Here is a 225,963-nt window from a genome sequence, read left to right on the forward strand (position 1 = left end):
CCTCGCATCCATGACCGACGACACCAGACCCCCCAAGGACCGAGAGTGGCCGCAAGATGGCCGCGAACGCCTGATCTACCCATCCCCCGTTGGCTGGAAGGGCAGCGATTTCGTTGACAACGAGGGCGAGCTGCTCAAGCGCCTGAACCCCAAGACGGTGTTCATGATGGGCGACAATCCCGCCCTGCCCCGGATGCCCGAGCGCCCGCGCCTGCTCGATTTCTTCCGCTGCCGCTTCGGCGATATCACCGTGCGCCACCTCCTCGTCAGCGCCAAGCGCGCGCTGGATGATGGGCTGCCGGAAAAGGTCGTGATGGCCTGCCTGCTGCACGACATTTCCAACGGCTGCCTGATCCGCTGCGACCACGGCTACTGGAGCGCGCAGTTGGTCGAGCCCTATGTCGATCCCGAAGTCGCCTTCGCGGTGAAATACCACCAGGCGCTGCGCTATGTGCCCGATGAAAGCGTCGGCTATGCCTATCCCGAAAGCTATCACGCCTTCTTCGGTCCGGACTATCAGGTGCCCGACTACCTCCTGCGCGACGCCGAATATGCCAGGAACCACAAGTGGTACATGACCGCGCGGCAGATGACGCTCTACGACACCTACTTCTTCGACGATTTCCCGGTGGTGGTGCCCGAGGAACTGGAAGACGTGATCGGCCGGAACTTCAGGGAGCCGGAGGAAGGGCTGGGCTTCGATGGTTCGCCCACCGCGCATATGTGGCGCACGATGATCTGGCCGAACAACTTTTTGTGAGGGGGAGGCGGCTTTGGCCAGATTGGGGCTGAAAGCCGCCCTTCGGGATGCATCCCGATTGCGGATATTCAGAGGAACAGCCAAATTACAGGGCATGACCTTAAAAGAAATCGACCAATCGCTGCGTTCAGGCGAGGGCGGAATCAGAAACATCATCGATTGGTTGCACGTCGCGGATGCCACCGTGCTCCTCCCGCTCCTGCTTGACGCAGAGACCTGCGCTTCCGTTCTTTACATCTTCTCGGAACTCCCCACCCACCGGATACCAGCGCCTGTTCGATCAGCGATCAGCGAGATGCTGCCACAGCTTGATGGAAACGAACGTTTGTGGGCTGAAGATGTTCTGCGCGAATGTCGCGAGTAAGATGGGCGCCTTCTTCTCACCCAATCCACGCCAGAGCTGCTAACCACATCGCCACCCAAAACCCATCGTCGCCCCGTGCTTGACACGGGGCTTGGCTAGCTTTCGGCGTCGCCAAGCGGCGCTGCTCTTGCCTTGATCTGGTTCGCCCAAGTTTAGACTGAGCCACCGTTATCCATCGGGCTTACATGCCAAACGTGAGGTCGCGCGATAAGCCAAGCCCCGTGTCAAGCACGGGGCGACGAGGGTGGGTTGGTGCTGGCCTCAGGCCACCCCTGCCTCAACCTTGCCCGCATGCCCGGCAAAGCCCTGCATCCCCAGCCACCATTGCAGCGCGATCACGCCGCCCTTGGCTGGGCGCAGTATGGCGGCGATCAGCGCGGCGGCCATGGCCAGCGCGATCAGCATCATCGCCCACGCTGGCAAGGATTCCATCTTGCCGAGGCCGATGATCACCGGCGCCATCAGGTGCCCGGTGAGGAGGATCGCGATATAGGGCGGGAAATCGTCCGCCGCGTGCAACGTCCAGTTTTGCCCGCACATCCGGCAGCGTTCGACAGGCTTCAGCCCGCCAGCGAACAGATGCGTGCCGCCGCAGCGCGGGCACTTGCCCGCCGCACCGCGCATGATGGCAGCACCCGCGCTATGCGGCAGCATCGCGGGGTCAAGCGGCAGGGCGGTATCGGGCATGGCGTGTCCTACTTCTTCGCGAACGGGTTGGTCGGGCTGCGCAAGGTCAGCCGGATCGGTACCGCGTCGAAGCCCAGTTCGCGGCGGATACCGTTGACCAGATAGCGGCGATAGCTTTCGGGAAGCTGATCGAGCCGCGTGCCGAACATCACGAAGCTCGGCGGCCGGATGCGCGCCTGCGTGATGTAGCGCAGCTTGATGCGCTTTCCGCCCGGTGCGGGCGGCGGATTGGCAGCAAGCGCATCGTCGAACCAGCGATTGAGCGCCGAAGTCGGCACGCGCTTCGACCATGCCGCGCGGATATCGAAGGCGGCGGTCAGCATCTGGTCGAGCCCCTTGCCCGTGCGCGCCGAAACCGCCAGCAGCGGCACCCCGCGCACTTGCGCCAGGCCTTCCTCAAGCGCGGCGCGGATTCCGTTGAACAGGCCGGAGGGATCCTCCGCCACGTCCCACTTGTTGATCGCGATCATCAGCGCGCGGCCTTCCTCGAGCACCATCGAGGCGATCTTGAGGTCCTGATGTTCCAGCCCGCGCGTTGCATCGAGCAGCAGCACGACAACTTCGGCAAAGTCGATCGCGCGGCGCGCATCGGCGACGGACATCTTCTCCAGCTTTTCGACGACTTGCGCCTTCTTGCGCATCCCCGCCGTGTCGATCAGCCGCACCGGGCGGTAGGCGTCGCTCGTCGGATCGAACCACTGCCAGTCGATCGCGATCGAATCGCGTGTGATCCCCGCCTCCGGCCCCGTCAGCAGCCGGTTTTCGCCGAGCAGCTTGTTGATCAGGGTAGACTTGCCCGCATTGGGGCGCCCGACGATGGCGAGCTTGAGGACCGATTCGGGATCGAACTCCTCTTCGTCTTCGATCTCGGCGTCAGGCCCGGCATCGCCTTCGCCGTCCGTGCCTTCGATATGCGGGCGCAGCGCCTCGAACAGATCGGCGAGGCCCTGCCCATGCTCTGCGGAAAACGCGACCGGCTCGCCAAAGCCCAGCGCGAAGGCATCATAGAGCCCCGGATCACCCGCGCGCCCTTCAGCCTTGTTGGCCATGAGCACGATGGGAATGCGGCTTGAGCGCAGATAACGCGCGATTTCCTCGTCGAGCGGGGTCACCCCGGCACGCGCATCGATCACGAACAGCGCCACGTCCGCGCCCACCAGCGAGGCCTCGGTCTGCTGGCGCATGCGGCCCGGCAGCGTCTCCGCATCGAGGTCTTCCCAGCCTGCCGTATCGACAATGGTAAACCTCAGGCCGAGCAGATCCGCATCGCCAAAGCGGCGGTCGCGCGTCACGCCGGGCTGGTCGTCGACGAGCGCGAGCTTCTTGCCGACCAGCCGATTGAACAGAGTCGACTTGCCGACATTGGGGCGGCCGATGATGATAACCTGGGGCAACATGGCCCTCCCGTGGCCCCAACGCGCCCGGAACGCAAGCGCAGCGTGGACTCGCCGCGCGTGCCTCGAGGCCGAAATGGTTCGTTAACCAGCTTCGCTTGAGCAGCTTTAACCACAGCGCGGGCAAAGCTGCCTGCATGATCCCGGTACCCCTGCGACTCGCACTCCTCTTTCTGCTCGCAGCAGTGCCGCTCCAGGCACATGCACGGCCGATCGCGCCGGATCCTGCCGGTGCGAGCGACGATAACGCCGAAGATATCGGGCGAGATTTCGCCCTGCCCTACATCCAGTGCGTGCCTTATGCGCGCAAGGTCACCGGCATCCAGCTCTATGGTGACGCCCACACCTGGTGGGATCAGGCGGCCGGCCACTATGCGCGCGGCACCCTGCCCAAGGTCGGCGCGGTCATGGCATTCCGCCCTTACGGCGCGATGCAACTCGGCCATGTCGCCGCCGTCAGCCGCATCCTCGATTCGCGTACCATCCTGCTGCGCCACGCCAATTGGTCTCCCATCGAGGGGCGCCGTGGCCAGATGGAAGACAATGTCCGCGCGGTGGATGTCTCGCCCGCGAACGACTGGAGCGAAGTGCGCGTGTGGTATGCGCCGCTTGGCGGGCTCGGCACCACGCACTGGCCGGTTGAGGGCTTTATCTACAACCGCAAGCCGCCAAAGACCCTCGGACCCAGTGAACGACTGACCGTGCTTGCTTCGGCTGACGCGCCCAAGGCAGCCTACACCTCCCGCATCGGGCCCGACTTCCTCAAGGGCATCGTTCCAGAAACGAACCGAACGCCCGCACGGCGCCCGCTGGCTGCGCGGGAAACGGTGAAAGTCCCGGTCAAGGAAGACCGCACCCTTGCGGTCTCCCCCAACCTGGCCCGCGATCCCATCGGCCGCATCATCGCCAGCCGCGTGCGCTGAGCAGGCCTTCACAGACCCGCCATCTCCGGGGGAGACACCCGCTCGGACCGGGTTGAGCCCGAGCGGGTGGAGGCTATCAAAGCGTCTTGATTATCGCCGAGAAATCGAGCCCGCCGTTGCCCGCATCGGCAAACGCCGCATAGAGCTCCGCCGCGCGCGCACCCATCGGCACGTCAGCCCCGGCACCCTTGGCCGCTTCCATCGCGAGCTTCAGATCCTTGAGCATCAGTGCGGTGGCAAAGCCGCCCTGATAGCCATTGTCCGCCGGAGTCGTCGGGCCAACACCGGGCACCGGGCAATAGCTCGTCATCGACCAGCACTGGCCCGACGCCTTGGACGAAATGTCGAAGAAGGTCTGGAGATCGAGCCCCAGCTTCTCGGCCATGGCAAAGGTCTCGCAAGTCGCGATCATCGAGGCGCCGAGCAGCATGTTGTTGCAGATCTTCGCCGCCTGACCTGCGCCGCTTTCCCCGGCATGGATCACCGCCTTGCCCATCGCGGCCAGGATCGGCTCACCGCGCGCGAACGCGTCCGCGCTGCCGCCGACCATGAAGGTGAGCGTGCCGCCATTGGCCGCCGCGATCCCGCCCGAAACCGGCGCATCGACCATCGCATAGCCAGCATCCGCGGCCAGCGCGGCAACTTCGCGCGCGGTGGCGACGTCGATGGTCGAACAATCGAGCAGAAGGGCAGAGGTCGGCGCATGGCCGATCACATCGGCGGTGTAGACCGACTTCACGATGGCGCCGTTGGGCAGCATCGAGACGACGGCATCGGCGCCCTGCACCGCCTCCTTCACCGAGGTGTAGGTGGTGCAGCCGCTCTCCTTCGCGCGCGCAAGCGCCGCTTCCGCCAGATCGAACGCGTGGACGTCATGCCCCGCCTTGACCAGATTTGCGGCCATGCCGCCGCCCATGTTGCCGAGGCCGATAAATGCGATTTTCATGGGTCTACCTTCCCTTCCACACGCCGGGGCGCTTTTCGATAAAGGCGGCCATGCCTTCGGCCTTGTCCTCGGTCGCCGTCAGGATCTGGAACACGCGGCGTTCGAACAGCAGGCCCTGATCGAGCGTCAGCTCGAACGCGGCATTGACCATTTCCTTGTTGGCGATCACGGCCACCGGCGGCATCGCGGCGATGGCTTCGGCGGCGGCGACCGCTTCGTCGACCAGCGAGGCCAGCGGCACGACGCGGCTGACGAGGCCCGAACGCTCAGCTTCCACCGCGTCCATCATCCGGCTGGTGAGGCACATGTCCATCGCCTTGGCCTTGCCCACCGCGCGGGTCAGGCGCTGCGAACCGCCCATGCCGGGCGCCACGCCAAGCTTGATCTCGGGCTGGCCGAACTTGGCGTTTTCCGAAGCGATGATGAAGTCCGCCATCATGGCAAGCTCGCAGCCGCCGCCGAGCGCGAAGCCGTTCACGGCCGCGATCCACGGCTTGCGCGTGGTCTTCACCAGATGGCTGGTCCAGCGCGAGAAGAAGTCGCCGGTGTAGAAATCGGTCGCGGCCTTGTCGGCCATTTCCTTGATGTCCGCGCCGGCGGCAAATGCCTTCTCGCCCGAGCCGGTGAGCACGGCGCAGCGCTGCGCCGGGTCGGCCTCGTAGGCAGCGAAGGCTTCGATGAGTTCCTCAAGCACCTGTGAATTGAGCGCATTCAAGGACTTGGGGCGGTTGAGCGTGATCAGCGTGACGGCGCCGCGCTGTTCGACCAGAATCGTTTCATACGTCATAGGGGGCTCCATTCCTCGCTGGCAGTCAGGGGCGCGAAGATCGCGTCCAGCATGTCTTCGGTCACGCCTTCGGGCGTGGCCGGGTTCCACTTGGGGGCATTGTCCTTGTCCACGATCACCGCGCGCACGCCCTCGGCAAAATCAGGGCGCACCAGCACGCGGCTGCAGATGCGGTATTCCATCACCATGTTTGCGGCGAAATCGGGCAGGGTCAGGCTGGTCGCCAGCTGGCGCAACGCGACCTTGCAAGTTTGCGGGCTCTTGGTGTGCAATGTCGCCAGCGTGGTGGCGGCAAATTCGCTGCCATCGGCTTCGAGCGCGGCGAGAATGTCCTCGTAGCGGTCCGAAGCGAACAGCCGCGCGATATCGTCCGCCTGCGCCGCGATCTTGGGTTCGGGCGGCACGGCGGCGAAGCTGTGCAGGATCGCTGGAATATCGTCCGGGTTCGCCGCGATCCTTGCCTTCACCTCGGCCAGCGCGGCGGCAGGCAGGTAGTGCGTTGCCGAACCCGCCCAGAGGCATTCGGCCCCGTCCATCCGCGCGCCGGTGAGCGCGAGGTACTGGCCCAGCCGCCCCTTCATGCGTGAAAGGAACCAGCCGCCGCCCACATCGGGAAACAGGCCAATGCCGGTTTCGGGCATGGCAAGCCGAGTGTTCTCGGTCGCGACGCGGTAGCGCGCCGGATCGGCAATGCCGACGCCGCCGCCCATGGTGATCCCGTCCATGAACGCCACGATGGGCTTTTCATAAGTCATGATCAGGTGGTTGAGGCGGTACTCGTCGAAGAAGAACTTGCGGCCCGAAACGCCCTCATCGGTCAGCGCCGAATTGCGCAGGAAAGCGATATCGCCACCCGCGCAGAAGCCGCGTCCTTCGGAATGATCGATGATCACTGCGCCGATCGCGGGATCATCGCGCCACGCCAGCAGCGCGGCTGTCATGCCGTCCACCATCGCCCGGTTGAGCGCGTGGATCGCCTTGGGGCGATTGAGCGAAAGCACGCCCATGCCCCCTTCAGTACGGACCAGAATATCGTCGGTCATTGCCTTGCTCTCTCCCAAATCCCTTTGCGTTCCGGCTTACTGGCGCAGCAGATCCCGACCCACGATCATCTTCATCACCTCGTTGGTTCCCTCCAGGATGCGGTGCACGCGCAGGTCGCGCCAGAAGCGCTCGATCGGATAGTCCTTGAGATAGCCGTAGCCGCCAAACACCTGCAGCGCGCGGTCGACCACCGAAGAGCCGGTATCGGTGGCAAAGCGCTTGGCCATCGCCGAAAAGCGCGTCTTGTCCGGCGCATTGCTCGTCACCTTGGCGGCCGCGAGATAGAGCAGCGCGCGCGCCGCCTCGAGCTCGGTCGCCATATCGGCCAGCTGGAACTGGGTGTTCTGGAAATCGGCGATCGGCTGGCCGAACTGGCTGCGTTCCTTGGCATACCTGATCGCCTCATCGAGGCAGCGCTGCGCCCCGCCAAGCGAGCATGCCCCGATATTGAGCCGCCCGCCATCAAGCCCGGCCATGGCAAAGCGGAAGCCATCGCCCTCCGCGCCGACGCGGTTGGCCACGGGCACTTTCACGTTCTCGAAGATCACCTGCGCAGTGGGCGAGGCGTTCCAGCCCAGCTTGCGCTCGGGCGCGCCGAAGCTGAGCCCCGGCGTGCCTTTCTCGATCACCAGGCACGAGATACCCTTCGGTCCCGCCTCTCCTGTGCGAACCATCGTCACGTAAATGTCGCTTACCCCGCCGCCCGAGATGAACTGCTTGGTGCCGTTGACGACATAATGGTCGCCCTCCAGCCGAGCCGTGGTGCGCAGCGCTGCCGCGTCCGATCCCGAGCCAGGCTCCGTCAGGCAATAGCTCGCGATCTTGTCCATCGTGATCAGCGAGGGCAAATAGCGGCCCTTGATTTCCTCCCCGCCGAAGCGGTCGATCATCCACGAGGCCATGTTGTGGATCGAGATGAACGCGCTGGTCGTGGGACAGCCATAAGCCATGGCTTCCATGATCAGCGCCGATTCCAGCCGCCCTAGCCCGATTCCGCCGCTTTCCTCGCTCACGTAGATCGAGGCGAAGCCGAGCTCTGCCGCCGCCTTGATCGTATCCAGCGGAAAGCTGTGCTCCTCGTCCCACTGCGCCGCGAACGGGGTGATCGCATCGGCGGTAAAGCGGCGCGCCATCTCCTGAATGGCGATCTGGTCGTCGGTGAGCTGGAATTGGTCGGTCATGCTCTGGCCTTGCATTGCAGGAAGGGTAAAACGGGGAGCCGACGAGCGGCCTCTGTCGGTCCTAGCCGAAGCGCCGGGGCAGGCAAGGTTTGGCGCAGGCCGCCGCCGCGAACGGTGCGCTCAGCCCGCGAAGGGCGCCCCCGCTTCCGGCTTCGGATGCGGCCAGCATCACGCCTCCATCACCTCGGCTTCGATCTCGACCTTCCATTCCGGACGGACGAAACCCGATACGATGAGCGTTGTCGTCGCGGGCCGCGCCGCGCCAAACCACTTGCCATGAACGCGGGCCACCGCATCGAAATCGGCCCGATCGGTCAGGTAGATGCAGGTCCGCACCGTATCGGCGATATCGCCGCCAAGGTCAGCAATCGCGCGCGCCACGATCGCGCAGCAGCGCTCCATCTGCGCCGCCGCGTCGCCGGGTGTGGTCGATCCATCCGGCTCGATCGGTGCCGTTCCTGCCACCATGATCTGCTTGCCCGTGCGGATTGCCCGGGAAAAGCCGATCACCGGTTCGAGCGGCGAACCGCTGGAAACGCGCGACTTGGACAAGGATTACGCCATCGTCGGGATAACAAAGGCGTTGCCGCTGTCAGGCAGCCCATCCGGCCAACGCTGCGTGACGGTCTTGACCTTCGTCCAGAACTTGACGCCTTCCATGCCGTGCTGGTTGGTGTCACCGAAGGCCGACCGCTTCCAGCCGCCGAAGGTGTGATAGGCAACCGGCACGGGGATCGGCACGTTTATGCCGACCATGCCGACATTGACCCGCGCTGCAAACTCGCGCGCCGCGTTGCCGCTGCGGGTGAACAGCGCCACGCCGTTGCCATACTGGTGCTTCGAAGGCAGCGCGAGCGCTTCCTCGAAGTCCTTCGCGCGCACGATCTGCAGCACGGGGCCGAAGATCTCGTTCTGGTAGCTTTCCATGTCGGCCGTGACGTGGTCGATCAGCGTCGGGCCGACGAAGAAGCCGTTCTCATGGCCCTGCAAGGTGAAGCCGCGCCCGTCGATCACGATCTCGCCGCCCTCCGCCTCGCAGCGGTCGATCCAGCGCTCGATGTTCGCCTTGTGCGCGGCAGTGACGACCGGACCGTAGTGGCAATCGGCATCGGTCGAGATGCCGACGCGCAGCTTTTCGATCGCCGGGATCAGCTTGGCCTTGAGCCGCTCGGCGGTTTCCTCACCAACCGGCACGACCACCGGCAGCGCCATGCAGCGCTCGCCCGCCGAACCGAAAGCGGCGCCCGCCAGATCATTCACCACCTGATCGAGATCGGCATCCGGCATCACGATGCCGTGGTTCTTGGCCCCGCCCATCGCCTGCACGCGCTTTCCGGCGGCGACGCCGCGGTTGTAGACATAATGCGCGATATCAGACGAGCCGACGAAGCTCACCGCGGCGATCGCCGGATGATCCAGGATGGCGTCGACCATTTCCTTGTCGCCATGGACGACCTGGCAGATGCCTTCGGGCAGACCTGCCTCAAGGAACAGCTCGGCAAAGCGCACGGGCACGGAAGGATCGCGCTCTGAAGGCTTGATGATGAAGGCATTGCCGGTGGCGATGGCAACACCCGACATCCACAGCGGGATCATGCCCGGGAAGTTGAACGGCGTGATGCCTGCACCAATGCCGATCGGCTGGCGCATCGAATAGATGTCGATGCCGGGACCTGCGCCTTGCGTATATTCACCCTTCAGCACATGCGGGATGCCGCAGCAGAACTCGATCACTTCGAGCCCGCGCTGGATGTCACCCTTCGAATCGGCGATGACCTTGCCATGTTCGGACGAAAGCAGATGCGCCAGCTCGTCGATGTTCGCCTCGACCAGCCGCTTGAATTCGAACATCACGCGGGCACGACGCTGCGGGTTGACCGCAGCCCAGGCAGGCTGCGCCGCCAGCGCGGCCTGCACCGCGCGTTCCAGCGTATCGGACGTGCCCAGCGCGACTTCAGCTTGCACTGCGCCGGTGTTGGGATCGAACACCGGGCCCTTGCGTGCCGGAGCCCCGCCCGAACCGCCGACAATGAAATGATCGATCTGGCGCATGCTGCATCCTTTCCTGACGAAATGGTCCGTGGACCTTGGGCATTTCCCTGCACCCCCGACGATTTGCAAGCAAGGTGAGAAAATGCGAGGGATGCCTGCAATGATGCAGGCCCCAGACTGGAGTGATTTCCAGACCTTTCTCGCCATCGCCCGTGCCGGGCAGCTCGCCCGCGCGGCGCAGGCCATAGGCGTCGATGCCACGACCATGGGCCGCCGCCTGCGCCGCCTCGAAACCCGCATCGGCGCCACCCTGTTCGAACAGACGCGCGAGGGCCAGGTGCTCACCGAAGCGGGCGAGGCTATGCTGGTCGAAGTCGAAGCCATGGAGCGCGCCGCGAGCCGCATTGCCGAACATGGCGGCGGCGGCCCGGCGGGCCTGCTGCGCGTCAGCCTTTCCGAAGGTTTCGCCAGCTGGATCGTCGCCCCCGCGCTCGGCAGCTTTACTGCTGCACATCCAAGGCTGGTGATCGACCTGGTGGCGAACTCCGGCTTCCTCAGCCCTTCGAAGCGCGAGGCGGACCTTGCCGTCACCCTCTCGCGCCCGCGTGCTGGCCCCGTCATCGCGGGCAAGCTGTCAGACTACCACCTCAGGCTCTACGCCTGCCCGGAGTACCTTTCCGGCCACGCCCCGCTGCGCCGCCCGTCAGACCTCGCCAAGGGCCACGCCCTCGTCGGCTATGTGCCCGATCTGCTCTACGCTCCCGAACTGCGCTACCTCGCGGAGATCGAGCCCGGCCTTGCCGCCACGGTCCGCTCGTCCTCGATCAACGCGCAGCACCGCCTGATCGCCGCAGGCGCAGGCATCGGGGTGCTGCCCTGCTTCATCGGTGATGCGGACCTCAGCCTCGTGCCCGTGCTGCCGGAGCGGCGCATCACCAGATCGTTCTGGCTCGTCATGCACAAGGATACGCATGCGCTCGCACGCGTTCAGGCGTTCAAGACGTGGCTCACAGGACTGGTTGAGCGCGAACGCGGGCGGCTATTGCCGCCGTGATCTTCCCCATTTACCCCTTCGACAAGCTCAGGGGAAAATGGAGAGGATCAGAAAATCAGAGCTTCGCCACCGGCGCATCGTCGCCAAGATCTTCGTACCACGCCTCGACCGGCCCGGAGAGCTTCAGCGTCAGCGGGTTGCCCTTGCGGTCCATGGTCTTGCCCGCCTGCACGCGCACCCAGCCTTCGGAGATGCAATACTCCTCGACATTGCGGCGCACCGTGCCCTTGAAGCGGATGCCGATGCCCCTGCGCAGCTTCTCCGCATCGAAGAACGGGCTGCGCGGATTGATCGCGAGGTGATCGGGGGGCACGTCCGGTCCGGCGTTGGTGGCGGGAACGGCAGATTCGGGAGCTGAAGCTTCTTCGGTCATGGGGGCCGCAAATATCTTGATCCCCCCACTTGTCAATCAAGCCCCGTCATGGCAGAGGCCCGCCCCTGTCCGGCCGCCATGCCATGCGCGTGGCCCCGCCGCGCGGGCGCGTAGCTCAGTGGTAGAGCACACCCTTCACACGGGTGGGGTCGCAGGTTCAATCCCTGCCGCGCCCACCACCGGCCTCGCCGGTGGTGCCAGCCCTAGCTTGTCACTGGCATTTCCCCCGGCCCCGGCGGCGCATCTGGCACTTCCACCGCGATCCGGCCGCCTTCCACGCGCACCGCAAAGGTGCGCAAATCGGGATAGGCCGCGCCGAGGCACTTGCCTGTCAGCACATCGAACCGCGCGCCGTGGAGCGGGCACATCACCGCGCCGCGCCGCACGCGGCCTCCGGAAAGCTGCGCTGCCTGATGCGTGCAGCGGTCGTTGACAGCGCGAAAGCTGCCGTCGTCCGCGCGCAGCACCAGCACGTGCCAGCCCGCCACCCGCGCCGCGAGCTTGCCCTCGGCCGGGAAGTCGGCCTCGGGCAGCAGATCATGCCAGGTCGTGCTCATTGCCCCACTCACTCCCCTACTCACTCCGTCGCCGCCCACCATTCTTCCATCATCGGCGTGATCGCGCGCGCCACCAGTTCGATCACCGGGCTGCCGGGACGCGAGAGATAGGCGATCGCGCCGTGGCCCTGATCGGCCGGCGCGCCGCCGAGCACCAGTTCCCAGCCATCCGCCAGCATCGCCGCCACGCTGTCCGCCACCGAATCGACCCACACACCAAGGTGCGAGGGGCCCAGCGCGCGCATTGCGTCATAGGCCGAGCCCGGGACGCTTTCGATGAGTTCCATCCGCAGCGGCCCCTGATGCGAATAGACCACGCGCAGCTTCGCCTCGAGCTGCTCGCCCGCCGCGTTCCACACCGGCATCGGATCGAACGTGCGCACCGGGGTCCAGGTACAGCCCATCGTCGCACTGAACCGGGCCATGGCCGCTTCCAGATCGTCGACGATCACGCCATGGTGAAAGATACCCGCCAAAATCTCCATTCGCTTCACTCCCGCCTTGCCCGCCATACCTAGGCAAGCCTATGTTTTATAGATTAAAAAATGACCAAAGAAGACCTCTAAACCATCGCTTTACAAGCATACATGAATGTTTTTAAACTGCAAACGGAGCGCCGGCGTACTCGGGCGTTCCGGGAGAGCAACCGATGTCCGAAGCCCTGACCGCCAAGCCCCCCATCGTATCGCCGCCTGCCGACGATCTCGCACGCATGACCTGGGAACGCGAGCGCAATGGTCCGCCGGTCGATTTCCCTGCGCTCCCCTCGATCCCCGGCGGACGCTATGTCGATCCCGCCTTCCTTGAACTCGAGGAAAAGGGGATGTGGCAGCGCTCGTGGCTCTATGCGGGGCACGTGGACCAGCTTCCCGAACCCGGTTCATGGTTCCTCTGCCGCAACACCGGCTCCCCTGTCATCGTCACCCGCACGCTCGCGGGGGACATCCGCGCCTACTACAACACGTGCCAGCACCGCGGCGCACCTCTCGTAAAGGAGGAGAGCGGCACTTCGCGTGGGTTCGTCTGCGGCTATCATGGCTGGTCCTATACGCTGGAAGGCAAGCTCACCGCCGTGCGCGACCGGCGCGATTTTGCAGAGGGCTTCGATTTTTCCTGCCACTCGCTCAGCCAGGTGCGCTGCGAGCTGCTCGGCAGCCTGATCTTCCTCAACGCCGATCCGGATGCCGAACCGCTGATCCAGCATATCGGCCCGATGGCGGCAGAACTCGAACAGCTTCAGCTTGAAACGCTGCGCCTCGTCGATAGCCGGACTTACGAGACCGAGTGCAACGTCAAGGTGCTGCTCGACGCGTTCCTTGAAGTCTATCATCTCAAGTCGATCCACGAGAACACGGTCGACCGCTTCCTCGATCACCGCGCAATGATCGTCACGCTCTGGCCCAATGGCCATAGCCGCATGGCAACGCCCAACCGCCGTGAAGGCTGGATCGATCCCGGCACCGTCGGCATGCCCGAGATCCCGACGATCTCGGAGTTCGTGGCGAAGAACAACGTCAGCTATTCGATCTACCCCAACTTCATCATGCCGCCCGCGCCGACCGGCATTCCGCTGCTGCAATTCTGGCCGATGGGACCCAAGCGCACCCGCGTCGTTTCGACCTGGCTCGCGCCCGAGCATGATGCCGCCAACCCCCACCCGCTATGGGAGATGCGCATCAAGAACTGGGAGCGCATTCTTTACGAAGACCTGCAGTTCGCCCCGCAGATTCAGGAATCGGTCGAAGGTCCGGGCTTCAAGGGCATGTCGCTCAATTATCAGGAGCGCCGCATCTACAACTGGCACGAAGAGCTCGACCGCCGGATCGGCGTTGAGAACGTGCCGGAGAACTTGCGCGTGAAGCCGGTGCTCGCGCCCTTCATCGTCCGCGAATGACGGATACGCTATCCCCGCTCGGCACGCCCTGGCGGACCTTCGAGGACTTGCGCGTGGGTGAGGCGAAACTCTCGCCCACGCGCACCGTCACCGAGGCGGAAATCGTCGAATTTGCCCGCGCGCACGATCCGCAATGGTTTCACACCGATCCCGAAGCCGCGCGCGCTTCGGTCTTCGGCGAGGTTGTCGCAAGCGGCATCCATGTACTGGCGATCTGGCGGCAGATGGACCACGCGATCAATGGCGATATCGATTTCGTCTGCGGCGTGGGCTGGGACCGGCTGCGCCTCAAACGTGCTGTGCGCGCGGGGGACAGCTTGCGCGTTTCCAGCGAGATCCTCAGTCTGGAGCCCTCGCGCAGCGGCAAGCCACGCGGCACCGCTGTCACGCGCTATGTCGTCAGCCTTGAAGACGGCACCGAGTGTGTGACCTTCGAGAGCACCAACCTCGTCTATACGCGCGATGCGCGCGACAGATCGGCCACCAGCGCTTCGGCGGAGGCATAGGCCTCGTCCATCGCGGCCTCGACCGCTTCGGGCGGGCCGTAAGTTGGCCGCAAGTGGACCACATGCAGGTCGGTGATGCCGATAAAGCCCAGCCACGCCTGCATGAAGCGCACCTGATGATCCAGCTCCGCGCCGGGTGCGCCTGGCCGGATGTCGAGCGCGCCCGAGGCCACCAGAATGGCCCGCTTGCCCGCACCCAACCCTTCCACGCCCGTTTCCGAGACGCGAAACGCCATGCCCGGCTGGGTGATCGTGTCGATGTACTGCTTGAGCTGCCAGGGAATGCCGAAGTTCCACATCGGCACGCTGAACACGACGCAATCGAACGAGAGGAAATGCGCCACCGCCGCGCCGATCTGCGCCCAAGCAGCGCGCACTTCGTCCGCCACTTCGCGGCCCTCGATCAGCGCATAGCGCCCCTCGATTACCGGGCCGGTCAGTGCGGGAAGCTCCGCCTCGCATACGTTCAGTGTCTCGACCACGGCGTCGGGGTTCGCGGCCACCAGCCCCGCAATCAGCCGCTGCGCCACCTTCACCGAACGCGAGCGATCCCCCCGCGGGGAACCGATCACATGGAGGATGCGCTCGCTCACAAGTCCCCCGGCTGCTTGCAGCCCGGCCCGTAGATGTAATCGTCGAGCACCTTGTGGAAATGGCGGATGCGCAGTTCCTGCTCGCCGATCCACAGGCCCGGAAAACCGCTGCTCTTCATCCCCGCCTGCACCGTGGGCAGGTTGTAGGCATCCTGATCGAGCACTTGCCCGATGCTGCGGTCGCCATGCTTGAAGCGGCGATGCTTCGCGCGCTCGGGCCAAGGCTCGCCTTCGGGCACCAGCTCGAACACCCACACGTCATAGAGCATCTTGTTCGGATCGGTCGCGTGCGGACGCTGGCGGAACATCATGATGTCGTCCGCATGGACGTTGAGCGCCACGTTCGGAAAGATCATGTAGTGGTAATCATCGGTCAGCTGATCGTCGTTCAGCGCCGAATAGTCCTTGCCCTGCGCTTTGCCGTTGGCCCGCTTGAACAGCTGCACATCGCGGCGAATGTCGCTCACGCGGCCTTCGTACTCCGCCGGGTCCATCCCCGCATGGCGCATGATCTCGTCGATCGCGGGCGGGATCGTGCTCGGCATCGCAACGCGCGGGGAGATCGCGGCGAACGGGATCAGGTAGCGGTTGTGCCGTTCGTAGCAGTCGATCTGCACGTTGACGTCATCGAGATACCACAGCAGTTGCGGGTGGATGCCCTGCACGTGATAGGTCTCGTTGAAGGCATCGACCGAGGCCTTCCAGTTGCAGTCCCACTCCACCGTCACATCGCGTTTCCACGCCATGCGCTCGGGGTGATAGGGCTCGAGGTGGTCCTTCAGCGGGGCGATGTAGTCGTCGAACGGTTCCACATCCGGGTTCAGCGAGAACCACACGAAGCTGTTCCACTCCGTCACCGGCAGGCTCGGCAAGGTCATGCCCGGAGGCCCCCCTTGCGGGAAGGTGCAGAGGTCCGGCAGGCGCTCGATCTTGCCATCAAGCCCGTAGGTCCAGTGGTGATACATGCAGCGAAACGCTTGCGCGTTGCCGATCCCCTCGGGCCGCAGGCGGTTGCCGCGGTGGAGGCACACATTGGGGAAGCAGCGCAATGAGCCATCATGCTGGCGCACGATCAGCACGCTTTCCTTGCCGATCTCGGTGCAGATGTAATCGCCCGGCTCCGGGATATCGTCGGCGCGCCCGCCGAGCAGCCAAACCTTTGTCCACACCCGCTCCCATTCGAGCTTCATGAATTCTTCGGAGTAGTACCGCTCTGCCGGGATCAGATCATGCCCCAACTGCGGATCGGGCGCCTTGTCCACCGGCGTGCGGCTGGGATTGTCGTCGGGCGAAACGCGGATCACATCGACGACGCGCTTCACGTCCATCTTCGACGTATCCCACGTGACGGGCCGGTGGGTCACGGGCTCACTCATCTCAGAAGTGCGTCCGGTTGGTGAAGGCGCCATCGACCACGAGGTGCGAACCGCTGCACCAGCTGGCCGCCTCGCTGGCAAGGAACACGATCGCGCGCGCCACTTCTTCGGGCTTCCCGAGCCGCCCCATCGGCTGCTGGCGCAGCTGCGACTGGTAGAACTTCTCCATCGTGCCCTTGATCATGTCCCAGTTGCCGCCCTCGAACTCGATGGGGCCGGGCGAGACGACATTGACGCGGATACCATCCTTGCCATGCGCCAGCGCCAGCTGCTTGCCATACGTGATCAGCGAGGCTTTCATCGCGTTGTAGGCCTGCGGGCCGCCCATGGCCTCCAATGCGCTGGTAGTCGCAACGAGCACGATGGAGCCGCCCTTGCGCTGGGTCATCACCGGGATCACCGCCTCGATCGCGCGCACCGGGCCCATCACATCGGTCTCGAACGCGTTGTGCCAGTACTTTTCGCTGCCCATGCCGCCGCCCGCCGAGCTGAGCGGCACGAGCACGTCGACGCCTTCCAGCGCTTCGATGGCCCACTCCAGCCATGCCTTGTAGTCGTCCGCCTTCTTCACGTTGCAGGGCTTGCCCACCACGTGCGTGCCATAGCGCGAGAGCGCCGCCACCGCGTCCTTCACGCTATCTTCGCCGCGCGCGCTGATCGCCACATCGGCACCCTCGCGTGCCAGGATCTCGGCCACCGCATAGCCGATGCCGCGGGCGCCGCCGACGACGATCGCCTTCTTGCCCTGAAGTCCCAGATCCATGCCTTGTCCTTTCCTGCGGCGGGGCTACCATCGGCGCTTGCGCGCATGGCTCGAAATGCCCGCTCCTCTTGTCGCCGCGCACTCTATGGGGGCGGGGCTCACCCGCCAAGAAAAAAACATGCTTGAATGCTTTTTTATGGTCCGCCATAGCGAGGTCAACGACCGGCGGAGAGGCTGGAGAAACGGGAGAATCATGGGGCATTCAAGGCTCATCTTCAGCGCCGGAAGCAGCACTGGATTGAGGGCATGAGCGGGCGCGGCAAAGGGCCCCTCGCGGGCGTTCGCGTGCTCGATCTCACAGCCGTGCTGATGGGCCCCTACGCCACGCAGATCTTCGCCGACTTGGGCGCCGACGTGATCAAGATCGAAGGCCCCTCCGGCGATACCACGCGCTTCATCCCGCCCGGCCCCGATCCCACGCGCGGCGCGATGTTCCTCAACGTCAACCGCGGCAAGCGCAGCCTCGCGCTCGATCTCAAGCAGCAGGCCGCACGCGATGCCGTGCTGCGCCTTGCCAAAGACGCGGACGTCTTCATCCATTCGATGCGCGCGCAGGCCATCGCACGGCTGGGGCTGGACTATGCCGCGCTGAAGGCGGCCAATCCGAAGATCATCTACGCCAATCTCTATGGCTATGGCCGCAGCGGCCCCTACCGCGACTATCCGGCCTATGACGACATCGTGCAGGCCGCCTCGGGCATCGTCGATCTGCAGGCCAAGCTTTCCGGCGGCGAGCCGACCTACAGCGCCACCGTCATTGCAGACAAGGTTGCCGGCCTCACCGGTGCCTATGCCGTGATCGCCGCGCTCTATGCGCGCGAAAAGACGGGCGAGGGCCAGGAAATCGAAGTCCCGATGTTCGAGACGCTGGTCTCCTTCGCCGCGACCGAACACATCTGCGGCTCGCTGTTCGATCCGCCGCTGGGCCCGCCGGTCTACCCCCGCGCCACCTCGCCCTCTCGCCGTCCCTACAAGACGGCGGACGGCCATGTCGGCGTGATGATCTACAACGACAAGCAGTGGCTGGCCTTCTTCCGCGAACTCGGCAATCCCGCGTGGTCGAACGATCCGATGTTCGCCTCGATGCGCAGCCGCAGCGAGAATATCTCGGCAGTGCTGGCCGAGGTCGAGAAGGTGATGATTACCCGCAGCACCGAAGCGTGGATGGAGCTGTTCCGCCGCGCCGAAATCCCCGCAACCCCCATCGCCTCGCTGCAGGACCTGCTCCACGATCCGCATCTGGTCGAGACGGGCTTCTGGCACAGCGCTGAAACGGAGCTTGGCACCTTGCGCTATCCCGGCATCCCCACGAACTTTTCCGGCACCCCCGGCGCCATTGGCGATCCCGGGCCGACGTTGGGCGCAGACAACAGCGCGGTGCTCGCCGAGGCAGGCTTCGCTGAGGACGAGATCGCGGCCATGGTCGCCAGCGGCGCGGTGCTGCCATGAGCGGCCCATCTGCCGAATGGGATGCCGCCCTTGCCGAGGGCCGCTTCCTCCTCCAGCGCCCGGTTGCGGGCGGCGCCACTGTGTTCCCCCCGCGCGCCTTCGCGCCTGGCACCGGCGCGCAGCTCGAATGGTTCGAGGCTACGGGCCTTGGCACCGTCTATTCCGCCACGTGGATTCAGCGCAAACCCCCCGAGCCGCCTTATAACGTCGTGCTGATCGACCTCGCGGAAGGTGCGCGCATGATGGGCTGTGTTGAAGGCGTTAGCCCCGAAACGCTCCACATCGGCATGGCGGTCAAGGCGCGCATTGTCGGCGGAGAGACCCCCAAGATTGTCTTCGATCCAGTGGAGCAGGCCCATGGGTGACATTTTCCCGCGCGGCCGTGTTTCGGTGGCAGGCGCTTCCACTTTCGGCGTGGGCGAAATGCCAGGCCACTCGACGATCGAAATGGCGGGCAAGGCCGTCCAGCTCGCGCTCGCCGATGCCGCGATCGGCCTCTCGGAAGTCGATGGCCTGTTCATCGCGCTGCCCGATGATCTCTTCGCCGGCCTCAGCCTCGCGCAGTATCTCGGCCTGCACCCGCGCTTTACCGACAACAACCGCGCGGGCGGTGCCTCATTCATGAGCCACCTCGTCACCGCGTGCATGATGCTCGATGCCGGGTACCTCGATTGCGCGGTGATCGCCTATGGCGCCAACCAGCGTTCGAGTGGCGGCAAGCTCTCTACCCCCGCACGGCCCGACCGGTGGGACGCGCCCTACAATCCGATGTACCCGCTTTCGTTCTACGCGCTCGCCGCCGCGCGCCATATGCACCAGTACGGCACGACGCGTGAGGAATTGGCGAGCGTGGCGGTTGCCGCGCGGCTCTGGGCCAACACCAATCCCGAGGCCTTTGCCAAGGGACCGCTTTCGGTCGAGGACGTCATCGCCTCGCGCCTCATCAGCAGCCCGATCCGCGCGCGCGATTGCTGCCTGGTGACGGATGGCGCCGCCGCGCTCGTCCTCACCCGCACCGACCGCGCCAAGGATGGTCCCCAGCCGCTCGTCCCCGTGCTCGGCGCAGCCGCCGCGACCTGGTACAACTCGGTCACGCAGGCCGAGGACATCACGGTGACTTCCGCCGCTGAATCCGGCCCCCGCGCGATGGCGATGGCGGGCCTGACGCCCGGCCAGATCGACACCGTCCAACTCTACGATGCCTTCACCATCAACACGATCCTGTTCCTTGAAGACCTCGGCTTCTGCGCCAAGGGCGAAGGCGGCAAGTTCGTGGCGAGCGGCGCGATTTCCCCCGGCGGTTCGCTGCCGGTCAACACCAACGGCGGCGGCCTCTCATGCTGCCACCCCGGCATGTACGGCATGTTCGCGATGGTCGAAGCGGTGCGCCAGATGCGCGGGACGGCGGCCAACCAGATCGCTGGCGCGAAAACCGCCCTCGCCCACGGCAACGGCGGCACGCTTTCGGCGCAGGCGACGGTGATCTTCGGGAACGCCGAGACGGTTTGAACGCCGAGGCACTACGGACCGTTCACCTCGTCATTGCGCACGTAGCGAAGCAATCCTGAGCTGTTGTGCGCACCGATTTTCCTACACTGACCCGGTCTGATATGCCCGGCACGCAGCTTGCGTCCCGCTCTTTGAAATCGTCAGATTCGCTCACAAAACACAGCACGCAAACCGTGTCGCCGTATCCGTTTCACGGCATTTTTTCAGCCATATCATGCATTTGGCATACCGATTTGTAGGTGACACGGTGTAACCCTGTGTCACCCTCAATTCGCGCTCACCCCAACCCCAGTTCCTCGATCAGCTGGCCGCGCAGCTTGAACTTCTGGATCTTCGAGGTCGACATCGGCCACTCGCTCACCATGCGCACATGGCGCGGGATCTTGAAGCCCGCGAGCTTGCCCTTGCAGTGCGCGATCAGCTCCGCCTCGCTCGCGTCCGATCCTTCGGCCAGCTCTACGAAGGCTGCCGCCACTTCAACATAGCGGTCATCGGGAATGCCCACGACTTGCGCCAGCTTTACCGCCGGATGGGTCTGCAGCATGGATTCGATTTCCGCCGCCGCGACATTCTCGCCGCCGACCTTGAGCATGTCCTTGGTGCGCCCATGGAACATCACGTTCCCGCCCGCATCGACCGAGCCGACGTCGCCGGTATAGAACCAGCCATCCCGAAGCGCCTCGGCGGACTTTTCCGGCGCGTTGTAATAGCCCTTCAGCATATGCGGCCCGCGCAGCACGATCTCGCCGCGCTCGCCCGCACCGCAGTCACGCCCGGTTTCGGGATCGACGATGCGCATCTCCCAGTCCTCGAGCGGATACCCGCAACGCCCCGTGCGCACCTCGAAGCTGTCGTCCAGCCGGCTCGTCGAAACCGTGCCCGCCGCCTCGGTCAGGCCATAAGTGCCCACCTGGATCGTGTGCGGCATCGCGGAGACCACCGCGTCCTTGATCCACGCCGGCTGCACCGCGAAGTTGGAGTTCATCACGCGCAGCTTCGAAAGATCGGTGGTCTTGAACGTGGGATGATTGATCAGATCCTGCATGATCGTGACGAAGCTGGGATAGGCAATCGTCGCGCCTTCCGCGCCCAGCATCGCCAGCGCCTGCCCCGCTTCGAAATGCGGCACAGTCATGTAGACCCCGCCCAGATCGAGGATCATCGTCATCGGCAGGATGCCGGCGATGTGGAAGATCGGCAGCGGCGACCACACCTTGTCCTCCGCCGTGCAGAGGTAGCGCTTGCCGAGGTTCCGGCTGTTGCCCACTTGCGCGCGGTGCGAAATGAGCGCGCCCTTGGGGTTCGCCGTCGTCCCGCTGGTATAGAGGATCATCGCGATGTCCTCTGCATCGACATCGTCGATCCGCCGGTCGATCAGCGGCGCTTCGGTGCCCTCGCCCAGCGCCAGCGCCTTGTCCACCGGCAGCATCCCGTCCGCGCCTGCGGCATCGAGCGAGATGATCGTGTGGAGCATCGGCGCTTCATCCAGGCTCAGCCCCCGCGCCGTGTCCGCGCCTGCCAGCGAAGGCAGCGCCGCGCGCACCCGGTCGCGGTAGTCCAGCCCCTCGGCCACATGCCCTGCCGTCACCAGCACAACCAGATCGGCGTCGCGCACCAGATAGGCGAGCTCGTGCGATTGATACCGGGCATTGATTGGCACGGCGACGGCACCGGCCATCGCAATGCCATAGAAAGCCTCGATAAATTGCGGGCATGTCGGCATGAACAGGCCGACATGCTGGCCCGGCTGCACGCCCAGCGCGATCAGGGCCGCGGCCCAGCGTCGCGCTGCGGCATCAAGCCCCGCGTAGGTGATGCGCCGATCGGGGAAGACCACTGCCTCGCGTTCGGCAAAGGCCTGCGCCGAAGCGCGGATCATGCCGCCCATGGTAAGCACAGGTGCAGTGGCGATTGGCTGCGCGTCGGTCATGCATCCCCCGGCCTGACAGGCCCCTTATTGGTCTTGATGCGGAGATACACAGGATGCCGAAAAAGACAATCATATCTGTCTTTTTCTGCGCGATGCGTTACGCCTTGAACCAGCGCGGCACGGAAGTGCAGTGCGGCTGATTCGATGTCTATCATGCCATCGGCAACCAGCCGCCGCGATGCAGGCCGGGGTACTTGTCCCCGAACCGGTCGAGGCAGCGGTTTTACGAGGCATGAAAACGCATTAAGGGTGTTTTCAAGGCGTACCGGACCCGGTGCGCAGCGGTTCAGGCAAGTAAAACGCATGGCTCTATCACGCACGCGGGCGGCACGGCCCGCCCCTCGGCCCGTACGCCCGGCGGCTGATCGCACGCGCACTCTGCAGGCAGCCAAGGCGGCCCAGACGCGTGCCCGCCTGATCGACGCAACGGTGCGCTGCCTCGTCAAATACGGTTATGCCAACACGACCACGCCCAAAGTGGCGGAAGAAGCCGGCCTTTCGCGCGGGGCGATGGTCCACCACTTCGAAAACGGCTCGGCCCTGATCAAGGCGGCGATCACGGAACTCCACGAAAAGCGCCTGCGCGCCTTCCGCCGCGCGGCTGACCGGCCGGAGCACGAGGTAACCGATCTCGTCGAAACCTACTGGCGCCAGCTCCAGAAGCCCGCGTTCATCGCGTTCCACGAGCTTGCGGTCGCGGCGCGGACCGATGCCGATCTCGCCTCGATCCTCTCGCCCTTGCAGGACGAATTCCGTGAGAAGTTCAATGCGCAGGCGGAAGCGCTTTTCCCCGAATGGCTCGGCTCGCCCAACTTTGCCCTCGCGATGACGCTCTCGCAGACGATCCTCGAAGGCATGGCGATCTCGCTCCAGACCGGCGGAATGGAACCCTCGCAGGTCGAGCCGATGCTGCGCCATCTCGAGGCCCAGATCCGCGCGCTCGCTCCTGCCGCCAAGGACTGATTGGCGGCGCTTTTGCGGGAGCGGCAGAGCCCCCGCCAAGTCCCGCGCACCTTGTGCAAATCGGGGCTGCGAAGCACAAATCAAAATCAAACCTGTTTGTTTTTTCTGTGCGGGTGTTCTAGCTATGCGGGAACGAACGAATGGGGGATGAACCGTTGAACGCGCCCGATATACATACCCCGCGCATCTTCCGTCCCGAACCCGGCGATCCCGGCCGCCCCAAGCGCGGGCTTGATGAAGAGGCGCTGCGCACGCAGCAGACGATCTTCCGCGATGACCTGCTCGATGGGCACACCATCCTGATCTCCGGCGCGGGTAGCGGCATGGGCAAGGCCGCCGCGTTTCTCGCCGCAAAGCTGGGCGCCAATGTCGCGATCTGCGGCCGCACGCGTGAAAAGCTCGATACCACGGCTGCGCTGATCCGCGAGGAAACCGGGCGCGAAATCCTCTGCCTCGAGGCCAATATCCGCGATCCCGAAGCGGTTGAGGCGATGATCGGCGCGGTCCATGATCACTTCGGCGGCCTCGATACGCTGGTCAACAATGCAGGCGGGCAGTTCCCGCAGGACGCGATCGATTTCAGCCGCAAGGGCTGGCTCGCGGTGATCGATACCAACCTCAACGGCACCTGGTGGATGATGCAGGAAGCCGCCAAGCGCTGGCGTGCCGACGGCAAGCCGGGCCATGTCATCAACATCGTCGCCAATGTCGAACGCGGCATGCCGCAGGCCGCGCACACCTGCGCCGCGCGCGCAGGGGTGATCTACCTCTCGAAGACGGTCGCCACCGAGTGGGCGCCCCACGATATCCGCGTCAACTGCATCGGCCCCGGCGTGATCGAGACCGAGGGTTTCCGCATGTATCCGGAAGAAGCGCTTGCCCGCTTCCACAAGGCCAACCCCTTGAAGATGCGCGGCAATGCCTGGGACGTAGCCGAGGCCATCGCCTATCTCGCCAGCCCCGCCGGACGCTTCATCAACGGTGATCTCATGATCATCGATGGCGGGCAGGCGCAATGGGGCGTGATCTGGCCGGCGGGGATGCCGGACTATTTCTCAGAAGACGGCGCGGCCTGAACCGCGCGCGCAAGACAGGAGAGCGAGTATGGGCCGGCTTGAAGGCAAGGTGGCACTCGTCACCGGCGGCGGATCGGGATTGGGCGCGGCAGACTGCGAAGCGCTCGCGGCCGAAGGCGCCAAGGTCGTCGTCACTGACGTGAACCTCGCCGCCGCGCAGGCTGTGGCCGACAGGATCGGCGGCGATGCGATGGCACTGGCGCTCGATGTCGCAGACGAGGCGCAGTGGATCGCCACTTACGCCGCGATCGAGGCAAAGTTCGGCGGCCTGCATGTGCTGGTCAACAACGCCGGCGTCGTGCTCAACGCCGATGTCGAAGACACCAGCCTCGACAAGTTCCGCTGGGTCAATTCGATCATGATCGACGGCGTGTTCCTCGGCATGAAGCACGCGATCCCGCTGATGAACAAGAGCGGCGGCGGCTCGATCATCAACATGTCATCGGTCGGCGCGCTGCTCGGCTATCCGATCTTCTTCGCCTATTCCGCCGCCAAGGGCGCGGTCCGCTCGATGTCAAAGTCGGTCGCGGTGATGGCGCAGGTCAAGGGCTACAAGATCCGCTGCAACTCGATCCACCCCGGCGCGATCGAGACGCCGATGGTGCAGCAGGCCGAAGGCCGCCCGGGTGAGGCCAAGGACATTCCTGATGGCGTGCTGCCGCATGGCTCGCCCGGCCACCCCAAGGATGTCGCAGCGCTCGTGGTATTCCTGGCGAGCGACGAAAGCCGCTACATTACCGGCGCGGAACTGGTGATCGACAACGGGCTGACGATCCGGCCATTCTGAGGCGAACGGCGCGGGGCCAGACCCCGCGCCGCGCCGTTCAACCCTGCATCATCCGGTCAAGCTCGGCATGAAAGTGCCGCAAGCGCCCTTCCTGCTCGCTCCACAGCGGCCCTTTGAACCCGCGCGAACGCGCGCCCTTCTGGACCACCGGCAAGAGGTCGCTGTCCTGATCGAGCACTTCGCCAAGGCACGGCGGCTCGCCCAGCCTGGTGTGGATCACATCCGGGCGCGTGCGGCCTGAAAGATCGACATCCTCGCCCATCCCCATCCACGCCGGGGCCGAGTAACCCGGCGCATCGACATGGCGGTAGAGGATGCAGGTATCATAGGTGAACTGGTTCGGATCGGTGGGGTGCGGCAGGAAGCGGTGGAGGAACACCGCTTCGGGATGGCAGCCGATCTGCACGTTCGGAAACACCGAGTAGACCACGGAGTCCGAAAGCTGGCTGTCGCTGAAGCGCTCATAGCGCAGCCCCAACTCGTCCGACCGCTTGCGCTTGGCTTGCTGCACGGCGGTGCGGGTCTCGCGCGCGGAGCCTTCGTAGGTTGCGGGGTCGATGCCTGCATCGCGCAGCATCATCTGGATGCCGGGATTGACGCTTTCCTGATCGGGAAAGCGCGGGCTCGGCTGCGCAAACGGCACGAACTGGCGGCTGAGCCCGCCCGGCCACAAATCGATCTGGGTGCGATCATCCATCAAGCACTGCGTCTGCGGATGGACGGCGTGGAGGTGATAGATCTCGGCGAAAGCATCGACCCCGCCCTTCCAGTTCGATCCCCAGTCCGACCGGCGATGCTGCACCACGTACATCTGGTCGATCTCGTAGAGCTCGAGCTGCGGCAGGATCGGCCCGAGAAACTCGGCGAGCGGCTTGATCTCCGGGTCCATCGACACGAACACGAAGCCTGCCGCTACTTCGCAGCGCACCGACGAAAGATCGGTGCCATGGCACAGCACTTCCGGCCGGAACGTCTCTTTATCGGTGATCGCGGTGCACTTGCCATCAAGTGCGAACTGCCACGAGTGGAACGGGCAGGTAAACTGGCCGACGGAACCGAGATCCGCGCTGACGAGTTGGCTGCCCCGGTGCGGGCACACGTTGTAGTGCGCGCGGACCGTACCATCATCATCGCGCACCACGATGAAGCTCTCCGGCCCCACATCGAACTTCATGAAATCGCCCGGCTCGGGAATGTCAGAGAGCGGACCGGCCAGCAGCCAGCTTTTCGCGAAGACCTTGTCCCATTCCTCTGCGGCGTAGGCGGGGCTCACATAGCGGTCCGGCGCCGGGCGGGCGGTGCCGTTATCGATCCGCGGCGCCCGTGCATCGAAGGGAAAGCGCTTGCCGGTGTGAATATCCCAGAGGTCCAAGGCGTTCATTGTCGTTCCCGATCATGATTGCGGGCCGCCGCCGGGTTTCCCCACACGACGGCCCGCAGGCTTTTCAGTCTTGCCGCATGTTCCCTGCTCAGGGACCGCGGAACTTCACGCCGACTTCGACACCGAAGTAGCGCGGCGCGCCGAAGTTCGAGTTGAGCCACAGGCCCGCCACGTTCTGCGAGGCGATCCGGTAGCGCTCGTCCGTCAGGTTCCGGCCGATGGCCTTGACGTAATACTTGTCGTCGATCTGCGAGAGCGTGAGCGAGGCGTTCACCAGCGTACGCGCGTTTAGGAAGGTGTTGCCGTCGATATCGGTGATCGACTGTGTGTTGAGGTTCTTCGCCGTATAGGCCGCCGAAGCGTTGGCGATGATCTTGTAGTTCGAACCGAGCGGCACTTCATAGGCACCGTCGATCGTCCACTGCCATTCGGGCGCGCGGTCCAGCGGCGCGTCGGCGAGGTTGTAGCCGGCGCCGGCAGCGGTGTACTGGTTGTACTTGCCGTTCTGGTAGCCAAGCACGCCGCGCAGGGTGAAGCCCTTGAACAGGCGCGCGGTGGCTTCCGCCTCGATGCCCTTCACCGTGGCGCTCGCCGCGTTGACGAACAGCGTGACCTGGTTCGGGTTGCCATTGACCACGATCGGCACGTTGAGCTGCTTCTGCAGATCCTTGTACTTCACGTAGAAGCCGGTGAGGTTGAAACGCAGGCGGTGATCCCACAGCTCGGTCTTGATGCCGGCCTCGAACGAATCCGCCGTTTCCGGGCGCGTGGCGCGCGCCGCTTCACGGAAGGCGTCGAGGTCGGTCGCGAAGGCCGCGAAGCCGCCAATCTGGTCGTTAAACCCGCCGCTCTTGAAGCCGCGCGAATAGTTCGCGTAGGCATAAATGTCCGGCGTCGCCTGATAGCCGAGCGTGATGCGCCAGGTCGGCTTGTTCGACTTGTTGTTCACCGTCACCACGTTGGCGGGGAACTTGAACACGCTGGCATCCAGCGCTTCGTTGATCTTGATCGTGGGATCGAAACCACCGCCAAGCTGCGGGATGAACGCCTGGTTGCGGCCATACCAGGTCTTGTTTTCCCAGGTATAGCGCACGCCGCCGGTCAGCGAGAGTTCGGGGGTGATCTTGTAAGTGCCCTCAGCGAAGACCGCCTTCGAATTGGACCGCTGCGCGTTGCACAGGATGTAGGGCGTGTCGTTCCAGTTACCGAACGGCAGCGGACCGGACGTCAGGTCGAGGAAGCCAAGGAGCTGCGCCACGCAGAAATCGACCGTTTCGCGCTGGTAGAACCCGCCAATCACGGCATCGAACGCCGTGCCGGTATTGGTGGCAAAGCGCAGTTCCTGCTGGAAGGTCTTGCGGTTGTCGTCACGCGTCGCATCGAAGAACGACAGCGGCGTGCCGTCGAGCCCGATCGGCGCAGCGCCGGCATAGGAGTTCGGAATGCGTGAAAGCTGGCGGCGCCAGCCGGTGACCGAGGTCAGCTTACCGAAATCGAGATCGTAGTCGGCGTTGAGGTAGAAGCCATCGACCGAGATCCGCTGGCCGTCCTTCATCTTGATCAGGCCGTCCTGACGGTAGGTCACCGCGGCGTTGTCGAGCGGATCACTGCTGTTCGGGTTCTGGCGGATCGTGTTGAGGATGTCCGTCAGGAACGGCGTCGAGCCCTTGTAGCCATAGTTCTCGTTGACCGACGGCACGGTTTGCGACCGGTCGCGCAGCCATTCATACTGCGCGAGGATGCGCAGACGGCTGGTCGGTTCCCACAGCAACTTGCCGCGCAGGTTGACGACATCCTTGCCGCCAGCAGCCTTGCCATCGAGGCAGCCCGAAACGCCCGAGAAATTGCCCGGAACAAAGCTGACCACCGGGCCGTAGCAGGCACCATTCTTGTAATAGCCGTCCGACTTTTCGGCACCTGCCACAACGCGCAGCGCCATGTTGCTGAAGATCGGCACGTTGGCGGCTAGCTGCAGGCGGCGGCTGCCGAACGAGCCGATCTCGACGCGGCCGTCAACACCGACAACGCCCAGCTCAGGGCGCTTGGTGCGCACAGTCACCGCACCGCCCGTGGTGTTCTTGCCAAAAAGTGTGCCCTGCGGGCCGCGCAGCACTTCGACCTGCGAGATATCGAAGGTGTCGAGCAGCTGGGTCTGCACCGAAGGCACCACGAAGTCGTCCACGAGCACCGCGACCGGCGGCTCGAAGTAAACGATGATCGAGGTCTGGCCCACGCCGCGCATCGCAAACGAGGCAGCGTTGAAGTTGGTGATCGTGTTGGCCGAGAAGTTCGGCACGAAGGCGGCGAGATCGCCGATATCGCGCGGGCTCGACTGGCGGATCAGATTGGCATCAACCGCAGACACCGCGACCGGCGTACGCTGCAGGTTGGAATCGCGCCGCGTGGCCGTCACAACGATTTCGCCCAGTCGGCCGCTCGCCATGTCATCGGCGCTTGACTGCGCCTGGCCTGTTTGCGGCTGCGCCGCCTGAGCCTCGTCATTTGCCAGAGCCGGCGTTGCCAGCATCGCTGCAGCCATTGCGCCAAATGCCGCCGACCAGCGAAGGTCCCTCAGTGCCATCCCCATCTCCTCATGCCCCGCATTCGTGTGCGGTGTGGGCTCAAGGATAGACTCCGGGGCGCATTTTGCAAGCAGACATGTATGTTTTTTTAGAGAGGCGCGATGCCCTTCGGAAACACCTGCGCCATTTGCCTCACACCTCGCGCATGCCCCTGCGTCCAGCGCAGCAAACGGCGTATCTCCGCGGCCCCGCCGCGCTCAGACTGCAATCCTCGGATCAGAAATGTACGCGGCGGCAGCCTTCAAACATTCATGATTGTTTTCAGGCCAAGGCCCGGTATCATGATCGCAAAGCAGGGCCGCGCGAAGCGGCCTGCGGGAGAGAAAGCACAGCTGCATGCCTGATCTTGAGGCGAGCCCAGGCGCCGATCTGGAAAAGCGCATCGCGCGGCTGGAAGCCGAATCGCAAATCCGTCAACTCGTCGCGCGCTACAGCTTCGATATCGATGATCGCTGGATCGATGCAGTGCGCGCGCTGTTTGCCGAGGATGCCGTGCTGCGCTCGCACGACGGGGTGATGCACGCGGCCGGGCCCGATGCGATCATGGCGCAGTTCGATGGCCGCTTTGCGGTGCTCGGCCCCGGCCATCACGTGATGCACGATATCCAGATCGATTTCGTGGATGACGAGACCGCCACCGGCCGCGTTGCCGGCCATGCCGAATTGATGCGCCATGGCCGGATGATGGTCGCCGCGATCCGCTATGATGATCGCTACCGCAAGACGCCCGCAGGCTGGAAGTTTGCCGAGCGCGTGATCGGCTTTCTCTACTACGTGCCGGTGGAAGCCTACCCCGGCATCCTCGCCCGGCCTGATCGCAACCACGCCTATGCCGAGCCGAAGCTGGCAGATTACCCCGAGCGGCTGCCCAGCTGGATTTCCTATGAACAGGCCCGCAAAGCCTGAACCCCGAAGGACCCCGAATGGCCTTTTCCTTCCTTTCCCGCTTCCGCATCCGCGCCGACAAGGAAGCCGAATTCATCGCACTCGCCAAAGAGATGGAAGCGCTCGCGCCCGGTGAGCCAGGCACGCTTTCCTATCAGTTCTACCGGCTTGCGGAGCCGGGCATGTTCGCGGTCTACGAACGTTTCACGGACGAGGAAGCGGACAAGGCCCATGGGGCGTACCCTCACAATCAGCCTCTCATCGAGCGGATGATCGCCTGCATGGACGGCTCCTACGCGCGCGAACTGCTCTACGATCTCGAACCCGCTGCCCAAGGCTGACTGACACCATGACTGCAAAGAGCTTCATCGCGCAACTGCGCACCAAGCCGGAAAAACGGGATGAGCTGATCGCGCTCCAGACCGAGCTCAAGAAGCTGGTGTTCGAACACGAACCGGGCGCGCTGGTCTACGAACTGTTTCAATCAGAAGAAGACCCGGACCTGTTCCAGTGTGTCGCGACGTTCCGCGACGATGCGGCGTTCGAGACGCACATGCACATCGACTTTCATGACCGGCTGGTGCCGCCCGTTCTCGCCTGCCTCGCCGAAGACATGAAGCTTTCGTTCTACCGTTCGCTCGATTGAGATTGGGGTCTCATACCATGCTGTTCAAATCCAGCCGCATTGCGGTCCTGTCTGGCCTCGCTGCGCTGGCACTCGCCGCCGGATTGAATGCAGCGACGCCCCAGCGGATCAAGTCGACCGAAGACATGAATTCCCGTGCCGGCCCCTCCATCAATCCCGAAACCGCACCGGGCCGCCCGATCTTCGAACGGGCCTGCGCAATGTGCCACCTCGGCGGCGTGCCCAAGGCGCCCTCGCCCGGCTTCCTCGCGATGCTTGCGCCCGATGCGATCGTCACCGCAATGACCAGCGGCGTGATGCGCCAGCAGGCCGCCAGCCTCACCCCTGCGGAAAAGATCCAGGTCGCCGAGTATCTCACCCGCACACCCTATGCATCCTACCAGCGCCCGGCCCCGCCGCCGCGCTGCAAGGGCGCCGCCGCCAGGTTCGACATGACTGACGTGCCGGCCGATATCGGCTGGGGGCATGACAACCGCCGCTTCATCCCCGCCGGGATCGCCGGCCTTGCCAAGGCCGATGTGCCCAAGCTGAAACTCAAGTGGGCGTTTGCCTATCCGGCCGCGACTCACATCCGCTCGCAGCCCACGATAGGTTGGGGAACGCTCTTCGTCGGCAGCCAGGACGGCACCGTCTATGCCTTCGATCCGGACACCGGCTGCACCAAATGGACCACGCGCCTCAGCGCCGAAGTGCGCACCGCGATCGTCACCGATGCCGCCACCAAACGGCTCTATTTCGGCGACCTCCTCGGCAAGGTCCACGCGCTCGATGCCATGACCGGCAAGGAGCTTTGGGCCAGCAAGATGAGCGATCATGCCGATGCCACGATCACCGGCACGCCCACCTTGGGCGGCGGGCTGCTCTATGTGCCGGTATCTTCGCTCGAGGTCGTGCAGGCCGGCAACCCGGCCTATCCGTGCTGCACGTTCCGCGGCTCGGTCGTTGCGGTCGATCCGGAAACAGGCGCTGAAAAATGGTGTGCCTACACCGCCGGGCAGCCGGTGCCGCAGGGCAAGACTGTCGACGGCACCCAGATCCTCGGCCCCTCCGGCGCGCCCGTGTGGAACAGCCCGACCTATGACGCCGCCACGAACCGCGTCTACTTCGGCTCGGGCGAGAACTATTCCACCCCCGCCGATGATGGCTCCGATGCGATCTTCGCGGTCGATGCCCGCACCGGCGCGCGCGTCTGGCACACGCAGCTCACCCTCGGCGACGCCTGGAACGTCGGCTGCATGATGGGCCTTGGTTCGTGCCCCAAGGAAGGCGGGCCTGACTATGATGTCGCCGCCTCGCCGCTGCTGATCGATACCGGTACCGGCGCCAAGATGCTCGTTATCGGGCAGAAGTCGGGCCAAGCCTGGGGTCTCGATCCCGATAGCGGCAAGGTCAGGTGGATGACCCGGCTTGGCCACGGCGGCACGCAGGGCGGCGTCCACTTCGGCATGTCGGCAGAGGGCAACCGCGTTTTCGTCCCCATCAACGACATGGCCGATACCGGCGACGCACGCCTCTATGATCCCGCGATCCGCGGCGCAGGGCTCCACGCGCTTGACGCTGCTACTGGCAACGTGATCTGGCAGGCCAAAGCCAAGGACAATTGCGAAGGCCGCAAGTTCTGCGATCCGGGCATCTCCGCCGCCGTCACCAGCATTCCGGGCGTCGTCTTCGGCGGCCACCTAGATGGCATGCTGCGCGCATATGATGCCGATAGCGGCGCGATCCTGTGGCAATACGACACCACCCAGCCCATGCCAGCGATCGGCGGCCAGACGGCCAAGGGCGGCTCGATGAGCGGCCCCGGCGCTGCCGTGTGGAAGGGCAAGGTCTTCGTGAACTCGGGCTACGGCATGTACAGCCACGCCCCCGGCAACGCGCTGATGGTGTTCGAGGTGGCGAAGTAGGGGGCAGGCACAAAAGAGGGGCCGACGGAACAATCCGTCAGCCCCTCATTTGCGGTCACATGCCTCGCAAGCGCACATTGCGCGAACGTCGGACTTCGCTATGAAGACGCGGGGGCTATTCTCTGCCACAGGGCAGTTGAGGAGAAATGCCGCGCCCGCTTAGGCCAGCGCGGAAGCCCCCAACCTTCTGCATTGTCTAAATCTTCTTCGCCTCAAACTCGATATGCAGCGCCTTCAGGCTTCGCAGCAGGAAGTGCGGGTGGACTGAAAAATCATTCGCCCCATCCGCGAAGTGCATATCCTCGAACCGGTCGACCACAGCCTGGAAGCCCCACGCCAGCTCCCGCCGCGCCAGCGGCGCGCCGAGGCAGTGGTGCGTGCCTGAACCGAAGCCCATGTGTGCGCCCGCCTTGGGCCGGTCGAGATCGAGTTTCTCGGGGCACTCGAACACCCGCTCATCCCGGTTGGCGGCGGCAAAGCGCACGTTCACCAGCGCGCCCTTGGGGATCACCGTGCCTTCCAGCTCGGTGTCCTTCGCGCAGAACCGCATCAGGCTCTGCACCGGCGATTCCAGCCGGACCACTTCTTCCACGAAGGTCTTCATGTAGCGCTCGGGATCGGACTTCAGCTTGTGCCAGACGTCCTTGTTTTCGATCAGCAGCTTCATCCCCGCCGCCAGCGCATTGGTTGTCGTTTCGCTGCCACCGACAAAAGTATCTGCCATCATCTCGGCATGCAGCTCGTTGTCGCTCAGCGGCCGCCCCCAGCCTTCGATCACGGTGTTGACCAGCACGCTGATCAGCGAGTCATCAGGCTTGGTCCGCAGCCGCTCGAAGATCGGCTGGAAATAATGCTGCGCCTCGATCTCGCGGTCGACCATCTCGATCTCGTCTTCTTCGGGCAGCATCATCGAGATGCGCTTGAAGAAGGCGTCGGTCCAGCGCTTGATCTTCCACATGTCCTCGCGGCGTGCGCCCATCTGCTCGCCGATGATGTAGAGCGGCAGCGGAACGCAGAACTGGCTGACCCATTCGCAGCGCCCATCCGCCACGAAGCCATCGATCAGTTCATAGGCGAGCGTTTCCACCATCGGATCGATCTCCTTGATCCGGCTCGGCTTGAACGCCTCATTGAACATCGCGCGCATCTGCTTGTGGTTGGGATCATCGCGCCCGCTCAAGGTCGGCTCGGGCAGCCAGCCGCGCTCCTTGAAGCGCTCGACCACCTTCTTCTGCCGTTCGACATTGGCAGAGAGCGTCTGCAACCCGATACTCTTGGGGCTGCTCGGAAACGTCTCGGAATCGAGCAGCACCCGCCGCACGTCCTCATAGCGCGTCACCACATACATGTTGGTGCCCGGCTGACGATAGGCGGGGGCCTGATCCCTCAGCGTGCGATAAGCGTCATAGGGGCACTGCTGCACCGCCGGGTCGAACAGGTTGATCCCCAGCTCGTCCGCACCATCACTCATCGCACAACCACCCGTTCCTCGCCCCAGGGCGCAACCGGTCCTTCGCGGCGGAACGCATCGGGCAGTTCTTCCACCATGTGCAGCGTTGCCGCGAGCCGCCCGAAACCGACGAAAAACGCGCAGGTCATGCCGAGTTCGACAATCTCCGACTCGCTGAAATGCTTGCGCAGATCGGCATACATCGCCTCATCGATGCGCAGATGGTCGGTCGCCATCGCCTCGCCAAAACGGATCGCCGCCTTCTCCGCCGGGGTCAGGTTCTCCGCTTCCTGCGGCCGCTCCAGCGAGCAGACGAGGTCCTCCGTCACCCCATCTTCCAGCGCATCGGTATAGCGGATCGCCATGCAGCTGCGGCACTGATTGAAGAAGGCGACGCGCAGCCGCACGAGCTCCACCAGCTTCTCGGGCAGCTGGCGATGGACCTTCAACGCTCCGGCAAATTGCATCATGCCCAGCACCTGATCCGGGCAATGGGCAAGGAAGCGGATCATCCCCTGCTCGATCTCGGTCCGGTCTTCCGGCTTCAGCGCAGCGCGCAGGCGCGGATCCCAATCCTCGGGGGCAATCTTGGCGACGCGGGTCATGGTGCAGTCCCTTCCGTCCAGCGCTGCCATCTGGTGATCTTGGCAAAAGTGAGCATGGCAGCCTGCGCATTGGTCATGCACCATCCCCCCAACAACAACTGGCGATTTGAATAGAGCCAGGGGGAGAGAGGCAATGCGCCGCGTCAATCACGAGCTGAGCCCGATGCCGTGTCCGCACGCGCTGGCGGATGTCGATCTGTTCGCCCCCGGTGCAGCGGAGCACTGGTACGAGGCCTATGCCATCCTCCATGCCGAAGCCCCGGTGCTGCGCCTCCCCGGCGAAGGGATGACGCCCGACCACGACGCCTTCATCCTCTCCAAGTACGAGGATATCGCCCGCGTGGTGCGCGATTGGGATCGCTATCCGCCCACGCTTTCGCTGCTGCTGGAAGCGCGTAAGGCCGATCCAGCCTCGGTCCGCGCGATGCCCGATATCGATGCCATGGTGAAATCCATCGCCTCGCTGCGCCCCAATCCGGAACTGTGGCGCGCGCACCGCCAGCAGCTTACCGACCCGTGGGTCGGACCCGGCGCCAAGCGGCACGAGGCGATGATCACCGGCCTTGTCGATGCCCTGATCGACGCCTGGATAAGCGGCGAGCAATTTGATTTCGTTGCCGATTTCGCACGTCCCCTGCCCCAGCGCACAATGGCCAGCGTGCTCGGCTTCCCGCTGGAGGATGTGAAGGACCTCGAAATCTGGGGCAATGCGCAAGTCATGTCCTATGTCCACGGCTGCGGGCACAACAACGTGCTCACGCCCGAGCAGAGCGCCGATAAGTTCCGCCTGCTCGCCGGTTTCTCCGACTACGTTCGCGATCACGTCCGCCGCCGCCGCGCCGATCCGGGCGAGGACATGATCAGCTACCTCACGCAGGTCCACTACGAGGCCTTGGACCGCAAGCTGACCGACGACGAGATCGACGGCATCGTCTACGCCATGGTCATCGGCGGACTGGAGACCACGCAGTACGCCCTTGCCGAGCAGGCCCAGCTCCTGATCGAGCGCCCCGGCCTCTTCGCAAAGCTCAAGGCTGACCGCGCACTGATCCGCCCCTTCACCGAGGAAGGCATGCGCCTGCGTTCCCCAACCCAGGGCCTTTCCACCCGCATCACTTCGCAGGACGAGGTCTTCCAGGGTGTCGAGGTTCCGGCAGGCTCAACGCTCCACCTGCGCTGGGGCGCCGCCAATATCGATCCCGACGAATTCGACGACCCGCTCGACCTCAAGCTCGACCGCGCCGCCGTCACCCGCCATCTCGCTTTCTCCGCCGGCCCGCGCGTCTGCCCCGGCACCGGCCTCTCGCGGCTCGAGCAGACCATCGCCTGGAACCGCCTGTGCGACCGGCTGGCCGCGCTGGACTACGCCCCCGGCAACACTTTCCTGCACCAGCCGGGCATCATGCTCGGCACGCTTGCGCTTCACTGCACTTTCCAAAGGGAGCCTGTCCAATGACCACCCTTCTCGCGCACATCAAGATCAAGCCCGGTTCGGAAGCCCAATGGGAAGAGATCATGGCCGACATGATCCACCAGACGTGGAGCACCGAAACAGGCGTGAAGCGCTACGAATACTGGAAGGGCGAGGCGCCAAACCTCTACTATTGCCTGCTCTCGTTCGACGACAAGGTGGCCTTCTACCGCCACCAGATGTCGCCGCACCATGAAGGCCACGATTTTGCCGCCGTGCTGGAAGACATCCGCCTCGAATATGTCGATCCGGTCAAGGGCTCCGGCGGCGGCCTCCCCCCCACGGTCGATGCGCCGCTGCCCGCCGATGCCGACGCCGACCTCAAGACCGCCCAGGAACGCTTCCCGATCACCATTCCCGCATGGTGGAGCGGCCGCGCATGAGCGCTGCGACGTCGCTCGACGAGCTCCTCGCCAAGGATGCCATCGCCGACGTCCTCGCACGCTATTCGCGCACGCTAGACTGGCTCGATGATGAAGGGCAGGCGAGCTGCTTCTGGCCCGACGCTGCCATCGACTACGGCTTCTTCAAGGGCAGCGCCGCCGATTTCCTCCCCGTCGTCATGGCCATCGAACGCCGCAGCGCGCGGCGCTGGCACTTCCTCAACACGCCCGCGATCCGCTTCACCAGCGCGACTCACGCCGAAGTCGAAACCTACGGCCTTACCGCAGGAGCCCGCCGCAGCGACGCGGGCAGCTATGGCGGGACCCTCTATGGCGGCCGCTATCTCGACGCCTTTGAAAAGCGTGGCGACGAATGGCGCATTTCCCGCCGCGACTATGTGCTCGATTGGTCGCACCCGATCCCCGATCAACCGGTGTTCGATCCAGACGCAGCCTTCCCGCTGCCGATCCTGGAAGTGCTGCAAGGCGGCCATCCGCAATACCGGGCGATCTGAGGGTACCCACCCCCGTCCCTCGCGGTAAACCAAAGTCCCCACTTGATCCGCATCAATGTCCGCCCCCTCTCGGGCAGGCACAACTGCTCCACACCAAGCCAAGTGGAGGACCTGACCCATGTTCCAGAGCAATGTCGGCGATGCCGATCAAGTGATCCGCCTGCTGCTCGCCGCCGTGATCATCGTGTTCAGCCTGATCCTCGGCCACCCCATGATCGCGCTTGTGGCCATCGTGCCGATCGTGACCGCCTTTGCCGGCGTTTGCCCGCTCTACAGCGCGCTCGGCCTGCACACCTGATCGCCACACACTTGCTCCGGGCGCTGGCAGACGGCATAGCGCCCGGACCATGCATGACATCCGCCTGATCCGCGAGAACCCCGCCGGGTTCGACACCGCCCTCGCCCGCCGCGGCGTTGCCCCGCAATCGGCAGCGATCCTCGCGCTCGATACCGCCCGGCGCGATGTCGCCACGCGGATGCAGGAAGCGCAGGCCCGCCGCAACGAGGCCTCGAAGGCCATCGGCGCCGCCATGGGCAAGGGCGACAAGGACACCGCTGAGGCGCTGAAATCCGAAGTCGCCGAACTAAAAACCGCACTCCCCGCGCTGGAAGAGGACGAGCGCCGCCTCACTGCCGAGCTCAATGCCGCGCTCGCGGCCCTCCCCAACCTCCCCGCCGCCGATGTACCGGAAGGCGAGGACGAGGCCGGCAACGTCGAAGTCAGCCGCTGGGGCACGCCGCGCACCTTCGATTTCCAGCCCATCGAACACGCCGATCTCGGCCCGCCGCTCGGCCTCGATTTCGAAACCGGCGCGCTGATCGCAGGCGCACGCTTCACCTTCCTGCGCGGCCAGATGGCCCGCCTCCACCGCGCGCTTGCCCAGTTCATGCTGGATCGCCAGACCGGCGAGAACGGCTACACCGAGTGCAACCCGCCGCTCATGGTGAAGGACGAAGCCGCCTTCGGCACCGGCCAGCTTCCAAAGTTTTCCGAGGACTTGTTCAAGACGACCGATGGCCGCTGGCTGATCCCCACTGCCGAAGTCAGCCTCACCAACTCTGTCCTCGGCCAGATCCTTGCCGATAGCGCCCTCCCCTTGCGCCTCACCGCGCTCACCCCCTGCTTCCGCTCCGAAGCTGGCGCGGCGGGGCGTGATACGCGTGGGTTCATCCGCCAGCACCAGTTCGAAAAGGTCGAACTCGTGTCGATCACGCGGCCCGAGGATTCGGACGCCGAGCACGAGCGCATGACCGAGGCCGCGGAATCGATCCTGCAGGCGCTCGATCTCCCCTACCGCAAGATGCTGCTCTGCGCGGGCGACATGGGCTTCACCGCGCGCAAGACTTATGATCTCGAAGTCTGGCTGCCCGGGCAGGGCGCGTTCCGGGAAATCAGCTCCTGCTCCAACTGCGGCGATTTCCAGGCCCGGCGCATGAACGCGCGCTACCGGCCCGAGGGCGCGAAGGGCACCGAATTCGTCCACACGCTCAACGGTTCCGGCCTCGCCGTGGGCCGCACGCTCGTCGCGGTGCTGGAAAACTACCAGCAGGGCGATGGCACGGTCGAGGTGCCCGAGGTGCTCAAGCCCTACATGGGCGGCGTGACCCGCCTCGTCCCGCTCGGCTGATGGCGCGGCTCCGGCTTGCTGCGGCGGCGCTGCTGCTTCTGGCAGCAAGCCCTTCCGCACAAGCCCAGCCCGAAAACCTGCTCGATAGCGCGGGGCCCTACACCGTCCGGGCGGGTGACAGCTTCAGCGTGATCGCGCAGCGCATGGGCGTCAGCGTAGAAGCGCTCGCCGCCGCCAACCATCTGCGCGCGCCCTATATCCTGCGCGTCGGGCAAGTGCTCAAGCGGCCCGCCCCAGATAGCTCGCCCCGGCGCGCCAGCCCGCCCACCGTCGCGGCCCGCAAACCCGCACCGCCGCCCGCCAGCCGCGAGGCCGGCGCTCCGCGCCTCGCCTGGCCCACCTCCGGCGCGGTCACCGCGAGGTTCGGCGCCCCGGTCAAGGGCCTGCCCAACAACGGCATCGATCTTGCCGCCTTCGCCGGGATGACCGTCCACGCCGCCGCCGCCGGCAGGGTTGTCTTCGCCGGGACCGAGCCCGAGCGCTTCGGCCAGCTGATCCTGATCGACCACGGCGGCAGTTGGGTCACTGCCTATGCCTATCTCGGGCAGGTCCGCGTCAAGGAAGGCCAGATGGTGAAGGCGCGCCAGATCATCGCCCGCATCGGCAAGAGCGGCGAGGCCAAGCGCCCCGGCCTTCACTTCGAACTGCGCAAGGGCACGTCCCCGCGCAACCCGGCGCTGTATCTTCCGATCAGGCTTTGAACAGAAAGAACACGAGGCCCATCAGCAGGTAGCTGGCGATCCAGAACGCCGCACCCTGGACCACTTTTACCGCCGAAGCCCCGGCCCGCGCCTCGCCAATCGCCAGTGCGGGCGCCACGAAAGCGAGCGCCAACCCGCCCGACATCATGAAATAGAGCCACGGCTTCACCGCCAAAGTCGCCGCGCCGACGCGGGCAAACATGTGCCCCATCATGGTGGCCGTGAGCAGCAGCAGCGCGCCCGCCAGCAGCACTTGCGCAGGCCGCCGCGCCGCCGGGCCATGCCATGCTGCGCCAAGCGCCAGCGCCGCCAAGGCCGCAACGATGACCGCCAGCCAGTTTACCGGACCCATTTCAAAAGCCTTTCCTTCATGGCCACGCCCATTCGCGGACAGTCCCGCGCGGTGCTACCCGCCATGCGTCCGCCAGCTCCGCGATCGCCGAGACAATCGCGGCGTGCTGATCCTCGCTGATCTGCGGGCAGGCGACATGGCTGCCCTCGCACGAAGGCCCCGCCATCGCCAGCACATCCTCGCGCGATCCGCCGCCGCCCCACAGCAGCGCCTCGTAGCATTCGACCAGCCGCTCCGCCTGCAGGAGCTCGATGATCCCCTCATCGGGCACCCCCGCCCGGCTGGCGCTGGCATGTCCGCCGGCCTTGGCGAGCGCCTGAATCTCTTCTGGATGCCGACCCGCCGCAACCAGCCCCCAGAACGCACCCTTAAGGTCCAGCGCGCGTTCGACGATCACGTGGACTGCATCATGCGGCACCGGCCCCTTCCACGCAAAGCGCGTTTCGACACGGGAACCTTCCGCGCGTGCGATGGCGATAATGTCCTCCCCCGCGCCCTTGGTGATGCGAATGATCATGGCTGGCCCATAGCGTGTGGTGACGGCCCGGTCAATTGCGTGTAAGCGCCCCCGCCATGGCCACCACACCCATCATCCTTCCGGACGCCCCCAAAGTCGGCATGGTCAGCCTCGGCTGCCCCAAGGCGCTCGTCGACAGCGAACGCATCCTCACCCGCCTGCGCGCCGATGGCTATGCCATGAGCGCGGACTACGCGGGGGCGGACGTCGTGCTGGTCAACACCTGCGGGTTCCTCGATTCGGCGAAGGAGGAAAGCCTTGCCGCGATCGGCGAAGCCATCGCCGAAAACGGCCGCGTGATCGTGACGGGGTGCATGGGCAACGAAGCCGAAGCGATCCGCGCGCGCTTCCCCAGCGTTCTCGCCGTGACGGGCGCGCACCAGTATGAAGCCGTCGTCGAAGCCGTCCACGAAGCCGCGCCGCCCTCGATGGGGCCGTATGTCGACCTGATCCCGCAGGCCGATCCGGGCGACGTGAAGCTCACCCCGCGCCACTACAGCTACCTCAAGATTTCCGAAGGCTGCAACCACGCCTGCGCCTTCTGCATCATCCCGAGCCTGCGCGGCAAACTCGCCAGCCGCCGCATCGATGCGGTGCTGCGCGAAGCCGAAAAGCTCGTCGCGGCGGGCACGCGCGAACTGCTCGTCATCAGCCAGGACACTTCGGCCTATGGCGTGGACGTCCGCCATGAGACCCGCCAGTGGAAGGGGCGCGAGGTCCGCACCCACATGACCGACCTCGCCCGCGAACTCGGCCAGCTGCGCACGCCGGACGGCCAGACGCCGTGGGTGCGCCTGCACTACGTCTACCCCTACCCCCACGTCGATGCGGTCATCCCGCTGATGGCCGAAGGGCTCCTCACGCCCTACCTCGACATCCCGTTCCAGCACGCCAGCCCCAATGTGCTGCGCGCCATGAAGCGCCCCGCCAACGAGGCCAAGGTGCTCGAACGCCTGAAGGCCTGGCGCGCGATCTGCCCGGACATCACCATCCGCTCCAGCTTCGTCGTCGGCTTCCCCGGTGAGACCGAGGCGGACTTCCAGTACTTGCTCGACTGGCTGGATGAAGCCCAGCTCGACCGCGTCGGCGCCTTCCGCTTCGAACCCGTGGCTGGCGCCGCCGCCAACGACCTGCCCGATCCGGTGCCGGAAGAGGTCAAGGAAGAACGCTACGCCCGGATCATGGCGAAAACCGAAGCGATCAGCGCCGCCAAGCTCGCCGCCAAAGTGGGCCGCACCGTCCGCGTGATCATCGACGAAGTGGGCGAACCCGACGAAGACGGCGACGTGGGCGCCACCGCCCGGTCTCAGGCCGACGCGCCCGAAATCGACGGCGCCGTCTACCTGCGCAACGTGCCCGAGGGCCTGAAGGCCGGAGACTTCGCCGAAGTGCTGGTGGAGGACGCCGACGCGCACGACCTCTACGGGGTGATTTTGCCCGCAAGTTGACACGGTTGACACAGTCCTGAGCGAAAACTCGGGAGCCCCCGGCAGGCCCGCCCCGCTGCGCCGGAAGGTGCGGGAATCGTTGGACAAGCGAGGCATGGGCATGACCATCACAGGAGCATGCCGCAGGTGCCTACCTGTAGGACAGCGGTTTATATCTGACGCGCGCGTCTGTTATTTATGGCCAGTGATCCTCCCCATTTTTGCGCAGCACAAATGGGGAGGATCTGGTGGGGTGATTTGCGGGTTGCGTCAGTCTTGGGGGCAGCCCCCCTCTCTCCCAACCCTCTCCCCTGAAGTGGAGAGGGCTTTTGGGAAGCTTGGGCGTTGCGGTGCGTGTTCCTCAATCACTTTGCTTCGAACCGGCTGCCGCTACCACCAACCCTTCGTCATTCCCGCGACGGCGGGAAACCAGGGCGGCTTGCGCGGTGTGTGGGGCTCTGGATTCCCGCCTGCGCGGGAATGACGAGGATGTGGGGGGAATGACGGGGGTGGCGGGAGTGACGTGAGTGACGAAGCGTGGGGGTGCATCCTGACACGATGACGGGATGCAAGGGCGATGGCCCTTGCCCGCCGGAGGCTCCACTTTCTTGACCCGTAAACCGATCGCGACGCGTGCCGGGAGCGGAGCGGGTTTCATCAACCGTGTGACGTGAAGACCTTGTTGGGCGTCGTGCCGGCTACGCGTCCACCGCTCGACAGTTCCGACCAGTTCTGCACGTAAGCGCGCAGATCGCGAAAGCTGAAGGTCGCGCCGGCGCCTTTGCACACCTCGACGATGCGATCATAGACAATCGTGAAGCGGATCGCTTCCGACACGCAGAAGACCATCGTTGCGAGGTGTTCCTTGAGGTGCAGATCGTTGCCGCCCGCGAAGGCGGCGAGGGTCGTCACCGATTGGACGATGTCCTTTTTCGCGCGCGGTTTCTTGGCGATGTCGGTGCCCCCATCGGTAAAAATGCCCAAGCTGTTGCTGCCGACATAGCTGCACCCGAAGCGAAGCTCGTTGGCGCCGTTGTTCTCGTCCTTGAAGTAGAAGGTGCCGTTGCCGTTGCGGAACCCCTTGCAATAGAGGCCTGATTCCTTGACCAGCATCGTGATCTGCGCCGCGCCCGTGGCGACGACATTGATATCGACCATTGCGGTGGAGGCCACACGTTGCACCCGGTGGCCGCCGGGCACCGTGCTGGCATCGGTCACGAGCAGCGCAAGCGCCTTCATGTCTTGCGGGTAGGTGTCGAGACGAAGGTCTGGCATGGCGAACGGGCTCCCGCTTGGCGCAAACAGCGAGCACTCCGTGGAGCCGGAGCCGCTGGATGACCGACGATGTTGCGCGAACCCGTTAGTAATGTGGGGCTTGATTATCAGGCCCGGCGCGGGCTGTCATTGTGAAAACAGGCTGCGGAATGGCGGACAAGCTGCGGCGCGCGGGCGGGAATGCGGGGCGGTTGGCGTGGGGATGGCGCTGACGCGGTGATGGGATGCAAGGGCGATGGTCCTTGCCCGCCGGAGGTTGAATTACCCCTCTGTCAGCCCTGCGGGCTGCCACCTCCCCATTTGTGCTTCGCAAAAATGGGGAGGATCAATGGCTCAGCGCGGGAGTTCGCTTGCGCCCATCAGGGCTTCGTCCACGGCGCGGGCGCATTGGCGGCCTTCGCGGATGGCCCAGACGACGAGGCTCTGGCCGCGGCGCATATCACCGCAGGTGAAGATGCGTTCGTGGCTGGTGTGGTAGTCGACGGTGCCCGCCTTCACGTTGCCGCGCGCATCAAGTTCGACGCCGGACTGTTCGAGCAGGCCTGCCCTTCGCGGGCCGACGAAGCCCATGGCGAGGAAGATGAGATCGGCGGGGATGACGAAGGTGCTATCGGGCACTTCCTCCATCTTGCCGTTCTTCCACTCGACGCGGACGCATTCGAGGCCGGACACGTCGTTTTCACCCAGCACACGCTTGGTGAGGACGGCGAACTCGCGCTCGACGCCTTCTTCGTGGCTGGAGGAGGTGCGCAGCTTGAGCGGCCAGTTGGGCCAGGTGAGCGCCTTGTCTTCCTTTTCGGGCGGGCGCGGCATGATTTCGAGCTGGGTGACCGAGAGCGCGCCCTGGCGATTTGAGGTGCCGACGCAGTCTGACCCCGTGTCACCGCCGCCGATGACGACGACGTGCTTGCCGGTGGCGAGGAGCGAGCCGCGCGGGGCGGCGCGGATTTCGTCGTCTCCGGCGACGCGCTTGTTCTGCTGGGTGAGGAATTCCATGGCGTAGCGCACGCCGGGGAGTTCGAAGCCGGGGATGCCGATGGGGCGCGGATCTTCGGCGCCGCCGGCGAGGACGACCTTGTCGAAGTTTTCAAGCAGGCTGGCGACCGAGACCGTGACGCCGACTTCGACCGAGGTGCGGAACTCGACCCCTTCGGCCATCATCTGGACGAGGCGGCGGTTGATGAGGTGCTTCTCGAGCTTGAAATCGGGGATGCCGTAGCGGAGCAGGCCGCCGACGCGGTCCGACTTTTCGAAGACCGTCACCGAATGGCCGGCGCGGGCGAGTTGCTGCGCGCAGGCGAGGCCTGCGGGGCCGGAGCCGACGACGGCGACGGTCTTGCCCGTCTTGTGCGCGGGCACCTGCGGTTCGATCCAGCCTTCCTTCCAGCCCTTGTCGACGATCGAGCATTCGATCGACTTGATGGTGACGGGCTGGTCGACGAGGTTGAGCGTGCAGGCGGCCTCGCACGGGGCGGGGCAGATGCGGCCGGTGAATTCGGGGAAGTTGTTGGTCGAGTGGAGATTGTCGAGCGCGGTGCGCCAGTCGTTCTCGTAGACGAGGTGGTTCCAGTCCGGGATCTGGTTGTTCACCGGGCAGCCGTTGTGACAATACGGAATGCCGCAATTCATGCAGCGCGCCGCCTGGCCCTTGAGCGTGCTGTCGTCATGCGGGATGACGAATTCGCGGTAGTGCTTCAGACGCTCCTGCGGGGCGTCGTAGGAACGATCCTTGCGATCGATTTCGAGGAAGCCGGTTGCCTTGCCCATGTTCTTGATACCCTAGGATTATTCTGCGGCTACGCTGGCGGCTGCGGCGCGCTCGGCTTCGAGCTGGCGCAGCGCGCGGGCGTAATCGCGCGGCATGACCTTGACGAAGTGCGGCAGCGCCTCCGCCCAGTTATCAAGCAGCGCGCGGGCGTGCTTGCTGCCGGTGTGGAGGTGGTGGCGCTCGACGAGAATGCGCAGGCGTTCTGCATCGTGGCGGAGCATATCGCCCATGCCGAAATCGGTGACGTCCACTCCGCGCTGCTGGGGCCTGCCGGTGCCTTCATCCTCGTCGCGCTCGGTGCTGACGGGGAGAATGTCCACCATCGCAGCGTTGCACAGCGCCGGGAAACGGCCTTCCGGATCATAGACATAGGCGACGCCGCCCGACATGCCCGCGGCGAAGTTGCGCCCCGTCTTGCCGAGTACGACGACCACGCCGCCGGTCATGTATTCGCAGCCATGATCGCCGGTGCCTTCGACCACCGCGACGGCGCCCGAATTGCGCACCGCGAAGCGTTCGCCCGCGACGCCGTTGAAGTAGGCCTCACCCGCGATGGCGCCGTAGAGCACGGTGTTGCCGACGATGATGTTCTCGTTCGCGGCGCGGTCCACATGCGAAGGCGGACGGACGATGACGCGGCCGCCGGAGAGGCCTTTGCCGACATAGTCGTTGGCATCGCCGGTGAGATCGAGCGTGACGCCGTGCGCAAGGAATGCGCCGAACGACTGACCCGCAACCCCGGAGAGCGTGACGTGGATCGTGCCGGAGGGCAGGCCGCGATGGCCATAGCGCTTGGCCACTTCGCCCGAGAGCATGGCGCCGACGGTGCGGTTGACGTTGCGCACCTTGCTTTCGATGCGCACCGCCTCGCCGCGTTCGAGCGCGGGTTCGGCAGCGGCGATCAGCACGTTGTCGAGCGCGGCATCGAGACCGTGGTCCTGCGTGCCGCTCCAGCCGAGCGTGGTGCCGGCTGCGGGTTCGACGCGGTGGAGGAGGCGAGAGAGATCGATGCCGCGCGCCTTCCAGTGCGTGATCGCGGCGCGGGTATCGAGGCAATCGACACGGCCAACCATTTCACCGACGGTGCGGAAGCCGAGTTCGGCCATGATGGCGCGCAGCTCTTCCGCGACGAAGAAGAAGTAGTTGATCACGTGTTCGGGCTGGCCGGTGAAGCGTGCGCGCAGCACCGGATCCTGCGTGGCGACGCCGACCGGGCAGGTGTTGAGATGGCACTTGCGCATCATGATGCAGCCTGCCGCGATGAGCGGGGCGGTGGCAAAGCCGAACTCGTCCGCGCCGAGGAGCGCGGCGACCGCAACGTCACGCCCGGTGCGCAGGCCGCCATCGGCCTGCACCGCGATGCGGCTGCGCAGGTTGTTGAGCAGCAGCGTCTGCTGGGTTTCGGCGAGGCCGATTTCCCACGGGCTGCCCGCGTGCGTCAGCGAAGTGAGCGGCGAAGCGCCGGTGCCGCCTTCGTAACCCGAGATGGTGACGTGGTCCGCCTTGCACTTCGAGACACCCGCCGCGACCGTGCCGACGCCGACTTCGGAGACGAGCTTGACCGAGACGCGCGCCTTGCCGTTCACGTTCTTGAGGTCGTGGATCAGCTGGGCGAGATCCTCGATCGAGTAGATATCGTGGTGCGGCGGCGGCGAGATCAGGCCGACGCCGGGCGTTGAATGCCGGGTCTTGCCGATCACCTTGTCGACCTTGTCACCCGGCAGCTGGCCGCCTTCGCCGGGCTTGGCGCCCTGGGCCATCTTGATCTGGATGTCGTCGGCATTGACGAGGTATTCGGTGGTGACGCCGAAGCGGCCCGAGGCGACCTGCTTGATCGCCGAGCGCATCGAATCGCCGTTGGGCAAGGGCACGAAGCGATCGGGCTCCTCGCCGCCTTCACCGGTGTTGGACTTGCCGCCGATGCGGTTCATCGCGACGGCGAGCGTGGTGTGCGCCTCGCGGCTGATCGAGCCGAACGACATCGCGCCGGTGGCGAAGCGCTTGACGATATCGCTCGCGGATTCGACCTCTTCCAGCGGAACGGGATCGTTCGCGGGCTTGAATTCGAGCAGGCCGCGGATCGTAAGCATGCGTGCCGACTGGTCGTTGATGGTCTGCGCGAACTCGCGGTACTTGTCCGGGATATTGCCGCGCACCGCGTGCTGGAGTGCCGCGACATTCTCCGCCGTCCACGCGTGTTCCTCACCGCGCAGGCGCAGCTGGTACATGCCGCCGACATCGAGCATCTTGCGGTAGAGCGGGCTGTCGCCATAGGCCGCAGCGTGGCGGCGCACGGTTTCCTCGGCGATTTCGGTGAGGCCGACGCCTTCGATCATCGTGGCGGTGCCGGTGAAGTACTTGTCGATGAAGGCCGACGAGAGGCCGACCGCATCGAAGATCTGCGCGCCGCAATAGGACTGGTAGGTCGAGATGCCCATCTTGGACATGACCTTGAGGATGCCCTTGTCGATGGCCTTGATGTAGTTCTTTTCGACCTCGTAAGCCGAGAGCGGCAGTTCGCGGGAAACGCGGATCGATTCCAGCGTCTCGAACGCGAGATAGGGGTTGATCGCTTCCGCGCCATAGCCCGCGAGGACGCAGAAGTGGTGCACTTCGCGCGCTTCGCCGGTTTCCACGACGAGGCCGGTCTGCATGCGCAGGCCCTGGCGGACGAGGTGGTGGTGGACGGCGGCGGTGGCGAGCAGCGCGGGCATCGCGATGCGGCCCGCATCCTGCGCGCGGTCGGACAGGATGAGGATGTTCTTGTCCGCGAGCACCGCTTCGGTGGCGGCCCAGCACATTTCCTTGATCGCCATTTCGAGGCCGGCAGCGCCGGTCTTGGCGTCCCAGGTCGTGTCGATCGTCTCGGTGCGGAAGGCGCCGTCGAGCGCGGCTTCGACCGAGCGGATCTTGGCGATATCGGCGTTGGTGAGGATCGGCTGATCGACTTCGAGCCGCTTGTGCGTGCCGGCATCGTGGCCGAGCAGGTTCGGGCGCGGGCCGATCATCGAGACGAGGCTCATGACCAGTTCCTCGCGGATCGGATCGATCGGCGGGTTGGTGACCTGCGCGAAGTTCTGCTTGAAATAATCGAACAGCAGGCGCGAACGGTCCGAGAGGACGGCGATGGGCGTATCGGTGCCCATCGAGCCCAGCGGATCATCGCCGGTCGTCGCCATCGGTTCGAGGAAACGGGAAATGTCTTCCTGCGTGTAGCCGAACGCCTGCTGGCGATCGAGGAGCGAAGCGGTCGGCTCGGGCAGTTCGCCTTCCTCGGGCTCGACCACGGCGAGCTCCTTGAGCTTGTACTGCGCGGCGGCAAGCCACTCCTCGTAGGGTTCGTCGCTGGCGAGGCGGGCCTTGATTTCCTCGTCCTCGATGATGCGGCCTTCCTCAAGGTCGATCAGCAGCATGCGGCCGGGCTGGAGCCGCCACTTGCGCACGATGTCTTCCTCACGGAACGGCAGCACGCCGCTTTCGGACGCCATGCAGACGAGATCATCGCGCGTGATCGAGAAACGCGCGGGGCGCAGACCGTTGCGATCAAGCGTGGCGCCGATCTGGCGACCATCGGTGAAGGCGACCGCGGCAGGGCCGTCCCACGGCTCCATCAGCGCGGCATGGTATTCATAGAAGGCGCGGCGCTTGGCATCCATCAGCGGATTGCCGGCCCAGGCCTCAGGGATCAGCATCATCACCGCGTGGGCGAGGCTGTAGCCGCCCGCGAGCAGCAGTTCGAGCGCGTTGTCGAGGCTGGCGGTGTCTGACTGGCCATGCGGGATGAGCGGCCACATCTTGTCGAGATCGGGGCCGAGCAGCTCCGACTCCATGGTGCGGCGGCGCGCGTTCATCCAGTTGACGTTGCCGCGCACGGTGTTGATCTCACCGTTGTGGGCGATGAACCGGTAGGGGTGCGCCAGCTTCCAGCTGGGGAAGGTGTTGGTCGAGAAGCGCTGGTGGACGAGGCCGAGCGCCGAGACGCACAGCGGATCGCGCAGATCATCGTAGAACGAGCCGACCTGATCGGCGAGCAGCAGGCCCTTGTAGACCACGGTGCGCGACGAGAAGCTGGGCATGTAGAGCTGCGTAACGCCCGGCAGCCCATGCTTTTCGGCCATGGCGGCGAGCGGGTTCTGCGTCTGCTTGCGGATGGCGAGCAGCTTGCGCTCGAACGCGTCCTGATCGGGGCAGTTCTCACCGCGCCGGATGATGCACTGGCGCATCACCGGCATCTGTTCGATCACGGTCTTGCCGAGGCCATCGAGCGTGGTGGGCACATCGCGCCAGCCGACGAGGTGCTGGCCTTCCTTGGCGATGAAGCGCTCGAACACCTCGATCACGAAGTCGCGCGCGGGCTCGTCCTGGGGCAGGAAGCACATCGCGACGGCATAGTCGCCGGGCGCGGGAAGGTCCTTGCCTTCGCCTTGTGCCCAGCGGCGCAGCAGCGCATCGGGGATCTGGATCAGGATACCCGCGCCATCGCCCAGCAGCGGATCGGCGCCAACCGCGCCGCGGTGATCGAGATTACGCAGGATTTCAAGCGCTTGCTCGATAATTCCGTGGCTTTTGATGCCTTTGATATGCGCGACGAAGCCGACGCCGCATGCGTCATGTTCGTTGCGCGGATCGTAAAGGCCCTGAACCTGCGGAAAACCCATCACTTAAATCGCCCTGCACTCGGTCAAATGACGTCGGTTGATACGCCCAGCGCGAATCACGCTGTCCTGAGGACAACGAAAGTTGCGCGGAATCCCCCCATGACTGCAGGAATGTTATTTTGCAACTGCGCTGCGCGAATTGCCCGAAGGGTCCGGCGACGATCCGGCCGGAAATACGGATGCGTGGCAGAACCCGGCTTTCACCGGGCGCTACCATCGGCCTTGCCGTAGCGTCAGCCGCGGGCAGTCATGCGCTGGAGCGTGGCCAGCGCAGAGCGCAGAGCCGCATCGGCATCGGGTTGCGATGCAAGGGCTGCGGCCGCCGGTGCAGGTGCCGGTGCGGCGGGATCAGCCGGCCGGAGCGGGACGACAGCTTCAACCGGCGCGGCGACTGACACGGGACGCGCGAACTGCCGCGGTGCGGGGGCATCATCAGCCTCGTCGCCGGTCGAATCGCCGGCAGCAAGCGCACCGAGGCGGCGCAGGATGCCTTCGCGGGCGGAGCCGAAAGCGGGCGCTTCTTCAGCGCCAGCGACGCTGGCGATATGCGGGCGCGAGAAGGGACCGGGCACGGATACGGGCTGGACGGGTACTTCCTTGGCGGCGAGCGGTGCAGGTTCGACCGCTGAAACGGCGACGGCCTCGGCAGCATCGTCGGCCTTGATGACCGCTTCATTGGCAGCCTTCTGCGCGGCGATGGCGAGGGCCAGGCGTTCGATCAACTGGACAAGGCCAAGGCTTTCGAGCGGCGCTCCGGCGACGGGCGACCACTTGCCGTCCGGCACATCGGGCAGCGCGGCAGCGAAGCCAGCGGGGAGCTGCGGGGTCGCGGCAATCAGCGCGGGCGCGGCGGGGATTGCGGCCGCTTCGGGGGCAGGTGCAGGTTCGGCCGGACGCTCTGCCACTTCGGTCTCGGCGATTTCTGTTTCGGCGATGTCCGGATCGCCGAGATCGAGCGCGGAGAGATCGAGCGGACGGATGGCACCGGTGCCGCCGGGGGTGAATTCGGGAAGCCACGGGCCCGTCTCGTGCACCGTCTCGCGCACCGCCTCGCTGTCCGGAAGGCTGCGCTTGCGGCGCAGCAGCGGCTCGGCCAGTTCCGGCTCCGGTTCGGCGGCAGCTTCGACGAGCGGATCGGCAAATGCTTCGGCCAGCACCAGCGGACGGCGCGGCGGCGCATCGGGGTGGGCATCGCGGGCGCGGACCTTGTAGACGTCGTCCGGCTCGGGCTGGGCGACCGGTACAACCGTTTCGGCGCTGCGGGCCTCGGCGGATCCCGCCGGACGCAGGCGAATCCCAAGGGCAAGGCCCAGCGCAGCGCCGAACATGGCAAGCGCGAAGGCGACCAGCAGATGCGCGGTAAATCCAAGCGGCGGGGCGGCGGCGGGCACGAGCGCCGGCAGCCCGGTCTTGACCACGATCGCTCCCAGCAAACTGCCGGGAATGGCGAGACTGCCGAGGCCCAGCAGCGCCGCGAACCACACGGCCGCAAGGGCGGGGAACAGGCGATGAGCGGTGACCGGCGCGCTGGGACGCTTGCGCTTGCCCGCGCGGCGGGCGCGGCGCGGTGCCGGGTCCATATCCTGCGGATCGGGCTTCACCCAGTTCGTCGTGGCCTGAACTTTCTGGCGGAACGTACTCATGGCGCGTTTCAGATCCCGGTCCAATGGTGCCCCCGGAATAGCGCGTCCCTGGATCAGGCCGCAGCGCCGGAGATTGCTTGCTTCCGGGTTAACAGGGTTTGGTAAACGGAATCATAACGCGCCGCATTGACGGACCAGTCATGCGCGCGTTCGACGAAGGCGCGGGCGACCGTGCGGCGGGCATCCCACATCCCGCGATCACCCAGCAGCGCGGCCATCGCGGCAGCAAGACCGGCGGGATCATCGGGCGGGAACAAGGTGCCGGTCATTCCGTCCTCGATCAGTTCGCGGTGGCCGCCGACAGCGCTCGCGGCCACAAGCTTGCCCTGGGCCATGGCCTCCAGCGGTTTCAGCGGCGTGACGAGATCGGTGAGTCGCATCGCCTTGCGCGGATAGCAGACGACATCGACGAGCGCGTAGTACCGGTCCACTTCGTGGTGCGGCACGCGGCCGATGAAGTGGATCGCGTGCGCAGCGGGCGATGCGGCGGCCTGGGCGCGCAAGGCCGCTTCTGCCGGGCCGCCGCCGACGAGCAGCAGGCGGGCATCGCTCTGGCGCGCGAGGATCATCGGCATCGCGGCGATGAGGTCGTCGAGGCCTTCATAGGGATAGAAACTGCCGAGGAAGCCGATCACCGGCCCCTCGCCCAGCCCGAGGCTGCGGGCAAACGCGGCATCGCGTTCCAGAGGCTGGCCGAACAGCGCAAGGTCCACGCCATTGGGCATGATCGTGATCTTGGAAGCGGGTACGCCGCGCGTGACGAGATCGCTGCGCAGGCCCTCGCAGATCGTGACGACGGCATTCGCGCCGCGCACCACGCGGTCTTCGAGCGCGCGGGTCAGCCGGTAGCGCAGCGAGCCCTCGCTGCCGGTGCCGTTGCCGACCGCCGCGTCTTCCCAGAAGGCGCGGATCTCGTAGACGACGGGGAGGCCGAGCCGGCGGCCGGCGCGCACGGCGGCGAGCCCGCCGAGCGCGGGCGAATGGGCATGGAGAATCTCTGGACGCCATTCGTGGGCGACGCCCTCGATGCGCCGGGCGAGCGCGCCGATCTCCTGCCATTCGCTGAGGCCCGGAAGACGGGACCGCGGACCGGCCGGCGTGCCGGGGGTGCGATAGAATTGCAGCGCGTCATGCGTCTCCGGCTCCTCGCCCGTCAGCGCAGCGGTGTGGCGCTGGCCGGTCAGTCCGCGCACTTCGTGCCCCAACCCTTCCTGCGCTTTCAGGATCGCGCGGGTGCGGAAGGTGTAGCCGCTCTGCAGCGGAAGCGAATGATCGAGGATATGCAGGACCCGGGTCATGCGGATTGCCATGGCACGGCAGGACTTAACGCCGCGTCAACCGAGTTTGCCTAAACAGCAGGATCAGACGGTTCGATCAGGGGCCGGATGTTAAGCCTGGGCATGGCCGCATGATCGATATCTTCACCGTGGTCTTGCCGCATGTACTGATGGCGATTGCCGTCTGGCGCCTGCTGCACCGCGACGATCTCGATCAGGAGCCGACCTTGCCCGGTTTCCGGCGCGGGCCGCTGCGGCGCAAGGCGAAGGCGCCACTGCGCGGGGACGGCACCCCCGGTGCTTAATCTCTTCCTCACCGCCTTCGTGACCGCGTTTTTCGCTGCCGGGATCCGGCGGCCGTTCCTGTTCGTGCTGGCCTACGCCTATATCGATATTCTCGCGCCGCAGAAGGTCAGCTGGGGCTTCCTCCAATCGATCCCCATCAGCCTGATCGCCTTCATCGGCGCGGTGACCGCCTGGGCGGTGGCGGACGACAAGACCGGGATACGCTTCTCGCCGCGCCAGTTCCTGCTGCTAATGCTGCTGATCTATTGCGGGCTGACCACCCGCAGCGCCGATTTCCCCGAAGAAGCGCTCGAAAAGTGGAGCTGGGTGTGGAAGGCGCTCGTCTTTGCCCTGTTCCTTCCGCTCACCGTGCGCACGCGGCTGCGGATCGAAGCGCTGGTGCTGGTCATGGTGTTCTCGCTGGGCTGCATCGTGATCGGCGGCGGGATCAAGACGATCGCGTCCGGTGGAGGCGGCTATGGCGAGCTCAGGCTGCTGGTGAACGACAACACCGGCATCTACGAAGGTAGCACGCTGTCGATGGTGGCGGTCGCCACGATCCCGCTGATCGTCTGGCTGGCGCGGTTCGGCACGATCTTTCCGCCCGGCAAACTCGTCACGCTGTTCGCGCTGGCGCTGGGCTTCGCATGCTGCCTGATCCCGATCGGCACGCAGACCCGCACCGGCCTGATCTGCCTGGTCATTCTCATCGGGCTCTCGCTCCGTTCGGTGAAGCGGCCGCTGCTCTACATCGGGGTCATCGCGGGGCTCGCCTGCGCGGCCGTGCCGTTCCTGCCACAAAGCTATCTCGACCGGATGAACACGATCGAGAACCACAAGTCGGACCAGTCCGCCTCGACGCGCATGGCGGTGTGGATGTGGACGCTGGACTTCGTGAAGACGCGCCCGTTCGGCGGCGGCTTCGATGCGTTCCGCCAGAACCGGGTCAGCTATGACACGATCAAAGCGGAGAACGCGGGCGACAACAACACCGCGATCGAGACGCAGCGGATCGAGGAAAAGGCGCGCGCCTATCATTCGGGCTATTTCGAGATGCTGGGCGAGCAGGGTTGGCCGGGCCTTGGCATGTGGCTGCTGCTGCATGTCTCCGGCCTGTTCCAGCTTGAGCTGATCCAACGCCGGCTGCGCCGCAAGACCGATGTGGTCAGCCAGGCGGACCGCTCGCTGGCGCTGGCGCTGCAATCGGGCCACTGTGTCTACCTGTTCGGCGCCCTGTTCGTGGGCATCGCGTTCCAGCCCTTCATCTTCATGCTGATCGGCCTCCAGATCGCGCTTGCCATGCAGGTGGCGCGCCGTCTGGCACCCCCGTCGCAGTGGCAGCAGCGCAAGAAGAGCGTGGCGGCAGATGGCAGCGAACCAGCGAATGAGCCGCCCCTGCCCGGGAGCCTCGCACGATGACAGCGCAGCCGCTGCGGCTCGAAGCGCTGACCGGCCTGCGCGGGCTCGCGGCGTGGCTGGTCGTGTTCTACCATATTCGCCTGTCGCTTGCCGCCATCCTGCCCGCTCCGGTGATCGCGGTCCTCGCCAAGGGGTACCTCGCGGTCGATCTGTTCTTCATGCTCTCCGGCTTCGTGCTCTGGCTGACGTACGGCCCGCGGCTCGCCCGGTTCGCGCCGGCAGACATCGGCGCCTTCTGGTGGCGCCGCATCGCGCGGATCTGGCCGCTGCATGCGGTGGTGCTCTCAGGCTTTGTCATGCTGGCCATCCTGCTGACGATCATCGGGCGCGATCATGCGGGCTATCCTTTCGGCGAACTGCCGCTTCACGTGGTGCTGATCCAGAACTGGGGCTTCACCGGCGCGCTGGCGTGGAATCACCCGGCCTGGTCGATCAGCACGGAAATGGCGGCCTACCTGCTGTTCCCGCTGCTGGCCGTGGCGGGCCGCCCCGCATGGGGGCCAGCGGGACTGGTGGCCGGGCTCTGCCTGCTGCTGATGGGGCTTTTCGCGCTGTTTGCCGCGCTGGGCCATTCCAGCCTTGGCGATGCGATCACCTCGCTCGGCCTCGCGCGATGCCTGATCGAATTCACCGCCGGGACGCTGGCCGCGCGGCTCTGGCTCCACTGGCGCGGCCTGCCTTCAGCGCAGCGCATCGGCCATGCCTGCGGCGGCGCTGCTGCGGCCACTTGCGGTGCCGGGCTGTGGTTTGCCCTGCCCGAGACGGCATGGGTGCCGCTGACGCTGCTGCTGGTGCTGCTGGCGATGGCGCTGGCGGATGGCCGGATCGCGCGCCGGCTCGCCAGCGGCCCGGTACACTGGCTGGGCGAGGTGAGCTATTCGACGTACTTGTGCCATTTCGGCCTGTTCATCGTGTTCAAGCTGGCCTTTGTCGGCGCGGACCTGCAGCTCAATGTCTGGAAGCTCGCTGCGTTCATTGGCCTGCTCGTCGTGGTCTCGGGCCTCTCGCACGCATGGGTCGAGCTTCCCGCGCAGCGTGCGCTCAATGCGCTGCAACCCCGCCTGAACCGCAGCACCGCCCTTTCCCGCTGAACGCCCCCCGCAAGTACCCCCACGCAACGAGATTGTTGAACGGTCCGCCACTTGCCGCCATGGGAAGGCAACAGACAATTCTCGCAGCGGGAGACGATGCAATGAAGACGATGGCACCGGGCGCAATCAAGGAGCTGGTCGGCGAGGTGGTGGGCACCTCGGCATGGGTCGAAGTGACGCAGGAGCGGATCAACCAGTTCGCCGAGGCGACTGGCGACTTCCAGTTCATCCACATCGATGAGGAGAAGGCCAAGCTGACGCCGTTTGGCGGGACGATCGCGCACGGGTTCCTCACCCTCTCGCTGATCCCGCTGCTGACGATGGAAAGCGATTGCCCGCGCCCCGAAGGCGTGAAAATGGGCGTCAACTATGGCGGCAACAAGACCCGGTTCCTTGCGCCTGTGCGCTCTGGCAAGCGCGTGCGCGGCGTGTTCAAGCTGCTGGAGCTCGACGAAAAGCGCCCCGGCCAGTGGCAGCAGACCATGGAAATCACCGTCGAGATCGAGGGTGAGCCCAAGCCCGCGCTGATCTGCGAATGGATTACCCAGTTCTTCGTGTAAGCGCCCGGACGAGGTGATGGACACAGTGGCGCAGGATCGCCGTGATCCTGCCCCTTGCCAGCCCCGGTGACAGGATCAACCCGCGCACCAGCATGTCGAGCCGCGGATCGAGGCGGCTTGCAAGGCCATGTTCGACGAGCGCCCGCGCGCGCAATGTCCGACTGGGCACCCGCGCCAATTCGCGGCGGATGACCTGCGAGCCCAGCCGGTGGATGCGCAGCGCGCGGCGACCCGTCAGGCTCGCCTCGTGGCGGCGGTAGAGATAGAGATCCTCGTCGAGCTTGACGAAGTAGAAGCGGCGCGAGGCGCGCAGCCAGAAGTCGTAGTCCTCGACGCCGAACAGCGCCTCGTCATAGCCGGAGAGCGCCTTGGTGACTTCGGCGCGGTAGAGGAAGGCAGCGCCGATGCGATTGCCGAGCAGAAGATCGCAGGCGGGCCCCATCTTGTGGCAGCCGATCACCGCGCCGTTCGCGTCGATCACGCTGAAATCGGCATAGGCGATCGCGACGCCGGGATCGGCATCAAGCGCCGCCACCAGCCGCGCCAGCATGTGCGGCCGGGCAATGTTGTCGTCCGACGTCCACGTATGGAGCATCCCGCGCGCCGCCGCGAAGCCGGTGTTGAGCGCGCCGGGCAGGCCCTTGTTGGGGCGGTTGGTGATGATCCGCACCCGGCCATCCGCCTGCGCATGGCGCCTGAGGATGCTCGGCGTTTCGTCGGTGGAGCCATCGTCGACGCAGATCAGTTCGAAATCGCGGAAGGTCTGGCCGAGGATCGAACCGATCGCGGCATCGAGATAGGCGGCGCCGTTGTGGACCGGCAGCACGACGCTGACGCGCGGCAAAGGTGCAACGCCCTGCGACCAGGCGCTGCCATCGCCGCCGGAGGCAGGACCCGGCGGAGCGCCGCCATGGATGTGATGAGATACCATTTCCATGGACGAGCAGGTGCCAGACAAATGCAGCACCCGCTTTTCCGGACCGTTGCACTTTGTTTCGGACGCGCGAATCCGCCCCGGACAGGGGTCTGCTCAGCCCATGCGTGCCGTTTCAGTACAGAGCCGGCGCGGTTTCCTGCCACCAGCTGCCGGTGATCCGCCCCGCCGCCCGGGCAGCGGGGCGGTGGATCAGGCCACCACGCTCAGCTTGCGCGCGGTGCTGTTGCTGCGGATCCAGCCTTCGACCACCGGAGCGATCGAGGTGCGCCAGCGCGAGCCGTTGAAGATGCCGTAGTGGCCGACTTCTGGCGCGAGATGATACTTCTTCAGCTTTTCCGGAAGGTTCGGCGTGACCTTGAGCGCGGCCTTGGTCTGGCCGATGCCCGAGATATCGTCGCGCTCACCCTCGATGCACAGGATCGCGGTATCCTTGATCGCGGCGAGATCGACGCGGATGCCGCGGTGGACGAGTTCGCCCTTGGGCAGCGCGTGGGTCTGGAACACGACGTCGACGGTCTGGAGGTAGAACTCGGCGGTCATGTCGCACACCGCGCGGTACTCGTCATAGAACGCCTTGGCCGCGTCCGCGCTCTCGCCGTCACCCTGGATGAGGTGCTTGAACAGGCCATAGTGGCTCATCATGTGGCTGCCGAGGTTCATCGACATGAAGCTCGCGAGCTGGACGAAGCCCGGATAGACCTGCCGTCCGGCGCCGGGATAGTTGGCCGGGACGGTGGTGATCACGTTGTGCTTGAACCACACGTAAGGCTTGGTGATCGCGTGGTCGTTGACCGCGGTCGGGCTCTCGCGCGTGTCGATCGGGCCGCCCATCATGGTAAGCGTGACCGGGCGGCACGGGTTCTCGCGCACCGCCATCACGCCCGTTGCGGCAAGCGCGGGGACCGAGGGCTGGCACACCGCCATCATGTGCGTGCCAGGGCCGATGTGCTCGAGATAGCCGATCAGGTAGTCGATGTATTCGTCGAGATCGAAGCGTCCTTCGGCCATCGGCACGTACTTCGCGTCCGCCCAATCGGTGATGTAGACGACGGAGCGTTCGAGCATGCGCTCTACCGTGCCGCGCAGCAGCGTGGCGTAGTGGCCGCTCATCGGCGCGACGATCAGCAGGCGCGGCGCATCTGCGGGCAGGCCTTCGTGCGTGAACTTGCGCAAGTTGCCGAAGGGCTGCTGGATCTCCACCGTCTCGTTCACCGCGTGGGGCATGCCATCGACGGTGATGACCTTGAGACCGAAGGTGGGCTTGCCGCGCGGCGCGGCGGCGTGGGCGAACACCTCCAGCGCGGAGGCGAGCATCTGCGTGCCGCCGAACGGCGCCCAGGGATTGCGCGGATCGGCCAGCATGTCGGCACTCATCGATGCCATGGCGCTGCCTGCGTTGAGCATGGAGCGCTGGATCTCGTAAGCCTTGTAGAGCACTGCGAACACCTTTTTGTTGTTGCGGAGCCGTACGCTGCTCCGATTGCGCCCAGTGTGCCGCACATCTCGGCCTTGTGCAACGCACCATCGACCCAAGCTGGGCGCGAATGCCCCGCTGCCCCCTTTCGGCCCCTCGCCGCATGGGCTAGGGCGGGTGCGATGGACGCCAAAACCGAGAACACCGGCCCCGAAGTTCCGGCTGCCGAAGCCGCACCTGCCGCCCGGCCTGCGCGCACCTTGAGCCCGCTGCGCATGCTGCTGCGCGAAGGCGCGTCCTATCCCAGCGAACTGGCCATTGCGCTCACCGCGCTGCTGATCACATCGGGTGCGACCATCGCCGTTCCGGCCAGCTTCAAGTCGATCATCGACAAGGCTTTCGGCAAGGGCGCCAATGCCGAGACGATCAACGGCTCGTTCCGCTGGCTGCTGGTGGTGGTGGTGATTCTGGGCCTCGGCACCGCGGTGCGCTTCTACTATGTCTCGTGGCTGGGCGAGCGCGTGGTGGCAGACATCCGGCTCAAGGTGCAGGGCAATCTTCTCCGCATGCCGCCGAGTTTCTTCGAGACGAACAGTCCGAAGGAAATCTCCTCGCGCATGACCTCGGACACCGCGATCATCGAGCAGGTGGTGGGCACCACTGTTTCCATCGCGCTCAGGAATTCGATCACGGCACTCGGCGGGCTCGCCTATCTCTTCACGCTGGCCCCCGCGCTCACCGCCGGGCTGCTGGTGGGCATTCCGGTCGTCGTCGGGCCGATCGTGTTCTTTGGCTCAAGGCTGCGCAAGGCTTCGCGCTCCAGCCAGGACCGCGTGGCGGATATCGGCGTGCAGATCAGCGAAGTGCTCGGCGCGATGAAGGTGGTGCAGGCCTTCGGGCAGGAAGAGCGCGAGGCGGGCCGGTTTGGCGAGGCGGTGGAGCGCACCTTCAGCGCAGCCAAGCGGCGCATCATGATCCGCTCGATCATGACCGCGATCGTGATCGTCCTGGTGTTCGGCGGGATCGCCACGCTGATGTGGCAGGGCGCGACGGCGGTGGCGAGCGGATCGATCAGCGGCGGCACCATCGCCGCGTTCGTGCTGACGGGCGGGATCGTGGCGGGCGCGGTCGGGTCGCTCACGGAAGTCTATGGCGACCTGCTGCGCGGTGCGGGCGCTGCGGGGCGGCTCAATGAACTGCTGCTCGAACAGCCCGAGATCACCGCCCCGGCGCGGCCGCTGCATCTGCCGCAGCCGCCGCGCGGGCAGATCGCGTTCCAGAACGTCTCGTTCCGCTATCCCAGCCGCCCGGAAGTGGCCGCGCTGGAGGACTTCTCGCTGGCGGTGGAGCCGGGCGAGACGGTCGCGATCGTCGGGCCTTCGGGCGCGGGCAAGTCCACGCTCTTCCTGCTGGCCGAGCGGTTCTACGATCCGCATGCGGGCACCGTGCGGATCGACGGCGTGCCGCTGCCGCAGGCGGACCCCGCCGAAGTGCGCGCGCGCATGGCGCTGGTGCCGCAGGAAGGCGTGCTGTTTGCCGCCTCCGCGCGGGACAACCTGCGCTATGGCAACTGGGCCGCAAGCGACGCGCAGATCTGGGAAGCGGCTGAGGCCGCCAATGCGGCTGCGTTCCTCAAGGAACTGCCGCAGGGGCTCGATACGTTCCTGGGCGAGGACGGCGCGCGGCTTTCGGGCGGGCAGCGCCAGCGCATCGCGATTGCGCGCGCACTGCTGCGCGATGCGCCGATCCTGCTGCTCGATGAAGCGACCAGCGCGCTCGACGCCGAGAGCGAGCGGCTGGTGCAGGACGCGCTCGACCGGCTGATGAAGGCGCGCACCACATTGGTTATTGCGCACCGGCTCGCCACCGTGCGCGCGGCAGACCGCATTATAGTGATGGAAAAGGGCCGCATCGTCGAACAGGGCACGCACAACGCGCTTTCGGCGCAGGATGGGCTCTATGCCCGCCTCGCCCGGTTGCAGTTCGACAGCGCCGAGGCCTGATCAGCCGCAAATCGGTAATACTGGTGGGTGCTGGACAAGCGCAGCGCGATGGCTAGTGTCCCGTTACGGTACATTCGCAATCGATTGGAAATCTCCGAGCCATGTTGAAGCACATCAAGGGCGCGCTCTCCGCTGCCTCGCTGTTTGCGCTGGCCATACCCCTCGCCGCCCACGCCGATACGGCAGCAGCCTCCGCCGAAATCGACGGTTACCGCATCCCGACCTTCGGCGGCTGGGGCGTCAATCCGGCCGATATCGACCCCGCCGTGAAGCCGGGTGACGACTTCTTCGCCTATGTGAACGGCAAGTGGGAGCGCAGCGAGGTGATACCGCCGCAATATCCCTATAGCGGCGTGGCATTGGCACTCGTGCTGGGCGCGGAAAAGTCGGTCAGGCAGATCGTCGAAGACCTTGTCGCAACGCCGCAGGCCCCCGGCAGCGACGGCCAGCGCATTGCCGATAGCTACCGCGCGTTCGTTGATCAGAACGCCATCAATGCTGCGGGCATGGCGCCCGCGCAGCCCTATTTCGACCGGATCAAGGCCGCCAGGACGCGCGCCGACCTCGCCGCGCTGTTTGCCGCGCCGGGCTTTCCTTCGCCGGTCGGTTTTTCGGTGCAGATCGATGCCGAAAAGCCGGGCGCCAATGCGGTCTATACCGGGGTCGGCGGGCTCGGCATGCCGGACCGCGATTATTACCTTGTCGACAACGAGCGTAACCGCGAGCTGCAGGGCAAGTACCGCGATCTGCTGACATTCATGCTGGGCAAGGCAGGCTATGCCGATCCGGCCGTGACGGCAGCGAAAGTCTACGACTTCGAACGCAAGATCGCGGTGGTGGACTGGGACAAGGCGGTGCAGCGAAACCCGCTGCTGACGACCAACCGCGTCTCGCGCGATGACCTGGTGGCCATGGGCGATGCGTTCCCGGTCCTGTCGCTGCTCGAAGGTTCGGGACTGGGCAAGGTCAATTCGGTGTTCGTGGCCGAAATCCTGCCGAGCGCGGACAAGGCGGCAAAGCTGGGCCTGACCAAGGAGGACCTCGGCAAGCTGGGCGGCGGCTTCCCCGCGCTGATCAAGCTGCTGGGCGAGGAAGATATCGGCACGCTGCAGGCCTGGGCTGCGGCGCATTTCCTGATCACCAATGCCGCCGTGCTGCCGAGCGACATCGATGATGCCCGCTTTGCCTTCTACGGCAAGACGCTGCAGGGCCGCGAGCGCGACCGCCAGCGCTGGCAGCGCGCGCTTTCGGCGGTGCAGGGCCAGATGGGCGAGGCGATCGGCAAGGCCTATGTCGAGAAGCACTTCCCCCCTTCAAGCAAGGCGGCGATGGTCACGCTCGTCGGCAACCTGCGGGCGGCGCTGGCCTCCAAGCTCAAGACCCTGGCGTGGATGAGCCCGGCGACGCGCAAGGCCGCGCTGGCCAAGCTGGACGCCTTCACGGTGAAGATCGGCTATCCCGACAAGTTCAAGACTTATGCCGGCATGGACATCAAGCCGGGCCAGCCGCTGGCCAACGCGATCGAGGCGGGGCGCTGGGCGTGGCAGGACATGCTGGACGAGCTGGCGAAGCCCGTCGACAAGACCAAGTGGCTGATGACGCCGCAGACGGTGAACGCCTATTACCAGCCGACCGCGAACGAAATCGTGTTCCCGGCCGCCTTTCTGCAGCCGCCCTACTTCAATCCGAACGCCGATCCGGCGGTGAACTATGGCGCGGTGGGTGCGACCATCGGCCACGAGATCGGCCACGGGTTCGACGACGAGGGTTCGCGCTATGATGGCACCGGCGCACTCAAGGACTGGTGGACCAAGGCGGACCGCAAGACATTCGACGCGCTGGGGGCCAAGCTTGCCGCGCAGTACGACAAGGTCTGCCCCTATGATGACGGCAAGACCTGCCACAACGGTCGGCTGACGCTGGGAGAGAACATCGGTGACCTTGCCGGCCTTTCGATGGCCTATACCGCCTACAAGCTTTCGCTGGGCGGCAAGCCTGCCCCGGTGATCGACGGGCTGACCGGCGACCAGCGGTTCTTCCTCTCCTACGCGCAATCGTGGCGCGAGAAGATACGCGAGCAATTGGCGCGCCAGCAGCTCAAGACCGATCCGCACTCGCTGGCAGAGGCGCGGGTCAACGCGGTCGTGCGCAATTTCGATCCCTGGTATGCGGCCTTCAAGGTGAAGCCGGGCGAGAAGCTCTGCCTCGCGCCCAAGGACCGCGTGCGGATCTGGTGAGATGACAAAAGTTTAAGCCCCACTTGCGCTTGACAGAATGCTGCGCTGCGGCGACCCCTGCGCGCCATGGATACGACCATCACCGCCATTCTGCTCGGCATTGTCGAGGGGCTTACCGAGTTCATCCCCGTCTCCTCGACCGGGCACCTGATCCTTGCGTCGGAGCTGTTCGGCTATGACGCGAAGACCTGGGAAGTGTTCAACGTGGTGATCCAGCTGCCGGCGGTGATGGCAGTGGTGGTGCTCTATTGGCGCACCTTCATGGACGTTGCGGTGGGCGCGCTGCGTGGATCGCGCGAATCGATCGCTTTCGTGCGCAACGTGCTGGCGGCCTTCATTCCGGCGGCCATCGTCGGCGTGCTGTTCAAATCACGGATCGACCTGCTGCTGGAAAACCCGGTGGTGGTCTGCATCGCGCTGATCGTGGGCGGCTTTGCCATCGTGGCGGTGGAGCGGCTGGTATCGCACCAGACGTACCGGCCGGTGGGGCAGATGCCGCTCGCGCAGGCGATTCGCATCGGCATGATGCAGTGCCTCGCGGTGATCCCCGGCGTCTCGCGTTCAGGCGCGACGATCATGGGCGCGCTGGTGATGGGCGAGAACCGCAAGGCGGCGGCCGAGTTCAGTTTCTTCCTCGCGGTGCCGACGATGCTGGGCGCGACGGTGAAGCAGCTCTGGGATCACCGGCACGAACTTGCGGCGGGCGCAGGCCCTGTCGGCATGAAGGAAATCGCGATCGGCTCGGTGGTTTCGTTCCTTGTCTCGCTGATCGTGATCAAGCTCTTCATCGGCTATGTCAGCAAGCGCGGCTTCACGCCATTTGCCGTTTACCGGATTGTGCTGGGCGCCCTCGGCCTCGCCTGGCTGCTGTGGGTCTAGATGGGAGCAGCGCCTGAGCCGCGCCCGCCGCGCAAGTGGTATTCCAGCGTGCCCCGGTGGAGCACATCGTCTACATCGATCACCGCGCTGCCGGCATAGGTGAACCCCGCGCCCAGCCCGCGATAGAGCCGGTCGAAATCGCGCTCCACGGTCTGGCGGTAGAGATCGGCGAAGCTTTCGATCACGAAGTAGGTCGGCTGGAGATCATCGATCGCGTAGTCCGTGCGCATAACTCGGTCGACGTGGAGCATGATCCGGTTGGGTGACTGCGCCTCGAGCGCGAAGACCGCTTCGGCGGGGCCGGAAAGGATGCCCGCGCCATAGGCCCTCAGGCCATCGGCTTCCATGATCAGCCCGAATTCGACCGTATACCAGTAGAGCGCGCCGAGCGCCTTCAGGCGGTTGTAGCGCATCGCCTTCCACCCGGCGCGGCCATATTCCTGCATGTAGTCCGCAAAGACCGGGTCGGTGAGCATCGGCACGTGGCCGAACACATCGTGGAAGACGTCCGGCTCCTCGATATAGTCGAAGCGTTCGCGCGGGCGGATGAAGTTGCCGGCGGGAAAGCGGCGGTTGGCGAGGTGCCAGAAGAACACATGATCGGGGATCAGCATCGGCACCGGCACGACACTCCAGCCGGTGAGCGCGCCAAGCTCTGCCGAGAGCCGCGCGAAATCGGGCACGCCGCCGCGGCCGAGATCGAGGCGTTCCAGCCCCTTGAGGAAGGCAGTCGCGGCACGGCCGGGCAGGATCTGCATCTGGCGGGCGAAGAGATCGTCCCACACGCGGTGCTCGTCCGCCGAGTAATCCGTCTGATGCGGTTCGAGCCAATCCTCACCGACATGCGGCGGACGCTGCAGCGGCGCGGTGAAGAGGCCGGCAGGCAGTTCGGGGAGCCGCGTGAAATCGGCGGCGAGTTCGATGAGGTCGGACATGGTTTCAATTGCAACTTTTAGCAGGTCCGCCCACCCCGCGCAATCGGCAGCGATTGCCAAAGCAGCAGGGGTGCGACAGTCTGCCCTTCCAGAGCGAGAGGAACTGCCGTGAGCAAGGACGCATTGGGCCGCAAGGACTACGAAGACGCGCTCGAGGCGATGCAGGCCGAACTCACCGCGATGGCGGGCTGGGTGCGGCAATGCGGCGCGCGGATCCTCGTGATCCTGGAAGGGCGCGATACGGCGGGCAAGACCGGCGCGATCAACGCGATCTCGCAGAAGCTCAACCCGCGGCAAGTGCGCACTGTCGCCCTGCCATCACCGACCGACCGGGAAAAGACGCAGTGGTACTTCCAGCGCTATGTGCCGCATCTGCCAGCGGGCGGCGAAATCGTGCTGTTCGACCGCAGCTGGTACAACCGGGCGGGGGTCGAAAAGGTCATGGGCTTTGCCACCGAGCCGCAGGTTGCGGCCTTTCTGGACGCAGCGCCAACGTTCGAGCGGATGCTGGTCGATGATGGGCTGCTGCTGTTCAAGTACTGGCTCACCTGCGATCAGGAGGAGCAGGAAGAGCGGCTGGCCGAGCGGCACGATGACCCCACCAAGCGCTGGAAGATATCGCCCATCGACGTCGCCGCGCGCGGCAAGTACCGGGCCTATACCGAAGCGCGCGAAGCGATGCTGCAGGCGACGCACACCAAGCACGCGCCGTGGACCCTCGTCGATTTCAACGATCAGCGCCGGGGGCGGCTGACATTGGTGCGCGATCTGCTGGACCGGCTGCCGATCAAGCAGGTGGAGGAGACGGTTCCGGGGCTGCCGCCGCTGGCGGAACCGTGCGCGAAGGAGCACTTCGGGGTGCTCAAACCGCTGAAGCCCTATCCCGACACTTGACTTTTGCGCGATTCGCTCACAACGACCGGCCCCTATCTGGCGGCGTGGCAACGCGCCGCCGTATTCGTTTTTATGCGCGCTTTCGTGTTTCTGGCGCAAGTTCAGGATAAAGCCATGGCCAAGCCCACTACCGTCAAGATCCGCCTGGTCTCGACCGCCGACACCGGCTTCTTCTATGTCACGAAGAAGAACCCGCGCAACACCACCGAGAAGATGGTGTTCCGCAAGTATGACCCGGTTGTGCGCAAGCATGTCGAGTTCAAGGAAGCCAAGATCAAGTAAGCGGCTTATGGCCCGGCGCATGGCCCGAAATCGGGTTCACGCCGGGTTCAATGGCCCTTCGGCAGTGGTATAGGGATGACCATGAACTTCTCCCTTGCCCGCCGGCTTTCCGCCCCCCGTTCCTTTGTCGCCGCCGCGCTGTTTGCGTTGGCGGCGCCTGTCGTGACCGTGGCTGCCGCACCGCCCGCTGCGGCGCCCGTGGTGAATCCGCAGATCGAGCAAGCGGTCGCCGCCCTGCGCGCGATCACCACCTTGCAGGCCGATTTCGTCCAGACCGACCGCAATGGCCAGCGCCTGACCGGCGTGCTTTCCATGCAGCGCCCCGGCAGGATCCGCTTTCAGTATCAGGCGGGTGTGCCGCTGCTGATCGTTTCTGACGGCGCGGCGCTGACGCTGATCGACTACGAGGTGCGGCAGGTGCAGCGCTGGCCGATCCGCAACAGCCCGCTGGGCGCACTGCTCGATCCGAACAAGGACGTGGCGCGCTTTGCCACGCTGAACCCGACCGGCCATTCTGATGTGCTCAGCATGGATGTGCGCGATCCTCGCCACCCCGAATATGGCTCGATCACCATGATCATGCTGCGCAAGGCCGGCGCGCCCGGCGGGTGGGAGCTCAACAGCTGGATCGCGCTCGATTCGCAGAACCGGCGGACGACCGTGCGGCTTTCGAATCAGCGCTATGGCATCGCACTTCCGTCCAACATCTTCCGCTGGAACGACCCGCGGACCGCTGGCCGCAAATAGTCGGCACTTCATCGTAGCGCCGCAGGGCCATCACGATCCTGCGACAATTTGCGACCAGTTTCGGACTTCCCTGACAACACCGTTCATCCGCCAGCAAGCGGCGGGGTCCTAGAAAGAAGGGGTCAAGACGGATCCGACCGGGTTCGCCCCCCCCTGTTACCCGGTCCACAATCCCCCTTCCGTCATGACAGCGTGACGAACGCACAAGGAACCCTCGGACCACGCCCCCGGTCCGAGGGTTTTTTGTTCAGGTCCCCAGGTTCCCCCGGAAGCGGACTCATGCCCCCCCGCTAGCGCGACGATTGCACGACCATCCGCTTGCCGCTGTCGCCTCAGGACCGTAAAGCGCGGCCATGGCTTCTCCCACGCTCACCGTCGCTACCTGGAACATCAATTCGGTGCGGCTGCGCATCGATCAGGTCGAACGGTTTCTGACCGAGCAGGCACCCGACGTGCTGTGCCTGCAAGAGATCAAGACCGCCGAGGCGCTGTTCCCGCACGAGATGTTCGAGCGGCTGGGCTACACCCACCGCGCGGTGCATGGGCAGAAGGGCTACCACGGTGTCGCGACCGTGAGCCGGGTGCCGATCCGCGAGGTGAACCGGCACGACTGGCAGGCCAATGGCGAGGCGCGGCATGTGGGGGTCGAGGTGCTCGGCGCGGGCCAGGGCCTGATTCTCGATAATGTCTATATCCCGGCGGGCGGGGACATTCCCGATCCGGAAGCAAACCCCAAGTTCGGCCAGAAGCTGGCGTTCCTTGAGCGGATGACGCGCTGGGCCGATGCGCTTGACCGGCCGACGCTGATCGTGGGGGACTTCAACATCGCCCCGCTGGACTGCGACGTCTACAATCACAAGGCGCTGCTCAAGGTCGTCAGCCACACGCCGCAGGAAGTGGCGGCGCTGGGCGCATTCGGCGATGCGCATGGCTGGGTGGACTTGGGGCGCAAGCACATCCCCGCGCCCGAGCGGAACTATTCGTGGTGGTCCTACCGTTCCTACTGGCGCGAGAAGGATCAGGGGCGGCGGCTCGACCATATGTGGGCCTCGCCGGAGCTTGCCGCACAATCGCTCTCGCACCGCTTCGTCGAGGAGACGCGGCGCTGGGATCAGCCTTCCGACCATATTCCGCTGGTGACGGAGTTCGCGCTTTGAGCGGAGAGCCGCGTGCGGTGGCGCTGGCGCTCGATGCGCTGCGCCATGGCTGGGCGATCCGGGTGGAAGGTCCGGACGGGGCGCTCGATCTGCTGCCGGCAGAGACCGCGTTCGTGCAGCCCGGGCTCTATGCCGCGCGGCTGCTGATTTCCCACGCGCGCGCCGCCACCCTGAAGCTTGCCAACCAGCGCGATGCGGCGGAACCGCATATGCCGGTGATGATCCACGGCGCAGAGCCCTTTTCGCTCCACGCCGCACGCCGGCTCGCCGATCCCGCGCTCGATCTGGCCGAGCCGATGCGCGGACCGTTCCGCGCCGACCCCTGCCCCGCGCAGACGGCGGCAGTTGCGGCGATGGAGCTGGCGCGGCTGGCGGGGATCCTGCCGGCATTCATGGTCGCGACCGGGGTTGAGCCTTCAGCCCATGTAACGCCGGCCGATCTTGCCGCGTTCAAGGATCCGATGGAGCTTACCATCCAGGCGCGCGCGCGGCTGCCGGTCGATGCCTGCGAGCACGCCGAGATTATCGCCTTCCGCGCGCGCGACGATCTGCGCGAGCATGTCGCGCTGGTGATCGGCACGCAAAGCGGGGACCATGTGCCGCTGGTGCGGCTCCACAGCGAATGCCTGACGGGCGATGTGCTCGGCAGCCTCAAGTGCGATTGCGGGCCGCAGCTTGATGCGGCGCTGGCGCGCATGGCGGAGGAGGCCAACGCGGGTGGCTGGGGGCTGCTGCTCTACCTCAGGCAGGAAGGGCGCGGCATCGGCCTCATCAACAAGCTGCGCGCCTATGAACTGCAGGATCAGGGCTTTGACACCGTGGACGCCAACGAGCGGCTGGGCCTGCCAAGCGAAGCGCGCGATTTTCCGGTGGCGGCGCGGATGCTCGATCTGCTGGGCGTGAGGGCGGTGCGGCTGTTGACCAACAACCCGGCCAAGGTGGCAGCGCTGGAAGCCGTGGGCGTGACAGTGAGCGAGCGCGTGGCGCACCAGCTGCCCGCCAATCCGCACAACGCGCGCTATCTTGATACCAAGCGCGACCGGACGGGGCATCTGCTGCGTTAAATAGGGACAGTCCCTATTTTTCAGATGGCGTTTTTGGGCATACTCGCGCTCAAAAACTATTATTTTGCAAAGGAATGCTTGCGGAAAATGGGGACAGTCCCCATTTTGTGAGCTGGGATTTAAAGATCGCCGCGTTCGAGTTCGAGCAGTTCAGGCGGCAGGCGCAGCGCGCGGGCGGCGAGGCGGGTTTCAAGCAGGAGCAGGACCAGCGCGCACATGAGCAGCGCGATGGCAGCGACGAACGTGAGCGCCGTCACCACGCGCAGATCGGCATTGACGAGTTCGCTGAGGAACAACGCCGCGACCGTGGTGCCGATGGCGAGGCCGCTGATCACCAGACACAGCAGCGCATGACCGATGTGCGCGATCCGCTGGTCGATGATGCGCATTTCGACCACGATCACATCGTGCTCGCTGCCCTGGGTGCCGGGGTGAAGCGTCTGCAGGTGGCGCGAACGATCGACCATGCGCGCAAGGCGCGTGGTGAGGATGTTCATGATATTGCCGATGGCCACGAGCACGAAGACCGGCGCCAGCGCGAGCTGGATGGTCTGTGCGATCATGCCAGTGTATTCAGGCAGCACGGACGAGAATGCTCTGGCTTTCCGGCGTGAAGGTGATGGCGCTGGCCGCAGGCGCGGCGGCGCACTCGCCCGGACGGAGCACATGGCCGCCCAGCTCCACCTCGCCCCGGCGTGGCAGCACGAGCATGGGGCCGGCATATTCCGTCAGCAGCGCGGCATCTGGCACGCCTTCGACGCGGTGGGCGGTGAAATAGGGCCCGCGCGCGAGTTCCACCGTTCCGGTGGGCGAAAGATGGCGGTGGAGAGCCGCCGCGTAGGGTTCGCCCTTGGCAACGGCGATGCCCTTGTCGAGATGGAGCGGGCGCGGGCGGCCATAGTCGTAGAGCCGGTAGGTGATATCGGAGTTCTGCTGGATCTCGATCAGACTGACCCCGGCACCGATGGCGTGGACGGTGCCTGCAGGAATGTAAAAGAAGTCGCCCGCCTGCACCGGGTGCCAGACCAGCAGGTCCTCGATGCTGCCATCCAGCGCGGCGGCGCGCATGGCCTCTGGCCCGATCGGTTCGTGAAAGCCGATGCCGAGCGTGGCGCCCGGCTCGGCATCGATCACCAGCCAGCATTCCTCCTTGCCCGTATCATACTCGCCCAGGTCCTTGGCCTGCGCGTCGTCCGGGTGGACCTGGACCGAGAGCTTCTCGCTCGTGAAGATGTATTTGACGAGGAGCGAACAGACTTCCTCGATGGGTTCGAACCAGATCTCGCCGATGCGCTTGCCGTAGGGAGCCATGAACGGGGCAGGCAGCTGATCGCGCCCCCACGGCTTCTCCACGGTGCGCACGGCAAGCAGGCTCATTGGTTCACCGCGCCTGAAAGCTTGCCGACTTTCTGCGCGCCGTCAGCCGTGCAGACGAGCACTTCGTCCTTGTCGACCACGACGATCAGATCGCGCGCCCCAATCACCGAAACGCGCGGCCCATCGCTCTCGACGAGGACATTCGTGCAATCGACGAGTTCGGCGCGTCCGCGCGATGCATTGCCTTCGTCATCGCGGTCGAGCGCTTCATGCAGCGCCTGCCAGTTGCCGATATCGGACCATGCCATGGCAGCGGGGACCATGGCGGCGCGAGCGGTGTTTTCCATGACGGCGTAATCGACCGATTCGCCTTCGATTCGCGCGAAAGCGGCCGGATCGGGATAGAAGCGCGTGCCATCCTGCCAGCCTTCCGCAACGGCGGCCTGCACCGCAGCAGCCAGCGCCGGGCGATAGGCGGCAAGTTCCTCGAGGAAGGTGCCCGCGCGGAACGCGAAGATGCCGCCGTTCCACGCATAGCCGCCATCGGCCAGGAAACCGATCGCGCGCTGCAGATCAGGCTTTTCGACGAACTGCGCCACGGCAAAGCCGCCGGAGCCTTCAATCGAATCGCCGCGGCGCAGATAGCCAAACCCGGTTTCGGGCGCAGTTGCAGCAATGCCGAATGAGACCAGCCAGCCGCCGCGCGCAAGGGCAGCCGCTTCGCGTGCGGCAGCCTGAAAGGCCGCCACATCGCCGATGTGGTGATCGCTCGGGCAGACCAGCATCACCGCGTCTTCGGGCAGGCGCAAGGCGGCAAGAGCAATCGCGGCGGCGGTGTTCTTGCCTTCAGGCTCGACGATCACGGTGCTGCGGGCAGGATCGGGAAGCTGCGCCTCGACATGCTCGAGATGCGCGGCGCCGGTGACCACGATGGGCGCGCCGAATCCGGCCTCCGCCGGGCAGCGCAGCACCGTCGCCTCGAACAGCGTGGTATCGCCGACCAGCGGCAGGAACGGCTTGGGGCAAGTCTTGCGGGAACGCGGCCAGAGGCGGGTGCCGCTGCCGCCGCACAGAACAACGGGAATGATAGTGTCCATCGGGTTCCTGTTTCGCGGCTCCGGACAAAGCCACCTTCGGCGGCAGCTCGGTCTATGGCAATAGCCTACGTATAAGTCACGGCAATGCTGTTAGGGTCCAAATTCAATCATGTCGTGCCTGATACGTCCAGATTGTGAACAGATCGCGGAAAGTGGCCTCGGCGTTGATCGTTTGAGGCTTCTGACGGTCGCTCATGGCGCGAACCACCGCTGCTGCCAGCCGAATTCGGACGAAACCGGATTGCCGGCGCGGTCGGTTGCCGGGCGGAAGCGGAAGCGTTCGGTCGCCAGGCGGCAGGTGATGGCATCGGCCTCGGCGTCGGGGCTCGGCTGGTGGATGCGGCAGCCGTGGACACGGCCATCGGTGCCCACGGTGAGCACCACGATGACGCTCTTGCCCAGCCGCAGGTTGCGGGTTCGCGCCGGATAATCGCGCGTGGCCGTGATCTCGCCCGCAATCTTGATCGCGCGGCTGGCCCCCGCGCCCGCGCCATCGCCGCTGCCACCGCTGCCCGTGCCGGAGCCCGAGGTGCCGCCGCCGGTGCCGCTGCCAAGGCTGGTTGCACCCGATTTCGTTGCATCCCCGGTGGAAGCGGCGGGGGCGGCGATCATCGCCTTGGTGGGAATCTTCGCGGGCGCGGCGACCACGGGCTTGGGCTTGGCCGCCTTGGCAGCAGCACCTTCGGCTCCGGCTGGCTGGGGCGTTGGGACCGGGCTGGCCGGGGGCGACGGAGGGGGTGGCGGCGGATCGAGCGGAACCGAATAGGCTGCGGTCGCCGCCTGCTGGATCGCCGTGATCGCGCTGCCCGCAAGGCCGGTGAAGATCGCGAAGCCGAGCGCGACGTGAAGCAGCGCGACCGCCAGCATCAGCCACGCACGCGCGCGGCGGCTGAGGCCGGGGCGATCGGTGAAGCGGGTACTGGCGGGCGCGGTGGTCACCCGGGGATGTCTAAAGCATCCGGGGGTAAACCGGAATCCTAGTCGCTGAGAAAGCTGTCCTCGCGCGCCAGCGAGACCAGGCGCAGGCCGTGGGTGGCGGCCTGCTGCGCGGCGAGGGTGGAGGCGGCGGAGATCGTGACGAGCAGCGGGCAGCCTGCCAGCACCGCCTTCTGCACAAGTTCGAAACTGCACCGCGCGGTTAGGACGATGAAGCCCTCCCCTGCCTTGAGCCCGGCCTGTGCCATCGCGCCCAGCAGCTTGTCGAGCGCGTTGTGGCGGCCGACATCCTCGCGCACCAGATGCACGGTGCCATCGGGAGTGCAGAATGCGGCGGCATGGACGGCGCGGGTGGCTTTGCCGAGCGGCTGGAGATCGGGGAGCGCAGCAACGGCGCGAAAGATCGCCGCGTCATCGACTTCGATTTGCGCCGTAACCGGCGGCAGCGGGCGCAGGACCTGCTCAAGGCTTTCGATGCCGCAGAGGCCGCAGCTGCCCTCGGCCAGGCGCAGGCGGGCGCGCTCCATCAGCGGAGCGGCATCATCGGCGGCGAGCTGAATCCGCAGCATCCAGCCACCAGCGGGGACTTCGCTCGCTTCGGCGGACAGAAGCTGTTCGGGCGCGGCGATCAGCTGTTCGGAAAGGCAGAAGCCGAGCGCGTAGTCGCCAAGATCCGATGGCGTCGCCATCATCACCGCATAGCCGAGGCCGTTGATCTCGACCGCGATGGGCGCCTCGATCGCTAGCAGCCGCTCGCGCGGGGCGGGCGCGCGGCCATCGGCGAAATGTTCCGCGAATGTATGCTGCCGAGCAGCTTCAGGCAGCATGCGCGGCGAGCCGGTCAAGCGCCGCGCGCGCCACGGGATCGAGCGCCGCGCCTTCCGGCCCGTCCAGCACAGCCAGAACATCGGCTATCATCCGGGGCGACCAGAAGGCGTGGATGTGATCGGCGATCATGGTGACGGGGTCCGGCTCGTGCGTCACGTTCCGCGCGATCTGGTTGGCCATGTAGACCAGCTTTTCGGTGGTGTGCGCGCTCATTCGGCGGGCTCCATTGCAGCTTCATGGCCCCGGATGCGGCGCGAGCGCGAGGCCTGCGCCTCGTATTCCTCCTGCCAGTCGGTCGGGCCGTTGGAGGGGGTGATCTGCACGGCGGTCACCTTGTATTCGGGGCAATTGGTGGCCCAGTCCGAATAGTCGGTGGTGATCACGTTGGCCTGTGTCACCGGGTGGTGGAACGTGGTGTAGACCACGCCCGGCGCGACGCGATCGGTGACGGTGGCGCGCAGCGTCGTCTCGCCCGAGCGGCTGGCGAGGCGCACCCAGTCGCCCGACTTGATGCCGCGGTTTTCCGCGTCGGCCGGGTGGATTTCGAGCAAGTCCTCAGGGTGCCAGACGACGTTGGCGGTGCGGCGGGTCTGCGCGCCAACGTTGTACTGGCTGAGGATGCGGCCCGTGGTGAGGAGCAGCGGGAAGCGCGGCCCGGTGCGCTCGTCGGTCGGCACGTAGTCGGTCACCACGAACTTGCCCTTCCCGCGCACGAAGCCATCGATGTGCATGATCGGCGAACCATCCGGCGCTGCGTCATTCACCGGCCATTGCAGCGAGCCTTCAGCGTCGAGCCGCGCGAAGCTGACGCCCGCGAAAGTCGGCGTGAGGCGGGCGATCTCGTCCATGATCTCGCGCGGGTGGGTATAGGCCCAATCGAGGCCCATCGCCTGCGCCATGAGCTGGGTGATCTCCCAGTCCTCGTAGCCGTTCTTCGGTTCCATCACCTTGCGCACCGGCTGGATGCGGCGTTCGGCGTTGGTGAAGGTGCCGTTTTTTTCAAGGAACGTGGAGCCGGGCAGGAAGACATGCGCGTAGTTGGCGGTTTCGTTGAGGAACAAGTCCTGCACGATCACGCATTCCATCGCGGCGAGGCCGGCGGCGACGTGCTTGGTGTCCGGGTCGGACTGGAGGATGTCCTCGCCCTGGATGTAGATCGCCTTGAACAGGCCATCGGTCGCGGCATCGAGCATGTTGTTGATGCGCAGGCCCGGTTCGGGATCGATCGGCACGCCCCATTCCGCTTCGAACAGCTGGCGGGTCGCAAGGTCCGAAACGTGGCGATAGCCTGAGAGTTCGTGCGGGAAGCTGCCCATGTCGCAGGCGCCCTGCACGTTGTTCTGGCCGCGCAGCGGGTTCACGCCGACACCGCGGCGGCCGATGTTGCCCGTCGCCATGGCGAGGTTGGCGATGGCCATGACGGTGGACGAACCCTGGCTGTGTTCGGTGACGCCGAGGCCGTAGTAGATCGCACCGTTGCCGCCCTTGGCAAACAGGCGGGCGGCTCCGCGCAGATCAGCGGCGGAAACGCCGGTGACGGGTTCGAGGAATTCGGGGCTGTTGCGGTCAAGGCTGACGAAATCGGCCCAGTGGCGATATTCCTCGAGGTCGCAGCGTTCGCGCACGAACGCTTCATCGGCGAGGCCTTCGGTGACGATCACGTGCGCGATGGCGGTGAGCACCGCGACATTGGTGCCCGGGCGCAGCGGCAGGTGATAGTCGGCGCTGATGTGCGGGCTGCGCACCAGGTCGGTGCGGCGCGGATCGATCACGATCAGCTTGGCGCCCTGCCGCAAGCGGCGCTTCATCCGGCTGGCGAAGACGGGATGGCCGTCGGTCGGGTTGGCGCCGATGACGAGGATGACGTCGCTGTCTTCGACCGAATCGAAGTCCTGCGTGCCCGCCGAGGTGCCGAAGGTGGTCTTGAGGCCGTAGCCGGTGGGCGAGTGGCAGACGCGCGCGCAGGTATCGACGTTGTTGGTGCCGAACCCAGCGCGGACCAGCTTCTGGACGAGGAAGGTTTCCTCATTGGTGCAGCGGCTGGAGGTGATGCCGCCAAGCGCGTTGCGGCCATACTTGGCGGAGATGCGCTTAAGCTCGCTGGCGGTGTGGGCAATGGCTTCGTCCCAGCTGACTTCCTGCCAGGGCTCGTCGATCGACGAACGGATCATTGGGGAGAGCACGCGCTCCTGATGCTGGGCATAGCCCCAGGCGAAGCGGCCCTTGACGCACGAATGGCCGCGATTGGCCTTGCCATCCTTCCACGGCACCATGCGCACGACTTCCTCGCCCCGCGTTTCGGCACGGAAGGTGCAGCCGACGCCGCAATAGGCGCAGGTGGTGACGGTGGCGCGTTCGGGCTTGCCGATTTCCTTGACCGCCTTTTCCTGCAAGGTCGCCGTGGGGCAGGCCTGTACGCAGGCGCCGCAGGAAACGCATTCGGAGGAGAGGAAGCTGTCGGAGGCGAGGCCGGCGCTCACCTTGCTGTCAAAGCCCCGGCCTTCGATGGTGAGCGCGAGGGTGCCCTGCACTTCATCGCAGGCGCGCACGCAGCGCGAACACATGATGCACTTGGAGGGATCGAAATCGAAGTAGGGGTTCGACACGTCCATCGGCTGGGCGAGGTTGTTCGCACCCTCATAGCCATAGCGCACATCGCGCAGGCCCACGGCGGCGGCCTGATCCTGCAATTCGCAATCGTTGTTGGCGCTGCAGGTGAGGCAATCGAGCGGGTGGTCGGAGATGTAGAGTTCCATCACCCCGCGCCGCAGCTTTTCGAGCTTCTTGGTCTGGGTGTGGACCTTCATGCCCTCGGAGACGAGCGTGGTGCAGCTGGCGGGTGTGCCGCGCATCCCGTCGATCTCGACGAGGCAGAGGCGGCACGAGCCGAATTGCTTGACGCTGTCGGTCGCGCAGAGCTTGGGGATCGAACCGCCCGAGACGGCGGCGGCGCGCATCACCGTGGTGCCGGGTGCGACCGAGACTTCGCGGCCATCGATGGTCAGCGTGACGGTCGCGGCCCCGCGCACTTCGGGCGTGCCGAAATCGGGCTGGGGGCGATAGGTTTCGCGTTCACTGTCCATCGAGGTGCTCCTGCGCGAGGGCAAGGTCTTCGCGCGTGTTGATATTGGCGGGGCTGGCCGAAAGGCTGACGGCGCGCGCGCCGATCATGGTGGCAAAGGCGCGCATCGAATGCTTGGCATCGGAGGCGAGGAAGGCGTCGAGCGCGGGTGCGGCGGAAGCGGGCCAGAGGCCGATGACGGGCTGATCCGCGACATAGGCGGGCGCGGGAGCGAGATCGGCGCGGGTCTGCGGGCCAAGGCCGCCGCAATCGACGCCGCAGGTGAGCACTTCGCCGTAGCCATGGCTTGCGGCGTGGTGGAGCGCGGCGTTGATGCCGCCGAGCGGGCCCATGCCGGGGCGCGGGCGGTCGGCAACGTCGCCGCGTCCGACCACGATCACCTCGTCGCACTGGGCTTGCAGCGACGCGACGGCCCGTTCGAGCAGGGTTTGCCCGCCCAGTGCGGCCAGCGCCTTGTCGCTGCCGAAGCGCGAGGACTGGCCGCCCGCAAGGACTGCGCCGAGGATCATGCTTGCGATCCCCACGCAACCGATACCCAATTCCCATCGTCACCCTGAATTTGGTTCAGGGTCCATCGCGCCGCAAGCGCCAAGGCTTGCGGTGAGGCACCACACTGCACCCTTGGCGCAGAAGCCACAGACCTCCGGGCAAAACGAGAGATGGATGCTGAAACAAGTTCAGCATGACGGTTGGTGATGGGGGAAGCGAGTGCCATCACTCGGCCGCTTCCTGATCGGGCACAGCCACACCGAAGTCCTCGGGCCAGTGCTTCAGCGCCGAAAGCACCGGATAGGGCGTGAAGCCGCCCAGCGCGCAGAGCGAGCCGAACTTCATTGTCTCGCACAGGTCTTCAAGCAGGGTGACGTCCTCGGCCAGAGTGCGCGGTGCCTTGCGGGCATTGTGCATCTGGGGGAGCGTTTCGACCCGGTCGGCCTGACGCCCCGAGCGCGCGCGGATGCGGTCGATCAGTTCGACCCCGCGCGTGGAGCCGATGCGGCAGGGCGTGCACTTGCCGCAGGATTCGGCGGCGCAGAAGCTCATCGCGAAGCGGGCCTGCGCGCTCATGTCCGCCGTGTCGTCGAACACGGTGAGGCCGGCGTGGCCGATCAGGCCATCGGCAGACGAGAACGCCTCATAGTCGAACGGCAAGTGGAAATCGGCGGGCGGATGATAAGCCCCCAGCGGTCCGCCGACCTGCACCGCACGGACTGGACGGCCCGAGGCGGTGCCGCCGCCTATTGTTTCGACCAGCTCACCGAGCGTCACGCCGAAGCCGACTTCGAACAGGCCGCCATGCTTGATGTTGCCTGCCAGCTGGATCGGCATCGTGCCGCGCGAACGACCAAAGCCCACCTCGGCATAGGCCGCCCCGCCGTTCGCGAGGATCCACGGCACTGCGGCAAGCGTCAGGACGTTGTTGACCACCGTGGGCTTGCCGAACAGGCCTTCGAGCGCAGGCAGCGGCGGCTTGGCGCGCACTTCGCCGCGCTTGCCTTCCAGCGAGTTCAGCAGCGAGGTTTCTTCACCGCAGACGTAAGCCCCGGCGCCGACGCGGACTTCGACTTCGAACGGGGCGATGTGCGGCACCGCGAGCATGATCGCGGCCTGCAGCTTGGCGATGGCCTGCGGGTATTCGCTGCGAACGTAGATATAGCCCTTGCCCGCGCCCACGGCGTGGCCGGCAATCGCCATTCCCTCGATCAGCATGAAGGGATCGCCTTCCATCACCATGCGGTCCGCGAAGGTGGCGCTGTCGCCCTCGTCGGCGTTGCAGACGATGTACTTCACCGGGCCAGCGGCTTTGGCGACGGTGGTCCACTTGATGCCCGCCGGAAAGCCCGCGCCGCCGCGCCCGCGCAGGCCTGACTGGGTGACTTCGGCGATGGTCGCGTCTGGACCGAGTTCACGCGCACGCTTGAGGCCGAGCCAGCCGCCGGTTGCGGCGTAGTCCTGAAGGCTTAGCGGGCGGGTCTTGCCGGCGCGGGCGAAGGTGAAGCGCTGCTGGCGGGCGATGAAGGGGTGCTCGGCGATCTTGCCTACGCCCAAGTCGCTGGTGCCGGCGAGGACGGCGGCGACATCGGCGGGTTCGAGCGGACCAAAGCCCTGCCCGTCGATCTCTGCCAAAGGTTCGAGCCAGTGCATGCCCCAGCTGGAAACGCGCTCCACCTTGCAGCCAGCCTTGGCGAAGGCAGCGGCGACGGCATTGGCGCCGCAAGCGAGCGCGGCGGCATCGTCGGAGATACGGACCACTGTTTGCAATTGGGCGGTCATGCCAGGCTCTCCACCAGCGCGCCGAGGCGGGCGGCATCGAGCCGACCGTGGACTTCATGGCCGATCATCGCGGCAGGGCCGACACTGCACAGGCCGAGGCAGTAGACCGTCTCGACCGCAACGCGGGGATTGTCCGGCAGCGCCGCGACCATGGCTTCGACGCCGCGTGCCTGGCAGCTTTCGGCGCGGCAGAGCTTGAGCACCGGGCGGGTCTCCGGCTCTTCGCGGAAATCATGGTAGAAACTGACGACGCCGTGGACTTCGGCGCGGGTGAGATTGAGCGTATGCGCAATGCGGCGGATCGCATCTTCCGAAACGTGGCCGAACGCGGCCTGCACATCGTGCAGGATCGGCAGCAGCGCGCCTTCGCGGCCAGCGTGGCCGGCAAGGATGGCATCGAGCTCGTCTTGATCTGTCATGCGCAAATCTCATGGGAATTCAGCGCCGCAGGTCAAATCGAATTGCCTGATGGTTGATAGAGCTACTCTATCAAGCAGGTGCCCGCAGCCCTGCCGGTTCGAGCGCGCGGGCGGCGGCGAGCGCAGCGCGGGCCATGGGGCCGAGCGGATCGCGGTTCACCACGACGAGGCCCACGCGGCGCGCGTCCTCCGGTTCGTCGAATGGCAGGAAGCGCGCCCACTCGACACCCGCCATCAGCCGCGCGTAGCCATCGGGCACGATCGTGGCGAAGGCGCCCGAATGGACCAAGGCGAACAGCGCGAAGTGGCTGTCTGCCGTGGCGCGCGGGGCGGTGGCGAGCCCGCGCGCGGCGAGGCGCTCGTCAAGAATGCGGCGATATTGCATGCCCTGATGGAGCAGGCACAGGTTCTGCGCGCACGCATCTTTCCAGCTGATTGCCGCGTGCTGATCGAACCCGCTGCCGCGCGCCGCGAGGAACACGTAGCGCTCCGCATAGAGCGGAACCGAAAGGACATTCGCGGGCGGTTCGTGATCGAGGTAGGTGATCCCGGCATCGACTTCGAAGGCATGGAGCCCATGCTCGATCGCGCGCGAAGTGGCGGACCGGACCGAAAGCGTGATCCCCGGGTTCTGCGCCAGCAGCGCCTCGCCCAGAAGGCCGATGAGCGGGAGCGCGGCAGGAATGGCGGCGAGCCCGAACTCGCCCCTGAGCGGCGCGGCGGTGGCGGCAACCGCACTCGCCATGCCGCTGACAGCGCCGAGGATCTGCTCGGCCCAGGGGAGCATTGCCTGCCCATAGGGCGTGAGGCCGATGAAGCGGCGGTCACGCTCGACCAGTCGGCGTCCGAACTCGGCCTCCAGCGCGGCGAGCCCCGCAGACAGCGTGGGCTGCGAAATGCCGCAGGTGGCGGCGGCCTTGGCGAAATGCTGTTCGCGCGCGAGCGTGACGAAATAGCGCAAGTGGCGCAGTTGCATCGGAGGGCCATCCCTTGTGAGAGGAAGGGCCTATCACAGTTTGCGCCGAAAGGTCAGGCCGCTGTCTTGGCCATGTATTCGACGTACCACTTCACGAAGGCGGCAACCCCTTCCTTGACGGTGGTTGCAGGCTTGTAACCCAGCTCGCGCTCGAGATCGGAAACGTCGGCAAAGGTATCCGGCACATCGCCCGGCTGGAGCGGCAGCAGGTTGCGGATGGCCTTCTTGCCGAGCGCGTCCTCGAGCGCCTCGATATATTCGGTCAGCTTCACCGGGCTGTTGTTGCCGATGTTGTAGATCCGGTAGGGAGCGTTGCTCGTGGCGGGATCGGGGCGGTGCGCATCCCAATCCGGGTTGGGCTGGGCCGGATGGTCGCAGGCGCGGATCACGCCTTCCACGATATCGCTCACGAAGGTGAAATCGCGCGTGTGGTTGCCATAGTTGAACACGTCGATGGGTTTGCCCGCGATGATGTTCTTGGCGAAGAGGAACAGCGCCATGTCCGGCCGGCCCCACGGCCCATAGACGGTGAAGAAGCGCAGGCCCGTCGTCGGCAGGCGATAGAGATGGCTGTAGCTGTGCGCCATCAGCTCGTTCGCCTTCTTCGTCGCGGCGTAGAACTGCAGCGGGTGATCGACGCCGACATGCTCGCTGAACGGCATCGCCTGATTCGCCCCGTAGACGCTGCTGGTGGAGGCATAGACCAGATGCTCGACCCCGCCGTGGCGGCAGGCCTCGAGAATGTTGGTGAAGCCGATGATGTTGCTCTCGACGTAGGCGTGCGGATTCTCGATCGAGTAGCGCACGCCTGCCTGCGCGGCGAGGTTGATCACCCGGCGGATATCGTTCTTGGCAAAGGTATCCTCGACCACCGCGCGATCGGCCAGATTGCCGCGCACGAAGGTATAGGACGCGTTGGTGCGCCGCGCCGTTTCCTCAAGGATGGCAAGGCGCGCTTCCTTGATCGCCGGATCGTAGTAGTCATTGACGACATCGAGCCCGACCACATCGTCCCCGCGCTCAAGCAGGGTCTTTGCCGTGTGAAAGCCGATGAAGCCGGCATTGCCGGTAACAAGAATTGCCATGTGTTCCTCCGGAGCGCTCGCCGCTGCCCGTTCCAAGTCGGCGCCTAGAGGCTCCAGTACCGAATGTCGCCGCGCAGCGTCTGGGGTGCAAGCACGGACTTCACGTCGATCAGCACGCCGTTCGGGGCGAGCATGGACTGGATCGCATCCGCGCCCATGGCCGCGTAGTGATCGTGCGAGACCGCATAGATGAGGAGGTCGAGCCCAGCGAAGTCCTCGATTCTCGAAAGCTCGATCCCGAATTCGTGGCGCGTCGCCTCCGGGTGCGCCATCGGATCATGGACCAGCGGCGCGATGCCGAATTCGCACAGTTCGCGGTAGATATCCTCGACCTTGGAATTGCGGATGTCCGGCACGTTTTCCTTGAACGTGAGACCGAGAATGCCGATGCGCGCGTCCTTGAGCGGATGTCCGGAAGCCGCCAGCATCTTCACGCCGCGCCGGGCGATATAGCTGCCCATGCTGTCGTTGATGCGGCGGCCGGAGAGGATCACTTCGGGGTGATAGCCCATCTGCTCCGCCTTGGCGGTGAGGTAGTACGGGTCGACGCCGATGCAGTGCCCGCCGACAAGGCCGGGATAGAACTTGAGGAAGTTCCACTTGGTTCCCGCCGCCGCCAGCACTTCCTTGGTGCGGATGCCGACGAGATCGCAGATTTTGGAAATCTCGTTCATCAGCGCGATGTTGATATCGCGCTGGGTGTTTTCGATGACCTTCGCGGCCTCCGCCACCTTGATCGAGGAGGCGCGGTGGATGCCGGCGTGGATCACCGAGCCATAGAGTTCGGCTAGAATGTCGAGCGTTTCGGCATCCTGCCCGGCGACCACCTTGACGATGGCTTCGAGAGGATGCGCCTTGTCGCCCGGATTGATGCGTTCGGGGCTGTAGCCAAGCTTGAAGCCCTCACCGCTCTTGAGGCCCGAGGCGGCCTCGATCACCGGCGCGCAGACTTCCTCGGTCGCGCCGGGATAGACGGTGCTTTCGAACACGATGATCGTGCCGGGCGCGATGATCTTGCCGATCGCGGCACAGGCGCCCGTGATGTTCGAGAAATCGGGCCGCCGGCTCTCGTCGACAGGAGTCGGCAGCGTGACGATGAGGATGCTGCAGCCCTTGAGATCCTCGATCGACGAGGTGATCGCCAGCGTGGAGGCGGCAAGCTCTTCGGCCGAAATCTCGTTGGTATAGTCATGCCCTGCGCGCAGCGTGCTGACGCGGTGCTCGCTCACGTCGAAGCCGATCACCTCATGCTTGCGGGCGAACGAGACAGCGAGCGGCAGGCCGACGTAGCCAAGCCCGATAACTCCGATTTTGCCGAACGCCTTCATACCCGAACAATCTGCCTCACGCGTTTGGTCGTCCGGACTGCGGGGTCATCCGCTCACCCGGAACGATTCCGGCGCGCTGCTGCCGCGCCAGACCCTCCCTTATCCAATATTTGCGAACACGGACTTAACCACGGCAGGGACGGAAGGACGGATTTCCGCCCGGCGTGCCCCCGGTCGCTTCGTGCAAGACGGCCCCTATGCTGGTGGCAGGGAGGACACGGTTTCCAATCGTGAAACGTCCGTGTGCATTTTGGGAAGGCACGGCGGCGCAACTCGGCTAGGAGCAACTATCTGATTCTCTTCACTGGAAAAGCCTGCGGAGTACCCGATGACCGATGCTGAAACGATCCCTGCCCGCGAGCCGCGCGTCGGCACCGGCGGGCTTTTCCGGAGCGAAGTGCGCACCGACTGGACGCGCGAGGAAATCGCCGCGCTGTTCGACCTGCCGTTCACCGAACTGCTGTTCCGCGCTGCCGAAGTGCATCGGCGCCATCACCGGCCCGATGAAGTGCAGCTCTGCACGCTGCTTTCGATCAAGACCGGCGGCTGCCCGGAGGATTGCGGCTACTGCTCGCAATCGGTCAAGGCGGACAGCGGGGTCGAGGCGACCAAGCTGATGGAAGTTCAGGCCGTGCTGCAATCCGCCGCGCAGGCGCGCGATGCGGGATCGAAGCGCTTCTGCATGGGCGCGGCCTGGCGCAACCCCAAGGACCGCGACATGCCCGCGATCATCGCGATGGTGAAGGGCGTGCGCGAAATGGGCATGGAAACCTGCATGACGCTGGGCATGCTGAGCGAAAGCCAGGCCGCGCAGCTCGCCGAGGCGGGGCTCGATTACTACAACCACAACATCGATACCTCGCCGGAGCGCTACGGCGAGATCATCACCACGCGCAGCTTCGAGGAGCGGATCGACACTCTGGCGCAAGTGCGCAAGGCGGGGATCAACGTCTGCTCGGGCGGGATCGTCGGCATGGGCGAGACGCGCGCCGACCGGGTGGGCTTCATCCATGCGCTGGCCACGCTGGAGCGCCATCCCGAAAGCGTGCCGGTGAACGCGCTGGTGCCGATCAAGGGCACTGTGCTGGGCGATATGCTGGCCGATACGCCGCTCGCCAAGATCGATGACATCGAATTCGTGCGCACCGTTGCGGCGGCACGGATCACCATGCCGCGTTCGATGGTGCGGCTCTCGGCGGGGCGCGAATCGATGTCGGAGACGGCGCAGGCGCTGTGCTTCCTTGCCGGGGCCAACTCGATCTTCACCGGCGACCGGCTGCTGACCGCCGCCAATGCCGGGGACGATGCCGATGCGGCGCTGTTTGCCCGGCTGGGCCTGAGGCCGATGGAGGCGGAGGAACCGATGCGCGCAGACAAGGCGGCTTGCGGGCGGTAGGTCCGGCTTCACCGATGGATATGTGGCACGCGCACCGCGCCGATCTGGAAGGCCTCGCTGCGCGCGATCGGCGCCGGCAGCTGATCCTGCGGCAGGGGCGGGACTTTTCCTCGAACGATTACCTCGGCATGGCGCGCGCGCGCCGGCTTGCGCGGGCGGTGGAGGAAGCCATAGCGCGCGGCGTGCCGATGGGATCGGGCGGATCGCGGCTGCTACGCGGCAACGATCCCGAACATGAGGCGCTGGAAGCGCAGGCGGCGCAGTTTTTCGGCTCGGAAAGCGCGCTGTTCCTTTCGTCAGGCTATGCCGCCAACGTCGCCTTGCTGGCGACCTTGCCGCAGCGCGGCGATCTGATTGTCTATGACGCGCTGATCCATGCCTCGATGCACGAGGGGTTGGCGCTCACGCGGGCGACCGCCGTCGTGGCCGGGCACAACGACCCGGACAGCTTCGACGATGCCATCACCGCATGGCGCGCGAGCGGCGGCCGGGGCCGCGTGTGGCTGGCGTTCGAGAGCCTCTATTCGATGGACGGCGACCGGGCGCCGCTGGCAGACCTTGCTCAACTTGCCGAACGGCACGAGGCGATCATGCTGATCGATGAGGCGCATGCGACCGGCGTGTTCGGGCCGGATGGGCGCGGCCTTGCTGCCGCGCTCGACGGGCGGGCGGATACGGTGGTGCTGCGCACTTGCGGCAAGGCGCTGGGCTGCGAAGGCGCGCTGGTCTGCGCTCCGGCGGTGGTGCGCGATTTCCTCGTCAACCGGGCGCGCCCGTTCATCTTCTCGACCGCGCCCTCCCCGCTCATGGCCGCTGCGGTGCGCGAGGCGCTGAAGATGCTGGTGGATGAGCCCGAGCGGCGGACCGGGTTGATGGCGCGCATCGCCCATGCCGAGGCCGCGCTGGCGCCCCATGGCGCGGAGGCGACCGGCACGCAGATCATGCCGCTGATCCTTGGCGATGAGGCGCGCACGATGGCGGTTGCGGCGCGCCTGCAGGAGGCTGGATTCGATATTCGCGGCATCCGCCCGCCGACCGTGCCCGCCGGAACCAGCAGGCTGCGGATTTCACTGACACAAAACGTCATGCCGGAAGATATTGACGCGTTGGCGGAAGCCTTGGCAGAGGCACTGGCATGAGTGCGTTTGTTGTAACCGGAACCGATACCGGGATTGGCAAGACGGTCTTTTCCGCCGCCCTCGCCGGCGCGCTGGGTGCCCACTACTGGAAGCCGGTGCAGTCCGGACTCGCAGACGGCGCGGACAGCGACAGCGTGGCGACGCTCGCCGGACTGGCCGCTGAGAAGATCCTCCCCGAAGCCTATCGCCTGACCGAACCGCTTTCGCCCCACCGCGCGGCAGAGATCGACGGCATGGTCATCGATCCCGACTGGCTGATGCTGCCCGAGGCGCGGCCGCTGGTGATCGAAGGCGCGGGCGGCGCGCTGGTGCCGCTGACGCGCGAGGTGACCTATGCCGATGTCTTCGCGCGGTGGGGGCTGCTCACGATCATTGTCGCGCGCACGGCGCTGGGCACGATCAACCACAGCCTGCTGACGATCGAGGCGCTGCGCGCGCGGCGCGTGCCGATCCATGGCGTAGCCTTCGTGGGAGAAGCGAACGAGGACAACGAGGCGACCATCTGCGAGATGGGCCAGGTGCGGCGGCTGGGGCGCCTGCCCCTCCTGCCCACGCTCGAGCCGCAAACGCTGATCGGCGCCTTTGTCCGGGGTTTCTCCCTCGAAGACTTCACGTGAGCGGCTCAGCGGTCTGGCATCCGTTCACCCAGCACGGGCTGGGCGATCCCGTACCGCTGGTAACGCACGCCGAGGGCGCGGCGCTCTATACGGCCGACGGGCGGCGGGTGATCGACGCGATCTCCTCGTGGTGGGTGACGACGCACGGGCACTGCCATCCGCGCATCGTCGAGGCGATCCGCGCGCAGGCCGGGGCGCTGGACCAGCTGATCTTTGCGGGCTGGACCCATGCGCCTGCCGAGCGCGTCGCTGCGGGGCTGATCGCGCTGATGCCGCGCGAACTGACGCGGGTGTTCTTTTCGGACAGTGGGTCAACCTCGGTCGAAGTCGCGCTCAAGATGGCGCTGGGATATTGGGCGCACACCGCAAGGCCGCGCGGGCGCATCCTCGTGCTTGAACACAGCTATCACGGCGATACCATCGGCGCGATGTCGGTCGGCGCGCGCGGGGTGTTCAACGCGCCTTATGAGCCGCTGCTGTTCGATGTCGGCACCATCCCCTATCCGGTCGGTGACGGCGCCAATACGCTGGAGGCGCTGGAAGCGGCCTGCCGCGAAGGCCCGGCCGCGTTCATCGTCGAGCCGCTGATCCTCGGTGCGGGCGGCATGCTGATGTACCCGCCGGCGCTGCTCGCCGCGATGGCCGAGATCTGCCGCCGCCATGAAGTGCTGCTGATCGCCGATGAAGTGATGACTGGGTGGGGCCGCACCGGCACGCTGCTCGCTTGCGAGCAGGCGGGCGTGGTTCCCGATATCCTCTGCCTCGCCAAGGGGATCACCGGCGGTTCGATGCCGCTTGCGGTGACGATGGCGCGTGAGGAAATCTTCATGGCGCACTGGTCGACCGACCGGGCGAAGATGTTCTTCCACTCCTCGAGCTACACCGCGAACCCGATTGCCTGCGCGGCGGCGGCGGCGAACATCGCGATCTGGCAGGAGAAGCCGGTGCTGGCGCGGCTGGCTGACCTTGGGGCGCGGCAGCAGGCGCTGCTCGAGAGGCTGGCGCTGCTGCCCGGCGTGGCGGCGGTGCGCCGCTGCGGGACGATTGCCGCGCTCGATCTGGAGGTTCCCGACGGCGGCTATCTGTCCTCGCTCGCCCCGCGCCTGCTGACCCTGTTCCGCGAAGCGGACGTGCTGCTGCGCCCGCTCGGCAACACGATCTATGTCATGCCGCCTTATTGCATCGACGAAGCCGATCTCAGCAGGATCGGCGATGTGATCGAAATGGCCGTCCGCGCTGTTGGGCCTTAACGCCCTAAGGGAAAATCCCGAGCGTTCGGCCAGACTAGCGCAACACAGAAAAATGGCCGCTTAAGGGAATCCGCTGGGAGCGCATTAAGGCGCCTCCGGCACATCCTTGCCGCGTCCCCTTGCCGGAGAGCGTGCCATGGCCCGCCGTGCTCTGATCGATCCCTTTCGCCTTGTTGCGAACCAGGTGCGCCCTACGCTGCGCATCGCCGTGCTGGTGGCCTTGCTTGCCGCCTGCGGGCCGGCGCACCTGCGGCGCACGGCCGAGATCACATCACCGATCGGGACGGCGCAGGCGGCAGGTTCTGCGGCAAGCGGCGCGGCAAACATCGCCCAGCAGCCGCCGATGGTGCTGGGAGTGCAGACACATTTCAGCCAGGGCTGGTCGCCTTCCACTCTCGCCCTCGCGCGGCAGGTCGGCGCGCCGATGCTGCGCGATTCGCTGCCCTGGGCCGAGAGCGAGAAAGTGCGCGGCAGCTACACCCTCAATACCCCGGCGGCACAGGCGCTGGCCTCGGCCTGCGCGGACGGGCAGCGCCTGCTGCTGACGGCGGTCCCGTCCAACCCGCTCTATGATGGCGGCGGGTGGGTTTCGAGCGCAGCGGGCAATGCGGCCTTTGCCAGCTACCTTGCCGCACTGGTCGGCCGGTTTGGCTCATGCCTTGCCGCGATCGAAGTTGGCAACGAGATCAACGGGCCCGGCACGCTGGTCTATCCCGCCGGGGTCGACCGCGCCGCCGCCTATGTCACGACGCTAAAGACGGTGCGCGCGCGGATCGGCGGGCGGGTGGCCATCCTCGGCGGATCGACCAACATGATCGGCACCGGGTTCCTCCGGACCCTGTTCGCTGCCGGGATGCTGGCCACGGTGGACGGCATTGCGGTGCACCCCTATCGCTCGCGCGCGGAGGGGCTGGATATCGAGCTCGCGCAGCTCGGTGCCGCAATGGACAGCGCGGGCAAGCGCGTGCCGATCTGGGCAAGCGAATTCAGCATCGACAGCCGCAACCAGCCGCTGGCCGCCGGAGAACTGATCAAGCAGGCGACCATGCTGGCCGCCGCAGGTGCCGCGCAGGCAAGCTGGTATGCCCTCATCGACCAGCGCTGGTTCCCGAACATGGGGCTTTATGCCGGCACCGCCGCCAAGGCGCAGGCGGGGGCCTTCCGGATGATGCAGCGCCTCCTGGCGCGTGGGCGCCCGCAGCGGCTCGATCTTGGCGATCCGCTGCTGTTTGCCTATCGCTTCGGGACGGACACGACCGTGGTCTGGGGTGCGCCGCGATCGCTCAGGGTCGAAGGCGGGCAGATCAGCAACGCGAGCGGCACACCCGCCGCGCTCGCGCAGGTCAGCGAAAGTCCGCTGGTGATCACCGGCACCACCGCGATCCGCTTTGGCGCCTCCACCTGGATCGCCGACACGCTGATGGGCTGGGGAACGCCGCAATGGCGCTACGGCGTGCGGCTCAAGGCCGATACGAGCTACCGGCTGCCGCTGTTCGACGATCAGTTCACAAGCTACTTTGGCGACCGCTGGTATCGCCCGCTGCGGATCAACAATAGCTCCGCCGCGCCGGGCGGAACGGCTGCCGCGCCGATCCGCCCGGTGTGGCGGCATGTCGCGCCGGTGGCCGAAACCATCGACGTGGGTGGCTGCTTCGCCAAAGCCGCTGGTGGTGACGGCGTGGACCTGACCCTTACCGCAGGCAGCACGGTGCTTTGGCGCGGGGTGCTGACCGGGCGGCTGCAACTGCCGCCGCTCAGCGCCAATCTTGCCCCCGGCGATGCGCTGGAGCTTGTGGCGGGGCCCAACCAGACGGCGGGCGGGGACTCGTTCTTTGTGCGGCTCGTGCTGTTCCAGCGCGGCGCGGGCGAGCCGGTGGTCTGCCCGGAATGATCGCGGATCAGGGCTGGGCCGGGGGCGGGGGCGGCAGGCGGCGCGCGGTGAGGATCTTCACCGGCGCTTCCAGCATCTGCCCGCGCATCGAACCTTCGCCCAGCGTCTGCGAGATCGGCGAGTCCCAGATCTTGCGCACCACGTCCATGCCTGCGGTGACTTTGCCGAACACGGCATAGCCTGCCTGCGCTTCGGGATCGGCGGATGCCGGGTTTGCATCGAGGCTGGTGAGATCCGACAGCATGATCGAGAAATCCGCCGTTGCCGTGCCCGGGGCATTGCGCGCCATCGAGATCGCACCGGCCACGTGGCTGAGTCCGGTCTGGCTCGTCGGTTCATGCGTGATGGGCGGGAACAGGCGGCGCGGATCGCGCAGGCCTCCCTGCAGCAAGCCGTTGGGCTGATCGCCCCAGGCAAGGTGCATGGCGCGGTAGAAGGTGATCCCGTCGAAGCGCCGTGTATCGACATAGTGCAGGAAATTGGCGGTACTGATCGGAGCATGCGCGCCATCGAGCGTGAGTTCGATCGTGCCCAGCTCGGTGGTGAGCACAACGCGTTCGACTGCCGCCAGCGGAGGGGGCGGCGGAGGGGGGGGCGGCGAGGCTGCCACGCGCTTTCGCGGCGCAGCAGCGACCAGCAGGGAGGCAAGCGGAAGCGCGGCGAGGACGAATCGGCGGTGCATCATGGCTCCGCATTAACCTTCAAGGCACGCAGCGAAGCAAGGGTTGCCGCTCGGCACAGTCCGAAATGGCATGAACGCCCCCTCCGGTGCCGCTCGTACGGCGCCTTGGCGCGAATCTAACGGCCCTTGCGCCAGATGGGAGCACCCCACGCCACCATGGTCCGCCCTGCCCCATCAGGCTGGCGGGCCATCTCATTCGACGCCAATCGGAAGGACCAACGATGTTCAAGACTGCCAAGATCCTGGCCTTCGGGCTCTTCGCCGCTGCCTGTGTTACAGGCCCCGCCCACGCCCAGTCTGCCGACTGGATCCGCCAGGTCACCCGCACCATCGCCTCCAAGCAGACCTATCCCAAGGCCGCGGTTGCGCGCGGCGAGGAAGGCACGGCGAAAGTGAAGATCTTTGTTGCCGCCTCCGGCGCGGTCGAGCGCGCCGAGCTCGTCTCGCCCTCGGGCTCGACCTTGCTCGATCGCGAAGCGCTGGCCCTGCCGAGCCGCACCGGCTCGGTGCCGCCGCCGCCGGGCGGAGCCACCTCGGTGACCGTGCCGATCACGTGGAAGCTGCTGTAAGCACGCCATTTTCAGTTGACGACCGGAGCCAGATGGCCCTCGGCCGAGGAAGGGGCGGAGCAATCCGTCCCTTCTTCTTTCTTCAGCTGATCACTTCGAGAGCGAGATCGCCTTCGCCGAAGAAGGCCTTGAGCGCTGAAAGCCCGCGATGGATGTTGACCTTGACCAGCGCTTCGGACTGGCCGGTCATGGCGGCGGCTTCGCGGACCGAGAAGCCCTGCAGCTTGACCAGCCGGATCGCATCGGCCTGCGGGCGGCGCAGACGATCGAACAGCCCGGCCATGACGATGCCGCTGAGCGAGGCACTTTCGTGGCTGGGCACGCCGTGCAGGCCTTCATCCAGTTCCTCGGTGCGATTGCGCCCGGCGCTGCGCAGGCTGTCCACGCCCTTGAAGCGGGCGATGGCTGCGAGCCAGGGCAGGAATGGACGGCCCGGTTCGAACGTGGCGCGCTTGAGGTGAAGCGCGGTGAGCGCTTCCTGCACCGCATCGTCGACCATTTCGGGGGCAAGGCGGCGAGCGAAGTAGCGGCGCAGCCAGCGGCCAGCCTCTTCCAGCAGGCGGCGATACGCGGCGGCATCACCGGCAAGGCTGGCTGCCATCGCGGCTTCCCAACCGAAGCCAACGCTCTTGCGCGGGCTGCTTGCAGCGTGCCGGGCGGTCTCCAGTTGGCTTGCCATGCTTTGCTCCTTTGCCTCTCGATGCACCAACAGTGCCCCAGTGCTGGCAAGCCGACCACGCACCAGGTGGTTATGCTATCAATGCATGCCGGGAATGAGCGACCTCAAACCTCTATTCGACAAGGATAAATTCAGACAGCTCGGTGCGATTTCGCCGCAGTGCGGGCGCCAGTTCGCGCGTTGCGGGCAAGTCTGGCGCCACATCGCCAGTGATCAGACGGGCTCCGCGCTGGTAGGTGAGATAGCTCCAGAGCCAACTCATTCCGACCGAGAGACGATTGCGGTGCCCGGTCAGGAACCAGATATGGGCGACGCACCACAGCAGCCAGGCGGGCAGACCGGTCACGCGCAGACGGCCGAAATCGGCGATCGCGCGGCTGCGACCGATCGTCGCCATGTTGCCATAGTCGCGGTAGCGGAACGGCGGAACGGCGCGGCCCTGCAGCGCCGCGCGAATGGCGCGGGCGGCGTGCTGGCCCTGCTGCTTGGCAACGGGGGCCACACCAGGCAGCGCCCGCCCCGCTCCATCGGTGCATGCGGCGGTATCGCCAATCACGAAGATGGCAGGATCGCCATCGGGATGGAGGTCCGCGCCCACCGGCACACGGCCCGAGCGATCGCCCGCACACCCAAGCCATTCCGCCGCGCGGCTGGCCATGACACCGGCGGCCCAGATCACCGTACCCGCCTTGATCCGGTTGCCATCGACGGTAACGCCATCGGCATCGATGGCGGTGACATCCGCCTCGAGCCGGACTTCGACGCCCAGTTCCTCGATGCCCTTGCGCGCCTTGGCCGAAAGCGCGGGCGGGAAAGATGGCAGCAGACGATCTCCGCGCTGGAGCAGCACGATCCGCGAGCAATGCGGGGTGATGTGGCGGAAATCGCGGCTGACTGACTGGCGGGCAAGTTCGGCAATCGCGCCGGCCATCTCGACCCCGGTCGGGCCGCCGCCGATCACCACGAACGTGAGCAGCGCCTTGCGCTTCACCTCGTCGGTTTCGGTTTCCGCGCGTTCGAGCGCAAGGAGCACGCGGCGGCGGATCGCGGTGGCATCGTCGATGGTCTTGATGCCGGGCGCATGGGGCGCCCAGTCCTCGCGCCCGAAATAGCTGTGCGTGGCGCCGGTGGCGATGATCAGCCAGTCATAGGCCAGCGGCTCCCCATCGCCGAGAATGACGCGGCGGCGTTCCTGGTCGACACCGTAGACCCGGTCGAGCAGCACGCGCACGTTCGGCTGGCGGGCGAGGATGGCGCGGATCGAACCGGCGATATCTGCCGGCGAGAGGCCGGCGGTGGCAACCTGATATAGCAACGGCTGGAACAGGTGGTGATTGCGCTTGTCGATCAGGGTGATCTCGACCGGCGCACCGGCCAGCGCCCTGGCCGCCGCCAATCCGCCGAACCCGCCGCCCACGATCACGACCTGCGGCGGCCTGCCCGCCCCTGCAGCGGTTCTTTCGCCTGCATCACCGACCGCTTCACCGACCGCTTCACCGACCATTGTCTTGCTCCCGCCTTCGATGGAGAGCGTTTCGCCTGGGGCTGGTCGATCGTTACAGCGCTCAGGCCGAGCGCAGCAGGGGATCGGCGGCGAATGCGGCGATGAGATGATCGGCAACCGCCCGCACGCGCGCAGCGACATAGCGGCCCGCCGGCATGACGAGGTGGATCGGCATGTCCGCCGGGGGATGATCGGGCAGCACTTCGATCAACCGGCCGCTGGCAAGGTCTTCCTCGAACAGCCAGCGCGCATTGACGGCAACGCCGATGCCCGCCAGCGCCGCCGCACGCAGCGCATCCGGGCTGTCGGCGCGGAATGTCCCGCTCACTTCGACCTGCATATCCTTGCCGAGCGCCCATTTGTTGCCCGTCGCGAGCAGCGAGTAGCTGAGGCAATTGTGCGCCGAAAGATCGGACGGCTGATGCGGCACGCCATATTCATCAAGATAGGCGGGCGATGCGACCATGACGCGGCGGCAAACGCCGATGCGGCGCGCGATCGAGCGGCTATCGCCGATTGCGCCGACACGGATGGCGAAATCGAGATTGTCCGATACGAGATTGAGCGCGTGATCGGACACCCTGAGATCGATCTCGATGCGCGGCTGGATGCGCTGGAAATCCGCCAGCATCGCGATGACGCGCGACTGCGCGAGCGTGAGCGGCGCCGTCAATCGCACTTGGCCGCCGAGCGCGCCAAGCAGCCCGACCGCCGCCTCGGCCTCGTCGATCGCCGCCAGCGCGCGCAAGGCCGCTTCGTAGTAAGCCTGCCCTTCGCTGGTCAGCGCAATGGAACGGGTGGTTCGCTTCAGCAGCGCGGCGCCGAGATGGCGCTCGAGCGCACCGACCTGGCGCGAAACAGTCGACTGCGGCAATTCGAGTCGCGCGGCGGCGCGGCTGAAGCTGGCCGCATCCGCAACGGTGATGAAAGTGCGCATCCAGCCGGTGAGATCGTTCACGCCGCTGTCCTGCACCATCGGCTGATGCTGGTAAAGCACCATTCCAGTCCATTTCACCGCAGTTCAATGCAGTTTATGGATAAATCATATGTGACATGCGCCGCTTGCGACAAGTCCGGTTGGCGCTCATTGTGGCCGGGTCAACCCGCTGTCGTCCGCGACTCCGATGGCGCCCTGCGGTGCCGGCTGGTCCGGGAATGTCCGGCGGTTGCAGGCACAGGGCAACGCAGCCATGGAAATGCATCAGGTCCGGTACTTCCTGGCCGCGGCACGCCTGCTGAACTTCACGCGCGCTGCAATCGAGTGCAACGTGTCGCAGCCTTCGCTGACCAAGGCGATCCAGAAGCTGGAAGACGAATTCGGCGCCCCGCTGTTTCGCCGTGAACGGGCGCGCACCCACCTGACCGAGCTGGGCAAGGCCATGTTGCCGCATCTCGAACGCAGCTTCGAGGCCGCGCAGACCGCCAAACAGATGGCGCGCGGCATGGGCCGGGCGGAGATCGCGCCGCTGGCGCTGGGCGTCGCGCGGACGGTCGAGCATGCCATGCTGGAACGCGTGCTGGCGGAACTGGGCAAGAGCCTTTCCGGGCTGGAACTGGCGCTGGCGGGCGGCTCCTCGCGCGAGCTGATCGAGATGGCGATGGCTGGCTCGCTCGACCTGATCATCGTCGAGATGCCCGATGAAGCCCCCGAGCGGCTGGATTGCTGGCCGTTGTTCGCGGATGAATGGTGCATCGTCACCCGCGGCGATCATCCCTTTGCCGCCGCCCCTCCCGCCTCGGCTGCCATGCTCGAGGAGGAAGCCTGGATCGATCTCGCCGGTGATGGCTGCGCCGCGCTTGCGCGGATCGCCACGCGGGTCGGCGCGGCGATCGAAGTGCGACATCAGGCGCAAGGGGCCGCGCAGCTGCGGCAGATGGTGCAGGCCGGGCTCGGTTGCGGCTGGACACCGCGCAGCCTTGCCGCGCCGCCACTGGCGGCAACCGGGCTGCCGTTCGGATCGGTGGAGACGCGGTTCGTGCTCGCCTCTGTCGCCGGGCGCCGCCGTTCGGTCGCCGCCGAGGCATTCCTGCGGGTTGCACGCGCGCAGGATTGGGCGCTGGCGAACGGCGATGCGGCAGCGGGGGCGCCATAGGGGCCGCGCATGGACTCGATGCACCGCGGTGCGTTTCCCCTGCCCGGCAATCACGCCTATGAGATCATGATGGACCGCCCCACCACTTCCCCCGCGCCGCTGGCACCCCAGTTGGCGCAGATCAGGCGCCGCAATCCGGACCTCGGCCCGTTTTTCGACGAGATCGTGATTGCGCTGCGCGGTGCAGGCGTGGGGGCAGCCGCGCCCAAGGTGGGGGAGATGTTTCCCGATTTCTCGCTCCCGACCGCGCACGGCGGCTATCGGCGGCTGGGCGACCTGCTCGATCAGGGTCCGGTGATCGTGAACTTCAGCCGTGGCCGCTGGTGCCCCTATTGCGTGCACGAGGTTTCGGCATGGGCCGCCATGCTGCCCGAGCTGGCGGAGGCCGGCGCCCGCTTTATCGAGATCACCGGCGAGACCGGCGGCGGCGCGCGCGCACTTGGTGCCGTGCTCGAAGCCTCTCCCCATGCGGAAGTGGCGGACGTGCTGTGCGATATCGACCACGGCGTCGCGCTGTCGCTCGGCCTCGCGTTCTTTGCCGGTGATCCGCTGCTCGATTTCTATCGGGATGCAGGGCTCGACATGCATGAGCTCTATGGTTCGCCGAGCGGGTTCCTCCCGGTGCCGGCCACCTTTGCACTCGATCAGACCGGCCGCGTGCGGTTCGCCTATGCCGATGTCGATTTCCGCGAACGCGCCGAGCCGGCCGACGTACTGGCCGCGCTGCGCGAAATCTGAACCCTACCAGCGCAGCAAACGCGGCGTGACGAAGCGGATGACGGTTGCCATCAGCAGCATCGCTGCAGGATAGGCGGTCGTCACGAACGCCATCGTCTGCGAGGGACAGAACAGGCTGTAGGCAAAGGTGCCGAGCCCAGCCGCAGCCCATCCGGTCAGCCAACCGGCGCGCGCCAGATCGGTGGGCGCTGCACGGCGCATCCACAGCACCAGCCCGGTGCCGACAAGCAGCGAAGTCGCCAGCGCGATACCCCAGCAGCGCAAGGTGTCGAACAGGGTGAGTTCGGCAAAGCTGGGCCGCCGGCCTGCGACGATGCCATCCAGCAGCAGCCCCATGAGGCCCACCGGCAGGATGCCGAGGATCAGTGTTCCAAGGGCAGTGGCACCCTGATCGGCGCGGCCCGGAAGCGCGGCACGCAGCGCGGCCACGAGCAGGGCAAGGCTGCCCGCCAGCAAGACAGCCCCGCGCGCGATCACGATCGGCGCAGGGTGCAGAGCGATGACATCGGGACGCAAGCCGAAGGTAAGCCACACCCCGCCGATGGCGAGCGCCGTCAACCCCAACCCGGTGGCCATGCCGCGCCACAGCCGCAGCGGCACGACCGGTTGCAGATCGCCGACCAGCGCCTCGATCGTCTGTGCGATGGACGGATCGTCCGGATCGAGGGCCATTTGACTTCCTTCACTGCACCGCCGCGCCCGAAGGGAAAACGGCCGGGATCAGGATCGCCAGATGCGCTGGCTACCGGTTCCCGGCCACGTTGCATCTTTGCCCCTGCCTCGCAAGACCACCTCGCAAGACCGGCCCGCAGTCACGCGGGCCGGTCGCTGCGCGGAGCAGGCGGCGCGGGTTCAGCCCCGGCGCAGCAGACGGTCGAGCGAGAGCGCTCCACCGCCCTTGGCGATGAGCGGCAGGAGTATGGCCGCCCAGCTCAGGTGCGTCGGCCAGGCATCGGGATAGACGAAGACCTCGATCACCGTGGTCATGCCGAGTAGGCCCAGCGCGGCAAAGCGCGTGCCGAGGCCCAGGACGAGCAGGATCGGAAAGAGGTGCTCGGAATAGGTCGCCATATGGGCGGCCAGATGCGGAGGCACGAGCGGCAGTTTGTAATCGGTTTCGAACAGGTAGTAGGTGCTGTCGGTGATCGTCAGCAGTCCTTCGACCTTGGTGCGGCCCGACTGGAAGAACACCGCCGCGATGCCGAGCCGCGCCACCAGCAGCAGCACGGTTTCGGGCAGCAGTCGCCCGGCAAGCTCGGCCAGCCGGTTGTAGACGGAAACGAGAGCGGTCATGCGGGGATACCTCGAAGGCTCGACCCGGGTGTTCCGGCCTGCCGGAACACCCGGCCGGGATCAGTGTGCTTTCGCGGTCAGCGAGCCGTTGCCCTTGGGCGTCTTGATCGAGGTGCAGGTGCCGGCCTTGACCAGCATCCAGGCGTTGCCCTGATAATCGACCTTCGAGGTGCCTGCGCAGCTGGTGCCCGGGCCGGCGGCGCATTCGTTCTTGCCAGCCTTGGCAACGCCGTAGCACTTTTCCATGGCGGGCTTGGCATCGGCTGCGTGCGCAGCACCAGCAGCAAGGCCGAGAGCGATCGAGGCAGCGAAAGCGGTTGCAGCAATTTTCATGACAGGTTCCTTCTTGGACGGTTGCACCACCGGGGTGGGAATGCGGGAACAAGGAAGGCCGGGCGCTTCGTTTGCCGCGCCCTTGCCTCGTGTCCGGAAGTGTTCGCGCCGGCCACATTGACCAATTCGCCGGGTGCCGAACGGCGGTTACACGGCGCAGCATTTTTTCCGCGCGGCTGGACCTCGAGAGCCACAAATCCTAGTGAGCGGCGGAACAAGGCTCCGTGGTGAAAGGACAATCGGATCGTGCGGAATTTTGCGCTGGAGGTGTACTTCTCGAAGTGGGAATTCGCTGCGAAGTATCACCTCACCGCGTCCGACGCGCAGAGCATGACCCTTTCGCAGCTTCTCGCGCATGCAACGCCTGCAGATCGCGAGCGGTTCGACAACCTGCACCTGGGCTATACCAAGACCTTCGGCGCGGAGCCGCTGCTGCAGGAGATCGCGAAGACCTATGATGCGATCGGCGAAGACCAACTGCTGTGCTTTGCAGGCGCGGAAGAGGGCATCTATGTCGCGATGAAAGTGCTGCTTCGGCCCGAGGACCACTGCATCGTCATCACGCCCAACTATCAGGCAGCGGAGACGATCCCGCTCTCGATCTGCGCGGTTACGGGGGTCGCGCTGGATGAAAGCGCGGGCTGGGCGCTTGATCTCGATGCCGTGCGCGCGGCGCTGCGGCCGAACACCAAGCTCATCTCGATCAACTTTCCCAACAATCCCACCGGGGCGATCCCTTCGCAGGAAACCTTCGCTGCGCTTGTCGAGCTGTGCCGGGAACGCGGGATATGGCTGTTCAGCGACGAGGTGTACCGCCTGATCGAGCACCGCAGCGATGCGCGCATTCCGCAAGTGGCCGATGTCTACGAGCGGGGCATCTCGCTCAATGTGATGTCAAAGAGCTATGGCCTGCCCGGCTTGCGCATCGGCTGGCTGGCCTGCCAGGACCGCGCGTTTCTGCAGGGCTGCGAGCGCTACAAGCACTACCTCTCGATCTGCAATTCGGCGCCTTCCGAACTGCTCGCCGAAATCGCACTGAAGGCGCGCGACGCGATCGTCGGGCGCAACCGCGATCTTGCGCACGGCAACCTCGATCTGCTCGACAGCTTTTTCGCCGATTTCCCCGGCCTGTTCGATTGGCGCAGGCCCGATGGCAGCTGCGTGGCCTTCATCCGCTACAAGGGCGCGGATGGGGTGGAGCGCTTTACCGAGCGCCTGGTTGACGAAACCGGCGTGCTGCTGCTGCCCTCCAGCATCTATCACTCCGAGCTTGGCCCCGTGCCGCAAGACCATTTCCGCATCGGCTTTGGCCGCAGCAATCTGGCTGAAGGGCTGACGGTGTTTCGGGAGTGGTTGATGCGCAACCGGGCGTAAGCATGGACTACGCCCGCCGCAGAAAAATCCGCGCGGCCTGTAACCGCGCTGAGTCCAAAGCCGAATAAACCCATGCCAACCCGGCGCAATATTCGGAGACGACCCATGACCACCCTCAATTCTGGCCTCAAAACCGGCTTTGCCATCGCTGCCAACGCTGCCCTGATCGCCGCCGCCATGGCAGCCCTCCCTGCCCCCGCGATCGCCAAGGCGAAGTCCGCCGAGGTCGTGCACTGCTACGGCGTGAACACCTGCAAGGGCACTTCGGATTGCGCCGCCGGCGCGCACAGCTGCAGGGGCCAGAACGAATGCAAGGGGCAGGGCTTCAAGGAGCTGACCAAGAAGGCCTGCGCCGCGCAAGGCGGCAGCCTGACCGAGCCCAAGTAAGGCTCCACCAGTGACAGCCGGCACCCTCCCGGCTGTCACTGCCATGACTTGACCGGGGCTCCTTGTCCCAACTGCCCTGCGGCGCCCCTTCCCCTCCACGGCGCCCGATGGAGTCCCGGCCTTCTTTCGCGAGCCCCCCCCCTCTTTCCAGAGACCTGAGATGACCGAGGCGCGCAATGTCTGACAAGCTGGCCGGATTTGGCCTTGGCATGCGCCGCCCGCATTACCGGTCCTATATCGACGGCACCGCGCCGGTCGATTTCATCGAGGTGATCTCGGAAAACTTCATGATCGCGGGCGGCAAGCCGCTCGATACGCTGATGAAGGCGCGCCGCAACTATCCGCTGGCCCTCCACGGTGTCTCGATGTCAATCGGCTCGGCGGACGGCCTCAGGGACGATTACCTCCGGGAACTTCGCCGCCTTGTCGATCTGATGGAACCTGCAGTGGTTTCGGACCACTTGTGCTGGACCCGGATCGACCAGTTCAATTCGCACGACCTGCTGCCGCTGCCTTATGCCGAGGAAGCGCTCGACTTGGTTTGCCGCAATATCGACCGTGCGCAGGAAGCACTCGGCCGCCGCATGCTGCTGGAAAACCCTTCGAGCTACATCGCCTTTCCCGGCGCGATGACGGAGTGGGAATTCCTCGCGGAAATGACCCGGCGCACCGGCTGCGGCCTGCTGCTCGATGTCAACAACATCTACGTCAGTGCGGTGAACCACGGGTTTGCGGCGTCCGATTACCTTGTCGGCATTCCGATGGATGCGGTCGGCCAGATCCACCTCGCCGGCCATGTGCAGGGCGAGCATCTGCTGATCGACACGCACGACCAACCGGTGCCGGATGAAGTCTGGGCGCTCTATCGCGCCGCGACTGCGCTCGCCGGCCCGGTGCCGACGATGATCGAGCGCGATGACAACATACCTGAACTCGAGGCGCTTTGCGCTGAGCTCGATATCGCGCGCAGCATTGCCGCCGAACAAAGGATCGCGGCATGAGCCTGCTCGCCCTCCAACGCGATTTCCGCGACTGGCTGGTGACCGGCGAGGACAGTTCAGCTGCCGCACTCGGCGGCGGGCCGGGCACGGCGGTTTACCAGAACAACTACCGCTCCGCGCTGGTCTCCAGCCTTGCCGAGACGTTCCAGCGCCTTGTGCTGTGGCTGGGCGAGGAAGGCTTCGAGGCGGCGGCGGCGCGCTATATCGATGCGCGCCCGCCTTCGAGCTGGACGCTTGATGCCTATGGGGAGGATTTCACCGAGTTTGTCGCCACGCTCTGGCCCGATGATCCCGAAGTCGCCGAAATTGCGCTGATCGACTGGACCGTGGGCCAGGTCTTCGTCGGACCCGATGCAGACGCACTCCGGCCCGAAGCGCTGGCCGTGGCCGATTGGGAAACCGCGGCGATCCATGCCGTGCCTTCGCTGCTCGTGCTGCCAATCGCCACCAATGCCGATGCGATCTGGCAAGCGCTGGCCACTGCAGAGCCGCCCCCGCCCGCCGAAATGGCCGAGCGCGGCATGGCCTTGCTGATCTGGCGGCAGGGCCTCGAGCCGGTGTTCCGCCGCGCTGAAGCGCACGAACGCGATGTGCTGGCGTGGTCTGCCGCAGGGGAAGGTTTTGCGGCGGTCTGCGCGCGCCTTGCTGATACGCTGGGCGAGGAAGCAGCGGTCACCACAGCCGGGACGCTGCTTGGCCGCTGGCTCGCCGAAGGCATGATCGCCGCAGTCGGCTGAGCTATTCGAAGCAACCCGCGACTTCGCCGAGCACATTTTGCAGGCGCGGCGCGACGAAATCGAGGAAGGCACGCAGCTTCAGCGGCTGGCTGCGCTGGCGCCGGTGGACGAGGTGGACGGGCACCGGCTCGCAGCCGAGATCGCTGAACAACGGCACAAGCCTGCCATCGGCAGCAGCCGCCGCGGCCTGATAGGACATGATCCGCGCCACGCCCACCCCTGCAGCAGCGGCCTCGATGATCGCATCGGCGGTGTTGACGGAAAAGCGCGGCGTGATGTCGACACTGCGGGCGTTCGCCCCGGCTCCGATCCGCCAGCTCCGTGTGGAATGCCGGCCCTCGAACGCAATGCAATCGTGCCGCGCGAGGTCGTCCGGCGCCGCAATTGCGCCGCGCCGGGCGAGATAGCCGGGACTGGCGCAGATCACCCAGCGGATGTCGCCCAGTTTGCGCGCCACGAGATCGCTGTCCGGCAATTGGCCAACGCGGACCGCAACATCGACATGCGCCTCGACCAGATCAATCGTCGAATCCGAAAGGACGAGGCGCACGGTGACATCGGGATAGGCGGCAAGGAACGTATGGACGATGGGGGCCACGTGGAGCTTGCCGAACATGATCGGCGCGGTGACCATGAGCTCGCCGCGCGGCACACGGTACTCGCCGCTGGCCGCGCGCTCGGCATCGGCGAGATCATCGAGCACGCGGCGCGTGGCCGCAACGAAGGCCTCGCCCGCTTCGGTCAGGATCAGCTTGCGGCTCGTCCGCACGAGAAGCTGCGCGCCGAGGTGCGCTTCGAGATCGGACACCCGACGACTCACCGTGGGCAGCGGCGTGTTCAGCGCGCGCGAGGCGGCTGAGAGGCTGCCGCCGTCGACCGCAGCGAGCAAGGTGCGCATGGCCTCGAACCGGTCCATCAGACATTCCGCTTTTTGGAAGGTAGAGTTGCCAAGCTAGCGGATACTGCCACCCGGCGAAAGGCCCTACTTGGAGGTCACCGGCCGATACCGGCCTGCTTTCAAGGAAAGGTCTCCCCCGAAATGTCGCGTATCCCCACCCCCGCCACCATCGCCGATGCCCCCGAAGCTTCGCAGCCGCTGCTCGAAGCCGTGAACAAGGCGATCGGCACCGTGCCCAATCTCCACCGCCTCGTTTCCACCAGCCCGGCCGCGCTCGAAGGCTACCTCGCGATGAACGGCGCGCTGGGCAAGGGCAAGCTGCCCGCCGCCACCCGCGAGCGCGTCGCGCTGGCCGTCGCCGAACTCAACGGCTGTGACTACTGCCTTTCGGCACACACGTATCTTGGCAAGAACCTCGCCAAGCTCGATGACGCCGAGATCACCGCGAACCGCAACGGCGCTTCGAATGATCCCAAGGCCGATGCCGCCGTGCGCTTTGCCGCGCAGCTGGTGAAGGCCCGCGGCCATGTCGGCGCTGCCGACGTCGAAGCCGTCCGTGCGGCTGGCTACACCGATGCGCAGCTGCTCGAGATCGTCCAGCACGTCGCGCTCAACACCTGGACCAACTACGTCAACTCGGCCTTCGCGACCGAGATCGACTTCCCGGTCGTCACCGCGCGAATCGCCGCCTGACGCCGGGGGCGGGCGTCTGCAGCTCCCACTCCAGCAGGCGCCCGCCATCCCTCCCGCAGAAAGGACCACCCGCCATGTCGTTCAGATCCCGCCTGGTATCCGTCGCTGTCTCGGTGTCGGTCGTTGCCGTCAACGTGGTAGCCTCGTTCCCGCCACTCGCTTGATCCCGCCATCGAGAACCATCCGGCTGTAGGATGGCGGAAGGCGTTACGGTATGCTGACCCCGCGCGACTCCGCGCGCCCATCGCCCCCCCGGTGACAGCAGGACCCGACCACATATGGAATCGATCGGCGCAGATCTTCGCGCGATGCAGCGCACTCCGCTTCATGACAACCACGTCGAGGCCCTGCGTGCGGCGGGGACGGTGGTGACCTATCCCGCCGGCACCTTTCTCGCGCGGCCGGGCGATCCGGCGGACAAGTTCACCTACGTCGAGGAAGGCGAGGTCGAGGTCGTCAATCCCTATACCGACGAACGGCACCTCGCCTCATCGCTGGGGCCGGCGCAATTCATGGGCGAGATCGCGTTCCTCAGCGGCGGCACAGTTTCGCTGGCGATGCGCGCAGCGCAGGACACGCGGGTGATCGAAGTGCCGCGCGAGGCGATGCTCGAGCTGATGGCGCAGATCCCGGAAATGTCCGATATCGTGATCACGGTGTTTGCCGCGCGCCGCCGCCGCCAGCTCGATGAGCGCGACAGTTCGCTCCAGTTGATCGGCGAGGAGGAGGATCCGGCGGTCCGCCGCGTCGCCCAGTTCGCCAGCCGCAACCGCATACCCTATGGCTCGCTCAAACTTGGCAGCGAGGAAGCACTGGCCGCCGCGCAGGCCTGCTCGATCGAGGGTTCGGTCCCGGCGGTGATCTTCGGACGCGATACGGTGGTGACCGATCCGACGCCGGACAAGATTGCGCACCTCCTCGGCATCAACCGCGAGCTGCAACATGACGAGGCTTTCGACGTGCTGATCGTCGGCGGCGGGCCGGCGGGCGTGGCAGCCGGCGTCTATGCCGGGGCGGAAGGGCTTTGCGCGCTGGTGATCGAGGATCTCGCCATCGGCGGGCAAGCAGGCACCTCCAGCCGGATCGAGAACTACATGGGCTTTCCGACCGGCATTTCCGGCGGCGACCTTGTGTGGCGCGGCGAAGTGCAGGCGATGAAGTTCGGCACACGCTTTGCCCTGCCGCGCCGGGTGACCGCGCTGGAGGAGCTGGACGACGGCATGTTCTGCGCGACGTTTGACAATGACCAGCGCGTGCGCGGAAAGGCGGTGGTCGTGGCGACGGGCGTGCAGTATCGCCGCCTGCCCATCCCGCGCCTCGCCGAATTCGAAGGCGCGGGCATCTACTACGCGGCGACCGAGATCGAGGCACGCTATTGCAAGGGCACGCAGGCAGTGATCATCGGCGGGGGCAATTCCGCCGGGCAGGCGGCGATGTACCTCAGCCGCTCCGCCCGCTGCGCGCATGTCGTCGTGCGCGGACCTTCGCTGGCGCTGTCGATGTCGAGCTATCTTTCCGAGCGGCTGGAGGCAGATCCCGGCATCCAGATCGCCTACAATGCCGAAGTCATCGCGCTGCACGGCGGCGCGCATCTCGAAGGCGTGACCTTGCGCGATGCCAAGACCGGCGAGACGCACGATATCCCGACACGCGCGCTGTTCATCATGGTGGGTGCAGCGCCCAACACCGAGTGGCTTTCGGGCCTGGTCGAACTTGACGACAAGGGCTTCGTGAAGACGGGGTCGGCAGTCGGGGCCACCTCGCCCTATGCAACCTCGCACCCGGGCATATTTGCGGTGGGCGATGTCCGCTCGGGCTCGGTCAAGCGCGTGGCTTCTGCCGTGGGCGAAGGCTCGGTCGTGATCTCCAAGGTGTGGGACTACGTCAACGGCGGCTAGCCGAGTCCGATCAGTTGCACCGGGCAACTTAAAACTCCACCAATCCGGTTGAGATTCTTCTCGCAAGGCCGCGCGGGCCGTGGTAATGTTATACCATAATAACGTCGTTCGGCCCGTGTTGCTTGCATCGGGATTGTTCGTTTCGTTCCCGCTGCTTTCGCCCCGCAACCCGGGCTGTCCGGCACAGCCGAGGAGAGCATGCGATGGCCTACCTTACCCCTCACAATGAGCATGGCATCAATCGGCGAAGGATCGTCGCGCTAGGTGCCGTTGGCGCCGTGCACGGCGTGATGGCGCTGGTGCTCCTCACCGGCTTTGCCGGCGGGATGATCCAGGAGTTCAAACGCAAGACGCTGCAGACCTGGAACTACATGCCGCCACCCCCGGCCCCCAGCCCTGAGCCCGATGTAAAGCCCGCACCGCATCCCCGCGACACCACGTCCAAGCCGGACCCGATCCCGCAGATCCCGCCGATGGGCGATCCGGGCTTCCACATCGATCCCGGCCCGCTGCCGCCGATCGGATCCGAACTGGGCGGTGGGACCCTGCCGCCGCTGCCCCCGCCAACGCCCAGCCCCAGCTTCACCCCGCGGCTGGCCAAGCCGCTCGGCGCGCCGGGCAAATGGGTTTCGGATGCAGACTACCCGGCCGGGGCGCTCCATCGGGGCCAGCAGGGGGCTTCCACCTTCGAACTGACCATCGGGCCTGACGGACGCGTGCGCGACTGCCGGATCACCCGCTCGAGCGGTTCGGCCGATCTCGACGCGGCGACCTGCGCGAAAGTCAGCGAGCGTGCCAGCTTCACGCCTGCGCGCGATGAGCACGGCGATCTGGTGGCGGGGCGCTATTCCGGCGTGATCCGCTGGCGCATCCCGGAATAAGTTGCCCCAATCTGCCCCCAAACTCCCGTTGCAATGCAGCAAGATCGCGGCTTACCATCCCGCCCTGGCATGGAGGGCCCGCGATCTTGCCGTTTACCTGTGATCTTGGCGGCGAACGGCACGGCTTCGCGGACCTGAAAGCCGTGCTGGCCGCCGCGAGCCCGGCGCGATCCGGCGACGAACTCGCGGGCATTGCCGCCTCCAGCGCCACACGGCGAGTGGCGGCACGGTGGGTTCTGGCCGATCTGCCCCTGACCACGTTCCTGAACGAAGCAATCGTCCCCTACGAGAGCGACGAGGTGACGCGGCTGATCATCGACAGCCACGATGCGGCGGCCTTCGCGCCAATTGCACACCTCACAGTCGGCGGATTTCGCGACTGGCTGCTAGGCGAGGCGGCAGACGAGGCGGCGCTGGCGGCAATCGTGCGCGGAGTGACGCCGGAAATGGCCGCTGCGGTTTCCAAGCTGATGCGAAGCCAGGATCTCATCGCGGTAGCGAAGAAAATCCGCGTGGTGACAGCGTTTCGTTCCACCATCGGCCTGCCCGGACGGCTTTCCACCCGCCTCCAGCCCAACCACCCGGCGGACGATCCGCGCGGGATCGCCGCTGCGGTGCTCGACGGCCTGCTGCACGGCGTGGGCGATGCGGTGATCGGGGTGAACCCGGCGACCGATAGTGTGCCCGCCGCCACGACGCTGATCCGCATGCTCGACGAACTGCGGGAGGCCTATGCGATCCCGACGCAAACCTGCGTGCTGACCCATGTGACCAATGCACTGGCGATCATCGAGCGCGGCGCGCCGGTCGATCTGGTGTTCCAGTCGGTCGCGGGGAGCGAGGCGGCCAATGCGGGCTTCGGCATCGATCTTGCCGTGCTGCGCGAGGCGCATGCCGCGGTGCTGGCGCTGGGGCGCGGCACAGTCGGCAGCAATGTGATGTATTTCGAGACAGGCCAAGGCTCGGCGCTCTCCGCCAATGCGCACCACGGCGTCGATCAGCAGACGATGGAGGCGCGCGCCTATGCCGTCGCCCGCGCGTTCGATCCGCTGCTGGTGAACACGGTGGTCGGCTTCATCGGGCCGGAATACCTCTACGACGGTAAGCAGATCATCCGCGCGGGGCTGGAGGATCACTTCTGCGGCAAGCTGCTCGGCCTGCCGATGGGCTGCGACGTCTGCTACACCAACCATGCCGAGGCCGATCAGGACGACATGGACAGCCTGATGACCTTGCTGACGGTGGCAGGTTGCAGCTTCCTGATCTGCGTGCCGGGCAGCGACGATGTGATGCTTTCCTACCAGAGCCTGTCCAACCACGATGCGCTCTACTTGCGCAGCGTGATGGGCCTGCGCCCCGCGCCGGAATTCGAGGCATGGCTGGCGCAGGTGGGGATTGCCGCGCCCGATGGCAGGCTGCGGGCGCTGGCGGACGGTGCATCGCCGTTCGTGCGCCAACTGGCGGAGAACCTCTCTTGAGTGAAGTGGTGCCAGGCGAGCTTTGGGCAAAGCTGCGGCGGACGACACCGGCGCGGATCGCGCTGGGCCGCGTGGGGCATGCCTTGCCGCTAAGCGAAGTGCTGGACTTCCAGCTAGCCCACGCCCGCGCGCGTGATGCGGTGCATGCGGCGCTTGATGGGACCAAGCTGGCCGCCGAATTGGCCCCGCTGCCGGTGCTGCAGGTCGAAAGCGATGCACCGGATCGGGCGACTTATCTGCGGCGACCAGATCTGGGACGGAGGCTTTCCGCGCGCTCTGCCGCGCTACTGGCCGAGCCAGGCGGGCGCTGCGATGTTGCCTTCGTCATCGGCGACGGGCTTTCCGCGACCGGCGTGCAGGCCGGTGCGGCACGGCTGGTGCGGGCCTGCGTGGACGCATTGGGCGATCTTGCCATCGCCCCGGTGGTGATCGCACGCGCGGCCCGCGTGGCGCTGAGCGATCCGATTGGCGAGGCGCTGGGCGCAAGGGTTTCGGTGATGATCATCGGCGAGCGGCCCGGCCTCAGCGTGCACGACAGCCTCGGCATCTACATGACCTATGCACCCCGCCCCGGGCGCAGCGATGCGGAACGCAACTGCATTTCCAACATCCACGGCGCGGGCGGGCTTTCCCCGGAGGAAGCCGCCCGCACCCTCGGCTGGCTGCTGCGCGAGGCCCTGCGCCGCGAACTGTCCGGCGTTGCGCTGAAGGACGACCAGACCCCCGCCCTTCCATTCGAGGACCAATCCCCCGCATGACAACACCGACCGGTGGCCCGAAGCTGCAGCAGACCCTCGGGGCGTTCCAGCTCTGGGCGATTGCCGTGGGCCTCGTCATTTCGGGCGAATACTTCGGCTGGAGCTATGGCTGGGCCAGCGCGGGGACGCTGGGCTTTCTGATGACGACCGTGGCGGTGGCGGCGATGTACATCGCCTTCATCTTCTCGTTTACCGAGCTGACGACCGCGATCCCGCATGCGGGCGGGCCCTTCGCCTATGGCCTGCGCGCGTTCGGGCCGCTGGGCGGCGCGGTGGCGGGGTTTGCCACGCTGATCGAGTTCCTGTTTGCGCCGCCTGCGATCTCGCTCGCTATCGGCGCCTATCTCCATGTGCAGTTCCCCGCGCTGGAGCCCAAGCATGCCGCGCTTGGGGCTTATGCCGTGTTCATGGCGCTCAATATCGTGGGCGTACAGATCGCGGCAAGCTTCGAGGTTGTGGTGACACTGCTGGCGGTGGGCGAACTCCTCGTGTTCATGGCCGTGGTGCTGCCCGCCTTCCGCTGGTCCAACTTTCTGAGCGGCGGCTGGGCGGGGCAGGATCACTTCAGCATGGCGGCCGTGGGCGGGATCTTTGCCGCGCTGCCCTTTGCGATCTGGTTCTTCCTTGCCATCGAAGGCGTCGCCATGGCAGCGGAAGAAGCCAAGGAGCCGCGCCGGACGATCCCGATGGCCTATATCTCGGGCATTCTCACGCTGACGGTGCTGGCCTTCGGCGTCATGCTGTTTGCAGGCGGATCGGGCAGCTGGGCGGAGCTATCGAGCCTCAACGATCCGCTGCCGCAGGCGATGAAGCGTGCGGTGGGTGCCTCCAGCGGGTGGCTGCACATGCTGGTGTGGCTGGGGCTGTTCGGCCTCGTCGCCTCGTTCCACGGGATCATCATGGGCTATGCCCGCCAGATCTTCGCGCTGGGGCGGGCTGGCTATCTTCCGGCAGTGTTCGCGCGGTTGCATCCCCGCTTCAAGACGCCGCACGTGGCAACGCTGGCGGGCGGCGTGGTGGGCATCGCCGCGATCTACAGCGATGCATTCGTGAGCATCGCGGGCCAATCGCTGACTGCGAGCGTGGTGACGCTTTCCGCGTTCGGCGCGCTGCTCATGTACATCGTTTCGATGGCTGCGCTGTTTCGGCTGCGGCGCAGCGAACCGGACCTTCTGCGCCCGTTCCGCGCCCCGCTCTATCCGTTCGCCCCCGCCTTCGCGCTCGGCATGGCCAGCTTCGCGCTCGTGACCATGGCGTGGAACAACCGCGAACTGGCGGCGATCTTCGCGGGGCTGATGGCGGTGCTGGTTGCAGGTTCGCTGCTGCTGCGCCGCCGGGATGCGGCCTGAACGTCCGATGCGAAGGGTGCGAATTGTGCGGCTGGTGGCAGCCCTGCTCATCCTGCCTGGCGCGGTTCCGGCGCGTGCCGAAACCCCCGCGTGGCAGGCGCGCGCTGCTGCCGCAGCCGATACGCTCGACCGCACATGGGGCACGCCGGACGGGTGGCGGGCCAGCGAGAACTGGCAGCGCTTCCCGATGACGGATGTGCTGATGGACTATCAGCGCCGCACTGGCGATCCCCGCTGGAGCGGCAAGATCGCCGCCGCCGTGCGCAACCGTGCCGGGCGCTATCTCAACGACGATGACCTCTGGGCGGTGATCGCCAGCGTGGATGCCTGGCAGATCGACCACGATCCCGAACTGCTGGCCTGGGCGGCGGCAAACTACAGCCGCATCGTGACCGATCACTGGGACGATCACTGCGGCGGCGGGCTGTGGTGGGACCCGAAGCACAGCTACAAGAACGCGATCACCAACGAACTGCTGCTCCTTGCCTCGACGCGGCTCTATCTCGCGACGGGTCAGGAGACCTATCGCGATTGGGCGCTGCGCACGTGGGCGTGGTTTGCGGCCTCTGGAATGATCGGCCCCGATGCGCTGGTGACCGACGGGCTCGATTCGCAATGCCGCAACAATGGTGCGCCGCGTTATACCTACAATCAAGGCATGCTACTCGGCGGGTTGAACGACCTCACGGCCATCACCGGCGATCCGCAGTTCCGCGAGGCTGCCTTGCGAACCGCGCTGGCCGCAACGCGCACGCTGGTGACGCCGCAAGGCCTGCTGACCGAGCCATCCGGAGCGCTGGGCGCGGACGGGCCGATGTTCAAGGGCGTCTTCGTCTTCCACCTTGGCCACCTTGTGGAGGCCATGCCCGATGGCCCTGAGCGCGCGGAACTGCGCGCCTGGCTTGCCCGCAACAGCGACGCTGTGTGGGCGCTGAGCACCGGGGGCAGCCAGCCCGTGGACGGACTGTGGAGCGGCGGATCAGGGCAAGTCGGTGCGGCCGCGCAGGCTTCCGCCCTCGCGCTGTTTCTTGCAGCCGGATCGTGAACGCAGAATGCGCGGGCCCCCAAAGGGGTGACTTCGACATGTTCTGAAGGGTGATTGGTGCGGTCGAGAAGCACGAATTAGAGACCCGAACTTTGCTCATATAGGAATATAGCTGAACTTCTTCAAAGCTTTGGTATTATGTGACTACACACATGGCAGAACATGGAATACCGTACCTTTTTGCGCTCCGAGGTGGGCTAAAAGGTGGGCCAGAAATTGGCCTCAAAAGGTGGGCTGTGCTCCATAACGCGATTGGGCAACTGCGGGCAAAGAACCTTGGGCCGGGGAAGCATCCCGATGGCCAAGGTCTGTGGCTGGTGAAGCGCAGCAAAGATGCAGGCAAGTGGATTCTCCGGTTGTCCGTACATGGCAAGCGCCGGGAGATGGGCTTGGGTCGGTGGCCGGACGTGTCCATTGCCGAAGCGCGGGAACGTGCTGCGGAAGCACGCAAAACGCTGCGGGATGGTGCCGATCCTATCTTTGAGCGGGAGAAGGCCAAACATGGATCAGGTCGCCTTACAGTGGCCCAGGCTATTGCCAGTTGCTTCGAAGCCCGGAAGGCTGAGTTGAAGCGTGATGGCGATGCAGGCCGGTGGATGTCACCACTTCGAGTCCATATCATCCCCAAGATCGGGAAATACCCGATTGAGGAAATCAATCAGCATATCCTCAAAGATACCCTCGGGCCGATCTGGCACGAAAAGACGGAGGCGGCGGAAAAGGCTCTCAACCGCATGAGCCTCGCCCTGAAACATGCGGCGGCGCTGGGGCTCGATGTAGACTTGCAAGCGACGATGAAGACGCGGGCGCTGCTTGGGAAACAACAACACTCGGTTACACATATCCCATCGTTGCCATACCGAGACGCCCCGGCGTTCTACCAATGGCTCACCACGGTGGATGGTGTGTCTGCGCTGGCATTGCGGTTTCTCATGCTGACAGTGGCGCGGACCAGTGAGGTGCGGCTAGCGACGTTTGATGAGATTGAGGGTGATGTGTGGACGCTACCGCCGGAGCGGACGAAGACCAATCGGGAGTATCGAGTACCCCTGACAGACGAAGCGCTCAAGATTGTAGAGGAATGTCGAAGGCTGTCACCGAATGAGTATCTGTTCCCTGCGTACAAGGGGAGGCCAATCTCGGATGCCGCGATGGCGACGCTCATGAAGCGGAACGGGTGTGATGCCCGGCCTCACGGGTTCCGGGCGACGTTTCGGACGTGGGCTGAGGAGTGCACCGATGCGCCGTTTGAGGTGAAAGAGAGCATCCTTGGCCATGCGGTCGATCAGGGGGTTGTGGGGGCGTATCAGAGGTCAGATAGAATCGAACTTCGAAGGTTAGTCTTGGTTCAATGGGGGAATTTTATCGCGGCCTAGAATTGCTGATTTCACGCGCACTCAGCGACTGATCAAGTCGATTAGAGTGAATGGGGTGTTGACTCGCCGATCCATGGCCGACATTTTCGCATGATGGCAGATATCGATCTAAAAGCTTCGGGCCCGCCTGAGAATGAGACCTTGGACCCCTTCGAGCTGATGCCAGCGCACGCTCGGTTCAAATTAATCTCCAGATTTTTAGAGCAAATTGAAAATTTAAAGGATTCGAAGGCCTTAGCTGCGTGGGCAACATGGGCTATTCCAGTGACTGTTGGAACGGTAGGTTTTGTTGCTTCAGCGATACGTTTAATAACTTCAGGAGCAGTAAGTACATTTCTCTCGCGTTATCCAAATATTTTTTTAATTTTATTGGTGAGCATAATCAGCATTAATCTAGTTTTAGTCAGTCAATTTTTTATTCGCCGCAGTAGAAATAAAACACTCAGGCAGATGGACACCGCAGCAGCTTTTAAAATTTTACAGTTTGTCGATGTGTGCCATATAAAATCAGAAACACGCTGGGATATAATTGACAGATTTTGGGTTAAGGCAATAAATGACAATTGTAGATATTTCGACCTAAATTTTGCTTGGTCCGCTGATTTTGATTGCCTCCAAATTAAGCTGAGAAATCCAAGTTTTAAATTTGAAGTAAAAGATTCAAACAAAATCGGGAATAAAAAGCTAGTGATCGATTTGGGTAGTGACTTTAAGAAAGATCACTATGAAGTGATTGATATTATTTTTCAAGTTGATACTTCTAATCGTAATCCCGCAAAGCCCTTCATTAGCATCTCCGTAACTAGTCCTAAATATCCAAGGTTTAACACTTATTTAGGGATAGTTTTAGATAAATCCGTTAAGATTTCGGCTTTATATAGACAAACATATTTCACATTGATTGCCGACCGCCCGTTCAGCAGTATACCCGTGAGGATTGAAGGCAAAGACCATCATTTCTGGCCAATCAAACCAGTACTTGGATGGAAGTCTTGCCTTAAGTGGGAATTTATGGGAAGATAAAATTATGGATCAAAGTTAAATTTCTGAGTTGTTTTTTAAATTCACTACAGCACTTTAAGATATTTGATGAAATAGAGTGCCATTGCGCGAATTATACCCGCAAATGTCTCTTAATCTTTTATCTATCAAATTTTCTATTTGTGCAGTGTTTTTACATACAACTTAGATACGCTGTTGAATTTAAGCTCGTGCGATTGCCACCCACTTATTGGGGTTGGTGCTTGTATTTATGTGACATTTATAGTTTTAGGTCGAATGACCGCTGAATTGGCCTGGTAAGGCCTTACTTCATGTCGGTTACCCTTCGGGGCCTGTCTCGGTCTGGGGCACCATCGTGGACATCCAGTGTGTCAGTGACCTCATCGAGCCAATTTGAGCGCTCTATATATACCTCTTTTCCGCATACGAGCCGGTTCGATGTGGCCATCTCGACCAATCGGCGTTTTTCGGCTGCGTCTGCCAATCGGTGGCTCAGAACAAGGCTATGTGCCAGTTCGATGAGCGTTCGCATGTGCGCCGCCTTCTGGCCAACATCGCCCCAGCTCGATCGCTCCGCTTCCATTGCCTCTTCCTCGATAGCGAGGCGCTGGCGACGATCCGCGAATGCGTCGCGATCAATCAGCCGATCGATCAGGGCATCGGTCAGACGGTCTATGCGATCCTGAAGACTGGTACGCCGTAACTGCCAGGCCTTTTCCCGTTCCTGCGCGTCATCCGCTGCGATCCATGTTGCCAGCCGTCGCTCAAACTCGGCCAGGTCGGGCACCGAAAGTTGGGTACAAGCGAAGCATGCGATGATTGCGTCTTCGAGTGCTTCCTCCCGCACGGTCTTTGTCGGGCACTCCCGTTTCGGGCAGCGGTAGTAGATGTGGCCCTTCTGCCGCTCTGGCACCATTGGCCCACTGCAATGGCCACAGCGGAATAGCCCCCGGTATGTATGGTCATGCCGGGTCACCTTGGGACCGGACTTGCCAGACTTGAACGCCTGCACCCGCTCAAAGAGATTTGGCGAGATCAGGCGCTCGTGGGCACCGCGATAGGTCATACCGGTGCGCTTGATGTGGATGATGCCGGTATAGAACGGGTTCGCCAGAATGTTCGCCAGTCCTGAGAGGGACACGCGCTTGCCATCGTGGTTGGTGAGGCCGCGCCGCTGCATCTCGGCGTGCAACCGGCGCAGTGGATACTGCCTGGTTGCATACAGTTCGAACGCCTGCTTCACGAGGTCGGCCTTCGCGGGATCAAGTGTCTTCGGTTTGCCGCCGCCGTTATCGAGGTAACCGATGGGTGCGCGGAACGGGTACATACCCTGCTTCAACCGGCCATTGATTCCCTTGATCGTTTCTTCCCGCAGGTTGCGGATGTAGTCGGCAGCGATGACGGCCTGGATGTCGGCGGTTAGCCGACCCCCGCGAGAACGGAAATCCAGGCTTTCGGTGGCGAAGTGAATGTCAATGCCGGCGTCCTGAAGGTCGCCGATTTTTGCCCAGTCGGCAAAGTTGCGAGCCGAGCGGTCGATCTTGTGAATGACGAGGCCGTGGGCTTTGCCGCGCCGGAGCTCCTTCATCATGTGATTGAAGATCGGACGGCCCCGCTTCGCCGCCGTCTCCTTCTCCTCGAACCACTGCGCAATCTCGATATTGTTGCGACTCGCAAAGGCCAGAATGGCTTCCCGCTGGACGGCCAAGGAAACGCCGTCACCTTGCTTGACGGTCGAAACGCGAACGTACCCGAAGCATCGTTTCATACATCGTAATTGATGGACTCCGAATCTATCACATCCTCAGGATTCGTCGAATCGGCGGGCCACGGCCAGGTGCCCTCGCGCTCCATGCGTTCATAGATGCGCTGGCAAAGTTCGAAGAAGGCTTCGAGTTGAAGTGATGGTTCCATCACCACATTGTTGCGCGTGGATCACGCCAATTCTAGGCGGACGGCTATGCTCAGTGAGTATGCGGCGGATGCCAAGTCCGCATGGAAAATGGAGAGCACTTCTGCCCATCCACCATGAGCTGCACGTAGGCGTGGTGGTTTGGTAGTCGTGTAAGGTCGGGAACGGTGACGTCGCCAAACTGGCGGACGAATTCTGGTGCGTCCTGCGCCCCAAGACGGAACACGATCATCGTACCCGCATTCCCGAGCACGGCGTCGAAGACTGGCCGCTCAATCTGCGAGACATGCTGGTGTGCCAGGGTGAGAGAAAGGCCGTACTTGCGGGCCTCGGGCAGCAGGTTCGCGAACGCCTCGGTCGTAAAGGACGGGAACTCGTCGATGTGCAGCATGAACGGCTGTCGGGCCCTTTGTTCGCTTCCATGGCGCGAAAAGGCCGCCAGCATGATCGTGGTGATGATGAGTCCGCCCATTACGTTGGCCATGTCGGTGCCGAGCCTGCCCTTGGCGAGATTCACGATCACGATGCCGCTCTCATCCATAATCCGCCGAAAGCGGAGCGGTTCTTCTGGTTCACATACCGCACGGCGCACGACCGGGTTCGCCAGGAACGCACCGAGTTTGTTGGCGATTGGGGCAACGCCATCGATGGCGTTCAGGTAGTTCATGCTCGGAAACTCCGAGATCCAGAACGAGCGTACCTGCTCGTCCGCAATGCGAGCAACGACCGCGCGGCGAAACTCCTTGTCGATATACAGCCGCACTATGTCGCGGATGTCGGCCTGGGGCTGATCAAGGAGTGCCAGCACGGCGTAGCGGAGCAGGTGCTCCATGCGCGCGCCCCACGAGTCAGCCCACTGCTTCTTCAGGGTCTCAATCAGTCCGGACGCGAGGAGTGGACGAAAGGAACGAGGCACACGGGCAAGCGGATTATACCCCAGGCGGCAAGCCGGATCGGCGATGTCGAGATAGTGGTGCGGAACTGCAAGGTGCCGATGCACCGCAAGCGCCAGGTCGCCATGCGGGTCGATCAAGCAAAAGCCCCGACCTGCCTTCGCGTCGTGGAGTGCCAGATTCAGCAGGAATGTCGATTTCCCGGTTCCGGTCTGCCCGATCACGTAGAGGTGATGCATCCGGTCTGACTGCAAGATTCCGAAAGGCCGGTCACCATACTGGTGGCGCGCCATACCAAGCGGCGTGATGTCTGAAGTCATCATGCCATTGTCCTCTGCCGTCGCATTGCGGGCTAGGCATCGAGATCGGCTGCAATGGGATATGCCGCTGCGCCATCGCGAGCGGCCTAGGCAGACTCCGCCTCGCCGCCATAGACTTTGGCCAGAACAGTACCTTGGCCCGGTCATCGCCGGTCGAGCGGTGCTCCCGAATAGTCGGACGCACCGCTGCGATTGGAGAATGACATGGACAAACACGCAACCTCGCGCCGTGAGACCATCCGGCGCCTCAACGATCTGTTCCGGCGTTTTGGGATCGGCAACGGACGAGTGACGTTCACCCTCGGCATTCATGATCAGGGCCTCGGCTTCACCGGGGACGTGATCGACGCTGTGCGCGATTTCGATGCCTTTGACCGGGACAACGATCCGCACGGCGAGCATGATTTCGGCGCACTCACGGTCGATGGGCAGCGCATCCTCTTCAAGATCGACTATTACGATCTCGACCTGCAGGGGCATTCCCCTGACGCGGCCGATCCTGATGTCACACACCGGGTGCTCACCATCATGCTGGCGAGCGAGTACTGATGAAGGCCGCCCCTCGTGGGCGGCCTTTCTTTGTGCCGCCTGAAAGACAGGCCACGCAAAATCGTCATCTCCTAGACAGACGGCCCGCCGTTCTCGTCGGCTTTGACCGTCTAGCATTCAGTGAGGGATTCCCGGTATCCTGACACTCTGAAACACAATCGCGGCGGCCAAGACAGCAAGACCACCTGCGCGGTATGGCGTACCGGAAGGGTTTCACCCTTCCGGCTTCGATCCCTCCCATACCGCGTAGGTGGTTCTTTGCTGTCTAGGGGTGGGCGACATACATGATGGGCATATTGGGCCTCCTAGTTTGAGGGGCCTGCGGAATTCTAAGCTGTGCGGCATTAGAAACCATAAGCAAAACAATCATATGTCTACCGAGTTCGCTCTCGATCTGCGCCTGGCCAGGCGCAAGTCGGGATTTACCCAGCGCGATGTCGCGCAATTGCTTGGCACCCACCAAAAACTCGTATCCGAGCTGGAGCGAGGCCATCAGCTCCCCACACTCCAGCAAGTGGTCACCTTATCGCTTATATACGGACGGTCGTTTGAGAGCCTGTTTTCGCACCTCATGCGGGAAGCGCGTGCGCAGCTACGTCAACGCATACTGCACATGCCCGAAGGTGTGCGCAGCTATGTGGGGACCTTCAACCGGGACGCCTCGATTGACAAGCTGGCCCGCCGATTAGCCGACGAACACGACCAGTATGGTGACGCTTAGAGTGCTGGCATTTGCCGCCGCATCGGGCCGCGTCGGTTCCGTGTTTCTTGTCGGCGACAGACTGGTTGACTGGTGCATGTCGAACAAGGCGGCAGAGAGCGGTATCGAGGCGGCAGGACACGCCCAGGCGCTTATCAACGATCTTATGCCTGATGTGGTCGTGACGGAAGAGCCAGAGTCTGCCTGTCATAAAGGCAAGCACACACTGGAGTTGATCAACGCGATTGCCCGAACTGCCGAGCACAATGGTCTGCTTGAAGTCTCGGTGCCGCGTGAACATCGCTACCCCAACAAGTATGCCGAGGCCGATGCGCTCGTCGAACGGTATCCCGAACTGGCCCCGTGGAAGCCGGTGAAGCGGCGCTTCTATGACAACGAGCCTCGCAACACGGTGCTCTTTGAGGCTCTGGCCCTGGCGCTATCCTTACGGGATCACGGTTGATCAATCTGGAAGGGTTCAAGCCCGCCCCGAACCCAGCCGCCATTCAATAAGGCTGGGCTGGGTTCGGGCGGGCGAAACACGGGGCCAAAGTCCTCCCAGGCCTGGAACAGCATAAAGGTATTCCCATGGGGATAGCGGTCGGCAACGAACTCAACCATGCGCTGCTTCCGCACCGCGTCGGACAGAACATGCAGCACCAAAAGCGGCGCGGTGAGGCCAAGGTGTTGGCGGTATGTGCCACCTGCGACATAGGCATCGTATTGCGATAGGTTCCGTTCGAAGCTCTTGCGGTTCCAGTTGCTCGAAGTTGTGGGCTCAGTGGCGCGGTCTGCCTCGACCGCGAAGAAGCGGAAACGGTCACCGCTTGCGGTATGGTATCGAAGGCCGAACAGCGCGTCCGGAAGCAAGTCCTTGTCGAAGCGGTAGCCTGTTGCTGGGTCGGTGATGGTGACCGTGCAGCGAAGATCGGCTTGCGCACGCCCGAGAATGGCAGACTGTGGGATGTATGACAGGTCGGAACGTGCGCGCGCGCCAAGTTCTATCGAGGCGGTGACGCAACTTGTCATGAACCGATGAAGCCATGGCCCTGACGGTGCCGGGCGCGGCCCTTCGGTCGGTCCGACGCGATCAAGTGCTCGCCGCCCTGCCGAGGCAAGATCATAGACAAGCTGGTTATAGCGGCTGTCGAGCGTGCGGAACTGTTGCGGCGGTCGGATCAGGTATGCACCATTGTCCGGCGTGTCAGTCTCATGGAAAAGATCGGTCAGACGTTCGCGGGCACGTTTCTCACTCGCATGGCTGCGTCCGCCAAATGCGAGCAGGAACGAGGTCGGCAATGGCCCGTGTTCTGCAAGTGCCGATAGCCACCTGATGTCGCGCTCGGTGAGCAAGATGCGCTTGCCGGTAGGGTGGCCGGTGATGCGGGAGCGGCGGCAGAGGGTGTCGCGTGGTTCGGGCATAGGATTGCTCTCAATATCTTCGAGCAATCCATCTATGCCGCTCGGCGCGACCTGTCTTCGTACGGCATTTTCAGGAGAGTGCTGGTATTCACCCACATGTTCCAGCAAATGCAGCTACAGATTTTTTCACCGCTACCACTCTTCCCCGGCATCGGTGTCGATGTGCCCGGGCGTATCCTCGGGCGACGGCCTCGATTTGGGTTTTGGCGACTGCTTCGGTGATGTGGACCCCGACTTAACCGCTGGGCTTTCCGGTTGACTGGCAGTCAGTTCGCCATCGCCGGGATCGCTGGTGGCTGCGTGGTCCTCAAGCTCTGAGTAGTGGACAGCGTAGCGTTCACGCATGACGGTTCGCAGTGCTTCGCGCTCCGCCCGTTCCATACGCTGCATCTGCTCCATGTATCCAAATGGGAATGAGAGCGGGACAGCGCCTTTGGTCTGACCGCGCACATGGACAGCGAAGCTGCCCTTCGGCTGCGCTTCGATCAATTCAGGGCTGCAATACATCATGGGTGCGAGTGCGCGGGCATCCTTGGCAGACACGCCTCCGGCAAACTTGATTGCGGTGTTTGCCGCGAAGGCTTCCTGAAGTTTCGGCTCAAGCTGGCCGAGGTATTGGTGAGCGAGCACCATGCCCACATTGTACTTGCGGGCCTGGGCAAGGATCAGACCGATGTTCCGATCAAAGTAGTCCTGTGCCTCATCGACATAGACGATGGTGGGCGTGCGTTTGTTGGCAGGAAGGGTGGCCCGTTCCTGGGCAGCCTGTGCGATCATGGCGATGAAGAATCTGCCGAATATCTCCGTGCCTTGCTCTTTGAGCAAGTCCTTGGCGGTATTGATCAGGATGATCTTCCCAGCATTCATTTCGGCGAAGAGGTCAAGCTTCGAACGTGGGTGCGCGAACATGCGCTCGAAGGTCTGGTTTTCGAGAATACCCCAAAGGCGGCGCAGCACCTGCTTCTTGGTCTGCTCGAACTCCTTGCCGGCGAATTCCGTCTCGAAGAAATGCCGTGCGGTGCCGGTGAGCTTGGCGATGTGCTCGGCGAATTTCTTCTCGCTTCCAGGCTCCATCAATTCCCGCAACGTGTGGATCGTGGCATCCGGGATGTGAAGCATAAGCCGAGTCACATACCGGAAGATGACATTCTGCTTTTGCGTCATTTCCGCCGAAAGCAGCGTGCCGAGCACGAAGTCGTATAGCTCCAGGATGGAATTGGTCAGCCGCTCGCGCTCCAGTGGCGCGTAACCGGACAGGCGCTCCATCCCGACATCGAACAGGTTCAGCGACACCGGCCACTCGACGTCGCTCGGGTCGATGATGACCACACGATCATGCAGGGGTTGGCCCGGTGCGAATATCTTGAGGTTCGAAATGGTTCGGATCAGGTCGCCTTGGCTATCGAGTACGATGACCGTGCGGTTGCCATCCGCCACCGCCTCTAGATCATTAGCGATAAGGTATTGCAGCGTCTGGGTTTTGCCGTGGCCTGACCCAGCGACAATATGGTGATGCTCAAAGCGTGACTTGGTCGGGATGGTGAAATCGAGCACTTGGTCAAACAGAGGGAGGAACGGTGTGCCGCCAAAGTAGCTCCGTACAAGCGCCTCGGGGTCTTTGCTGTCCGCTTGGCTGGGTAGTTTCGGCGCGCGATTGAAGCCTCGGGGATCCGATGGGTTGCCACCGGACGCAAGGATGAGATTTGCTTCGAGCCGCTGCCTGAGGTGGGGCAGCACCTCCGACAACCCATCGCCATCGAAGATTGGCACCAACATCGCTTCGGTGACGGCACCAACATCGCCCAGGCTGCGGAGCAATGACGTCTCAGTACGAATGCCATCGAGTTCCGCACCATCAAGAAGTGACGGGCAGGCGGCATGGATCGGTGCCAGCGCTGCGATGGCAATCTCGACTACGACGTTGCAGCTTCGGTCGAAGCTGGCGGCGAGAGCGCGCTGACGCGATAGCTCGGCCCGGATGTCCCATAGCTCGGCAATTGTCCGGGTCTGACTCCAATCGATCACGGGCAGAACAAACAGGGCATCGAAATTCAGGAGCTCGACGATGAGACGGTGTGCCCGAGTCGCTTCCTCGTGATCCTCGGGTATCCCGATATGGTCGCACACCGTCTCAGCAAGGATGGCCGCCAGATGTTCTTTCCCGGACGGGTCGGCAATCCCAAGCTGCTCATGCAGCTGTGCAACTTCGTCCCATTGCCTAAGCACGAGTTCGGCCTCGCTGGGCTTGAAAAGCCCGTGCACGAACGCATGGACACGTGCGCCAACGCGCCAGACCATGTCAGGCCGCTCTGAGGATCAGTTCCTTGGCCTGCTCTTTTGGCAGTGGGTCAATGGTGTGACGTTCAACGCCATCCCAGTGCTTGGCGCTCTCCATCACCTGCCGGAACACGCCGCATGCGCCTTCAAGCCAAGCTTCCTTCTTGGCCAGCTCGACGACACTGTCGCACTTGAAATTGCGGCCATGAAGCATGTCACGCACGAAGATGGTCTGGCGCTTTTCGTTCATGTGCCAGTATCCCGCGCCGCCGCCGAGCGCTGCTCCGCCGAGGAAGGCGATGCCGCCATTTGCGAGGAAGTATGCCAGCAGGGCGAAGGCAACGACGAACACGATGCCGCCTAGCCACATCGCCCTGCGCAGGATTTCCGAGTCGTCGGAGCCAATCAGGACGGAGGCATCAAACTCGTATCGGTTTATGAGCGCCTGCTCGTCCTCACTTACCTCAAGCTTGCCCCACAAGGTGAAGTGAACGCGGCCAATCTGATCAGCGGTCTGTTCCCGTTTGAATAGCAGTTCCATGGAAAGTCCCCCATTTCCATTCTGGGAGACATTGAGGTGAGAGTCAGACAATTGGTCAAGAGAAATTGGATCGGAGGAGGGGCGGGTGGTGGTTCATAATGATGCAACGCAATCATTATGAAGTCGCGGATGCCGGATTTCGTTGCGGGTGCAGCTATGTTCCATCATTGGTCTCTATGGATGGGGAACGGCTCCGCATACCGAATGGGGATAGAGATAGTTCAGAGAAGCGTCTGCTCTCGAATATCGTATATTGCACGAATCTGTCTGCTAAATTCGGTTTGCCCACCATAGCTCGGATGTCGCACTTTGATCGTTGTTGGGAACCCGTCAAACTTTGTCAGAACATTTTCAGCATCATTGCCAACAGCAATGAGCCGTCTGGGCCGGAGTAGCTTGATAAGCTGGTGCAAAACCTCAGTACCGGCATGCCGCTCCCGCGCATTGTGAGCCCGATTTGTAAACGGTGCATCGTGCTCATGGGGATGAAGCGGAAACACATTCCAGAAAAAGATCGGCTGGCGAATCTGATCGACCATGTTCCAGATCACCGTGGCAGTCTTTTCGGGAACCGGCTGGCCTACCGTGGGTCTTGGGTAGCGTAGGCCCCAGCGCTCAAGATGGGTGTGGTAATGGACATCATCGGTGAGCGCTAGTCCGGTACGCCGCCCGCCGCGAAAGCCAAGATCGCGCCCCACCCATAGGGCATCGACCTCAGTCTGCTCGGCTGCGTGAAGCATGGCTGTTAGTGTCGTTGCGCGCTGCGTCGGAGCATCTGGAATGTCGTGGACCGCGCACCGATCAGAGTATGGGTTAAACGCATTTGCAAAGCGCAGTGCGGCAAGCTGGGAAACAAAGTGTAACGGTGTCATGGAAACCCCTTTTCAGAGGGGCCTATACGCGATTGTCCTTGCCGCACGATCCCCAATCACAATGCCGCCCCGGTTTTCGCGCACCTGTCGGAATACCGAGTAGCCCTCAAGGATCGCTTGTTCCCAAAGCTTCAGGGGGCACTGCTCGACCTCATATCCCTTCACGAAGTCTGCGATGGTTTTGAGCATATCGAACGAAACCGAGTTTTGGTTCGAGAAAAAGTTCAGCTCTTTAGCGCGCGAAAAAATCCACGCTGTCAGCCCCTCCTCGACGACGATTGCCCTGCCACCGTCCTGGGCTTCGTCCACTGCCTTGTCACTTTTCCGCTTCTGCTTGATGAGCGACCGCATGGTCGGCGACCAATGCAATATTGCCGCATGAGCGAAGTGAAAGACATCATGGAAGCGATAGTCGTCGGAATCGAGGATGTTGTCGGTGAGCGGATCGCCAATGAAGACCCCATTCCAGCGCAGGTAGCATTGTCCGCCGGGACGCTGCGTAAACTCGATCTCAAAATGCGAGGGGAGCTGTTCCTCGGCTGGGAAGCTGGCATCGAATGTGGGTAATCCGGCCAAGTCCGGCGCAACAAACCGACCGCGCGTCTTTGCCAGATTGCTCCGGGCAACATCGCCAAACGATAGGCCCGAAACTTGCAATGTTTTCAGATAGCAATCGATGAAAGGGATTATGAGGTTCGCCGCGTTGCTCTGGTCTCGACATAGGTGGAGCAAGCGGGACGCTGCATCGCCCAAGGTGAGCAGCGAGTCGTCAAGCGCTGCCACATGACGCGGAATCATGATCCGTGAGATCGTGCCATTCTCAATATCGCTGGCGGCGAGGGTCGACGTATAATCGTCGCTGGATATTACCTTGTCTAGTAGGTCCTCAAGCGACAAGTCCAAGCGGCGGCATAGGGCCGCTAGATACCAGAGCGTGTCGCCGAACTCCTCCTCGACCATTCGCCGATAGCCGACGAAAACCTCTTTCTCACGATGGAATTTTTTGGCTGCTGTCATGATGCCGCCGACTTCACCGAAGAGCCCGAACAAGACCGGTCGGATGTCTGTCGGCATCTTGTCGGTAGGGGCAATCTGACGAACATAATCGTCGATCAGCATTGTTGCGTGAGGCGAAGCTTCAGCCATCTTCGAGTACCCAGTCGAGTGGTCTGCCATAATAGCCTGGTTCACCAAATGTCCGAAGCCATGCAACGAATTCAGCGATCCATCCTTCGTCTCTCAAGCGCTTCCGCTGTCTGACCTTTCGACAAAGATCATACCGGGCCGGATCGCGGAAGTTCGCAGGTATCTCAGGTCCCTCGCCGCCGAAGTAGTAGAAATCTTCGCTGATGAGAATTCGGTCTGTGCCGGTATCGCGGGCGATGTGATTGGCTTTGACGGCGGCATCTGCGTGGGCATGGAATGAGTCTAACTGAAGCCAACAGCTGTCATCGTCAGATCGATAATAAATGTTGTCGCCACAGCTTTGACGGCGACTCCCTTGGCGCATTGGGCGCTTCTTTTGAAATCTGGCATCTGCCCAGTAGCTCCGCCAGTCGAGGGTCTCCTTGACCCGCATTGCGTGAACAAGGTGGTTCCCGCGCCGAATCTTCCTTTCACTGCTGCCAGTGCCAACGATCCAATCCCCCACTTGTGCAGACTGGCGTATCGCGGGCTTGCAGGTGGCCAAGGTGCAATGGCCATAGAATGGGTTAGGAGCGAACCCGCTATCGTAGCGCACCACATACGAAAAGAGACTGGGCACTTGATGAACGGCTCAGCAACGGTGAGGGCTAAGCGGGCGCGTTTGATAGCTAGACCCATCTGGCTTCTCCCAGACATCGCAATCCCCATTGATTGCATCAACGAGGGAACTGCCATTCCAGCCAACTACAGCATCAGCGTAGTTGTTCAGCGCATCAGGTAACTCGCAATCCTTGGCCCCCTGTTCCCAGACCCCGACGATGCGCTTCCCGATCTTATGGGCGTACTCGATCTCCCAGTTAACCCACTCGCTGTTTTTCGTGCCGGGAGTGACGTATACGACAAGTGTGCTGGCCCATTGAATCTGCGGCGCAAGGATTTCTGACTTGATGTAGTTCTCGGACTTTGCCTGATTAGGATTGCTCGAGTTGATCGACGAATCGCGGATTGTCATGCCTTGCTTTGCCAGCAAGTCTTTGACCTTGCCAAGGCCAGCATCATCCTCGTGAATGTGACTAATGAACACATTTTTAGTCTGATCAGCCACTGTCGCCTCCTGATATTCCCGATATGTTCCTTGATATGGGAGGGGCTGTCAATCTTTCAAGACCAGACGATGCATTTGTTGCCGGTACTTCATGAGAGACTGGTTCACCCGCTCCATATCGGCTTTCAGCTCATCAAACTTGGGGAAGCGCTCCTGAATGAGCTGTGGATCAAGCACCTCTTCTCCCGCTCCGGTATCGTACTTCTTCAACTCACGGTCGTACCAGTGCCGAAACCGGGCCTGCCATCGCGTGAGGTGAGGGCGAAGCCCTTCATTGAGGACTTCAATCGATAACCGGATTATCTTCTGCGTACTGTCGCGGCTTACTTTCTGGACGGGAATACCCTTCACGAGGTCACGAGTGACGGAAAAGAATCCATACCACGAATCGTATATTTCGGAGATGACATCGTTCTCAAAATCGATCTGCAAGCCGATCTTGCGGGTGCTCAGTTCAACCCAAATGGCGTAGGCTACCTGCTTGTCGGTTAAGTTCGGCTTGAAGGTGAATTTCTGATCGCCGATCCCAATATCGGCTTGATCAATCTCGAAGTTCTCGAAGCTGAAACCCCCAGAGAGAATTCGCCAGATGGCAAGCAAGAGGATCGCTACAGTGATGGCGGCCACGAGCCATACGCTTGCGGTAAGGTTGAACGACCAACTCGCCTTGTCCCAGACAAGGGACAGGATCGGTTCAGCTGTACTCGACGCTGATGGGCTAGGATCGATATTCACGGCACACACTTAACTTCAGGAAGACAACATGTCACTCGAACGTGGATATTCCTTGCTTCCGTCGCCTCCCGAAGATGCGGCTGCGATTTAAAGGCCATGCTGCCTCTGTGTCACCAAAGCCAGAAAGCTCTGCACATCCATCAACCACGCCTGCTGCGCCTGACGATACGTGGCATGCAGGCTGCGCGGCACCACAAGTTGCAGGTTCTTGATCTGCATCTCCGTAGTCTGGTTCTCCGAAATGCCCGGCTCAAGGGTGAGCAGGTGCTTGGTTTCGATTCGTTCGGCCTCAGAGAGCACCTGCCGCCAACGATCCTTGAGCGTTGATTTTGCACCCAGCATTGTGAGGCGGGAGGCCGGAAAATCCGGGTCCCGATATGCGTGTTGCCCCGGAAACAGGAAATCCGGCTTGTTGCGATTTTCGGTTTCCGCGCCGCGCGCATACTGGATGGCATGAGCGATGAAGACCGCTTCAAGGTGATGCTCAAGCGCCTGACCTGCCCTTGATTTCCGGCGGTTCTGAACACTTAGCGAGAAGGCCAGAAAGCCATCGACATCCGCGCCATCCGGAGCCTCAAAACCGCCGCCAATCCGTTCGGCCACGATCCGCCGCTCCAGTCTCCGGAACATCTGCTCTTCCCGTTCCAGCCACGCGATCAAGGCGAGGTCAGGATCGTCCTGCGCCGAAACGTCCGGCAAGGAAGCGCGGGCCAGCTCGGAGAATGCCCCCGTCTTCGGGAACACCAGTCCAAAGCGCTCGATGAGCGTGTCGATCTGGTCGGCCTCAGGCTCTTCCGGCTCGATGCCCAGCTCTTCGAGGATATACCTCGCGGCGAAATCAAGTTCGGCGCTGTCATCGCCGATCTCCTGGTAGGTGAAGGCGAATTCTTCCTGCTCTTCAAGTCCGAAGAGCCAAACCAACTGGTTTTCGATGGTGGCGGAAGCGGTAACGATCGCAAGCATGGTGCCGTCGCGCTGGAGCGCCAGAAACAGGCGGTCCCCCGGCTGCATCATCTCGGTCACCGCATTGCTGGAGTAGTAAAGGTGGTATTCAGCGGCGCGGGGCTTGCCCTTGCGGACGTTGGACCAACTCATGAAGCCATCTTCGGAGAACCCTTCCTGTTCGCCAGATATCAAAAGAAAGCGGGTCGTGATCTGGCGACGGTCCTCGTCGCCAAGAAGGCGCCGCAAGGGGCGAGTCCCCTGAAACTCGTGCTGGTTGGATTTCGGGGTGATCGTTTCAACCAGTGTGAGGCGCTTTGATACCACGCCCACAAACAGGTCAGAGAGCATACCCCGGCGCATTCAGGTTCCCTTGATCTCGATTCGGTGCTCACCTGACCGTAGCCATGATGCGCAGGCGGCAATCGTCTCTGCAAGCGGTCGGCGCGACTTTCCCCTGAGCGCACATTCCCAGACGACTGCCAGTCGCCAGCCAGCCTCTGCCAGTCGGTCGGCGTTTCGGGCGTCGGTCATTCTGTTTCTTGCGATCTTCTCGCGCCAGAAATCCGGACGTGTCGCAGGCATGCGAAACAGATTGCAGTCGTGGCCATGCCAGAAGCAGCCATGCACGAAGATGACCGCCCGATACCTCGATAGAACAATGTCGGGCTTTCCAGGCAACGTTCGGCCATGAAGCCGGTAGCGGAAGCCGGCAGCATGGAGCGCCTTGCGCAGGGTCAGTTCCGGCTTGGTGTTCTTGCCCCGGATGTTTGCCATCATCCGGCTGCGCACCTCAGCCGGAACGATGTCAGCCATGCGCGACCATGCGCTCGCGATCCGGTCGCGTCACGACTGCGGGCATGGCCTGCGGCTCCGCCTCGGTGGCAATCGCCGCTTCGATGTACGGCTTCATGGCTTCAGCCAGAAATTCCACCACCGGCACCACCACCGCATTGCCAAACTGCCGGTACGCCTGAGTGTCCGACACGGGGATCTTCCACCGCCGCTCGCCCCGGTCGAAACCCATCAGGCGCGCACATTCAAGCGGCGTGAGACGGCGCGGGCGCTTGCCCGGTTGCTCGATCAATACCTCCGAGCCGTCCTTGTAGTAGCGGGCGGAGAGGGTACGGGCGACATCATCGGGGCCAAACAGGCTGTACCCGAAACCATTCCCCTTGGCAGTGTGCTTGGCTTTGTATGCCTGAAGATATTCCCATAGCCGCTCGGTCAGTGTGTACTTGGGATCAACCTCATCATGGGGCTGAAGGATGCTCCCTAGCTTTGGCCCACCTGCGGGAAGCACAACGCTGCCTAGGTCGAAAGCGGTCGGGTCCCGGAAACCAACGATGAAGATGCGTTCACGGCGCTGCGGAACCCAGTGCTCCGAACTGATCACGCGCGTCTGGACGTGATAGCCAAGCTCATTCCGGAGCACGTTCATGATGGTGGCGAAGGTGCGGCCCTTGTCGTGACTTTCAAGGTTCTTGACGTTTTCAAGCACGAATGCTGCCGGACGATGGTGCGCAATGATCTGCGCGGTGTCGAAAAACAGGGTGCCCTGTGTGTCACACAGAAAGCCGTGCGGACGACCAAGTGCGTTCTTCTTAGATACCCCGGCAATCGAGAACGGCTGGCATGGAAACCCGGCAAGGAGGATGTCATGCTCGGGGATCAAATCAGGCTGCTCGGCGAATTGCCGGATGTCGCCTGCCACCGGGTGATTGTCCCGGAAATTGAGCGAGTATGTTTTTTGCGCGTCGGCATCCCATTCGGACGTGAAAACACAGTGCCCACCAATACCCTGAAAGCCGATCCTGAGTCCCCCGATCCCTGCGAACAGGTCGATAAAACGAAACGATACAGGGCGTGGGTCGGTGGCTGCCTGCCTCGCAGCATCGTTCAGCACACGAAGTGCCAGTGGGGTCGGCCTTCCGGTGCCACTCGCGTAGCGGGCAATAGTGCGATCAGACACCGATAGCAGACTCGCGGCTTCCTGAAGGGTGAGGCCAGCCTGTTCGCAGAGGCGGCTGAACTCGCTCTGCCGCACCGTTGACTTGCGCATCTCGACCACCCCTGTGTCATTTTTTGCCACGATGGCAACCGGCTTCCCAGTTGTCAATTTGTTCTCTATATGTTCAGACATGGTTGTCAACAGGTATAGCACTGCAACAAGCGATACGGCTAGGAGGTGGGAAATGGGTGGCCGGACTGTGCACGCCCGGCCACCCGCTCCTTCAGAAGGAGTGTCGGCTAGGCGCTTCTCTGCAATCCAACCGTTTTTGAAGCCAATCGAGCACTTCAGTCTCAACCCACCCCACTCGGCTAGGGCCAAGGTGTACCCGCGTGGGGAATTGCCCGGCCTTTTCCAATCGTGCGATGTGCTGCGGTGAGTACAGGACAAGCTCCTTGAGCTGACGCTTTGATAGTATCCTCATCACGATGTTCCCATGAAGAGAGCATCGCGATGCCCCGGTTACGACAAACCCCGAGGTGGGCTGACGCTATCAGGAACGGGGGGAGTCGCCAAATGAGCTGCACATGATGGCGCATATCGCCCCACCAAAACGCATGATTCTGGGTGGGCTGGAGGGTGGGCTAGATTTCCACCCCTCGCATAAGCACTTGAATTTCATCGATGAATTCAAGTTTTTGGTGCGGTCGAGAAGACTCGAACTTCCACGGGCTTTCGCCCACAACGACCTCAACGTTGCGCGTCTACCAGTTCCGCCACGACCGCACATCGCAAGCGGGCTTCACCTTCCTAAAAGGCTGCCCCGCCGGGGTAGAGCGGCGCCCCTAGCAAAGCCCCCCGCGCCGCGCAACAACTAGCCGAGGATTTTTTATTCGGGCTTCCAGCCGATCTCCGCGACCTTGGCGCTTTTGGGGACGTCGGTCACCGCTTCGTTGATTGTGACGCTCTCGCCGGGCTTCAGCATCTCACGCGGGGGGGTGACATCCCAGGTGTAGACCACCTTGTCCTTGGCATCGCGCAGCACGATCAGGATCGGCGGGACTTCCTGCGGCTGCTTGCCGACATTGGTGACGGTGCCGCTGGCGCCGAAATACTCGGTGCCATTGGGCAGCGTGCGGCGATCCTGCCGTTCGGAGGGGAACGCCAGCACGAGATCGGGGTTGCCGGCCCCGAACGTGGCGTGTGCGGCAGGCAACCAGCGCGGCAGGCCGAGCCACGAGGCGAGCGCGATGAGCACCGCGACGAGCACGGCGAAGCTGACTCCGGCAATCGTCCACAGCTTCGCGGTGTTGCGACGCGGGCGGAACGGCGGCTGGTGATCGAAGCTTGAGGCGGTATCGTCGAAACTCTCGTCCGCCGAGCGCGTGGCCGGACGGATCACCGGCCGCGGGACGACGGGCGGTTCGGGCACCGGCCCTACCGATGCGGATCCGGGCTGGTCTTCTGGTTCCGGTGCAGGCGGCGGAGCGGCGGCTGGCGTCACCGAGGGTGCCATCTCCTCGCGCGGCGGCAGTTCAGGACCGTGCTGGAACCAGCTGTGCCGGCACTTGGCACAGCGGACCGTGCGGCCCTCCACACCTATCGCGCTGTCGGGGAGGACGTAGCGCGTCGAGCAGGCGGGGCACGCAATGATCATGGGGCGGGTTAAGCATGGGGGGATGCAAGGAAACAATAGGGACGGGCGGGGAGAAGTGCTCGCCTGCCCTTTTTTCCACATCGATTGCGCCGTATAGCCGCCGCAAGCAGTGCGCGGCCCCCGCGCGAGCAAACCACCCTACGGGACCGCAACGCCTGACATGAGCCAGCCTGATGCCGAAATCGTCCAGTTCGACAACGTCGGGCTGCGCTACGGAACGGACAAGGAAATCCTGGCCGATGTCTCGTTCACGCTCTACCCGGGCTGCTTCTATTTTCTCACTGGTGCGAGCGGCGCAGGCAAGACCAGCCTGCTCAAGCTGCTCTATCTGGCGCAGCGCCCTTCGCGCGGGCTGATCCGCTTGTTCGGCACCGATGCGATCACCCTGCCGCGCGAACGCCTGCCCGGTTTCCGCCGCCGCATCGGCGTGGTGTTTCAGGACTTCCGGCTGGTCGATCACCTTTCCGCCTTCGACAACGTGGCGCTGCCGCTGCGGGTGGCGGGCGTGAGCGAGAAGGACATCGCGCGGCCGGTGGGCGAAATGCTCGACTGGGTGGGACTAGGCGACCGGCAGCATGCCCGGCCCGCGACGCTTTCCGGCGGGGAGCAGCAGCGCGTGGCCATCGCCCGCGCGGTGATCGCACGGCCCGACATGCTCGTCGCCGACGAGCCGACCGGCAACGTCGACCCGGACATGGCACTGAAACTGCTGCGCCTGTTTGAAAGCCTCAACCGGCTGGGCACGACCGTGGTGGTTGCCACCCACGATGTTCATCTGATCCGCAAGGTGCCGGAATCGCTGATCATGCGGCTCGACAAGGGGCGGCTGAGCGACCCGACGGGTGCGCTGCGCTATCCGCCCCGCCGCCCGGCCATGGCTGGCGCCGACGCGTCGCCGCCGCTCTGAGCGTTTCAGGAGATGGGCTTCCTTTCCTCCCTGTTCCTGCGCTGGCGCGGCGGTTCTGCGGCAAGCGACCCGCGACTGCTGCCCGAAGCGCAGCTTTCGGGGCCGATGCCGTGGGTCATCGCGATCATGATTGCGATGACGGTGGTTGCCGCCGCCAGCGGCCTCGCCCTGCGCAACGCGGCGGAAACCGCGAGCGCCGATCTGGAAGGCGGCGTCACCGTGCAGATCGTGACCGCCGCCCCGGCCGAACGGCTCCGCCAGGCCGCAGCCGTGGTTGCCGTGCTTGCAAAGGCGCCCGAAGTGGCCGAAGTTCGGCAAGTGGCGCAGGAGGAACTCAACACTCTGGTCGAGCCATGGCTCGGCACGCGGCCCGGCGACGATGTCGAGGCCTTGCCGATTCCGGCCTTGATCGACGTGCGGCTCAAGGGTGCTGCAACGGCGGACCAGGTGGCGCACTTGCGCGCGCTGGTGGTGCCGGTGGCCGCCTCTGCCCGGATCGATGCGCAAGCCGGATGGCTGGCGCCGGTGTTCGCCGCGATCGGAACGCTGCAGTGGCTGGCCGGCGGCCTGATCGCACTGTTGGCTATCGCGACGATTGCGGCCGTGCTGCTCGCTTCGCGCAATGCGCTGGGCAACCACCGTGAAACGATCGAGATCGTGCACATGCTGGGCGGCACGGACAAGCAGATCGCGCGGGTGTTCCAGCGCTCGATGGCCTTCGATGCTGCCGCCGGTGGCCTCGCGGGCCTGCTGTTTGGCGTGGTGACGATCGTCACGCTCTCGCGCCAGTTCGCAGGGCTCGGCTCGGGCATGGTCGCGGGCGCGGTGCTGCACTGGCAGGACTGGATCGTGATTGCGGCAATCCCGCTCGCCGGTGTCGCGCTCGCCGTGTTGACTGCGCGGGTGACCGTGCTGGCCGCCTTGCGGCGGATGCTCTGAAATGGCGCGCGTGCGCAAGCCACCCGGCCTCTTTCGCCGCATCGGCGCGGCGGTGCTGCTCGCGTGGGTGCTCGGCTTCCTGTGGTTCGCCCTCGCCCTTCCGCGCCCGGCGGGTTCGCAGAAAACGGACGGCGTGATCGCACTGACCGGCGCAGGCGGGCGCATTCCGCGCGCGATCGACGTGCTGCGCGCCGGGCAGGCCCGCAAGGCGCTGATTGCGGGGGTGGCGAGCGAAGTGAAGCCGGGCGAGTTCGCCGCCGAATATAAGGTGTCGCCGCAGCTCCTCGCCTGCTGCGTGACGCTCGGCTTCGAATCCGTCGACACGCGCTCCAACGCCCTGGAAGCCGCGCGCTGGATCGCGGCAGAGCACATCACCTCGGTGCGCCTTGTCACCACCGACTGGCACATGCGGCGGGCACAATTCGATCTTGCCATGGCCGCCCCGCGCGGGGTGGAAATCCTGCCCGATGCGGTGCCCTCGCGCCCGACCATGAAGACGCTGTTCATCGAATACCACAAGCTGATCGCGCGCATGCTCGCGTGGCTTGCGGGGTGGTAGGGCAGACCATGAGTCGCCACGAAGCCGCCGGCCCGCGCCTGCCCGATGTGCTGCGCAGCCTTGCCTTTTATATCGTGTTCTACGGCGGCACGGTGCTGCAGGTAGTTGCGGCGCTTGCCGTGATGCCGCTGGGCGGGGATCGCTACAAGCAGATGGTGCGGGTGTGGTCAGGCTGGCACCGGACCTGCGTCCGGGTGCTGCTGGGCATCACCGTAGAAGCCGAGGGTTTCATGCCCCGTGCCGGCGTTCTCTATGCGATCAAGCACGAATCCTTCTTCGAAGCGATCGAGTTGCCCCACATGTACCCCTTGCCGGTGGTCTTCGCGAAGGAGCAGTTGCTGCGCATCCCGCTGTGGGGCGCAATCGGCACGCGCTATGGCCTGATCGCGGTGGACCGCGCGCGCGGTGCCAGTGCGCTCAGGGCCATGCTGGCAGAAGCCCGGCGCTGGACGGCGGACGGGCGGCCGCTGATCATCTTTCCCGAAGGCACGCGCGTTCCCCACGGCACCCGCCCTGCACTGCAGGCGGGCTTTGCCGGGCTCTACAAGATGCTCGGCCTACCGGTCGTGCCGGTGGCGGTCGATAGCGGGCCGCTCTACCACCGCCTGTGGAAGCGCTCCGGCACGATCCGCTATCGCTTCGGGGAGGAAATTCCCCCCGGCCTCCCGCGCGCTGACATCGAAGCGCGCGTCCATGCCGCCATCAATGCGCTCAACCCGTGAGCGTTGAGGATGCCCGCCTCGACGAGAAGCACACCGAGGCCGATGCGCGCAGCTGGGGCGAGGTGCTCGGGCCCGGGCTGATCACCGGGGCGGCAGACGACGATCCGAGCGGGATCGGAACCTATAGCCAGGTCGGCGCGCAGTTCGGCTTCAGCCTCGCCTGGATCATGGTGTTCAGCTACCCGCTGCTGGTCGCAACGCAGATGATCTGCGCGCGGATCGGGGCGGTGACCGGGCACGGCATCGCGCACAATCTGAAGCGGCACTATCCGCGCCCGGTGCTGTGGTTTTCGGTCATGCTCCTGCTGGTTGCCAACACGATCAACCTTGGCTCGGACCTCGGCGCGATGGCAGCCGCGCTCAATCTGCTGCTGCCGGGGCCGACCATGCTCTATGTCGTGCTGTTCGGCGTGATCTCGGTGCTGCTCGAGATCTTCGTGAGCTATGCGCGCTATACCCGCATCCTCAAATGGTCCGCGCTGTCGCTGCTGGCCTACATCCTCGTGCCGTTCGTCGCGAAGCTCTCACCCGGTGAAGTCCTGCGCGGCGTGCTCGTGCCACAGCTGAGCTTTGACCGGCAGACCACGATGGCGGTGATCGCGACGCTGGGGACCACGATCAGCCCCTACCTGTTCTTCTGGCAGGCGGGGCAGGAAGTGGAGGAGCAGCACCGGCTGCACAAACACCCGCTTGGCGTCTTTCCACGCGCGGCGGGCCCCGGCCTTGCCCGGATGCGGACCGACACCGTGGTGGGCATGGGCGTGACGAGCGTGACCGCGCTGTTCATCGTGATTGCGACGGCGGCGACGCTCCACGCACACGGCATCAACGAGGTTGCCTCCGCCGATGCGGCCGCCAGCGCGCTGCGCCCGATCGCCGGCGATCTCAGCTTCCTGCTTTTCGCGGTAGGGATCATCGGGATCGGCCTGCTGGCAGTCCCCGTGCTGGCGGGTTCGGCGGCCTATGCGCTTTCGGAAACCTTCGGCTGGACCGAGGGGCTGGACCGCAAGCCGCACGAGGCCAAGGCGTTCTATGGCGCGATCGTGGTGGCGGTGCTGGGCGGCATGGCGCTCAACCTGATCGGCATCGATCCGATGCAGGCGCTCTACTGGACCGCGGTGATCAACGGCCTGCTGGCGCCGCCGCTGATGGTGATGACCATGCTGGCAGCCAGCAATCCCAAGGTCATGGGCCGGCTGACCCTGCCGCCACTGCTCAAGATCGGCGGCTGGGCAGCAACGGCGGTGATGATCCTTGTCTCGGGAATGTTTCTCGTCAGCTAGTCCTCGTGGCTACGCCCGAAGTCTGGCCGCGCATCATCCTGGCCCATCTCGATGATCGAACGGCGGATCGCGCGGGTGCGGGTGAAAGTATCGAACAGCACGGTACCGTCGCCCTTGCGGATCGCCTTCTGCAGTTCGGTAAGGTCTTCGCTGAAGCGCTGGAGCATTTCGAGTACGGCATCGCGGTTGCTCAGGAACACGTCGCGCCACATCGTCGGATCGGAGGCGGCGATGCGGGTGAAATCGCGGAAGCCGCCGGCGGAGTACTTGATCACCTCGCTCTGCGTCACTTCCTCAAGATCTGAAGCGGTGCCGACGATGGTATAGGCGATGAGGTGCGGCAGATGGCTGGTGACGGCGAGCACGCGGTCATGATGCTCGGCATCCATCGTCTCGACCCGCGCGCCGAGCGCCTCCCAGAATGCGGTAACCCGCGCGACATCGGTCTCATCCGCACCGGCGGGCGGGGTGACGATGCACCAGCGATTGCGGAACAGCGCGGCAAAGCCGGCATCCGGCCCGCTCTGCTCGGTACCGGCAACGGGGTGCGAGGGGATGACAGAGACGCCCGGCAGCGCTTCGGCCAGCGCCTTGGCGACGCTGGCCTTGCTCGAGCCCACGTCCGTCACGATCACGCCGGGCGCAAGGTTCGCCGCGATGCTCGCTCCTGCCGCCCCCATGGCGCCGACAGGGACGCACAGCACGACCAGATCGGCTCCGGTGACGGCTTCGGCCACTGTATCGGGCACGAAATTGGCGAGGCCGATCTCCCGGGCGCGGGCGCGCACGGCTGGGTCGGCATCGAAACCGGTGGTGATCGCATCCGGCAAGTGCGCATGAACGGCGCGGGTGACCGAGCCGCCCAGGAGGCCGAGCCCGATGACAGCGACCCGCGCGAAAGGCGCAGGCCCGCTCATCGTGCGGCTTCGGCGAGCTGGCGCAGCACAGCGGCGACGCGGTCCATCTCTGCCGCCGTGCCGATGGTGATGCGCAGGCATTGCGGCAGGCCCTGTCCCGGCAGCCAGCGGGTGATGAAGCCGTGGTCCATCAGGCCCTTGTAGGCACCCTCGGCGGTCAGCGCGCCGGTGAACTCGATCAGCACGAAGTTCGCCTCGCTCGGCAGCGGACGCATGCCGTGGTTGCCGAGGGCCGCAAGCGCGGCGACGAAGCGCGCCCGTTCGGTGCGGTTATGCTCGCGCGAGGATGCAACGAAATCCTGATCGCCGAGCGCGGCAAGCGCCGCAGCCTGCGCGGTGACGGTGAGGTTGAACGGCCCGCGGATGCGGCCCAGCATGTCGATCAGGTGCGGCGCCCCGGTCGCCCAGCCGACCCGTTCGCCAGCAAGCCCGTAGATCTTGGAGAAGGTGCGGGTGATCAGCACGTTCTCGGTAGTGGCGGCGAGCGCGAAGGCACCGTCGTCGGCATCGGCAGCGACATATTCGGCATAGGCCTGATCGACCACCAGCAGTACATCCGCTGGAAGCGCGGCATGAAGACGGGCGAGTTCGGCGCGAGGCAGGTAGCTGCCGGTGGGGTTGTTGGGATTGGCGAGGAAGACCACCCGTGTGCGCGGCGTCACGCAGCCGAGCAGGACATCGACGTCCGCCGCGTAATCCCGATCGAGGGCCTCGACCGGCGCCGCGCCGCAGCGACGGGCGGCGATCTCGTAGACCGAGAAACCATAGCGCTGATAGAGCACCTCGTCGCCAAGCCCGGCAAAGGCCTGCGCAGCCAGGTGGAGCAGTTCGTCAGAACCGGTGCCCATGACGATCCGCGCCGGATCGATGCCGTGAAGCGCGCCGAGCGCACCGCGCAGCGCATGGCTATCGGGATCGGGATACCGCGCCGGATCGCCCGCGCCATCACCGCTGCCAAGGCGGGCAGCCCGCGCGAGGGGGCTGGTGCCGAGGGGGTTTTCGTTGGCCGAAAGCTTGATCAGCACCTGCCCGTCGGTGCCGGTCGACTTGCCGGGCACATAAGGATGGATCGCCGCAATCCACGGCTTGGGCACGGGACGAGTGGCGGAAGCAGGGGCAGATGGCTCGGACATGACCGGCGCGCCTTAGCGGGCTTGCCGCGCCAAGGGAACCGTCTCACACGGGCGATTACGGATCGACGCGAAGATTGGCGCCCTTCCAGTCGCTTGCCATGGCGAAAGCGGGCATCGAAGCCTTGCCATCCTCACCCCCGCCGATGAGATGTGGGCCGACCGGCTGTCCGCCTTCGCCGCGCGGGCTTTGCGGCAGGCCGGCTGCGGCAAGCTGATAAGGCGAGGCGCGGTGGCGCGTGCACAGGCCGCCGTTGCCATCGGGCACCAGCGCCTGCTCGAACTCAAGCCCTTGCTGGCGCTTTCGCGAGCGGCGGACGCGCGCAACCGCCAGCTGGCCTTCGCCGAGATCGATCACGAATTCGGCACCGACCGGCACATCGACAAGGCCCTCGATCAGCGCGCCGGAGACCGAGAGGTTGCGCAGAACGACCGGGTAGTAGTGGTTATCATGGATCGCGCCAATGCGGCGGAACATCGCCTGCCGATCATGGCGCTGGAAGGCTGGGCCCGAAGGCTCGATGATCCAGTCGCCTTCGTTGAGCTTCTGGACGAACTGATCGTTGGGGATCGGGTGGCTGTAGATGTAGCCCTGCACGAGCGTGACGTTGAGGCCTTTCATGAGATCGAACTGGTCGAAGCTCTCGACGCCCTCTGCCGTCGTGTCCATTTCCAGCGCCTGCGCCAGCGCGACAATCGCGGCGATGATGGCGCGGTTGCGCGAGCCTGCCTCGGTCGCGCCGCGCACGAAGGACTGATCGATCTTGATCTTGTCGAACGGCGCCGTCTTCAGATAGCCGAGCGAGGAATAACCGGTGCCGAAGTCATCGAGCGCCAGCCGCACGCCAAGGCCCTTGAGTGCCTTGAAGCGTTCGTTGGTTGCGCCGCCCTCCTGCAGGAACACGCTTTCGGTGATCTCCAGCTCCAGCCGTTCGGGCTCGATGCCGGAATTGGCCAGCGCACTGGCGACGAGTGCCGGGAAGCCATCATCCGCGAATTGCACGGGCGAAACGTTGACGGCCACGCGCAGGCCGCCCGGCCAGGCCGCAACTTGCTCGCAGGCGCGGCGCAGGACCCATTCGCCGATGCCTTTGATGAGGTTCGATTCCTCGGCAATCGGGATAAACCGCGCCGGGCTGACCGGGCCATGGTCGGGGTGGTTCCAGCGCACCAGCGCCTCGACGCCGACGACATGGTTGTCCGCCGCCCTCACAACCGGCTGGTAGTGGATCTCGAGCTCGTCCCGCTGCAGTGCGTCGTGGAGGTCTTCCTCGAGCAGGCGGCGGTCGGCAGCGGCCTTGAGGAGGTCCGCGCTGAAGAACCGGAACCGGCCGCGCCCGCCGCCCTTTGCGGCATAGAGCGCAAGGTCCGCGTTGCGCACCAGGCTGTCGCTGTCCTCGCCATCGAACGGGGATACCGCGACACCGACCGACGCGCCGATCAGGCAGCGGCTGCCATCGATCGTATAGGGCTGCGAGATGCTGGTGATGATGCTCGTCGCCATATCGCCGAGCACACCGCGATCCTCGACCCCCGGCATGATCACCTGAAATTCGTCACCGCCAAGGCGGCTGACCTTCTCCTTGTCGCCCACCACGCGGACAAGCCGGGCTGCCACCTGCTTGAGCAGCGCATCGCCGGCCGCGTGGCCCAGGGTATCATTGACCTGCTTGAAGCGATCGAGGTCGATCAGCATGATCGCGCACGGGCTGCGCTGCTGGGTGCATTGGGTGAGCGTGCGTTCGAGCAGCTGCGACATGCGCCGCCGGTTAAGCAGGCCGGTCAGCGCATCGTGCATCGCCATGTGCGAGCTTTCCTCGGCCGAGCGCCGCTCGCCGGTAATGTCCTCGCAGTGGCCGCGAAAGCCGGCGAATTCGCCGCGATGGGTGATCGGTTCGCCAGAAATGGCCCACCAAAGCGTCTCGCTATCGCCGCGCTCGCTGCGCACGGTAATCTTCTCGAAGCGCCCTTTGCGCGCAAAAGCGAAAGGCAGCGTTCGTTCGCCTTCGCTTTCGTTGCCGCTTTTGAGGAAGAGTTCGAGGAAGGTCTGGCCTGTGGCCGTTCCATCCCCCACCAGCAGCGCATGGGCACCGGGCGAGAGGTAGGTCAGGCGCCCTTCCGCATCGGTGGACCAGAAGAAGCCGAGGCCGAGATCTTCGTAGGTGTGGCACAGCGCCGCCGCTTCGCTTTCGGATGTGCGGGATGGTGAGGCATCGACTGCCCCGATCCCGAAAACCTCGCGTGCCTTGCGCAGCACCACTCAGACATCCCCTAGCTAGCTGAATACTAGACGTTAGGTATGTACCCTAAGGGCGTTGTGGGAAGGTTAACGGGGATCCGGCGCCTAGCCTTGCCCGGTAACACGCTGTTGCAAAATAAAAAAAGGGCCGGAAGCGCGATTGCACTTCCGGCCTTAGTCTGTTCGCAGGAGGAACATCGTCTGGCGGGGCCCCGTCGGGCTAGAGGGAGAGGATCTCGCCCACTGGCCCCGCCAAGCTGGTTAATCAGTAGTTGCCAATCGGCGAATGCCGATCAGTAGTTGTAGGCACGCTCACCATGGTCAGCGATGTCGAGGCCTTCGCGCTCGCCTTCTTCGCTGATCCGCATGCCCAGGGTCTTGTCGAGAATGAACCAGATCGCCGCCGTACCGACACCGGACCACACGAGGGTCAGGAGCACCGCCTTGACCTGGACGATCAGCTGGGCAGCGATGTCGTAGGTCGGAGCCGCAACAGCCGGGAACTGGGTGTAGTCGATGACGCCCTGGCCGCCGAGTGCCGGCGAGGCGACGATAGCGGTGGCGATGGCACCGGTGATGCCGCCGATGCAGTGGACACCGAAGACGTCGAGCGTGTCGTCGTACTTGAACTTGTTCTTCACCGTGCTGACGAAGAAGAAGCACAGCGGCGAAACGACGAGGCCGAGGACGATCGAGGTCATCGGCGCGCCGTAACCCGAAGCCGGAGTGATCGCGACGAGACCAGCGACGGCACCCGAAGCAGCACCCAGCATCGAAGGCTTGCCGTGCACGACCTGCTCGACAATCGCCCAGCTGACCGCAGCAGCGCAGGTGGCGAGCATCGTGTTGACGAAGGCAACCGCAGCGACGCCGTTCGATTCAAGGTTGGAACCCGCGTTGAAGCCGAACCAGCCAACCCACAGCAGCGAGGCGCCGATCATGGTCATGGTCAGCGAGTGCGGCGGGGTGGCTTCCTTGCCATAGCCCAGGCGCTTGCCGAGGAGGAGGCAGCCGACGAGGCCCGCAATACCGGCGTTGATGTGAACGACGGTGCCGCCCGCAAAGTCCAGCGCGCCCATGGCCCACAGCAGACCGGAGTCGGTCGGCGCATCGACGAGGAAGTCCGGACCGGCCCAGTACCATACCATGTGCGCGATCGGGTAGTAGACGAAGGTCGACCACGCCACCACGAATACCATGAGCGGGGTGAACTTGATGCGCTCAGCAAAGGAACCGATGAACAGCGCCGGTGTGATCATGGCGAAGGTCATCTGGAAGACGAAGTAGCTGAGTTCGGGAATGTAGACGTTGTTGGAGAACGTCGCCGAGTAGGTCCCGCTGGTGACGCCGGCCATGAGCGCCTTGCCGAAGCCGCCGATGAACGGCGAACCGCCGGTGAAGGCGAGGCTGTAACCGTAGGTCGCCCAGAGCAGGCCCGCGATCGAAACGATCATGAACACCTGCATGAGAACCGAAAGCATGTTCTTGGTGCGAACGAGACCGCCGTAGAACAGCGCGAGGCCCGGAATGCTCATCATCAGGACGAGCACGGACGAAACGAGCATCCAGGTGGTATCACCCTTGTTCACCATGGTCGCCTGGGCCGCCACGTCGGGCGCCTTGACCATCGCCGCCTGGGCAAAGGCAGTGGAAGCGGCGCCGAGCGCAACGCTCGCGCCCACAACCCCGCCGATCATCTTACGGATCATCGAAGTTCCCCTCATGTCAGAAGTGGCGGCCTTCACAGCGCCGTATCCCCGGTTTCGCCGGTGCGGATGCGGGTGGCCGAAGCAAGATCGAGAACGAAGATCTTGCCGTCGCCAATCGCCTCGGTGCTGGCGGTCTGCTGGATCACCTCGATGATCCGGGGGGTCAGATCGTCGCTCGCAGCGATTTCGATCTTCACCTTTGGCAGCATGTTGGTGGTGTATTCGGCGCCGCGGTAGATCTCGGTCTGGCCCTTCTGACGGCCGAAACCCTTCACTTCCGACACCGTCATCCCGGCAACGCCCAGCCCGGAGAGCGCCTCGCGCACTTCGTCGAGCTTGAACGGCTTGATGATGGCGATGATGAATTTCATTCATGCCCCCTTTGCGGCCTTCTCGCCGGGCGACCCGCCGGCTGCCTACGCTTCGCAAACACCGTGCCAAATGCGCGGAACGCTGGAATCAGGGGGTTTCTCTTCGCGGCTGCGGAAAACTACGCAGTGGGCACGCTCGAATCTTGTGCAGATTCCGGGGCCTGCCCAAAAAATGGGCAGACGCTGTGCCTCAATTCCCGCGGAAAAAGCGGTCCGTGGGCGTGGCCGGGAGGCCGTCGATGCTTGTTCTGCGGCCCGAGGTCTTGGCCATCCATGCCGCCTCGTCGGCCTGGGCGTGGTACTTGACCAATGTTTGCCGCTCGGCCTCGAGGGTCATTACCGGGACGCCCCAACCGCAGCTGGTCTGCACGGTGTCGACCGCGATGTCGAAAATCTGGCGGGTGCCGGACAGGATGGTGAAGTGGGCTGCAAGTTCTTCCCACTCCGGATCCTGCGGCAGGACCGGGCGGCCCGTGCCGTAGAGGCGCAGGATCAGCGGAGGCTGGCCGAAGTTGCACATCATGATCGTGATCCGGCCATCGGCCACGAGGTGCGCGTGGGTTTCATTGCCCGAGCCGGCGAGGTCGAGATAGGCGACACGGTTGGGCCCGAGCACCCTGAAGCTGTCATACCCCTTGGGCGAGAGGTTGATCCGCGCGTCCGCAGCAGCTGTCGCCACGAAGAACACGCTTTGCGCGCCCATCATCGCCTCGTGCTGGGGCAGGATGCTGTCGGTGAAGTCCGCCATCAGAGAAACTCGCGCAAGGTGGCGACGAAGCGGTCGAACTGGTCGTGATGGAGCCAATGCCCGGCGTTCTCGAACTCGATCACCTTGCCATCGCGGAAGTGCTTGATGCGGCCATCGCGCTCCGGATTGCCCGCCCAGGAATCCGCTCCATTAAGCAGCAGAGTCGGGCAGGTGATCGCCTCCCACAGCTCGTGCTTGCGCTCGGTGGAGATGTCGTAGGGGTGATCGATGTGGACGTAGGGGTCGAACTTCCAGGTAAAAGTCCCGTCCTCGTTGCGGTTGATCCCGTGGATCGTGAGGTGGCGGGCCTGCACGTCGGTGAGGTAGGGGTTCTCCGACTTCATGCGCGCATAGGCGTCTTCAAGCGTCGCGTAGCGGCGCGGCAGGCGGCCGGCGGCCTTGCGCTTTTCGGCGATGTAGTCACGCACGCGGCGGGCGAAGGGCACATCCTTCATGCGCAGCTCCCAGTCGGGCGTGGGGAAAATGCCCTCGATCGCGACGAGCTTGGCCACGTCCTCTGGGAAAAGGCCCGCATAGCGCAGCGCGACGTTGGCGCCCCATGAATGCGAGACGATGGTGACCGGGGCCAGGCCGAGCTGGTGCACCAGCTGCGCGACGTCGTAGACCATGTCCATCGTGCGATAGTTGCCGTCAGACGCCCACTCGCTGTCGCCATGGCCGCGGTGATCGAGTGCGATGACATGCCAATCGTCGCGCAGGGCCTCGGCCGTCCAGTCCCAGCTGCGGCAATGGTCGCGCCCTCCGTGGATGAGGAGGAGCGGCGGCTTCTCCGCATTGCCCCAATCAACATAGTGAAGGCGCAGGCGCTGCGAGATGAAGGTGTTCGAGGTGGGGCCGAGCAGTGTCATAAGATGTCTCTGCCGCAGGTGCGAACAGGCCGCAAGTGCGGTTGTAGCGCGCAGGCTAGACGCGCTCGCGCCACGGTACGCGCGGCACGTACCCGATCAGCGCGCCCGCGCGGGCGGAGGACAACAGCGAAGCCTCGCCCGCAAGGCTATCGGCCAGCGGCACGGCGGGGAAGTGCTCCGCCATCAGATCGCGCGAGGGACGGCCCATCAGATTGTCTGCTGCGGCGATGATCATCGCCTCGTGGCCGGTTGTCTTTGCCTCCAGCGCGCAGCGGCAGGCCTCGGCAGCGTCCTGCGCGTCAATATAGCTCCACAGGTTCCACTTGCGGCTTGCCGGGTCGGCCTGGATCTGCGGCAGCAGCGCGTAATCCTCAGCCACATAGACGTTGGAAAAGCGCAGCGAGACCACGGCAAGGCCGGCATGCCAGCGGGTGAACTCGTCGGCCATGGTTTCCCCCACCCGCTTGCCGAGCGCGTAGGACCAGTTGGGAAGCAGCGGGTGCGTCTCGTCGATGGGGGCGAAAAGCGGCGGCTCCGCAAAGGGCAGGCCGAGAATCGTCTCGCTGGAGGCCCAGACCACGCGGCCGATGCCAAGGCGCGCGGCGGCCGAAAACACGTTGTAGGTGCCCATCACATTGATGCGGAAGGCGGCTTCGTCGGTCGTCGCGCCCGGCTTGGGGATGCCAGCAAGGTGGAGCACGGCATCGAAGCGGCGAGCTGCAGTGTCAACGCCCGACAGCGCACCCATGACCGCGCCGAAATCCGCGCAATCGAGCCGTACCGTGTCGTCTCCATAGACCGAACTGACGATATCGAAGCCGGTAACACGGTGCCCCGCTGCCCTGAGCGCCGCGACCGCAACCTTGCCGAGTTTGCCGCTGCTGCCTGTGACCGCGATGCGCATGGATTTACCGCTCCTTGGTGGCGCTGAAGGTCAGCTCCGGATTGCGTTCCTGCTGATAGCCGACATCCCACGCCGAGCGCGCCATAAACACGGGATCGCCGTCGCGGTCCTTGGCGAGATTCGAAAGGTTGAAATCGGCAAAGTTGCGCAAGGCGGCGTCGCTACCTTTGATCCAGCGCGCGGTTTCGAACGGTGAGGGTTCGAGCACGGCCTCGACCTTGTATTCCGCCTCCAACCGCGAAATCAGCACATCGAGCTGCAATTGGCCGACCACGCCGACGATCGATTGCGCACCGATCTCGGGATAGAACACCTGAATCACGCCTTCTTCGGAAAGGTCGTCGAGCGCCTTTCTAAGCTGCTTGGTCTTGGTCGGATCCTTCAGCTGCACGCGGCGCAGGATTTCCGGCGCGAAGTTGGGCAGGCCAGTGAAGCGGACGGTGTTCTTTTCCGAAAGCGTGTCGCCCACGCGCAAGGTGCCGTGGTTGGGGATGCCGATGATGTCGCCCGCCTCGGCCGTATCGGCGATCTCGCGGTCCTGTGCGAAGAACAGGATCGGCGAGTGGACCGCGATCGGCTTGCCGAGGCCGGACGGCGTGAGCTTCATGCCGCGCTTGAAGGTGCCCGAGACCATGCGCATGAACGCAATGCGGTCGCGGTGCATCGGGTCCATGTTGGCCTGAACCTTGAACACGAAGCCGGTGACTTCGGGGTGATCGGTCTCGATCGTGCCGCTGTCCGACGGCTGCGGACGCGGCGGCGGGGCATAGCGGGCGATGGCGTCGATCATTTCGGCGACACCGAAGTTCTTGAGCGCCGAGCCGAAGTAGACTGGCGTGAGATCGCCGTTGCGGTAGGCGGTGAGATCGAATTCGGGATAGCCGACCTGCGCGAGCTCGATTTCCTCGGCGATCTCGGCGGGGATTGCGCCATCGACGAGCGGATCGCGCTTGCCGAGGAATTCGCGGCTGTCGCCTTCGGGGCGGGCGATCGTGCCCGTCGCAAAATCGAGCACACCTTCGAAAATCCCGCCCATGCCAATGGGCCACGACATCGGGCAGACATCGAGCGCCAGCGCATCCGCCACTTCATCGAGCGTTTCGAACACCGGGCGGCCTTCGCGGTCGACCTTGTTGACGAAGGTGATGATCGGCACCGAACGCAGGCGGCAGACCTCGAACAACTTGCGCGTCTGCGGCTCGATACCCTTGGCCGCGTCGATCACCATGATCGCGGAATCGACGGCAGTGAGCGTGCGGTAGGTGTCTTCGGAGAAGTCCTCGTGGCCCGGGGTATCGAGCAGATTGAAGACGACACCGTCCTTCTGGAAGGTCATCACCGAGGAGGTGACCGAGATGCCGCGCTGCTGCTCGATCTTCATCCAGTCGGACCGGGCGCGCCGCGCCTGCCCGCGCGCCTTGACCTCACCGGCCAAATGGATCGCGCCGCCCTGGAGGAGCAGCTTCTCGGTCAGCGTGGTCTTGCCCGCGTCAGGGTGCGAGATGATGGCAAAGGTGCGGCGATTGGAACTCATGTGCGCCGCCTAGCCGAGGGGCGCGGCGGTGTCACGCCTCAGCCGCGCAGAGCGAGCAGCAGCAGGACCGGCCAGACCACCACGATCGCGGCGAAGATTCCGGCGACGCCCCACGGCACCGGCGCCCCGGCACGGATCGCGGGCCAGACGAAGAGCGCAAGCCACAGCGTCTTGTAGAAGATCTGCACCAGCAGCAGCGGCGCGAAGAAGGCGGGGGCAAAGAGGCCGCAAACGGAGGCCGCAAGGATCGCCGACCATAGGCTGAGCACCAGCACGCGCAGGCCGGCGCTTTCCGTCACGGCGCCCTGAAACACTGTGGCAGCGGCGGTTGGTGCAATCATGCCCCAGCAGACCGGGACAAGGATCAGGATATTCGCCGCGAAGGCAACACGCAGGATATCCGGGTTGGAGAAAATGACGGCGCTCGGCATGCCTGAAGATTAGGCAGGACGGATGGTCACATCCATTCGGAAGTTGCAGCTTGCCCCTTGAGGCAGGACCATCACACCGGGTTTGTCACCGAACTCTCCAGCATAGCCCACCGGATCGGAATGGCCCTGCCACGGCTCGATGCAGATGTAGCGCGCGCCGGGGACCTGCCAGATGCCGAGCATCGGGCTATCCGGGAAGGCGATGTCGAGCCAGGTTCCGCCATCGGCGCCATAAGACAGGCGGCGGCTGGCGAGTTCGGTCCAGATCAGCGCATCGTGACGGAAGAGTTCGGGATCGAGCGGGAGTTCGCGGCCCTGCACCGGGCTGGGCACGCCATCCGGGCGGAGCAGGCCGCTTGCCTTGTCGAGCTGGCGGATAGGCTGCGGCTCGTCCGCCTCGAACACCACGCGGTGCGCGGCCTTGTCGGCACCGCCGGGAAGCGGCCAGGCGAAGGCCGGGTGGTAGCCGAAGCTGAAGGGCAGCGGGGCATCGCCGGTGTTGTGGACCGTCGCCATCATCGCAAGCGTCATGCCAGAGAGCGTGAAGGCCATCTCGAGCGCGAAGGCGAAGGGATAGCCGGCCCGGGTCTCGGCACTGTCTTCCAGCCGGAACACCGCGCGATCCGTCAACTGCTCGGTCAAAGCGAAGGCACTGCGGCGGGCGAAGCCGTGTTTGGGCATCCGGAATGCCTGCCCTTCACGGCGCAGTGTGTCTTCCGCCAGCGCACCGACAATCGGGAACAGCAGCGGCGCGCGGCCCGACCAGAAGGCCGGGTCCGCATCGGTCATGTATTCGCGGCCCGCAGCATCGGTCAGCGAGGAAAGCTCCGCGCCGAACGGGTTGATCCGCGCAGAGAGGCCTTCGCTGGCGATGGCAACAAGATCGGTCATCGGTCCCCGGCTGGCAGGTGTTTTCAGGCGCGCAGCACGCCGCCGAGCTTCGCGCCGGCTGCCACGATCTTGTCGGTGATCGCTTTCAATGCCGCCTCGTCGTAGCTCTTCTCGACCGGCTGCAAAGTGACCTCGACGGCCAGCGACTTGTGACCTTCCGGCACGCCCTGCCCTCGGAAATCATCGAACACCCGCGCGGCGACCACGTTGGCCTTGTCCGCCCCGCGCACGGCGCGCAGCAGATCGCCGGCGGGGAGCGCGGCAGGCACGAGGAAGGCGTAATCGCGCGTGACGGCCTGCAGCGCGGGCGGCGCGAAGTGCGGACGGGCAAAGCTGCCGGGGCCCTTGCGCGCGGGGATCGCGCCGAGGAACAGTTCGACCACAGCAACCGGACCGGCCAGATCGAAGGCCTTGGCGGTGGTGGGATGCAGCAGACCGAAGCGCGCGAGCACGGTCTTGGGCCCGAGGCGCAAGGTGGCAGACTGGCCGGGGTGGAACTGGCTGCCTGCTTCACCCATCACCTGCAGGTTATCGACCGGCGCACCAGCTTCGGCGAGGAGCGCAAGGGCCTCGGCCTTCGCGTCGAAGGCATCGAAGGGCTTGGCCTTCCCCGTCGCCCAGCCGCGCGGTGCCGCTTCGCCCGCGAGCACGACGGCGAGGCTGGGCTGCTCGTCGCTCGCGCCGCCTTCCCCGCGCAGATAGCGGCGGCCGATCTCGAACAGACGGACCGAAGTGGCGCCGCGATCAAGATTGCGCCGCGCTGCCGATAGCAGGCCCGGCAGCAGCGAGGGGCGCATGGTCTTGAGGTCTTCGGAGATCGGATTGGCCAGCGTCCAGAGATCGCCATCAGCAAAGTGCGCGGCCTCGCTCGTGGGAAGGAACGACCAGGTTACTGCCTCGTTCAGTCCGCGCGCGGCGGCAGCCCGGCGGATGCGGCGCTCCTGCATCTGCGCGGGCGTGGCGGTGGGCTTGGCGACGCCGTCGGCGCGCGGCAGCGGGGTGGAGGGCACGGCATCGAGGCCGTGAACGCGGATCACTTCCTCCACGATGTCGGGTGCGCCGTCGACGTCCGGGCGCCAGGTCGGCACCGTCACGTCCCAGTGCTTGGCCAAGTCTTCGAAAACTTCGAAACCAAGCGCGGCAAGGATGCGCTTCTGTTCGCCATTGGCGACATCGATCCCGCCGAGATTGCCGGCGAGCGCCGGATCATAGCCGAAGCTCTTGCGCGCAAGCGGGGGCTGGCCGGCGCGGATCACTTCGCTCGGCTCGCCGCCGCAGATCTCGAGGATCAGGCTGGTGAGCAGGTCCAGGCCAGTATCGAGGAAGGCGGGATCGACCCCGCGCTCGAAGCGGCCGCGCGCGTCGGACGTGAGCGCCAGCGCCTGCCCGGTGCGGGCGATATTGGCGGGGGTGAAGTAGGCGACTTCGAGTAGGACGTCGGTCGTGTCGTCAGAACAGCCCGAATGTTCGCCGCCCATGATCCCGGCGATATCGTGGACGCCGGCTTCATCGGCGATCACGGTCATCCATGGTTCGAGCGCGTATTCCTTGCCGTTGAGGGCAAGGCAAGTCTCACCTTCGCGGGCGTTGCGGGCGCAGACGGCGCCGGTGAGCTTGGCGAGGTCATAGGCATGCGCGGGGCGGCCATAGCCGAGCATCACGTAGTTGGTGATGTCGACCAGCGCCGAAATCGGGCGCTGGCCCGCGCTCTTGAGGCGGTCCTGCAACCACTGCGGGCTGGGGCCGTTCTTCACGCCGCGAATGACGCGGCCGTAGAAGGCGGGGCAGCCTTCGGGATCATCGGTGCGGACTTCGACCGGGCACGGGAAGCTGCCGGTGATCGGCGCGACGTCGATCGGCTTGAGCACGCCAAGGCCCGCCGCCGCAAGATCGCGCGCGATGCCGTGGACACCCATGCAGTCCGGACGGTTGGGCGTGATTGCGACGTCGAACACCGGGTCGGAGCCGAGATAATCGGCGAAGCTGGTGCCGATGGGGGCGTCGGCGGGCAGCTCGATGATGCCATCGTGCTCTTCACCAAGGCCGAGCTCGCGCGTCGAGCACATCATGCCGTTGGATTCGACGCCGCGGATGGCGGACTTGCGAAGCTCCATGCCGTTGGCCGGAACCACTGCGCCAGGAACACCGAGAACGCCAACGAGGCCCGCGCGCGCATTCGGCGCGCCGCAGACGACCTGAAGCGGGGTGCCGTCACCCAGATCGACCGAGAGGACTTGCAACTTGTCCGCCTGCGGGTGCCGTTCCGCCGTCAGCACGCGGGCGACGCGGAACTTCTTGAGCGCGGCGGAGGCATCCTCGACGCCTTCGATCTCGAGGCCGAGCGAAGTGAGCTTTTCGGCAATGGTGCGGGCATCGGCCTTGGTATCGAGCAGGGCCTGGAGCCATGAGAGAGCAAACTTCATGCGCGCACTCCCACGCCGCCGGAAAGGGTCGGCACATCGAGCGCGCCAAAGCCGTAGTGCTGGAGCCAGCGCACATCGCCATCGAAGAAGGCGCGCAGATCGTCCATGCCGTATTTCAGCATCGCGAGCCGATCGACGCCGGTACCGAACGCGAAGCCCTGCCATTCATCGGGATCGAGCCCGCCGAATTCGATCACCTTGCGGTTGACCATGCCGGAACCGAGCACTTCCATCCAGCCGCCGTTCGCCGCATCGCCGCTGCCGCCAACCACGCGCTTGCCATTTATCAGGGTGTAGCCGACGTCGACTTCGACCGAAGGTTCGGTGAAAGGGAAATAGCTGGGGCGCAGGCGCAGGACGATGTCCTCACGCTCGAAGAAGGCCTTGAGGAAGGTTTCCAGCGTCCACTTGAGGTGGCCGAGGTGGATACCCTTGTCGATCACGAGGCCCTCGATCTGATGGAACATCGGGGTGTGCGTGGCGTCGCTGTCTGACCGGTAGACGCGGCCCGGCGCAATCACGCGCAAGGGCGCGCCCTGGCTGAGCATCGAGCGGATCTGGACCGGCGAGGTATGCGTGCGGAGCAGCATCGAGCGGCCCTCTGCATCCTTGTCCGGGAAGTAGAACGTATCGTGCATCGCTCGCGCCGGGTGCGTTTCGGGCATGTTGAGCGCGGTGAAGTTGTGCCAGTCGTCCTCGATCTCCGGCCCCGTCGCCACGGCAAAGCCCATGTCGGCGAAAATCTCGGCCAGCTCGTCCATGACCTGGCTGACCGGGTGGACACTGCCGCGCGGGGCCGCCGGTGCGGGGAGCGAAAGGTCGGCGGTTTCTGCCGCAAGCTTTGCCTCAAGCGCGGCGCTTTCCAGCGCGGCGCGGCGTTCGCCGAGTGCGGCGGTGACGGCCTCGCGCGCGGCGTGGATGCGCGGCCCGGTGCTGGTGCGTTCCTCGGGGCTCATGCCGCCCAGCGACTTGAGCAAGGCCGAGACCCAGCCCTGCTTGCCAAGCGCACCGACGCGCAGCGCCTCGACGGCTTCGATCGTGTCTGCCGCTGCAATCGCGGCGAGTGTAGGTTCAAGCTGTTCCATCGCGCCCGCCGCTAGCGCCAAACGGCGCGGAATCCAAGGCGCGCGTTCAGTCCCTTGAGGGATCGTGCAATGCCTGCACCGGTGCCCCTGCGGCCACCATGCGGGCGCGCATGACCCCGGCGAGCACCGGATGGGGCAGCGCGGCATAGGCGCTCGGGCTCATCCCCATGAAGCGGTGGAACTCGCGCACGAACTGTGCCTGATCGTGATAGTGCGAATCGATGGCGCCGATCCACTTCAGCGAGGGGTCGAGCATGTACTGCGAGAGGCTGCGCATGAAGCGCTGCCGGCGCAGCAGCAGGCTGGGCGGAAAGCCGAAGTAACGGCGGCAGACGCGCTCCAGCGTATGCGTGGGCAAGCTGGCCCGCTCCGCCATGTCCGCCACGCTGGCGACGTCGGGATCGACGAGCACATGATGAACGGTCCGGATGCGCGCTTCCTCGGGCAGCGGACGGGCTGCGAGGCTTTCGAAGTGACGGGTGATTCGCTCTAGTTCGGCAGCTTCATCAGGCTCAGGCCCGAACAGCGTATCCACCAGAGGACGCAGCGGCGCGAACGCCGGTTCCGCCGCCGAATCGCAGAGGCGATCGGCATAGGCATTTGCCGGGGCGGCAACGAACTTGGCCCAGCCGAGAGGCAGCAGGCCGATCCCCCAGATGCGTGAAGTGCCGGTGGTGAAGCGCACCGCAGTGCTGGTCGGCCCGGTGACAATGCCGGTGACGCCGCCGAACGGGGCGGCACCGCGGATCTCCGAAACCGGCAGGGCACCGCTGATGATGCGCAGGTTGGCCCATTCGGGGTGGAGATGATCGGTGACCTGGCCTTCGGCGCCAACAACGATTTCGGTGATGTAGAAGGTCGTGAAATAGGGGCGCATGGCCGCGGGCGGCTGATGGAATCGTACCCTGACGGCACATGGACCGTTCACTATTGCGCCCCTCGTTATTATCCCTGTTGGTAGGATCATAACCCCTATGGGCCACAACGGGAACAGTCCAAAATGGCAAAAAGGGCACCGGTCCCAAGACCGGTGCCCCCTTGCATTTCAGCCAGATCCAGAATTCAACAGCTGCCAAACGCACCAGATTGGAACGTCGGGCCGTTACATTCCGATCAGTTTGCCAAAGCCTGCTTGGCCTGCGCGATGATCGCGGTGAACACACCGCCTTCGTTCATCGCGAGATCGGCCATGGCCTTGCGATCGAGTTCGATCCCGGCAAGCTTGGTGCCGTGGATGAACTGCGAGTAGGTCAGGCCTTCGGCGCGGACAGCGGCGTTGATGCGCTGGATCCACAGACCGCGGAACTCCCGCTTCTTCACCTTGCGGTCGCGGTACGCGTACTGGCCGGCCTTTTCGACGGCCTGACGGGCAACGCGGATGGTGTTCTTGCGGCGGCCCCGATAGCCCTTGGCCTGTTCGAGAATGCGCTTGTGCTTGGCGCGGGTGGTAACACCCCGTTTGATACGGCTCATGGTCTAACGCTCCTCAGTTCAGCCCGTAGGGCGCCCACTTCTTGATCACCTTCGCATCGGCGTCGGAGATCACGTCCATCCCGCGGTTCTGGCGGATGTACTTGGCGTTGTGGCTGATCAGGCGGTGGCGCTTGCCGGCGACGCCGTGCTTAACCTTGCCGGAGGCGGTGATCTTGAAGCGCTTCTTCACACCGCTCTTGGTCTTGAGCTTGGGCATTTTCGTCTCCTTGATAAGGGTGCGTCCGACCCGCCGTGGCAGCCCTGCATGGCCAGGCAAGTCATCGAATCCGCACCCGATGAAGTGGGCGCGCTTAGTGGCGCATGGCGCAAAAGGCAAGCGATTGCGCTTTGAGGGGACCGAATGGCCGAGTCAGCCGCCGATCTCCTCCCGGTCGAACGGGGTCGTCTGGTAGGTCTCGTTGATCCAGTTGCCGAACAGCAGATGGCCGTGGCCGCGCCAGGTGTTGGACGGCGCGGCGGCAGGATCATCGCCCGGAAAGTAGTGCAACGGCAGACTACGCCCTTCATCCCGCGCATATTCGCTCGCAAGCGTCAGCGTATCGTATTCGAGGTGGTTGAGCATGTGGACCGCGTCGTTGGCCGGATCGCTGACAAGGCAAAGGCCGGTCTCCGGGCTATCGGCCAGCACGGTGAGCCCGCGCCCGGCGGGAAGATCCGCACCGCGCAGTTCGCTCCAGCGCGAGACGGGGACATCGAACCGATCGGGCAGCCCGCGCATGAGCGGATTTGCCGGCGCACGGTTGACGTGGCTGAACACGCCGGTCGCCTTCTGGGTCAGCGCATGCTTGGGCACGCCGTGGAAGTAATGCAAGGCGGCCATGGCGCCCCAGCACAGCGTCAGCGTGCGGTGAACATTGTGCCGCGACCAATCGAGGATGCGGCACATCTCGTCCCAATAGGTCACCTCCTCGAACCCGATCTGTTCGACCGGAGCGCCGGTGATGATGAGGCCATCGAACTTCTCGGTGCGGAGATCTTCCCAAGGCCGGTAGAACGATGTGATGTGCCCGGCCGAGGTGTTCTTGCTGACGTGGTCTGAAATGCGCACGAGATCGAGTTCGATCTGCAGCGGCGTTGCGCCGAGCAGGCGGGCAATCTGGGTCTCGGTGGTAATCTTGTCGGGCATGAGGTTGAGCAAAGCGACGCGCAAGGGACGGATGTCCTGACGCGCGGCCTCGGTCTCGCTCATGACGATAACGCCCTCGGCCTCCAGCGTGCGGCGGGCGGGCAGATTGTCGGCGATGCGGATCGGCACGTGTCGTAACCCTTTGAACTTCGCGGGAAACGACGCCTGTAGCCTTGTTCCGTTTGGTTGCCGGACCGGCCACATCCCTTCGCTGGCGAAGGCGCCACCTTGCCCGGAAACCGGCAGGTTGGCGTCGGGGCATCATTCCCCAACTCTTGATGCGGGGCGAGACATAGGGCGACTGCCATTGAAATGCAACGCCCTGCCGCATCCGGACGCTCGCCCAGATCTCACTTGCTATTGCAAATGCCTCGCATTACGTATTAGCCGACACAGCGTGAGGATTCGCTTCCGATGTATATCTGCATCTGCAATGCCATCCGCGAAAAGGACCTGCGCCGCGCCGCCTGCGAGCAGGGCGGCGATGCCGAATCGCTTTATGCCAAGCTCGGCTTTGCCCCGCAGTGCCGCCAGTGCCTGGAAGATGCCGAGCACATCGTCGCCGAAGCGCGGTCCTGCATTCTGGCCTGACTTGCCTTGCGCCGGATCGCTGGTCTGACTACTCTTGGCGCCTAGCGAGGAGACGCAGCGTGAAGGGTGATGCCAAGGTCATCGAATTCCTCAACAAGGCCCTGCTCAACGAGCTGACCGCCATCAACCAGTACTGGCTGCATTACCGGATGCTGGCCAACTGGGGCCTCAAGAAGCTCGCCGAATACGAGCGCCACGAATCGATCGACGAGATGAAGCACGCCGACCGGTTGGCGGACCGCATTCTGTTCCTCGATGGCCTGCCCAATTTTCAGGCCATCGGCCGCCTGCGCATCGGCGAGGACGTCGAGGACGTGCTCAAGGCCGACCTTGCGCTGGAGCATGACGCGATCCCGCTGCTCAAGGACGCAATTGCCCACTGCGAGAGCGTGCGCGACTTCGTCAGCCGCGACTTGTTTGCCGACATTCTCTCCAACGAGGAGGAGCATGTCGACGTGCTGGAAACCCAGTTCGAAATGATCGCGCGGATGGGCCTCGCCAACTACATCCAGCTCAACAGCGAGGCATCGGAAGCCTGACCCATCAAGGCGCGGCGCGGATCACCTCGCCGCCCTTCATCACGAAGGCGGGCTTTTCAAGCACGCGAACATCGGCGAGCGGATCGCCGTCCACCGCGACCAGATCGCCATAGCGGCCCGGTGCGATCGCGCCGACGTCGGCGGTCTTGTCCAGCGCCTCGGCCGCGCTTCTGGTGGCGGCCTGGATGGCCTCCAGCGGGGTCATGCCCCATTCGACCATCTTGGCGAACTGCTTGGCATTGTCGCCGTTGGGATAGACACCGCCATCGGTGCCGAACAGCAGCTTGACCCCGGCGGCGTGGGCGGCGCGGAAGGTCTCGCGCTGCTTGCGACCCACAAGACGCTCCTTGGCGAGGCTTTCCTCGAAAACTCCGTTCTTCGCGCCTTCGGCAAGGATATAGTCGTCGTTGTAGATATCCATATCGAGCCAGGCGCCCTTGGCCTTGGCGAGCTTGAAGCTCTCGTCATCGGCAAGGCTGGCATGCTCGATCGTATCGACGCCGCCGCGCAGCGCATCGTTGATACCGGCGGTGCCATGCGCGTGGGCCGCGACCCGCATGCCGAGCATGTGCGCTTCGTCGGTGACTGCCTTGATCTCCTCAAGGCTCATCTGCTGGCCGCCGACAGAATCGGTCTTCGAGAGGACCCCGCCGGTCATGCAGACCTTGATGACCTCGGCACCATACTTGCGCATCTTGCGCACGGCAGCGCGAAATTCTTCGGGTGAGTTGGCAATCCCCGGCGCTGGCACCGTGATCGAAGGCGGATACTCGGTCGAATAGCAGTGCCCGCCGGTCGCGCCGAGCGCATAGGTTGCGGGCACGATGCGCGGACCCGTGATGTAGCCCGCCTCGATGCCCTGCTTGAGCGCCACATCATCGTAGTTGCTCGATCCGACATTGCGCACGGTCGTGAACCCGGCCTCGACGGTGCGCTTCGCATTGGCGACGCCGACAACGGTCCAGAAGTTATCGGTGTATTCAAGAGTGCGGTAGCCGCCGAAGCGCGGATCGCCGGTGAGATGGACGTGCATGTCGATCAGGCCGGGAACGAGCGTGCGCGCGCCGAGATCGATCGTCTCCGCGCCGGCAGGAACAGCATCTCCAGGCTTGCCGACAGCGGCGATGCGGCCATCGGTGATCACGACCTGAACATTGTCCACCGTCCGGCCGGCGAGGACATCGACCATATGTGCGGCGCGGACCACCACCGTCTTTGCCGAGGCGGGCGCGGCGGCCAGTGCCAAACCGATGGTGATTGCCCCGATTGCGCTGCGCATTTCTCTTGTCTCCAAATATGTCAGAAGCTTGCTCGCATGCGGGCTCGACGCTGACAAGGCCGCTTATTCTGCGAGCACGCGAAGGCCATGCGCGGCGGCATGGGCCGCAAAGTCTCCGCCGGGGACCGCCCGCAGCCCCAGTGGCGCGCGGCGGTTCGGCAGATAGCCGGCAGCGCGCAGCGGGCCAGCGCGCGTATGGACGACAAGATTGACGCGCCGATATTCGCCGCGACCGGGGCGGAGTGGGTCACAATATTCCCAGGCGTCAAATTCGGCGAGGACCGAGCGCGGGATCGGTTTCAAGCCGCCATAGACCCAGCCCTTGACGCGGCCAGCGCCCGGCATCAGCACCGGATAGACGCCTTGGCGATCGCGCCGCAGGAACAGCGCGCCGGGCACCCAGCCGCGCCGGGGACGCCCGCCGAGCCGTGGCAGCAGCGTTTCGGTCAGCGTGCTGGAATGCTCGTGGGTCAGCGTGCCATAGAAGAACAGGCGGCGCGGGGCGTGCATCGGATTGGTGGGGGATCAGTGGTGGCAGGCCAGCGCCTCGACCACGTCCTCAAGCCTTGCGGCATCGCCCACCGCGATGACGTGGCCATCGGACCCGGCGTGGAGCGGTTCGCCGTTCCAGTCCGCCATGGTGCCGCCAGCCCCTTCGACAACGGGCACGAGCGCGGCCCAATCATGCAGCTTGAGCCCGGCCTCGCAAACGATATCGAGGAAACCCGAGGCGAGCATCGCGTAATTGTAGCAATCGCCGCCCATCACCATGCGCTTGTGATCGGTCTTTGCCGCGAGGCCCATGAAGTGGGCGCCATCGTGATCGTCAAAATAGTGCGGACCCGTCGTGGCGAGCGCGGCATCGGCGAGGTGCGCGCAGGCGCGGGTGCGGACGGCATGGCCATTGAAAGTTGTCGGCCGGCCGATGACGCCGACCCAGCGCTCGCCCAGGATCGGCTGGTCGATCACCCCGAGCACGGGAAACCCTTCGACCACGAGCGCGATCAGGGTTCCGAACAGCGGGCGGCCGGCAAGGAAACCGGTGGTGCCATCGATCGGATCGAGCACCCAGCTGCGCCTGGACGAGCCCGGCGTGGCACCCATTTCCTCACCGATCACCGTATCGTCCGGCACCTCGGTGATCAGGATGGCGCGCATGGCCTCTTCCGCCGCGCGGTCCGCGAGGGTGACAGGCGAGGCATCGGCCTTGCGATCAGCCGAAAGGCCGCTGCGGAAAAACGGGCGGATGGCAGCCCCTGCCGCATCGGCGAGGCGCAGGGCGAGAGCGATATCGCGATCCAGATCGGCATCTTTCATTGTGCAGCAATGGCGCGCGTTCGGGAGCACGGTCAAGGGGGGCATTTGCAGCTTCCCGCAGCCTCTGGCCTTGCCTTCAAGGACCTGATGCCTTGGCGAAGCGGCAGGATTGTGCTTATCGATAGTGATATTGCGCACACCCGGGGGATGATGGGGTGGCTAGACCGATCGCGGGCAGATCAATTCTGCCCGAGTGAGGGCAATGGGGGGCATTGATGAATCGGATGAGCAGACCTGCCGTTGACCCGGCGATCGCCTCGGGCGCGGCGGCGACGCGGGATGGCCAGCCGATCTCGTACAGCCGCGCACCGGCGCGCGATCTGCAGCCGTGGATTGCCCGGCTTTATGTCACCATCGTCGATGCCCCGGTGGACTACGCGCTTTCCTGCGGCATCTTCAGCGATGCGGCGATGCTGCGCATCCAGCTGCGCGGCGACTGGACGGCAGAGACAGCGGAGGGACGGCGCGAAATGGGCCGCGCCGCGCTCTACTTCGGTCCGCAGACGCGGCGCATGCCGATCACCGTCAAGGGAAGCTTCACCAGCGTTGGCCTGTCCTTCCGCGCGGGCGCCTGCCATGCACTGGGCAAGCTCAAGCTCGATACGATGTGCGACAAGCTGGCACCGGTTGAAACGCTGGGGCTGTGCCAGCACGAATGGATGAACCTGTGCGAGGCCGGCGGCTCGCCAGAAGACTGGTGCGCCGCCATGGAAGACGCCATGCGCCGCCAGATTGCGCGCGCCGGCGGGACCGAACCCGATCCGACCGCCGCCGCGGTGGAAGCCGCAGCCTTCACCAATCCCGAGATTACCGTCGCGCGGCTGGCACAGCAGTGCGGAACCGAACAGCGCAAGCTCGAACGGCAGGTACGGCGCGATTTCGGCATGCCGCCCAAGCAGGTGCTGCGCCGCGCCCGCGCGCTCGACATGGCAAGCCACTTGCGCGGTGTGGCTGATCACGACGAGGCCGAGGCACTGGCACTGCGCTACTACGACCAGAGCCACCTGATCCGCGAGTTCACCGCGCTGTTCGGGATGAGTCCGCGCCAGTTCGTCGATTCGCCGCAGCCGCTGATGACGCTCTCGCTGGAAACCCGGCAGGCACGGCGGCTGGAAACGATCGCGCGAATCGCGCCGGGCGATATCAAGCCCTGGCAGTAGGGCCTTCGCGCCATTCGCCGGGTGCAAGCCCCTCGAGCGTCCATTCGCCGATCCGCCAGCGAACCAGCCGCAAGGTGGGAAAGCCGGCCGCTGCGGTCATGCGGCGCACTTGCCGGTTGCGGCCTTCGCGGATGGTGAGTTCGATCCAGCAATCGGGCACGCTCTTGCGGAAGCGGACGGGCGGATCACGCGGCCAGAGCGAAGGCGGATCGATGCGGCGCACGTCGGCGGGAAGGGTTCGCCCATCTTTCAGCACCACACCTTGGCGCAAGGGCTCGAGCGCGGCCTCGTCCGGATCGCCTTCGACCTGCACCAGATAGGTCTTGGCCAGCTTGAAGCGCGGATCGGCGATGCGCGCCTGGAGGCGGCCATCATCGGTGAGCAGGAGCAGCCCTTCGCTATCGTGATCGAGCCGACCGGCGGGGTAGACGCCGGGACGCTGGATGTAGTCGGCAAGTGTCGGGCGCGGCGGGCCATTGGGCTCCGGGCTGAACTGGCAGAGCACGCCATAGGGCTTGTTGAACAGGATCAGCGCCATCCCGCTTCCCATGGGCTGCGATGGCGCCTGTGTCAAAAACTGCCAGTCCGCCTGATTGCGCGAACCACCTCGCGCGCTAAAGTCGCGTGGCGGCGGCAACGAAAACACGATGGGAGACGGGCGCCATGGAAGCCTTGCGTACTGATGACAGCCGGTTCGAGAACCTGCCCGGCTACGCCTTTGCACCGCACTATATCGACAGCCTCAAGGGATACGAGGGACTGCGTGTCCACTTCATCGATGAAGGCCCACGCGATGCGGCGACGACCTTCCTCTGCCTCCACGGCCAGCCGAGCTGGTGCTATCTCTATCGCAAGATGATCCCGATCTTTGCCGAGGCCGGTTACCGGGTGATCGCGCCCGACCTGCTTGGCTTTGGCCGGTCCGACAAGCCGGTGGACGAGGCGACCTATACCTTCCACTTCCACCGCGGCATGCTGATGGCGTTCATCGCAGCGCTGGACCTGACGCATATCACGCTTGTCTGTCAGGACTGGGGCGGCATCCTCGGCCTGACGATTCCGCCCGCCATGCCCGAACGTTTCGAGCGGCTGCTGGTGATGAACACCGCGATCCCGGTGGGCCAATCCGCCGGGCCCGGCTTCGACGCTTGGCGCGCCTACAATCGCAGCCAGCCGGATCTCGACATTGCAGCGCTCTTCAAGCGGGCACAAGTGGGCCTGAGCGACGCCGAAGCTGCGGCCTATGGCGCGCCCTTCCCCGATGCGCGCTACAAGGCCGGGGTCCGGCGCTTCCCCGAACTGGTGATGACGAGCCCGGACATGGAAGGCGTTGCCGAAGCCAAACGCGCCGCTGCGTGGTGGCACGACGAATGGCGTGGGCCAACGTTCATGGCGGTGGGGATGATGGACCCGGTGCTGGGGCCGGACCATATGGCGAACCTGCGCGCAACGATCCACGGCTGCCCGGCGCCGCTGGAAATCGCCGATGGCGGCCACTTCGTGCAGGAGCGGGGGGATGTGATCGCCAAGGCGGCGCTGGAGGCTTTCGGGCTCTAGGATCTGGAGTCCGACCCAGTGCCCCGACCCCCTCCCCCGTCAGGGAGAGGGCCGGAACCTCTTGAAAATCAATCGAACAGGCTGGAAACCGAACTTTCGTCGGCGATACGGCGGACCGCTTCGCCGATCAAGGGCGCAATCGTGAGCACGCGGATGCGATCGGACGCCTGGGTGGCCTCGGTCGGCAGGATCGTGTCGGTAATGACAAGCTCCTTGAGCGCCGAGTTGTTGACCCGCGCCACTGCGCCGCCAGAAAGCACGCCGTGGCTGATATAGGCGGCAACGCCCTTGGCTCCGCTATCGAGCAGCGCCTGCGCCGCGTTGCAGAGCGTGCCGCCCGAATCGATGATATCATCGATGAGAATGCACATGCGGCCCGAGACATCGCCGATGATGTTCATCACCTCGCTCTGGCCCGGACGGTCACGCCGCTTGTCGACGATGGCGAGGGGGGCGTTGTCGAGCCGCTTGGCGAGCGCACGGGCGCGGACCACACCGCCAACGTCGGGCGAAACGACCATGAGATCCTGACCGCCGTAGCGCGTCTGGATATCGGCGGCCATGACCGGCGCGGCGAAGAGGTTGTCGGTCGGGATATCGAAGAAGCCCTGGATCTGCCCGGCATGGAGATCGACCGCGAGTACGCGGTCGGCACCCGCCGTGGTGATCAGATTGGCGACAAGCTTGGCCGAGATCGGCGTGCGCGGGCCGGGCTTGCGGTCCTGCCGGGCATAGCCGAAGTACGGAATGACCGCAGTGATCCGCTTGGCCGAAGCGCGGCGCAGCGCATCGGTGCAGATCAGCAGTTCCATCAGGTTGTCGTTCGCCGGATAACCGGTCGACTGAACGATGAACACGTCTTCGCCGCGCACATTCTCGTGAATCTCGACGAAGACTTCCTCGTCGGCAAAGCGGCGGACCGAAGCTTCGGTCAGCGGCAGTTCGAGATAGGCAGCGATGGCGCGGGCCAGCGGCAGATTGCCGTTGCCGGACATGATCTTCATGGGCTTCCCCGAGTCCCTCAAATCTGGGCGATGGGCAGGGCCTTAGCCCAAGATGACAGCATTGCAACGTTCGGACACATGGTTTTGCACCAAGGCCAAGCTTGCACCATTGGATATCCTTGAACTGCTGCGCCAATGCCGCCTAGGGTCTGCCCATGGCCGATACACTCATCATCACCCTTGCGCAGCTCAACCAGAAGGTCGGCGATCTTGCCGCCAACGCAGCCACGATGCTCGCGGTGCGGGAGCGGGCCGAGGGCAGCGACCTCATCGTCTATCCCGAGATGCAGCTGATCGGCTATCCGCCGGAAGACCTGATCCTGAAGCCTGCACTGATAGAGCGGGCGGCCATCGCGCTCGAAGCCATGGCGGCGGCGACCGCGGATGGCGGCCCGGCGATGCTGGTTGGCTCGGTCTTCGTGCGCGATGGCGCGCTGCACAACGGCGTGGCGCTGCTCGATCAGGGCAAGGTGGCGGCGGTTCGGTTCAAGGTGGAGCTGCCCAACTACGGCACCTTCGACGAGAAGCGCTATTTCCTCCCTGGCCCGCTGCCCGAACCGGTGCCGTTCAAGGGCGCGATGCTGGGCCTGCCGATCTGCGAGGATATCTGGCAGCCTGAGGTGTGCCGGCATCTGGCGGCGCAGGGCGCGGACATTTTCCTGTGCATCAACGGCAGCCCCTACGAGATCGACAAGGACGTGCTGCGCATCGACGGTGTCGCCAAGCGCCGCGCGATCGATACGGGCATTCCGCTGGCCTATCTCAACCGCGTGGGCGGGCAGGACGAAGTGGTGTTTGACGGAGCAAGCTTCGTCGTTGGCCCGGAAGGCGCGCTGTGGGTGCAGATGCCGGACTGGGAAGAGGCGATCGTCGATACCGTGTGGCAGAAGGTGCCATCGGGTGCCGGACACCGCTGGCGCTGCCAGCCGGGTGTGGTTTCCGAACTCGCCGAGCATCCCGAGGACATTTACTGCGCGATGGTGCTCGCGCTGCGCGATTATGTGAACACGAACCGCTTTCCCGGCGTGGTGCTGGGGCTTTCGGGCGGAATCGATTCGGCGATCTGCGCGGCGATCGCAGTCGATGCGCTGGGCCCGGAGCGGGTGTGGTGCGTGATGATGCCGAGCGCCTACACCAGCGCCGAGAGCCTCGAGGATGCGGAGGCCTGCGCGAAGATGCTGGGCGTCCGGCTCGATACGATCCCGATCAGCCCGGCTGTCGATGCCTTTGCCGATATGCTGGCCCCCGCATTTGAAGGCCGCCAGCCCGATCTGGCAGAGGAGAACCTGCAATCGCGCATTCGTGGCACCACGTTGATGGCGCTTTCGAACAAGTTCGGGCCGATGCTGGTGACGACCGGCAACAAGAGCGAGATGAGCGTCGGCTACGCGACGATCTATGGCGACATGAACGGCGGCTACAACCCGCTGAAGGACGCCTACAAGACGACGGTCTTCGCGATTTCGCGCTGGCGCAACAAGGCGCGGCCCAAGATCGGGCTGGGGCCGGAAGGCATGGTTATGCCGGAGCGGATCATCACCAAGCCGCCGAGCGCCGAGCTGCGACCGGACCAGAAGGATTCGGATTCGCTGCCCGATTATGCCGTGCTCGATGCCATCCTGCTCGGGCTGGTGGAGCACGAGAAGAGCGTCGATCAACTCGTGGCCGAGGGATTCGACCATGCGACGGTTTCGCGGATCGAGCGGTTGCTCAATGTGGCCGAATACAAGCGTCGCCAGGCGCCGCCGGGGGTGAAGCTGGGCATGCGCAACTTCGGGCGCGACCGGCGCTATCCGATCACGCATGGGTTCCGGACCGGCTAGGCTTATTGCGAACGATTCTCATTGACCTTCGACTGCTTCCGACTAATCTGCGAATCGTTCGCAATTAGTTGGAAGCAGCTTCATGACCGCACCAGCCGGAAACCTTGCCGAAACGATTGCCCGGCTCGCCCGGGCACCATCGTTGCGGGAAAGATCGCCCCTCGCCCAGGACGTTATCCTTGCGATCCGGCTCTGCGCGCTGGCGGCGCGGGACGGCAGCGATCCCCTGCCCGCGCTCGCCTTGCGGCTGCGACACTGCGAGGCCGCGTTTGCGGTGCATGAACTGATCCGCACGGTGACAAGGCACTGGCCGGAGCCGTTCGGGGTTGGCCGGGCGTGCTGCCAGCGCCTTTCGCCGGACGAGGTGACGCTGGCACGCATGGTGGAGGCTGGCCAGGGGCGAAGCCACGCCGATTTCATGCGCACGATCGATGGTTTCGTGCCTGCCGCCGCCCACGAACCGCTGTGGGAAGCCTGCACCCACGCCGTCGTGCTGATGGGCTGAGCTTGTCGGGCCATCGCGGGCCGCTATAGGCGGAGCCATGCCGAACACCACCATCACGGTCACCACTCGCTTTGCGCCCTCGCCCACGGGCACGCTTCATGTCGGCAATATCCGCACGGCGCTGCACAACTGGCTGCTGGCCAAGAATAGCGGCGGGCGGTTCCTGCTGCGGATCGACGATACCGATGTGGCGCGCAGCCGCGAGGAACATGTCGAGGCGATCCGGGCGGATCTGGCGTGGCTGGGGCTGCATCCTGAGCGCGAGGAGCGGCAATCGGCGCGCTTTGCGATCTATGAAGCAGCGTTCGAGAAACTCGTCGCAACGGGGCGACTCTATCGCTGCTACGAAACCGCGCAGGAACTGGACCTGAAGCGCAAGGTGCTGCTGGGCCGCGGGTTGCCGCCTATTTACGATCGCGGTGCGTTGGCGCTGACCGAGGAAGATCACGCGGCCAAGGCTGCGGCCGGCGAGAGGCCGCATTGGCGCTTCCTGCTCGATCACGAAGCCCCGATCGAATGGGTGGACGGCATTCGCGGCGATCAGCACTTCGATCCGCGCCAGATGTCGGACCCGGTGGTGCGCCGGGCGGATGGCTCGTGGCTCTATATGCTGCCTTCGGTGATCGACGATATCGAGATGGGCATCACCGACGTGTTGCGCGGGGAGGACCACGTTTCCAACACCGCAACGCAGGTGCAGATGTTCACCGCGCTCGATGCGCCAGTGCCGCGCTTTGCGCATGAGGCGCTGTTGACGGGCGCAGAGGGCAAGCTTTCCAAGCGACTGGGCTCGCTGGGCGTAGCGGAGATGCGTGAGAACGGAATCGAGCCCGAAGCGCTGATCGCGCTGCTGGCGCGGTTGGGCACGAGCGATCCGGTCGATCCGGCACTCGATGCGGAGGCCCTCGCCGAGAGCTTCGACCTGACGCGGTTCGGGCGCGCGCCGGCGCGGTTCGATGATGCGGAACTGGCGCGGGTGAATGCAGCGGTGATCCACCGGTTGCCCTATGCGCGGGTGGCAGGCCGCCTGCCTGCGGAAATGGGCGAAGCGGCGTGGGAGGCGATCCGGCCTAACCTGAACACGGTGGCCGAGGCGGCGGACTGGTGGCGGGTGGTGACGGGGCCAATTTCAGCGCCGCAGTTCGATGCCGAGACGCGGGCGTTTCTGGATCAGGCAGCGACTGTTGCCGCCATGCTCGACTGGAATTGCGACCCGTGGAGTGCTCTCACCGGGGCGCTCAAGGATGCGACCGGACGCAAGGGCAAGGCGCTGTTCCTGCCGCTGCGGCAGGCGCTGACCGGCATGGACCACGGGCCGGACATGAAGGCATTGCTGCCACTGATCGGGCGGGATGAGACAGTGCGGCGGCTCGGTTGAAGTTACCCCTCCGACCCGCCTTCGGCGGCCCACCTCCCCATTTGTGCTTCGCAAAAACAGGGAGGACCTAGGCGCGGCCGGTCTGGCTGACGAGATGCGAGGGGTCTATGCCTTCGGCGCGCCAGGTGGCGGCCCAGCGTGCGGCGACGGAGGTTTCGAACAGGATCTCGCTGCGGCCTTGGGCGGCATACCAGCCGTGCTGACGCATCTCGCCTTCAAGCTGACCCGCGCCCCACCCGGCATATCCGAGCGCGACCAGCCATTTCGACGGTCCGCGCCCTTCGGCAATCGCGCGAAGCACGTCCATAGAAGCGGAGAGCGCGCAAAGCGGCTGGACTTCGACCGAGCCGCTGCCGCCCCAATCATTGCTGTGCAGCACGAACCCGCGCGAGGGTTCGACCGGGCCGCCATTAAGCACCGGGCCATCGGGCGCCATGCCGGGATCGATGCCGATATCGGCAAGCAGGCTGTGCAGCGTCACGTCCTCGCGCACGCTGCCGATGCCGATCCCCAGCGCGCCGTGCTCATCGTGCACGCACATCGCGATGACGGCCCGTTCAAAACGGGTATCGCCCATGCCGGGCATGGCAAGGAGGATGCGCCCGGCGAGGTATTGCGCCTCGGTCATGCCGCTGCAGCCTTGGAGCGCCGATCCTCCGCCGCTTCGATCAGGCGTTTTTCAATGGCGCGCATGCGGCTATCCGCCTCCACCTTCTCGCCAAGCACGTCGGTGACGTAGAACGTATCGACTGCGCGTTCGCCATAAGTCGCGATGTGGGCGGAGTGGACGACCAGCCGTGCTTCGAACAGAGCGCGCGCCAGCTGGCTGAGCAGCGCGGGACGGTCACGCGCACCAACCTCGATCACGGTGAAGCGGTTGGACGCCTTGTTGTCGAAAATGACGATCGGTTCGACTTCAAACGCTTCGGCGCGCGGACGAGCGGACGGCCGCGCGGCGAGCTGGGGCAGGAGCTTGACCCGATTGGCAAGCGCATCGGCGATCGCGTTCTTGAGGCGAGCAATCTGCGCAGGCTCGTTGAGCGGGCGGCCGAGCGGGTCCTGCACCAGGAAGTTGTCGACCGCGAGGCCGTTGCGCGCGGTGTGGATGCGCGCGTCGATGATGTTGCCGCCGGCGAGGTGGATGCCGCCCGCAATCCGGTAGAACAGGCCCGGATGATCGGCGGCGAGCACGGTGACGAGCGTGGCGCCCCGCGCCGCATACCAGTGCGCTTCGACCGTCAGCGGCTCATCGAGCGAGATGTCCATCTGCTGGAGATTGAGCGCGATGATGTCTTCCGGCTCGGCAATCCAGTAGGCATCGCCAAGCTGCCGGCCGACCGTGCCGATCAGCGCGTCGCGTTCCTTGAGCAGCGCGGCGACGGCCTTCTTCTTCGCGGCGATCCGTTCGGCGCGGCCGTGTTGCTTGTGGCCGAGCCGAAGGACTTCCTCCGCAGACATGAACAGATCGCCCAGCAGCTGGCGCTTCCACGAGTTCCAGATACCGGGGCCTACCGCGCGAATATCGACGATCGTGAGGATGAGCAGCAGCCGCAGCCGCTCCTGGCTCTGCACCCGGCCTGCGAAATCGGCGATGGTCTTGTAGTCGGCAAGGTCGCGTTTGAAGGCGGTGGCACTCATCAGAAGGTGCCAACGCACCAGCCAGGCGACAAGTTCCGTCTCAGCCGGCGACATGCCGAGGCGCGGGCAGAGCTTCATCGCGATCTCGGCACCGAGGATCGAGTGATCGCCGCGCCGCCCTTTGGCGATATCGTGCAGCAGGGTCGCAACGTAGAGGACGCGGCGTGAGGCGACCTTGGAAATGACCTCCGTCGCCATCGGGTGCTGCTCGGTCTCCTCGCCCTTCTCGATACGCGAGAGCAGGCCGATGGCGCGGATGGTGTGTTCATCGACCGTATAGTGGTGATACATGTCGAACTGCATCTGCGCGACGACGCGCCCGAAATCGGGCACGAAGCGGCCGAAAATCCCAGCCTCGCTCATCCAGCGCAGCGCGGTTTCGGGATCGTGGCGGCTGGTGAGCAGCTCCATGAACATCGTGTTGGCGCGCGGATCGCGGCGCACCGACGCGTCGATCAGGCCGGCATCGCGGCGGGCGAGGCGCATCGCTTCGGGATGGATTTCCAGCCCTTCGCGATCGGCAACGAGGAAGATCTCGATCAGCCGGACGGGATCGGTCCGGAAGAAATCATCGCCATCGGCGCCGAGCTTTTCGGCCTGGATCGGGAAGGCGCCGATCTTCCGCTTGCGGCGGCCGCGCAGCGCCGCGAAGAAGCCGATCTTTGTCTTGGCGAACTGTTCATCGAGCTGGGCGAGGAACATCCCGGTTAGCGAGCCGACCTGCGTTGCCTGCAGGAAGAAGTACTGCATGAAGCGCTCGACAGCGCTTTTGCCTGGGCGATCGGCGAAGTTCATGCGCAGCGCCACTTCGCGCTGGAGATCGAAGGTCAGCCGATCTTCAGCGCGGCCGGTCACCGCATGGAGATGGCAGCGCACCGACCAGAAGAAGTTCTCGGCGCGGCGGAAAGCGCGGTATTCCGCCGCCGTAAGCAGGCCGACGCCGACCAGTTCGCTGGGATCGCGAACCTTGTGGATGTATTTGCCGATCCAGTAGAGCGTGTGCAGATCGCGCAGGCCGCCCTTGCCTTCCTTTACGTTGGGTTCGACGACATAGCGGCTGTCGCCCAGCTTCTTGTGCCGCTCGTTGCGCTCGCCCAGCTTCTCGGCGACGAACTGACGCTCCGTGCCGGTGACGACTTCGGCCCAGAAGCGGCGCGAGCCTTCCTCATACAGCGCGCGGTCGCCCCAGACATAACGGCCTTCGAGGAGAGCGGTACGGATGGTGAGATCGCTGCGCGCCATGCGCACCATCTCATCGAGCGAGCGGCTGGACTGGCCGACCTTGAGGCCGAGATCCCAGAAGAAATAGAGCATCGCCTCGATCACCTGCTCGCACCAGGCGGTGGGCTTGGTGGGGGTGAGGAAAGCGATATCGACATCTGAATGCGGCGCCATCTCGCCGCGCCCGTAGCCGCCGACGGCGACCAGCGCGATGCGCTCGCCAGTCGAGCGGTTGCTGGCGCGATAGACGTGGCCGACGACATGATCGTGGATCACGCGGACCAGCTGATCGATCAGAAAAGCCTGCCCCTGCGCGCACTCCGCACCGTGCGAGGGCTTCTCGCGCAGGCGCCGGGCAAGTTCGTCCCGGCCCTTGGCGAGAGCCTCACGCAGCAGTTCGACAATCGCGGGCCGGGCCTTGTCGCCCTGCGCCGCGACACGATCGGCAATGACATCGGCGAGCGCCCGGCGATCGATGATGGCGCGCTGGTTGGGAATCCGGGGGGTGATCATACCCCTTCCCTCTACCCTATCCGGCCTTGCGCGTCTCTTGCCATTGCGCCCCGTAACGCTGCTTGAGGGTGCGTTTGTCCACCTTTTCAGTGCCGAGCCGGGGCAGTGCTTCATGCTCCTGCCAGAAGCGGACCGGAATCTTGAACGCGGCGATGTGCGAGGCGAGGAAGGCACGCAGGTCGTCGTCAGTCACCGTGCAGCCTTCCTTGGCAAGATAGACCGCGACCGGGACTTCGCCATAAAGCTCGTCCGGCAGGCCGAACACGCTTGCCTCGGCGACGCCGGGGTGCGCGTAGATCGCGTTTTCGACCTCGATGCAAGCGATGTTCTCGCCGCCGCGGATGATGATGTCCTTCTTGCGATCGACGATGAAGAGGTAGCCCTCGGCATCGAGGTAGCCGAGATCGCCGGTACGGAAGTAGCCATCGGGCATGATCGCAGCCGCGGTCGCTTCCGGGTTGTCCCAGTAGCCGAGGAAGTTGGCGACGCTGCGGATCGCCACTTCGCCGAGCTGACCTTGCGGGACGGGATTGCCGGAATCGTCGAGGATGGCGAGATCCACCAGCGGGCGTGACGCGGTGCCGGTGCTGCCCGGCTTGGCGATGTAGTTTTCGTTGAAGTTGCCGCAGCCGACGCCGTTGGTTTCGGTGAGGCCGTAGCCGAGGATCGGGAACGCGTGCGGCAGGGCCTTGCGGATGCGGTCGACATGCTCGACCGGGCGCGGTGCGCCGCCGGCCGCGAAGGTGACACAAGTGGAGAGATCGTACTTGGCGTGATCAGGGTGCGTGGCGATCTCGTAGCTCATCAGCGGCACGCCGACGAAGTAGGTGACCTTCTCGCGCTCGATCAGCTGCATCGCGGTGACGGCATCCCACTTGGGCATGAGCACCAGCTTGCGGCCAAGCGCGTAGGACTGAAGCATCAGCGGCACTTCGCCGGTAACGTGGAACAGCGGCACATTGACGAGTGCGATCGGCTGGGATCCCGCCGGCGGTGCTTCGCCGCGCGCGGTCATCAGGCTGAGCACCATGACGCTCTGCGCGAGGTAGCTGTAGGTGCCCTGCACGACGCCGCGGTGGTTGGAATAGGCGCCCTTGGACACGCCTGTGGAGCCCGAGGTGAAGAGGATCGTCGCGAGATCGTCCGGCCCGACTTCGTGCAGCGGAGTGGAGGCATCGCCGCCCTTGGCGGTGAGCGCGGCAAGGCCTTCGGCGGGGAGGCAATCGTGGACGAGCGGGATGATCTCGGCGCCGTGGGTGATGCCGGTGAGGCGCTGCGCGCGCTGGTGATCGGCGATGATCATGCGGCAGCCGACCATGTCGATGCCGTGGGCCATCTCCTCGCCCTGCCACCAGCCGTTGATCAGCACTGCGCAGCCGCCTGCCATGAGCACGGCCATGTAGGCGACGATCCAGTTGGCCGAATTGCGCGCGGCGATGCCGATACGGTCGCCCTTCTGCAAACCGTGCCCGGCAACAAGCCCGCCAGCGGCAATGCGCGCGGCTTCCAGCGTCTGGGCGAAGGTCAGCCGAACATCGCCATCGACGATGTATTCACGCGCACCGTGAAAGGTGCAGAACTGGGTGAAATAGGCACCCAGCGTGGGCGGGGCCGAAGCGATCATCGGCAGATCGCGGCCGAAAGCCTGAAACGGCGTGGTTGCGAGCATGCCGCCGGGGGCGGTCAGCCCGTCCATCACTTGGGCAAGGTCCCGATCAAGCTGGGTCAACATGGGTAAATGATCACTCCTCTCCGCCCCGGTTCGCCTGCTTTCCTGGAAAGGACACCGCGCTGGGGTTTAACCTGTTATTCGGTTTGCGTCCCGGGTTTGCCCTGTGCCAGAAGGCCGCGCAAGGCCGCGTCGCCCGTGGCACAAAACAAAACCGTTCTGTTACAAACCTCGTTGTTACTGAAACTCTAGGGAGCTTGGCCCTTGCTGTCACTATCGGCCGCCGCAGCCGCAGCCCCAGCCCTTGTCGGCGCAGGTCACCAGCCGCTGCATTGGGAGAGCCTTGGCCTCTCGCCGATCGCGATCGACCTCGGGTTCTTCGCAATCAAGTGGTACAGCCTCGCCTATCTGGTTGGGATCATGCTGGCCTATTTCCAGCTTGGCCGGATGATTCGTCAGCCGGGTGCGCCGCTGGCGCAGCGCCATGCGGACGACCTGTTCTTCTATGCGACGCTCGGCATCATCCTGGGCGGGCGTCTGGGCTATGCCATCTTCTATGCCCCAGAACTGCTGACCGATCCGGCGCGGCTGATCCGCCTGTGGGAGGGCGGCATGAGCTTCCATGGCGGGCTGATCGGCACCGTGCTGGCAATTGCCTGGGTTGCATGGCGCGGCGGGCTGAACTTCGTGCGGACATGCGACTACATCGCCGTCTGCGTGGCACCGGGCCTGTTTCTCGGACGCTGCGCCAATTTCGTGAACGGCGAGCTGTGGGGCCGCGTGACGGATTCGAAGATGCCCTGGGTCATGGTCTTCCCCGGCGCCGGCCCGCTGCCGCGCCACCCGAGCCAGCTTTATGAAGCGCTGCTGGAAGGCCTGGTGCTGGGCCTCGTGCTGTTCGTTCTGTTCTGGCGGAGCCGCGCGCGCTGGCGGCCGGGCCTGCTCGTCGGGATGTTCGGACTGGGCTATGCGCTTGCCCGCTTCACGGTCGAATTCTACCGTGAGCCCGATGCGCAGTTGCTCGATTTCGCGCTGCGCAGCGGGCTTTCGATGGGTCAGTGGCTGACGCTGCCGATGATGGCGATCGGACTGGGCTTTGTGTTTCGCGCGCTGGTAAGCCCGCCGCTCGCGGTGACGATCCAGCCGACCGGGCAGCCGGCGGGGCAGACCGTCGTATCCTGAGCGCGGCGCGGAGCGGCTGCGATGACGGGCGATGAGCGCGATGCGCCGGGCGGGCTGGCGGCGGTTTTCGCGCGGCTGATTACGGCGACAGGGCCGATTTCCATCGCGCACTACATGGCCGAGGCCAATGCGCGCTACTATGCCTCGCGCGATCCCTTCGGCACGGCGGGGGACTTCGTGACAGCTCCCGAGATCAGCCAGATGTTCGGCGAGCTGATCGGATTGTGGCTGGCAGATATCTGGCAGCGCGCCGGATGCCCCGACGGGGTATGCTATGTGGAGCTGGGACCCGGGCGCGGAACGCTGGCGCGCGATGCCTTGCGCGCAGCATCCCGCGCCGGCCTCGTCCCCGAAGTCCATTTCGTCGAAACCAGCCCCGCGCTGCGGGGATTGCAGCGCGCGGCGCATCCCGGTGCGGCGTGGCATGACGATCTTTCGACTTTGCCGGCCGACCGACCGCTGCTGCTCGTCGCCAACGAATTCCTCGATGCGCTGCCGGTGCGGCAACTGGTGCGAACGGCGGGTGGCTGGCGCGAGCGCATGGTGGGGCTGAATGCAGCAGGGGCGTTCATCCCGGTCGCAGGGACGCGGCCGATGGATGCAGCGGTGCCGGACAGTTTTGCCGAGGCTGGCGAAGGGGCCATCGTGGAGACATGCCCAGCAGCAGCAGCGGTGGTGCAGGAAGTGGCCGGTCGGCTTGCTTCACAAGGCGGCGCGGCACTGTTCATCGACTATGGCTATGTCGAGCCGCAGCTGGGCAGCACCTTGCAGGCCGTGCGCGCCCATCAAAAGGTGAACGTGTTTGCCGAGCCTGGCGAAGCCGACCTCACCGCCCATGTCGACTTCGGCACAGTGGCGCAGGTGGCCGAGCAGGCGGGTGCGCGCTGGCTGGGGACAAGCGGGCAGGGCGCATGGCTTGCCGCGCTCGGGATCGGTGCGCGCGCGGGCAGCCTTGCGAGAGCGGCGCCACATGCGGCGGAAGCGATCGAGGCCGCGACGATCCGCCTGACCGCGCCGGCGGAAATGGGCACATTGTTCAAGGTGATGGGACTTGCCGCGCCAGGATGGCCCGATGGGGCAGGCTTCAACCGGGTCAGCCCTGCCACAACCGATCGAGACTCCGCTGCACTGCCGTGAGACCGGTCTTGCGAATGACTTGCAACAATCATTCAAGTCACTGTTAAAAATGCGATTAGGTGCCTTGCACCCACGGCAAAATGCTTGTTGGCAAAGCAGCGCCTTTGCGTCTATCAGGCGCGCCCAAGGGGACCTGACTCCCGCTGTTTAGCGGGGCTGGTGCGGTATGGCTGGGCGAGCGTCCCTTTGGGCACTTTCCCGCCAGATCGGTGTGGGACATTTTAGGACACGCTATCGCGCCCGATCCGTGGCGGCGGCAGCGCAGGCAGGGAATGGCAATGGCTGAACAAGCAAGCATCGCTGAAGCGACCATGACTGGCGAAGGTGTACGGCGGCGTGATTTCATCAATATCGCTGCGGTGAGCTTCGCAGGCGTCGGCGGTCTCGCCGCGCTTTATCCGCTGATTTCGCAAATGGCGCCCTCGGCCGACGTGCTGGCCGAGAGCTCGACCGAAATCGATATCTCGGCAATCGCGCCGGGTCAGGCAATCAAGGCCGTGTGGCGCAAGCAGCCGGTCTTCATCCGCAATCTGACGCCCGAGGAAATCAAGGCGGCAGACGCGGTCGACGTTTCGACCCTGCGCGATCCGGAGACGCTGGAAAAGCGCACGACGGCCGGCAAGACGAACTGGCTGATCACCATGGGCGTCTGCACTCACCTGGGCTGCGTGCCGCTCGGCGCCGGCGAGGGTGAGGTCAAGGGCGAGTTCGGGGGCTACTTCTGCCCCTGCCACGGCTCGGTCTACGATACCGCGGCCCGCATCCGCAAAGGCCCGGCACCCAAGAACCTTGAGGTGCCCCCCCATGAATTCTCTTCCGACACTGTCGTGAAGATCGGCTGAGGACTGACACGATGAGCTTTCCCTGGGCGAACGAATACAAGCCGACCAACCCGCTGATGCAGTGGGTTGACAACCGGCTTCCCCTCCCCCGCTTTGTCTACAACGCCGTAGGCGCCGGTTATCCGGTCCCGCGCAACCTCAACTACATGTGGAACTTCGGCATTCTTGCCGGCTTTGCGCTGGTTCTGCAGATCGTGACGGGCGTTGTTCTTGCCATGCACTACGCCGCGAATGCCGGCGTGGCGTTCGACAGCGTCGAGCACATCATGCGCGACGTGAACTGGGGCTGGATGCTGCGCTATGCGCACGCCAACGGCGCCAGCATGTTCTTCATCGTGGTCTACACCCACATCTTCCGCGGCTTCTTCTACTCTTCGTACAAGGCCCCGCGCGAAATGATCTGGCTGCTTGGCGTCGTGATCTTCCTGCTCATGATGGCGACCGCCTTCATGGGTTACGTGCTTCCCTGGGGCCAGATGAGCTTCTGGGGTGCCAAGGTGATCACCGGCCTGTTCTCGGCGATCCCGTTGATCGGCACGCCGCTGCAAGAATGGCTGCTGGGCGGTTTCGCACCGGACAACGCCGCGCTCAACCGCTTCTTCTCGCTGCACTTCCTGCTGCCCTTCGTGATCCTTGGTGTGATCATCCTGCACGTCTGGGCGCTGCACATCCCGGGCTCGTCGAACCCGACCGGCGTTGAAGTGAAGCAGGAATCGGACACCGTGCCGTTCCACCCCTACTACACCGCCAAGGACGGCTTCGGCCTGGGCATCTTCCTGATGCTCTACTGCGCGCTGGTGTTCTTCGCACCGAACCTCTTGGGCCATCCGGACAACTACATCCCGGCGAACCCGCTCTCGACCCCGGCGCACATCGTTCCTGAATGGTACTTCTGGCCGTTCTACGCGATCCTGCGCGCCTTCACCTCGGACTTCATGTTCATCCCGGCGAAGCTGATGGGCGTCCTCGCGATGTTCAGCGCGATCCTGGTGTGGTTCTTCCTGCCCTGGCTCGACACGAGCCCGGTCCGTTCGGGCCATTATCGTCCGCTGTTCCGCAAGTTCTTCTACCTGCTCGTCGTCGATGTGCTGGTGCTGGGCTACTGCGGCGGCGCACCGGCGGCAGAACCCTACGTGATGATCTCGCAGATCGCGTCGATGTACTACTTCCTGCACTTCCTCGTGATCCTGCCGGTCGTCTCGTCGATCGAAAAGCCGCAGCCGCTGCCGTTCTCGATCACCGAGGCCGTGCTGGGCAAGGACGAACACGCCGCCCTCTCTCCTGCAACCCCGGCTGTCGCCTGAGCCTGCCAACCCGGCACATCCAAAGGGAAACCTCATGGTCCGTCTATTTGGCCCGCTCGTTGGCCTCTTCTTCGCAGTCGCGCTGCTCTGGTCGTTCGGAAACGGCGCCTACAACGCGGTGACCCAGCCCTCTCCGCCCACCGCGGAAGCGCTGTTCCACAAGCATCCGAAGGAAGTCGCGTTCTCGTTCGACAGCGCCTTCGGCACTTACGACAAGGCGCAGCTTCAGCGCGGCTTCAAGGTTTATCAGGAAGTCTGCTCGAACTGCCACAGCCTGAAGCAGGTGGCGTTCCGCGACCTGACCCAGCTGGGCTACAACGAGGCCGAAGTGAAGGCGATCGCGAAGAACTGGGGCAACAAGGCCCAGACTTTCGATCCCAAGACCGGTGACCGCGGTGACCGTCCGAACCTGCCTTCGGACCACTTCCCGCCGGTTTACTACGCCGGTCAGGGCGTGCCGCCGGATCTCTCGCTCGTCGCGAAGTCGCGTCACGGCGGTGCGCAGTACATCCACTCGCTGCTGACGGGCTATGTCGACCAGGCTGGCTACAAGAATGAAGCGGGCCAGGAACTTCTCAAGATGTTCCCGGATGCGAAGACGCCCGATGGGCTGTATTTCAACCCCTACTTCGCCAACCTGAACCTTGCGATGCCGGCCCCGCTGGTGAGCGACGGACAGGTGACATACAGCGACGGCAGGGCTGCCACGGTCGACCAGATGGCGATGGACGTCTCGGCGTTCCTGACCTGGACCGCCGAACCGAAGCTCGACAAGCGCAAGCAGACGGGCTGGCCGGTGCTGGGCTTCCTGCTGGCTGCCACAGTGCTTGCCTACCTTGCCAAGCGGAACGTCTGGGCTGACAAGCACTAAGCCTTCCGGCACTAAGCTTTCCGGCACTGATCTTTCCGATCAGGGTAACAAACAAAGGCCACCGGCAACGGTGGCCTTTTTTGTCGGCATGGCTATGGAGGGCACGCCATGACCGAGGACGATATCAAGGCGCTTGTGCGCACGGTGCCCGACTTCCCTGCGAAGGGAATCCTGTTTCGCGACGTAACAACGCTCATCAGCCACGGTGATGGATTTGCCGCCTGCATCGCACATCTGGCGCGGATGGCGGCGGCAGCCGGGGCAGAGGTGATCGCCGGTATGGAAGCGCGCGGCTTCATCTTCGGCGCGGCGGTGGCGGCACACATGCGGCTTGGCTTCGTGCCAGTGCGCAAGCCGGGCAAGCTGCCGGTGCGCACCGTGGGAATCGACTATGCGCTGGAATACGGCCGGGACCGACTGGAGATCGATCCGGGCGCAATCGAGAAGGGAGCGAGGGTTGTGATCGTCGACGACCTCATCGCCACCGGAGGAACCGCTCTGGCAGCGACCGAGCTGCTGCGCGGCGCAGGAGCGCGGGTGGACCATGCGCTGTTCGTGATCGACTTGCCGGACTTGCACGGTGCGGAGCGGCTACGGGGCGCCGGCGTGACCGTGGAAGCCCTGATGGATTTCCCGGGGCACTGACGCCCAGGCAAGGCTGTTTTACAGGATCTGCGCCCCGCCCGCATCGGGCGAGAGCCTGAGGGCGACCCGATCAGAAGTTGGCGAGCGTAGCCGTGGCGCAGCGGACAGCATCAGGATCGGTCCCGCCGCTGCCGCCGGTCAGCATGCCGGCAAGCACGAATCCGCCGACGACAAAAACCACAAAGCCGATCGTGACAAGCCCAAGGTACTTGTCGATCACGCGCTTGATCGGGGCGCCGAACAGCTGGAACAGCCCCCCGACGATCATGAAGCTGATCGAACGGCTGATGATGCTGGCGAAAAGGAACGTCACCAACGACATCTTGATGAAACCGGCGCTGATCGTGATCAGCTTGAACGGTATCGGCAAGACACCCTTGACGATGATGATTTCCCAGCCGTGGGCACGCAGATAGCAGGCTGCCTGCGGAAAGCTTTCGGCCAGGTGGAGCATTTCGAGCAGCTGCTTGCCGACGCTGGCGAAGAGGAAATAGCCGATCGCATAGCCCAACAGGCCGCCAAGCACGGACCCGGCCGTGGCGATCGCGGAGAAACGCACGGCCTTCTTCGGTTCGGCAAGGCACATGACCCCGAGCAGAGGGTGCGGCGGCACAGGGAAGAAGCTGGCTTCCATGGCAGAGAACAACGCCAGCCACACTTCGGCAAGCGGGTGCGTGGCCTTGGCCAAGGTCCAGTTATAAAGGCTGCGAAGCATTGGGCTGGGTACTCGACTGATCAAACGTGCGCCTGCGGGCAGAATCGGGACAAGTCCCGCGGCCGTTCCCTAGCAACGCAATCCAAACATTCCCTAAGCGAGCACGCGCCAAAGTGCTAGGGGGCGCAGCGCTTAACCATATAGGTACAAATTCCTTGACATCGTCACGCTGTTTGAGTACATAACAGGAACATCGCGAAAGACCGAGTCGCCGCCCCGGCAGCGGACCGGTCGGTGCTCCCCCTCCCCCAGCGACGGAAACCTCATGGCCCAGCGACCCAATGCGCCGAAGCCGCGCACCGCCGCCCCTGCGCGTCGTGCCAGATCGGACAGCACACCCAAGTGGGCAGGCGTCTTCCTCGCCGCGCTTGCGGATACCTCGAACGTCGCTGCGGCCGCCCGCGCGGCTTCCATCGATGTTTCGACCGCCTACAACCGCCGGCGGCATAATCACGAATTCAACCGCGAGTGGCAGGTGGCGCTCTGCGAAGGCTACGACAACCTCGAGATGGAGCTGCTCTGCCGGCTCCGCACCGGCGAAGTGAAGCCTGCCGCCGGCGCCAAGAAAGGCAACCGGACGTTCGACAATGCCACGGCGTTCCGCCTGCTGGCCGCGCACCGCGAATCGACCACGCGCGAACGTGCGCAGCGCCAGCATACGAGCGCTGAGGAAATCCGGGCCGCGATCGATCGCAAGGTCGATGAACTGCGGCGCCGGGTGATGGAGGCCAAGGCACAGCGCGAGGCTGCGGCGCTAGCCGCCGGGATCCTGCCCAAGCCGCAGGATCCCGCGTGAGGTCCGACCGGCTGGACTTTCTGCGCCATGACGAGGACCGACTGGCCCATGCGCTGCCGGATTGGCTCAGCGAGAGCGAACGAAATGCGGTGCTGGCGGACTGGTCGCTGTGGGCCCGCGCCTCGCAGCTGCCGCCGCCGGGCGACTGGCGGGTGTGGCTGATCATGGCGGGGCGCGGGTTCGGCAAGACGCGCGCCGGGGCGGAATGGGTGCGGATGGTGGCCGAAGGCGACCATTCCGCACGGATCGCGCTGGTGGCTTCCTCGTTGCACGAAGCGCGCAGCGTGATGGTGGAGGGTGAGAGCGGGCTGATGGCCGTGAGCCCGCCGCACCTGAGGCCGCGCTATGAGCCATCGCTGCGCCGGATCGTGTGGCCCGGCGGCGCGCAGGCGCTGCTTTACTCGGCGGCGGAAGCCGAGGCCTTGCGCGGGCCGCAGCATAGCCACGCCTGGTGCGACGAAATTGCCAAGTGGGACGACAACCAGGGGCAAGCCCGGCGGTGCTGGGACAACCTGATGCTGGGCCTGCGACTGGGGAGCGCACCGCAGATCGTGGCGACGACGACACCGCGTGCGGTGCCGCTGGTCAGGCGGCTGGTGGCGCAGGTCGGCATGGACGACGATGTCGTGCTGACACGCGGATCGACGCTGGAGAATGAGGCCAACCTGCCGGGTCGGTTCATTGCCGATGTGACGCGCGAATTTGGCGGGACGCTGCTGGGGCGGCAGGAATTGGACGGTGAGCTGATCGATGATCTGCCCGGCGCGCTGTGGACGCGCGGGCTGATCGAGACTTGCCGCGACACCGGCGCGGTTCCGGCGATGACGCGCGTGATCGTGGGGGTCGATCCGCCGGCCAGTGCCGAAGGCGACGCCTGCGGGATCGTGGTTTGCGGGCTGGGCGACGACGGTGTGGCGCGCGTGCTGGCAGACGCATCGGTCGAGAAAGCCAGCCCGGAGCGCTGGGCCCGCGCGGTGGCCGAAACGGCACGAGCGTGGTCTGCCGACCGCGTGGTGGCCGAGGCCAACCAGGGCGGCGCGATGGTGGGCGCCGTGCTGCGGGCGGCGAATGCCATGCTGCCGCTGCGGCTGGTGCATGCAACGCGGGGGAAAACCGCGCGGGCCGAACCTGTCGCGGCGCTCTATGAAGCCGGGCGGGTGCGCCATGCCGGATTCTTCGCGCGGCTGGAGGACGAACTGTGCGGTCTACTACCGGGCGGAACCTATCAGGGCCCCGGCCGATCACCGGACCGGGCCGACGCCTGTGTCTGGGCGCTGACCGAGCTGATGCTCGGCCGCGCTGGAGAGCCGCGCATCTGGATTGATTGAGGGACTGGTGCCCGAATTGGGGGGAGCACGCCCTCCCCCAGCCCCTCCCGCATGCCGGAGGGGAGATCATCGCTTCGAGCGTTTTGAAAGGCTGGACATGTCGATTTTGCAAAGCCTCGCGGCGGCCTTCAAGGGCGCCGCAGTAACCGACCGTGCGCCTTTGGCACGCGGGTTCATTTCCCCCTGGGCCGAGGCGTTTCAATGGCGCGGCGGCGAGGCGCGAGGGCCGCTCAACTACCCGGCCGCAATCCGCGAAGCCTATCTGAAGAACCCGGTTGCGCAGCGCGCCGTGCGGCTGGTGGCCGAGGGTGTGGGCAGCGCGCCGCTTTCTGCATCCGACCCGGAGCTGGTCAGGCTGGTCAGCGCGACCAGCGCGGGGCAGGCGCTGCTCGAGACGCTGGCGAGCCAGCTGCTGTTGCACGGCAACGGCTATGTGCAAGTGCTGCGCGATGCCGATGGCCAGCCCGCCGAGCTCTTTGCACTGCGCCCAGAGCGGGTGCGGATCGTGCCCGACAGCAAGGGCTGGCCGGCGGCGTTCACTTACACACTGGGCGAGACGACGCTGCAAATCGATGCGGTGGACGAGTTCGGCCAGCCCAACCTCATACACATCCGCGCCTATCACCCCTCAGACGACCACTATGGCGCAGGCTGCCTGGAGGCAGCGGACGAGGCCGTGGCGATCCACAATGCCGCCGCGCGGTGGAACCGGGCGCTGCTGGAAAACGCGGCACGGCCTTCCGGTGCGCTGGTCTATGATCCCGGCGAGCCGGGTGCTGCGCTGAGCGCCGACCAGTTCGAGCGGATCAAGACCGAGCTGGCGGCAGCGTTTTCGGGCGAAACCAATGCCGGACGCCCCATGCTGCTGGAAGGCGGGCTGAAATGGCAGACGCTGGCGCTGAGCCCGGCGGACATGGATTTTGCCACGCTGAAGGCAGCGGCGGCGCGGGACATCGCACTCGCCTTCGGCGTGCCGCCGATGCTGCTCGGGCTGCCGGGCGATAACACGTACGCCAATTACCGCGAGGCCAATCGCGCGCTGTGGCGGCTCACGCTGTTGCCGCTGGCGGGCAAGATCCTCGACGCGCTCGCGGAAGGGCTGGCGCCCTGGTTCGCGGATGCGCGGCTGGCGGTCGAACTCGATCGGGTGCCGGCGCTGGCCGAGGACCGGCAGGCACTGTGGTCGCAGGTGACGGCGGCGGATTTCCTGACACCTGCCGAGAAGCGGCAGATGCTCGGCCTTGCGGAGAAGCTGGCATGAGACGCGAGGACATGCTGGCCGGGCTGCTGGCGCAGGCCGGGAGCGAAGGCTCTGAACTGATCACGCTCAGGGCCGTGGTCGAAGAAGCAAGCGAGCTGGGTGCCGCGCGGGCGCTCGAGCAGATGGGCCTTGCCGACGAAACCGCGCATGAGGACCTGGCCGAACTGCGCGAGCTGTTGCGGGCGTGGCGGGACGCGAAGGCGAGCGCCTGGAAGGCCGTGGTCGGCTGGGTGGTGCGCGGGATGCTCGCGCTGCTGCTGCTGGGCATCGCGGTGCGGCTCGGATCCGAGGATGTGCTGCGATGAGCGGCGCAGCGGAGCCGGCGCCTCCGGCCCTTCGCTTTGCAGGTTACGCCGCCGTCTTCGGCAAGCGCGACAGCGGCGGCGATGTGATCCTGCCGGGCGCATTTGCCGAGACGCTGGCGGCGCGCAAGGAGGCGGGCGTGCGGCTGCCCTTGCTATGGCAGCACCGCACCGGCCAGCGGATCGGCTGGGTCGATCTTGCCGAGGAAGACCGGCACGGCCTGCGCGTGATCGCCTCGCTTTCGCCCGGTGCAGGCCCCGCCGCCAAGGCTCTGGCGACAGGCGCGGTGAATGGTCTCTCGTTCGGATATCGGGTGCGCGATGCCGCACCGCAGGGCAGCGGGCGCGAACTGCGCAGCATCGACCTGATCGAAGTCAGCCTGGTGACACGGCCCATGCAGCAATTGGCCCGGGTCCACTATGTCGACAGCAATGGCGGCCAATTGGCGCCGGCGTAACCTCCAAGTCTTCGTAACCCCAACATTTTCGTGAACCCCGAAACGGCCGCCGCGGAGCGTGAGGCCCCGCAATGACGGCCGCCATCAAGAAAGGACGTTCGGTTCCATGGACATCAACACCCCCGAAAGCGCCATGAGCGGCACAATCGAAACCAAGGCCGACGCGCTCGATGCGTCGTTCGACATCGCGCTGCGGCAGGATGAGGCCGCCGCTGCAATCGAGGCGCTGCGCGGCGACATTGCCGAAGTGAAGGGCCGGCTCGACAAGGTGAACCGGGCCGCGGTGCGGCCGGTCATCGGCAGCGCGGCGGACGGCGCGCTGGACGCTTCGCCGGAGCTCAAGGGCTTTGTCGATGGCTATCTGCGCATGGGCCGGGAGACCGAGCTCAAGGGCTTCTCGATCGCTTCGCCGGCGGATGGCGGCTTCACCGTTCCGCGTGCGATCGATACCGAGATCGCGCGCCGCCTGCTCAAGATGAGCCCGGTGCGCAGCGTGGCCAATGTGGTGCAGACCAGCACCAGCGGCTTCCGCCGCCTGATCTCGATCGGCGGTACGGCTTCCGGCTGGGCCAGCGAAACCGGCGCGCGTACCGAGACGGCAAGCCCCAAGTTCGCCGAGATTGTGCCGCCGTTGGGTGAGCTCTACGCCAATCCCTCGGCCACGCAGCAGATGCTCGACGATGCCGCGTTCGATGTGAGCACCTGGCTGGCTGGCGAAATTGCCAGCGAGTTCGCCCGTGCCGAAGGCGCCGCCTTCATCAACGGCACCGGTACCAATCAGCCGCGCGGCTTCCTGACCGGGCCGACCGCTGCGCAGAGCGATACGGCGCGGGCTTTCGGCACGTTGCAGTTCATCGCATCAGGCAATGCCAATGCGTTTGACCCGACGCCGGAAGCGAAGCTGATCGACATGGTCTTCGCGATGAAGGCCGCGCTGCGGCAGGGCGCGGTGTGGATGATGAATTCGGCAACGCTGGCGACGGTACGCAAGTTCAAGGCGGCCGATGGCTCGTTCCTGTGGCAGGCGGGCATCGTTGACGGCCAGCCGAGCCGGCTGCTGGGCTATCCGGTGATCGAGGCCGAAGACATGCCCGATATCGCTGCGGGCAGCTTCCCGATCGCGTTCGGCAACTTCAAGGCCGGATACCTCATCGCCGAACGCACTGCGACGACGATCCTGCGCGATCCCTACACCAACAAGCCCTACGTGCAGTTCTATGCGACGCGCCGCGTCGGTGGCCAGCTGCTCGATAGCGACGCGATCAAGCTGCTCAAGATCTCGACCTGAACGAGGCCGGCCTGACTAGTTGAGGCCTGACTGGTTGAGGCCTGAACGGTTGAGGGCTGGCGCGAAATCCCCTGTCGCGCCGGCCCCGCGTCCGCGGCGGCTCCCCTCACGCCGCGGACGCCCCCTTTTCCTGCCCTGGATGTTTCCATCCCCCGAACACCGGAGATTGCCATGAAGCGGGCAATAACCGCGCCGCCGACACTGGCACCGACGGCGCTCGCCGAACTCAAGGCATGGCTTGGCATCAGCACGACCCGCGATGACGCGGAGCTGACAGGTCTGATCAAGACCGCGCTGGAGCTGTGCGAAGGATTTATCGGCACGATGCCGCTGGTATCAGGCTGCGAGGAAGTGCTGCAGGCTTGCGGTGACTGGCAATCGCTGGCGACCCGGCCAATCAAGGCGATCACCGGCGTGCTGGAGATTGCGGCGGATGGCACCCGATCTGCGCTGGCGGCGACCGACTACGATATCGACATCGACGCCGAAGGCACCGGGCGCATGCGACTGGCGCGACCGATCGAGCAGACCCGCGTTGCCGTGAAGTTCACCGCCGGGATGGCAGAAGGGTGGGACACGCTGCCCGATGCAATCCGGCAGGGCATGGTGCGCTGGGCCGCCTACCAGCACCGCACGCGGGACAATGACAAGGCGATGGCCGGGCCGCCTGCTTCGGTTGCGGCGCTGTGGCGGCCCTGGCGGCGGATGCGCATCGCATGAGCGGAACCGGCAGCAACTTTGCCCAGGTGCAGCAGCATCTGATCGCCGCCGCCCGCCGCATCGCCGAAGCCCGGGCCGCCAGCCGCCCCGCACCGGACAACACGGCCAACTGGCGGTCCGCGCGGTGGCTGTGGCCCTTGCTGTGACAGGAGTAAGCAATGGAACTGGCTTTTCGTGCCGCAGTTATTGCCTGGCTCGCCGCTGATCCGACGCTGGCGGACGGACTGAACGCGATTGTCGAGGAAGCGCCGATCAAGACCGCGCTGCCATGGCTGGCGCTGACAGCGAGCGCGAGCACCGACTGGAGCAACAAGAGCCTGCGTGGACGCGAAATCCGCGTGGCGCTCGAGCTCAACTACCGCGGCTATGCGCAACTGGCGGAGACCGATCTGATCGGCGCCATCGAAGCGCGGATGGAAAGCCTGCCTGCCGACCAGAGCGCAGCCGGATTCCGGATCGCCAGCCTGACGTTCCTCAAGGCCCGTGCCGAACAGCGCGGCGAGGCGCTGCGCTCGCTGGTGCTCGAATATCGGGCGCGAGTGCTGGCCGCCTGACCGCAGGCCCCGCCATTCGAATGTGATGCCTAACTCTCAATCAGGAGAACCGAAATGCCCGCACAGAAGGGAAGCGCCTTTCTGCTGAAGATCAGCGATGGCGCTGCGACGCCGACCTACAACACCGTGGCCGGGCTGCGCACGACGCAGATGTCGATCAACGGCGAACTGGTGGTGGTGACCAGCAAGGATTCGGGTGGCTGGCGCGAGCTGCTTTCCGGCGCGGGAACGCGATCGGTGAGCGTGAGTGCAGCCGGAATCTTCCTTGGCAGCGCCGCCGAGAGCCAGGTTCGCGGCAATGCGCTGGCCGGCACCATCACCGACTACGAGCTTTCGTTCGAGGGCGGCGAGAAGATGCACGGCAAGTTCCTTGTCCAGAAGCTGGATTACTCCGGCGATTTCAACGGTGAGCGCAATTACACGCTGTCGCTCGAAAGCTCGGGCGTGGTGGTGCAGGTATGAGCGGCGCACCGAAGACACCCGTGACCGCCAATCCGCATCGCGGCGAGGCTGGCCTGCCGCTGGACGGCGTGACGCATGTGCTGCGCCCGACTTTCGGGGCCCTTGTGGCCGCCGAAGAGGAGCTTGGGCCGCTGTTTGGGCTTGTCGAGCGCGCGAGCGGTGGCGAGCTGAAGCTGGGCGAGATGGTGGCGCTGTTCTGGCATTGCCTGGCGCATCCTTCCGCACAGAGCCGCGAGGACTTTGCCGAGGCGGTAACCCGCGCCGGCCTCTCTGCCTGCGCACCGGCGCTGCGCAGCCTGCTCGTGCAAGTGCTGAAGGGCGGCGGATGAGCGCCAAGGCCGAAGCCCGCTTCGGCGAGGCAGCGACACGGCTTTCGGGCCAGGCGGCGCTGCTGATCGGCTGGGCGCCGGATACCTTCTGGTCCGCCACCCCAGCCGAACTTGCGGCGGTTGTCATGGCCGCAGCGCCGCCGCCGGCGGGCGGCATCGACCGCACCACCCTGTCTGCAATGATGGAGCGCGACGCGCATGGATAGTCTTTCTACGCTGGTCGTCGACGTGCGGGCCAGCACCGACGGGTTTGCCGCCGACATTGGCCAGATGCGCAACAGCTTCGATTCGATCCTGGTCGATGGATTCAGCCGAGGCAGCGACGTGCTGGAGCGCGGGCTGCTGAGCGCCGTGCGGCGCGGAAGCCTTGGCTTCGAGGACTTGCGCCGCACCGGTCTCCGGGTGCTCGACGACATTGCGGCACAAGCCCTGCGCGGCGGCCTGGCCTCGATCGGGCTCGGGAGTTCGGGAGGCAGCGGCCTTGGCGGCGGGATCCTCGGCCTTGGCGGCCTGATCAGCTCGATCTTCGGGTTGCCGGGCCGAGCGACCGGCGGACCGGTCGCGCCGGGACGACCATACCTCGTCGGCGAGCGCGGGCCGGAGCTGTTCGTGCCGACATCGGCCGGACAGATCGACCCTGGCAGCGGCGGCGGCGGGCGGGCTGTCAACGTCTCGATCAAGGTGGTCGCGCCCGCAGGCAGCAGCAGCCCGGAAAGCCTGCGCCGCTCCAGCCGACAGGTGGCGCAGGCGGTGCGCCGCGCCCTGAGCGAATACTGAGAAGGAACGAGAGGCCATGAGCTTCTGGCTGGCAAACCGCCGCACCGTGCAGGCGACCGATACGATCCAGCGGTTCGATCCGCGATTTTGGACCGTGGATTTCCCGCGCCCGGCGATGGCTTCGGTGGTGACCACGGCCCCCGATGCGCTGCGAGTCGATGCGGTGTTCCAGAAAGCGGACGATCTGATCGGGCTGATCTGGGAGAGCGCAGACCGGTGGGACCACCCGCTGCTCGCCTATGACACCGACCGCGACTATGCGCGGCTCACCCTGTCGTTTCGCTGGCGTTCGAGTGGCGTGCTGCCGCTGAATGCCATCAACGGACCGACGCTGACGATTGAGGGGCGGGACGCCGCAGGCAATCCGCATGCCCGGTATGTGCGGCTGTGGAACTATGCCGTGGGGACCCCGACCGATGCGGTGGTGACGCTGCCATTCTCGGCGCTGGCAGGCGGGTTCCTGCTGCCGGGGGAAGCCGATCCGGTCTATCCCTCCGACATCGACCGGATGTTCATTTCGCTCGTCGCGCCCGGTTATTCGGCGACAGCGACGACGCCGTTTTCACCGGCGGTGACGGGTTGGGCCGAATTGAGCGCCATGCGCTGCAGCGGGCACAAACCCATGCTGACGATAGGCGATGTGATGGTGCCGCCGCACGGGCTTTGCATGGCGACGGGCTATGACGACGGCTACAACCAGACGCCGGCGCGAATTCTGCGCACCATCCGGGGCCTGGGCTATCGCGGCAGCATCAACCACTATGTCGGAATGAGCCACTTCTTTCCGCTGGCGCCGGACGGCGCGGGCGGTTTCGTGGTCGATCCGGCGCTGCCTGCACTCAATCCTGCGGCAGAACATTGGCATGGGGCGTTCCTGTCTGCCGCAAAGACGATGGGATACACGGTCATCCTCTCGCAATCCTACGAGTTGCTGGCGCAGCATTGTCCCCCCGCCTGGCAGCAGCGATCCGCCGATGGCGCACCGGCCCGGACCGGCTGGTCGCCGCCTTCGGCATTGCTTTCGCCGGCCAGCACGGCGGCGAATGACTGGCTGCGCAAGGTTGCGGTGCGGCTGGCCGGAATGTTGACCGAAGCCGGCTTGCCCGTGCGGTATCAGGTGGGTGAGCCGTGGTGGTGGGTCACCGCAGATCGCAAGATCTGTCTTTACGACGACGCAGCCAAGGCGGCGCTGGGCGGCAGTCCGGTGGTCATTCCCGACCTTGGTGCGACGCTGACGGCGGCGCAGAAGGCGCTGCTTGATGCAGCGGGCGCGCTGCTGGCGAGTTCGACGATCAGCCTGGCGGCAGCCGTGCGAACGGCGGCGGGGAGCGCGCCCTGCGAAACGCTGCTTTTGGCATTCCTGCCAACCGTGCTCGATCCCGCGACACCCGAGGCGCGGCGCGCGAACCTGCCGACCGGATGGGCCGCGCCCGCTTTCGATGTGCTGCAGCTCGAAGACTATGACTGGCTCACGGCCGGGTTCGAAGCGCGGCGGACACGGGGGCGCGCCGAAGCGGAGGCTCGGCTCGGCTACCCGCGCACGCAGCAGCATTACCTTTCGGGCTTTGTGCTGAACGCCGCCGATGCCGAAGCCATGTGGCCGCTGATCGATGCAGCCGTGAGCGAAGCGCAGGCGCTGGGCGTGGCGGAAACTTTCATCTGGGCGCTGCCGCAAGTGGCGCGCGACGGCTTTACCCGCCTGCCCGATGCCACCGCCGGGGCGGCCAGCGAGGACGACATGATGCAACCCTTCGACGACGTGCTCTTCCCGATCGCGATTGGCCGGTCCGCGACGGTGACTCCTGAGTTTTCGACCAATGTGACGATCACGGCATCAGGGTTCGAGCGGCGCAACAGCCTTTGGGCCGATGCGCGGCTGCGTTTCGATGTGGGCCCCGGCGTCCGCTCCGAAGCCGAGCTCGGCGAGTTGATCGGCTTCTTCCGGGCGCGGCGCGGACAGGCGCGAGGGTTCCGGCTGCGGGACCCATCCGACTACAGTTCCAACGGCATGACCGGCACGCCAACCGCGCTGGATCAGGTGATCGGGGCCGGCAACGGAGCCGCGGCACGTTTCCCGCTGGTAAAGGCCTATGGCCTCGGCCTTGATGCGCAGCAGCGGCGCATTACCCGTCCGCGCCCGGACAGCCTGCTGGTGAGCGTGGACGGCGCGGCGGTGACGAGCTGGACCCTCGATGGCCTGGGCGAGATCGTGTTTGCCGACGCGCCGGCTGCGGGCAAAACCGTGCGCGCAGGCTTCCTGTTCGATGTGCCGGTGCGGTTTGCCGAAGACCGGCTCGACATCTCCGGCGCAGCGTTTGCCGCGGGCGAGGCACCGAGCGTGCCGCTGATCGAACTGCGCGAGGATGCCTGACATGCCCGAAAGCACGAGGGTCTGGTTCAGCCAGCCGCTTGAGACCGTTGCGATCTGGTGGCGGCTCGAGCGGCGCGATGGCGTTACGTTCGGCTTCACGAGCCATGACCGGGACCTTGCGTTCGATGGGCTCGTCCATCGGACCGCGCCCGGCATGGTGCCCTCGGCGATCCACCGCACCGCCGATTTCGAGGCCGACAGCGCGGAAGTGGCGGGCGCGCTGAGCCACGATTCCATCCGCGAGATGGACCTTGCGGCAGGCCGGTTCGACGGCGGTTCCATCGCGATGGGGCTGGTCGATTGGGAGACGCTTGAACGCATGACGCTCTATGCCGGCACGATCGGTACCGTGGGACATGAGGGCGCGGGCTTTTCGGCCGAGCTGCGTTCGGTCAAGGACCTGCTGGCGCGCCAGATCGTGCCGCGAACCGCACCCACCTGCCGAGCAGAATTCTGCGGCGAAGGCTGCACGCTGTCTGCCAATGTCTTCACCCATCAGGCGGTTCTCGCCGCCATTTCGGCAGATGGGGGAGCCGTCCGCGTTTCAGGGGGGCCGGCTGCCGAATCGTTGGCCTTTGGAACGCTGCGCTGGATCGATGGCCCCGAGGCGGGGTTGATTCGCCGGATCGAGGCGGTCGACGGCACCTGGCTTGTGCTGGACCGGGCGGCGGCTGCGAATGCAGCGATCGGCACACGGATCGAGCTGCGCGAAGGGTGCGACCACACGCTTGGCACCTGCGCAACACGCTTTGGCAACGCCATCAACTTTCAGGGCGAGCCGTTCCTGCCGGGGAATGATCTGCTGACCCGCTATCCGGCAGCGCAGCGATGAACGCGGTGTTCGTTGAAGCCGCAGCGAGCCTGATCGGCGTCCGCTTTCGGCTGCATGGCCGCGATCCCGCGACGGGCCTCGACTGCGTGGGCGTGGTGGCGGAAGCCATGCGCCGCGCAGGAGCCGAGCCGGTCGTACCGGCAGGATACCGCCTGCGCACCGTCTCTGTGAATAGCCTGCTGCCCTTTGCTCAGGCCAATCGGTTCGAACCGGCACTGCCAGCGGATGCCGATGTCGTACTTGTCATGGTGAGCCCGATCCAGCCGCACCTCGTGGTTCGTGCTGCGGGCGGCTTCATCCATGCGCACGCCGGACTGGGGAGGGTGACCTTCCTGCCCGGCCCCCTGCCATGGCCGACCGCCGGTGGCTGGCGGGTGCCGAACTTGCTGCACACAATCGGGGACTGACACGTATGGCTACTTTGCTGCTCACTGCTGTCGGCACCGTGTTCGGCGGTCCGCTTGGCGGTGCGATCGGGGCGCTCGTGGGCCGCCAGGTCGATGCCGCGATCTTGGGGGGACGCAAGGTCGAAGGCCCGCGCCTGAAGGATCTTACGGTCCAGACATCGAGCTATGGGTCTGCTTTGCCGCTGCATTTCGGCAAGATGCGGGCTGCGGGCAGTGTGATCTGGGCAACCGAACTGGTCGAGCACAAGGATACGGCGCGCGGCGGCAAGGGACGACCTTCGGTCACGAGCTATACCTATACCTCGTCGTTCGCGGTGGCCATTGCCAGCAGACCGATCGCGGGGATTGGACGAATTTGGGCTGACGGCAACCTGCTGCGCGGCGCGGGTGGCGATCTCAAGGTGGGTGGCACGCTGCGCATCCACAACGGCCATGGAGATCAGGCCGCCGACCCGCTGATGGTCCAGGCGGAGGGGGTCACGCAGTGTCCTGCCCATCGCGGCATTGCCTATGCGGTGTTCGAAGATCTGGAGCTGGCGGATTTTGGCAACCGCATCCCCTCGCTGACCTTCGAGATACTGGCGGACACGGCCGGCACTTCGATCGGTGCCATCGCGCGGGCGATCCTGCCGGATGCGGCGGTGAGCAATCTGGACACCAGCTTTAGGGGCTTCAGCATCGACCAGGGTTCCGCTGGCGACGCGCTGGCGGTGATCTCGGAAGCCGTGCCGATCGTTTGCGCGGTCTCCGGGGGCACTTTGGCGATCCACGCGGCGGAGCCAACCGGGCCTGTCTTACCGGTAGCCTTGCCTGGCCCGGCGGCCGCAAACAAGGAGGGCCAATCGGTCGAGGCCAAGGCCAGTGGCTGGTCGCGCAAGCGTGAACCTCTGCCGCGAGTGCGCCAGAGCGGAGTCCGATATTACGACGTGGCACGCGACTACCAGCCGGGCCTCCAGCGCGGCATCGGCCGGAGCGAGCAGGGCGACCTCGAGGTCATCGAACTTCCGGCAGCGCTCAGCGCCGCAGAGGCACAGACGCTGGCCGGCAATGCAAGTCGCCGGGCAGCGCGCCCTGCCGATACGATAAACTACCGGATCACGGAGATCGATCCCGCGATAACCCCCGGTGCATTCGTGAGCATTCCGATCGCCTCTGGCCTATGGCGGATTTCCCAGTGGGAGTGGCAGCAGGACGGTGTTTTGCTTACGCTAACCGCGAGCCCGTCAAGCGGGGCGACGACAGTGAGTTCGGCACCCGTGGCGGATCCGGGCAGGTTCAATCCCGCTACGGATCTTGCGCACACGCCGACCGTGCTGGAAGCGTTTGCGCTACCATGGGATGGGGCCGGGAGCGGAACGACGGCAGCGGTTTTCGCTGCGGCATCGGGAGCCAGTGCGGGATGGACCGGCGCTGCCCTGCTTGCGGACCTTGGCGGCGATGGCGGCGCACTGACTTCAATCGGCTCGACCGGACGAAGCAGGGCGAGGATGGGACGCGCGATTGGCGCGCTGCCCGCCGCATCACCGCTCTTGCTCGATCGCCAATCGACGCTGGACGTCGTGCTGGCGGGCACGGACCAAGTGCTGGTCGATGCCAGCCTCGCACAGCTCCTGCAGGGGGCGAATCGGGCCCGGATCGGCAACGAGATCGCCCAGTTTGCGAGCGCCGCGCCGCTGGGAAGCGGTGTGTGGCGGCTGAGCCACTGGCTGCGCGGCCGCGGCGGAACGGAGTGGGCGGTGGGGACTCATGTCGCTGGCGAACCCTTCGTTCTGATCGACGACAACCTGGTACAGCTTGATGCGGCCATGATCGGTGATCCGGCCGCGACCCACATCGTGGCAGTCGGCCTGGGCGACACCGCCGCAGTCAGTGTGCCGATCGCAGACCCCGGAGCAACGCTGCGGCCGTTCTCGCCTGTTCACGGTACGGCCGTGCTGCAGAGCGATGGTTCCATCGCGCTGCGTTGGATGCGGCGGGCACGCGGGGCATGGGGCTGGCTCGATGGAGTTGATACGCCGCTGAACGAAGAGTCGGAGCTCTGGGAAATCACCGTCGGCGACCCGGATACACCGGCGCTGCGCTGGCAAACGGCGGCCAGTGCCTTCGTGGCGACAGCGGAGCAGATTGCAGGACTGCCCGCTGACGTGCCGCAGTACTTTGCCGTTCGCCAGATCGGGCGAAATGCTGCCTCCATGCCGCTGCGCATCGATTTCCCTGCCTAACGCCCGCGAGAGGACACGATGATGACCGACCCCCTGAGCTTTTCGTCTACTTCGCCGCGCTTTGCATTGCCCATGCTGTTCGCCGGGCAGAGCCAGAAGGAAGTGATTGTAAATGAAGCCTTGCTGGCGGCAGACGTGCTGCTCCATCCGGCCATCGAAGCGATCATCACGGCTCCACCCACAGCGCCAGTGAACGGGCAGTGCTGGCTGGTGGGAGCAAGCGCGACCGGCGCATTTGCCGGGCAAAGCGGCCGGATTGCCGCCTGGAGCGAAGGCGGTTGGCGGTTTGTTTCTGCCAGAGAAGGGATGCGCGCCTACGACATCGCAACAGCTGCCTACCGATTCTTTGCAGGAGGCACCTGGCACCTTGCGCCAGCGCCGGCGGCACCATCCGGCGGCGCAGTGATCGACAGCGAGGCCCGCACCGCAATTGCTGCAATTATCACGACACTCCGCGCCGCTGGCGTACTGTCCTGACCCTGAATCACCCCGATCATACTTCGATCATGCCGGCCGACGACCCGCCCTGGTGTGGGATTGTTGCCTAGATGTCTGGTTTTAGTTGCCTTTTGGCAACATCCCGCACTCACGTTTGCTTGCAAGCAAAAACGAGAGCCGCTAATGGCGAAAGCACCCGAGGCATGACTTCGAATAAAGGGGAAATGAGAATGCGGAAACTGCTCGTGGGCTTGGCCCTGGCGTCCACGGCGCTCGCAACGCCGGCACTCGCCAAGAAAGATTCCTGGTACGTCGAGGTCGATGCTGGCGCGATGATCGTCGAAAGGACTGATCTGGCCATCGCTGGTGTCGCTAACGCGGCCAACCTCAAGAGCGATACCGGCTACGACGTTGGCGGTATCGTGGGTTACGACTTCGGCGGCTTCCGCCTTGAAACCGAAGTCGGTTATCGCCGTGCACGCGCTGACCGCATCACCGACAGCACGGGCGCCACGGTTGATCGCGCTTCCGGTACGCTGGGTGGCCGCTCGCAGGCTCTCAGCTACATGGTCAACGGCTTGCTCGACTTCGGCGGCGACGATGGCCTTCAGGGCTTTGTCGGCGGCGGTGTCGGCGTTGCGAACGTCAAGTACTCCATCGCGACGGCCGGCTTCGGCGGTGTGGACGATTCGGCTACCAAGTTCGCTTGGCAGGCAATCGCAGGTGTGCGCGCCCCGCTGTCCAAGCACTGGGATGTAGGCCTGAAGTATCGCTACTTCAGCGTGAGCAACGTCAACGTCGTCGGCAACGGCGCGCTGACAGGTCAGGACCTTCTGGGCCGCTGGCGCTCGCATTCGCTGCTCGGTACGCTGGCGTACAACTTCGGCGGCGCCGAGCCTGCGCCGATGCCGGAACCGCCCGCTCCGCCCCCGCCGCCCCCGCCGCCCCCGCCGCCCCCGCCGCCCCCGCCGCCGCCCCCCCCGCCGCCGCCGCCCGCGCCGGTCTGCAACAAGGGGCCCTACATCGTGTTCTTCGACTGGGATAAGTCGAACATCACGCCTGAAGCGGCGACCATTCTGGACAACGCGGTTACGGCCTATGGCAACTGCGCCAGCGTTCCGATCATGCTGGCCGGCTACACCGACCGTTCGGGCACGCCGAAGTACAACCTCGGTCTGTCGCAGCGTCGCAACGACTCGGTCCGCGGCTACCTGACCGCCCACGGCATCCCCGATGGCGCGATCACCAACCAGGCCTTCGGTGAAGCCAACCCGCGCGTTCCGACCGCGGACGGCGTGCGTGAACTTCAGAACCGCCGCGTGGAAATCACGTACGGTCCGGGTTCGGGCATGTAAGCTTCGGCGAACTGCCGTTTGGAATTGGGGGCCGGAGCAATCCGGCCCCCTTTTTCGTTTGGCGGAGATGACGCGCTGCATGGAGCGGCCAATGCCTGCAAGCCGGACGCGTCCATGGCGTGCGGGGGCGATCACCCACCAGGTGAAGTCAGCTGACTTTGGGGTGCGGCCCTAGCGCTCGCGGCTTACCAGATCGCGGCGGCACACCTCGAGAGCCATCAGTGCGAAAGGCACGACGACAAGAATGCCGGCAAGCCCGATGCGCAGATTGGCACCGAACGCACCCGAGATCTTGCCCGCCGCATAAGGCCCGAGTGCAAGGCCCACCATGGTCGCAAACAGGAAGAATGCCGCTGTTGCAGTGGCACGACTTGTCGCCGGGACAATGTTCACGATCGTTCCCGCTGCGCCGCCCAGCGCACAGCTTGCCAGGAACCACATCGGGAACACGCAGATGTAGACGACCGTGAGTGAATGGGTTGCCAGCATGATGCAATTCGGCACCAGCGACGTGAGCAGCGCCGCGATCACCACGAGAATGCGCCGGGAGTGGTAGCGATCGCCAGCAAGGCGATCTCCCAACGCTCCGCCGGCGATCACGCCCAGCGCGCCGCCAATCGCTGCCGATCCGCCGACAATCAGCGCCACGGCGCCGGCTGATGCGCCAAACTCGCGGATCACCAGCGAAGGTCCGAATGCCGAATTGGCGTAGGTGATCACACACATCAGCCCATAGCCGAGGTTGAGGCCCACGACCGATTTCGAGGCCCAGATCACCTGGAAGGCTTCGGGATCATCGTGGCGCAGGGCCACCGCCCAGGAAGCAATGGCATAAGTCCCGATGCCAAGCGCAATCCATTGTGCCGGATCACCGATCAACAAAGACAGGATTGTCCCAAGCAAGCCCAGACCGGCCATGATGGCGAGATTGCCCAACAAGGCCGTCCGGCCGCGCCGGGCAGCCGCCAGCAGGGTGAACGGGGGGACGATAGTGGCCAGATCACGCACGAAGGCGGCAAGCGTCGCTGGTTGAGGGGCGGGACGAGGCGCACCCTCAACCTGGGGTGCCTCAAAGCGGCCACGAAGCGGCTCGCGCAGGCTGCGCACCCAGAACGCAAGAGCAAGGCCGGGAAGCCCAACGGCAAGAAACGCGGCCTGCCAGCCAGCGAGGCCGAATGGCCGCTCCCCCAGCGGAAAGGCGTGGTTCCAGCCCCCGGCGATCGCTGTGCCGATGTAGAGCGAAAAGCCGCCGCCGAGGTAGATGCCTGACGAAAAGATCGCCACTGCGGTCGCACGGCGGTGTGCAGGAAAGTAATCCGCCAGCAGCGAATAGGAACATGGCCCCGCAGTCGCCTCGCCCACGCCGACGCCGATCCGCGCGGCGCCCAGCTGCAGGAAACTGCGTGAGAGACCGGAAAGCGCGGTCATTATCGACCAGAGGGCAAGGCCGGCGGCAAGGACACGCGTGCGCATGGCGCGGTCTGCCAGTTTGCCAAGCGGGATGCCGAACAAGGCGTAGAAAACGCCGAATGCAGTGCCGTAGAGAAAGCCGAACTGGGCATCCGAGATGCCGAGATCATGCTTGATGTCGACCGCAAGGATCGTCAGCAGCTGCCGATCCACGAAGTTGATGATGTAGACTATGACGAGGACAAACAGCGCGTACCAACTATAGCGGTCAACGCCGAACCATTGCTTCGGCTTATCCGTCATCTCCATACTTGGTGCCATCCTCTATCCCGGCTGCATCGAATCCCGCGCGCCGCAGACGGCAGCTGTCGCACACACCGCAGGCCCGTCCATCGGGCAGCGGATCGTAGCACGACCAACTGGCACCAGGATCGAGCCCGAGACGGGCCGCTTCTTGCGCGATTTCGCTTTTCTTCAGGTGTTGGAGCGGAGCGTGAACCCGCACGGTACCGCCCTGATCGCCAAGCTTGGTGGCGACCCGGGCGAGACTCTCGAAGCCGCCGATGAATTCCGGCCGGCAATCGGGATAGCCCGAATAATCGAGCGCATTGACCCCGATAAAGAGGTCTGATGACCCAGCCGCCTCAGCCCATGCGAGGGCTAGGGAGAGAAAGACGAGATTGCGGGCCGGCACGTAAGTGACCGGAATGCCGTCGCCGACCCCCTCTTTCGGCACAGCGATATCAGCGGTCAGCGCAGATCCACCGAACTGGCGCAGATCGAGCGGCAAAATGACATGGCGCTCTACGCCCAGCACTGAAGCAATGCCGCGCGCTGCCTCGATCTCGACCCTGTGGCGCTGGTTGTAGTCGATCGTCAGCGCGAGAACACGGAAACCCTGCTCACGCGCAAGGGCGGCGCAGACCATCGAATCGAGCCCACCCGAGAGCAGGACAACGGCGAGCGGGCTTTCCCGGGAAACGGCTTCGGCGACCATGTAGCAGAGCTAAAGCCATGAACTGCTTGTGGCAATCCTTAGCGCGCAATCAGGATGTGCATGCGCCGATGCGCCGCACTTCCGCGCGGAAATTGAACGGCACGCCATGCGCGATACCCTGCGTTTCCAACTGCACGAGCTGCGCGCTTTCATAGCGGACGGATGTCTGTCCGTAGCCATTGCCCGGGCAGGTGTAATGGACCGTTACAGTGTCCGCCGTGTCCTGGACCGTGAAGCTGCGGCAGACTTCGCGCATATGCTGGATCTGGATCAAGCGGCGACCGTTCTCGATGCACAGCCTGCTGCGGCCGCCGGCGAGATCGCGATCCCGCACTTCCCATTGTCCCGGCTTGAGCTGGTCGAGCATGGCAAGCGAAGGGCGCTGCGCCGTAAGCGCTGGTGCAACAAACACGAGCGACATGAAGGCACCGGCACCAACCAGCCGGACAAGCTGGCGGGCCGAGACTTCGGTTAGGGTGCGCAGCAGGCGGTCCATCTTGCAGGCGCGTCCAAAAAGCGCGCCGACACCATGCCGGACCGCTGCATGTAGTATACGCAAAATCTGGCTGCGTTAAAGTGTTCTTCGCCCGCGACGAACCGAATCGGTGGTATCAGTCGAGATCAATCTCGAAGACCTTCGAGCAGAATGCGCAGTCGACGAGGATCAATCCGTCCTCATTGCGCATCTCTGCGCGCTCTGCCGCCCCGAAGCGCGCCAGGACGGATCGATAGTAGTCGCTGCTGCAGCGGCATCCTTTGACGATCTGTTTGCCGCGTTCCACGCGCACCTCGCGCTCTTCGTGAAAGAGACGCCAGAGGACTGTCTCCAGATCGAGGTCTGGATCGACCAGTTCGGTGGGTGAAACCGAACCGCCCATGATCCGCATGTGCTCCCATTCCGGATGATCGAGCTGGACATGGAGCCGCTCACGGCCCTCCTCACCCTCCGGCAAGTGCTGGATCAGCAGGCCGCCCGCAACGCAGCCACCTGCATCGCTGCGCACACCGAGGCGGATCAGCGTGGGGATCTGTTCCGACTGCAGGAAGTAGCTCTCGCAGGCCGCTGCAAGTGTCTCTCCCTCAAGCGGAACGACGCCCTGATAGCGCTGCTCCGTCGCCGCGAGATCGAAAGTGATGGCAAGGTAGCCATCCCCGAACAGGGCATGCAACGTAGGGCTGGGCCCCAGTTCGTCCAGCCGCGCGCGGTCGAAACGGACATAGCCGCGCAGCTCGCCGCTGCGGTAGTCGCAGACGAGCAGGTCGATCACGCCATCCTGGGTCTGCGCCTGCATTGTCAGCTGGCTCTGCTCATCCTTGAGCAGGGAACCAAGCAGCGCGGCCAGCACCATCGCCTCGGCCAGCAGGTGGCGGATCGGCGCAGGATAGGCGTGCGCCGCGATCACAGCATCGAGCACAGGTCCAAGCCGCACGATGCGTCCGCGCGCATTGCGCTCGGGCACGGTGAAAGTCAGGACCTGATCAAAGCCGGTCATCCCGGCAGAGGCGGCATCATCCGACATGGTCAGAGCTGCCCGAACGCCCAGCGCAAGATCGATTTCTGCGCGTGGATGCGGTTCTCCGCTTCATCCCACACGACCGATTGCGGGCCATCGATCACGTCGTCGGTCACTTCCTCCCCGCGATGGGCGGGCAGGCAGTGCAGCAAGACGGCATCGGGCTTCGCCAGCGCCATGAGGCCGGCGTTCACCTGGAACGGGGTCATCGCGGCCAGCTTGGCCTCGGCATGGGCCTGACCCATCGAGATCCAGGTATCGGTGACGACGACATCAGCGCCGCGCACGGCATCCGCCGCGCTGCGAATGGTATCGATGCGAGCACCGCCAGCGCGGGCTGCGGCAATGAATGCGGGATCGCTGTCGTACCCCTCGGGCACGCCGATGCGGACGTTGAACTTCATCAGTCCTGCCGCCTCGACGAACGAGTTGAGCACATTATTGCCGTCACCAAGCCAAGCGACCTCAAGCCCGGGCAGCGCCTTGCCGTGTTCGAGCAGGGTCTGCAGATCGGCGACGATCTGGCAGGGATGCGAGAGATCGGTCAGCCCATTGATCACAGGCACGCTGGCGTAATGCGCCAGTTCCTCGAGCTTCGCGTGATCATCGGTGCGCAGCATGATGGCATCGGCCATGCGGCTGAGCACACGGGCCGTATCGGCGATGGTCTCCCCGCGGCCGAGCTGCGTGGTCCCGGCGTCGAGCACGAGGCCGCTGCCGCCAAGCTGGCGGATCGCGATGTCGAAGGAGACCCGCGTACGCGTCGAGTTCTTCTCGAACACCATGGCGAGGACCCGGCCGGCGAGCGGCGCATCGGCATCGTGCTGGCCCTTGGGCAGCGCGCGCCGCGCCGCCTTCCGGTCCATGGCATCACCCAGAATGGCGGCAAGGGCATCGCCGCCGGCGTCGCTCAGGCTGAGGAAATGCCGGGTCATGCCGGCACGGCTTCGACCGCATAACTGGCAGTTGCGGCCGAGAGCTTCTCCATGAATTCGTCGATGTGGCTGTCATCGATCACCAGCGGCGGCAGGACGCGGAAGGTCATGTCACCCGCTGCGACGGTGAGCAGATGGTGGTTGTCACGCATGTGGGCGACGAACGCGCGCGGCTCGATCTTCATCTTGACGCCGAGCATCAGGCCCCGCCCGCGCACCAGTTCGAACATGTCCGGGTAGTTGCCGATGAACTGCTCGAGCCGGCCGCGCAGCCGCTCGCCCTTTGCCTTCACGTCCGCGAGGAAGGCGGGTTCAGCCACCACATCGAGCACGGCCTCGGCCGCAGCCATCGCCAGCGGATTGCCGCCATAGGTGCTGCCGTGGGTGCCGATCACCATGCCGCGTGCGGCCTTTTCGGTCGCGAGGCAGGCACCGAGCGGGAAGCCGCCGCCGATACCCTTGGCGCTCGCCATGATGTCGGGCGTCACGCCGTACAGCTCGTAGGCATAGAGATCGCCGGTGCGGGCGACGCCGCACTGCACTTCGTCGAAGATCAGCATGAGGTCATGCTCGTCGGCAAGAGCGCGCAGGCCCTGGAGGAATTCGGGCGAGGCATCGCGGATGCCGCCTTCACCCTGGATCGGCTCGACAAGGAAACCCGCCGTATTCGGCCCGATCGCTGCTCGCGCCCCTTCGAGGTCGTCGAAGTCGACATAGCGGAAGCCTTCGAGCAACGGCAGGAAGCCCTTGTGCATCTTTTCCTGGTTGGAGGCGCTGATCGTGGCCATCGTGCGGCCATGGAACGCATTCTTGAACGTGATCAGCTCATAGCGCTCGCTATTGCCGGCATGCTGATGGTAGGCGCGCGCAGTCTTGATCGCGCATTCGACGGCCTCGGCGCCCGAATTGGTGAAGAACACCGTATCGGCGAACGTCAGGTCTACCAGCCGCTGGGCCAGATGCTCGCCCTGCGGGCTACCGTAGAGATTGGAGACATGCATCAGCGTTGCCGCCTGCCGCTGAATCGCGCCGATCAGGTGCTCGTTGCTGTGGCCGAGCAGGTTGACCGCAATGCCGCTGGCGAAATCGAGATAGCGCGTGCCATCTTCACTGATCAGATGGCAATGCTCTCCGCGCACCGGACGCACGCCGCACCGGGGATAGACGGGCATCAACGGGGTGATCGACATGACACGTTTCCTTCCTGCTTCGGCTCCCGCTGTGCCGGGAGTGTTGTCGTAAACGACAAATGGCGACCCCGAAGGGCCGCCATCTAAAAATGCCGGTGGCGCAGGGCTTCGGCCATCGGCCGAAGGACCCCGCACCAATCTCAGTCTTGTCGGGGCGTCAGGTTGACCGCCGAGTACTTGCCCCGCCGGTCGACCTCGAGATCGAACTCGAGCTTGTCGCCCTCGTTCAGCTCGCGCATGCCTGAACGCTCGACCGCGCTGATGTGCACGAACGCGTCAGGCTGGCCATCATCACGCGTGATGAAGCCGAAGCCCTTCATGGCGTTGAAGAACTTGACCGTGCCGGTAGCCTTCTCACCCGTCAGCTGGCGCTGCGGCGCGGCGGGCTTGGCCGCGACCGCAATCACGTCACCCACGACCTGCAGATCGGCTGCGGAGATCTTGCCGCCGCGATCGACGAGATTGAACTCGAGCTGCTGGCCTTCGGCAAGACCTTCAAGGCCTGCACGCTCGACAGCGCTGATGTGGACGAACACATCCTCACCACCGTCTTCGCGCTGAATGAAGCCAAAGCCCTTCTGACCGTTGAAGAACTTCACCACACCCTTGCCGGTGCCGACGACCTGGGCAGGCATGCCGCCGCCGCGGGGACCGCCGAAGCCGCCACCACCACCGCCGCCACCGCCGCGGGGACCGCCGCTGAAGCCGCCGCGATCACCGCCGCCGAAGCCGCCACGGTCGCCGCCGCCGAAGCCGCCGCGATCACCGCCGCCGAAACCACCGCGACCGCCACCGCCGCCGCCGAAGCCGCCGCGATCAAAGCCGCCGCCGCCGAAACCACCGCCGCCGCCGTAAGGGTCGAAGCCGCCCTCGTCACCGAAACCATCGCGCTTGTCGCGTCCGCGACCCCGCCGCCCTCTGTCAAAACCCATAAAAACCAATAAACCTTCGTTCCGCCCCTGCTTTCCTGGGTGCCGCAAGCCGGACGCGGCTGCCGACGGCACAACAAGGGAAATGCGCGAGACTCCGCTCGCCTGATCCTCTGCACTTAAGACTATAACCAACAAAAGGCTCCAGCGCGAACGGATTCGTTGCTTGGCAGGACTTGGCGGCAGATGGGTGTGGCCTTTCTACCATGTTCAGGCGGCACTTGCCCTCGCCGGAGGCTTTCGGCAAAGCTGAAACGATGCATTTGTCCTCGCCTTCGGCTGCCCCTTCGGTATGGCCGCATGCGCCGGGATGACGGCCGCTGGCGCCCCGCTTGCGCAAGACATAGAGACAACACCGCAACGGCGTGAACGGTGCGGCGGCACTGGAGAGAGATAGCCTCATGTTTCGCAAGATCGACGACAAGACCTTCGCCAGCCCGCAGATCGAGCTTGCGGACGTGGCCGAAGCCAAGGCGCTGGGCATAGGCTTGATCATCAACAACCGGCCTGAGGACGAGTCCCCGGACCAAACCCCGGGTGCCGCAATCGAAGCCGCTGCCAACGCAGTCGGCATCGCCTATGTCGCGATCCCCGTCACGCATGCGGGCTTCTCCATGCCGCAGGTCGAAGCGATGGAAGCAGCCCTTGCTGCAGCTGGCGACAAACCGGTTCTGGCCTATTGCCGCTCCGGCACCCGCTCCACGCTGCTCTGGGCACTGGCGCAAGCGAAGATGGGCATGACGCCGGATGCGATCGCAGCCCATGCCGCAGGTGCAGGCTATGACGTGAGCCCGATCACGCCGCAGCTCGATTTCCTCGCCGCGCAGGCGCGTTGAGGCAGGCGATCCGCGCGATGGCACTGGACGCCTTCCTTGCGCTTCCCGGCGCGGGCATTGCCTTGCAGGCAATCGGTTCGCTTGCAGCTGTGCTGCTGGTCTTCGTGATCGTGCGCGCGCTCGGCATGGGCAGCGACGTGCGGATCGCCGATGAAGCCGAGGCTCGCGCCCTTGCCGAGGAAGCGCGCTGCGGATTCGATCCGGTCGATGTCGCGCTCGACCGCGCACGCATCGGCGCACTGCTGCGCAATGCGGCCGGCGAGGTGATGCTGATCCGGCGGCACGGTGCGAGGTTCGCCGGGCGGCTCCTTTCGTCGCATGTTGGCGCGCGGCTCGATCGCGGGTTCATCACGCTTTCAACCGATGATCCGCATTTTGGCAGCATCACCCTTGATCTGGGCGATCAGGCGCAAATCTGGGCCGCCAGCCTGCGCCGACTGGGAACACGCGCATGAACGAGACAATGGCCTCGGTCATCGCCGCGCTCGGCACGCCGATCACCCATCCGATCGACGTGATCGCCTATGCGGTGCCGGCATTCGTCGCGCTGATCCTGATCGAGATCGCATGGGCGCGCCGCCATGCGCCAGACGCTTACGAAGCGCGCGACATGCTGACCTCGCTGCTGATGGGCCTTGGCAGCACGATCGCCGGTGCGCTGGTGGCAGGCGCGATCTACGCCGCCGCAACCTGGCTTTACGCGCACCGCATTGCAACCGTGCCCTATGCCTGGTGGTCGTGGATTGCGGTGCTGCTGCTTGATGATTTCAACTACTACTGGGCGCATCGTACCGGCCACCGCGTCCGCTGGTTCTGGGCAGCGCACGTCAACCATCACACCAGCCAGCACTACAATCTGAGCACGGCGCTGCGGCAGACCTGGACGGGCTTTATCGCGCTTTCCTTCGTCTTCCGCATCTGGCCTGCGTTCATGGGCGTGCCCCCGGAAATGCTGCTGACTGCCGGCGCGGCCAACACCGTCGGCCAGTTCTGGATCCACACCGAAGCCGTGCGCCGCATGCCGGCATGGTTCGAATGGGTGTTCAACACGCCCTCGCACCACCGCGTCCACCACGCGACGAACCCGCTCTATCTCGACCGCAACTACGCCGGCGTGTTCATGTTCTGGGATCGCCTGTTCGGCACGTTCCAGCCCGAACTCGACGAAGAACCGGCGCGCTACGGGGTGATCCGCCAGCTCGGCACCTTCAATCTGCTCCACAGCGTTTTCCACGAATGGAAAGGCATAGCGAAGGATTTTGCGGCGGCCCCGTGGCGCCACAAGCTGGCCTATCTGGTGCGAGAGCCCGGCTGGAGCCACGACGGCAGCCGCGACACAAGCGATGCGATCCGCGCCCGCTGGCTGGAGCGCACCGGCGGCCTAGCGCCTGATAAGCCCCAGCGCATGGCGGATGAAGGCGTCGCGGTCAGCCACCCATAGCATATCGTCCGCAAGCCTCGGGTTGGCGTAAGTCCAGCCGTCTGCGGAGTAGACCTTGCTGAAGGTTCCGCGCGTGCCAAATGCGAGCGAGACAGCGCGCTGTTCGGCGCGAGTCGTTAGGCCTTCGCCCGCAATGGTTGGAGTCCCGGGCGTGAACCCCCGTCCCCATGGGCGCAGCGCAAAGACATACGGCTCGGTGCGGAAGCTGTGCACCTCGGTGTTGAAGAACACCGACAGGTACACCTGATCAAGCGCACCGAGCGCCGCAGGCGGCATCCGCCATTCGGACGTGGCGATCACCGGCCAGGGATAGTGCTGCGGATTGCCATATAGGATCTCGCTGCGCAGATCGACGAGCGCATCGCGCGGCTCCTGCAGCGGCGCGACCCGATCGATCCGGAGGTTGTTCGCCCAGGTAAACCCGAACGAAGTCGCATCGATGAGCGGCATCGCAGAAGGCGAACCCCTGCCCGGCGCGTTCGAAACGCGCACGTTCTCGTAGACGCGCAAATAGGCCTTGTCCTTCAGCTGGTGCCCGCTTGCGATATTGCTCCAGCCTAGCTGGCCCTTCCAGCTCACATTGCGGAAATGGGAAACCAGCGTGCCGTTGATGTAAGTGCTGTGCTCCTGATCGTTGTTGGTGCCGACATTGCCTTCGATCTCGCTGTCTTCGGCATAGAGCATGGTCTCACCGCTGGGCACGAAGATCGCGTTCTTGCCGCCGAACAGCCGTGATCGCCGGATGACCGCCGTGAACAGGCCGGGCGGCGCACCTCCGAACGTCTCCAGATGCAGCGCGCCCATCGGCTGGATCGCACCGGGAAAATCGAGCTCGATGTCCCGCATTTCGAAATGAATGCGGCTTCGGCCCATTTCCAGCGCACGCATGCGCAGGACAGCCCATTGATCGCCGCTTCGGAATGTCACCCGCTCGCCGGGTACCGACGAGCGGAAAATGTACTGGGTACCGTCGAGATTGCCGACGATGCTCGGCAGGTTGGGCGCAAAGGGATAGACACAAGGGCGCCCGGCCCGGTCGCGGGCTTCGTAGATGAACTCGAGGCCGCCTTCGGCGCGGCCATAGAGCGAAGCTACATCGTTGCCCTGATAGACCTCGCGCCCTGCCGCCTGCGAGGCATCGCACTTCACGAAGAAGCGGTTGGCGGGCCGGCGCAGCCCCTGCATCGGCATGTAGGACGGGTAGGTCGCATCGTGTGCGGCATATTCGGCCAGCGTGCGCGGCGGCGGCAGCTCCAGCGGGACTACTGGCTGAAGCGGCGGCACAGCCGTCTGCTGCCCGGTGCCGGCGCCGCGCGCTGTCGTTTGCGCGTTCGATTCGCTGCCGAGGCCGCTGCAGCCGATGGTGCCGAGGACCGCGAGACCGACGGCCAGCCAAAGGGGTAGTCTCATGGCGATCCTTCCGGCCACGGGCAGGCTCGCCCGCATGAGCTCAGCTGGCAAGCCGCAGCGCGGTGCCGGCACTCTCCGCATCCGGCTGGTCCGGCCAGATGCCGCGCGTGTCGTAGACCACCTTGCCGCTGCGCTCAGCGAGCGGGACGACCTTGAACACGTCGTGATCGACCAGCACGACCAGCAGGTCGCAGGTCTCCAGCGCATCGTCGAGATCGATCAGGCTTGCGCCGGTGTCGGTGAATTCGACTGGCAGCGCATTCGCATAAGGCTCCACGATGCTCACGCGATTGCCGTACTTGCGGGCGATCCGCGCTGCGACAAAACGCGCCGGGCTCTCACGAAAGTCGTCGATGTTGGCCTTGAACGCGAGGCCGAGGCACGCGATGCGCGCATTGGGTTGCGCTTCGATCAGCTCGGTGGCCCGCGCGATCACGTGGTGCATCTTCTGATCGTTGACCCCGCGCGCGGTGCGGATCAGCGGGGTATCGTCGGGCGCGCTCGCCACGATGAACCAGGGATCGACGGCGATGCAGTGCCCGCCCACGCCTGGCCCCGGCTGCAGGATATTGACGCGCGGGTGGCGGTTGGCCAGCCGGATCACTTCCCACACATCAAGACCCATGCGGTCCGCCACGATCGAAAGCTCGTTGGCGAACGCGATATTCACGTCGCGGTAGGCGTTCTCGACCAGCTTGGTCATCTCTGCCGAGCGCGCGTCGGTGGTGATGCAGGTTCCCCGGACGAAGCGCTTGTAGAAGGCGAGCGCCTTGCGTGCGCAGCGGGGGGTAATCCCGCCGATCGAGCGGTCGTTGTTGGTCAGTTCCTCGAGGATGCGGCCCGGCAGCACGCGCTCGGGGCAATAGGCGATCGAGACGTCCGGTGTCTCGCGCGTCAGGCCGGGGAATTTCAGGTCCGGGCGCAGGCCCGCCATCAGATCACGCATCGCATCGGTCGTGCCCACCGGGCTGGTCGATTCGAGGATCACAACGTCGCCGGGCTTGAGCACACCTGCCACTTCGCTCGCCGCCGCCTGCACATACGAGATGTCCGGCGTGTGGTGGCCGTCCTTGGCAAATGGGGTCGGCACCGCGATGACGAAAACGTCGGCGGGCTCGATCTGGGTCGATGCGCGCAGCAGGCCGCGCTGGACCACGCCCTGCACCAGCCCGTCGAGATCGACTTCCTCGATATGGATTTCGCCGCGGTTGATCGTGTCGACCACGTGCTGCGTCACATCGAGGCCGAGCACCGGGCAGCCGGAACGGGCAATGATCGCAGCAGTGGGAAGTCCGATGTAGCCGAGACCGACAACGCAGACCCGCGGCTTCTGATCGCCATTTCCGATTTTAGCGGACATTCCCCAAGAGCTCCACGATACGCCGCGCGGCGTGCCCGTCCCCGAAGGGATTGTGCGCGCGCGCCATTGCCGAATAGGCAGCCTTATCGTCGAGCAGAGTAAAGATTTCGGAAACTATCCGAGCTGAGTCGGTGCCCACGAGCCGCGCCGTGCCGGCCTCGACGCCCTCGGGCCGCTCGGTCGTCTCGCGCATGACGAGGACGGGCTTGCCGAGCGCGGGCGCTTCCTCCTGCACGCCGCCACTGTCGGTGAGCATGATTTCGGCCAGGCCCAGCAGGCGCGCGAAGTGCGGATAGTCGAGCGGCTCGATCAGCGCGACGTTGGGAAGGTCGCCTAGCGCGCCTTCCATCACCCCCCGCACATTGGGATTGGGGTGAACCGGGAAGATCAGCGCCACATCGGGGCGAGCGGCAATCTGCCGGATCGCCTCCGCGATCGCTTCCAGCCCTCCGCCGAAGTTCTCGCGCCGGTGGCTGGTGACGCCGATGATCCGTTTGCCCGCGAACCGTGCCTCAAGGCCCGCAAGACCACTTGCCAGCGCAGGGTTGGCTTCGATCCGGGCGCTCACCCATTGCAGCGCATCGATCACGGTGTTGCCTGTCACGTGGATGGCATCGGCGGCCACGTTCTCGGCCTTGAGCGCCGCGGCAGAGGTCTCGGTCGGCGCAAAATGGAGTGCGGCAATGGTGCCGATAATCTTGCGGTTCACCTCCTCGGGCCAGGGGTGATAGATATTGTGGCTGCGCAGCCCCGCCTCGACATGGGCGACGGGGATCTTGCGGTAGTACGCCGCGAGCGCGCCGGACATCGCCGTGGCGGTATCGCCCTGCACCACGACCCAGTCCGGCTTTTCAGCGTCCATCACCCCGCCCAGGCCCGTGAGCAGCGCAGCGGTGAGGCCGTCGAGCGTCTGGTCGGGTTTCATCAGATCAAGATCATGATCCGGCACGATCCCGGCGATCGCCAGCACCTGATCGAGCATGCCGCGGTGCTGCGCCGAGACGCAGGTCACGACGCGAAAAGCGGGATCGGCGGCAAGTGCATGCACCACCGGAAACATCTTGATCGCTTCCGGCCGCGTACCGAAAACCACGAGAATAGTCTGTGTCATGCGCCTGCCCCTACCATGCGCCGGTTAAGGGGCGCATAATCAGGCTGCAGGCATCTGCTGGCTGGAACAATGGAAACCGCCGCCGCCTGCAAGCACCGCATCGGCCATGAGCCCGATGACCGCGCGCCCGGGAAAGAGTTCCGCAATCGCGGCGACGCCATCATCGTCATGCTGCGTTCCGAACACCGGAACGATGACCACCTCGTTGGCGATCACGAAGTTCATGTAGCTCGCCGGCTGGATCATCCCGCCCCATTCAACCAGACCCGGCGAAGGAACCTCGACAACTTCCACTCCGAAATCACGCGCCCGCGCTGACGCATCGGCATAGATCGTCGCATTGGGATCGCCCGGCCCCGTCGCGCGCGGCAGCGCCAGCCGGTTCGGCGCCACGAACCGCGCAAGGTTGTCGACATGGCCATCGGTATGATCGTTGATGAGGCCATCCCCGAGCCACAGCACGCGCTCGTAACCGAGATCACGCGCCAGCCGCGCTTCAAGATCGGCCTTTGCCAGTGATGGATTACGATTCGGATTGAGAAGGCACTGCGCCGTCGTCGCAACAAGGCCTGTCCCGTCACCATCAAGCGCACCGCCTTCGAGGATCCAGTCGCAACGGTCAGCCGGAAGCCCGGCATTTTCGGCCAGATCGGCGCCGATCGCCTCGTCCCCAGGCATCAGATACTTGCCGCCCCAGCCGTTGAAGCCGAACAGCCGCGCGCGCCGCTCTTCGCCCCCACACACCACCAGCGGCCCCGTATCGCGCAACCACACATCGCCGTAGACCCGGCGCTCCAGCGTGACCGCGCTCGACACCAGACTGCGCGCGCGCGCCTCGTTGGCTCCGTCGCGCACGATCAGGCGGACTTCCTGTCCGCTATCGGCAACGGCGCTGGCAAAGGCGGCAATCTGCTCCTGCGCGGCGTCGATCACGCCGGACCATTCCTCCGCCAGATGCGGGAAGCCGATCCAGAGCCAGTCCTGCGGATGCCATTCCGGCGGCATTCGCAGCGCAGTCTTGGTCATGGGTTACTTGCCCTTTGCTTCGGCGAGGCTCTTGTCGCGGATCGCCCGGAATTCGTCGCTCGGGTGCCAGTTCGGCCAGACCGAACTGTCGGCGAGTTCGCGGCCGAGCCGGTAGAACAGCTTCACATCCTGGACCATGCCCGAAATGTCCCAGCTTTCCTGATACTGATCGCTCGGCTGGTGATAGCGCACGTTGGTGTAGTCATCCGAAGCAGCCTGCCCGGCCGCTTTGCCGCCCACCACAAGATCGGTGCCGCGGGCGACATCGAACATCGGCACCCCGCGCTTGGCGAAGCTGAAGTGGTCGGAGCGGTAGTAATGGCCGCGCTCGGGATGCTCCTCCGGCGATTCGCTGAGGCCCATCTCGCCCTCGACCTTGCGCAGGATCGTCGTCAGCTCGGACTTGTCGCCCCCGGCAACCGTGATGTCCTTCGCGGGGCCACCCACCGCCAGCGCATCCATATTGACGCCGCCCACCGTCTTCGCGAGCGGGTAGACCGGGTTCTGCGCATAGTATTCGGAGCCCAGCAGGCCCGACTCCTCAAGCGTGACGGCAAGGAAAACCTGGCTGCGCGCCGTGCCGCCTGCGGCGGCGTTCATCTTGGCCAGTGCCGCCAGTGCGGCAACGCCGGTCGCATTGTCGACCGCGCCGTTGCAGATGTCATCACCCGTCGCATCGGGCTTGCAGCGACCAAGGTGGTCCCAATGCGCGCTGTAGAGCACGTATTCATCGGGACGCGTCTTGCCCGGCAGCAGACCTACGACGTTGTGCGAATTGGCCTTCTCGATCGTGTTGTCGAACGAGAGGCTGGCCTTGAGTCCAAGCTGCACCGGCTTGAAGCCCTTCGCCTGCGCCGCAGCCGTCAGCGCCGCAAGATCCTTGCCGGCCGCCTTGAGGATTGCCTCCGCCACCGGCTTCTGAATCCAGCCGTTCGCCACGGTCTGATCTGCGCCATCGTTGGCGGTCTGCACGAAATGCTGCGCGCCGGACCAGCTCGATTCGACCACCTGCCAGCCATAGGCTGCCGGGAAGGTATCGTGGATGATCAGCGCTCCCGTGGCTCCCTGCCGCGCAGCTTCCTCGAACTTGTAGGTCCACCGCCCGTAGTAGGTCATGCGGCGACCGCGGAAGAGACCGTTCTCGCCTTCCATCGCATAGTCCGGATCGTTGACGAGGATGACGGCGGTCTTTCCGTGCATGTCGATGCCGGCATAGTCGTTCCAGCCCAGTTCGGGCGCGTTGATGCCATAGCCGACAAAGACCAGCTCGCTGTCCTTCACTTCGGTATGCGGCGTAATGCGATAGCTGCCTGCCACGAATTCGGTCGACGGCTGGAATGTCAGCGGGGTGAAGGCTGAGGATGGGGCGCCGCCGGTGATGGTGAGCGGGCTGCGATTGGTTGCGGTGATCGTTGCCGTCGGCACATCCTGCAGCCACGTCGGCTTGCCATCTTGCCCCTTGTTGCCAGGCTGAAGCCCGGCCGCCTTGAACCGCGCGATGATCGCGTCGAGCGTCTTCGGCTCTGCAGCAGTGCCCGGCCCGCGACCTTCGTACTCGTCAGACGACAGCGTGCGGATCGTCTCCCGCATCAGTGTCTCATCGACCGGAGGCACTGCGGACGCAGCGTGGCTTGCTGCCAGCGGCATTGCCAGCGCAGCACCGCACATCAGGCCCAAGACCTTGCGACCAAACGACTTGCTGATCTTCATCCTCAATTCCCTCATGGCATTCAAAGCGCCGGTTCTGGCAATGGCGGCACAGGTGGCAGAGCCCCCGCGTGCTGGCAAGCCGCACGCATGCGCTTGATCGCACGGCGCCGACCGGGCATCGCGGAACCATGACCGGCACCAGCCAGACAGCGGACTGGGCGCACGCCCTCCACCGCGCCCGCACCGAAGCGCCGTTCCTCGCCCGCGGCCTGGACCGGCTGCCCGATCTCGAGGCGCTGCTCAGGGCCGGCCGCATCGAGGATGCGCTGGCCGCCGCCCATCAGGCAGGGTCCGGGGAGCCTGACACCGGCATCGCCCTGCGCCGGCAACGACTCGCGCTTGCTGTCACTCTTGCCATCGGGGATCTCGCCGGCGCGCTTCCGCTCGCCCGGGTGATGACCGAACTGTCCGCATTTGCCGATTGTGCGCTTGATGCCGCGATCATCGCCGCAATGCGCCGCCGCGTACCCGATGCAGCGCCGCAGGGCTTTTCGGCCATCGCGCTCGGCAAGCACGGCGCGGGCGAGCTCAACTACTCGTCCGACATCGACCCGATCCTGCTCTACGATCCCGACCTCCTGCCGCGCCGCGAGCGCGACGATCCCGCCGAAGCGGCCCAGCGCATCGCGCGCACCGTGGTCGAGTTGCTGAGCACGGTCACGAGCGAGGGGTACGTTTTTCGCGTCGATCTGCGCCTGCGCCCTGCGGCCGAAGTCACACCGCTGGCGCTGCCGTTTGTCGCCGCCATCACGCACTACGAATCGAGCGCACTGGCATGGGAGCGAGCTGCCTATATCCGTGCGCGTCCGGCAGCAGGGGACGTTGTCGCAGGGCAGGTCTTCCTCGATGCGATCCGCCCGTTCGTCTGGCGCCGCAGCCTGGATTTCGGCGCGATTGCCGAGATCGGACGCCTGACTACACGCATTCGCGACCACTACGCCGGTGGGCAGGCCGTCGGCCCTGGGTATGACCTCAAACGCGGGCGCGGCGGCATCCGCGAGGTCGAATTCTTCGCCCAGACGCATCAGTTGATCCACGGTGGCCGCAACCCGGCGCTGCGCCTGCGCGGCACCCGCGCGGCGCTCGACGCACTGGCGGAGGCGGGAATCGTCACTGCCGATGACGCCGCGCTGCTTGGCGACAGCTACGACCGGCTGCGCACACTCGAACACCGACTGCAGATGATCGCGGACCAGCAGACGCACAGCCTGCCGACCGATCCCGCGCAACTCGATGCCGTGGCGCGGCTGGAGGGCCTTCGATCCGGCGCGGCGCTGGTGGAAGAACTGGCCCGAATCTCGGAGGCCGTCGGCAGCCGGTTCGACAACCTGATCGCCACCTATGCGCCAAGCGGGGCGGTCCCCGTCACCGCCCGCCCACTCGAACAGGAACTGCAGGCGCTTGGCTTTGCCGATCCAGGCCCGCTCGCCACACGAATCGAAAGCTGGGAAAACGGCCAGTACCGCGCCCTGCGCAGCGCCGAAGCCCGCGCCGCCTTTGCGCGTCTGCGCGGCACGCTGCTCGGCGCTCTGGCCGCAGCGCCCGATCCCGAACGCGCGCTGCTGCGCTGGGAAGGTCTGCTCGCCGGGCTGCCCAGCGCGATCAACATCTTCCAGCTGCTCGAGGCGCGCCCCGCGCTGCTCGGCGTCGTCATGCGCGTGCTTGCCCACGCGCCCACGCTGGCCGACGAGCTCGCCCGCCGTTCGGACCTGCTCGACACCCTGATCGATCGCAGCGCCTTCGATCTGCCCGGCAGTGTCGAAAGCCTCGCCACCGAGTTTCGGCGCTGTGAGGCGGGCGATGATTACCAGTGCCTGCTCGATGCCGTCCGCCGAAAGGTCGGTGAGTGGCGCTTTGCACTCGGCGTGCAACTGATCGAAAGCCAGGCAAGCGAAACCTGGCGCGATCCGCTCGACGTTGCCGCCGCCCTTTCGCGCATCGCCGAAGCCGCGATTCTCGTACTCACCGAGGCGGCGCGGGGCGAATTCGTCCGCGCCCACGGCCAGATCGCCGGCAGCGAACTCGTCATCCTCGGGCTCGGCAGACTGGGCGGCGCGGCCCTCACCCATGCCTCCGACCTCGATATCGTGTTCCTGTTCAGCGGAGATCACACCGGCGAATCACACGGAGCCAGACCGCTTGGCAGCACGCTTTACTACAACCGGCTCGCCCAGCGGGTGATCGCAGCGCTGTCCGCCCCGACTGCGGCGGGCGCACTCTATGAAGTGGACGTCCGTCTGCGGCCAAGCGGTGCGCAAGGGCCGCTCGCGGTGAGTCTTGAGAGCTTTGCGCGCTATCAGCGCGAGGATGCGTGGACCTGGGAGCACATGGCGCTGTGCCGGGCGCGGCCCCTGTTCGGACGGCCCGAAGACTGCGCCGCGCTTTCGGCGATCATCGATGACGTGCTGCACCGCCCGCGCGACGGCGAGAAGCTGCGCGCCGATGTCCATGCGATGCGCGTCGAAATGGCGCAGCACAAGCCGCCAGCGGGCCCGCTCGACGTGAAGCTGGCGCGCGGCGGGCTCGTCGATCTGGAGTTCCTCGTCCACTATCTGCAGCTGCGCGAGCGTACCGCGCTCGATCCCGATCTCGGGTGTGCAGTCGATGCCCTTATCTCGGCAGGTCTGCTGCCGGCCCCCTTGCGCGCCGCGCACGATCTGCTGGCGCGGCTGCTCATTGTCGTGCGCCTCGTTGCCCCCGACGGACGCTATCCGCCCGAAGCCAGCCGCGCTATCGTTGCCAAAGCGTGCGGTCTCGCCGATTGGCCGGGCCTGCTGACTGCCGTGCTGGCGGCCCGCCGCGATATCGCGGCCTGCTGGCACACCATTTTTGACGAGGAACTGGAGATCCACGAATGAGCGAGACCATCGGCGCGGGCAGCAAACTGCCTGATGTTGCCATGACCACTCCCGAAGGCGGCACGGTGAAGCCGTCCGATTTTCTTGGCCGCAAGCTGGTGCTGTTCTTCTATCCCAAGGACGATACACCCGGCTGCACCACGGAAAACAAGGACTTTTCCGCGCTCGCAGCCGAGTTCGATGCGGCCGGCACCGCGCTGCTCGGCGTGAGCAAGGATCCGCCGAAGAAGCACCTCAAGTTCATCGAGAAGCATGGTCTCGCCGCACCGCTCGCCAGCGATGCGGAAGAAGGCGGCCTTTCGGACGCGCTGGGCATCTGGACCGAGAAATCCATGTATGGCCGCACCTATATGGGCATGGAGCGCACGACCTATCTCGTCGCGGCGGATGGGACGATCGCGCAGGTCTGGCCCAAGGTAAAGGTCAAGGGTCACGCCGAAGAGGTGCTCGCCGCCGCCAAGGCGCTTTGACCGGGCAATGACTAGGACCAGCATTGCTGCGGCAATCCGTGGTGCCATGCTCACCGCCGATCCCTCGGCCAAGGCCATGGCAACGCGCGCGGTGCGGCGCGAATGGGCGGCCGGACGGCTGGCATTCGCGTTCGACGCGGCAATGCCTGACGAGCCAGCCCGCCCGGCACGGCCCAAGTTGCTGCCGCCGAACGACATGCCCAAGCGCGGGCGTGGCGGTTCGGAGCGCGGCCGGCTCGCGCTGCTCCATGCCCTCGCGCATATCGAATTCGTTGCGATCGACCTGGCGCTGGATGCGGCAGGCCGATTCGGCGCCGAGCGCGGGCCGGACTTCGTCAGCGATTGGCTTGATGTGGCGGCGGACGAGGCGATGCACTTCTCCTTGCTCGCGCGCCGTTTGCGCACCCTCGGCTCGGACTATGGCGCACTGCCCGCGCATGACGGGCTGTGGGACGCCGCGCGCGAAACCGCGCATGATCTGGCAGCCCGGTTGGCCGTGGTCCCCATGGTGCTCGAAGCGCGCGGACTCGACGTGACTCCGGTCACCATCGAGCGCTTCGCGGCAGCAGGCGATCAGCGCTCGGCGCGGATTCTCGAGCGTATTCTGAACGACGAGATTCGGCATGTGCGCTACGGCACAACGCACTTCCTGAAACTGTGCGATGAGCGCCATGAATCACCACCAGCCTTGTGGAAAGCGCTTGTTGCACGGCATTTTCGAGGGGCCGTTAAGCCACCGTTCAACGACTCGGCGCGTCGTGCAGCCGGTTTATCGTACGAATTGATGTCAGGGGTTGTCTGATCAAGACACTTCCCCCTAACCCGATCCCGTCGAGGCAGCGGGAGGGGTTTCCGCTAAGTCCTCAGGGAGCTTGCCAGGCAGACCGGGATGATCCGGCAGGCCGTTGGCAAGATCCAGGTGGGTCGGCTCCGATAATATGCAGCGCATCTGATGCTGCACGGTCGGGGCGATTAAGGGTTAGCGGGTCGTAATGGTTAACAACAAGATTACGAAGCTGGTACTTGGCTCAATCGGTGCCCTTGCCTGTTTCTTCTCGGTTCCCGCCATGGCGAACAGCGCTGCGTCGGCCGATATTGCCGCCCCGCTCCGCGCTGCCGAAGCTGCCCGCAACGGCACCACCGCTGCTCCCGCCGATGATGAATTTCACAAGCTCTTCGCAAGCTGGAAGGCCCTTGAAACGGGTGGGCCACTTGGCGCTGCTGCCCCCGCCCAGCGTAATGGCGGTGTCTCGATCCCCTCGCTCGTTCCTGTTTCATCGAACCGCGCCATGAGCAGCGGCTTCGGCATGCGCGTTCACCCCGTCCTCGGCGGTCTGCGCGCGCACAAGGGCATCGATCTTCCCGCCACCACCGGCACCCCGATCCACGCTTCGGCTGATGGCGTTGTCGGCAAGGCCGACTGGTTTGGTGGCTACGGCCTGTTCGTCGAGCTGGAGCACGGCGGCGGCATGGAAACGCGCTACGGCCACATGTCGCGTATCGCGGTTGCCGAAGGCCAGCGCGTCCGCAAGGGCGACGTGATCGGCTACGTCGGCTCGACCGGCCGCTCGACTGGTTCGCACCTGCACTACGAAGTGCGCATCGGTGGCGAGGCGGTGAACCCCATTCCCTATATGCAGACCGTCGCACCGGGTGTCTCGACCGACACCGTTCTGGCGCAGAGCGACGTTCCTGCCCCGCTGGTGCGCTAAGCGCCGCGACAAAAGTCATCTTGGAGAGGATGGGATGAAGGCGGCGGAAACGCCGCCTTCTTCTTTTCTGGCATCCGCGCGTGGTGCGGAAATGCAAACCGCTGACGAATCCCGTTGCACGCATTAATCGAACGGTTAAACTCTCGGAAACAACGGCCTGATCGAGCCGCCGATCCTGAGAGGATGCGCATGCACTACCACCCCAGCGTCCACGCTAAGACCAACCCCGAAAAGCCTGCCGTGATCATGTCCGGTAGCGGCGAGGTCGTGACCTACGGAGAGCTCGAAGCGCAAAGCAACCGCTTCGCCCAACTGCTGCGTTCGCGCGGGATCGGCATCGGCGATACCATCGCGCTCTGCTTCGAGAACCACCCGGCTTTCTACTCGCTGTGCTGGGGCGCGCAGCGCGCGGGGATTGTCTACGTCGCCATATCCTCGCGCCTCACCCCGCCCGAAGTCGCCTATATCGCGCAGGACAGCGGCGCAAAGCTGCTGGTCGGCTCGGGCGCGCTCACGGCGCTGCTCGATGCTGTCGCTGCGCTGGCGCCCGAAGTCGCCCAGCTTCGCCTCGGCGGCAGCGGCGAGCTTGACCTCGCCGCTGCGCTGGATGCCATGCCAGTGGAGCCCATCACGGACGAACGGGCGGGCTGCGACATGCTCTATTCTTCCGGCACCACGGGCAAACCCAAAGGTGTCCGTGTGCCACTGCCGGAGGACCCGGCAATTGGCGGTGCCAATTCGCTCATCATGCTCGCAGGCGGCCCCTTTGGCATTCGCCCGGATGCGGTCTATCTCTCGCCCGCGCCGCTCTACCATGCTGCGCCGCTGCGCTGGTCGATGACCATTCACCGCTTCGGCGGCACCGTGGTCTGCATGGAAAAGTTCGATGCCGAAAAGGCGCTGGAAGCGATCGAACGCTACAAGGTGACCGACAGCCAATGGGTGCCCACCCATTTCGTGCGCATGCTCAAGCTGCCGGAGGAAGTGCGCACGCGCTACGATCTCTCGTCGCTGCGCGGTGCGATTCATGCGGCTGCGCCCTGCCCCGTGCCGGTCAAGCGCGCGATGATCGAATGGTGGGGCCCGGTGCTCAACGAGTATTACGCCGGCACCGAAGGCAACGGCTTCACGTTCATCTCCAGCCCCGAATGGCTGGAGCGCCCCGGTTCGGTTGGCCGCGCGCTGCTCGGCACGATCCGCATCTGCGGCGAAAACGGCGACGAAGTGCCGCGTGGCACCGAAGGCCAGGTCTTCTTCGAAGGCGGCAATCCCTTCGCCTACCACAACGATCCCGACAAGACGCGTGACGCCACCAACAAACACGGCTGGACCAGCCTTGGCGATGTGGGCTGGGAGGACGATGACGGCTACCTTTTCCTCACCGATCGCAAGAGCTTCATGATCATCTCCGGCGGGGTGAACATCTATCCGCAAGAGATCGAGAACCTGCTGATCACGCATCCCAAGGTCGCCGATGTCGCCGTGATCGGTGCCCCGGATCCCGACATGGGCGAGCGTGTCGTCGCCGTCGTCCAGCCGCATGACATTGCCGACGCAGGCGACGCGCTGGCCGAGGAGCTGACCGCATGGCTCGCCCCGCAGCTGAGCCGGGTGAAGCTCCCTCGCCAGATCGATTTCCGCGCCGAGCTCCCGCGCGAGCCCACCGGCAAGCTGTTCAAGCGGCTGCTGCGCGACGAATACAAGGCCGCCGCTGCAGCCGCTGCCTGACCCCTCATTCAAGGACGCATTCCATGGCTACTACCGCCGACCGTATCGTTCCCGAGGAAATCGGCCGCGCCGTGATCGATCCCGCCGCCTATGCCGCGTGGGATCCGCTGCTCGATCAGTTCGATGTGCTGCGCAGTGAAGGCTTGCAGGTGGCGAAGGTGGTCTCGTCGGTCGATCTGCACGAGCCGTTCTGGCTGGTCAGCGGGTTCGATGAAGTGATGGCCGCAAGCAAGGACAACGCGACCTTTCTCAACCATCCCAAGCCCACCGTGTTCACGCTGCGCAGCACCGATGCGCTCGCCCGCGCGATCACCGGCGGCAGTCCGCATCTGGTGCAATCCCTGGTGCAGCTAGATGCGCCGCTGCACCCCAAGCTGCGCCGGCTGACGCAGGAATGGTTCATGCCCAAGAACCTGCGCACGATCGAGGAGCGCACCCGCAAGATCGCGGAGGCCACAGTAGACCGCCTTCTGGCCGCAGGCGGTGAGGGCGATTTCACCAAGCTCGTTTCCTCGCCCTATCCGCTCCACGTGGTCATGCAGATCCTCGGCGTGCCGGAGGAGGACGAGCAGCGCATGCTCGTGCTCACGCAGCAGATGTTCGGCGGGCAGGACGAGGAGCTCAACCAGTCCGGCATCAAGGACCTGCCGCCCGAAATGATCACCCAGATCGTGGCTGGCGCGGTGAAGGACTTCGAGGCCTATTTCGCCGCGCTAGCCGCCGAGCGGCGCAAGAACCCCACGGATGACGTCGCCACGATCATCGCCAATGGCACGATTGACGGCGCACCGCTCGATGATGTGGTGACCGCCGGCTACTACATCATCACTGCCAGCGCGGGGCACGATACGACCAGCGCCTCCACCGCCGGGGCAATGCTGGCCCTGGCGCGCGATCCGCAGCAGTTTGCCCGGGTCAAGGCGGACCGCACCCTGCTGGCCGGGATCGTCGAGGAAGCGATCCGCTGGACGACGCCGGTGCAGCACTTCATGCGCACCGCCTCGGTCGATACCGAGCTCGGCGGGCAGAAGATCGCCAAGGACGACTGGCTGATGCTCAACTACGTCGCGGCCAACCACGATCCGGCGCAGTTCCCCGATCCGCGCCGGTTCGACGCGGCGCGCGAGGGTAACCGACACCTGGCGTTCGGGGCGGGCGCGCACCAGTGCCTCGGGCTCCATCTCGCGCGGCTCGAAATGCGCATCCTGTTCGAAGTGCTGCTCGACCGGCTGGACAGCGTGGAACTCGCGGGCGAACCCGCACGCGCCAAGTCCACCTTCGTCGGCGGGCTCAAGCGCCTTCCCCTGCGGTGGAAGGCGGCCTGAGCCGCCGGGTTACTGCGCCAGCAGACGTTGCATGATGGCGCGGACGTCGTCCGCCATGTCGGGGCGCTCAAGCGCGAGCGAAAGCGTCGCCTCGACAAAGCCAGCCTTGCTGCCGCAATCGAACCGGCGCCCAGTGAAGGTGACCGCGTGGAACGGCTGCTCGCCGATCATGCGCGCCATTGCATCGGTCAGCTGGATTTCGCCGCCCGCGCCCTTTTCCTGACCTTCCAGCGTGCGCATGACTTCGGGCTGGAGGATATAGCGGCCGGAGATGATGAGATTCGAAGGCGCTTCCTCGCGCTTCGGCTTTTCGACCAGCCCGGTCACTTCGGTAAGCTTGTCCGAAATGCGCGCACCGGGGGCGATCACGCCGTAGCTGGAAACCTCCTCCTCCGGCACTTCAAGCACGCTGATGAGGTTGCCGCCGACTTCGTTGTAGGCCTCCACCATCTCCTTCATGCAACCGGGCGAGCCGATCATGAGCTCGTCGGGCAGGAAAATCGCGAAAGGCTCGTCACCAACGATCGCGCGCGCGCACCAGATCGCATGGCCAAGGCCCATCGGCACCTGCTGGCGGACGGTCACGAGATTGCCGGGAAGGATGCGGGTGGCATCAAGGATCGAGAGGTCCTTGCCGCGATCGGCCATTGTCCGCTCAAGCTCGAAAGCCGTATCGAAGTGCTCGACGATGGCCGTCTTGCCGCGACCGGTCACGAAAATCAGCTGCTCGATGCCCGCCTCGCGCGCCTCGTCCACCGCATACTGGATCAGCGGCCGGTCGATGATCGGCAGCATTTCCTTCGGGATCGCCTTGGTCGCAGGGAGAAAGCGCGTACCCATGCCTGCCACGGGGAACACCGCCTTGCGGACAGGCTTGCGGACGGGCTGCGATGCATTGCTACCGGACATGTCGTGTCTGATCCCCCTTGCTGAACGGCCGGTAACGGCCTCACCCGCACTGTGGCATAACGTGGTGCTAGTGCGCCATCATTTCGATCCTGTTGCGCAAGGCCTCAAAAGCGGTAAACGACCGCGATGGACAAGATCATCATTCGTGGCGGGAATCGCCTTTCCGGCACGGTTCCAGTCTCGGGCGCGAAGAATGCTGCGCTGACCCTGCTACCCTGCGCGCTCCTGACCGAAGAGCCGGTGACGCTGCGCAATTTGCCGCGCCTTGCCGATATCGATGGCTTCCAGCACCTCCTCAACCAGTTCGGCGTTTCGACCTCGATCGCAGGCGCAAGGCCTGAAGATTTCGGCCGGGTGATGACCTTGCAGGCCACCCGCCTCACTTCGACAGTCGCGCCCTACGATCTCGTCCGCAAGATGCGCGCCTCGATCCTGGTTCTCGGCCCCCTGCTGGCCCGCGCGGGTGAGGCGACTGTCTCGCTCCCCGGCGGCTGCGCCATCGGCAACCGCCCGATCGACCTGCACCTCAAGGCGCTCGAAGCCTTCGGCGCACAGATTGAGCTCGCGGCGGGCTATGTCCGCGCGATCGCGCCCGATGGGGGCCTTCCGGGCGGCGATTACAGCTTCCCGATCGTTTCGGTCGGCGCGACCGAGAATGCGCTGATGGCCGCTGTCCTCGCGCGGGGAACCAGCACGCTGCACAACGCCGCGCGCGAGCCGGAGATCGTCGACTTGTGCAACCTGCTCGTCGCGATGGGCGCGCAGATCGAAGGGATCGGCACGTCCGACATCACCATCCACGGCGTGAACCGGCTCCACGGCGCGACCTATATGGTGATGCCTGACCGCATCGAGGCTGGCAGCTACGCCTGCGCGGCCGCGATCACCGGCGGCGATATCACGCTCGCCGGGGCGCGCGCCGAGGACATGGCGGCTACCATTCAGGCGCTGCGCGATGCGAATGTGCTGGTCGAGCAGGTCCGCGGCGGCCTGCGCATTGCCAGTGATGGCCAGTTGCGCCCGGTCACGCTTTCAACCGCGCCCTATCCGGGCCTTGCGACGGACATGCAGGCACAGCTCATGGCGATGCTGTGCCTTGCCAATGGTTCGAGCGTGCTGACCGAGACGATCTTCGAGAACCGCTACATGCACGTGCCCGAACTCAACCGCATGGGCGCGCATATCGAGACCAAGGGCCGCACCGCCATCGTCCACGGCGTGAGCAAGCTGTACGGCGCCGAGGTGATGGCGACTGACCTGCGCGCCTCGATGAGCCTCGTGATCGCCGGGCTTGCTGCCGAGGGCGAATCGCAGGTCCACCGGCTCTATCACCTCGATCGCGGCTATGAGCGGCTCGAAGAAAAGTTTGCGCTGATCGGTGCGGATGTGGAGCGCGTCGGCGGCGACTGATGCCGGTTCCGACGCTGGCAGAACTGACCCGGGTTTTCGCGCGGATCGGTTGTCTCAGCTTTGGTGGGCCCGCCGGGCAGATCGCGTTGATGCAGCGCGAACTGGTCGATGAACGCGGGTGGGTTGAACAAGGCGCGTTCCTGCGCGCGCTCAATCTCTGCCATCTTCTGCCCGGCCCTGAAGCCCAGCAACTCGCCACATGGATCGGCTGGCGGCTGCATGGTGTGCGCGGCGGGCTGATCGCGGGGCTGCTCTTCGTCCTCCCCGGCGCGGTGGTGATGCTGGGGCTTTCGCTGCTCTATGTGGCGGCTGCCGGGCTCCATTGGTTTGCGGCCCTGTTCCTTGGCATCAAGGCGGCGGTGCTGGCCGTTGTCCTGCAGGCGCTGGTGCGCGTGGCGCGGCGGGCGCTGGGCACGCGCTTCAAGCTGGCGCTGGCGGTGCTGGCCGCACTGGCGCTGACGCTCCTGCACGCGCCCTTCCCGCTGGTGATCCTGACGGCCGGTCTGTTTGGCGCGGCAGCGGCGAAGTGGGCGCCGCAGTGGCTGGGCACACACCATGCCGCAACCGGCGACGGCCCGCTGCAAGCCCCACGTCGGCTCGTGGTACTGACCAGCCAGACCATCGCGGTGTGGCTCGCCATCTGGGGCTTGCCTATGGCGCTGGTGTTCGTCACGCTCGGTCCCGATCACGTGCTGTGGCAGGTCGGTTTGTTCTTCTCCCGCCTCGCCGTCGTTACCTTCGGCGGAGCTTATGCAGTGCTCGCCTATATGGCGCAGGCGGCCGTGAGCGGGTTCGGCTGGCTTTCACCAGGCGAGATGGCGGACGGCCTCGGCCTTGCCGAAACAACGCCGGGTCCGCTGATCATGGTCACGCAGTTTGTCGGCTTCATCGCCGCGTGGCGCCATCCGGGGGGCCTCTCGCCGCTCGTTGCCGGCTTGCTCGGCGCAGGCCTTACCACATGGGTTACCTTCGCCCCCTGCTTCCTGTGGATCTTCGCCTGCGCGCCGTGGATGGACCGACTGGAGCGCGCCGAACAGCTGCAAGGCGCGCTTGCGGCGATCACGGCTGCGGTTGTCGGCGTGATCGCCAATCTGGCGCTGTGGTTTGCCTTGCATGTGCTCTTTGGCCGCGTCTCGGCAGCGGGAATGCCCGATTTCGCCAGCCTCGACTGGCGCACCGCCATGATCGCCACCGGCGCCGCCGCGATGCTCTTCCTCCTGAAACGTGGGATCATGCCAACGCTCGCCGTCGCCGCGGCAGCGGGCTTCGCTCTCTCAGCCCTCTAGCGCCCGCGAGGCAAGCCACAGGCGGATCGCACCAGCGAGCCCCGGCGGCGTTTCAGCGCCAATCCGTTCGGCATCGATCCGCGCGACAAGGGCGTTGATCGGCACGCCTTCCGCTTCAGCAGCCGCACGCAGCCAATCCCAGAACAGCGGCTCAAGGCTGATCGAAGTCTTGTGCCCGGCGATCTCGACAGAGCGCTTGATGGGTGGGTGGTATGGGACGGCCATGGACGGGAGATACGAATTATTGGGGGTGGCCCGCAACAGGCGGCGTCTCTAGATCGGCGGAATGTCGAGCGGATATCAGGCACTCACCGAAAAGGAAAAGGAAACGCTGCGCCTTCTGCTTGGCGGGCATGATGCCAAGTCCATCGCGCGCCACCTCGATCTTTCTGTCCACACCATTCATGAACGGCTGCGGGATGCCCGGCGCAAGCTGGCGGTATCAAGCAGCCGAGAGGCAGCGCGACTGCTGCACCAGATCGAAGCTCATCACCCCGAATTGCTGGGGGACAAGCCAATCGGGGGTGCAGCACTGCCCGCTGCAGAGCATCCAGACCGGCAGACAGCCCCAGGTGATGGCGATTGGCGCCGCGCCGGGTGGATTGTCGGAGGACTCGCCATGACCATCAGCCTTGCCTTGCTTGCCTTGATTGCCCAGTCCGGCACCCACGCTCCTTCAGGAGCCATGGAGCTTGCCAGTGCGCCCGCCAGTCCCGCTGCCGCAGTTACGCCCACTTCGGCGAGCGAAGCGGCTGCGACAGATGCGGCGCGGCGTTTCCTTGCCATGCTCGACCGTGACGATTGGACCGCGAGCTGGCAGGCCACCCACAAGTCGTTTCAGTTGCTCAATACGGTCGAATGGTGGGCGCAGGCCTCACAATCGGTGCGTTCCCGGGTCGGCAAGCCGATATCCCGCGAGTTGGCGACAGTCGATTTCACCGCCGCGCCGCCCAATGGCTACTGGGTAATCACGTTCACGGCCCGCTACAGCAATCAGACCCGCGTGACGGAAATGCTTCAGATGGCCTCTGAAGGTGACGGCTGGAAGGTGGCGGGAATTACCGTCGAGTGAAGCCGAGGTGCTGCCCCGCCCAAGAAAGGGCGGGGCAATCACCGATCAATACATGTGCTGGCCGCCGTTGATGCTCATCGTCGAGCCGGTGACGAAAGCCCCGTCTTCCGAGGTCAGGAAAGCAACGCCGCGCGCGATCTCGTCAGCCTGTCCGAGGCGGCCGACCGGGATCTTGGCGACGATCTTCTCCAGCACCGGCGCGGGCACTGCCGCGACCATATCGGTGTCGATATAGCCCGGCGCGATGGCGTTCACGGTCACGCCGTACTTGGCGCCTTCCTGCGCCAGCGCCTTGGTGAAACCGTGGATGCCGGACTTGGCCGCAGCGTAGTTCACCTGGCCGTACTGGCCCGCCTGCCCGTTGATCGAACCGATGTTGACGATGCGGCCCCAGCCGCGCTCACGCATGCCGGGAAACGTGGCCTTGGCCATGTTGAAGCAGCCGCCGAGGTTGATGCGCATCACCTCGTTCCAGTCGTCGAAAGTCATCCTGTGGAGCACGCCGTCGCGCGTGATGCCGGCATTGTTGACCACGATGTCGATCGGACCGACCTCTGCAGCGATCTGCGCGCACATTTCAAGCGTCGCTTCATGATCGCCCACATCAAAGCGATAGGCCTTGATACCGGTCCGCTCCGTGAACGCGCGCGCCTTTTCCTCATTGCCTGCATAGTTGGCAACAACCGTGCGGCCCTGCGCCTGCAGCGCGAGGGAAATGGCTTCACCGATACCCCGAGTACCCCCGGTAACCACAGCAACGCGCGTCATTGTCTTCTCCCTCTCCAATCCATCGCGGGGAGGGTAAACGCAAGGCTGCTGGCCGACAAGCACTTAGGCAGCGGGCATATGTCCGCACCGCATCGGTTCACAACGGCAAGGGTTAGAACCGGAACTGGGTTCCGACGTAGACCGCCTGGCTATCCTTCTTGCCATCGGTCAGCGGACGAAGCCGATCACGCTCGGGCGAGTACCGCACGCCGGCGGTCACATCGAGGTTGCGCGTCAGGCGATAGCTTCCGCCCAGATCGACCTGATAATCATTCTGGCTCTCGAACGTCCGCGGGGTGTGGCCGACATGGTCACGCGTATCGAGTTCGATCCGCGGGGCAAGCCGCGACGAAACGCCGGACGAAGGCGTGATGAAATTGTCTTTGCGGCCGATGGCGCGCAGGTCAGGCATGTCCAGACGCTGGATATCGAGCCGCGCGCTCTCACGCGAGACACCCGGTGTTGCCGCGAAGCTCTGATAGCCGCGGGCAAGGCCGAGATTGTAGACCATCGGCGCGATCCGAATCGGCGCAGCGCCGGGTGCGCTCACTCCCGCAGGCAGCGACGTGCGAACGACAAGGTTTTGCGAGCCGATTTCGTTGACTCGCACAGCCACCGTCACCGCGCGATCAGGACGATTTTCCATCCCGGCGGGGGTGAAGCGGAACAGCCGGCCATGACCGGGAGTACGTCCCTGGATCTGCGCAGTGATTTCCGAAACGAGCTTGGGATCAACCGACGCAGGCGTGAACGAGCCGATTCCGCCGCGCGCCGAGAGGCTCACCGGTGAAGAGACGAAGCCGCCAGCCAAAGCGCTGCCAAGCGCGGGCGCCGCGACCATGCCGAGCAGCGCGCAACCGAACAACGGCAGCACGCGCGCACGGAAAACTCCGTGCGATTTGGCTCCCTTGATCGTCTTGCCACTCATGGCCAGCCTGGACTTTCCCGTTACCGAGCCACGCAAATCGCCACACCAGCGAATCTGAACACGCGCTCTGTAAGTGGGACATACGGTGCCCGAAGGATAATTTCCAGTAGGACAACGATTTTCTGGTCCGCTGACAGCGTGTCTTGGCAAACCTGTTGCACCTGGCCCACAGGTCATCGTTTTGCCGACAACCGGGCCCTGCTCATTCATACTGGCATAAGCCGCAATCTGCCATTCATTGCATGGCCCTTGCGGCGCGCGGCGCGGGGGTGATAGAGCGCCAGCCGCAAGGCGTCGCAAAGGCGCGGATTTCACAAGGCAGGACGCACGGCGAGGCCGCGCAGGCGCCCGCCAGCAAGGACAGTATGCACGTGACGACACGCCCCCGCATTTCTTCTTCGCTCGTCCGGGGCATCGCAACCGGCCTGCTCGTTATCGCCGCAACCGGCCTCGTGGCGGGATGTGGCGGAAAGCCGCGCCCCAAGCTGGACCTCGCGGCCAGCAAGGTGACGACGATCGGCGTCAACGCCTACTTGTGGCGCGCTACGCTCGAGACGCTGTCGTTCATGCCGCTCGTGCAGACCGACAGCAACGGCGGCGTGGTGGTGACGGACTGGTACGCCAATCCGCGCAACCCGAACGAGCGAATGAAGCTCACCGTCTCGATCCTCGACCAGGATCTGCGCGCGGATGCGCTGCGGATCGCCGCCAGCCGCCAGGTGAGCCAGGCCGGAAACTGGGTCGATGCCCCGGTTCAGGCCGCCACTGTCCAGAAGCTGGAAGACATCATCCTCACCAAAGCGCGCGATCTGCGGCGGCAGACGCTGGTCCAGGGCTGAATTCCGGGCGGGTTTACCTTCGCCTGACAGTTGCACGGCTCCGCGCCGCTCCCTAGAGGGGGCGGCATGACTGCCGACCGACCAGAACCCGTTCGCCCAGAATCCATGCGCTTCGATCCTGCCACCGCCGATCTGCGCTGGCAGCGCACGTGGGACGAGCGCCAGACCTTCCGGGCTGACGACGCCTCGCCCAAGCCGCGCAGCTACGTGCTCGAGATGTTCCCCTATCCTTCGGGGCGCATCCATATCGGCCACGTGCGCAACTATACGATGGGCGACGTGCTCGCGCGCTACAAGCGCATGCGCGGGTTCGAAGTGCTGCATCCGATGGGCTGGGACGCCTTCGGCATGCCGGCCGAGAACGCCGCGATGGAAAAGGGCGTCCACCCCGGCGGCTGGACCCGCGCCAACATCGCCAACATGAAGGCACAGCTGAAGCGCCTCGGCTTCGCGCTCGACTGGAGCCGCGAGCTGGCGACCTGCGAGCCGGACTATTACGGCCACGAACAGGCGCTATTCCTCGATCTCTATGCGGCGGGCCTCGTCACCCGCAAGGAATCGACCGTGAACTGGGATCCGGTCGACATGACCGTGCTTGCCAACGAGCAGGTGATCGACGGACGCGGCTGGCGCTCCGGCGCGCTGGTCGAAAAGCGCAAGCTGAGCCAGTGGTTCCTCAAGATCACCGAATTCGCCGACGAGCTGCTCGAAGGGCTCTCCGGTCTCGACAAGTGGCCTGAAAAGGTCCGCACGATGCAGGAGAACTGGATCGGCAAGTCGCAAGGCCTGCAGTTCCGCTTCAAGCCAGTAGCCCCGCTGGCCGAGGACATCGAGGTCTACTCGACCCGGCCGGACACGCTGTTTGGCGCAAGCTTCGTTGCTATCGCTGCAGATCACCCCATCGCGCAGGCGGTTGCCAAGGATTCGCCCGAGGCAGCGGCCTTCATCGCGAAGTGCAAGCAGGGCGGCACGACCGCCGCCGAGCTGGAAACGGCAGAAAAACTCGGCTTCGACACCGGGTTCGAGGTGCTGCATCCCCTCGACAGTGGCTGGACGCTGCCGGTCTATATCGCGAATTTCGTGCTGATGGACTACGGCACGGGCGCGGTGTTCGGCTGCCCCGCGCACGATCAGCGCGATATCGACTTCGCCCGCAAGTATGGCCTCGAAGTCGTCCGGGTTGTCGCCGATGGCGACAAGACCGATCCCGTGTTCGAGGGCAACGAGGCCTACACCGGCCCCGGCAAGCTGGTGAACTCGCGCTTCCTCGACGGCATGGACGTGACTGCCGCGAAGGCCGCGGTGATCTCCCGCGCCGAGGCTGAAGGCTGGGGCGAGGGCAAGACCGTGTGGCGGCTGCGCGACTGGGGCGTCTCGCGCCAGCGCTACTGGGGCACGCCGATCCCGTTCATCCACTGCGAGGTCTGCGGCGTGGTGCCGGTGCCCAAGAAGCATCTGCCGGTCGTGCTTCCCGAGGACGTCACGTTCGACGTGCCCGGCAACCCGCTCGACCGCCACCCGACTTGGAAACATGTCGATTGCCCGCAATGCGGCCACCCGGCGCGGCGCGAAACCGATACGCTCGATACCTTCGTCGATTCGTCGTGGTACTTCCTGCGCTTTGCCAGCCAGCCAGGCGATGCGCCATTCGATGCGGAGGCGATCAGGAAGTGGCTGCCGGTGGAGCAGTACATCGGCGGGATCGAGCACGCGATCCTGCACCTGCTCTACGCCCGCTTCTGGACCCGGGCGCTGGCGCGGATCGGCAAGCTGGAGGTGAAGGAGCCCTTTGCCAGCCTGTTCACGCAGGGCATGGTGACGCACGAGACCTACGAACGGCGCAATCCCGAGAACGGCCAGCCCGTGTTCTTCTCGCCCGGCGAAATCGAGCGCACGGCGGAAAGCGCAACGCTCAAGGCGGATGGCGCGCCGGTCGAAATCGGCCGCGTGATCAAGATGTCGAAGTCCAAGAAGAACGTGGTGGATCCCGACGAGATCGTCGCGAAGTATGGCGCCGACGCGATTCGCTGGTTCATGCTGTCGGACAGTCCGCCCGAGCGCGACCTGCCGTGGTCGGAAGCGGGCATCGAAGGCTGCTGGCGCTTTGTGCAGCGGCTGTGGCGCCTGTTCGGTGCAGCGGATGCGGCCGCAACAGGCGAGGACCTCGCACTGCGGCGCAAGACGCACCAGACCGTCCATGCCGTGGCGCAGGACATTGAGGCACTTGGCTTCAACAAGGCCGTGGCGCGCATTTACGAACTGACCGGCGCGACCGAGAAGGCCGCGCCCTCCGCCGACCGCACCGCAGCGATCCACACGCTGCTGCTGTTGATTGCCCCGATGATGCCGCACCTTGCCGAGGAAGCTCATGCCGGGCTGGGCGAGGGGCTGGTTTCCGATGCGGCTTGGCCCGCAGTCGATCCGGCGCTGCTGGTCGATGATGAAGTGACGGTCGCCGTGCAGGTCAAGGGCAAGCTGCGCGACACGCTGACCGTCGCCAAAGGAACGCCGCGCGAGGAACTCGAACGGCTTGCTCTCGCTTCGGACAAGGTGCAGCGTGCGCTGGACGGGGCGGAAGTGAAGAAGGTGATCGTGGTGCCTGATCGGCTGGTGAACCTTGTCGCGTAAAGTCTTCCTTGCCGCCCTTGCGCCTTTGGCGATGCTGGCCGGTTGCGGTCTTCAGCCGATGTACGCAAGCGGCGGCAGCGGCAAAGTTGCGCAGGCGCTCGCCGGCGTCGACGTGACATCCATCGAGGGCAAGGCAGGATGGCTTGTACGGGCCGCTCTGGTTGACCGGCTCGGTGCCAGTGCGCAGAGCGCGCCGCGCTACCGGCTTGATGTTCGTCTTGACGAACAACTGCAGGGCCTCGGCCTGCTCTCCAACGATGCGGTGACCCGCGAGCGGCGGACCTTGCGGGCGCGTTATCAGCTCGTTGATCTGACAAGCGGTGAGATCGTGCTGGACGCAACCGCAGGTGCCGATGCGGGCATCGACATCGTCTCGAGCGAATATGCGGTGATCGCGGCAGAGCAGACCGCTCTCGAGAACCTGAGCCACGAGGTGGCCGACCAGATCGTGACCCGCGTCGCCACGAAGCTGCGCAAGGCAGGCTGAGCGCGCCGTGAAGGCGACCCAGAAGAACTTCGCCAGCCAGATTGCGCGTGCCGCTGCGGATGCAACGGTCTTCTATTTCTGTGGCCCTGATGAAGCCGGCGCGGCAGATGCAGCAGCCCGGCTTTCCGCGCACATTGCCGCGCAGCAAGGCCAATTCGAGCGGATCGAACTGGCCGGTGCGGACCTGCGACGGGATCCGGTACGGCTGGCCGACGAAGCGCGTTCGGTGTCGCTCTTCGGCGACAAGCGCCAGATCCACGTCCGCTGTTCGGGCGATGAAATCCATGATGCGGTCGAGACACTGCTTGCCAGCCCAATCAAGGGCTGGCCGGTATTCATTCTCGCCACTTCGGCAACCGACAAGTCACGCATCGCCAAGCTGCTCGTCGATCGGCCTGACGCACTTGTCACCATGTTCCATCCGCCGGATCTCCGCTCGGTCACGCTCGCGGTCCGCGAAATGGCCGATCCGGTTGGTCTGCTGCTGACCGACGAACTGGCGGAGCGTGTTGCCCGCGGCGCGGCGCTCGACACGCGTATGGCACGCGGCGAGATCGAGAAGCTGGCGCTCTATCTTGATGCGAGCCCCGAGTCGCCACGGCGGGTTGATACAGCCGCGCTTGATGCCATCGCTGCAGTGAGCGAAGACGACAGCTTCATGCCCCTGGTCAACACCGTACTGGCAGGAGACATTGCGCGCCTTTCTTCCGAATTGGCACGCATGCAGGAGCTCGAACTCAATCCAGTCGGCTTGCTTCTTGCGTTCGAGCGCCGTGCAGCACAACTAGCGCAACTCGCGGGGCGGATGCGGGGTCGCAGCGATGTTAACGCGTTTCTTGAGCAGGAAATGGCTGCGCGGCGTGTATTCTTTCGGGACAAACCCGATCTCGCCCAGCAACTCCGGCGTTGGCGCGGACGCAAGCTGGGACGACTCGTTGAACGGCTGATGAACCTGCACCGCCAGATCCTTGCGGACAACCGCAATGGCGAAATCATTTTATCTCAAAGTCTTGCTGAAATTGCACGGGCAGCGGCCCGCTGACCTTTCCGACGAGTTGCCGCTCCTGTCGGACCGGCTGTGACGGCGATCACACCGACTCGCTTGTTTTTGGCCGATAACGCTGTACGTATTGCAACGCAGCATTCCTACCAATATCGAGGAATCTGCTTATAAGAACTTTTGTCTTCCGGGTCGCACAACCGGAACGCTGATTTCAAGCGGTTCAAAAAGGTGCTTTAACGATGACGACGTTGCAGCGAGACAGAGATACTGTCGCGTCGCTCACCGGTTCGGGGGGCGATGGGCCATCTGGCGTGAAGCGCCAGCTCAAGTTGCCGCTCGCGCCGTCGCTCGAGAAGCGCCGTCTTCAGGCCTATCTGCTGCTTTTGCTGATCGACGGCATGGTGATCGTCGGCGCCTCGTTGCTCGTCAGCCTGCTCTACATAGGTCATGCGAATGACCCGCAGACCGTCCAGCAGATCGAACTCTATGTGCCTCTCTACTGGGGTGCGGCGCTCATGACGCGAGCCTATACGATCCAGGCACTCACCTCTCTGCGGTACAGCCAGTCGCGTTCGATGATGGCCATGGCCATGGCGCTGACGATGATGATCTTTATCGCGTTCTTCACCAAGTCGAGCGAGCAGTTTTCGCGCGTATCCACGGTGGCCAGCCTGTTCGTCATTGCCGGCGGCATGGCCTGGGCACGAGCGGTTGCACAGCCGATCATCCGCTCTGGCTGCGGGCCGACTGCGCAGAACGTGCTGGTGATCGATGATGGCGGAAGCCCGGTTCGCGTTCCGCATGCCTGGCATATCGACACGCGCGAGCATCGCCTGCGGCCCGATCGCAGCGATCCGCACATGCTCGACAGGCTTGGCATGTTCATGACGAACATGGATCGGGTGATCGTGACCTGCCCGCCGGAACGCCGCAAGGATTGGGCGATGGTGTTCAAGGGCTCGAACATCTGCGGTGAAATCGTTGATCCGGAAGTAAAGGAACTGGGCGTGCTCGGTGCCGGGTTCGGCCACGGGTTCGGCTCGCTTGTCGTGTCCGTGGGACCGCTTGGCCTTAGGGCACGCGGCGTCAAGCGCGCGATGGATCTTGCGATCGCCGGCAGTGCTACGATTGTGCTGGTCGTCGCGTTGATGATCTGGCTGGAGGATCGCGGCCCGGTGTTCTTCATGCAGCAGCGCCAGGGCCGCAACAACCGCCTGTTCTGGATTTACAAGTTCCGCTCCATGCGCGTCGAGAAGCTCGATGCGACGGGAGCCCGGTCAGCCAGCCGCGACGATGACCGCATCACGCGCATCGGCCGCTTTATCCGCAAGACGAGCATCGACGAACTACCGCAGCTGCTCAATGTGCTGCGCGGTGACATGAGCATTGTCGGGCCTCGCCCGCATGCGATCGGATCGCTTGCCGGCCAGAAGCGGTTCTGGGAAGTCGACCCGCGCTATCTGTTGCGCCACTCGCTCAAGCCGGGTCTGACAGGCCTTGCCCAGATCCGTGGACTACGTGGGGCGACCGATTCGGAGGCTGATCTGAGCAGCCGTCTGCAGGCAGACCTCGAGTATCTCGATGGCTGGACGGCCATCCGCGATATCCGCATCATTTTTGCTACCGTCAACGTTCTGGTTCACGATCGTGCGTTTTGAGGCGAGCCGTTCCTGTGGTGCGCCGAAGCGTTTGCGGTTGCGAGTTTGCAGCATATTCGGATTCGATGTGCTTCAACGCGCGGCATTTTTCGTCCTTCGCAGTCGCAGCAACAATGCGCATGCGATGCAACATTCGGGTTGATCGAATCACTAAAGCGTACTAAGCGTATTTCCGTAAAGTTAATGGAGTGTGGGACTATGAGCATGTTCAAGATCGCCATCGCTGGTGCCGCTACGCTTGGCGTAGTCCTCGCTGGCACGGCCGCAAACGCTGAGCCGGTCCGCGCCGCTGCGGCAACTCCGGGCGTTGTTTCCGTCAAGCGCCTCAAGGCCGTTCGCACCACTGCCCCGGCAAAGCGCGAATCGCGTGAAGTGTCCGGTGAAGATATCGGCCTCGGCCTGCTGGCTGGCGGCGCCGTCGGCTTCGCCATCTACGAAGCGACCAAGTCGAGCGACAGCAACGGCGGCTAATCGCTCCACGCTGATCAATGTTTTGGAAGGGCTCGCGGTATCGACTTGCGAGCCCTTCTTGCAAGTGCCGCTCACGCGTTGCTCTTACGCCGTGATCGAGTGTCCAATGTCAGGACTGCGGGGTCCGGCATTAGGAGTTGCCCTTAATTGGCGCGAATCCTAGACCGTC

Annotated in this window: 221 protein-coding genes, 2 tRNA genes and 1 riboswitch; of the genes, 115 read left to right on the plus strand and 108 right to left on the minus strand. The window is 65.0% G+C overall.

Translation table 11 applies throughout. The features are described from left to right. Positions 1-10 precede the first annotated feature (10 nt). Together ACO06X_RS09025 and ACO06X_RS09030 are read left to right on the plus strand one after the other, a co-directional pair. Entirely contained in the window at positions 11-760 is a 750-nt protein-coding gene (locus tag ACO06X_RS09025; protein WP_421839588.1) for a hypothetical protein, read from the plus strand. Between the two features lie 94 nt (positions 761-854). Further along, positions 855-1,124, plus strand: a complete 270-nt coding sequence (locus ACO06X_RS09030) for a hypothetical protein (protein ID WP_421839589.1) — start codon at positions 855-857, stop codon at positions 1,122-1,124. A 261-nt stretch (positions 1,125-1,385) separates the two neighbouring features. Here ACO06X_RS09030 and ACO06X_RS09035 read toward each other — a convergent pair whose 3' ends face one another. After that, complete coding sequence (locus ACO06X_RS09035) at positions 1,386-1,811, minus strand: DUF983 domain-containing protein (RefSeq protein WP_421839590.1); 426 nt, start codon at positions 1,809-1,811, stop codon at positions 1,386-1,388. 8 nt (positions 1,812-1,819) lie between these two features. After that, on the minus strand, positions 1,820-3,208 hold the full coding sequence (gene der, locus ACO06X_RS09040; RefSeq protein WP_421839591.1) for a ribosome biogenesis GTPase Der: 1,389 nt from the start codon (positions 3,206-3,208) through the stop codon (positions 1,820-1,822). A gap of 134 nt (positions 3,209-3,342) precedes the next feature. On the opposite strand from der, the gene ACO06X_RS09045 reads away from it, so the two are divergent. Then, positions 3,343-4,128, plus strand: coding sequence for a CHAP domain-containing protein (locus ACO06X_RS09045; protein WP_421839592.1), 786 nt, complete (start codon positions 3,343-3,345; stop codon positions 4,126-4,128). Between the two features lie 76 nt (positions 4,129-4,204). Here ACO06X_RS09045 and mmsB read toward each other — a convergent pair whose 3' ends face one another. The 6 genes from mmsB to ACO06X_RS09075 form a co-directional block, all read right to left on the minus strand. Beyond that, positions 4,205-5,074, minus strand: a complete 870-nt coding sequence (gene mmsB / locus ACO06X_RS09050) for a 3-hydroxyisobutyrate dehydrogenase (protein ID WP_421839593.1) — start codon at positions 5,072-5,074, stop codon at positions 4,205-4,207. A gap of 4 nt (positions 5,075-5,078) precedes the next feature. Beyond that, positions 5,079-5,861 (minus strand): enoyl-CoA hydratase-related protein, encoded by a 783-nt coding sequence (locus ACO06X_RS09055; protein WP_421839594.1) that lies wholly within the window; start codon positions 5,859-5,861, stop codon positions 5,079-5,081. Continuing rightward, positions 5,858-6,904, minus strand: coding sequence for an enoyl-CoA hydratase/isomerase family protein (locus tag ACO06X_RS09060; protein ID WP_421839595.1), 1,047 nt, complete (start codon positions 6,902-6,904; stop codon positions 5,858-5,860). Before ACO06X_RS09060 ends, ACO06X_RS09055 begins: the two co-directional genes overlap by 4 nt. Before the next feature lie 36 nt (positions 6,905-6,940). Beyond that, on the minus strand, positions 6,941-8,086 hold the full coding sequence (locus ACO06X_RS09065; RefSeq protein WP_421839596.1) for an acyl-CoA dehydrogenase family protein: 1,146 nt from the start codon (positions 8,084-8,086) through the stop codon (positions 6,941-6,943). Between the two features lie 168 nt (positions 8,087-8,254). Further along, entirely contained in the window at positions 8,255-8,638 is a 384-nt protein-coding gene (locus ACO06X_RS09070; protein ID WP_421839597.1) for a RidA family protein, read from the minus strand. Positions 8,639-8,641: 3 nt separating this feature from the next. Beyond that, positions 8,642-10,138: a CoA-acylating methylmalonate-semialdehyde dehydrogenase gene (locus ACO06X_RS09075; RefSeq protein ID WP_421839598.1), complete on the minus strand. Its 1,497-nt coding sequence runs from the start codon at positions 10,136-10,138 to the stop codon at positions 8,642-8,644. Positions 10,139-10,241: 103 nt separating this feature from the next. Here ACO06X_RS09075 and ACO06X_RS09080 point away from each other — a divergent pair, with 103 nt between their 5' ends. Continuing rightward, positions 10,242-11,132 (plus strand): LysR family transcriptional regulator, encoded by an 891-nt coding sequence (locus ACO06X_RS09080; protein WP_421839877.1) that lies wholly within the window; start codon positions 10,242-10,244, stop codon positions 11,130-11,132. Positions 11,133-11,187: 55 nt separating this feature from the next. Here the strand turns inward: ACO06X_RS09080 and ACO06X_RS09085 are convergent, their stop codons facing one another. Further along, positions 11,188-11,505, minus strand: a complete 318-nt coding sequence (locus ACO06X_RS09085; RefSeq protein WP_421839599.1) for a DUF3297 family protein — start codon at positions 11,503-11,505, stop codon at positions 11,188-11,190. Positions 11,506-11,609: 104 nt separating this feature from the next. Here ACO06X_RS09085 and ACO06X_RS09090 point away from each other — a divergent pair. Further along, positions 11,610-11,684 (plus strand) — tRNA-Val (locus ACO06X_RS09090). A gap of 24 nt (positions 11,685-11,708) precedes the next feature. Here ACO06X_RS09090 and ACO06X_RS09095 read toward each other — a convergent pair. Beyond that, positions 11,709-12,062 carry a Rieske (2Fe-2S) protein gene (locus ACO06X_RS09095; RefSeq protein WP_421839600.1) on the minus strand — a complete coding sequence of 118 codons (354 nt, stop codon included), beginning with the start codon at positions 12,060-12,062 and terminating at the stop codon, positions 11,709-11,711. A gap of 20 nt (positions 12,063-12,082) precedes the next feature. Beyond that, positions 12,083-12,547, minus strand: coding sequence for a VOC family protein (locus ACO06X_RS09100; protein WP_421839601.1), 465 nt, complete (start codon positions 12,545-12,547; stop codon positions 12,083-12,085). Positions 12,548-12,711: 164 nt separating this feature from the next. On the opposite strand from ACO06X_RS09100, the gene ACO06X_RS09105 reads away from it, so the two are divergent. Then, complete coding sequence (locus ACO06X_RS09105; RefSeq protein WP_421839602.1) at positions 12,712-13,956, plus strand: aromatic ring-hydroxylating oxygenase subunit alpha; 1,245 nt, start codon at positions 12,712-12,714, stop codon at positions 13,954-13,956. Next, on the plus strand, positions 13,953-14,462 hold the full coding sequence (locus ACO06X_RS09110; RefSeq protein ID WP_421839603.1) for a MaoC/PaaZ C-terminal domain-containing protein: 510 nt from the start codon (positions 13,953-13,955) through the stop codon (positions 14,460-14,462). The genes ACO06X_RS09105 and ACO06X_RS09110 overlap by 4 nt, the downstream gene beginning before the upstream one ends. Here ACO06X_RS09110 and ACO06X_RS09115 read toward each other — a convergent pair. From ACO06X_RS09115 to ACO06X_RS09125, 3 genes are read right to left on the minus strand one after another with little or no spacing between them, the layout of a single operon-like run. Then, positions 14,408-15,055: an FMN-dependent NADH-azoreductase gene (locus ACO06X_RS09115; protein ID WP_421839604.1), complete on the minus strand. Its 648-nt coding sequence runs from the start codon at positions 15,053-15,055 to the stop codon at positions 14,408-14,410. The genes ACO06X_RS09110 and ACO06X_RS09115 overlap by 55 nt on opposite strands. Continuing rightward, a complete protein-coding gene (locus tag ACO06X_RS09120; protein ID WP_421839605.1) occupies positions 15,052-16,419 on the minus strand; it encodes an aromatic ring-hydroxylating oxygenase subunit alpha in 1,368 nt (455 codons plus the stop codon). Before ACO06X_RS09120 ends, ACO06X_RS09115 begins: the two co-directional genes overlap by 4 nt. A 13-nt stretch (positions 16,420-16,432) precedes the next feature. Next, entirely contained in the window at positions 16,433-17,194 is a 762-nt protein-coding gene (locus ACO06X_RS09125) for an SDR family NAD(P)-dependent oxidoreductase (RefSeq protein WP_421839606.1), read from the minus strand. Positions 17,195-17,440: 246 nt separating this feature from the next. On the opposite strand from ACO06X_RS09125, the gene ACO06X_RS09130 reads away from it, so the two are divergent. From ACO06X_RS09130 to ACO06X_RS09140, 3 genes are read left to right on the plus strand one after another with little or no spacing between them, the layout of a single operon-like run. Then, a complete protein-coding gene (locus tag ACO06X_RS09130) occupies positions 17,441-18,643 on the plus strand; it encodes a CaiB/BaiF CoA transferase family protein (protein ID WP_421839607.1) in 1,203 nt (400 codons plus the stop codon). Next, positions 18,640-19,008 (plus strand): Zn-ribbon domain-containing OB-fold protein, encoded by a 369-nt coding sequence (locus tag ACO06X_RS09135; RefSeq protein WP_421839608.1) that lies wholly within the window; start codon positions 18,640-18,642, stop codon positions 19,006-19,008. The genes ACO06X_RS09130 and ACO06X_RS09135 overlap by 4 nt, the downstream gene beginning before the upstream one ends. Then, positions 19,001-20,152 (plus strand): acetyl-CoA acetyltransferase, encoded by a 1,152-nt coding sequence (locus ACO06X_RS09140; protein WP_421839609.1) that lies wholly within the window; start codon positions 19,001-19,003, stop codon positions 20,150-20,152. The genes ACO06X_RS09135 and ACO06X_RS09140 overlap by 8 nt, the downstream gene beginning before the upstream one ends. Before the next feature lie 277 nt (positions 20,153-20,429). Here ACO06X_RS09140 and ACO06X_RS09145 read toward each other — a convergent pair whose 3' ends face one another. Beyond that, on the minus strand, positions 20,430-22,082 hold the full coding sequence (locus ACO06X_RS09145) for a class I adenylate-forming enzyme family protein (protein WP_421839610.1): 1,653 nt from the start codon (positions 22,080-22,082) through the stop codon (positions 20,430-20,432). 303 nt (positions 22,083-22,385) lie between these two features. Between ACO06X_RS09145 and ACO06X_RS09150 the strand changes: the two genes are divergently transcribed. From ACO06X_RS09150 to ACO06X_RS09160, 3 genes are all read left to right on the plus strand, one after another. Beyond that, complete coding sequence (locus ACO06X_RS09150) at positions 22,386-23,045, plus strand: TetR/AcrR family transcriptional regulator (protein WP_421839611.1); 660 nt, start codon at positions 22,386-22,388, stop codon at positions 23,043-23,045. A gap of 140 nt (positions 23,046-23,185) precedes the next feature. Further along, positions 23,186-24,121, plus strand: a complete 936-nt coding sequence (locus ACO06X_RS09155) for an SDR family oxidoreductase (RefSeq protein WP_421839612.1) — start codon at positions 23,186-23,188, stop codon at positions 24,119-24,121. 28 nt (positions 24,122-24,149) lie between these two features. Beyond that, entirely contained in the window at positions 24,150-24,908 is a 759-nt protein-coding gene (locus ACO06X_RS09160; RefSeq protein WP_421839613.1) for an SDR family oxidoreductase, read from the plus strand. Between the two features lie 37 nt (positions 24,909-24,945). Here the strand turns inward: ACO06X_RS09160 and ACO06X_RS09165 are convergent, their stop codons facing one another. Together ACO06X_RS09165 and ACO06X_RS09170 are read right to left on the minus strand one after the other, a co-directional pair. Then, positions 24,946-26,289, minus strand: a complete 1,344-nt coding sequence (locus tag ACO06X_RS09165) for an aromatic ring-hydroxylating oxygenase subunit alpha (protein ID WP_421839614.1) — start codon at positions 26,287-26,289, stop codon at positions 24,946-24,948. An 88-nt stretch (positions 26,290-26,377) separates the two neighbouring features. Next, positions 26,378-28,870 carry a TonB-dependent receptor gene (locus tag ACO06X_RS09170; protein ID WP_421839615.1) on the minus strand — a complete coding sequence of 831 codons (2,493 nt, stop codon included), beginning with the start codon at positions 28,868-28,870 and terminating at the stop codon, positions 26,378-26,380. Positions 28,871-29,207: 337 nt separating this feature from the next. Between ACO06X_RS09170 and ACO06X_RS09175 the strand changes: the two genes are divergently transcribed. Genes ACO06X_RS09175 through ACO06X_RS09190 form a run of 4 tightly spaced genes read left to right on the plus strand, consistent with a single transcriptional unit; the run spans position 29,208 to position 32,306 of the window. Further along, complete coding sequence (locus ACO06X_RS09175; RefSeq protein WP_421839616.1) at positions 29,208-29,777, plus strand: nuclear transport factor 2 family protein; 570 nt, start codon at positions 29,208-29,210, stop codon at positions 29,775-29,777. A gap of 17 nt (positions 29,778-29,794) precedes the next feature. Next, complete coding sequence (locus ACO06X_RS09180; RefSeq protein WP_421839617.1) at positions 29,795-30,097, plus strand: putative quinol monooxygenase; 303 nt, start codon at positions 29,795-29,797, stop codon at positions 30,095-30,097. 8 nt (positions 30,098-30,105) lie between these two features. After that, entirely contained in the window at positions 30,106-30,402 is a 297-nt protein-coding gene (locus ACO06X_RS09185; RefSeq protein ID WP_298172648.1) for a putative quinol monooxygenase, read from the plus strand. 17 nt (positions 30,403-30,419) lie between these two features. Beyond that, positions 30,420-32,306, plus strand: a complete 1,887-nt coding sequence (locus tag ACO06X_RS09190; protein ID WP_421839618.1) for a PQQ-binding-like beta-propeller repeat protein — start codon at positions 30,420-30,422, stop codon at positions 32,304-32,306. Between the two features lie 196 nt (positions 32,307-32,502). On the opposite strand, the gene ACO06X_RS09195 is transcribed toward ACO06X_RS09190, so the two are convergent. Next, a complete protein-coding gene (locus tag ACO06X_RS09195) occupies positions 32,503-33,777 on the minus strand; it encodes a cytochrome P450 (RefSeq protein ID WP_421839619.1) in 1,275 nt (424 codons plus the stop codon). Further along, positions 33,774-34,361: a carboxymuconolactone decarboxylase family protein gene (locus tag ACO06X_RS09200; RefSeq protein ID WP_421839620.1), complete on the minus strand. Its 588-nt coding sequence runs from the start codon at positions 34,359-34,361 to the stop codon at positions 33,774-33,776. The genes ACO06X_RS09195 and ACO06X_RS09200 overlap by 4 nt, the downstream gene beginning before the upstream one ends. A 133-nt stretch (positions 34,362-34,494) precedes the next feature. Between ACO06X_RS09200 and ACO06X_RS09205 the strand changes: the two genes are divergently transcribed. The 6 genes from ACO06X_RS09205 (at position 34,495) to ACO06X_RS09230 (ending at position 39,059) form a co-directional block, all read left to right on the plus strand. Continuing rightward, complete coding sequence (locus ACO06X_RS09205; protein WP_421839621.1) at positions 34,495-35,817, plus strand: cytochrome P450; 1,323 nt, start codon at positions 34,495-34,497, stop codon at positions 35,815-35,817. Next, complete coding sequence (locus ACO06X_RS09210; protein WP_421839622.1) at positions 35,814-36,215, plus strand: putative quinol monooxygenase; 402 nt, start codon at positions 35,814-35,816, stop codon at positions 36,213-36,215. Before ACO06X_RS09205 ends, ACO06X_RS09210 begins: the two co-directional genes overlap by 4 nt. Then, entirely contained in the window at positions 36,212-36,730 is a 519-nt protein-coding gene (locus ACO06X_RS09215) for a nuclear transport factor 2 family protein (RefSeq protein WP_421839623.1), read from the plus strand. Before ACO06X_RS09210 ends, ACO06X_RS09215 begins: the two co-directional genes overlap by 4 nt. A gap of 118 nt (positions 36,731-36,848) precedes the next feature. Next, positions 36,849-37,028 carry a YgaP family membrane protein gene (locus tag ACO06X_RS09220; protein WP_421839624.1) on the plus strand — a complete coding sequence of 60 codons (180 nt, stop codon included), beginning with the start codon at positions 36,849-36,851 and terminating at the stop codon, positions 37,026-37,028. Positions 37,029-37,077: 49 nt separating this feature from the next. Further along, the gene (gene serS / locus ACO06X_RS09225; protein ID WP_421839625.1) at positions 37,078-38,358 is read left to right on the plus strand and encodes a serine--tRNA ligase; all 1,281 of its coding nucleotides are present in this window, start codon (positions 37,078-37,080) and stop codon (positions 38,356-38,358) included. Beyond that, complete coding sequence (locus tag ACO06X_RS09230; protein ID WP_421839626.1) at positions 38,358-39,059, plus strand: peptidoglycan DD-metalloendopeptidase family protein; 702 nt, start codon at positions 38,358-38,360, stop codon at positions 39,057-39,059. Before serS ends, ACO06X_RS09230 begins: the two co-directional genes overlap by 1 nt. Here ACO06X_RS09230 and ACO06X_RS09235 read toward each other — a convergent pair. Both ACO06X_RS09235 and ACO06X_RS09240 read right to left on the minus strand, forming a co-directional pair. After that, a complete protein-coding gene (locus tag ACO06X_RS09235; protein ID WP_421839627.1) occupies positions 39,049-39,411 on the minus strand; it encodes a DUF1761 domain-containing protein in 363 nt (120 codons plus the stop codon). The genes ACO06X_RS09230 and ACO06X_RS09235 overlap by 11 nt on opposite strands. A 16-nt stretch (positions 39,412-39,427) precedes the next feature. After that, positions 39,428-39,928 (minus strand): hypothetical protein, encoded by a 501-nt coding sequence (locus ACO06X_RS09240; RefSeq protein ID WP_421839628.1) that lies wholly within the window; start codon positions 39,926-39,928, stop codon positions 39,428-39,430. A 56-nt stretch (positions 39,929-39,984) separates the two neighbouring features. Here ACO06X_RS09240 and rimO point away from each other — a divergent pair, with 56 nt between their 5' ends. Further along, positions 39,985-41,376, plus strand: a complete 1,392-nt coding sequence (rimO, locus tag ACO06X_RS09245) for a 30S ribosomal protein S12 methylthiotransferase RimO (RefSeq protein WP_421839629.1) — start codon at positions 39,985-39,987, stop codon at positions 41,374-41,376. Between the two features lie 636 nt (positions 41,377-42,012). Here the strand turns inward: rimO and ACO06X_RS09250 are convergent. The 5 genes from ACO06X_RS09250 to ACO06X_RS09270 form a co-directional block, all read right to left on the minus strand. After that, positions 42,013-42,630: a ribosome-inactivating family protein gene (locus ACO06X_RS09250; RefSeq protein ID WP_421839630.1), complete on the minus strand. Its 618-nt coding sequence runs from the start codon at positions 42,628-42,630 to the stop codon at positions 42,013-42,015. Between the two features lie 333 nt (positions 42,631-42,963). Further along, entirely contained in the window at positions 42,964-44,397 is a 1,434-nt protein-coding gene (locus ACO06X_RS09255) for a glutamate synthase subunit beta (protein WP_421839631.1), read from the minus strand. An 18-nt stretch (positions 44,398-44,415) separates the two neighbouring features. Further along, complete coding sequence (gltB, locus tag ACO06X_RS09260; RefSeq protein WP_421839632.1) at positions 44,416-49,056, minus strand: glutamate synthase large subunit; 4,641 nt, start codon at positions 49,054-49,056, stop codon at positions 44,416-44,418. A 233-nt stretch (positions 49,057-49,289) separates the two neighbouring features. Further along, positions 49,290-50,699, minus strand: coding sequence for a hypothetical protein (locus ACO06X_RS09265; RefSeq protein ID WP_421839633.1), 1,410 nt, complete (start codon positions 50,697-50,699; stop codon positions 49,290-49,292). A gap of 53 nt (positions 50,700-50,752) precedes the next feature. Beyond that, on the minus strand, positions 50,753-51,997 hold the full coding sequence (locus ACO06X_RS09270; RefSeq protein ID WP_421839634.1) for a TIGR04063 family PEP-CTERM/XrtA system glycosyltransferase: 1,245 nt from the start codon (positions 51,995-51,997) through the stop codon (positions 50,753-50,755). Positions 51,998-52,107: 110 nt separating this feature from the next. Here ACO06X_RS09270 and ACO06X_RS09275 point away from each other — a divergent pair, with 110 nt between their 5' ends. The 4 genes from ACO06X_RS09275 to ACO06X_RS09290 all read left to right on the plus strand — a co-directional run bounded on the left by ACO06X_RS09275 (position 52,108) and on the right by ACO06X_RS09290 (position 55,331). Then, positions 52,108-52,281 carry a hypothetical protein gene (locus ACO06X_RS09275; protein ID WP_421839635.1) on the plus strand — a complete coding sequence of 58 codons (174 nt, stop codon included), beginning with the start codon at positions 52,108-52,110 and terminating at the stop codon, positions 52,279-52,281. Further along, positions 52,274-53,680, plus strand: a complete 1,407-nt coding sequence (locus ACO06X_RS09280) for a putative O-glycosylation ligase, exosortase A system-associated (RefSeq protein ID WP_421839636.1) — start codon at positions 52,274-52,276, stop codon at positions 53,678-53,680. Before ACO06X_RS09275 ends, ACO06X_RS09280 begins: the two co-directional genes overlap by 8 nt. After that, positions 53,677-54,771 carry an acyltransferase family protein gene (locus ACO06X_RS09285; protein WP_421839637.1) on the plus strand — a complete coding sequence of 365 codons (1,095 nt, stop codon included), beginning with the start codon at positions 53,677-53,679 and terminating at the stop codon, positions 54,769-54,771. Before ACO06X_RS09280 ends, ACO06X_RS09285 begins: the two co-directional genes overlap by 4 nt. A gap of 110 nt (positions 54,772-54,881) precedes the next feature. Next, the gene (locus ACO06X_RS09290; RefSeq protein WP_292945690.1) at positions 54,882-55,331 is read left to right on the plus strand and encodes a MaoC family dehydratase; all 450 of its coding nucleotides are present in this window, start codon (positions 54,882-54,884) and stop codon (positions 55,329-55,331) included. On the opposite strand, the gene ACO06X_RS09295 is transcribed toward ACO06X_RS09290, so the two are convergent. Both ACO06X_RS09295 and ACO06X_RS09300 read right to left on the minus strand, forming a co-directional pair. Then, complete coding sequence (locus tag ACO06X_RS09295) at positions 55,312-56,268, minus strand: glycosyltransferase family 2 protein (RefSeq protein WP_421839638.1); 957 nt, start codon at positions 56,266-56,268, stop codon at positions 55,312-55,314. The genes ACO06X_RS09290 and ACO06X_RS09295 overlap by 20 nt on opposite strands. 189 nt (positions 56,269-56,457) lie before the next feature. Continuing rightward, positions 56,458-57,705 carry a polyhydroxyalkanoate depolymerase gene (locus tag ACO06X_RS09300; protein ID WP_421839639.1) on the minus strand — a complete coding sequence of 416 codons (1,248 nt, stop codon included), beginning with the start codon at positions 57,703-57,705 and terminating at the stop codon, positions 56,458-56,460. Positions 57,706-57,864: 159 nt separating this feature from the next. Between ACO06X_RS09300 and ACO06X_RS09305 the strand changes: the two genes are divergently transcribed. The 3 genes from ACO06X_RS09305 (at position 57,865) to ACO06X_RS09315 (ending at position 62,801) form a co-directional block, all read left to right on the plus strand. Then, on the plus strand, positions 57,865-59,685 hold the full coding sequence (locus ACO06X_RS09305; RefSeq protein WP_421839640.1) for an ABC transporter transmembrane domain-containing protein: 1,821 nt from the start codon (positions 57,865-57,867) through the stop codon (positions 59,683-59,685). A 101-nt stretch (positions 59,686-59,786) separates the two neighbouring features. After that, complete coding sequence (locus ACO06X_RS09310) at positions 59,787-61,922, plus strand: M13 family metallopeptidase (RefSeq protein WP_421839641.1); 2,136 nt, start codon at positions 59,787-59,789, stop codon at positions 61,920-61,922. 66 nt (positions 61,923-61,988) lie between these two features. Further along, the gene (locus ACO06X_RS09315; protein WP_421839642.1) at positions 61,989-62,801 is read left to right on the plus strand and encodes an undecaprenyl-diphosphate phosphatase; all 813 of its coding nucleotides are present in this window, start codon (positions 61,989-61,991) and stop codon (positions 62,799-62,801) included. Here ACO06X_RS09315 and phhA read toward each other — a convergent pair. Further along, entirely contained in the window at positions 62,798-63,736 is a 939-nt protein-coding gene (gene phhA, locus ACO06X_RS09320; protein ID WP_421839643.1) for a phenylalanine 4-monooxygenase, read from the minus strand. The genes ACO06X_RS09315 and phhA overlap by 4 nt on opposite strands. Before the next feature lie 159 nt (positions 63,737-63,895). Here phhA and ppk2 point away from each other — a divergent pair, with 159 nt between their 5' ends. The 5 genes from ppk2 to ribA all read left to right on the plus strand — a co-directional run bounded on the left by ppk2 (position 63,896) and on the right by ribA (position 67,880). Then, entirely contained in the window at positions 63,896-64,630 is a 735-nt protein-coding gene (ppk2, locus tag ACO06X_RS09325) for a polyphosphate kinase 2 (RefSeq protein WP_421839878.1), read from the plus strand. Positions 64,631-64,744: 114 nt separating this feature from the next. Then, positions 64,745-64,912 carry a 50S ribosomal protein L33 gene (rpmG, locus tag ACO06X_RS09330; RefSeq protein ID WP_054106051.1) on the plus strand — a complete coding sequence of 56 codons (168 nt, stop codon included), beginning with the start codon at positions 64,745-64,747 and terminating at the stop codon, positions 64,910-64,912. A 75-nt stretch (positions 64,913-64,987) separates the two neighbouring features. Next, a complete protein-coding gene (locus ACO06X_RS09335; RefSeq protein WP_421839644.1) occupies positions 64,988-65,659 on the plus strand; it encodes a LolA family protein in 672 nt (223 codons plus the stop codon). A 353-nt stretch (positions 65,660-66,012) separates the two neighbouring features. Then, the gene (locus ACO06X_RS09340) at positions 66,013-66,816 is read left to right on the plus strand and encodes an exodeoxyribonuclease III (protein ID WP_421839645.1); all 804 of its coding nucleotides are present in this window, start codon (positions 66,013-66,015) and stop codon (positions 66,814-66,816) included. Next, complete coding sequence (ribA, locus tag ACO06X_RS09345; RefSeq protein WP_421839646.1) at positions 66,813-67,880, plus strand: GTP cyclohydrolase II; 1,068 nt, start codon at positions 66,813-66,815, stop codon at positions 67,878-67,880. Before ACO06X_RS09340 ends, ribA begins: the two co-directional genes overlap by 4 nt. Positions 67,881-67,999: 119 nt before the next feature. Here ribA and ACO06X_RS09350 read toward each other — a convergent pair whose 3' ends face one another. The 13 genes from ACO06X_RS09350 to ACO06X_RS09410 all read right to left on the minus strand — a co-directional run bounded on the left by ACO06X_RS09350 (position 68,000) and on the right by ACO06X_RS09410 (position 81,219). Next, entirely contained in the window at positions 68,000-68,443 is a 444-nt protein-coding gene (locus ACO06X_RS09350; protein WP_421839647.1) for a DUF2721 domain-containing protein, read from the minus strand. A 10-nt stretch (positions 68,444-68,453) separates the two neighbouring features. Continuing rightward, positions 68,454-69,257 (minus strand): class I mannose-6-phosphate isomerase, encoded by an 804-nt coding sequence (locus tag ACO06X_RS09355; RefSeq protein WP_421839648.1) that lies wholly within the window; start codon positions 69,255-69,257, stop codon positions 68,454-68,456. After that, complete coding sequence (locus ACO06X_RS09360; RefSeq protein ID WP_421839649.1) at positions 69,254-70,294, minus strand: mannose-1-phosphate guanylyltransferase; 1,041 nt, start codon at positions 70,292-70,294, stop codon at positions 69,254-69,256. Before ACO06X_RS09360 ends, ACO06X_RS09355 begins: the two co-directional genes overlap by 4 nt. Positions 70,295-70,486: 192 nt before the next feature. After that, complete coding sequence (locus ACO06X_RS09365; protein ID WP_421839650.1) at positions 70,487-71,233, minus strand: TonB family protein; 747 nt, start codon at positions 71,231-71,233, stop codon at positions 70,487-70,489. 38 nt (positions 71,234-71,271) lie between these two features. Further along, on the minus strand, positions 71,272-72,057 hold the full coding sequence (gene fdhD / locus ACO06X_RS09370) for a formate dehydrogenase accessory sulfurtransferase FdhD (protein ID WP_421839651.1): 786 nt from the start codon (positions 72,055-72,057) through the stop codon (positions 71,272-71,274). Next, entirely contained in the window at positions 72,047-72,271 is a 225-nt protein-coding gene (locus ACO06X_RS09375; RefSeq protein ID WP_421839652.1) for a formate dehydrogenase subunit delta, read from the minus strand. The genes fdhD and ACO06X_RS09375 overlap by 11 nt, the downstream gene beginning before the upstream one ends. Next, a complete protein-coding gene (gene fdhF / locus ACO06X_RS09380) occupies positions 72,268-75,141 on the minus strand; it encodes a formate dehydrogenase subunit alpha (protein WP_421839653.1) in 2,874 nt (957 codons plus the stop codon). The genes ACO06X_RS09375 and fdhF overlap by 4 nt, the downstream gene beginning before the upstream one ends. Further along, the gene (mobA, locus tag ACO06X_RS09385) at positions 75,131-75,649 is read right to left on the minus strand and encodes a molybdenum cofactor guanylyltransferase (RefSeq protein WP_421839654.1); all 519 of its coding nucleotides are present in this window, start codon (positions 75,647-75,649) and stop codon (positions 75,131-75,133) included. Before mobA ends, fdhF begins: the two co-directional genes overlap by 11 nt. A 205-nt stretch (positions 75,650-75,854) precedes the next feature. Beyond that, positions 75,855-77,411, minus strand: coding sequence for an NADH-ubiquinone oxidoreductase-F iron-sulfur binding region domain-containing protein (locus ACO06X_RS09390; RefSeq protein WP_421839655.1), 1,557 nt, complete (start codon positions 77,409-77,411; stop codon positions 75,855-75,857). Then, positions 77,408-77,830, minus strand: coding sequence for an NAD(P)H-dependent oxidoreductase subunit E (locus tag ACO06X_RS09395; protein ID WP_421839656.1), 423 nt, complete (start codon positions 77,828-77,830; stop codon positions 77,408-77,410). Before ACO06X_RS09395 ends, ACO06X_RS09390 begins: the two co-directional genes overlap by 4 nt. 70 nt (positions 77,831-77,900) lie before the next feature. Then, the gene (locus tag ACO06X_RS09400; RefSeq protein ID WP_421839657.1) at positions 77,901-78,806 is read right to left on the minus strand and encodes a LysR family transcriptional regulator; all 906 of its coding nucleotides are present in this window, start codon (positions 78,804-78,806) and stop codon (positions 77,901-77,903) included. A 53-nt stretch (positions 78,807-78,859) separates the two neighbouring features. Next, complete coding sequence (locus ACO06X_RS09405; RefSeq protein WP_421839658.1) at positions 78,860-79,891, minus strand: NAD-dependent epimerase; 1,032 nt, start codon at positions 79,889-79,891, stop codon at positions 78,860-78,862. A 44-nt stretch (positions 79,892-79,935) separates the two neighbouring features. After that, entirely contained in the window at positions 79,936-81,219 is a 1,284-nt protein-coding gene (locus ACO06X_RS09410; RefSeq protein ID WP_421839659.1) for a nucleotide sugar dehydrogenase, read from the minus strand. A 328-nt stretch (positions 81,220-81,547) separates the two neighbouring features. On the opposite strand from ACO06X_RS09410, the gene bioB reads away from it, so the two are divergent. From bioB to ACO06X_RS09435, 5 genes are all read left to right on the plus strand, one after another. Next, positions 81,548-82,615, plus strand: coding sequence for a biotin synthase BioB (gene bioB / locus ACO06X_RS09415; RefSeq protein WP_421839660.1), 1,068 nt, complete (start codon positions 81,548-81,550; stop codon positions 82,613-82,615). A gap of 14 nt (positions 82,616-82,629) precedes the next feature. Further along, on the plus strand, positions 82,630-83,754 hold the full coding sequence (locus tag ACO06X_RS09420) for an 8-amino-7-oxononanoate synthase (protein WP_421839661.1): 1,125 nt from the start codon (positions 82,630-82,632) through the stop codon (positions 83,752-83,754). Beyond that, the gene (bioD, locus tag ACO06X_RS09425) at positions 83,751-84,371 is read left to right on the plus strand and encodes a dethiobiotin synthase (RefSeq protein ID WP_421839662.1); all 621 of its coding nucleotides are present in this window, start codon (positions 83,751-83,753) and stop codon (positions 84,369-84,371) included. Before ACO06X_RS09420 ends, bioD begins: the two co-directional genes overlap by 4 nt. Then, positions 84,368-85,621, plus strand: a complete 1,254-nt coding sequence (locus ACO06X_RS09430) for an adenosylmethionine--8-amino-7-oxononanoate transaminase (RefSeq protein WP_421839663.1) — start codon at positions 84,368-84,370, stop codon at positions 85,619-85,621. The genes bioD and ACO06X_RS09430 overlap by 4 nt, the downstream gene beginning before the upstream one ends. 136 nt (positions 85,622-85,757) lie before the next feature. Continuing rightward, complete coding sequence (locus ACO06X_RS09435) at positions 85,758-87,512, plus strand: hypothetical protein (RefSeq protein WP_421839664.1); 1,755 nt, start codon at positions 85,758-85,760, stop codon at positions 87,510-87,512. Positions 87,513-87,519: 7 nt separating this feature from the next. Here ACO06X_RS09435 and ACO06X_RS09440 read toward each other — a convergent pair whose 3' ends face one another. After that, the gene (locus ACO06X_RS09440) at positions 87,520-88,197 is read right to left on the minus strand and encodes a peptidylprolyl isomerase (RefSeq protein WP_421839665.1); all 678 of its coding nucleotides are present in this window, start codon (positions 88,195-88,197) and stop codon (positions 87,520-87,522) included. A gap of 218 nt (positions 88,198-88,415) precedes the next feature. Between ACO06X_RS09440 and ACO06X_RS09445 the strand changes: the two genes are divergently transcribed. Beyond that, entirely contained in the window at positions 88,416-88,763 is a 348-nt protein-coding gene (locus ACO06X_RS09445; protein WP_421839666.1) for an energy transducer TonB, read from the plus strand. 82 nt (positions 88,764-88,845) lie between these two features. Here ACO06X_RS09445 and ACO06X_RS09450 read toward each other — a convergent pair whose 3' ends face one another. The 3 genes from ACO06X_RS09450 to ACO06X_RS09460 all read right to left on the minus strand — a co-directional run bounded on the left by ACO06X_RS09450 (position 88,846) and on the right by ACO06X_RS09460 (position 91,943). Further along, complete coding sequence (locus ACO06X_RS09450) at positions 88,846-89,442, minus strand: sigma-70 family RNA polymerase sigma factor (protein WP_421839667.1); 597 nt, start codon at positions 89,440-89,442, stop codon at positions 88,846-88,848. A gap of 112 nt (positions 89,443-89,554) precedes the next feature. Next, positions 89,555-90,946 (minus strand): NAD(P)/FAD-dependent oxidoreductase, encoded by a 1,392-nt coding sequence (locus ACO06X_RS09455; protein WP_421839668.1) that lies wholly within the window; start codon positions 90,944-90,946, stop codon positions 89,555-89,557. A gap of 61 nt (positions 90,947-91,007) precedes the next feature. After that, positions 91,008-91,943: a LysR substrate-binding domain-containing protein gene (locus tag ACO06X_RS09460; RefSeq protein ID WP_421839669.1), complete on the minus strand. Its 936-nt coding sequence runs from the start codon at positions 91,941-91,943 to the stop codon at positions 91,008-91,010. 193 nt (positions 91,944-92,136) lie between these two features. Here ACO06X_RS09460 and ACO06X_RS09465 point away from each other — a divergent pair, with 193 nt between their 5' ends. Then, positions 92,137-93,039: a LysR family transcriptional regulator gene (locus ACO06X_RS09465; RefSeq protein ID WP_421839670.1), complete on the plus strand. Its 903-nt coding sequence runs from the start codon at positions 92,137-92,139 to the stop codon at positions 93,037-93,039. Positions 93,040-93,048: 9 nt separating this feature from the next. Then, a complete protein-coding gene (locus ACO06X_RS09470) occupies positions 93,049-93,777 on the plus strand; it encodes a peroxiredoxin-like family protein (protein WP_421839671.1) in 729 nt (242 codons plus the stop codon). Between the two features lie 3 nt (positions 93,778-93,780). Here ACO06X_RS09470 and ACO06X_RS09475 read toward each other — a convergent pair whose 3' ends face one another. From ACO06X_RS09475 to ACO06X_RS09485, 3 genes are all read right to left on the minus strand, one after another. Beyond that, complete coding sequence (locus ACO06X_RS09475) at positions 93,781-94,449, minus strand: NrsF family protein (protein WP_421839672.1); 669 nt, start codon at positions 94,447-94,449, stop codon at positions 93,781-93,783. Positions 94,450-94,629: 180 nt separating this feature from the next. Continuing rightward, complete coding sequence (locus tag ACO06X_RS09480) at positions 94,630-95,070, minus strand: DoxX family protein (RefSeq protein ID WP_421839673.1); 441 nt, start codon at positions 95,068-95,070, stop codon at positions 94,630-94,632. A gap of 60 nt (positions 95,071-95,130) precedes the next feature. After that, the gene (locus ACO06X_RS09485) at positions 95,131-95,403 is read right to left on the minus strand and encodes a DUF2282 domain-containing protein (protein ID WP_298166189.1); all 273 of its coding nucleotides are present in this window, start codon (positions 95,401-95,403) and stop codon (positions 95,131-95,133) included. Positions 95,404-95,649: 246 nt separating this feature from the next. Between ACO06X_RS09485 and ACO06X_RS09490 the strand changes: the two genes are divergently transcribed. The 4 genes from ACO06X_RS09490 to ACO06X_RS09505 all read left to right on the plus strand — a co-directional run bounded on the left by ACO06X_RS09490 (position 95,650) and on the right by ACO06X_RS09505 (position 98,902). Continuing rightward, positions 95,650-96,777: an aminotransferase class I/II-fold pyridoxal phosphate-dependent enzyme gene (locus ACO06X_RS09490; RefSeq protein ID WP_421839674.1), complete on the plus strand. Its 1,128-nt coding sequence runs from the start codon at positions 95,650-95,652 to the stop codon at positions 96,775-96,777. Positions 96,778-96,882: 105 nt separating this feature from the next. Next, a complete protein-coding gene (locus tag ACO06X_RS09495; RefSeq protein WP_421839675.1) occupies positions 96,883-97,164 on the plus strand; it encodes a hypothetical protein in 282 nt (93 codons plus the stop codon). 176 nt (positions 97,165-97,340) lie between these two features. Further along, positions 97,341-98,165: a DUF692 domain-containing protein gene (locus ACO06X_RS09500; protein WP_421839676.1), complete on the plus strand. Its 825-nt coding sequence runs from the start codon at positions 97,341-97,343 to the stop codon at positions 98,163-98,165. Further along, entirely contained in the window at positions 98,162-98,902 is a 741-nt protein-coding gene (locus tag ACO06X_RS09505; protein WP_421839677.1) for a putative DNA-binding domain-containing protein, read from the plus strand. The genes ACO06X_RS09500 and ACO06X_RS09505 overlap by 4 nt, the downstream gene beginning before the upstream one ends. Position 98,903: 1 nt before the next feature. On the opposite strand, the gene ACO06X_RS09510 is transcribed toward ACO06X_RS09505, so the two are convergent. Continuing rightward, positions 98,904-99,818: a LysR family transcriptional regulator gene (locus ACO06X_RS09510; RefSeq protein ID WP_421839678.1), complete on the minus strand. Its 915-nt coding sequence runs from the start codon at positions 99,816-99,818 to the stop codon at positions 98,904-98,906. A gap of 123 nt (positions 99,819-99,941) precedes the next feature. Between ACO06X_RS09510 and ACO06X_RS09515 the strand changes: the two genes are divergently transcribed. The 9 genes from ACO06X_RS09515 (at position 99,942) to ACO06X_RS09555 (ending at position 110,301) form a co-directional block, all read left to right on the plus strand. Beyond that, positions 99,942-100,493, plus strand: coding sequence for a carboxymuconolactone decarboxylase family protein (locus ACO06X_RS09515; protein ID WP_421839679.1), 552 nt, complete (start codon positions 99,942-99,944; stop codon positions 100,491-100,493). A 278-nt stretch (positions 100,494-100,771) separates the two neighbouring features. Further along, positions 100,772-102,391 (plus strand): FAD-dependent oxidoreductase, encoded by a 1,620-nt coding sequence (locus tag ACO06X_RS09520; RefSeq protein WP_421839680.1) that lies wholly within the window; start codon positions 100,772-100,774, stop codon positions 102,389-102,391. A gap of 203 nt (positions 102,392-102,594) precedes the next feature. Continuing rightward, positions 102,595-103,272: an energy transducer TonB gene (locus tag ACO06X_RS09525; protein ID WP_421839681.1), complete on the plus strand. Its 678-nt coding sequence runs from the start codon at positions 102,595-102,597 to the stop codon at positions 103,270-103,272. Between the two features lie 86 nt (positions 103,273-103,358). Beyond that, positions 103,359-104,750 (plus strand): ethanolamine ammonia-lyase subunit EutB, encoded by a 1,392-nt coding sequence (locus ACO06X_RS09530; protein WP_421839682.1) that lies wholly within the window; start codon positions 103,359-103,361, stop codon positions 104,748-104,750. A 5-nt stretch (positions 104,751-104,755) separates the two neighbouring features. Next, entirely contained in the window at positions 104,756-105,508 is a 753-nt protein-coding gene (gene eutC, locus ACO06X_RS09535; RefSeq protein WP_421839879.1) for an ethanolamine ammonia-lyase subunit EutC, read from the plus strand. Next, entirely contained in the window at positions 105,505-106,857 is a 1,353-nt protein-coding gene (gene eat / locus ACO06X_RS09540) for an ethanolamine permease (protein WP_421839683.1), read from the plus strand. Before eutC ends, eat begins: the two co-directional genes overlap by 4 nt. A 34-nt stretch (positions 106,858-106,891) precedes the next feature. Further along, positions 106,892-107,902: a glycoside hydrolase family 76 protein gene (locus tag ACO06X_RS09545; protein ID WP_421839684.1), complete on the plus strand. Its 1,011-nt coding sequence runs from the start codon at positions 106,892-106,894 to the stop codon at positions 107,900-107,902. A 152-nt stretch (positions 107,903-108,054) separates the two neighbouring features. Continuing rightward, positions 108,055-109,278, plus strand: a complete 1,224-nt coding sequence (locus ACO06X_RS09550; protein ID WP_421839685.1) for a tyrosine-type recombinase/integrase — start codon at positions 108,055-108,057, stop codon at positions 109,276-109,278. Positions 109,279-109,371: 93 nt separating this feature from the next. Then, on the plus strand, positions 109,372-110,301 hold the full coding sequence (locus tag ACO06X_RS09555) for a hypothetical protein (RefSeq protein ID WP_421839686.1): 930 nt from the start codon (positions 109,372-109,374) through the stop codon (positions 110,299-110,301). Positions 110,302-110,584: 283 nt separating this feature from the next. Here the strand turns inward: ACO06X_RS09555 and ACO06X_RS09560 are convergent, their stop codons facing one another. Beyond that, positions 110,585-112,048, minus strand: coding sequence for a recombinase family protein (locus tag ACO06X_RS09560; RefSeq protein ID WP_421839687.1), 1,464 nt, complete (start codon positions 112,046-112,048; stop codon positions 110,585-110,587). Positions 112,049-112,244: 196 nt separating this feature from the next. Then, positions 112,245-113,408 carry a type IV secretory system conjugative DNA transfer family protein gene (locus ACO06X_RS09565; RefSeq protein WP_421839688.1) on the minus strand — a complete coding sequence of 388 codons (1,164 nt, stop codon included), beginning with the start codon at positions 113,406-113,408 and terminating at the stop codon, positions 112,245-112,247. Positions 113,409-113,609: 201 nt separating this feature from the next. On the opposite strand from ACO06X_RS09565, the gene ACO06X_RS09570 reads away from it, so the two are divergent. The 3 genes from ACO06X_RS09570 (at position 113,610) to ACO06X_RS09580 (ending at position 115,117) form a co-directional block, all read left to right on the plus strand. Then, the gene (locus ACO06X_RS09570; RefSeq protein WP_421839689.1) at positions 113,610-113,954 is read left to right on the plus strand and encodes a DUF3768 domain-containing protein; all 345 of its coding nucleotides are present in this window, start codon (positions 113,610-113,612) and stop codon (positions 113,952-113,954) included. Between the two features lie 370 nt (positions 113,955-114,324). After that, a complete protein-coding gene (locus tag ACO06X_RS09575) occupies positions 114,325-114,675 on the plus strand; it encodes a helix-turn-helix transcriptional regulator (protein WP_421839690.1) in 351 nt (116 codons plus the stop codon). 1 nt (position 114,676) lies between these two features. Beyond that, the gene (locus ACO06X_RS09580) at positions 114,677-115,117 is read left to right on the plus strand and encodes a hypothetical protein (protein ID WP_421839691.1); all 441 of its coding nucleotides are present in this window, start codon (positions 114,677-114,679) and stop codon (positions 115,115-115,117) included. Here ACO06X_RS09580 and ACO06X_RS09585 read toward each other — a convergent pair. From ACO06X_RS09585 to ACO06X_RS09650, 14 genes are all read right to left on the minus strand, one after another. Continuing rightward, positions 115,108-116,172: a replication-relaxation family protein gene (locus ACO06X_RS09585; protein WP_421839692.1), complete on the minus strand. Its 1,065-nt coding sequence runs from the start codon at positions 116,170-116,172 to the stop codon at positions 115,108-115,110. The genes ACO06X_RS09580 and ACO06X_RS09585 overlap by 10 nt on opposite strands. 36 nt (positions 116,173-116,208) lie before the next feature. Continuing rightward, positions 116,209-118,374, minus strand: a complete 2,166-nt coding sequence (locus ACO06X_RS09590) for a type IV secretory system conjugative DNA transfer family protein (protein WP_421839693.1) — start codon at positions 118,372-118,374, stop codon at positions 116,209-116,211. A gap of 1 nt (position 118,375) precedes the next feature. After that, positions 118,376-118,894, minus strand: a complete 519-nt coding sequence (locus tag ACO06X_RS09595) for a hypothetical protein (protein ID WP_421839694.1) — start codon at positions 118,892-118,894, stop codon at positions 118,376-118,378. A 221-nt stretch (positions 118,895-119,115) separates the two neighbouring features. Further along, entirely contained in the window at positions 119,116-119,766 is a 651-nt protein-coding gene (locus ACO06X_RS09600; protein ID WP_421839695.1) for a uracil-DNA glycosylase, read from the minus strand. A 12-nt stretch (positions 119,767-119,778) separates the two neighbouring features. Next, a complete protein-coding gene (locus ACO06X_RS09605; protein ID WP_421839696.1) occupies positions 119,779-120,885 on the minus strand; it encodes a pyrophosphatase in 1,107 nt (368 codons plus the stop codon). Between the two features lie 19 nt (positions 120,886-120,904). Continuing rightward, a complete protein-coding gene (locus tag ACO06X_RS09610) occupies positions 120,905-121,531 on the minus strand; it encodes a hypothetical protein (RefSeq protein WP_421839697.1) in 627 nt (208 codons plus the stop codon). A 12-nt stretch (positions 121,532-121,543) separates the two neighbouring features. After that, complete coding sequence (locus ACO06X_RS09615) at positions 121,544-122,017, minus strand: TIR domain-containing protein (RefSeq protein WP_421839698.1); 474 nt, start codon at positions 122,015-122,017, stop codon at positions 121,544-121,546. Between the two features lie 48 nt (positions 122,018-122,065). Then, complete coding sequence (locus tag ACO06X_RS09620; protein ID WP_421839699.1) at positions 122,066-122,752, minus strand: hypothetical protein; 687 nt, start codon at positions 122,750-122,752, stop codon at positions 122,066-122,068. An 87-nt stretch (positions 122,753-122,839) separates the two neighbouring features. Next, a complete protein-coding gene (locus tag ACO06X_RS09625) occupies positions 122,840-124,057 on the minus strand; it encodes a type II restriction endonuclease (protein WP_421839700.1) in 1,218 nt (405 codons plus the stop codon). Further along, the gene (locus tag ACO06X_RS09630; RefSeq protein ID WP_421839701.1) at positions 124,058-124,510 is read right to left on the minus strand and encodes a very short patch repair endonuclease; all 453 of its coding nucleotides are present in this window, start codon (positions 124,508-124,510) and stop codon (positions 124,058-124,060) included. It abuts the gene before it with no gap. Next, a complete protein-coding gene (gene dcm / locus ACO06X_RS09635) occupies positions 124,503-125,846 on the minus strand; it encodes a DNA (cytosine-5-)-methyltransferase (RefSeq protein WP_421839702.1) in 1,344 nt (447 codons plus the stop codon). Before dcm ends, ACO06X_RS09630 begins: the two co-directional genes overlap by 8 nt. Before the next feature lie 82 nt (positions 125,847-125,928). After that, the gene (locus ACO06X_RS09640) at positions 125,929-126,129 is read right to left on the minus strand and encodes a helix-turn-helix transcriptional regulator (RefSeq protein WP_421839703.1); all 201 of its coding nucleotides are present in this window, start codon (positions 126,127-126,129) and stop codon (positions 125,929-125,931) included. Between the two features lie 215 nt (positions 126,130-126,344). Beyond that, positions 126,345-126,431, minus strand: a tRNA-Leu gene (locus ACO06X_RS09645). Positions 126,432-126,534: 103 nt separating this feature from the next. Then, positions 126,535-127,302 carry a zinc-ribbon domain-containing protein gene (locus ACO06X_RS09650; RefSeq protein WP_421839704.1) on the minus strand — a complete coding sequence of 256 codons (768 nt, stop codon included), beginning with the start codon at positions 127,300-127,302 and terminating at the stop codon, positions 126,535-126,537. A 160-nt stretch (positions 127,303-127,462) separates the two neighbouring features. Between ACO06X_RS09650 and ftsE the strand changes: the two genes are divergently transcribed. From ftsE to ACO06X_RS09675, 5 genes are read left to right on the plus strand one after another with little or no spacing between them, the layout of a single operon-like run. Beyond that, complete coding sequence (gene ftsE / locus ACO06X_RS09655; protein ID WP_421839705.1) at positions 127,463-128,209, plus strand: cell division ATP-binding protein FtsE; 747 nt, start codon at positions 127,463-127,465, stop codon at positions 128,207-128,209. A 12-nt stretch (positions 128,210-128,221) separates the two neighbouring features. After that, complete coding sequence (locus ACO06X_RS09660; protein ID WP_421839706.1) at positions 128,222-129,148, plus strand: cell division protein FtsX; 927 nt, start codon at positions 128,222-128,224, stop codon at positions 129,146-129,148. Between the two features lies 1 nt (position 129,149). After that, complete coding sequence (locus ACO06X_RS09665; protein ID WP_421839707.1) at positions 129,150-129,707, plus strand: YdcF family protein; 558 nt, start codon at positions 129,150-129,152, stop codon at positions 129,705-129,707. An 8-nt stretch (positions 129,708-129,715) separates the two neighbouring features. Beyond that, positions 129,716-130,429 carry a lysophospholipid acyltransferase family protein gene (locus tag ACO06X_RS09670; RefSeq protein WP_421839708.1) on the plus strand — a complete coding sequence of 238 codons (714 nt, stop codon included), beginning with the start codon at positions 129,716-129,718 and terminating at the stop codon, positions 130,427-130,429. Further along, positions 130,426-131,712 carry an NRAMP family divalent metal transporter gene (locus ACO06X_RS09675; RefSeq protein ID WP_421839709.1) on the plus strand — a complete coding sequence of 429 codons (1,287 nt, stop codon included), beginning with the start codon at positions 130,426-130,428 and terminating at the stop codon, positions 131,710-131,712. Before ACO06X_RS09670 ends, ACO06X_RS09675 begins: the two co-directional genes overlap by 4 nt. On the opposite strand, the gene ACO06X_RS09680 is transcribed toward ACO06X_RS09675, so the two are convergent. The 17 genes from ACO06X_RS09680 to ACO06X_RS09760 all read right to left on the minus strand — a co-directional run bounded on the left by ACO06X_RS09680 (position 131,709) and on the right by ACO06X_RS09760 (position 149,712). After that, entirely contained in the window at positions 131,709-132,629 is a 921-nt protein-coding gene (locus ACO06X_RS09680) for a prephenate/arogenate dehydrogenase family protein (protein ID WP_421839710.1), read from the minus strand. The two genes, ACO06X_RS09675 and ACO06X_RS09680, sit on opposite strands and share 4 nt — an antisense overlap. Beyond that, positions 132,626-133,762 (minus strand): histidinol-phosphate transaminase, encoded by a 1,137-nt coding sequence (gene hisC / locus ACO06X_RS09685; protein ID WP_421839711.1) that lies wholly within the window; start codon positions 133,760-133,762, stop codon positions 132,626-132,628. Before hisC ends, ACO06X_RS09680 begins: the two co-directional genes overlap by 4 nt. Before the next feature lie 55 nt (positions 133,763-133,817). Further along, positions 133,818-136,016, minus strand: coding sequence for a putative bifunctional diguanylate cyclase/phosphodiesterase (locus ACO06X_RS09690; protein WP_421839712.1), 2,199 nt, complete (start codon positions 136,014-136,016; stop codon positions 133,818-133,820). Between the two features lie 275 nt (positions 136,017-136,291). Next, entirely contained in the window at positions 136,292-137,707 is a 1,416-nt protein-coding gene (locus ACO06X_RS09695) for an ammonium transporter (protein ID WP_421839713.1), read from the minus strand. A gap of 32 nt (positions 137,708-137,739) precedes the next feature. Continuing rightward, positions 137,740-138,078 carry a P-II family nitrogen regulator gene (locus ACO06X_RS09700; protein WP_072384441.1) on the minus strand — a complete coding sequence of 113 codons (339 nt, stop codon included), beginning with the start codon at positions 138,076-138,078 and terminating at the stop codon, positions 137,740-137,742. 190 nt (positions 138,079-138,268) lie between these two features. Then, entirely contained in the window at positions 138,269-138,826 is a 558-nt protein-coding gene (locus ACO06X_RS09705; RefSeq protein ID WP_421839714.1) for a pyridoxamine 5'-phosphate oxidase family protein, read from the minus strand. Beyond that, on the minus strand, positions 138,826-139,695 hold the full coding sequence (locus tag ACO06X_RS09710) for an alpha/beta fold hydrolase (protein ID WP_421839715.1): 870 nt from the start codon (positions 139,693-139,695) through the stop codon (positions 138,826-138,828). Before ACO06X_RS09710 ends, ACO06X_RS09705 begins: the two co-directional genes overlap by 1 nt. A 55-nt stretch (positions 139,696-139,750) precedes the next feature. Beyond that, positions 139,751-140,599 (minus strand): NAD-dependent epimerase/dehydratase family protein, encoded by an 849-nt coding sequence (locus ACO06X_RS09715; RefSeq protein WP_421839716.1) that lies wholly within the window; start codon positions 140,597-140,599, stop codon positions 139,751-139,753. 4 nt (positions 140,600-140,603) lie between these two features. Further along, positions 140,604-142,133, minus strand: a complete 1,530-nt coding sequence (locus ACO06X_RS09720; protein WP_421839717.1) for a peptide chain release factor 3 — start codon at positions 142,131-142,133, stop codon at positions 140,604-140,606. 38 nt (positions 142,134-142,171) lie between these two features. Next, complete coding sequence (locus ACO06X_RS09725; RefSeq protein WP_421839718.1) at positions 142,172-142,564, minus strand: hypothetical protein; 393 nt, start codon at positions 142,562-142,564, stop codon at positions 142,172-142,174. A 9-nt stretch (positions 142,565-142,573) separates the two neighbouring features. Then, positions 142,574-143,455: an aldose 1-epimerase family protein gene (locus tag ACO06X_RS09730; RefSeq protein WP_421839719.1), complete on the minus strand. Its 882-nt coding sequence runs from the start codon at positions 143,453-143,455 to the stop codon at positions 142,574-142,576. Positions 143,456-143,478: 23 nt separating this feature from the next. Beyond that, positions 143,479-145,878, minus strand: a complete 2,400-nt coding sequence (gene pheT / locus ACO06X_RS09735; RefSeq protein ID WP_421839720.1) for a phenylalanine--tRNA ligase subunit beta — start codon at positions 145,876-145,878, stop codon at positions 143,479-143,481. After that, positions 145,875-146,963 carry a phenylalanine--tRNA ligase subunit alpha gene (pheS, locus tag ACO06X_RS09740; RefSeq protein WP_421839721.1) on the minus strand — a complete coding sequence of 363 codons (1,089 nt, stop codon included), beginning with the start codon at positions 146,961-146,963 and terminating at the stop codon, positions 145,875-145,877. The genes pheT and pheS overlap by 4 nt, the downstream gene beginning before the upstream one ends. A 46-nt stretch (positions 146,964-147,009) precedes the next feature. Continuing rightward, positions 147,010-147,840 (minus strand): helix-turn-helix domain-containing protein, encoded by an 831-nt coding sequence (locus ACO06X_RS09745; protein WP_421839722.1) that lies wholly within the window; start codon positions 147,838-147,840, stop codon positions 147,010-147,012. Between the two features lie 236 nt (positions 147,841-148,076). Then, a complete protein-coding gene (gene rplT / locus ACO06X_RS09750) occupies positions 148,077-148,436 on the minus strand; it encodes a 50S ribosomal protein L20 (protein WP_421839723.1) in 360 nt (119 codons plus the stop codon). A 13-nt stretch (positions 148,437-148,449) separates the two neighbouring features. Then, complete coding sequence (gene rpmI / locus ACO06X_RS09755) at positions 148,450-148,653, minus strand: 50S ribosomal protein L35 (RefSeq protein WP_054122496.1); 204 nt, start codon at positions 148,651-148,653, stop codon at positions 148,450-148,452. Positions 148,654-148,806: 153 nt separating this feature from the next. After that, positions 148,807-149,712 (minus strand): homoserine O-succinyltransferase, encoded by a 906-nt coding sequence (locus ACO06X_RS09760; protein ID WP_421839724.1) that lies wholly within the window; start codon positions 149,710-149,712, stop codon positions 148,807-148,809. A 43-nt stretch (positions 149,713-149,755) separates the two neighbouring features. Beyond that, positions 149,756-149,870: riboswitch (SAM-I-IV-variant riboswitch) on the minus strand. 127 nt (positions 149,871-149,997) lie between these two features. Here ACO06X_RS09760 and ACO06X_RS09765 point away from each other — a divergent pair. Together ACO06X_RS09765 and bfr are read left to right on the plus strand one after the other, a co-directional pair. After that, entirely contained in the window at positions 149,998-150,174 is a 177-nt protein-coding gene (locus ACO06X_RS09765) for a (2Fe-2S)-binding protein (protein WP_421839725.1), read from the plus strand. A 59-nt stretch (positions 150,175-150,233) separates the two neighbouring features. Then, positions 150,234-150,713, plus strand: coding sequence for a bacterioferritin (gene bfr, locus ACO06X_RS09770; protein WP_298174451.1), 480 nt, complete (start codon positions 150,234-150,236; stop codon positions 150,711-150,713). Positions 150,714-150,717: 4 nt separating this feature from the next. Here bfr and ACO06X_RS09775 read toward each other — a convergent pair whose 3' ends face one another. The 3 genes from ACO06X_RS09775 to ACO06X_RS09785 all read right to left on the minus strand — a co-directional run bounded on the left by ACO06X_RS09775 (position 150,718) and on the right by ACO06X_RS09785 (position 153,309). Continuing rightward, on the minus strand, positions 150,718-151,992 hold the full coding sequence (locus ACO06X_RS09775) for an amidohydrolase family protein (RefSeq protein ID WP_421839726.1): 1,275 nt from the start codon (positions 151,990-151,992) through the stop codon (positions 150,718-150,720). Between the two features lie 63 nt (positions 151,993-152,055). Further along, positions 152,056-152,502 (minus strand): gamma-glutamylcyclotransferase family protein, encoded by a 447-nt coding sequence (locus ACO06X_RS09780; protein WP_421839727.1) that lies wholly within the window; start codon positions 152,500-152,502, stop codon positions 152,056-152,058. A gap of 15 nt (positions 152,503-152,517) precedes the next feature. Next, on the minus strand, positions 152,518-153,309 hold the full coding sequence (locus ACO06X_RS09785) for an inositol monophosphatase family protein (protein ID WP_421839728.1): 792 nt from the start codon (positions 153,307-153,309) through the stop codon (positions 152,518-152,520). Between the two features lie 224 nt (positions 153,310-153,533). On the opposite strand from ACO06X_RS09785, the gene ACO06X_RS09790 reads away from it, so the two are divergent. Next, complete coding sequence (locus tag ACO06X_RS09790) at positions 153,534-154,469, plus strand: helix-turn-helix domain-containing protein (protein WP_421839729.1); 936 nt, start codon at positions 153,534-153,536, stop codon at positions 154,467-154,469. On the opposite strand, the gene ACO06X_RS09795 is transcribed toward ACO06X_RS09790, so the two are convergent. Next, the gene (locus tag ACO06X_RS09795; RefSeq protein ID WP_421839730.1) at positions 154,453-155,007 is read right to left on the minus strand and encodes an rRNA large subunit pseudouridine synthase E; all 555 of its coding nucleotides are present in this window, start codon (positions 155,005-155,007) and stop codon (positions 154,453-154,455) included. The genes ACO06X_RS09790 and ACO06X_RS09795 overlap by 17 nt on opposite strands. 125 nt (positions 155,008-155,132) lie before the next feature. Here ACO06X_RS09795 and ACO06X_RS09800 point away from each other — a divergent pair, with 125 nt between their 5' ends. Next, positions 155,133-156,026 (plus strand): haloalkane dehalogenase, encoded by an 894-nt coding sequence (locus ACO06X_RS09800; RefSeq protein WP_421839731.1) that lies wholly within the window; start codon positions 155,133-155,135, stop codon positions 156,024-156,026. 68 nt (positions 156,027-156,094) lie between these two features. Here the strand turns inward: ACO06X_RS09800 and ACO06X_RS09805 are convergent, their stop codons facing one another. Continuing rightward, on the minus strand, positions 156,095-157,030 hold the full coding sequence (locus tag ACO06X_RS09805) for a ribose-phosphate pyrophosphokinase (protein WP_298174438.1): 936 nt from the start codon (positions 157,028-157,030) through the stop codon (positions 156,095-156,097). A gap of 155 nt (positions 157,031-157,185) precedes the next feature. Here ACO06X_RS09805 and ACO06X_RS09810 point away from each other — a divergent pair, with 155 nt between their 5' ends. The 3 genes from ACO06X_RS09810 to gltX all read left to right on the plus strand — a co-directional run bounded on the left by ACO06X_RS09810 (position 157,186) and on the right by gltX (position 160,736). Further along, positions 157,186-158,853 (plus strand): NAD+ synthase, encoded by a 1,668-nt coding sequence (locus tag ACO06X_RS09810; RefSeq protein WP_421839732.1) that lies wholly within the window; start codon positions 157,186-157,188, stop codon positions 158,851-158,853. 82 nt (positions 158,854-158,935) lie between these two features. Then, entirely contained in the window at positions 158,936-159,358 is a 423-nt protein-coding gene (locus ACO06X_RS09815) for a hypothetical protein (protein WP_421839733.1), read from the plus strand. 52 nt (positions 159,359-159,410) lie between these two features. Then, positions 159,411-160,736 carry a glutamate--tRNA ligase gene (gene gltX, locus ACO06X_RS09820; protein WP_421839880.1) on the plus strand — a complete coding sequence of 442 codons (1,326 nt, stop codon included), beginning with the start codon at positions 159,411-159,413 and terminating at the stop codon, positions 160,734-160,736. 67 nt (positions 160,737-160,803) lie between these two features. Here the strand turns inward: gltX and ACO06X_RS09825 are convergent, their stop codons facing one another. Genes ACO06X_RS09825 through ACO06X_RS09835 form a run of 3 tightly spaced genes read right to left on the minus strand, consistent with a single transcriptional unit; the run spans position 160,804 to position 165,840 of the window. Beyond that, a complete protein-coding gene (locus tag ACO06X_RS09825) occupies positions 160,804-161,364 on the minus strand; it encodes a YqgE/AlgH family protein (RefSeq protein WP_421839734.1) in 561 nt (186 codons plus the stop codon). Next, positions 161,361-164,108 (minus strand): [protein-PII] uridylyltransferase, encoded by a 2,748-nt coding sequence (locus tag ACO06X_RS09830; protein ID WP_421839735.1) that lies wholly within the window; start codon positions 164,106-164,108, stop codon positions 161,361-161,363. Before ACO06X_RS09830 ends, ACO06X_RS09825 begins: the two co-directional genes overlap by 4 nt. 16 nt (positions 164,109-164,124) lie before the next feature. Further along, positions 164,125-165,840 carry a class I adenylate-forming enzyme family protein gene (locus ACO06X_RS09835; RefSeq protein ID WP_421839736.1) on the minus strand — a complete coding sequence of 572 codons (1,716 nt, stop codon included), beginning with the start codon at positions 165,838-165,840 and terminating at the stop codon, positions 164,125-164,127. A 201-nt stretch (positions 165,841-166,041) separates the two neighbouring features. Between ACO06X_RS09835 and lgt the strand changes: the two genes are divergently transcribed. From lgt to ACO06X_RS09865, 6 genes are all read left to right on the plus strand, one after another. After that, complete coding sequence (lgt, locus tag ACO06X_RS09840) at positions 166,042-166,959, plus strand: prolipoprotein diacylglyceryl transferase (RefSeq protein WP_421839737.1); 918 nt, start codon at positions 166,042-166,044, stop codon at positions 166,957-166,959. A 21-nt stretch (positions 166,960-166,980) separates the two neighbouring features. Beyond that, entirely contained in the window at positions 166,981-168,096 is a 1,116-nt protein-coding gene (locus ACO06X_RS09845; protein WP_421839738.1) for a class I SAM-dependent methyltransferase, read from the plus strand. A gap of 278 nt (positions 168,097-168,374) precedes the next feature. Continuing rightward, a complete protein-coding gene (gene petA / locus ACO06X_RS09850) occupies positions 168,375-168,938 on the plus strand; it encodes a ubiquinol-cytochrome c reductase iron-sulfur subunit (protein ID WP_421839739.1) in 564 nt (187 codons plus the stop codon). Positions 168,939-168,949: 11 nt separating this feature from the next. Next, on the plus strand, positions 168,950-170,242 hold the full coding sequence (locus tag ACO06X_RS09855; RefSeq protein ID WP_421839740.1) for a cytochrome b: 1,293 nt from the start codon (positions 168,950-168,952) through the stop codon (positions 170,240-170,242). Between the two features lie 34 nt (positions 170,243-170,276). After that, positions 170,277-171,113 carry a cytochrome c1 gene (locus ACO06X_RS09860; protein WP_421839741.1) on the plus strand — a complete coding sequence of 279 codons (837 nt, stop codon included), beginning with the start codon at positions 170,277-170,279 and terminating at the stop codon, positions 171,111-171,113. Between the two features lie 108 nt (positions 171,114-171,221). Next, positions 171,222-171,758 (plus strand): adenine phosphoribosyltransferase, encoded by a 537-nt coding sequence (locus tag ACO06X_RS09865; RefSeq protein ID WP_421839742.1) that lies wholly within the window; start codon positions 171,222-171,224, stop codon positions 171,756-171,758. Between the two features lie 70 nt (positions 171,759-171,828). Here the strand turns inward: ACO06X_RS09865 and ACO06X_RS09870 are convergent, their stop codons facing one another. Further along, positions 171,829-172,473 (minus strand): YqaA family protein, encoded by a 645-nt coding sequence (locus tag ACO06X_RS09870; RefSeq protein WP_421839743.1) that lies wholly within the window; start codon positions 172,471-172,473, stop codon positions 171,829-171,831. Positions 172,474-172,738: 265 nt separating this feature from the next. On the opposite strand from ACO06X_RS09870, the gene ACO06X_RS09875 reads away from it, so the two are divergent. The 19 genes from ACO06X_RS09875 to ACO06X_RS09965 all read left to right on the plus strand — a co-directional run bounded on the left by ACO06X_RS09875 (position 172,739) and on the right by ACO06X_RS09965 (position 188,373). After that, positions 172,739-173,269 carry a hypothetical protein gene (locus ACO06X_RS09875; RefSeq protein WP_298174074.1) on the plus strand — a complete coding sequence of 177 codons (531 nt, stop codon included), beginning with the start codon at positions 172,739-172,741 and terminating at the stop codon, positions 173,267-173,269. Then, complete coding sequence (locus ACO06X_RS09880) at positions 173,266-174,597, plus strand: DNA-packaging protein (RefSeq protein ID WP_421839744.1); 1,332 nt, start codon at positions 173,266-173,268, stop codon at positions 174,595-174,597. The genes ACO06X_RS09875 and ACO06X_RS09880 overlap by 4 nt, the downstream gene beginning before the upstream one ends. Positions 174,598-174,694: 97 nt before the next feature. Next, positions 174,695-175,858 carry a phage portal protein gene (locus ACO06X_RS09885; RefSeq protein WP_421839745.1) on the plus strand — a complete coding sequence of 388 codons (1,164 nt, stop codon included), beginning with the start codon at positions 174,695-174,697 and terminating at the stop codon, positions 175,856-175,858. Next, positions 175,855-176,163 carry a DUF6127 family protein gene (locus tag ACO06X_RS09890; RefSeq protein ID WP_421839746.1) on the plus strand — a complete coding sequence of 103 codons (309 nt, stop codon included), beginning with the start codon at positions 175,855-175,857 and terminating at the stop codon, positions 176,161-176,163. Before ACO06X_RS09885 ends, ACO06X_RS09890 begins: the two co-directional genes overlap by 4 nt. Beyond that, positions 176,160-176,618 carry an HK97 family phage prohead protease gene (locus ACO06X_RS09895; RefSeq protein WP_421839747.1) on the plus strand — a complete coding sequence of 153 codons (459 nt, stop codon included), beginning with the start codon at positions 176,160-176,162 and terminating at the stop codon, positions 176,616-176,618. The genes ACO06X_RS09890 and ACO06X_RS09895 overlap by 4 nt, the downstream gene beginning before the upstream one ends. Before the next feature lie 106 nt (positions 176,619-176,724). After that, positions 176,725-177,906, plus strand: a complete 1,182-nt coding sequence (locus ACO06X_RS09900; protein WP_421839748.1) for a phage major capsid protein — start codon at positions 176,725-176,727, stop codon at positions 177,904-177,906. 171 nt (positions 177,907-178,077) lie between these two features. After that, a complete protein-coding gene (locus ACO06X_RS09905; RefSeq protein WP_421839749.1) occupies positions 178,078-178,626 on the plus strand; it encodes a head-tail connector protein in 549 nt (182 codons plus the stop codon). Then, positions 178,623-178,772: a hypothetical protein gene (locus ACO06X_RS09910; RefSeq protein WP_421839750.1), complete on the plus strand. Its 150-nt coding sequence runs from the start codon at positions 178,623-178,625 to the stop codon at positions 178,770-178,772. Before ACO06X_RS09905 ends, ACO06X_RS09910 begins: the two co-directional genes overlap by 4 nt. Positions 178,773-178,784: 12 nt before the next feature. Then, complete coding sequence (locus ACO06X_RS09915; RefSeq protein WP_298174090.1) at positions 178,785-179,180, plus strand: DUF3168 domain-containing protein; 396 nt, start codon at positions 178,785-178,787, stop codon at positions 179,178-179,180. 54 nt (positions 179,181-179,234) lie between these two features. Then, positions 179,235-179,642, plus strand: coding sequence for a phage major tail protein, TP901-1 family (locus ACO06X_RS09920; protein WP_421839751.1), 408 nt, complete (start codon positions 179,235-179,237; stop codon positions 179,640-179,642). After that, on the plus strand, positions 179,639-179,971 hold the full coding sequence (locus tag ACO06X_RS09925) for a gene transfer agent family protein (protein ID WP_421839752.1): 333 nt from the start codon (positions 179,639-179,641) through the stop codon (positions 179,969-179,971). Before ACO06X_RS09920 ends, ACO06X_RS09925 begins: the two co-directional genes overlap by 4 nt. Beyond that, the gene (locus tag ACO06X_RS09930; protein WP_298174095.1) at positions 179,968-180,177 is read left to right on the plus strand and encodes a phage tail assembly chaperone; all 210 of its coding nucleotides are present in this window, start codon (positions 179,968-179,970) and stop codon (positions 180,175-180,177) included. The genes ACO06X_RS09925 and ACO06X_RS09930 overlap by 4 nt, the downstream gene beginning before the upstream one ends. Beyond that, positions 180,170-180,748, plus strand: coding sequence for a tail tape measure protein (locus tag ACO06X_RS09935; protein ID WP_421839753.1), 579 nt, complete (start codon positions 180,170-180,172; stop codon positions 180,746-180,748). Before ACO06X_RS09930 ends, ACO06X_RS09935 begins: the two co-directional genes overlap by 8 nt. A 16-nt stretch (positions 180,749-180,764) precedes the next feature. Next, complete coding sequence (locus tag ACO06X_RS09940) at positions 180,765-183,119, plus strand: DUF2460 domain-containing protein (RefSeq protein ID WP_421839754.1); 2,355 nt, start codon at positions 180,765-180,767, stop codon at positions 183,117-183,119. A 1-nt stretch (position 183,120) separates the two neighbouring features. Further along, entirely contained in the window at positions 183,121-183,951 is an 831-nt protein-coding gene (locus ACO06X_RS09945; protein ID WP_421839755.1) for a DUF2163 domain-containing protein, read from the plus strand. Further along, positions 183,948-184,358, plus strand: coding sequence for a peptidoglycan endopeptidase (locus tag ACO06X_RS09950; protein WP_421839756.1), 411 nt, complete (start codon positions 183,948-183,950; stop codon positions 184,356-184,358). The genes ACO06X_RS09945 and ACO06X_RS09950 overlap by 4 nt, the downstream gene beginning before the upstream one ends. A gap of 5 nt (positions 184,359-184,363) precedes the next feature. Next, on the plus strand, positions 184,364-186,580 hold the full coding sequence (locus ACO06X_RS09955; RefSeq protein ID WP_421839757.1) for a phage tail protein: 2,217 nt from the start codon (positions 184,364-184,366) through the stop codon (positions 186,578-186,580). 21 nt (positions 186,581-186,601) lie between these two features. Then, the gene (locus ACO06X_RS09960; RefSeq protein ID WP_421839758.1) at positions 186,602-187,057 is read left to right on the plus strand and encodes a DUF2793 domain-containing protein; all 456 of its coding nucleotides are present in this window, start codon (positions 186,602-186,604) and stop codon (positions 187,055-187,057) included. A gap of 191 nt (positions 187,058-187,248) precedes the next feature. Continuing rightward, positions 187,249-188,373, plus strand: coding sequence for an OmpA family protein (locus ACO06X_RS09965; RefSeq protein ID WP_421839881.1), 1,125 nt, complete (start codon positions 187,249-187,251; stop codon positions 188,371-188,373). A gap of 171 nt (positions 188,374-188,544) precedes the next feature. On the opposite strand, the gene ACO06X_RS09970 is transcribed toward ACO06X_RS09965, so the two are convergent. From ACO06X_RS09970 to ACO06X_RS10000, 7 genes are all read right to left on the minus strand, one after another. Continuing rightward, a complete protein-coding gene (locus ACO06X_RS09970) occupies positions 188,545-190,092 on the minus strand; it encodes an MFS transporter (RefSeq protein WP_421839759.1) in 1,548 nt (515 codons plus the stop codon). Continuing rightward, positions 190,076-190,780, minus strand: a complete 705-nt coding sequence (queC, locus tag ACO06X_RS09975; RefSeq protein WP_421839760.1) for a 7-cyano-7-deazaguanine synthase QueC — start codon at positions 190,778-190,780, stop codon at positions 190,076-190,078. Before queC ends, ACO06X_RS09970 begins: the two co-directional genes overlap by 17 nt. 49 nt (positions 190,781-190,829) lie before the next feature. Continuing rightward, positions 190,830-191,276 (minus strand): DUF3617 domain-containing protein, encoded by a 447-nt coding sequence (locus ACO06X_RS09980; RefSeq protein WP_421839761.1) that lies wholly within the window; start codon positions 191,274-191,276, stop codon positions 190,830-190,832. Between the two features lie 115 nt (positions 191,277-191,391). Then, entirely contained in the window at positions 191,392-192,300 is a 909-nt protein-coding gene (locus ACO06X_RS09985; protein ID WP_421839762.1) for an Hsp33 family molecular chaperone HslO, read from the minus strand. Positions 192,301-192,302: 2 nt separating this feature from the next. After that, on the minus strand, positions 192,303-193,229 hold the full coding sequence (argF, locus tag ACO06X_RS09990) for an ornithine carbamoyltransferase (RefSeq protein ID WP_421839763.1): 927 nt from the start codon (positions 193,227-193,229) through the stop codon (positions 192,303-192,305). Continuing rightward, positions 193,226-194,419, minus strand: coding sequence for an aspartate aminotransferase family protein (locus ACO06X_RS09995; protein WP_421839764.1), 1,194 nt, complete (start codon positions 194,417-194,419; stop codon positions 193,226-193,228). Before ACO06X_RS09995 ends, argF begins: the two co-directional genes overlap by 4 nt. Positions 194,420-194,559: 140 nt before the next feature. Beyond that, positions 194,560-195,351: a cold-shock protein gene (locus tag ACO06X_RS10000; protein WP_421839765.1), complete on the minus strand. Its 792-nt coding sequence runs from the start codon at positions 195,349-195,351 to the stop codon at positions 194,560-194,562. Between the two features lie 398 nt (positions 195,352-195,749). Between ACO06X_RS10000 and ACO06X_RS10005 the strand changes: the two genes are divergently transcribed. The 3 genes from ACO06X_RS10005 to ACO06X_RS10015 are packed head-to-tail and all read left to right on the plus strand — an operon-like array spanning position 195,750 to position 197,625. Further along, positions 195,750-196,184 carry a TIGR01244 family sulfur transferase gene (locus tag ACO06X_RS10005; protein ID WP_421839766.1) on the plus strand — a complete coding sequence of 145 codons (435 nt, stop codon included), beginning with the start codon at positions 195,750-195,752 and terminating at the stop codon, positions 196,182-196,184. 17 nt (positions 196,185-196,201) lie between these two features. Continuing rightward, positions 196,202-196,639, plus strand: coding sequence for a hypothetical protein (locus ACO06X_RS10010; protein WP_421839767.1), 438 nt, complete (start codon positions 196,202-196,204; stop codon positions 196,637-196,639). Then, positions 196,636-197,625 carry a sterol desaturase family protein gene (locus tag ACO06X_RS10015; protein WP_421839768.1) on the plus strand — a complete coding sequence of 330 codons (990 nt, stop codon included), beginning with the start codon at positions 196,636-196,638 and terminating at the stop codon, positions 197,623-197,625. Before ACO06X_RS10010 ends, ACO06X_RS10015 begins: the two co-directional genes overlap by 4 nt. Here the strand turns inward: ACO06X_RS10015 and ACO06X_RS10020 are convergent. Genes ACO06X_RS10020 through ACO06X_RS10040 form a run of 5 tightly spaced genes read right to left on the minus strand, consistent with a single transcriptional unit; the run spans position 197,566 to position 204,242 of the window. Then, positions 197,566-199,035 (minus strand): hypothetical protein, encoded by a 1,470-nt coding sequence (locus ACO06X_RS10020; protein WP_421839769.1) that lies wholly within the window; start codon positions 199,033-199,035, stop codon positions 197,566-197,568. The genes ACO06X_RS10015 and ACO06X_RS10020 overlap by 60 nt on opposite strands. A gap of 40 nt (positions 199,036-199,075) precedes the next feature. Further along, complete coding sequence (gene wecC / locus ACO06X_RS10025) at positions 199,076-200,395, minus strand: UDP-N-acetyl-D-mannosamine dehydrogenase (protein ID WP_421839770.1); 1,320 nt, start codon at positions 200,393-200,395, stop codon at positions 199,076-199,078. Then, entirely contained in the window at positions 200,385-201,506 is a 1,122-nt protein-coding gene (gene wecB, locus ACO06X_RS10030) for a non-hydrolyzing UDP-N-acetylglucosamine 2-epimerase (protein WP_421839771.1), read from the minus strand. The genes wecC and wecB overlap by 11 nt, the downstream gene beginning before the upstream one ends. Before the next feature lie 39 nt (positions 201,507-201,545). Further along, entirely contained in the window at positions 201,546-202,532 is a 987-nt protein-coding gene (locus ACO06X_RS10035; protein WP_421839772.1) for an agmatine deiminase family protein, read from the minus strand. Between the two features lie 3 nt (positions 202,533-202,535). Beyond that, positions 202,536-204,242: a M28 family metallopeptidase gene (locus ACO06X_RS10040; RefSeq protein WP_421839773.1), complete on the minus strand. Its 1,707-nt coding sequence runs from the start codon at positions 204,240-204,242 to the stop codon at positions 202,536-202,538. A 128-nt stretch (positions 204,243-204,370) separates the two neighbouring features. Here ACO06X_RS10040 and glnE point away from each other — a divergent pair, with 128 nt between their 5' ends. From glnE to ACO06X_RS10070, 6 genes are all read left to right on the plus strand, one after another. Then, the gene (glnE, locus tag ACO06X_RS10045) at positions 204,371-207,100 is read left to right on the plus strand and encodes a bifunctional [glutamate--ammonia ligase]-adenylyl-L-tyrosine phosphorylase/[glutamate--ammonia-ligase] adenylyltransferase (RefSeq protein ID WP_421839774.1); all 2,730 of its coding nucleotides are present in this window, start codon (positions 204,371-204,373) and stop codon (positions 207,098-207,100) included. Continuing rightward, a complete protein-coding gene (locus ACO06X_RS10050; protein ID WP_298166141.1) occupies positions 207,097-207,570 on the plus strand; it encodes a peroxiredoxin in 474 nt (157 codons plus the stop codon). Before glnE ends, ACO06X_RS10050 begins: the two co-directional genes overlap by 4 nt. 7 nt (positions 207,571-207,577) lie before the next feature. After that, the gene (locus ACO06X_RS10055) at positions 207,578-208,372 is read left to right on the plus strand and encodes a ferritin-like domain-containing protein (RefSeq protein ID WP_421839775.1); all 795 of its coding nucleotides are present in this window, start codon (positions 207,578-207,580) and stop codon (positions 208,370-208,372) included. 265 nt (positions 208,373-208,637) lie between these two features. Further along, positions 208,638-209,282 carry a M23 family metallopeptidase gene (locus tag ACO06X_RS10060; protein WP_421839776.1) on the plus strand — a complete coding sequence of 215 codons (645 nt, stop codon included), beginning with the start codon at positions 208,638-208,640 and terminating at the stop codon, positions 209,280-209,282. Positions 209,283-209,471: 189 nt separating this feature from the next. Next, complete coding sequence (locus tag ACO06X_RS10065) at positions 209,472-211,010, plus strand: acyl-CoA synthetase (protein ID WP_421839777.1); 1,539 nt, start codon at positions 209,472-209,474, stop codon at positions 211,008-211,010. A gap of 23 nt (positions 211,011-211,033) precedes the next feature. Beyond that, positions 211,034-212,335, plus strand: a complete 1,302-nt coding sequence (locus tag ACO06X_RS10070) for a cytochrome P450 (RefSeq protein WP_421839778.1) — start codon at positions 211,034-211,036, stop codon at positions 212,333-212,335. Positions 212,336-212,344: 9 nt separating this feature from the next. On the opposite strand, the gene galU is transcribed toward ACO06X_RS10070, so the two are convergent. Next, entirely contained in the window at positions 212,345-213,244 is a 900-nt protein-coding gene (gene galU, locus ACO06X_RS10075) for a UTP--glucose-1-phosphate uridylyltransferase GalU (RefSeq protein ID WP_421839779.1), read from the minus strand. A gap of 126 nt (positions 213,245-213,370) precedes the next feature. Here galU and murA point away from each other — a divergent pair, with 126 nt between their 5' ends. Together murA and chrA are read left to right on the plus strand one after the other, a co-directional pair. Beyond that, a complete protein-coding gene (murA, locus tag ACO06X_RS10080; RefSeq protein WP_421839780.1) occupies positions 213,371-214,654 on the plus strand; it encodes a UDP-N-acetylglucosamine 1-carboxyvinyltransferase in 1,284 nt (427 codons plus the stop codon). After that, on the plus strand, positions 214,654-215,940 hold the full coding sequence (chrA, locus tag ACO06X_RS10085) for a chromate efflux transporter (protein WP_421839781.1): 1,287 nt from the start codon (positions 214,654-214,656) through the stop codon (positions 215,938-215,940). The genes murA and chrA overlap by 1 nt, the downstream gene beginning before the upstream one ends. Here chrA and ACO06X_RS10090 read toward each other — a convergent pair. Then, positions 215,929-216,165, minus strand: a complete 237-nt coding sequence (locus ACO06X_RS10090) for a ribbon-helix-helix domain-containing protein (protein ID WP_421839782.1) — start codon at positions 216,163-216,165, stop codon at positions 215,929-215,931. The two genes, chrA and ACO06X_RS10090, sit on opposite strands and share 12 nt — an antisense overlap. A gap of 61 nt (positions 216,166-216,226) precedes the next feature. Here ACO06X_RS10090 and ACO06X_RS10095 point away from each other — a divergent pair, with 61 nt between their 5' ends. Next, positions 216,227-217,012, plus strand: a complete 786-nt coding sequence (locus ACO06X_RS10095) for a DUF4019 domain-containing protein (RefSeq protein WP_421839783.1) — start codon at positions 216,227-216,229, stop codon at positions 217,010-217,012. Positions 217,013-217,057: 45 nt separating this feature from the next. On the opposite strand, the gene phbB is transcribed toward ACO06X_RS10095, so the two are convergent. Both phbB and ACO06X_RS10105 read right to left on the minus strand, forming a co-directional pair. Next, the gene (gene phbB, locus ACO06X_RS10100; RefSeq protein WP_298166123.1) at positions 217,058-217,780 is read right to left on the minus strand and encodes an acetoacetyl-CoA reductase; all 723 of its coding nucleotides are present in this window, start codon (positions 217,778-217,780) and stop codon (positions 217,058-217,060) included. A gap of 112 nt (positions 217,781-217,892) precedes the next feature. Next, entirely contained in the window at positions 217,893-218,708 is an 816-nt protein-coding gene (locus ACO06X_RS10105) for a hypothetical protein (protein WP_421839784.1), read from the minus strand. Positions 218,709-219,073: 365 nt separating this feature from the next. Here ACO06X_RS10105 and ACO06X_RS10110 point away from each other — a divergent pair, with 365 nt between their 5' ends. The 6 genes from ACO06X_RS10110 (at position 219,074) to ACO06X_RS10135 (ending at position 225,794) form a co-directional block, all read left to right on the plus strand. Further along, positions 219,074-219,547: a DUF3576 domain-containing protein gene (locus ACO06X_RS10110; protein WP_298166160.1), complete on the plus strand. Its 474-nt coding sequence runs from the start codon at positions 219,074-219,076 to the stop codon at positions 219,545-219,547. Between the two features lie 105 nt (positions 219,548-219,652). Further along, positions 219,653-222,175 (plus strand): leucine--tRNA ligase, encoded by a 2,523-nt coding sequence (gene leuS, locus ACO06X_RS10115; protein ID WP_421839785.1) that lies wholly within the window; start codon positions 219,653-219,655, stop codon positions 222,173-222,175. A 31-nt stretch (positions 222,176-222,206) separates the two neighbouring features. Then, entirely contained in the window at positions 222,207-222,662 is a 456-nt protein-coding gene (lptE, locus tag ACO06X_RS10120; RefSeq protein ID WP_421839882.1) for an LPS assembly lipoprotein LptE, read from the plus strand. A gap of 7 nt (positions 222,663-222,669) precedes the next feature. Further along, positions 222,670-223,704, plus strand: a complete 1,035-nt coding sequence (holA, locus tag ACO06X_RS10125; protein ID WP_421839786.1) for a DNA polymerase III subunit delta — start codon at positions 222,670-222,672, stop codon at positions 223,702-223,704. A 272-nt stretch (positions 223,705-223,976) separates the two neighbouring features. Continuing rightward, entirely contained in the window at positions 223,977-225,323 is a 1,347-nt protein-coding gene (locus tag ACO06X_RS10130; RefSeq protein ID WP_421839787.1) for a sugar transferase, read from the plus strand. 204 nt (positions 225,324-225,527) lie between these two features. Beyond that, entirely contained in the window at positions 225,528-225,794 is a 267-nt protein-coding gene (locus tag ACO06X_RS10135; protein WP_421839788.1) for a hypothetical protein, read from the plus strand. The last annotated feature ends 169 nt before the right edge of the window (positions 225,795-225,963 follow it).

Source organism: Novosphingobium sp. (genome assembly GCF_965229225.1).
Taxonomy (GTDB): Bacteria; Pseudomonadota; Alphaproteobacteria; order Sphingomonadales; family Sphingomonadaceae; genus Novosphingobium.

Coding starts and splice junctions, on each gene's coding strand:
- ACO06X_RS09025 (WP_421839588.1), top strand. CDS start 11: ATGACCGACGACACCAGACCCCCCAAGGACCGAGAGTGGCCGCAAGAT.
- ACO06X_RS09030 (WP_421839589.1), top strand. CDS start 855: ATGACCTTAAAAGAAATCGACCAATCGCTGCGTTCAGGCGAGGGCGGA.
- ACO06X_RS09035 (WP_421839590.1), bottom strand. CDS start 1,811: ATGCCCGATACCGCCCTGCCGCTTGACCCCGCGATGCTGCCGCATAGC.
- der (WP_421839591.1), bottom strand. CDS start 3,208: ATGTTGCCCCAGGTTATCATCATCGGCCGCCCCAATGTCGGCAAGTCG.
- ACO06X_RS09045 (WP_421839592.1), top strand. CDS start 3,343: ATGATCCCGGTACCCCTGCGACTCGCACTCCTCTTTCTGCTCGCAGCA.
- mmsB (WP_421839593.1), bottom strand. CDS start 5,074: ATGAAAATCGCATTTATCGGCCTCGGCAACATGGGCGGCGGCATGGCC.
- ACO06X_RS09055 (WP_421839594.1), bottom strand. CDS start 5,861: ATGACGTATGAAACGATTCTGGTCGAACAGCGCGGCGCCGTCACGCTG.
- ACO06X_RS09060 (WP_421839595.1), bottom strand. CDS start 6,904: ATGACCGACGATATTCTGGTCCGTACTGAAGGGGGCATGGGCGTGCTT.
- ACO06X_RS09065 (WP_421839596.1), bottom strand. CDS start 8,086: ATGACCGACCAATTCCAGCTCACCGACGACCAGATCGCCATTCAGGAG.
- ACO06X_RS09075 (WP_421839598.1), bottom strand. CDS start 10,138: ATGCGCCAGATCGATCATTTCATTGTCGGCGGTTCGGGCGGGGCTCCG.
- ACO06X_RS09080 (WP_421839877.1), top strand. CDS start 10,242: ATGCAGGCCCCAGACTGGAGTGATTTCCAGACCTTTCTCGCCATCGCC.
- ACO06X_RS09085 (WP_421839599.1), bottom strand. CDS start 11,505: ATGACCGAAGAAGCTTCAGCTCCCGAATCTGCCGTTCCCGCCACCAAC.
- ACO06X_RS09095 (WP_421839600.1), bottom strand. CDS start 12,062: ATGAGCACGACCTGGCATGATCTGCTGCCCGAGGCCGACTTCCCGGCC.
- ACO06X_RS09100 (WP_421839601.1), bottom strand. CDS start 12,547: ATGGAGATTTTGGCGGGTATCTTTCACCATGGCGTGATCGTCGACGAT.
- ACO06X_RS09105 (WP_421839602.1), top strand. CDS start 12,712: ATGTCCGAAGCCCTGACCGCCAAGCCCCCCATCGTATCGCCGCCTGCC.
- ACO06X_RS09110 (WP_421839603.1), top strand. CDS start 13,953: ATGACGGATACGCTATCCCCGCTCGGCACGCCCTGGCGGACCTTCGAG.
- ACO06X_RS09125 (WP_421839606.1), bottom strand. CDS start 17,194: ATGGATCTGGGACTTCAGGGCAAGAAGGCGATCGTCGTCGGCGGCGCC.
- ACO06X_RS09130 (WP_421839607.1), top strand. CDS start 17,441: ATGAGCGGGCGCGGCAAAGGGCCCCTCGCGGGCGTTCGCGTGCTCGAT.
- ACO06X_RS09135 (WP_421839608.1), top strand. CDS start 18,640: ATGAGCGGCCCATCTGCCGAATGGGATGCCGCCCTTGCCGAGGGCCGC.
- ACO06X_RS09140 (WP_421839609.1), top strand. CDS start 19,001: ATGGGTGACATTTTCCCGCGCGGCCGTGTTTCGGTGGCAGGCGCTTCC.
- ACO06X_RS09145 (WP_421839610.1), bottom strand. CDS start 22,082: ATGACCGACGCGCAGCCAATCGCCACTGCACCTGTGCTTACCATGGGC.
- ACO06X_RS09150 (WP_421839611.1), top strand. CDS start 22,386: ATGGCTCTATCACGCACGCGGGCGGCACGGCCCGCCCCTCGGCCCGTA.
- ACO06X_RS09155 (WP_421839612.1), top strand. CDS start 23,186: ATGGGGGATGAACCGTTGAACGCGCCCGATATACATACCCCGCGCATC.
- ACO06X_RS09160 (WP_421839613.1), top strand. CDS start 24,150: ATGGGCCGGCTTGAAGGCAAGGTGGCACTCGTCACCGGCGGCGGATCG.
- ACO06X_RS09165 (WP_421839614.1), bottom strand. CDS start 26,289: ATGAACGCCTTGGACCTCTGGGATATTCACACCGGCAAGCGCTTTCCC.
- ACO06X_RS09170 (WP_421839615.1), bottom strand. CDS start 28,870: ATGGCACTGAGGGACCTTCGCTGGTCGGCGGCATTTGGCGCAATGGCT.
- ACO06X_RS09175 (WP_421839616.1), top strand. CDS start 29,208: ATGCCTGATCTTGAGGCGAGCCCAGGCGCCGATCTGGAAAAGCGCATC.
- ACO06X_RS09180 (WP_421839617.1), top strand. CDS start 29,795: ATGGCCTTTTCCTTCCTTTCCCGCTTCCGCATCCGCGCCGACAAGGAA.
- ACO06X_RS09185 (WP_298172648.1), top strand. CDS start 30,106: ATGACTGCAAAGAGCTTCATCGCGCAACTGCGCACCAAGCCGGAAAAA.
- ACO06X_RS09190 (WP_421839618.1), top strand. CDS start 30,420: ATGCTGTTCAAATCCAGCCGCATTGCGGTCCTGTCTGGCCTCGCTGCG.
- ACO06X_RS09195 (WP_421839619.1), bottom strand. CDS start 33,777: ATGAGTGATGGTGCGGACGAGCTGGGGATCAACCTGTTCGACCCGGCG.
- ACO06X_RS09200 (WP_421839620.1), bottom strand. CDS start 34,361: ATGACCCGCGTCGCCAAGATTGCCCCCGAGGATTGGGATCCGCGCCTG.
- ACO06X_RS09205 (WP_421839621.1), top strand. CDS start 34,495: ATGCGCCGCGTCAATCACGAGCTGAGCCCGATGCCGTGTCCGCACGCG.
- ACO06X_RS09210 (WP_421839622.1), top strand. CDS start 35,814: ATGACCACCCTTCTCGCGCACATCAAGATCAAGCCCGGTTCGGAAGCC.
- ACO06X_RS09215 (WP_421839623.1), top strand. CDS start 36,212: ATGAGCGCTGCGACGTCGCTCGACGAGCTCCTCGCCAAGGATGCCATC.
- ACO06X_RS09220 (WP_421839624.1), top strand. CDS start 36,849: ATGTTCCAGAGCAATGTCGGCGATGCCGATCAAGTGATCCGCCTGCTG.
- serS (WP_421839625.1), top strand. CDS start 37,078: ATGCATGACATCCGCCTGATCCGCGAGAACCCCGCCGGGTTCGACACC.
- ACO06X_RS09230 (WP_421839626.1), top strand. CDS start 38,358: ATGGCGCGGCTCCGGCTTGCTGCGGCGGCGCTGCTGCTTCTGGCAGCA.
- ACO06X_RS09235 (WP_421839627.1), bottom strand. CDS start 39,411: ATGGGTCCGGTAAACTGGCTGGCGGTCATCGTTGCGGCCTTGGCGGCG.
- ACO06X_RS09240 (WP_421839628.1), bottom strand. CDS start 39,928: ATGATCATTCGCATCACCAAGGGCGCGGGGGAGGACATTATCGCCATC.
- rimO (WP_421839629.1), top strand. CDS start 39,985: ATGGCCACCACACCCATCATCCTTCCGGACGCCCCCAAAGTCGGCATG.
- ACO06X_RS09250 (WP_421839630.1), bottom strand. CDS start 42,630: ATGCCAGACCTTCGTCTCGACACCTACCCGCAAGACATGAAGGCGCTT.
- ACO06X_RS09255 (WP_421839631.1), bottom strand. CDS start 44,397: ATGGGCAAGGCAACCGGCTTCCTCGAAATCGATCGCAAGGATCGTTCC.
- gltB (WP_421839632.1), bottom strand. CDS start 49,056: ATGGGTTTTCCGCAGGTTCAGGGCCTTTACGATCCGCGCAACGAACAT.
- ACO06X_RS09265 (WP_421839633.1), bottom strand. CDS start 50,699: ATGAGTACGTTCCGCCAGAAAGTTCAGGCCACGACGAACTGGGTGAAG.
- ACO06X_RS09270 (WP_421839634.1), bottom strand. CDS start 51,997: ATGACCCGGGTCCTGCATATCCTCGATCATTCGCTTCCGCTGCAGAGC.
- ACO06X_RS09275 (WP_421839635.1), top strand. CDS start 52,108: ATGATCGATATCTTCACCGTGGTCTTGCCGCATGTACTGATGGCGATT.
- ACO06X_RS09285 (WP_421839637.1), top strand. CDS start 53,677: ATGACAGCGCAGCCGCTGCGGCTCGAAGCGCTGACCGGCCTGCGCGGG.
- ACO06X_RS09290 (WP_292945690.1), top strand. CDS start 54,882: ATGGCACCGGGCGCAATCAAGGAGCTGGTCGGCGAGGTGGTGGGCACC.
- ACO06X_RS09295 (WP_421839638.1), bottom strand. CDS start 56,268: ATGGAAATGGTATCTCATCACATCCATGGCGGCGCTCCGCCGGGTCCT.
- ACO06X_RS09305 (WP_421839640.1), top strand. CDS start 57,865: ATGGACGCCAAAACCGAGAACACCGGCCCCGAAGTTCCGGCTGCCGAA.
- ACO06X_RS09310 (WP_421839641.1), top strand. CDS start 59,787: ATGTTGAAGCACATCAAGGGCGCGCTCTCCGCTGCCTCGCTGTTTGCG.
- ACO06X_RS09315 (WP_421839642.1), top strand. CDS start 61,989: ATGGATACGACCATCACCGCCATTCTGCTCGGCATTGTCGAGGGGCTT.
- phhA (WP_421839643.1), bottom strand. CDS start 63,736: ATGTCCGACCTCATCGAACTCGCCGCCGATTTCACGCGGCTCCCCGAA.
- ppk2 (WP_421839878.1), top strand. CDS start 63,896: ATGCAGGCCGAACTCACCGCGATGGCGGGCTGGGTGCGGCAATGCGGC.
- rpmG (WP_054106051.1), top strand. CDS start 64,745: ATGGCCAAGCCCACTACCGTCAAGATCCGCCTGGTCTCGACCGCCGAC.
- ACO06X_RS09335 (WP_421839644.1), top strand. CDS start 64,988: ATGACCATGAACTTCTCCCTTGCCCGCCGGCTTTCCGCCCCCCGTTCC.
- ACO06X_RS09340 (WP_421839645.1), top strand. CDS start 66,013: ATGGCTTCTCCCACGCTCACCGTCGCTACCTGGAACATCAATTCGGTG.
- ACO06X_RS09350 (WP_421839647.1), bottom strand. CDS start 68,443: ATGATCGCACAGACCATCCAGCTCGCGCTGGCGCCGGTCTTCGTGCTC.
- ACO06X_RS09355 (WP_421839648.1), bottom strand. CDS start 69,257: ATGAGCCTGCTTGCCGTGCGCACCGTGGAGAAGCCGTGGGGGCGCGAT.
- ACO06X_RS09360 (WP_421839649.1), bottom strand. CDS start 70,294: ATGGACACTATCATTCCCGTTGTTCTGTGCGGCGGCAGCGGCACCCGC.
- fdhD (WP_421839651.1), bottom strand. CDS start 72,057: ATGCTGCCTGAAGCTGCTCGGCAGCATACATTCGCGGAACATTTCGCC.
- ACO06X_RS09375 (WP_421839652.1), bottom strand. CDS start 72,271: ATGAGCGCGCACACCACCGAAAAGCTGGTCTACATGGCCAACCAGATC.
- fdhF (WP_421839653.1), bottom strand. CDS start 75,141: ATGGACAGTGAACGCGAAACCTATCGCCCCCAGCCCGATTTCGGCACG.
- mobA (WP_421839654.1), bottom strand. CDS start 75,649: ATGATCCTCGGCGCAGTCCTTGCGGGCGGCCAGTCCTCGCGCTTCGGC.
- ACO06X_RS09390 (WP_421839655.1), bottom strand. CDS start 77,411: ATGACCGCCCAATTGCAAACAGTGGTCCGTATCTCCGACGATGCCGCC.
- ACO06X_RS09395 (WP_421839656.1), bottom strand. CDS start 77,830: ATGACAGATCAAGACGAGCTCGATGCCATCCTTGCCGGCCACGCTGGC.
- ACO06X_RS09400 (WP_421839657.1), bottom strand. CDS start 78,806: ATGCAACTGCGCCACTTGCGCTATTTCGTCACGCTCGCGCGCGAACAG.
- ACO06X_RS09405 (WP_421839658.1), bottom strand. CDS start 79,891: ATGGCAATTCTTGTTACCGGCAATGCCGGCTTCATCGGCTTTCACACG.
- ACO06X_RS09410 (WP_421839659.1), bottom strand. CDS start 81,219: ATGAAGGCGTTCGGCAAAATCGGAGTTATCGGGCTTGGCTACGTCGGC.
- bioB (WP_421839660.1), top strand. CDS start 81,548: ATGACCGATGCTGAAACGATCCCTGCCCGCGAGCCGCGCGTCGGCACC.
- ACO06X_RS09420 (WP_421839661.1), top strand. CDS start 82,630: ATGGATATGTGGCACGCGCACCGCGCCGATCTGGAAGGCCTCGCTGCG.
- bioD (WP_421839662.1), top strand. CDS start 83,751: ATGAGTGCGTTTGTTGTAACCGGAACCGATACCGGGATTGGCAAGACG.
- ACO06X_RS09435 (WP_421839664.1), top strand. CDS start 85,758: ATGGCCCGCCGTGCTCTGATCGATCCCTTTCGCCTTGTTGCGAACCAG.
- ACO06X_RS09440 (WP_421839665.1), bottom strand. CDS start 88,197: ATGATGCACCGCCGATTCGTCCTCGCCGCGCTTCCGCTTGCCTCCCTG.
- ACO06X_RS09445 (WP_421839666.1), top strand. CDS start 88,416: ATGTTCAAGACTGCCAAGATCCTGGCCTTCGGGCTCTTCGCCGCTGCC.
- ACO06X_RS09450 (WP_421839667.1), bottom strand. CDS start 89,442: ATGGCAAGCCAACTGGAGACCGCCCGGCACGCTGCAAGCAGCCCGCGC.
- ACO06X_RS09455 (WP_421839668.1), bottom strand. CDS start 90,946: ATGGTCGGTGAAGCGGTCGGTGAAGCGGTCGGTGATGCAGGCGAAAGA.
- ACO06X_RS09465 (WP_421839670.1), top strand. CDS start 92,137: ATGGAAATGCATCAGGTCCGGTACTTCCTGGCCGCGGCACGCCTGCTG.
- ACO06X_RS09470 (WP_421839671.1), top strand. CDS start 93,049: ATGGACTCGATGCACCGCGGTGCGTTTCCCCTGCCCGGCAATCACGCC.
- ACO06X_RS09475 (WP_421839672.1), bottom strand. CDS start 94,449: ATGGCCCTCGATCCGGACGATCCGTCCATCGCACAGACGATCGAGGCG.
- ACO06X_RS09480 (WP_421839673.1), bottom strand. CDS start 95,070: ATGACCGCTCTCGTTTCCGTCTACAACCGGCTGGCCGAGCTTGCCGGG.
- ACO06X_RS09485 (WP_298166189.1), bottom strand. CDS start 95,403: ATGAAAATTGCTGCAACCGCTTTCGCTGCCTCGATCGCTCTCGGCCTT.
- ACO06X_RS09495 (WP_421839675.1), top strand. CDS start 96,883: ATGACCACCCTCAATTCTGGCCTCAAAACCGGCTTTGCCATCGCTGCC.
- ACO06X_RS09500 (WP_421839676.1), top strand. CDS start 97,341: ATGTCTGACAAGCTGGCCGGATTTGGCCTTGGCATGCGCCGCCCGCAT.
- ACO06X_RS09505 (WP_421839677.1), top strand. CDS start 98,162: ATGAGCCTGCTCGCCCTCCAACGCGATTTCCGCGACTGGCTGGTGACC.
- ACO06X_RS09510 (WP_421839678.1), bottom strand. CDS start 99,818: ATGGACCGGTTCGAGGCCATGCGCACCTTGCTCGCTGCGGTCGACGGC.
- ACO06X_RS09515 (WP_421839679.1), top strand. CDS start 99,942: ATGTCGCGTATCCCCACCCCCGCCACCATCGCCGATGCCCCCGAAGCT.
- ACO06X_RS09520 (WP_421839680.1), top strand. CDS start 100,772: ATGGAATCGATCGGCGCAGATCTTCGCGCGATGCAGCGCACTCCGCTT.
- ACO06X_RS09525 (WP_421839681.1), top strand. CDS start 102,595: ATGGCCTACCTTACCCCTCACAATGAGCATGGCATCAATCGGCGAAGG.
- eat (WP_421839683.1), top strand. CDS start 105,505: ATGACAACACCGACCGGTGGCCCGAAGCTGCAGCAGACCCTCGGGGCG.
- ACO06X_RS09550 (WP_421839685.1), top strand. CDS start 108,055: ATGGCAGAACATGGAATACCGTACCTTTTTGCGCTCCGAGGTGGGCTA.
- ACO06X_RS09555 (WP_421839686.1), top strand. CDS start 109,372: ATGGCAGATATCGATCTAAAAGCTTCGGGCCCGCCTGAGAATGAGACC.
- ACO06X_RS09560 (WP_421839687.1), bottom strand. CDS start 112,048: ATGAAACGATGCTTCGGGTACGTTCGCGTTTCGACCGTCAAGCAAGGT.
- ACO06X_RS09565 (WP_421839688.1), bottom strand. CDS start 113,408: ATGATGACTTCAGACATCACGCCGCTTGGTATGGCGCGCCACCAGTAT.
- ACO06X_RS09570 (WP_421839689.1), top strand. CDS start 113,610: ATGGACAAACACGCAACCTCGCGCCGTGAGACCATCCGGCGCCTCAAC.
- ACO06X_RS09575 (WP_421839690.1), top strand. CDS start 114,325: ATGTCTACCGAGTTCGCTCTCGATCTGCGCCTGGCCAGGCGCAAGTCG.
- ACO06X_RS09590 (WP_421839693.1), bottom strand. CDS start 118,374: ATGGTCTGGCGCGTTGGCGCACGTGTCCATGCGTTCGTGCACGGGCTT.
- ACO06X_RS09595 (WP_421839694.1), bottom strand. CDS start 118,894: ATGGAACTGCTATTCAAACGGGAACAGACCGCTGATCAGATTGGCCGC.
- ACO06X_RS09600 (WP_421839695.1), bottom strand. CDS start 119,766: ATGACACCGTTACACTTTGTTTCCCAGCTTGCCGCACTGCGCTTTGCA.
- ACO06X_RS09605 (WP_421839696.1), bottom strand. CDS start 120,885: ATGCTGATCGACGATTATGTTCGTCAGATTGCCCCTACCGACAAGATG.
- ACO06X_RS09625 (WP_421839700.1), bottom strand. CDS start 124,057: ATGCGCCGGGGTATGCTCTCTGACCTGTTTGTGGGCGTGGTATCAAAG.
- ACO06X_RS09630 (WP_421839701.1), bottom strand. CDS start 124,510: ATGGCTGACATCGTTCCGGCTGAGGTGCGCAGCCGGATGATGGCAAAC.
- ACO06X_RS09640 (WP_421839703.1), bottom strand. CDS start 126,129: ATGAGGATACTATCAAAGCGTCAGCTCAAGGAGCTTGTCCTGTACTCA.
- ACO06X_RS09650 (WP_421839704.1), bottom strand. CDS start 127,302: ATGATCATTGCGTGCCCCGCCTGCTCGACGCGCTACGTCCTCCCCGAC.
- ftsE (WP_421839705.1), top strand. CDS start 127,463: ATGAGCCAGCCTGATGCCGAAATCGTCCAGTTCGACAACGTCGGGCTG.
- ACO06X_RS09660 (WP_421839706.1), top strand. CDS start 128,222: ATGGGCTTCCTTTCCTCCCTGTTCCTGCGCTGGCGCGGCGGTTCTGCG.
- ACO06X_RS09665 (WP_421839707.1), top strand. CDS start 129,150: ATGGCGCGCGTGCGCAAGCCACCCGGCCTCTTTCGCCGCATCGGCGCG.
- ACO06X_RS09670 (WP_421839708.1), top strand. CDS start 129,716: ATGAGTCGCCACGAAGCCGCCGGCCCGCGCCTGCCCGATGTGCTGCGC.
- ACO06X_RS09680 (WP_421839710.1), bottom strand. CDS start 132,629: ATGAGCGGGCCTGCGCCTTTCGCGCGGGTCGCTGTCATCGGGCTCGGC.
- hisC (WP_421839711.1), bottom strand. CDS start 133,762: ATGTCCGAGCCATCTGCCCCTGCTTCCGCCACTCGTCCCGTGCCCAAG.
- ACO06X_RS09695 (WP_421839713.1), bottom strand. CDS start 137,707: ATGATCCGTAAGATGATCGGCGGGGTTGTGGGCGCGAGCGTTGCGCTC.
- ACO06X_RS09700 (WP_072384441.1), bottom strand. CDS start 138,078: ATGAAATTCATCATCGCCATCATCAAGCCGTTCAAGCTCGACGAAGTG.
- ACO06X_RS09705 (WP_421839714.1), bottom strand. CDS start 138,826: ATGGCGGACTTCACCGACAGCATCCTGCCCCAGCACGAGGCGATGATG.
- ACO06X_RS09710 (WP_421839715.1), bottom strand. CDS start 139,695: ATGACACTGCTCGGCCCCACCTCGAACACCTTCATCTCGCAGCGCCTG.
- ACO06X_RS09715 (WP_421839716.1), bottom strand. CDS start 140,599: ATGCGCATCGCGGTCACAGGCAGCAGCGGCAAACTCGGCAAGGTTGCG.
- ACO06X_RS09720 (WP_421839717.1), bottom strand. CDS start 142,133: ATGAGTTCCAATCGCCGCACCTTTGCCATCATCTCGCACCCTGACGCG.
- ACO06X_RS09725 (WP_421839718.1), bottom strand. CDS start 142,564: ATGCCGAGCGCCGTCATTTTCTCCAACCCGGATATCCTGCGTGTTGCC.
- ACO06X_RS09730 (WP_421839719.1), bottom strand. CDS start 143,455: ATGACCGATCTTGTTGCCATCGCCAGCGAAGGCCTCTCTGCGCGGATC.
- pheT (WP_421839720.1), bottom strand. CDS start 145,878: ATGAAGTTTGCTCTCTCATGGCTCCAGGCCCTGCTCGATACCAAGGCC.
- pheS (WP_421839721.1), bottom strand. CDS start 146,963: ATGGAACAGCTTGAACCTACACTCGCCGCGATTGCAGCGGCAGACACG.
- ACO06X_RS09745 (WP_421839722.1), bottom strand. CDS start 147,840: ATGCGCCCCTATTTCACGACCTTCTACATCACCGAAATCGTTGTTGGC.
- rplT (WP_421839723.1), bottom strand. CDS start 148,436: ATGAGCCGTATCAAACGGGGTGTTACCACCCGCGCCAAGCACAAGCGC.
- rpmI (WP_054122496.1), bottom strand. CDS start 148,653: ATGCCCAAGCTCAAGACCAAGAGCGGTGTGAAGAAGCGCTTCAAGATC.
- ACO06X_RS09765 (WP_421839725.1), top strand. CDS start 149,998: ATGTATATCTGCATCTGCAATGCCATCCGCGAAAAGGACCTGCGCCGC.
- ACO06X_RS09775 (WP_421839726.1), bottom strand. CDS start 151,992: ATGCGCAGCGCAATCGGGGCAATCACCATCGGTTTGGCACTGGCCGCC.
- ACO06X_RS09780 (WP_421839727.1), bottom strand. CDS start 152,502: ATGCACGCCCCGCGCCGCCTGTTCTTCTATGGCACGCTGACCCACGAG.
- ACO06X_RS09785 (WP_421839728.1), bottom strand. CDS start 153,309: ATGAAAGATGCCGATCTGGATCGCGATATCGCTCTCGCCCTGCGCCTC.
- ACO06X_RS09790 (WP_421839729.1), top strand. CDS start 153,534: ATGAGCAGACCTGCCGTTGACCCGGCGATCGCCTCGGGCGCGGCGGCG.
- ACO06X_RS09795 (WP_421839730.1), bottom strand. CDS start 155,007: ATGGCGCTGATCCTGTTCAACAAGCCCTATGGCGTGCTCTGCCAGTTC.
- ACO06X_RS09800 (WP_421839731.1), top strand. CDS start 155,133: ATGGAAGCCTTGCGTACTGATGACAGCCGGTTCGAGAACCTGCCCGGC.
- ACO06X_RS09805 (WP_298174438.1), bottom strand. CDS start 157,030: ATGAAGATCATGTCCGGCAACGGCAATCTGCCGCTGGCCCGCGCCATC.
- ACO06X_RS09810 (WP_421839732.1), top strand. CDS start 157,186: ATGGCCGATACACTCATCATCACCCTTGCGCAGCTCAACCAGAAGGTC.
- ACO06X_RS09815 (WP_421839733.1), top strand. CDS start 158,936: ATGACCGCACCAGCCGGAAACCTTGCCGAAACGATTGCCCGGCTCGCC.
- ACO06X_RS09825 (WP_421839734.1), bottom strand. CDS start 161,364: ATGACCGAGGCGCAATACCTCGCCGGGCGCATCCTCCTTGCCATGCCC.
- ACO06X_RS09830 (WP_421839735.1), bottom strand. CDS start 164,108: ATGATCACCCCCCGGATTCCCAACCAGCGCGCCATCATCGATCGCCGG.
- ACO06X_RS09835 (WP_421839736.1), bottom strand. CDS start 165,840: ATGTTGACCCAGCTTGATCGGGACCTTGCCCAAGTGATGGACGGGCTG.
- ACO06X_RS09845 (WP_421839738.1), top strand. CDS start 166,981: ATGACGGGCGATGAGCGCGATGCGCCGGGCGGGCTGGCGGCGGTTTTC.
- petA (WP_421839739.1), top strand. CDS start 168,375: ATGGCTGAACAAGCAAGCATCGCTGAAGCGACCATGACTGGCGAAGGT.
- ACO06X_RS09855 (WP_421839740.1), top strand. CDS start 168,950: ATGAGCTTTCCCTGGGCGAACGAATACAAGCCGACCAACCCGCTGATG.
- ACO06X_RS09860 (WP_421839741.1), top strand. CDS start 170,277: ATGGTCCGTCTATTTGGCCCGCTCGTTGGCCTCTTCTTCGCAGTCGCG.
- ACO06X_RS09865 (WP_421839742.1), top strand. CDS start 171,222: ATGACCGAGGACGATATCAAGGCGCTTGTGCGCACGGTGCCCGACTTC.
- ACO06X_RS09870 (WP_421839743.1), bottom strand. CDS start 172,473: ATGCTTCGCAGCCTTTATAACTGGACCTTGGCCAAGGCCACGCACCCG.
- ACO06X_RS09875 (WP_298174074.1), top strand. CDS start 172,739: ATGGCCCAGCGACCCAATGCGCCGAAGCCGCGCACCGCCGCCCCTGCG.
- ACO06X_RS09885 (WP_421839745.1), top strand. CDS start 174,695: ATGTCGATTTTGCAAAGCCTCGCGGCGGCCTTCAAGGGCGCCGCAGTA.
- ACO06X_RS09890 (WP_421839746.1), top strand. CDS start 175,855: ATGAGACGCGAGGACATGCTGGCCGGGCTGCTGGCGCAGGCCGGGAGC.
- ACO06X_RS09895 (WP_421839747.1), top strand. CDS start 176,160: ATGAGCGGCGCAGCGGAGCCGGCGCCTCCGGCCCTTCGCTTTGCAGGT.
- ACO06X_RS09900 (WP_421839748.1), top strand. CDS start 176,725: ATGGACATCAACACCCCCGAAAGCGCCATGAGCGGCACAATCGAAACC.
- ACO06X_RS09905 (WP_421839749.1), top strand. CDS start 178,078: ATGAAGCGGGCAATAACCGCGCCGCCGACACTGGCACCGACGGCGCTC.
- ACO06X_RS09910 (WP_421839750.1), top strand. CDS start 178,623: ATGAGCGGAACCGGCAGCAACTTTGCCCAGGTGCAGCAGCATCTGATC.
- ACO06X_RS09915 (WP_298174090.1), top strand. CDS start 178,785: ATGGAACTGGCTTTTCGTGCCGCAGTTATTGCCTGGCTCGCCGCTGAT.
- ACO06X_RS09920 (WP_421839751.1), top strand. CDS start 179,235: ATGCCCGCACAGAAGGGAAGCGCCTTTCTGCTGAAGATCAGCGATGGC.
- ACO06X_RS09925 (WP_421839752.1), top strand. CDS start 179,639: ATGAGCGGCGCACCGAAGACACCCGTGACCGCCAATCCGCATCGCGGC.
- ACO06X_RS09930 (WP_298174095.1), top strand. CDS start 179,968: ATGAGCGCCAAGGCCGAAGCCCGCTTCGGCGAGGCAGCGACACGGCTT.
- ACO06X_RS09935 (WP_421839753.1), top strand. CDS start 180,170: ATGGATAGTCTTTCTACGCTGGTCGTCGACGTGCGGGCCAGCACCGAC.
- ACO06X_RS09940 (WP_421839754.1), top strand. CDS start 180,765: ATGAGCTTCTGGCTGGCAAACCGCCGCACCGTGCAGGCGACCGATACG.
- ACO06X_RS09945 (WP_421839755.1), top strand. CDS start 183,121: ATGCCCGAAAGCACGAGGGTCTGGTTCAGCCAGCCGCTTGAGACCGTT.
- ACO06X_RS09950 (WP_421839756.1), top strand. CDS start 183,948: ATGAACGCGGTGTTCGTTGAAGCCGCAGCGAGCCTGATCGGCGTCCGC.
- ACO06X_RS09955 (WP_421839757.1), top strand. CDS start 184,364: ATGGCTACTTTGCTGCTCACTGCTGTCGGCACCGTGTTCGGCGGTCCG.
- ACO06X_RS09960 (WP_421839758.1), top strand. CDS start 186,602: ATGACCGACCCCCTGAGCTTTTCGTCTACTTCGCCGCGCTTTGCATTG.
- ACO06X_RS09965 (WP_421839881.1), top strand. CDS start 187,249: ATGCGGAAACTGCTCGTGGGCTTGGCCCTGGCGTCCACGGCGCTCGCA.
- ACO06X_RS09970 (WP_421839759.1), bottom strand. CDS start 190,092: ATGGAGATGACGGATAAGCCGAAGCAATGGTTCGGCGTTGACCGCTAT.
- queC (WP_421839760.1), bottom strand. CDS start 190,780: ATGGTCGCCGAAGCCGTTTCCCGGGAAAGCCCGCTCGCCGTTGTCCTG.
- ACO06X_RS09980 (WP_421839761.1), bottom strand. CDS start 191,276: ATGGACCGCCTGCTGCGCACCCTAACCGAAGTCTCGGCCCGCCAGCTT.
- ACO06X_RS09985 (WP_421839762.1), bottom strand. CDS start 192,300: ATGTCGGATGATGCCGCCTCTGCCGGGATGACCGGCTTTGATCAGGTC.
- argF (WP_421839763.1), bottom strand. CDS start 193,229: ATGACCCGGCATTTCCTCAGCCTGAGCGACGCCGGCGGCGATGCCCTT.
- ACO06X_RS09995 (WP_421839764.1), bottom strand. CDS start 194,419: ATGTCGATCACCCCGTTGATGCCCGTCTATCCCCGGTGCGGCGTGCGT.
- ACO06X_RS10000 (WP_421839765.1), bottom strand. CDS start 195,351: ATGGGTTTTGACAGAGGGCGGCGGGGTCGCGGACGCGACAAGCGCGAT.
- ACO06X_RS10005 (WP_421839766.1), top strand. CDS start 195,750: ATGTTTCGCAAGATCGACGACAAGACCTTCGCCAGCCCGCAGATCGAG.
- ACO06X_RS10010 (WP_421839767.1), top strand. CDS start 196,202: ATGGCACTGGACGCCTTCCTTGCGCTTCCCGGCGCGGGCATTGCCTTG.
- ACO06X_RS10015 (WP_421839768.1), top strand. CDS start 196,636: ATGAACGAGACAATGGCCTCGGTCATCGCCGCGCTCGGCACGCCGATC.
- ACO06X_RS10020 (WP_421839769.1), bottom strand. CDS start 199,035: ATGAGACTACCCCTTTGGCTGGCCGTCGGTCTCGCGGTCCTCGGCACC.
- wecC (WP_421839770.1), bottom strand. CDS start 200,395: ATGTCCGCTAAAATCGGAAATGGCGATCAGAAGCCGCGGGTCTGCGTT.
- wecB (WP_421839771.1), bottom strand. CDS start 201,506: ATGACACAGACTATTCTCGTGGTTTTCGGTACGCGGCCGGAAGCGATC.
- ACO06X_RS10035 (WP_421839772.1), bottom strand. CDS start 202,532: ATGACCAAGACTGCGCTGCGAATGCCGCCGGAATGGCATCCGCAGGAC.
- ACO06X_RS10040 (WP_421839773.1), bottom strand. CDS start 204,242: ATGAAGATCAGCAAGTCGTTTGGTCGCAAGGTCTTGGGCCTGATGTGC.
- glnE (WP_421839774.1), top strand. CDS start 204,371: ATGACCGGCACCAGCCAGACAGCGGACTGGGCGCACGCCCTCCACCGC.
- ACO06X_RS10050 (WP_298166141.1), top strand. CDS start 207,097: ATGAGCGAGACCATCGGCGCGGGCAGCAAACTGCCTGATGTTGCCATG.
- ACO06X_RS10055 (WP_421839775.1), top strand. CDS start 207,578: ATGACTAGGACCAGCATTGCTGCGGCAATCCGTGGTGCCATGCTCACC.
- ACO06X_RS10060 (WP_421839776.1), top strand. CDS start 208,638: ATGGCGAACAGCGCTGCGTCGGCCGATATTGCCGCCCCGCTCCGCGCT.
- ACO06X_RS10065 (WP_421839777.1), top strand. CDS start 209,472: ATGCACTACCACCCCAGCGTCCACGCTAAGACCAACCCCGAAAAGCCT.
- ACO06X_RS10070 (WP_421839778.1), top strand. CDS start 211,034: ATGGCTACTACCGCCGACCGTATCGTTCCCGAGGAAATCGGCCGCGCC.
- galU (WP_421839779.1), bottom strand. CDS start 213,244: ATGTCCGGTAGCAATGCATCGCAGCCCGTCCGCAAGCCTGTCCGCAAG.
- murA (WP_421839780.1), top strand. CDS start 213,371: ATGGACAAGATCATCATTCGTGGCGGGAATCGCCTTTCCGGCACGGTT.
- chrA (WP_421839781.1), top strand. CDS start 214,654: ATGCCGGTTCCGACGCTGGCAGAACTGACCCGGGTTTTCGCGCGGATC.
- ACO06X_RS10090 (WP_421839782.1), bottom strand. CDS start 216,165: ATGGCCGTCCCATACCACCCACCCATCAAGCGCTCTGTCGAGATCGCC.
- ACO06X_RS10095 (WP_421839783.1), top strand. CDS start 216,227: ATGTCGAGCGGATATCAGGCACTCACCGAAAAGGAAAAGGAAACGCTG.
- phbB (WP_298166123.1), bottom strand. CDS start 217,780: ATGACGCGCGTTGCTGTGGTTACCGGGGGTACTCGGGGTATCGGTGAA.
- ACO06X_RS10105 (WP_421839784.1), bottom strand. CDS start 218,708: ATGAGTGGCAAGACGATCAAGGGAGCCAAATCGCACGGAGTTTTCCGT.
- ACO06X_RS10110 (WP_298166160.1), top strand. CDS start 219,074: ATGCACGTGACGACACGCCCCCGCATTTCTTCTTCGCTCGTCCGGGGC.
- leuS (WP_421839785.1), top strand. CDS start 219,653: ATGCGCTTCGATCCTGCCACCGCCGATCTGCGCTGGCAGCGCACGTGG.
- lptE (WP_421839882.1), top strand. CDS start 222,207: ATGCTGGCCGGTTGCGGTCTTCAGCCGATGTACGCAAGCGGCGGCAGC.
- ACO06X_RS10135 (WP_421839788.1), top strand. CDS start 225,528: ATGTTCAAGATCGCCATCGCTGGTGCCGCTACGCTTGGCGTAGTCCTC.